Genomic DNA, 230,686 nt, shown 5'->3' with positions numbered 1-230,686 from the left:
CCATTGGAGCCAGTTCGGCATCGTATCCACCGGAACGAAAGCGTTCGACAGAAAGGTCAGCGGGAACAGCACCAGCATCGATATCCCTTGTACGCTGGAAGCCGTACGAGCAATGACGCCGAAGAAAGCGAAAATCCAGCTGATCGCCCAGGAGCACACAATAACCAGGACCCCGGCGATGGCTACAAATCCGAGACCGCCCTCAGGACGAAGACCCATGATGTAGCCCATCACAAAGGTGAGCACCGTAGCGATCGCGTACCGGATGGTATCGGCCAGCAGAGCTCCCGCAAGCGGCGCAATCCGTGAAATCGGCAGCGACTTGAAGCGGTCGAAAACGCCCTTTTCCATGTCCTCGCGCAGCTGCACGCCGGTGACGATGGAGGTCGAAATGACGGTCTGCACGAGAATCCCGGGGATAATCACCGGCAAATAGCTCTGCACGTCTCCGGAAATGGCGCCGCCGAAAATATAAGTAAACATCAAGGTGAAAATAATCGGCTGAAGCGTAACGTCAAACAATTGCTCGGGGGTACGCCGGATTTTCAGCAAACCCCGGTAAGCCATCGTCAGCGAATTGCGGACGGACTGGCCAAAGCTGCTGCGGTTTTTTAACGGACGTTCGGCGACCTGTTTTACGGCTGCGTTGCTCATGCGATTACCCCCTGCGCGTTTTTCACTTGTTCTGATTCTGATTCTTCATCCTCTTTTACGCCATGACCCGTAATCGTTAAGAACACTTCATCCAGCGTCGGCTTCTGCACGCTCATTTCGGTGAGCGGAATCCCCGCCTCGCGGAGCGCAATCAGCAGGTCGGTAACCCGGTCGGCGTCTCCCATCGGAGCGGTGATTTTGCCGGCTTCTGCCGAGACAGTCGAGCGTACCTGAAGCACCCGTTCAATGGTTTGACGCGCCGCTTCGGTATCCAGCGGATTCAGCACTCTCAATTGCAAAGATGAGGTACCGACGGAAGCTTTCAGTTCATCGACGGTTCCTTCGGCGACGACATGGCCGCGGTCGATAACGGCGACCCGGTCCGCCAGTTGGTCGGCTTCATCCAGATACTGCGTGGTTAGCAGCACGGTCGAGCCCGTTTTGACGAGCCGCCGGATCGTCTCCCACATTTGCGTCCGCGTGCGCGGGTCAAGGCCTGTCGTAGGTTCGTCCAGGAAAATCAGCGGCGGCTGCGCGATCAGGCTGGCGGCCAAATCCAGGCGCCGGCGCATCCCGCCGGAGAAATTTTTCAACGGACGTTTCGCGGCTTCCGACAAACCGAATTCCTCCAGCAGGTCCGCCGCTTTGCGTTTCGCTTCGGCACGCCCAAGTCCGAGCAGCCGGGAGAAAATGACCAAATTTTCCGTTGCGCTGAGCGATTCATCAACCGACGCGTACTGGCCGGTCACACCGATCAACTGCCGTACGATTTGCGGCTCCTTCATCACGTCATGCCCAAAAACCTTCGCCGAACCGCCGTCCGGCCGAATCAGCGTTGCCAGCATGCGAATCGTTGTCGTCTTCCCCGCTCCGTTTGGCCCCAGCACGCCGTAAATCGATCCCGTCCCGACCTGCAAATTGACACCGTCCACGGCACGGTTCGTTCCATACGTTTTGACGAGTTCATGCGCTTCAATGGCCCAGTCACCCTGTTTTCTCCCCGTCAAGTTTCTCTCTACCATCTCTAACTCCTCCTAAACCAATGATATGGCAAGTTTACCTCTTCCCCACCCAGCCCAACAGCTGCTGCGGATGTAAATGAACCTCCGTCCCAAGGCTGAGCTCATGTCTTAAGCTTGCTATGTATGGATAGTAACCGGGGTTTATAAACTGAATTTAAACGGGGTAGTTTCTTTTTAGAGAAAACCTAAAAGGCCGATCCTGGTGGGTCAACCTGCATATCGGGAAAGTAAGTAACACGCCAATCCTATCAAATAGTATAGTCAGATGCTTCATTTATGCCAGTGTGCCGCGCCTGCGCCAAGGTTATAATAACGTTGCGGCAACAAAAGGAGGAAATCATGATGACTATGGAACGTTTTCATATTCACGTCTCCGAGGAGATTCTTGACGATTTAAAATACAAACTGCATCACATCCGTTGGCCGGACCAACTGGAGAACTCGGGTTGGGAACGCGGCACGGACATAAGCTATTTACAATCGCTCGTCTCGTATTGGAGAGACACTTATGATTGGCGCGCGCAAGAAGCCGAGCTGAACCGCTTTTCCCAGTTTCGGTGCCATTTAGACGGGATCGACGTGCACTTCGTCCATGAGCGCGGGAAAGGACCTAACCCTGTGCCCCTTATTCTTACCCACGGATGGCCAGACAGTTACCTTCGCTACCAAAAAATCATCCCTCTTCTCACGGATCCGGCCAGCCACGGCGGCAACCCGGAGGACTCTTTTGACGTGATTGTCCCTTCCATACCCGGATTCGGATTCTCCAGCCGCCCTGCACATCCCGGCGTCAACAATTCTCAGGTCTCCGAAATGTGGGCCAAGCTCATGACCCAAGAATTGGGCTACAGCAAGTTTGCCGCCGCAGGCGGGGATATGGGGTCCGGCGTGACAAGATACCTGGCTGCCAATCATCCCGAACTGTTATTCGGAATCCATCTGACCGACATCGGGATCATCAGAGATCTCATGAATTCATCCGATCAGGCCAAACTTTCGGAAGAAGAACGGCAATACAAGAAAAGCGCTGCGGCATGGATCGCTCAAGAGGGCGGCTATATGTCCATTCAATCGACACGCCCCCAAACGATAGCTTATGGACTTTCCGACTCGCCGGTCGGTTTGGCGGGTTGGTTGATTGAGAAATTCCGGGCATGGAGCGATTGCAACGGGGATCTCCGTCAAAAATTCAGCGAGGACGAACTCATCACGCATATCATGATTTATTGGGTGACAAACACAGCAGGATCGGCAGCACATGTGTATTATGAAAATGCCCATACTTTGCCGCCCCTGGGCTACATAGAAGTCCCGACAGGCCTTGCCTTATTCGCTGCAGATGTCTTACTGCCGCCCAAAGAATGGGCTTCGCGCAACTTGAATATAAGCCGCTGGACTTCGCTGCCCCGCGGCGGACATTTTGCCGCTATGGAGGAGCCGGAGCTTTTTGTTGAGGATATTCGGGCGTTCTTTAGAGAATTTAGAATGACGAAGTAAAGAAATCAAGCGTATGAGGAAAGTGAATACCAGAAAATTAGAGTGAAAAGCACTTTGAGCGGCCTTCTCACTCTTATGACGTTTTGCTATAAGGGACGTGAATTCGCTTGCGTCCTTTTTGAGCTTCACTCTTATATCAGTAATTCATAGCATCCATCCGAAAAAAGAAACTCCGCCTCCCTCGCCGTTCGGGCAATCTCCAACTATCTTGAATCCTCTTTTCTGATCAGTTGTTTATCTGCTTTAAACCCAATCAATGTTATTGCAATACCTAAGCTTACTAGTGTAATGGCATCACTTAATGCATTGACTTGTTTTACAGGAATATTGATTTTTAAATTAGGTAAAACGAATACAGCTATTACTGCAACAGCAAGAAAAGCTGAACGTAGAAATTTTAATATTTGATTTAACTTAATGCCTTTCTTATCTGCTATCCCTTCGATAATGAACTCTATTAAGTCAGATAATATTAGGAATAGCGCTGCAATTGAGACATATAACAACCACTTCCCAGTCGCATTAATAATTGGTGTTAATCTTAGTACTGATAAAATAATAAAACTAATTCCAGCTAATTTTGTGAATAAAGTGGTCAAGAAATGTTCCTCCTTTATAATTTTGATTTCAGCAACAGCAAATATTCTGGTATTAATAAAACGACCCGGCCCTAGATAGCCCTTATCTTGGGTTGGGTCGATTGTTGTCTGAGCTACTTTCATGAATATACATCTATCAATAGGCCCGCAGCGTGAATGCGCTGTAAGGCGAAGTCCGTTTGAATTACCCTCATTGTACCTGAAATGCCTCGTGCAGACCGACGTTGGTACCAACGTACTGATGTGAGGATGTTGTGTTTAAGAAGTCAGGTGCTTCTTCGAATCATCCAACAAAAAAACCCTTCCCTTTCTATATTTTTTATCATAATTATGATAAAATTAATAATAATAATATTCTTGAGGTGATGATATATGCCAACGATTCGTCCAATTTCTGACTTAAGAAACAACTTTAATTTGATTTCTGAAATTGCTCATCGTGACGGTGAACCCGTATTTATTACTAAAAATGGCCAAAGTGATCTTGTTGTCATGAGTCATGCTACTTACGAAAAACAACAAGCCCTTATCGATCTGTACCAAAAGCTCGCCGTAGCTGAAAAACAAAGCAATGAAGGAGTTCAAAAGAAGAGTCACTCTGAGGTGATGAAAAATCTGAGGAGCCAAATCCGTGGACAAGAGATATAAAATCGAATACTTGCCCATTGCCGAAGAGGACTTATCCAATATTGTCCGTTATATTATGCTTGACAATCCCGATGCTGCTTTAGCCATGGCTGATCAATTAGATCAATCCATTTCTGTTCTGGAGCTATTCCCTAATAGTGGTACAATTCCAGATGATATCCGACTTCAAACACTAAATTATAGAATGTTGGTTGTAGATCCGTACCTAGTCTTTTATGTGGTTCTAAATGACACTGTGGAAATCCGAAGAATCCTTCACGGAAAACGTAAATACAATTTCCTGTTTTAAGCCTGCATTTAATGTCCTTCCCACACGAAATGCCCCAGCCTTAGATAGCTCTTATCTTAGGAGATCGATGTGTCCGGCTGAATCTGCCCACGTCTCTTCCACCCCGGGCCGAACCAAGGGCATAGCCCGAAGCGTGAATACAGTGTTATGTGAAGTTCCTAGCTTCCCATATTATTTAATGTGCATTTAAACCTTTCAACTCCCGGGTACTTCTCCCCTAAACTGATAATCTCAAATCCAACCCTCTTATAAAAATAAACAGCATCTTTATCCGTTTCAGCTGTCAGCTGTGCAATTTTATTCCTCTGGACATACTCATGTATCATTGTTCTTCCTATTCCTTGATTCCTATAATCAGATCTAACCGCGAGATGTAATATTTCAACTTCTGTTTTACTTTGTTCCTTTATTCCAATAAGGCCAGCTAGCTTACCATTATCCACTATTCCATAAAGCTTTCTTGTAATTTCTGTGCGGTAATCATTAAGTTCTCGAGTTACTCTTTCATCATCGGGCCACATACACTCAGTTAATAGTAATTTAATCGCATTTATCTCTTGAAAATTCTTTAAATTGATCAATTGCGGCCTCCAATCTAGATTTAGAATGTGCACTTCAGGAATTTCACATAACTCCTTATCCACGAGTTCGTGAACTTAATAAATGAAGTTAAATATACTAACAACTTTGAGATTAGTCCAAACGACTTATAGTCACATCCTACTACAAAATGGAATAATATGACGATTGAATAATTTTTTTCTCAAAAAAAACTTCCGCTAATTTGAGTAACGGAAGCTCACATTATCTCTATAATCGATTCACACCTAAACAATTAGTCTACCACCCAACAATCACTTCCCAGAACCCTTCCCCTCCCCACAAAACACCTCCACCATTACCAAAGCCCCCATCCTAAACCCCTGAACAAAAGCCTCACCTGTAACCATGGAATTGGACTCGCCGTTCAAATCCAAAATTTGCTCAAGGGCCGCGAAATCGCTCTCCGAAAATCTCTGTTTGACTTCTTCCATCAATTCAGAAATTTTTCTATTGAGTGGACGATATTCGGGATCTGTGGGGACAATACGTTCTTCAGGGTTCAGGTTGCCGTAAAATAATTCTTCTATTATGTTCTTCATTAGCTTGCCCTCTTTTGTTTTTATCCAAGTAAGGAGTAACTAACCAAACTCCCTCTCTTGGCAAGTTTAACCTAAACGATTAGAGCAAGCGGAATTTTATGCGATATTTGCATATTGTTTTTTTAGCCTTACTCGTATAGCTTTCCTAGCGAGGGAGCATCCTTTTTTGTTTAACAAACAGGTTAATCAAAACGGACTCTTCCCAAATAGCCTATGTTAAAATGGGCCTTTTGGGAACTTCATGGATCATGAAGCTCGATGTTCACTCCCATTAAGCTAATGGAGTACATCCCTCAGATCGTTTTGGCCGCTTGGATGCGGTGGTCAACCTCACCTTGTTCGCGGCAGATCCGCCGCCCGCTGCGATATTCCTTTGGCGAAAGCCCTTCTATTTTCTTGAAGATATGCGTGAAGTAATTGGAATCGTTGAAGCCGATGGCCTGGGCGATTTCGAATTGGAACCCCACTCGATGAAGTGCACCGCCATCCCCCCATTTAAAAAAGGATTGAAGCAGGCTCCCCTGCTCCAACCCTTTTTCTTACCTCCTTACGGCTCAATCCCCCATGCAAGCTGACCGTTCATATATCCGGTAATCTGTTCATGGTTGGCGTACTGGTTGCCGGAGGCTTTGAACGAGTAATCGTTAGCCTGGTTGTAATTGGACCAGTCGGTTTTGGAGAAGCGGGTTTGAATTTCTGCGCTCTGGCCGGGATTCAGCGTTCCGGCCGCGCTCGTGAAGCTAATTTCCAGAACATAATCGGCTCCGGCAACCGGGGTCACCAGTTTAACGAAATTGCCGGTTACATTCGCACTGCCGATGCTGGCCCAGTCGCACCAGAAATTTTGTGCCTTTTCCCCGTCAATCGTGTAGTAATACCGGAGTTTTACATTACTTAACGGAATCGCCGCATCCCCGGTGTTGACGACTTTGAATTTGGGTGAAATCCCGTTGGTGGAGGCACTCGTGTTGCCGTTAAAAGCCTGGATCGTCAAGTCTCCCGCGGGTACAGGAACACTGCTGTCCACTACATTTACGGTAAGAACCGCGTTATTTCCTCCGTTAAAATGAAAGGTGATCGTTTGCTGGCCCAGCGGAAGCGTGGAAAGATAGGATTTGCGCAGAACGACCGCGGCGCTTGATGCCGTATAATCCCGGCCTGACGTTAAAGTAACATTTCCATTCGTTATGCTCGCAAGCTGGCGTCCATTCAAAGTAAGGGTTACGGAAATATCCTGCTGCAGATTTGCCGCTTTATCAAATGTGGTATTCACAGGCGAAATGGACGCGCTTGGTGTGGAGTCGACAACCTTGACTTTTAATACGGGATCTTGTCCTTGATTAAAATCAAAGACGATCGAATGCTCGCCAACCGGCAGCCCGGCAAGGAATTCTTTTTTCAGCAGCAGCGTACTTCCGTTCAAGGTATAGTCCTTAGTCACGGTCAATGCATTGGCGCCCTCTCGGAGAGCGGTTAGCGTATTGCCGTTGAAATTCACGGCGATTGCTTTGTCGCTTTGATCCGGCGCATTTTTGTCAAATTCGATGTTTGCAGGTGTGATGGATGCGTTGGGGATTGGATTGTCGACCGTTAAATCGGGCAGTTCATCCAACGTGATGACATAATCGCTTTGATAAAGCGTTGTCAGGGTGTCCGGATAATTATTGGCGGAACTCATGAGATACTCGCCATACCAGGGACAGAAGTAGAGCCAGCCGGCTTTTTCCTCGGTCAGATTCTGTAAGCTTGGAACGGTGTCGTTCTCCGTCATGGCCACCATTTTCTTGCCGTCGGTTAAATCCACAAGCTGATAAAAAATCGAGCTAATGGCATCCTCGTTAGGTACGCCGGACAATCCGTCATTGCGGTTGTAGATCGTATTGTATTTATCATAGCCGATAATATCCACCTGATCGTCGCCGGGATACCATCCGGGAGAAGTGCTGTACACGTAGCTGTTGTAGGTCCAGATCAAGTTGTGCAAGCCGTACGTCTCCGTCAGTTCGGTATAAAGCAGATCCCACAGCTGTTTGTACACCTCCGCGCCTGCTGAAGCCCACCAGAACCACGCGCCTTCTCCCTTCAACCCGCCGTTGCCCTCCGCCTCATGATAGGGACGGAAAATCACCGGCACATGGTTATTTTGCAGAATCTGCAGTTGTTCCGCCAAATCCTCAATGGTCATCATCACGTATTGATATTCTTTCGTACCGGGAATCACCGCATTGGCTGTATTAAAATTGGTTTCCGTCGGCTTGTAGGTGGTGTCCGTCCAATCCACAAACTCCCCGAGCTGATAGGCGGTGAAATCTCGGGGCACATTGATATGCCAGCTGGTTGTCGCGATCCCGCCCCGGTTATTCACCCAATCGATCATCCGATCGGTGGTACCGTCCTCCCAACCGTAGAGCGGATTATAGTTCATTAAATCGAAGCCGCGGATGGCCGGATATTTTCCGGTTAAATCGTGGATCCAATCAAACTCCAACTCGGAATTGCCGTTATTTCCGCCTCCGTAAATCTCCTGCTGACCGGAGATCATATGTTTGCCGTAAACCTCCGTTAAATAATTCATCAAAACCTGTGTTTCCGGTGTGGCCCGCGGATCGGTGAGGACAGGCTGCACATCCAAGGGATCAAGATCGGCATAATCCACAGTGAAGGTATCAAAATAAGCGAAGCCCCAACCGGCCTTCACTTGGATGGTGTTGCTTCCTGCCTTCAGCTTATGAAAGCCAAAATCGTAATTCGACCACGCGGTCGTGTAGGGCAGCATATACGAACCCTTGGTCACGCCGTTAACGGTTAAATATTGAAGCCTGCCTTCAGGGCTCAACTCCTGCATATAGCGGGTGGAGATCGCATACATGCCGGTTTCCGGGACGGTCACCGTAAACGTGATTGTACCGGAGTTTTGCATCCAGACAAATCCGCTCCCGGAGAATCCGGGCTTGGGTTGTCCGTAAATATCTGTCGCTACTTGAAGATCGGAGGTGAGCCGAGCATTTTCGCTTTCCATCGTGAAAAGTGGGGTGTCTGCATGAGCGGGCGCTGTCATCCATCCAGGCAGCAAAGTAAATACCAGAATAAATGCCAGCATCATTGCACTTGCCTTTTTGAGCAAAGGGGTCATGTTCATCCTTCCTTTCCATGTAAAATATGCTAAATCATCACTCAATCTATCCATTCATGGTAGCGCTTTCGAGGTAAACGTAGCATATATTCCAAATTATGTAAATCCATCGAAATTAAAACTTTCTGAACCATAGTAAGCAAAATAAAACTTAGAAATCCATTCTTCCCGAATACTTTGGTGCTCCTACGCCTTGTCCACATTTGCGAAACACAGAATTAAAAAATGCACTTGAAACCCAAGTGCCATTAAGATTTATATATATCCCCGCGCGAGCAATTTCTGATGCCTCTGAAAATACTTGTAATACGTGTTCAAAAAGCTTGGTTTTCAGGACCGAAGCTTACGCTTCCGAAGTGCGTTTTTTCAAAACGCTTGAGGTGGGATGATGCTAGCGGGTCAGCAGCGCGAAAGAAACGTAACGGACCGTAATGACCTTATTTGCCCATTTCCCGGCTATTTCCCACTGTAATGGACTCCAGTGACCTTATTGGGCTCTCATGACCGCCATTTCGCCGCTTTTGTCTAGAATAAGGTCTTTTCGGTTCGTTAAAATCGGAAATAGCCCAAAAACGGGTCAATAGCGATTCTGGTGTCCGTAAACTTGCTGTAGGCTACGTGAGCAACAAAAATTATTCCGCTATTCTCACCATTATTGGCTGTACTCCGAGAAAATGTGCCAAGCCAACTTATTAAACTACGCTGATCTCTTTCGCGTACTTCACCAACATCTCCTCAAATGGTTCCTCCAAACGATGAAGAACTACGTAAATGACAAAGCTTATTAAGGAACCGCCCACGCAGGACAAGATGATCTCAGCCGCATTGTAATCCAGTTTTGCCGCAGACGCATAAAGCAGATAAACGCATACGGGCAGGAAAAGAATAGCGGTAACAAGGCCCGGAACAAAGTGCTTGAACTTGGCGGTTAAGAGAAAATGAGCCGTTATAAAGTGAGCCGTCACGGCAAACAAAAGACCATACCAAACATAATAACTATCAAAAATGATCGAAAATAAAGTCACGAGCGAAATGATCAGAAAGATGATCTCCACGCCAATCGAAAAAGAGGCCGTGCTTCGGAAATCCGCATAAGGCGTTTTTTTCATCGTACTCGTGTCCAGAGCATGTCTGTATTTCTTCTTCCAGGCTCCAACGAACACGATTTCTTCAAAGTCATGGAGCATAAACAAAATAGGAAATAACCAGGATATAGCGATCATGCTGTTCATATGACTTCAACTCCTTCAAATTATGATTTTGTCACACTCGAGAATAAATTGCACACATGTGACATTGCGATGCAAGTTGTAGTATAATACTTTCACGGGATTATTCAATACCGGAGCGATAAGTGCTACATCATGAAGGAATTTGTGACATTGGAGGAGGGTTATGTTGAAACGTGAAGGAAGTAGCCGAATGGTCGAGCAGTCCAAAAATTGGCTGATCGAAGCCTTATTTGAACTCATGGGCAGGAAGCCGTACACCGAGATTACCGTAAAAGAAATCGCGGATCAGGCCCAATTGTCGAGAAGAACGTTTTACCGCTATTTTAACGTGAAGGAAGATCTGCTGTTTGCTTATGCCGACGGTTTATTCGACGACTATATGATGTTTATTCATGAACTTCCGCGGGTAACGTTCGGCGATGTGCTGACTGCTTTTTTTGCCTTTTGGGACAAACATGTCAAGGAACTGGAGCTGCTTAAGCAAAACCACTTATTTTACATGCTGATGGAACAGGCCAATTCCCGCATTCCCGAGATCCATCAAATCGCCCAAGCGGAGTGGCATAATTACGCCAATCGCACGGAAGAAGAATATATCGGACTTTTCGGCATAGGCGGCCTTTGGAATGTATTGTCCAAATGGATCGACGATCAGCCGAGGAAGTCCCCGGAAGATATGGCTCAGATGATGATCAAAGCGATCGGAAATTTTTCAAAATCGATTTGAACAACGACAGCGCAAAAACAGCCTCCGGCCAGTGAGCCCGAAGACTGTATGTAAATTAGCCCCTAATTAAGACCCGTTTACTCCTCCCTTCGCTTTCCGCCAAGCGTATCCGGAATCGTCATTAGCGCGGGGACGAACATCGGCAGCAAAATAAAGGTCAGCACCAGCAGACCGACAATGACGGCGGATGCAAGCTCAATCAGCAGCACCAGCCCTGACGGTATTAAGGTGGCGAAGGTGCCTCCCAAAATAAACATGGCCGATATAATGACGCCCCCAACACTGCGCGCCGCGCGCAGAATAGCTTCGCGGTGATCCAGCTCGCCGTATTCCTTATACCGCATCATCAGGAAAATGCTGTAGTCCACTCCCACCGCCACGATGATGATGAAGGAGAAGAACGGAACAAAGGAAGAAATGCCCTCTCCGCCGATCACATAAGCCGATACCAGCTTGGATGCCCCCATCGCAACATAATAAGAGGCGATCAAGGACAAGACGATATAGACGGCCGGCCAAAAAGCGCGGATCACCCACACCAGCACCAGAAACACGCTGATGATCACGATAACGGCGGTGCTGTTGAAGGAAGCCAGTTGGGCTTTATTCATATCGTACGTCGTCGAAGTCGGTCCGCTGGCGCCATGGACTGCTCCGTCCAGCACCGTACTTGTCAATCCGGCGTCCGTCGTCTGGTTGATCTTCTCCAGGATATCAAGCGCCGCTGGCGAATATGGGTCCTCGTCAAGGACAACGGTCAGCTTGGTGATCATCCGATCTTTGGACATAAAGGCATCCTCGGCCTTTTGAAAAGCCGGGTCGGTTAAGGCTTCGCTCGGAATAAAAAACGTCTTCGCCGTGCCGAGCTGCGTCAGGAAACCGCTCGTTTTGCCAAGACCGCCGGAAATATCGCCCAGCCCTTGGCTGCTTTTTTGCAGGCCGGTTTTGAGTTGGCCCAGACCGCCCGTCAGGGTGCCAAGACCGGCGTTCAGCTTCTCCTGTCCGCTCTGGACGCTTGCCAGCGCGGCGTTCAGCTTGGCAAGATTGGCGGCGATTTGCTTGCTGCCCGAACTCCCCTGTTCAAGACCCGTCGTCAGCTTGCCTGCTCCTTTTTCAAGCTCGCTTAATCCGCTGGTGATTTGGGTTTGCGCGGCGGCAAGCTGCTTGAGTCCCGCGGTCGCGCTGCCAAAGGATGCGTTTAGCGTTTTATAATTTCCTTGCAGCTTATCAAGCCCGCTGGCGATGGAAGCGAGCGCGGTCGAGACTTGCTGCCCGGTGGTCCGCAGCGTCTGGTAATCCGTATCCCCGCTTAGATCGCTGTGGGTTTGCCCCAGCTTGCCAATCAGACCGTTCATGGAAGCAAGGCCGCTTTGCACGCCGGGTAAGCCGGCCGCAAGCTGGTCGAAGCCGCCTTGCGCGGTGCCATAGCCTTGCTGCAGCTTGCCAAGGCCGCTCGACAGCTGCGAGGTTTGCGCGGCGATCTCGCTCATCCCGCTTCTCAGCTTGCCGATGCCCTGCTGCAGCTGCTTCGCGCCCCCGGCCCCGCTTCCCACGCCGGAAGCAACCTTGTTGAGCGCAGCGGCAACTTGCTCATAGCCGCTTCGAACCTGGGCCGTGCCGGACACCAGCTTGCCCACCTGTGAGAGGTCCGCCGAATTACCGAAGCCGGCTTGCATTTGATCGAGCCCGCTTTTGACCCGGTCGACCCCGGTTTTCGAAGCTTCGATGCCTTTGGCGACTTCCGCCGTCTGGCTGCTGACGTAGAAGCTCTCAATCGGCGCGCCTTGCGGCTGCGTGACGCTGGAGCCGGATTTGACGCCGGGAATTTTCTTGATGGAGTTCGTCAGACCATCGATAACGGCAAAAGCGTCGTTGTTATCCATTGCCGTTTTGCCTTGAATCACCACGCTCGTCGGCAGCGACTGTCCCTTGCTGAAATGCTCGGCCACCAGACTGAAGCCTTTGGTGGAAGGATAACCGTTCCCCAGCTCGCTGATCTGGTCAAAGGACAATTTCTGCCCGCTGGTTAATAGGACGGGAATCATCAGGGCAACAATGACGATCACGGTAATCCACGGGCGTCTCGCGGAAAAGGTCGCAAGCGCGCCCATGAACCGGCTTTCCTTATGCCCGCCGGTTCCTTTCGATGGCCAGAACAGCTTGGGGCCAAACAGCTTCATCACGAACGGGGTGAGCGTCAAAATCTCCAACACCAAAATAACCGCGCCGATCGCCACGACGTTAGCCGACTTATAAATGCCGAAATTCGAGAAGCTCAGGCAAGCAAAGGCGAAAAAGATTGTCAGAATGCTGTACATGATCGTTTTGCCGGCGGTACGGTAAGACGTGAGGATCGCCTCATCCGTCGTTTTGCCGTGGGCCAGCTCTTCTTTGAATCGGTTGAACAGCAAAATATTATAATCCGTTCCGCAGCCGAACAAAATCAGCACCAGCAGCATTTGCGTGACGCTGGTCACCGGAAAGTTTAGCTTATCGATGGCCTGGGCCGCGATCCCCATGGAAACCAGATAAGAAAAACCCACCGTTAATAACGAAACGAAGGGTATGACGATCGAACGGAACATCACAATCAGCACGACCAAAATGAAGATAATGGTTAGGGCTGCGCTTTTTTCAACCCCTGCCGTCGTCGCTTTCAGATAATCGTTTTGAATAAAATCCTCGCCGCTTAAGTAAAAAGGCACCGTGACGTCTTGGAGCTTGGAGGCAATCTGATCTTTAATGTGGTCTACGGTACGTCCCTTCAAATCCAAAGTGAAAGTAGCCATCAAAATCGTGTTATCCTGGGAAACCAGCGAGGATTTCGCCTCGGGAACGGAAAACGGATCCGTGATGCCCGAAATGCCCAGCTCGTCCGCGTTATCCGCCAGCGTCTGGATTCCGGCTGCGATGTTCTGTATTTCGGCTTTCGTTAAGCCCTTTTCTTCATAAAAAATAAGGATATCGCTTCTGCCTTCGGTCTCGACCGGGTTCATTTTCTTCAGCAGCTCCGCCGCCACCTTGGACGGGCTGTCCGCAGGAAGCGGATCTTGTCCGCGTTCGTGCAAAATCGCGTTGATGTCCGGCTGAATAACCGTGAGTACGGCCGTAACGGCCAGCCAAAGCACAAGCAGCAGCCAGCGCCAGCGGATGATCGTATGCATGGTTCTCTTCTCCTTCATGTCTCTTTGATCTGTCCGGAATCACCCTCGGATTCCAGGCCAGCGCGAAAAAGACCATGCCCGCTCTCACCCGGCAGGAATTTTTTTCCTATCTGCTTATAGTGCGCATTGGCTGGGCTCGATATGCAGTTTTAGTAAAAACAGACACAGCCCGAAGGCGGTGCCTGATGAAATGAATAGACTCGTCCGATCACTATAGCTATCGACATATGATCCATGATTCTTAAGGCTTTCACAATCCGACGAGCCGTTCGCTTCCTTCCCACAGTTCTCGGGCTTTTTGTTTGTCGTATGAGATCGCCGATGTCTGTTTTTCCCTTGCTCCTGACCGATAGGAACCGATCATGCTGTAAAATTTCCCCGATATCCCCCAATATTGATCGGAGATCGCCATGTCAGCCAGCACCTTGGCCGAATTGCGCGGTGTACTCGCATTCGGGGCAAGACGAAGCAGCGGCCACAGCATCTTCAGCGCAAAGCGTGTTGCAGGCTTCCATTCCCGCAGCATGCCGGTCTGCATCCCTCCCGGATCAAACGTATTGACAGTAATGTCGCCTCGACCGGAATTGCGCAGCCTTCTCTCCATTTCGTAGGCAAACATCAGGATGCACAGTTTGGAGGTCGTGTAGGCTCTCCCCGTGAATTCGGAGATCGGCTCGCCTGCCGGCGGATTGGGATTGGCCAATTCCTCCACGCTTTTCAAGACCGGCTTCGGAAGCGGTGTTTTCGCCTGATCGTCATGAGAGATACTGGAAAGCACGATGATTCTCCCGCGTTCAGCCATTTGTTCGACTAATAAACGGGTTAATAAGAAATGCCCGAGATAATTGACCGCAAACGTGGCTTCGTACCCATCTTTGGACTGCTCGATATTGCTGGTGTATTGAACCCCGGCGTTGCAGATCAAAGCGTGCAGCGGCGGAAGGCCAAGCAACGGCAGCTGTTCCGCAAACTGTCGAACCGAATTCAGCGAAGCCAGATCCAACTGCAGAGGTGTGAAGCGATTTGCGCCTGCGCCTGTTTCCTTAACCAGAGTTTGAACCGCTTTTTCGATTCGCTCGGTATTTCGTCCCGCGATAACCAAATGATAGTCAGGGGAAAGCTGAGCGATGCGTTTGGCGCATTCATATCCTAGTCCTGAGTTGGCGCCCGTGATAATAACCGTTTTGGATGGTTGATTCATTGTCCTCCGTCCTCTCAAGCCGTAGTGGCCCCACCATCAATAACCAATGTTGCCCCAAGCACATAACTTGCCTCATCCGATAGCAGCCAAGCGATGCCTTTGGCGATTTCCTCCGGGGCGCCAATACGCTTGATCGGATTCATTTCCGCAAGCCGGGCAATCCGGGTCTCATCATCTCCAACCATATCTGTCTTCGTAGGCCCGGGAGCCACCGTATTGATTCGAATTCCCTGACCCGCATAATCAAGCGCCGCCGACTTGCTTAGTCCTTCGACCGCATGCTTGGACGCGACATATGCGCCGGCCGAAGCGGCGGCTCTCACTCCGGTCGTCGAAGAAACATTAACGATGGCTCCCCCGCCGTTTTTCAGCATTTGCTTGATCTCGTATTTCATGCTCAAATATGTTCCCAGCGTATTCGTACTCCATGTGCTCAGAAACGCCTCTTTATTGGAATCGGCCAAAGGCGTGTACTCCTTCATAACTCCCGCGTTGTTGACTGCCAAGTCCAGTCGTCCGCAGCGATCCGCAATAGTCTGATCGGCGTGGTGTACACTTTCTTCGTCCGTCACATCCACTCTGATGAAATAAGCTTCTCCGCCTGCCGAAACAATATCATTGACCACCTTTTGGCCCTCTTGTTCGCGACGTCCTCCCACAAACACAACCGCGCCGCGTTCCGCCAGTTCAAAAGCCGCCGCCTTTCCGATGCCGCTTGTGCCTCCCGCTACAAAAGCAATTTTGTTTTTCATGATAAAAATCCTCCTTTATTTTTTTGAAGTGAACATTCATTCTAATTTTGGTTAAAAAATAATGCCGATCCCTTTTACGGGCCGGCGTGGCCGCCAAATGCTGCTGCCGACAATCAAATCACCGCCTCTTGAAGAAGCAGATTAAATCCCTGGGCTGTGCTGACGGAGTTCCAGCAGGATCGAATCGCCATTTCAACAATCCCGGAGGAGAGCTCAAGGTTTCCTTGCAAATGGCCTTTTACCAGGAAAACCATGGTTCCCCAATGCATCTGCACCATCAGCCGGGGGTCGCTCGAAATGAACAAACCCTTCTGAATGGCCTCATCATACATTCGTGATAAAGGACCGCACCAGTTGTTATCATAGGCTTCTCTTTTTGAAGACTCGTAAATGTACGGCGAGAGGGAATATTGTTCCATAAACTGAAAAGCGTCTGGATAGTCGATACAAGACGTAACGACTTTTTTCCATACTTTCTCAAATCGTTTCGGAATCGGCGACTCGTCGTAAAAGTCCTGCAGCACGGTCTCAGTCTGGAATTCGACGATGCTTGTGTAGAGAACATTGACGATATCCTCTTTCCCTGAAAAAGCATTGTAAATACTCCCCATGGACACGCCGGATTCATTCGAAATCATGGACATTGAGGTGGCCTGCAAGTCATTCTCCCGGAGAAGTCTGAGCGTTGTCTCCAGCACCTTTTTTTGTGATTTTTTATATTTGTCGAACATCGCGCGCTCCTTTGCCGTTAATTAGAAAGAATGTTCATTCTAATTTTAGCATTTATTTTATAGCTGTCAACTTTGGCATCCGGCGCCTTGGCAGCATAACGTTCTGGGATCTTCGGAAGTCTTTATCGGATAAGCGATTTAATAGCTCATCATAACCTTTATAGCATCAGATAACACCGTATTCACGCACCGGGTATTTCCGGTTTCTGTACTGCAAGAAACCCGCATCTTGATTGAAGATGCGGGTTCTTCTTTGCCTATGAAGTGTTTAGCCTTACGCTTCCTTATTCCCCTACTTCAACTGCCACAACGCCGGCACGTTGGCCGGCTCCCATCCCGGGAGGGACGTATGCGCTTGGATGCAGGTATACACGCTGCCGTTATAGGTTACTTGGTCGTTGATGCTGTAGGAAACCCATGCCTGCCAAGGTTGAGCTTGGCCCGGGGTATCCTGTACGGCCGTTTTGCCTTGGACGGAGGCGGCGGTGGAAACATTGCCGGCGGCGTCTTTGGCGGTGACGGTGAAGGTGTAGGTCGTGTTAGGAGACAAGCCGCTGATGGTCGCCGTCGTAGTGTTGACGTTCACGCTGCCTGCGCCGTAAGAGACGGAGTAACCGGTTACGCCTACGTTATCCGTAGAAGCGTTCCAGGCCAGCGTGATGCTATTCGGCGCAGCCGCGGTCACGCGAAGCTGGCTTGGAGCGGTTGGCGCTGTCGTGTCGGGAGTCGGGTTTGGATCTGTGCCCGGGTCCGTCGTTCCGCCGTCGCCGAGGCCGTCCAGGTAAGCACGGTGCGAACGGGAAAATTCATAGTTGGCCGCCTTGTCCCAGTTGACCGACCAGGTCATCAGGCCTTTGAACCCGGGATATCCTTGCGGATTGCGCAAGGTGTAGCTGCCGCCGAACGTTTGGCCTTTCATGAGGTAATCGAGCGCTTTATGCACATTGGCCGGTGTCGTATAACCGCCGCCCGCCGCCGCTTGCGTAGCCGGAAGACCGATCATCAGCTGTTCCGGACGGAGGGCCGGGAACTTATAGTTGGCATTGCCGCCTACGTTAAAGCCCTGCAGTAGCATTTCGGCCATAGCTACTTGGAAATCCGCCGTTCCTTGAGCGTAGGTTTTTCCGTCAAGGGCGGTCATCGGGCCGGAGTTGTAATTCTGAACATGCAGATAATCCAGTTGATCGCGCAAAGCGTAAATCACCGGCAAATAAGCGCCCCAAGGGCCGCCATACGCCACATATCCGCCTTGCACATACGCTGTTTCCGGAGCCATAGTCAGCATGAAATCCGAACCGTAACTGTTCAAAATATCCCGCACCGCAGAGATCAGATTCACGATTTTCGGCGTTGTCGGGCTTCTGAAATCCACGTCGCCGCCATTCAGGGACAGCGAGCTCCCTTCCAAATCTATGTCCAGGCCGTTAAACCCGTACGTATCAATAATGCTCTTCATCGTTCTGACGAAGTTCTGCCGAGCCGTTTCGGAGGATAAATCCACGGTGCCGTTGGCGCCTCCGATGGAAATCAGCACTTTTTTGCCTTTCCCCTGCAGCTCACGAATATCCGACTGGAACTCGCTTACGGAAGCGTTATAAGGCTGAAACGCCATGTTTCCGCTTGTCGATCCCCCGGTCGGTTCGGCAAACGCGACCTGAATGACATCAAAATCCGGGGAAACGTCCCGAATCCGAATATTGCTGGAACCGTTGTCGAAATTGTGCCAATACCCGACCAGCTTATGATCCCCTGCAGCCCCGGCCGGTTTGCCGTCAACGAACGCGGAAAACGAAAAAAGCGGAACAATAAGAGCCATAGCGAGCAGCCAAATACTTGTTTTTCGGAAACTTTTTGCTTGAATCAATGTCTATTCCTCCCTGCAGCTAAAATTGCGGCTCCCCGTAGGACGCCGAAACTATCGAATTATCAGTTGACCTCCCTTTTCATAGATAGTCAATCTCGTAAAATAAGCCAAAAAAGAGATTGCTAGATGATATATTTTACATATTTCTCCATAATTCCTGCTATATTTTTCAAATTTATCATGGATATGAGAAAAACAGACGCGTTTCACATTCGATATTGGCCGGAGACCTCTTATGTATGAAGCCATATGGGGAATTATGACAAAAAAAGAAACTATGAATGATTCATAGTCCCATAATTCTTCCAGATTATGAAATAAGTTATTGATCGTTTTTGTCTAATTAAGGTATATTTTAGAATAATATGAATTTTTATCTAATCATTGCCTCAATTCAGGGTGGTTCTGTGCGTAAAAGTTAAAGCGTTTTCACATTTATCTTTTGAAAGGGGTGATGCGAACCTGCCATTAAGGCCTGGCATGAGCAACGTTTTTGACAATACTTTTTAGGGAGGCTGAAATGATGAAGAGGAATGGGATTTACAAATGGGTTACATGCTTTTGTGTCTTGGTATTATTGACTTCCTTCAATATACCGGGCGACGCGGCCAAAGCGGCCGCTCCCTGGAGAAGCGCGCTGTATCCGGACAATTGGACGCCGGGCTACAAAGATGCGCAGGGCCGGTTTCTTCATGACTTTTCCTATGCGGGTTATTGGCGAGGCGAAAAAAGCATTCCCCAAACTCCACCGGGGGCCACTTATAACGTTGTGACCCAATACGGAGCAGATCCAAGCGGGGCAGCCGATTCCACAAATGCGATCCAGAACGCCATTAACGCCGCCGGCAACGCTGGAGGAGGCATCGTGTATTTACCTTCAGGCACGTATCGCGTCAAACCTCAGGGAAGCAGTTCGAGCGCGCTTTGGCTTAATAAAAACAACGTCGTGCTTCGCGGAGCGAGCAAATCTTCCACATTTATCTACAACGACTCGACGAGCATGCGGAACAAAGCGGTCATTCGCGTGGCCCCGGTCAACAACGCCGACTGGTTTGCGCCAACGAACACGCCGACTTACACCCGCAGCGACATCCAATCGCAAGCCGTGAAAATTCCGGTAAACAGCGTCAGCGGGTACAATCTCAACGAATTTATCATCGTACGGTCGGACGCTACCAGCTCATTCATCGCGGAGCATGGGATGACCGGAAAATGGGACTCCTCGTTAAGAGGACCAACCTTCTACCGGAAAATTACGGCCATTGACACGTCCACCAACACGCTTACAGTAGACATTCCAATCCGGTATACTCTCAAAACCCGGGACGGGGCGCGCGTCTATAAAGTGGGCGAAGCCATTTCGGAAGTAGGGATCGAAAATATCTCCATCGGCATGAAGCAGCATACGGGAACGGGATGGGGCGATCTCGACTATAACACGCCGGGAACGGGCGCATACGACGTCCATGCCTCCAAGGCGGTCACTTTCGTCAACGCCAAGAACAGTTGGATGGACAACGTTAATTCCTACAAACCCGACGCCAACAGCAGCGACTATCATCTGCTGTCGCACGGCGTTACGATCAGCCAGTCCCGTTCCGTCACGATCCAGAATACGCATTTTCAAAAGCCGCAATATCGGGGCGAAGGCGGAAACGGATATATGTACTTGATTCAGGGCAGCGACAACCTGATTCAAAACGCCACGGCGACTAACGCCAGACATAGCTTCACGCTGTCCAGCATGTGGACAAGCGGGAACGTCATTTACAACAGCACGTCAAATCGTCCGCGCCTCGCTTCGGATTTCCACATGCATTTGGCCATGGCCAATCTATTCGATAACATGACAATGAACGGTGACTATCTCGAAGCCGTGTACCGGCCTTACGGTACCATTGAGCACGGCTGGACTACGACCCAATCCGTGTTCTGGAACACGAACGGCGTCGCATACCCTTCCGGCCAATCGGCCATCGTCAAATCGATGCAATACGGCAACGGGTACGTAATCGGTACGCGCGGCCCGGCGAGCGGAGTGAACTATGCGGTTTCCGCCTCCGACCGTTCCGCGCCGCAGGATTTCGTGGAAGGCATCGGCACCGGCGCGGATTTATACCCGCAATCCCTGTACCAGGATCAAAAAGCCAAGCGGCTTGCCGGTGGAGAACCGCCTGTCACCGACCCTGAACCAGATCCGGACCCGGTTCCTAATCCTGATCCCAATGATCTTTTGACCAACCCGGGGTTTGAAGCTGGCGACACGTCCGGATGGACGGAATGGCATGATGGTTCGCTCGCCCAAAAGGTAGACGCTGACTCACCTCTGGACGGAGGTTTTAAATTGACGCACTGGGCCTCCTCCGCCTACAAACAATTGACGTACCAAAAGACGAGTCTGCCTAACGGCCTCTATTCGGCCAGCGTATGGGTCCGCTCCGGCGGCGGGCAAAACGCGATGCGGCTGTTCGCCAGAAATTACGGCGGCGAAGAAATGACCGCCGAAATCGGAAACAGTCCGATCCCGAACTACACCAAATATACGATCGAGAACATTCCGGTCGCCAACGGACAAATTGAAATCGGCATTTGGACGGACGCCAACGCAAACAACTGGGCGGCTTTTGACAATTTCGAATTGGTCAGCAGCAACCCCAATCTTTTGAGCAACCCGGGATTTGAAGCCGGAGATACGTCGGGGTGGACGGAATGGCATGATGGCTTGCCCGCTCAAAAGGTGGATGCGGACCTTCCTCTCGAAGGCGGCTTTAAGTTGACGCACTGGGCCTCCTCCGCCTATAAACAATTAACGTACCAGCAAACAAGCTTGCCTAACGGACTTTATTCGGCCAGCGTGTGGGTTCGTTCCGGCGGCGGGCAAAACGTAATGCGGCTATTTGCCAGAAACTACGGCGGCAACGAAATGACTGCCGAAATCGGAAGCAGCCCAATACTGGAATATACGAAATACACGATTGACAACATTTCCGTGACCAATGGTCAGGTCGAAATCGGCATCTGGACGGACGCCAACGCAAGCAATTGGGCGGCCTTTGACAATTTTGAACTGGTGAAGAAATAATCAAGCAAAAAGCTTAACACTCGATCGGTGATAAACCGTCGAGCAAACAAAAAAGCCCTTAATCCCTCTTGCGGGAGGAATTGAGGGCTTGCTTATTGTCACATAGAAACCCTTGCTTCTTATCTTTTAAACTTTAGGTAACAATGTATTTTTCTTTTCGTTTCTCGCTAGCAAATAATACCAACGATAAAATTTGCAATAATAGTATTGGAATAGACAACCATAGAAATATAAAAGATATGATCGGTGCAAAAATCATAACTATCGCTTCTATACTTTGCAAACAAGTAAAACGGGTGAGTTTTTCGCTGGCGTCAAAAAACACGGAAATAAAGGCTGCCAATAGCATGAGACCAAATACAAGGGAAATAAAGGCAGCAGTTACGACAATCCTTCCCCAATATGCATCTTGCCCCAAAATCGCAGCTATATAGAACATGGAAACAATAAACGTAGCTGTGATTAGTATAATAGGTTTTAAAGGATCGTAGAGCTTTGAAACCGTCTCAAAGACATCGTTAGGCATACTTAAAGGAGATAGTTTTGCTTTGACTTTATCAAGACGATCGATTTCCTTTTGTACGAGGGATAATAGGGTCTTTAAAACCAGAAAGTTCTCTCTTGAGTAAAAATCTCTAAGAATCTGGCGAAGCTCTCCCGAAAAGTAAGAGCTTGCCTCTCCCAATTTAGTATATAGATGCTGTTTCGCTTGCGGATTCTCTTGCTCTTGTCGCTTCAATGCAAGAGCGATCGCCGCCTCGACACCGGCATACAAGTCCATCTGCTTTTGAATCAACGTTAATTGGGCTCGTTTGCTTTCGGACAGCATGGCCTTGAATTCTTTGTACATCCAAACAAATAACGTAAAAATAACGACTAATGCCAGCGACCAACCTGGGGAAAGCTTTAAATAGTCCACTAGTTTTTCCAACAAGCGCTATGCACCTCATAAGCATGATTATTATGTATACGAGTTTCATTATACTATAATTTGGAATCCATCTTACTAAAATTCCTCCGTTCTCTTTTGCCGTAAAATATAAAAACCCTTCAAGATATTCCCTAACCATACAACATGGCTAGAATTCCTCTTGAAGGTGTTTCTGCTTTATCTCCCGCTATTCAACCTCATCGGTCAATCGTCTCCATGATCCAATCCGGGTAACGATTGCCGGAGACTTTGCCTGGCGCCAAAGCGTCGTCCAGCAGCCGCAGCTCCGTGGACTCAAGCTGCAAATCGGCGGCGGCGAGGTTCTCCTCCAGATATTTGCGGCGTTTGGTGCCGGGAATCGGGACGATGTCGTCGCCTTGATGCAGCAACCAGGCCAGTGCGACCTGCCCTGGCGCCGCTTGTTTGGCTTCGGCGATCTCGCGCACGATGCGGGCCGCCTGCACGTTAGCGTCGAAGTTATCGCCTTGATAACGCGGATCGCTATGTCTGGTGTCGTTTGCCGGATACTCTTCCGCCCGTTTGACTTCGCCCGCAAGGAAACCGCGTCCAAGCGGACTAAACGGAACAAGCCCAATGCCAAGCTCGCGCAGAACCGGAATGATGTCTTCCTCCAGGTTTCTTTCCCACAGCGAGTACTCGCTTTGCAGCGCGGACACCGGATGAACGGCATGGGCGCGGCGAATATTGGTAACTCCGGCCTCGGAAAGGCCAAAGAAGCGCACTTTCCCCTCTTTAACCAGATCCCCTACCGTACCGGCGACCTCTTCAATCGGAACAGCCGGATCAATGCGATGCTGGTACAGCAAATCGATATAATCGGTGCCGAGCCGGCGCAGCGAGCCCTCCACCGCCGCGCGGATTTGCTCCGGTTTGCTGGCTCTTTCGGCTCCCACCTGCTTCCCGTCTTTGAACCGGAAACCAAATTTGGTGGCGAGCACAACTTCATCCCGCCGTCCTTTAAAAGCCCTGCCGAGCAGCTCTTCGTTCGTAAAAGGACCGTACCCTTCGGCTGTATCGAAGAAGTTGCAGCCAAGCTCGACGGCCCGATGCAGGGTGGCTATCGATTCGCTTTCGTCCGCCGGCCCGTAGGATTGGCTCATTCCCATACAGCCGAGGCCGATTGCGGATACCTCAAGCCCTTGACTTCCTAATTTGCGCTTATTTAATGTCATGAATATTCTCCTTTGGGTAAGTCTTAGTCTATATTATCCTCCGACTCCGGCAACGGTAGTATATTTTTTCTGCACAATCCTTGCCTAATGCTGCACAATCCTTTAAATACAAAAACAACCGATCCATCCGGACCGGCTGTCTTTCGTACATCGTATGAATTCGTCGTCTCTTACATCGCTTGACTCGTAGGTCTGACCACGATTTCGCTCACGCTGGTATCTTCAGGCTGACCGATAGCAAACGCAATCGCGTCGGCAATCCGATCCGGGGAAATACCCATATTCCGGATTTGGTCCGCCATGGCCAACATCCCCGGACTCTTGACTGATCCGAGCAGCTCCGTCTCCACCATCCCCGGAGAAATAATCGTCGAGCGGATGCGGCTAGTCGGCGACTCTTCCTGGCGCAGGCCCTCCGAAATGGCTCTGACGGCAAACTTGGTTGCACTGTACACCGACGAGCTCGGACTTACCACATACCCCGCCACCGAAGAAACGCTGATGATATGTCCCGCCTGCTGTTCTCGCATCGTCGGCAGCACTGCGGCGATCCCGTGCAGCACGCCTTTGATGTTCACATCAATCATCTGATCCCATTCCTCGACCCGCAGCTCGCTAAGCATGGAAACCGGCATGATTCCGGCATTGTTCACCAGCACATCAATCCGGCCATACTGCGCCAAAGCAAATTGTGCCAGTTTCAGCATGTCTTCGGCATTGGCTACATCCGCTTTGAAATAAGACGCTTCTCCGCCCGCTTGTTCAATTTCGTTAACGAGCGCTTGCAGACGTTCTTCTCTGCGTGCCGCGAGCACCAGCTTCGCTCCCTTTTGAGCGAGCTGCTTGGCTGTAGCTTCTCCAATTCCGCTGGATGCTCCCGTAATAATTACGACCTTCGATTGTATGTTTTCCATATATGATTCTCTCCTTAACAAAAAATTTTCGTCGTCATTTTTATCAACAAACGTTGATTATTTGACGCCCGTTGAGTATTATTATAGCTAGCTGAGAAAAGACTACAATCGCTAATCGATGCGTTTTTGTCGAATAATCAACATAGGAAACAAAAATGTTCATTTACAAAGGGGAGGCACACGATCATGGAAACCGCCGTTAAAATCGACAGACGGGTCGTCAAAACCAAGGAGGCGATTAACAAGGCGTTTCTGGAGCTTTTTTCCGAAAAAGAGTTCGAGCAAATCACCATTAACGATATCGCGGACCGGGCTAATGTAAACCGGGGGACCGTTTATCTGCATTATATGGACAAATACGATCTACTTGATAAATGCATCGAAGAACACATCACCCGGCTGATCGACTTTTGCGAACATCATGAGGATTACGAAAACATCGAATTGCTGGTCGGCAACCTGGAACCGGTATTCGTTTATTACCGGGATCATTACTCGTTTTTCTCCGCCATGATGGCCTCTAACCGGACGACCACCTTCCGCGACCGGCTGATGCAGTTTGTTTCCGCCAATTTGAAAGCCAAGCTGGATCTGCAAACCAAGAATCCCGAAATCGACAGCGAACTGAACGCCCAATTCATGGCTTCGGCTTTCGTGGGGATTGTGGAGTGGTGGATTCGTCATCAAATGCCGCATTCACCGGAATATATGGCGGAGCAGGTGCGGGAATTGTTCCTGAAAAATGGAGTTTATGGAGTCGTCCACTGAGGTTATCGGGGCTTACTCTCTGAATATAAGACAAAAAGCTCCTGTCCGGCTTTGCGCCGCAGGAGCTTTTTTATGTACCGCCAAGCTGCTATGTACCTACACTTTCGTGTTATCAAGTCCTTCATAAACCTTGTAACTGTTGACAATATGTCCCACCGCAAATAGAACGACAAAAATCAGGACATACCAGGAGTGCAAAACCGCGGCGGAGAACAGAAAATACAAAGCCGGACTTACCGCCAAAGGCACGGGGATTCCCCGCATCGGTAAGAACAATACCCGGTACTCCCTGCCTTTCATGTAATATCTGGCCCAGCCCGAATAATACATCAACAGCGAAAGCAGCATCCCGATAAACGCGACCACCTCATAGGTGTGATGAAGATAAAAAGGCGCAAACAGCGGAGCAATCAGCACTCCGAATCTCCCGATGCCTTCCGCCAGAGTTAACGGCAAAGGTTTGCGCGGTTCAGCGGCAGGCATATTCCGCGGCGCCAATCGGAAGAAGAGCATATTGGGCAGCAGGATCATAAACGGTATCAAAAGACTCCATGGATGAAGCAAAGCGTTCCCCCTCTAGTTCCTCGGTATTTTATAACATCAGGATATCATCCGGTTACGGAAGTAAGCTGTGAGAAACCGCCACTTCCTGTTCATCAAGCAGTGAAACGGAATCTCCGGTTCGAATCTCCCCCGTCTTGACCACGGAAGCGTAAACGCCGAAATGGAGGCCAAACTCCTCGTTCACGATTTTGAGGAGGGACGGGTCTTTCTCCTGAGTGTCCGGGTCCATCGTGATCACCACGCAGCGCTCGCAATAGCTGTCCACCTGCAGTTCAACCTCGCCAATCCTCAAGCGGCGTCCGATCCAGTCTCCTTCATACATGGACTCGTCGTCCAGAGCCACCACGAAATTGCCCCGAAACCGGCGCGTGTCCAAAGGCTGGCCCCACATGGCCTCAAGCTTCTTGAGACTGGCGTCCGTCATGAGCAAAATGCTTGCCCCTTCCACCGACAGCAGCTGCGGATGCTCGGGATGCGGATCCTTGACTAGGGACATCGTGATACAGGTCTTCGTCTGGCGCTGAATCTCCTCCAGCAACGCTTCGTTCCAGCCGAAAACACGCCCGTCCGGCGCCGTGATTCGGATTTCGCCATTCACAAACTGCGCCTGATAATTCAGCAAATTCGGAATATTCCGCGCCGTGATGTAGCGCCACCAGCCCTCTTTAGTCTCATCATAAAAGGTGCTGAAGCGATCACCCAACATCCCGTAAGGTTCAATAATGCAGCTCTCCAAGCTTTCTCCGGCCATAGATTTCACCGGGTAACGATAAATTTCGCGAATCCCACCAACCACTGATTGCATAAATCATTTCCTCCGTTTATCTCATAAATGGGCTGGATCTGCTTGGATAGCCGGTTTTCCCGCTTCAAGTAACTTATGGTTCCGCCCCATGAACAAGGACAGAATCATAATCAAAAGCCCCGTTCCGACAAGCAGCCATTCAATTCGAATGACATCGGCAATAGGACCAAAAATGAGCATGCCGATCGGCATCATCGAGTTCGAAATCATCCCGAACAAGCCAAAAATTCTCCCCATATAATTTTCGTCCACTTTCTCCTGGAGGATAACTGTGCCTGGAGTATTAAAAATCGGTAGCGCCACGCCAAATACGGCCATGAAGAATAAATAGATCCAAAACAGCGGAACTACCCCAAGCAAAAATGTGCAAGCGCCCATAATGATACTTGCGAAAGTCATTGAATGGATTCTATTGGCAAATCCTCCCCAGGAAGCAATTATGCCGCCCCCTGCCATCATCCCGACGGAAAAAGCGATTTCGATGGCGGTCAATCTCCATACATCATCGCCAAAGCTGCGCGTTACCTGTAACGGGGTGAGAAAGGCAGCCGGAGCCATCAGCACGAAGAGAAAGGCGAAAAACATAAAAAAGGTTTTCAGGAAGCCGTGCTCTTTGACATAGGTTAGCCCCTGTTTCATATCATCGAAATAACTCGTCGTTTGTTTATCCGCAGCCTTTTCATGTACCGGAATTTTGAAAAATAGCAACAACGTTAGAATAGCGATCGCCGCAGTAATAACATCGATGAAGAAGATCATTTCTATCGAAGCCATGGTAAGCAGCGCCGCGCTAACGATCGGTGACACGAACATGATTACAGCCTGCAGGCTACCGTTGGTTCCGTTCACTTTTGTCAGTTTGTCGCCGGGGACGATTTGCGGCAAAATGGCCCCGACCGCGGGAGTCTGAATGCCTGTACCAACGGCTCGGACCGCAGCCATAACAAAAAGCAGCCAAGTCGCGTCATATCCCATCAAAAAAACAAGAGCGAGAGTCAGAGTTGTAATCGCTATCATCCCATCCGATAAAATAATCTGCAGCTTCCGGTTATACCGATCCGCCCAAACGCCTGCAATCGGGGATAAAAGAAACGTCGGAATAAACCCGCAAATAATATACAACGTCATCATCATGCCGGATTTCGTATTCAGCGTAATATACCACAACATAGCATATTGCACTAAGGACGAACCAAATAGCGATATCGTCTGACTGCTTAAGAAGAGAACGATATTCCTTTTCCAATCTCCCAGTTCATTCGTGGTACCTGACAACCTGTCTGCGTTGTTCACAGCCATCCCCTCTCTGGTCTTTTCGATTTGGTGCCTTTTATTACCAAATGAGTTTCTCCCTATATTCTAATATAGATTAGGCTCCTTAAAAAGTACTACCGCTTTTCCCTCCAAATTGCCCTCAAGGGGGATCACGGAAATGCCTTTATCGCTGCTCTGCATGATCCGTCTTTCGTCACTCCAGCCGAAAAACCTTGTATCGCTTGCGATATTCCCCCGGCGTCAGCGAGGTTTGGCGTTTGAACAGACGCGTGAAATAGTTGTTGTCCGACAGACCGCATGCCTCGGCTATCTTTTTGAGCGGGAGCTCCGAATGCGTGAGCAGCCGTTTGGCCCGCTCCACCTGCAAATGATGCCTGTACTGCAGCGGACTCATTCCCGAATATTGCTTCAGGCATCTGGCTAAGTAATCGAAATGGTAATGCAGGTCCCGCTCCATTTGGGCAGAGTCAAACGGTGGATCAAGCCGTTCCTCCAAGTAGGAAGCGACCCTTTCGCCAAGGGAATAGGAACGCGCTCCCGGAGCGCTTTTTCGCATCCCGTTTTGCAGCTGCACCAGAAACTCGCCGAATAAAATGTGCAGTTCGAAGGAGCGCTGCGGCGTAAGCACCTGGTGCAGCTCCAGCATTTCCGCTAGCATCGGCTCGAGGCTCCTTAAATCGACGTCAGCAAATTTCGGTATATCGACGATAGCGGGATGAGGCTCCGTGTCCTGATCGGTTCGCTGCAGCAGCGGCTGCTGCCAGTTGTTTTTGTCCCTCAGCAGCGGCTGCAATTCCCCCATGCCCGGATACCGAAAATGAATCCAATACACTTCGGTTTCCGACTCGGTCGGCCGGTAACCGCGATGATGTTTTCCGGGCTCCAGAACAAGCATCATCCCCTCCAGCAAATCGTATTTGATCCCGTCCTCCTCCATATATAACGCGCCTTTGGAGCAAATGATCATATCGAAAACGTCAAATGTGCGCGAAAAATGGACCACCCCCGGCTGCCACCGCGTGCAGCCTACCGTCGCCAGCAACGGCACCGGCGGAACCTGAAGCTCAAGCACGAGCACCTTCATCGCCTCCCATTGGAACATGTAGAAATTGTACTATATTTAGTCGTAAATATCAGCTGTATCAAGGCGTTTTTTTGAGTAGCATGGTAGCTATCAGACGATTCGAAACACGAACGTCGAGACAGGAGGACATTACGCATGAAGTTTCGCCAGGTTCATTTGGATTATCACACTTCCGAAGCCATCGAAGGTGTTGGAAGCGCTTTTTCCAAAAAGCAGTTTCAGGAGATGCTCCGGCTGGGGCATGTCGATTCCATCACGGTTTTCGCCAAATGCCATCACGGCTGGGCCTACCATCCCACGAAAGCCAATGAAATGCATCCGCATTTATCCTTTGATTTGCTTGGCGCCCAGATCGAAGCCGCGCACGAAATCGGCGTCAAAACACCCGTCTATCTCTCTGCGGGATTGGACGAAAAGCTGGCCCGAAGACATCCCCAATGGCTGATTCGCGACGAGCACGAACAGATCGGCTGGGTATCCGATTTTATGAAGCCGGGCTACCACCAATTTTGCATGAACACGCCCTATCTGGAAGTTCTCGCCGAGCAGCTCCGGGAGGTCGTGATCAACTACGATGCGGACGGCATTTTCCTAGATATCGTGGGCGTTCGCGAGTGCTACTGCCAATACTGCGTGGCCGAAATCCGCAAGAGAGGCTCCGATCCCCGCAATCGCGAGGACATGGAAGCGCTGTGGAAAGAGACGTATTTCAGCTATACGAAAAAAATGAACGAAACCGTTCACGCGATCAAACCCGGACTGCCCGTATTCCACAACAGCAGCCACGTCAGCCGCGGACGCCGCGATCTTGCACGGGTCAATACTCATTTGGAGCTTGAATCGCTCCCGACGGGCGGCTGGGGGTATGACCATTTCCCGCTTTCGGCGCGGTATGCCCAGACGTTGGGCATGGATTTTCTGGGCATGACCGGGAAATTTCACACCTCATGGGGCGAGTTTGGCGGATACAAGCATCCGAACGCCCTGCGGTACGAGGCGGCGTTAAGCATCGCCAACGGCGCCCGCTGTTCCATCGGCGACCAGCTTCATCCCAGCGGATTTATGGACCCGGCCACCTATTCGCTGATCGGCGAGGCTTACCGGGAGGTTGAAGCCAAAGAAGAATGGTGCCGGGACACCTCTTCGGTCGCCGACATCGCGCTGCTGTCCGCCGAAGCCGCAGGGCATGTCCCGGGCAGCAAGAAATGGGAGTATGGACGTTTCGACGCCGGAGCCGTCCGCATTTTGCTCGAAGGGCACTATCTTTACGACGTGATTGATACGGAAGCCGATTTCGAAGCATATAAAGTGATTATTTTGCCGGATGTCATTCTGATCACCGAACCGCTCAAAGCCAAGCTGACCGTTTTTCTCGCCAAAGGCGGCAAGCTGCTGGCAACCGGACGTTCCGGATTGTCACCGGACGAAAGCCGCTTCGAGCTGGATTTTGGCGTCATGGATCTAGGAATTTCGGCATTTAAACCGTCCTACTTGAAGCCGGGTTTTGAACTTTCCTCACTCCGCAGCGCTTCGTTCGTTATTTATGCCGAAGGCCGGGACGTGACGCTTACAAGCAGCGGACGTACGCTCGGAAGCCGGGAGAACCCTTATTTTAACCGCGATCTGTTCACCTTCTGCTCGCATCAGCACACGCCGTCCGACCTGAAGGATGCCGGTCCGGGCATGACCGAAGGCCCGGCCGGGATCTATGTAGCCTGGAACGTGTTCGAGGATTACGCGATGAAGGGCAGCCTCCCGGTCAAGGAAATCGTCATCTATGCGCTGGATCGTCTGCTTGGCGCCAAAACGCTGTCGACCAATCTGCCGGCGCAAGGTGTCACGACGCTGCAAGCGCAAAATGATTTGGGGCGCTGGGTCAATCATCTGCTGTACGCTTCTCCGGTCCGCCGCGGCGAAAACGTCGAGGTGATCGAAGACCTGACGCCGATGACCGACACCCAAGTTTCGGTCGCCGTGCCTGCGCCGGTGAAGGAGGTTTACTTGGCGCCGCAGCGGGTATCCCTGCCTTTCCGGCAAGAGGCCGGAACCGTGAGCTACACCGTCCCGGCCTGGGTTTGCCACCAGATGGTTGTATTGCAGTTTTAAACGCGAAAAGACCGCTTGGTCATCAGGCCAGGCGGTCTTCTTGGATTTCCGAATTAGATAAATGCAGTGGAAACAATAACGAGCAGAATGAAGAGCACCAAAATAACACCGGTGGATGTGAAGCCGGCTGTAGGTGCATAACCAATGTCCTTATCACAAACGTCGCTCATGGATATCCCTCCTCTCAACCAAACGTACATAGACAATTTATGTAAACCATCCTATCTGCGACTAAGACATACATCCAGCGAATAAGTCCATTTCATAAACATGGAACGCAGCGAACCATCTCCTTCCCTCCCGAATAAAATAAAACAATTGTACTAAATTATGGAGGGAAATAAGATGGAAAACCTTATCACGGGATTTATCGTGGATTCCGATCATTCGGACGAATCCGGGTCTCCCCATTTGCATCAATTGTTTATCACTTCCTGGAACGGCAGGCCGGTTCACGTGCATCCTTTTTCCGGAGACACCTCTATTGACATCGGGCACCGTCATCATTATGCCGGCGTTACCGAACCCGCAGCCAGCGGAGTCCCGCATGTGCATGCCTACTTTGTAGAAACTTCATTTGATAACGGCCATACGCATACGATCCGTGGAAATACCGGTCCGTCCCTTCCGCTGCCCGGCGGCGGGCACTATCATTACTTTGAAGGCTACACGACCGTCAATGGCATGATTCCGCACAATCACAGATACAGCGGAAATACCGGAAATGCTGAGGAATAGGAAATCCACAAGCCAAGGCTCCTGCATCCTGCAAAGTAATTGGTCAGGGACCTTGGCTATTTTCAGAACCAAGCTTCGCTTAGCCGCTTTATTCCCTCCGCGATGCTCTGTTCGTGCATGTCTCCGAAGCCAAGCATCACCATATTGTCCGTATAATGCTCCGCTCGCATCCACAGCATGGATACAGGGTAAACCTGGACTCCTTTTTCCCTGGCCCGCTCGATAAGTTCGGACTCGGACAAGCCATTTTTCACTTCCAGCAAAATATGCAGACCCGCCTGGCTGCCGTGTACAATAACCTTGTTCCCCAGTTGCTGCTGGACGGCGCGGATTAAAGCATCATGTTTCTTTTTGTTCGCCAAGACAATTCGCCGCAAATGCCGCTCCCAATGGCCTTCGTGCATGAACCGGTGCATGATTTTTTGCTGCACCACGGGCACGGAAGTGGGGTACCACTCAAAACGACGCTCATACCTCACCAGCCAATCTTCGGGCAGCACGAGATAATCGATCCGAAGGCTCGGCGACAATGCCTTTGAGAACGTACCGATGTACACGACGGAGCCGCTTGCGTCAATGCTCTGGATCGAAGGAATCGGCCTGGAATTATACCGCAAATCCCCGTCATAATCGTCTTCGATGACGATCCCGCCGCAGCGGGCCGCCCAGTCGAGAAGCTGCAATCTTCTGCGGATCGGCATGACGGCCCCTCCCGGAAATTGATGGGAAGGTGTGACGTAAACCAGCCTGGCGCCGGTTGCTTCCAATTCCTCGACCCGAATCCCGTTTTTATCCAAGCTCACGGGAATGACTTCATAGCCGTTGTTCTGAAAAATCTCCCGGGCTCCGATATATCCCGGATCCTCCAAAGCGACCTGCCCATAATCATTCCGCAGCAGCTGGCATAACAGACTTAAGCTGTGCTGAAGCCCGGAGCAGATCACGACCTGTTCCGGACGGCAGGAGACCCCTCTGGCTTTAGCGATGTACTTTGCGATCTCCATCCGCAGCTCCGGTTCTCCGGTGTTCCCCCGGTAGTTCGTCATGTCTTCGACACGAATGGAGGATAAGCACGCGTTTGATATCCTTTTCCACAGCCGCAGCGGGAAATCTTCCCCGCTTAAGGAACCGTAACGAAAATCGAAGTCAGGCTCTGCGGATTCGTTTTTTTTCGCTATGGTCTCCCGAAGAACGGCGGAAGCCGCGGCAGGCCTTCCCTGCGCCGCGATCCCGTTATCCATAGGCTCCACTATAAACCCGCTGCCGGTTTTGCTGGTTACGTAACCTTCCGAAACAAGCTGGAAATACGCCTTCTCAACCGTATTGCGGCTCACCCGAAGCTCGGTCGCGAGCGTCCGGGTTGAGGGAAGCTTGGCTGCCGCAGTCAGCAGGCCGGAAACGATTTGCTCCCGCAGTTGGTCATAAATCTGCTCATATAAAGGCGTTGTGCTCTCGTTATTAAGAAAAATCAAGGTGGAGTCCTCCTTCTCCGCAATAAACTGTATCCTATAAAATAATATAAACTGGAACTTTCGACACATACAATCCGATTATATAATTAATTTGGTTAGGACAACCTGCGCACAAAAAAAGATATAGGAGGATGGAGTATCTATGATCAACGAAAAATTACGGGAAGTCGTTGCGCACGAAGGAGCCGTGGCTATCGTGACCTGGTCGGAAAACGAAGCTGAGCCTCATGTGAGCAACACTTGGAATACCTATGTGCAAATCACGGAAGACGAACGTCTGCTCATTCCGGCTGCCGGGATGAAAAAGACGCAGCATAACATCGAGCAAAATTCAAAAGTCAAAATCACGATTGCCAGCCGTGAAATTATGGGACTCTGGGCGATGGGAGCCGGTTTCCTGATGGAAGCCACGGCCCGATTTGTGGAATCCGGTGAGGAATATGAAATGATGAAAGAGAAATTTCCTTTCTTAACCCGGGTTCTCGAAATCACGCCAACGTCCGTACGGGAAACCGTGTAAAGCTATTTTATAATAAGTGAAAAGATGCACATGTTAAGCTGCGCAGATGATGCGCCGTTAAACCGCCAAGAAGCCGTGGGCCTGCTCCCCACGGCTTCTCTTCAACTGAAATACTCAATAAATATGGCGTTGACCTCATCGGCAATTTCATGATTTATGCCATGCCCCACGTCCGCAAAAAAGCGGACGTTCATCCGATATTTCAGGGCGGCGCTTTTTCCCCCAAGACGGGAAAAGGGATCCTCTTCGCCCAGTAAATACAGCACCTTCTCTCGAATGCCGCCGATCTGCTCATCCGTAAAGCCCGTAACCTTGTGGAACCTCATCGCCATATTGTTGAAGCCCTTCAAAAGGGCCGTAAAGTGCTCGAGGATCAACGGGTTCGCGGTAAAGGCGGCGCTGTTGCTCCCGGTAAGCTTACCGAGCAATTTGACGACATTGCGTCTGGTCGGAAACAACGCTTCGGGAAGAAAAACCTTGATCATCGTCTTCATCGGACTGCCGCCGCCTGCCGGAACGCTTGCCGCCATGCTTAACACCTTGGCGACGCGCTGCGGTCGATGGAGCGCGTAATATTGAGCCAGAAACCCTCCGTGCGATACGCCAGCGATATTCACCTGCTCCAACCCCAAACCATCCAGTATTTCATCCATCCAAATCACGTCGTCAAAAGCCTTATTGTAGTTGGGATTCGGCACGCTTTTGCCGGGCCCGCCGAGAGTATCCACGGCATAGAGTCGAAAATGCGGCGCAAGCGCGGCGGCGTTATAGATCCACATCAAGGCGGAGTCGTCCCCGACGCCGTGAAGCAGCACAACCGGGCTCGCGTCCGCCGCTCCGAAAACGTTGACATGCGTGCTGCCGTAACGCGACGGAATTTCAACTTGCGAAATCTCGGTATCCCATGCCTCAAGCAGGCGGTCGTAGGTCGACAGGATGTTTTTTTCCGCCGTCCGCGTTTTATAAATCTTCATCTTCCAGGTCCCCTCCCCGGTCAAAATAACGATTGTAGAATCGTCTTAACAATGAGGTCAGCTCGGTTCTTGCTGCCGCTTTATCTTCGGAGATGGCAGCGGAAACGATGCCCGAAAAATATCGCTGGAACACGAACAGGATGATGGCCTGATACTCTGACGCAAGCTCTGCCGGATCGTCGCTTTGAATCAGGCCTCTTGCAAGCAGCGAAGCAAAAACCTGCTTCTGGTGTTCAAGCGGGACCTCAAACAACAGGCTGCGGTACATGTTTGCCGCTTCTTCGTTCATCTGCTTCTCTATGGTCAGCATCCGGACCAGCTTATAAATGTTCTCGTCCAGCAGGTACTTATCAAGATAGAAGATGCCGGAAGCAATAAACTTTTCGCATTCCACTTGCACGATGGCGTCCATGGCGAGAATGAAGCCGGTTTTTAGGCTCTGCGTCCACTGCTCCGCCTCCCTTAAGAGGGTCTGAAGGATATCTTCCTTGTTCTTGAAATGATAATAGATGGAGCTTTCCTTAATCCCGACCGCCCTGCCGATGTCCCTTATGGATACGGCCGTATATCCTTTCACGGAATACATATCCAGCGCGGCGGCCAGAATTTTTTCCTTGGTGGTTGGTTCCTGATTTGGCATGGGTTTCAATACCTCCGTTCATTAAAAAACTAACAGTTGTTAGGTAAATTCATCGTACCTAACAACTGTTAGTCTGTCAATTGATGATATGGTGAACATTTCCAATCCTTACACCCCTAGAAATTCATCGATCACCCTGCTGAACGCCTCCGGCTCTTCCAACATCGGAAGGTGACCGGAATACTCCATGACGACGAATTTCGCGTTTGGAATTAGTGAAGCGCATAATTCCCCCTCGGACGGCGGATTCATGCCGTCATGCTTCCCACTGATGATCAGCGTCTCGGCGGTGACTTTGGGAAGCTCGTCCCGAAAATCGAAATTTTCCATGGCCCGGTTGGCCGCTTCGGTCTGCGCGGGTGTTAGTCCGCTGTTAAACAGCTCCGGATGTTCACGAAGAATTTTCGGGTCATACGCCATATGCTTCATAAAAAACAGCGCACGGCCGTCCGCGTCCAGCGCTTCGAATTCCTCTGCATGTTCCTTCATCAACCTTTGGGTCGATGAGGTCAACCCATTCGATTTCGGCACGGTCAGAATCAGTTTCCGGATTCGGTGCGGCTGCTTGACGGCTATCCCTTGCGCAATATAGCTGCCCATAGAGACGCCATGCAGGATAACGTCCGACAAGTCCAAAGCATCCATTAACGACAAGGCATCCTGCACGTGATCTTCCAAGGTGTAATGCTCCGGCTTATCGGACTGTCCATGTCCCCGGCAATCGTAAACGATCGTTTTATAAGATTTCGACAGCCTCTGCACTTCGTTGTCCCATTGCGTCAAATCGGCGCCTAACGCGTGCACGAAAACGATGGGCTCCCCCTCTCCCTTCATCTCCACATTTAAATGTATGCCGTTGATGTCCATCATTTCCACTTCTGCTTCTCCTTCTCGGATGAAATTGGTTCCATTCAAAATGTGATCATTGGTCCATCTTATTGTTGTCGCTTCGAAACTAATGTAATCTTAGTCGTTCGGTATCAATAGGACAAGTAGGCAGTTTTGTGGTATATACTACTATAAAACGTACTAATGGAATAAGGAGATTCTTCGATGAATGAGACTGCCGAAGATTATGCAAACTGCTCGATCTCAAGGCTTCAGAAGGTGATCGGGGGCAAATGGAAAATCATCATTTTATGGAGTCTGACCGGCGGAACCCGAAGATTTGGGGAAATCAAACGCCTTTTGCCCGACATTACGCAGGGCATGCTGACCAAACAGCTCCGGGAACTGGAAGAGGACGGATTCGTCCATCGCGAAATTTTTAAAGAAATCCCGCCTCGGGTCGAGTACTCTTTGACCGACATGGGTAAAACCTTCGTACCTATTCTGAACAGCATGCGGGATTGGAGCGAGATATTTTTAAAAAGATAACACTAAACAAGCCGAAGCGCAGTTGTTGCGCTCCGGCTTATTTTATTGAAAGGCCGCTTCGCCCGAAGGATTACTTCAGCGCCGCCACTACTTCTTCGCTCGTCCGGATTTTGCCGATCCGGGGGAAGATATATTTGCAGACATAATCATGCTCTTCCGCCGTAAAGGCGGTCATGGCGTCCACCGCAAAGACCTGATTGTACCCGTGTTGGAAAGCTTCTCTGGCCGTCATATCTACGCCGACCGATGTTGAAATCCCGCACAGCACGATCGTATCGATGCCGCGGCGGCGCAATTGCAGATCCAGATCCGTCCCGTGGAAGGCCCCCCAGTTGTGCTTCGTTACATGATGGGCTCCCGGAATATCCGCCAGCTCGGGAACAATGAGATCCCAACCTTCCGCGTACTGCATCGGATTCGGTTTCGCATCCGTTTGTGGTTTGAGCACATCCTTGCCGTCGGTCGTCGACACTCTCACGAGCACCACGAACCCGCCTTTTTCCGCAAAAGCATGTGCCATTTTGCTTGCGTTCTGAACAACTTCCCCGCTGGTGTACGGAGCCCCTTGGCGTCCGGCTGCCGCGATCCCCTGCTGCAGGTCGATAACGACCAATGCCGTTTTTTCCGCCGTCAAGCCTTCCGTTTCCGTCATATGGTTATCTGCCACGTTTTTCTCTCCCGTTCCTTTGTTTACTTGTCGGCCACAGCCAAAATATGATTTTTGTTGATTTTCTTGTACACGTTGAAATACACCCATACGGCGTTAATCAGCAGCAAAGCGCTGGTCGTCAAAAACACGTACCGGGGACCAAACCATGCCGCCACCTGTCCGCCAAACACCGAACCGCCAAACACGCCCAAATAGGCAGCCGCCATGCTGAAGCCGAACACCCTGCCCGTCAGGGCGTCCGGCGTGATTTTCTTGATCAAAGTATTAACGGACGGGCTAAGTCCCGCCGCCGCTAAACCCAGCAAAAAACGCAGCCCCATCAGCTGCCATGGATTTTGCACAAACGCCTGCGGAATGAATATAATCCCCGCTGCAATAAGCGCAAACAAAATCACTTTATGCGTCCCCACTTTATCGGACAGCTTTCCGAGTCTTGGAGCGGCGAGAATATTGGCCAGCCCCGAAGCGGAGAACACCATCCCGGCCATCAGTGCTACATGGGTTGCGTTTTTCGAAATCTGGTCGACATATACCGTGACGATCGGTTCCACGGAATACATCGCCACGCTCAGCATAAAAAAGGTCACGAACAACGTGATGGTCAAGCTTTTCTGCGGAACCGAGCTCCAGATTTCCTTCATGCCAAGCGTCTTTTGGTTTTCCGCGCGGGTGAACGATTCCTGTACAAACAACAGGGTAGTAATAAATGCAATGAGCATTAGGACACCCGTCAGAAAAAACGAATTTTGTATCCCCAGGTTCTCCGCGAAAAATCCCCCGATGGTGGGCCCCAGCAAAGAGCCGGCGATGTTGGCCGTCGACAGCGTACCCAGCGCATAACCAGCGTGCTCCTTATCCGTTTGGGTTGCGATCAGTGTGGTGCACGCCGTGCCATACCCCGTAATAACGCCCTGCAGCAGTCTCAGTCCAACCAGCACGTACACATTGGTCGCAAATCCCATGCAGCCGATCACGATCGCCATCCCCAGGCTCGCCCGGAGCAGCATCGGCTTCCGCCCATACTTGTCGGCGGCTATCCCCCAGATCGGCGAAAAAATCGCCGAAACGATGTAGGTGATCCCAAACGCAAATCCGGAATATTGAGAGATCGCATTGGCATTATGAACTCCCAGCTCCTTGATATAAAGGGGCAGTATCGGCGCAATCTGGCTCATCCCCACTCCGGTGACAAACATCCCGAACCAGCAAACGATCAAATTTCTTTTCCAAATCGGCATTCCCATACCCTAAAGCCTTCCTTCTGCTATCCACTCGTTGTACAAGAGCAATGAACAATATTGTAGGTTCATCTTACCGCGAAGAATGGCTTTACTCCATGCATTATCTTAATCTCCATGGACATTTTTGCTGTAAAATTCCGATGGACTGATTCCCTCCGATTTTTTGAAAATCCGGCTGAAATAAAACTCGTCCGTAAATCCGAGCTCCCCGGCCACTTCCTTGATCTTTTTGTCGCCTTCGGCGATCAGCTCTTTGGCTTTATCGATTTTGATCTTGTTGAAGTACTCGATAACGGAGTAGCTGGTCGTATTCTTAAAAGCGCGTGAGAGGTAAAACGGAGACAAATGCACCAGCTCGGACAGCTCCGCCAAGGTTACCCTGTTATTCACGTTCTCATGCATATAGCCGATGATTTTCTCCACTTTTAGGGAGATGGAGTGATTTTCGTTTTGCTTTTTGACATTGGAGAAGATTTCAAAAACGAGCTGCTGCAAATAAGCTTTGGCGACGAACTCATAGCCGGGCAGCTTCCCGTCCCAGGTGGCGAGCAATTTTCTGAAGACATCTTCGACTTGATAACCGTTTTTCAGCTCATGAACCGCGTGCAGCGGCAGCCTCTCCACTTCCTCGCCGATCGACCATTCGTTGTCATTGAAATTCACGTTGGCATAGCTGAAATGCACGGACATGAAACAGATACGATCGCTTGAATTCGTTTTGATCGTATGCAGCACATCCGGGGGAATGTAAAACAACATGCCTTCCTTTACGGAATATCGTTTGTTCTCGATGGTGATGCTGCCCTTCCCTCCGGTCACCAGCAGCAGCTCATGATGCTGAATCGTTCTCGTGATGTTGCTTCGCATTTTCCTGAGATCGTTCGGATTCCGGCCGTTGCAGTAATGAATATGGAAAAAAAGATTTCGCAAATGCATGGGAGCCTCCATGGATATTCATATTCTGACGCAAAAGATTATCCCAAAAGAAAATCGGCCCATTTAACGAATCGTTCAGTTAACTGAAAAGGTCAGCCTTACCGGACTCGGGCCATGCCTACTTTGCTTTCGCTGCGCGGAGGAGGCGGCGCTGAACGGAAAACGGCGATTTCTTGAATAGCAGTTATGGAATAACGTTACAAAATGGCCTTATTCCACTCGGAAATCGTATTTTCCTGACAATAACGGTGCAAAAGGATCCTATTTTCGGCAAAACGTCCAAAACCGAGGTAAAAAGGACCTCTTCCGAAGAAATAAGGCCATAAAACGGCGCTATTCTTTCAGAAAGAGGCATCCCCGTAGAAATAAGGTTATCAATGACCGCTATTTTAAGTGTCGGAGGGAAGCGGTATTTTAGGGGTGCTGCTGGCCAAAGATGTTGACCAGAACTGTTGACCAGAGCAGTCTCTTCGCTCTGACTTGTGTCAACGTAAATCCTCGAAGTTCATCCGCCGCCTGATAACTGCGATCGAATAACGGCGATCTGACAGGAGGAACCCCCGTTACAATCCGGCAGGGATTCTCCGCTTTGTCATGATCAGTTTTAGAGGTTGTCCCAAAAGCCGCCATCGATAACTTTCGGGTCATCCTCTTGAACTCACTCCGATACCAGCCAGGTCTTGGCGTCCTCGGGGTCGGCGTAAAAAGAAATTTTGAGATCCAATTTCAGGCGGCGAAGCGCTCTTTTTACACGCCACCGATTCATTTCGGACAGCCCGACAAAGGACAGACGGTCAATATGATCCTTTAACTGCTCGACATTGCTGACCAATGCCAGCAGAACCTTGTTCGTCACGGTGGTCTTATACAAGTCTACCCAAATCTTCAGCTTCCGATGGGTATCGCGTATAAAACGCTCTTCCAAACGCATGATCTCGAACAGCTTCTCTTCATCCCGATATTTGCTGCCGTACTTCAGGCAATGAATCTCTCCGCCTTTGTAATAATACGGAAAAGTCGAGCCTCCCGGGGATTTCATTGAGGGTCACTCCTTGTGGATGGGCATATTATTTTTTTCGATTCGGCAAGTATTCCAGAAATCTTCTGACCGCAAGCGAAACCGATTTCCGCTCTCTCATGGCGATGCCGATCTTTCTGTAAGCGGGTATTTCCATCTCTTTCGTTATAATACGATATGGGATGCGCTGCAAGATTAATTCGGGCAGGATACTGATGCCAAGTCCATTTTCGACCATCGACATAATGGCGTAATCGTCCCAGGTCGTAAAATGAATTTGCGGCGAAAGATGGTGTTTGGCGAAAATAGCCGAGATCTCCCTTCTTGTGCCCTTTTCCAGCAGCATAAACGGATAGTTCTCCAGCTCTTGCATCGGAAATTTCTCGCAATTCGCAAGCGGGTGGTCTTCCGGCAAAACGACCAGCAAACGGTCTTCCTCCAGGAAAATCGTTTCCAGCTCCACCCTTGCCGGAAGCGTCAAAAATCCAAAATCAACACGCCCCTCGAGAACCCAGCTTTCAATTTCCGTGTAATCGCCCAGCAGCAGCTCAAAGTCGATCTTCGGGTAATCCTGCCGAAAAAGCTTGATCATGTTCGGGAGCCAATGGGTCGCTACGCTGGAAAATGTCCCGATGCGAATCAGCCCGGACTGCATGCCGTGCAGATCATTAATCTGCGACAGCAGGATTTCGTGATCCTGGCAAATCCGCTGAAGCTGAGGCAGCAGCTGCAGGCCGTCCGAGGTCAGACTAACGCCGGCGCGTCCCCTTTCCAGAAGCGAGACGCCCCATTCTTTTTCCAAGTCATGGATCATGCGGCTGATACCCGACTGGGTATATTTCAGCGCTTCGGCCGCTTTGGTAAAGCTGCCGTACTCTACGGTTTTGACAAATGCCATGTATTTTTGGATGTTCATATCTCTCCGTTTTGCATTTGAATTTGTCATATGATATATGATAAACATTCGTTTTTGTTATGTCTAAAAGTATGATATATTGATGCCTGTTGAAATTCAAGTGCGGGATGATGAGATGAAAACGGAAAAGGCATATTTCAAGTACATAATAGCGCTTTTGATCTTCGGCTCCAATGGAATTATCGCAAGCTATATCGCATTAACCAGCTACGAGATCGTGCTAACCAGAACCCTGATCGGCAGTTTGTTTCTGGTCCTGCTTTTTCTGTTTTCCAAGCAGAAGGCTCAATTTTTGCACAATAAAATGCATTTTTTGTATGTGATCATTTCCGGCGCGGCGCTTGGCATCGGCTGGATGTTTCTGTACGAAGCCTACCAACAGATCGGCGTCAGCATTGCCTCGCTGGCCTATTATTGCGGCCCCATGATTGTCCTGATTTTGTCCCCCCTTCTATTCCGGGAAAAGATCTCCTGGCCCAAGCTGCTCGGATTTGCTGCCGTGGTAGTTGGCATGCTCTGCGTGAACATCGAAGCCATATCGGAAGGCAAAAACTCCTGGGGATTGTTCTGCGGAATCATGTCCGCGGTCATGTTTGCCTTCATGGTGATTTTCAGCAAGAAGGCGAAGAACATCACCGGACTTGAAAATTCCATGTGGCAAATCGTCGCGAGCTTCCTGACCGTCGCCGTCTACATCGGGTTCAAGCAGGGATTTTCCATCCATATTGAACCGGGGAGCATTTTGCCTATTTTGGTGCTTGGCATCGTAAATACCGGAATCGGTTGCTATTTTTACTTCTCCTCCATCGGAAAATTGCCCGTGCAAACCGTAGCTATATGCGGCTACCTGGAGCCGCTGTCGGCATTGATCTTCTCAGCCGCGTTTTTGGGGGATCATCTGGGTTTTGTCCAGATCATAGGGGCTGCTCTGGTTTTGGGCGGCGCCGCGTTTGGCGAATTGTTCCGCCCGAAGAGAAGTCATTTTAATTTTCGTTCCAAGGCTAAGCCGGGGTTGATGAAGTAAAGCCAGGTAAATCATAACAACCCGTCAAAGCCTAAATAAAAGCCCAAGCGCAATAACGCCTGAGCTTCGTCCGTGGCTCCAATAAACTGTTTCCGTATAAGCGATACGCATCACTCAACATACCTGGTACGCAAATCCAACAATTAGTAGCGAACCTGCCACATCCTATTTTCGAACCATCAATATTGCCGACTCCACATGTTTTGAGAATACAAAAAAGATGCCGCATCACACCCTCGCCGAAAGAATAAAGAGCCGCGCAGACAGAGTAATCTGTTCGCACGGCTGGCTTTGTTTTGCTAACGATGTCCATTGGATGAAGCAACGCGCAATCGTCGCATCATGGGTACGGGTTCACATTCGTGGCGGACAGCATGCATCCTTGGCCGCATAAACCTCTGCGATGGCACGCAAAATCGATGAACTTGCCTTGCACCTGAATCGCTTCACAAGACAGACGAGACGTATACTAGACAAACTTGTAGAAATGAATGTATTAATTGTTCACAATGAACAGCAGCGCCGTAGTTCGAAAAAATATTGCACGGCCGGATGCTTTAGCCTGATTTTTTCGGACATGTTTACAATCCGCTTCTTCCCAACTCGTCTGTCCATCAATGCCAAAATATTCAATAGTATATCCTTGCTTGCGATGCTCTCCTCAATAGACGAGGATAAAAACTTAGTAGCTGCAGCCGTAAAATTAGATTTACTGAGTGAAGCTTGTGCTGCCAAAAGCTCCTTGGCCAATTCGGAGAGTACTCTGCTTCGCGCAATAACGATTAAACGCTCTTCCGGAATTTTCCCCTCCGTATTCATTTTTACAGCTTCGATTTGTTCATGGCTGATCGGAATATTGATGCTCGAGTCGTTTTTTATTTCTTGCTCTGATTGATACCATTTGATGAAAGTGGTCGCATCGTTCATGTTCAGTATATTTTTTTTATCAACCACGATATAACAAATCCCTGATTTATCGGGCAAATAACGATAACCGGTTGCACGATATTCCACTTTCCCTTGTAACGCAGGACTGAGAAAGCTCTCCAATTGCTGCTTCAATTTGCTCCAGGACATGATGTTCTCCTATTGTTTAATAACCCTTATTGTCTAATTTGGAAGGGCTGCCTTCCGTTTAATCCTCACTTACAATACTTGACCAGTTAAAATAAATCAAATATAAAATTATTACAAAAATCATTTACGAAATTACATTTTAATAAAAATTCATGAGTGTATAGTTCATTTCAAGAGGTCTTTATAAGATTTTTGCGCAGATTATTTCGTAGGAGGGATGTTAGTGAGAATTTGATAGCGAATAAATGAAAGCGTTTTTATGATCTGTGGAACCTCATAAGAAGTCGACAACCAGCTGGTAGGATTTGTTCTGCAAGGGGAACTAGGAAAGTAATTTATCAGTCAAAAAAGGAGTTGTCTCATGAGAAAAATCAAAAAATCTAACCCGGTATTGTTTTGCGTGTCAATGGTGATTTGTTTGTTTATATCTTTGCCGGGACTCGCTAATGCTGCTCCTGCTCCGATTCATTCCGGTCCACAATTTGCGGATGGTTATTACGCAGACCCTGATGTGCAGGTTTTTAATGGAACTTATTGGGTGTATCCGACTCGTGCGACTCAACCTGGTGAATCCGATACTGGAGCAAAATCTGTGGATATATTTTCTTCGACAGATATGGTCAATTGGACTAAATATTCAAATGTCATAAGTTCGGCCAATATTTCCTGGTTGCAGCATTCCTTGTGGGCGCCGAGCGGGGCTTATCGCAATGGGAAATACTACATCTATTTTGCTGCAAACGCAATCAATGGTGATGGACAATTAGGCGGAATCGGCGTTGCAGTCGCTGATAATCCACAAGGTCCATATACCGATGCGATTGGTGCCCCCCTTATCAATGTTGTAAGAAATGGCGCAGGTCCCATGGATCAAGATGTATTTATTGATGATGACGGTCAGGCTTATATGTATTATGGCAGTTGGGGCGAGTGTAATGTTGTAAAGCTTAACGAGGACATGAAGTCTCTCGGAACATGGCCTGATGGAACAGTTTATAAGAAAGTTACACCGACTAAAACGGGCGATAATGATTATTTTGAAGCACCTAAAGTATTCAAGAGGAACGGGATTTACTATATGAATTATGCTGCTGGTGTATGGGCGGATTCCTCTTATAAGGTCATGTATGCCACATCCAGATCTGTAACAGGACCATTTGTACCCCAAGGTATTATGCTGCATACGGATACGACGACAGCAGACGGACCGGGTCATAATGGTATTGTTCAGTCCCCTACAACAAATGATTGGTACATTTTTTACCATAAGCGGTATCTCAATAGTTCTCAACGCGTACTGGCATATGATAAATTTGAGTTCAATGCAGATAATACGATTAAACCCGTCGAAATGGCCGTGGAAGATAACTTTGATGATGGTAATGATACGGGGTGGACAAAATATGGCGGTACATGGACCGCATCGGACGGCCAGTATAATGTAGATTCAAATCCGGGCGCCAAGGCGCTCCTGGACACCAACTTCGGAGATTTGATTTATGAAGCTGATGTGACCCCCGGTTCTTCGGGCAATGCGGGGCTGGTATTTAGAGTATCCAATCCTGGAACAGGTGCGGATGCTTACCAGGGCTACTATGTTGGACTCGACGTTCCTAATCAGAAGGTGCTGATTGGGAAGGCAAACAATAGCTGGACATCGTTGGCTACGGCTTCTATGAGCTTAACGGCTGATACGAAGTATCATGTTAAAATTGTCGCACAAGATGATGCCATTAAGGTCTATGTTGATGATATGACTACACCTAAGCTAAGTGTGTCGGATTCAAGCTATAAGGGGGGAAGCGTAGGGGTTAGAACCTATGATTCAGCAGCTAAATTTGATAATATTTCCGTTCAAAGCAGTCGATATGAAACCGAAAATTTAATTGTAAGTGCAACCTCGGGTGCCAATCATACCATGTTCGGAAATGGAACCGGTCGAGACCTTAATCTGAGCGGTGGCTTTGGAACTGCGCTGGAGGCCAGTGCCGTCAATGACTATGTGACTTACACCGTGAATGTGCCAGAGGCACGCAGCTATAGTGTAAGGGTCGGTGTAAAAAAGGGGAACAACAGAGGACAGTTCCAGTTGTCGGTCAACGATGTAAATCACGGTGCAGTTCAGGATTTATATTCATCTGGATTTAACTATGTTGAACTGAATGTGGCAACGATCACTTTCAGCTCGGCAGGAGATAAATCCTTCAAGTTTAATGTTGCAGGTAAAAATGCTTCAAGTTCAGCCTATCATCTGTCACTTGATTATATTAAACTGGTTCCGAATTAATGTGGGTGTGGAAGGGTTTGTGCAATGAGCAGTTAAGCAAAAAAACTAGGCTTACCGGCTGCTTTTTTATCTGTACTTTCAACTTACATGAAGCGGCGGATATAATCACGTTATCCAACGATGATGACGGAGTCAAAGATATTATCGAACGGTATTGCTTAAAATCCTCCTCATAACTTCCATTTCTCCGGTAAAAAAGAACTCCTGTCCCTAAAGGACACGAGTTCTTTTATAATTCGCACTATTTCCCCCACAAAATTAACGGTCAATCGTTCGCATAATCCAGTTCGGATAACGCTGCCCCGAAATCTTCTCGGGAGATAGCGCTTCGTTCAGCCCCTTCATCTCTGCCTGCTCCAATCGAACGGAATCGGCGCCCAAATTTTCTTCCAGATATTTAATCCGTTTGGTGCCGGGAATCGGCACAATGTGGTCGCTCTTATGCAGCAGCCAAGCGAGCGCGATCTGCCCAGGCGTCGTGCTCTTGGCTTCGGCGATTTCACGGACGATTTGTGCCGCTCTCCTGTTGGCGTCGTAATTTTCACCCTTATAGCGCGGATCTTTACGCCGGGTATCCCCTTTCGGATATTCCTCCGCCCGTTTGACCTCCCCGGTCAGAAACCCGCGGCCCAATGGGCTGAAAGGAACAAGTCCGATGCCCATCTCATGCAGGAACGGAATGATTTCCGGTTCCAGATTTCTTTCCCACAGCGAGTATTCGCTCTGCACCGCGGAAACGGGATGGACGGCATGAGCCTTGCGAATGTTGGGAATGCCCGCTTCGGAAAGCCCGAAATACCGCACTTTCCCTTCCTTGACGAGATCGCCTACCGTTCCGGCTACCTCCTCGATTGGCACCGAAGGATCCACGCGGTGCTGATAGAGAAGATCGATGTAGTCCGTGCCAAGCCGGCGTAGACTTCCTTCCACCGCCTTGCGGATTTGCTTGGGCCGGCTGTTGAAGCCAACGATGGTTCTCCCCCATATGCGTGAACCGAATTTGGTCGCAAGCACTACTTGATCCCGCTTTCCTTTCAGAGCTTTTCCCAGCAGCGCCTCGTTGGTGTACGGGCCATAGCTCTCCGCGGTATCGAAGAAATTGCAGCCGAGTTCAATGGCGCGATGCAGCGTGGCGATGGATTCCTTTTCGTCGGCCGGACCGTAAGACTGGCTCATCCCCATGCAGCCGAGGCCGATGGAAGATACCTCAAGCCCTTGGCTGCCCAGTTTGCGTTTGCTTACCGTCATTGATGCTTCCTCCTGTCTATATCCTTCAATCGATTATTCATGTCCGATAAGGTAATGATAAACATCAAGAACACTCGTACACTAGACCGTTGCTGCATAAAATTTGCCTAAGTCTGCAATCCATGAATTAAGTCAGATTGAATTCCAATTTGGGAAAGGGATATAATTCAAGTTGAGCAAGTCTACATTATCACGGAGCACAGGGAGTGGGATTCATGTCCGATTCATATCTTATTGAAGAACTTATCGCGATGACTGAGAAAATAACCACCTCGGACGGGAGAAACCGCACCATCATTCCGTATCTCACCATTAACCGGAACAGCCGCGAGACGCCAGTCATTCCGAGTGTGCTTACGCCTTCATTTTGTCTCATTCTGCACGGAACCAAAGAAATCCAATTGGGCCAAAACTATTATTATGCTCAGGAGGGGGACTTCCTCACCTCTTTGCTTGACCTTCCGGCCTCGGCCCGGGTCGCCGGAGCGACGAAAGACTCCCCTTATATCGGACTGCGGCTCGATCTGACGACCCAGGAAATCGCTTCGGTGGTCACGGAAGCCGGAATTACCGTAGAACCCCAGCACAAAAAACTGAATCCCGGCGCGTTTATCGGAAAATCCGACGCGGAGCTGCGCCGCCTGTTCGTGCGGCTGCTAAGCCTTCTGGACAAACCCGAAGAAGCGCCTTTCTTATCGGCGCTCCTGAAACGGGAAATGATCTATCGGCTGCTGACAGGAGAGTATGGCCATTTGTTTTTGCAGCAGGCGCTTTTTGATCAGCAGGCCGACGGAGTCGGCAAGGCCATCGCCTGGATCAAAGAAAATTTCAAGCATCCCTTTACCGCCGAGCAGCTTGCGAAGTCCTTGAACATGAGCGTATCGGGACTGCAGCATAAGTTCAAGGAAATCACGGCCATGGGCCCTCTGCAGTACCAAAAGCAACTCCGCCTTCAGGAAGCGAGACGCCTGCTTCTCAGCGGTTCCATGGACGTAACGTCGGCTGCGCTTGAGGTCGGATACGAAAGTCCCTCCCAATTCAGCCGGGAATACCGCCGCTTGTTTGGCCTGCCTCCGCAAAAAGACATCAAATTGGTGCTGAAAAATTCCGCGGCGGCCGCGTTAATCCTGAACTAACGAAGTCTAAGGATCAACTCGTGTACCCCTGGTGGATCAGTTCTTTAATTACCTGCCTGTCGTCAAAAGGAATCCGCTCGTCCTTCACGATCAAATGGGATTCGTGCCCTCTCCCCGCGATAACGATCAAATCATCGGACCTGGCGGCTTGCAGGACATGGCCGATTGCCTCCTTCCGGTTAACCATGGCGAGATAACGATCAGCGGAGATGGGCTCGTTTATGACGCCGTCCATCATTTCGTTCAAGATCGCTCAGGGTCCTCCCAGCGGGTATTGTCCGAGGTAAAAACGGCCAGGTCGGAGTAGGACGCCGCAAGGCGCGCCATGACCGGACGCTTTTTCCGGTCCTTATCGCCTTCGCAGCCGCAAACGCAATACAGCTTGCCTTTGGCGAGGGCCCGGGCGGTTTTCAGCACATTTTCCAGCCCGCCGGGATTATGGGCGTAATCCACAATCACTGTATAATCCTGTCCGGCATATACCGGCTCGAACCGCCCGGCCACTCCCGTAAAAGACTCAAGGCTTCCCTTGATTTGCCGCAAAGGAATCCCCTCCGCCAAACATAAGGCAACCGCGGCCAAAACGTTGTAGACGTTGAACACTCCCAGCAATTTCAAACGAAGCGATGCCCCTCCCCAGATCGTTTCAATCTCCAGATAAGTTCCGCTGGGATTCATTTCGATCTGTTTGGCGCGCACATCAGCCTCATTTTGAATGCCGTACGTAACGATCTGCGCGGAGGTTTTCCGGGCAAACGCCCCGGAAACGGGGTCGTCCGCGTTCAGCACGGCAACCTTCGGCTCGTCTTCGTAGGCGCTTCCGAGCTGCGAAAAAAGCAGCGATTTGGTGTCCCCGTAACGCTCCATCGTTTCATGATAATCCAGATGGTCATGCGTCAAGTTCGTAAACACCGCCGCTTTGAAATCGCAGCCCCTCACTCTCCCCATATCAAGCGCGTGCGAAGACACCTCGACAACGGCATATTCGGCTCCCAGCCTGACCATGCTCTCAAAATGCCTTTGCAAATAAAGGGACTCCGGGGTCGTATTCACGGTAGGTTCCGTGTGTTTGCCGAATTTCATATACAGCGTACCGATCAGCCCTGTCTTTTTGCCGCCGGCATTGAGGATGTGTTCAATCAAATGCGTGGTCGTGGTTTTGCCGTTGGTTCCGGTAACCCCAATCACCTTTAACCGCCGAGTCGGCTGTCCGTAGAAATAATCGGCCACCACCGCAAGCGCGCGGCGGGTATCCGGCACTTGAACAACTGTAATATCGGGCGGAATATCGGGCACCTCCCGCTCCACCATGACGGCGACCGCTCCGTTAAGAACCGCTTCCCGTATAAAATCATGCCCATCCTTCAGGCTTCCGGACAGGCATATAAAAAGAGCTCCCGGACTTGCTTTTCGTGAGTCGATTTCCAGATTCCCGATTTCCAGCGTTTCATCGCCTAGGATATGTTTGACGAGCAAGCGGCCCAATAATGATTTCAGCTTCACGGTTGATCCACTTCTTTCCGCAGGTCCTTTTCGCTTTGTCGTTAAATGTTTCCCTTTGGAAATGTGGATTATTCTTGATGATCTCCCGCCTTCTCCCGCAGCTCCATCTAAAACACGAATTTCACGCCGGTAAGCTCTTCGCTAAGCAGCCATAATCGTTTGGCTTTTTCGGGGTCAATCGCCCAGGGCCGTACGCCGAATCCCAGAGTGCTGTCAGCCGGGACGGCTTCGGCGATGTCGCAGTCCTCGCAATAAACGCCGCCCATGCCGTTTAATTGTTCGCTCGTCGCGCACCACACTGAAGTGGCCGCTCCCTGCTTGATCGTCTTCCATTTGTTGCCTTGGCCTTTTTTCGTCAGATTGATGAGCTTGATAATGTTCAGTTTGTCCATTAGGGTAAACGTAAGCCGATTAAGACCTTTGGCTATAGCGGAGGCGTTCGGATTCCGGCCGAACCGGCCGATGCCCGTCGTGGGGATCAAGCCCGGATGAACGGCAAAAGCCCGCACCCCTTGCTCCTTGGCTAACTTGTCCAACTCCACGGCAAACAGCACATTCGCCGATTTCGACTGGGCATAAGCTTTCCATTTATCGTATTCCGTGGTTTCGAAATTCGGATCCTCGAACAGGACTCCTCCCAAGCGCTGCGCCCTGGACGACACCGCTATTACGCGCGCGTTGCCGGCTTTTTTCAAAGCGGGCCACAGCCTGGCCGTTAGATGGAAATGCCCCAGATGGTTCGTGGCGAACTGGCCTTCATATCCCCTCATATCCCTGATCAGCGGGGACGCCATAATGCCCGCACTATTGATCAGGATATGAAGCGGCCGGCCTGAAGCCAGAAACCGTTCCGCAAAAGCGTCGATCGAAGCGGGGTCCATCAGATCCAGCTCTTCGAGTTCCACATTTGAAATTCCGCGGGTCGCTTCCCGGGCTTTTTCCCGGGTTCGAGCCGGAACGATGACAGTCGCCCCCGCTTTCGCGAGAACGCGGGTCGCCTCAAGTCCGATCCCGGAATAACCTCCGGTAACCATGACGACCTTTCCGGTCAAACTGCGTTTTCCTAACGCCTTTTTAGCTGTTGTGCTTACGCCAAACCCCGAGTGAATCGGAATCTGCGGAGTCAGATTCGTTTCCGGTATGCTGTTCATATAGCTTTCTCCTCCAAATTAGGATCGGGATCGCGGCAGCAGCTCTTCAATATGTCCGGTCAAATTACGCAAATTGCGAATCCAGCCGGTCGGATCGATGTAGTAGAAGTTCTTCGTCGTCTCCTTGTAGAGGTTTACGATGCCGGCATCCTTTAGAATTTTCAGGTGATGGGACACCGCCGGTCTGGACAGATGAGTCTCCGCCGTAATCGCCCCCACGCGCAGCCCGTCGCACCCGGCTTCAAGCAGGCACACCATAATCTGCTGGCGAGTTTCATCGCCGATGGCAGACAGGACGTCCTTGCACTCCTTCAACTCCGATTTGACGATCTTCAACTTGCCGCGATCTTCCATCATAGGTTTTATCTCCTTGCCTGTATGGTTTAAACGTTTGAACCGATTACAGCATAGCTTATGCATAATGGCCCCGCAACATCGGGAAAGAAAATCGAGACGAAGCAAAAATTTTCGTCGGCCGCCGGCCAGACATAGCACAAAGCCGGCCAGAGTATTCTGGCCGGCTTTTTATATAAACGGCAAACTGCCGAGACAAGCTTAACGTGTTGCTCTATAGATCGGAGCGCCATACGGCGAGGCCCCCGCGCCGCCGTCTACGCTGATTTCCGCTCCTTGAACAAAAGATGAGTCGTCCGAGGCCAGGAATAAAGCAACGTTGGCGACTTCCACAGGCGCCCCTAAACGATTAAGCGGGATGCCGAGCGAAAGTTTTGCTTCCAATTGAGCTAACCCTTCAGGCGTAGATTGTCCCCAGATCGGCGTAACCGTGGCTCCGGGAACGATGGTGTTCACGCGAATGCCGCGCGGCGACAATTCGGAAACCATCACCCTCGCCATGCTGGTCACGGCCCCTTTGCTCGCCGCATAAGCCGCGTATCCGGGACTGCCCGCTTTAGCCAGCACCGAGCCGATCAGAATCACGGAGGCCCCCTCTTTTAAGTGAGGCAAGGTCGCTTGAACCGTAGAAAATACGCCGGTTACATTGATCTTCAGCACTTCTTCGAACAAAGATAAATCCGTCGCGCCCACCGGCGTATTTCCCGGAATTCCCGCATTGGCAAATACCACGTCAATCCCGCCGAACTGTGCTACACCGGCGGCAACGGCTTTTTCCAAGCTGGCCGGATCGGCGACATCCGCTTGAACCGCCAGGCCGTTTGTCCCAAGCTCTTTCGCCGCAGTGTCCAGCGTTGCTTTATTTCGCCCGGTAACGATCACCTTAGCGCCTTCCGCAACAAACAATTTTGCGGCCTCCAAGCCGATTCCGCTATTGCCTCCGGTAATAAATGCTACTTTCCCGTTCAATTTTCCCATTGTATAACTCTCCTTATTTTTTGTTTTTTGAGAACGATCGTTCTCGAATAAGTAAAAAAATTTCATTTTAATATCGACAATGTCGTATCAATGATTTGCTGTAGTTTTTCTATGTCATCGGTCGCTTTAACCATCACCCGCAGCCCGGTCACCGCATTGTTTAAATAATGCGAGAGTGACTCCGCATCCAACGATTTGTCGAATTCCCCGGATCGCTGACCCTCTTCAATCAGCCGGCGGAAAATCCGTTCCGATCGGTCTAAACTTTGGCAGACGGATTCTTTCAGTTCGGGATCATGCACGGCAAGCTCGACGGCGGTATTGACCATCATGCACCCTTTCGGCGCGTCGTTTTCGGACAAAATTACCATTTCGAACAGCTTCCGAATCGCTTCCCGGGACGTATTGGCGATATGAATCCGCTGTTCGAAGGACTGATTGATCCGTTCGCCGTAACGTTTAAGCGCCCTAATATATAAGGTCCGCTTGTCGCCAAACGTATCGTACATGCTTCTTTTGTGAACACCCATATGCGAGACCAGATCCTGCATGGATGTTTTCTCGTATCCTTGTTCCCAAAAAAGATACATCGCTTTGAGCAGCACGGCATCTTCATCGAATTCTCTCGTTCTGGCCATCGCGTCCCCTCCTTTCGATTATGAGTTTAGCATATTGAGAACGATCGGTAAAGAATTATTTTGTACCGTTCGTTCATTTATTTGAAATAAAGAAGCCTGCAGACAACACCGTTATGGTTATGTCTGCAGGCTGATCTTTTAAGGCTTACTGGATATTACTTAACTTCAGTGGAGCCGGTAACTTTACCGTCCAGAACTGCACTTGTTTTCAGATCGTCGCTCTTGAAGTACAGGTTGCCGTCGATCGTACCAGTTTTGTCAAGGGTAAAGCCGTTAGCTTCTACATAAACGTCGCCTTTAACCGTACCGCCTTGGATTTTGAAGTTTTCGCTTTGTACAGTCAATTTAGGAACAGTCAGTGTGTAAGAAGCCGTGATGTTGTGGTCTGCATCTTGAGCATACAGAGCCAGTTTACGGTAGATCGCGTTTGCGGAATCGCCTTTGTCGTGGAATTCGCCGGATACGACAACTTCCTTATCAACAGTCAGGTCGTTCAGGATTGCAACGATCCAGGTACCTTTGTCGCTAACAGCAGTAGTGAATGCGTCAGCTTCGTTAACGATAGATGCTGTAGTTACAGCGTCTGTTTGTTCTGCAGGTTTGTTGCCGTTAGCCGCATTGTTGGCTTTGTCATTGTTGGATCCGCAGCCGGACAACATGGCAACTGCGATACCTGCTACTACGAGTACTTTGAAAAATTTCACAGTGAATTCTCCCCTTCAATTTATATTTACAAAATTATTATAAATAAAAACTAAACATAGAAATGTGATTCTTTTCACAATAATTGTGAATTTCATTACAAACATTTTTGATAGATTACATTTTTCGTCACATATTGTCATCGCTTGCTTGACCTTTCGAAAGTAAATTTAACCCGGAGAGAACCGCCAAATCATGGCACTTTCTTTGTCAAGCGTGAGTCATTAGCAAAAAGTTTAAAGTAAGTATGAGCATAAGAGTCAACGGTTATTCACAAGGGAACGGAACAGACGCTTATCAAAGAGCAGTCACCAAAATTGAGCGGCTGGGATTGGCATAGTCTGCTCTGGTCAACGACGTCCCAAATACCGTATCCCTCCCATTTTAAATAGCGATCCTTTATGTCCTTATTTCCACGGGAAAGGCTCATTCTGAATGAATAGCGCCGTTTTATGGCCTTATTTCTGCAGAAGAGTTCCTATTCCCCTTGGTTTTGGATGTTTTACCGAAAATAGGGCCATTTTGTACCGCTAATTTTAGAAAATGCGGCTTCGGAGTGAAATAAGGCCATTTCAAACCGCTATTCGAGAGATCGCCGAGCCGTTAGTCAAATGAACTAATTTACTTTTGGGACAACCTTTGGGTTTTCTGTCGATGATCCCGTCATTCAAGCGGATAATCTGCGCCTTTTGGCCACTTCAAACCCCGTTTCCGGGAAAGTGATCGTAAATATAGCTCCACCTGCTTTAAGATTATCCGCCGAGATGGTTCCTCCGCTGCGCTCCACGATGGCCCGCGAAATCGCCATCCCAAGCCCGGACTCTCCGTCCTTGCCTTTGACGAACCGGTGAAAGAGCGCCGGCAGCAAGTCCCGGGGAATGCCCGGCCCGTCGTCGGAAATCATAACGGTAATTTTCCCTTTATTATGGGCAACCCGTACACGGATTCGCTCATGCGCGTATCTGGCTGCATTAGACAACACGTTCAGGAGCGCTTGCAACAGTTTGTCCGGGTCCGCTTGCAAAATCAATTCATCCTTTTCCGGCAGGTCCGTTTGAAGCGTTACGTTTCGTTTGACAAGCAGCGGGTTGATGCGTTCGACCGCATCCGTCACCAGCTCCTTCAGATTCACCGGGGACGGCCGGAAAATTCCTTCCTCGCTGTCGAGCTTGGCCAAAAGCGTCATTTCCGTGACCAGATTCTTCAGCCTCCCGCTTTCCCCAAGAATGATATCGAGGCCCTTGCGGACATCCTCTCCTTCAAAAACGCCGTCCCGAATCCCTTCCGCATAACCGGATATGGACATCAGCGGAGTTTTCAGTTCATGGGATGCGTTTTGAAAGAAGTGCTTCTGTACCTGATTGAAGCGGTCCAGTTCCGAGGCCATTTCATGCACGGTCTGAGCAACGGCTCCGATCTCCCCGCCCGCTTTGACGAGCGAAACCTCGGAGAAACGGCGGCTTTTTACTTTCTTCAATTCCTCTCGCAGCTCCATAAGCGGATGAATCAGTTTCCTCGTAATCAAGAGGCTGAGCAGAAACATGATGGCTCCTCCGGCAAAAAACACCAAAATCAGCTGCCCCATTAACACCTTCTCAACCTCTTTGACCTTGCTTAGCGGAGTAAAGAGGGTCAGCTTACCCTCCGGTATGGGATTAACCTGAACCAGATAACGGCTGTCGGTTCCGTTCCATAATTTCTGCAGGCTCGTGGCGGCGGTCGTTTGCGTTGCCGTGATTTTACCGCTCAAGGCCGTTCCGGGGGCCGTAACGGGCACACCCGTAGACACGATGTTCCCCGACTTATCGGAAACGATGGCTTCGACGCCGGAGGTGACGGGTGAAAACGCCGGAGTCAGTGTGGCGACGCTTTGCACACTTACCGCGTTGATAGGCTGAGCCTGCAAATTAGCCGTAATCGATGCGCCCAGCGTCCGCAAATCCTCCTGCTTTGCCCCGATAAAATGGTCCAGCAGCACATAATGGATGACCCCCGCCGTTATGGAAAGCACCAATACGAGCGACAATCCGAACGCCAGGTTGATCTGATGGATCAATTTCATCTTAAGCTTCCCCCTTGTCCGATCTGAGCCGGTAACCGTGTCCCCAAACCGATTCCAGCGGCAGTTGATCGATTTTTTTCCGCACCCGCTTGATCAAGTGATCGACGGCCCGGTCGCTTCCGAAATAATCGTCGCCCCAAATATAAGCCAGCAGCTCCTCCCTAGTAAAAGCCCGATTAGGATGCTCGGAGAACACCTTCAGCATCAGAAATTCCTTGCTGGTCAACTCGACCTCTTCCCCGCGCCAGAACGCACGCCGTTCCTCAAGCATCAACTGCAAGTCACCGATCTCCAGCTTGCTCGAATCAGCAATTTCCTGCTGACCGTCGCTTTTGGTCATTTTATCCCATCGGTCCAGCTGCCGTTTAATGCGGGCTACCAGCTCGCGCGGGCTGAACGGCTTCACCAGGTAATCATCGCTCCCGAGTTCCAGCCCTAAAATTTTGTCGACCTCATTATCCTTTGCGGAGATCATAATGATCGGCACTTCCGCTTCATCCCGAATGCGGCGGCAAAATTCATAACCGTCCATCCCCGGCAGCATCACATCGAGCACCCATAAATCGGGCGGATCGTTCCTCCATAAGTCCCAAGCCTCTTCGGCGCTTCCGAGACCGACAGTTTGATAATTCTCTTTATGCAAATAGACTTCTACTAAATGGCGTATATTGATGTCATCGTCCACGACGGCGATAACCTGATTATTATTCATAAGTGGAGCCCCCCGGATTTTCTCTGGTTCATTATATCAATTTGGCCGAGCGGATAGTTGAATGCCATTGTTTTTCCACAAAGCCACCAATTTTGTGCCATACAGGCCCTGTATAGTTCAAATTGCAAGACAAACCAAACCCCAAAGGAGTGTTTATCATGAAACACCGCAACACGCTGAAAAAAATCGCTTTATCCGCATCGATGCTGTCTGTCCTGGCCGTTCCGGCTTTTGCCAGCGCGGCAAACGGAACAACCGCCCCCGCTTTGGCCACTTCGACCTTGGAGGCTCCCCCTACTCTCCAAGCCTCGTCGGTGAAAGTATTGCCAGTGCTTCCGGATCTTATGGATCTGGTGAAAACCTACGCGCCGGATACTCAGCAAGAATGGAAAGCTACATTGGGAGAATATGAAAAAGCAGCGGGAGTCCACCTGATTGATCCAAGCAAAATCAGCGCCGGCATCGCTACCAAATTGGAAGCAAAAGGTTCTTTTACGACTAAACCCGCCGACGCGATTAAACTGGACGCATCGTCGGTTGGTCAAATATCGGTAAAATCAACCCAAGTGCTTAAAGTGAGCGGAACCCCGATTGATTTTAAAGCGGTTCAAGGAACCGGGAAAGTCATTTCCGCCGGCAGCCTTCAAGGAACAACAATCGCCGTTACCAAAGCCTCCACGGAAGATTCCGAATTCTACGCAGCCTTAAATGCGGTGAGCAAGGCGGTCGAATCCAAAGATGCAGGCGCGATCAAACAGTCCCTTGCGGATCTTTTGCAGGAGTACAAGCAGGTGCTTTCCGAGCTGAACGCATCGAAATAAACAGAAAATATTCGAGCATACAGCAAAACAAGCCAAGGCCCGTTGCCTTGGCTTGTTTCTATTATTCCGCTATTCGCCTTCCATTCCACCGTTTCAAGATCATTGGCGCGGAGAATGTGATTGCAGGCGCCCACATGATGCTGGATATGCACGTTTTGCATGAGAACGACATCCGCATTTGTGATTTTCTGGTATACCGGGCTGATTCTTTCCTGAACTCCATTTTTCCTTTCTACGAAAAAAGCCATAGCCCCGGAAATCCGGGAACTATGGCTCTTACCTAGCCGAAAATTACAGGCTCGCGAGATATTCTCTGATCTGAGACGGCGTTTTCGCGAATTTGCTGTGCAGATGGGCAAGCTTCTCCCCATTTTTATAGACAAGCAGGCTTGGAATCCCGCGCACTTCGTTCGCTTCCGCAATCGGCTGGAACTGCTCCGCGTCCATGGCGTAAAAATCCTTGTCCGTATGTTCCGCGATAATGTCGCCGATAAACCGGTCCAGGTTTTTGCAATCCGGACACCAGGTTGTGTCGAATTTGATCACGGTAAACTGATCTCTTTGAATCAGATTTTGAAATTGGTCTTCCGATTGTACTCTCTCCATCTGGGTTCTCTCCTTTTGAGACAAAATCATGCGGCTTCTATTTCTCACTTTATATTGTACACAATTTAATTTTAGACAACGGCTGTAGGGATGTCAATATTTCTTTTAAAAAACTGAAAATACAAAATCAATATAATATTGTTGAAATAGAAACAAAACATCAATATAATATTATAATGCACCAAAAGGTGGGAGGAATAGGCCGTGAACAAGCATGAACAGGTCATGATGGATTTCAGGGACTTGTTTAATAAGATGGCTTGGCTTAACAAGACTAAAATGGAAGACCGTCTTAAGGGTTATAAGTCTTCTGAAGTGCATTGTATCGAATGCATTGAAAAGAATGCAGATCCCAACGTGACAAAACTTGCGGAATCCTTGTATATGACCAAAGGTGCCATAAGTAAACTAACAAAAAAACTCATAGAAAAAGACCTTATCGAAAGCTACCAGAAGCCGGAAAACAAGAAAGAAATCTATTTTAGGCTCACTAAGCAAGGGAAAGTCGTTTATCATATCCATGAGGAACTGCACAAAGAGTTTCAAGCGCGGGATAAAGCCGTGTTTGAGCAGATAACCGAGGAACAACTTGACACTATGCTTAGCTTCATGGAAAAGTATAGCAGGCATTTGGATGCAGAAATCAAGAAACAAGGCATAGAGATTAATTAAGCCGGATCCATTTAATAATGAAAATGAAACCACAAGCAGCCCAGCTCAATTGAGAGCGGGCTGCTTTTTTATCGCCATTTTGTTGACAAGGAAACTAAATGGGAATACGATGATTATGTTTCCAAGGAAATAAAATCAGTTTTTGAGAGGAGTATTCAATGTTCAAATCTAGATCACACCATGTACAAAGCACGGAGCAAACGGTAGATAAACACGCTCTAATATTCGGTCTTATCTCTGTGTTTCTTTGCGGAATAGGCTTCAGCATCATTGCGCCTGTCGTCCCATTCTTAGTGCAGCCTTATACAAGCAATCCGGGAGAACAAGCTACCGTTGTTACACTGCTGACCTCTGTTTATGCCGTCTGCGTGTTTTTTGCGGCCCCCGTGCTTGGAACGTTGAGCGACAAATATGGCCGTCGTCCATTGCTCTTAGTATGCCTTATGGGTTCCGCAATCGGGTACTTCGTTTTTGGCATTGGAGGAGCCCTATGGGTGTTATTTGCCGGACGCATTATAGAAGGTATAACAGGTGGAAGCATAAGCACGATCTTCGCCTATTTTGCAGACATCATTCCTGCGGAACTGAGAACCAAATACTTTGGATGGATGAGTGCGGTTGTAGGTGCAGGCACCGTCATTGGTCCAACGCTAGGCGGATTGCTTGCCAAGTTTGGTTATTCTGTGCCCATGTATTTTGGAGCAATCATTACTTTATTGAATGTTGTTTATGGATTCTTTTATATGCCTGAGAGCCTCGACAAGAATCATAGGCTGAAAGAAATTACCTTTGCAAGACTGAATCCATTTACGCAGCTTGCAAACATACTTTCCATGAAAAGCCTAAAAAGGCTGCTGATTTCAGCGTTCTTGCTTTGGATACCCAACGGGTCTTTACAGGCTGTTTTTTCACAATTCACCATGGATACTTTCAGTTGGAAGCCTGCAATAATCGGACTTATGTTTTCAATTATGGGATTCCAAGACATCCTTTCTCAAGGTTTCATCATGCCAAAGCTTTTGACAAAACGCAGCGATAAACAGATCGCAATTCTTGGAATGGTTTCGGAGATGACAGGCTACAGCCTTATTGCGCTATCGGCATGGTTCTCGTTCTATCCTCTTTTTATCGCCGGAATGTTTATATTTGGTTTTGGTGATTCGATCTTCGGGCCTTCATTCAACGGGATGCTCTCCAAATCTGCCGATTCCAGTGAACAAGGAAGGATTCAAGGAGGCAGCCAATCTATTCAGGCTTTGGCAAGAATCATTGGGCCTATCATTGGAGGTCAAATCTATGTTTCGCTTGGGTCTCCCGCACCCGCTTTTCTGGGGATGATCCTTATAGCAGCGGCAATACCGGTTTTGTATAAAGGTACGCACATAAATATGTAAGTTCCCCGCTTTATTCAGATTTCCGCCTCTTTCAGCTTCACGAATTTTCGCGGAATACGCCTCGGAAGATTTTTCAAATTGTTGACCAATATATCTTTTCGATGTATTATACCTCTAAACGATATATGGACCGAATTTCAGGTAAGTTTGTCCATAGGAGGTATTTTTGAATGTCTTTCTCTATTTTAAAGTCATATCCGAAACAGGTCTGGGCCTTATCTGGAAGCGCCATGCTCGTGATGGCCGCATTCTCTTTTTTATGGCCCTTGACGATGATCTATGTAACCAAAGAGCTTCATCAGTCCGTAAGCACCGCCGGATGGGTCCTTTCTGCGGAAGGGGCCTCCGGCATCCTGGGCAGCATGGCTGGCGGCCTGCTGTTCGACCGGCTTGGAGGAAAGAAAACGCTGCTGATCTCAACCTTGGTGATGACGGGAAGCAGCCTGCTTTTGACCCTGCTCGAAAATTGGCTTGGATTTCTTCTGTCTTTTTTGACGCTTACCTTGTTTCTTGGCGTTTGCATAACCTCCATTAGCGCCGGGGCCGGAGTCATTTGGCCGGAAGGGGAACGAAAACCTTTCAATTTGAATTACCTGTTTCAAAACATCGGGGTTTCCGCGGGAGCCGCACTAGGCGGAATACTTGCCTCCTATTCTTTCCGTCTTTCCTTTTTGAGTATGTGCGTTCTCTTTATCGGCGCTTTTTTATTGGAGCTGTTGGGTTTGCCGGATTTGAGGCCTGTGCCGAAAACAAGCCAAAAAAGCCGGAAAAGTTTCAAGATAAAATTTGACGGCAACCCCCGATACCGGTCTATTCTATGGCTTGGGTTGGGCAATACTTTCATCATGATCGGCTATATTCAGTGGCAGGCCGTTGTTCCGGTTTTTATCGGAGATTTAGGCATGAAAATCAGTCTGTACAGCCTGCTTTGGACGTTAAACGGAGTGCTCGTGATTGGCCTTCAGCCCGTAAGCGTGTTTTTGCGGAAACGGTTTGCAGCGGAGGGTGCGGAGTTTATGACGGGAGTCGGGATGTTCATCCTCTCCTTCCTGTGCCTGATCGTCCACGGATCCTATATCTGGTTTATTGCCGGTATGATCTTCCTGACTTTAGGAGAAATCATCGTGTTCCCCGCCATTCCGGCATTTGCCTCGCGCCTCGCTCCTCCGGAACAAAAGGGCTTCTATCAAGGAACCGTCACCATGTTCAATTATTGCGGACGGCTGCTTGCGCCGATGATCGGAACGGGCATGTATGAATATTGGGGAATTGTTCCGATGCTCCTCGCTATGATAGTATTTCAAGTAGCGGCATGTACGACTTTGCTGAGCAGCCTTCTTTTTATGCGGAAGCAAGCACTCGTTCTTCCTGAAAAACTGGGGAGCGCGGCCGACTAGTCAAAGAATTGTAGAGGCAGGATCCTATGCTGGAATTGGCGATTCTCGGGTTTCTCCAGGAAACCCCGATGCATGGTTACGAATTGAAACAACGTTTGTCCCTCCTAACCGGACATTTCCGTTCCGTCAGCGACGGCGCATTATACCCGGCCATCACGCGTCTTGAGAAACAAGGCCTCTTGAGCAAAAAAAAGGAACCCGGCGAGAACGGGCTGGAAAAGATTGTTTTATATATTACCGAGTCCGGTACAAACAAGCTCCATGAAGATCTAAGATCTCCGGGCGATGTGGATATTTCCGACAGAAACCGTTTCTTTACGGTATTGGCTTTTCTTAAACATGTGGAACCGAAAGAGCAATTCGTCGTTTTGCAACGGCGAATGGAGTTTTTGCGGGGAGGAAAGAGCTTCTTCTCAAACCAAGGCGCCCCATCCCGGCTAAATGATGAGCAGGATCCTTTTCGCAAGGGAATGCTGCTTATCGCCAAGGAAACCAGCCGCGTCGAGAAAGAGTGGCTCACCGACGCGATTCGCCGCCTGGAGGAGCAGCTCCGCGAGGCGGAACACTAAACCGAAAAAAGCACGCGAGGAAAAATCCGCGTGCTTTTTCATTAACTCAAACGGCAAAATATCAATTAAACTGTCGGAATCGTGCCTCCGTCAATCACGTATTCGCTCCCCGTAATCGCGCCCGCCCGCTCGGACACCAGAAATGCAACAAGTTCCGCGACCTCTGCTGGGTATCCCGGACGCCCAAGCGGAATACCGCCAAGTGAGTCCATGAGCTCGGCTATTGCGCTTTCGCGGCTCCCGGTTTTCGTGGCGACCCGGTCGATCATCGCATCCGCGGCCCCTGTCTGAATAAACCCGGGAGCTACTGTGTTGATGCGGATGCCGCGAGGCGAAAACTCGTTGGACAACCCTTTGCTGTAATTGGTCAATGCGGCTTTGGCGGCCGCGTAAGCCAGCGTGGTTTCATATAGCGGAAGACGCCGCTGGATCGACGAAATATGGACGATCGCCCCGCTCCCCTTCTTCAGCATCACCGGCAGCAGTCCGCGATCCAGTCGAACGGCGCCGAGCAAATTCCAGTTCAAGGCATGGAGCCAGTCCCCATCCGACAATGCGAGCGCACCGCCCGGGGGTGTGGTTGAACCGCCTACGCAGTGCACCACGATGTCGATTTCTCCAAGACGTTCCTTCACGGCATGAATGACCTGTTCCACGCCCTCCGGAGTAGCAATATCCGCCTGTACGAACTGATCGGGGTTCGCAAGATCGTCCGGCATGGAACGCGCGGTTGTCAACACGGAAGCGCCGGCGCCGGCGAGTCTTGCCGCGATGGCTTGCCCCATCCCTTTTGTGCCGCCGGTCACCAGCGCCATTTTACCGGAAAATTCATCTCGTACATATTCAAAAAATTTACTCATAATCATTGCCCCCCGTTTTGGATTCCAAAATTTCCAATTTGGCGATTAGCCCGTCTTTCAAGGTGAACGTATAGTCAAAAAAGTACGGACAGGCCGGATAATCGCCGTTGATTTCGGTTGACACTAAATACTCGGAGTCTTGCAGCGCAGCGGCGCCAAGAATTTTCAGGCTGATATGCGAACCGATATATTCCGCATCGCTCCATTTTTGAAAAGCAACCTTGCCGCGGAATTCACGGGCGTCGTCAAACAACAGCACATCATCGGCAAGGCAGGCTAATGCCGCATCCGTATCGTGGTTATTGCTCGCCTCTATAAACCGGCTTATAATCTCCGGCAATGGATGATGGTTATTCATGGATGGCTCACCTTCTTTATGGGAAATGCCTTCTACGATGATGCCGCGGTAGTTTCCTCCCTTGAGCCGATGTTTCACGGCATCCTGATAAGCAGGGCTGAAATACCAAGCTTTTGCTTGCGCAAAGGTCGGAAACTCAAGGATCGCGGCTCCCTCCGCTTCCGGGCCTTCAAGGACTTCATACTTGCCGTATAGAGCGAGAGGATTCACCGGATGATTGACCAAACCCGCCGGGGCCTTTTCCGAATAGATTTTAAGTTCATCCGGATGATTGGTTTGCTCGCGTATAAAAATAACGTATGCCGACATGTCTCTCCCCTTTTCCCAGCCGTGGCTGGCTTCATAAGATCAACTTCATTGTACGCTTGACCATTTATAACGTCTAATTTATAGTTTTAATGAAATTCATAAATTTCGTTCATGTAAGGAGATGCTAAAAATGGAGCTAACCCAGTTGGATTATTTCTTGACCGTTGTCCGGCTTCAGCATATGACGCAGGCGGCCAAAGCTTTGAATCTGACGCAGCCTGCTTTGAGCCATTCCATTTCCAAGCTTGAAAGCGAACTTCACGTCCCCTTATTCGAACGCAGCGGCCGAAACGTAGAACTCAACCGCTACGGGAAAATGTTTGCCAAATGGGCCGAGCAGGCTTTGAAAGACATCGAAAAAGGCAAACAGGAAATCAAGGAATGGTCCGACCCCGAGTCCGGCGTTGTCTCCGTGTCTTATCTCAATATTCTGGGCGTGGATCTGGTGCCCAACTTGATTCGTGATTATCAGAACATATACCCGAATGTACGTTTTGAACTGATGCAGGGCAATCTCGGTGATATCGATGAACATTTGGAAAAGGGTTTTTCGGATTTGATGATCACTTCCAGGGAGTCGACGCCGGATCATCGCGAATGGACGGTAATCCGCGAGATGCCGCTATATATCGTCGTTTCCGGTCAGCATCGCTTTGCCGGACGCCCTTCACTCAGCATGAGAGAGCTATCCGGCGAACCGTTTGTGGGACTCAAGAATAACTGCGGCCTTAAGGCCACTATCCTTTCGCGTTTCCACAATACCGGGTTTACGCTGGCCTCGACCTATGATGCCGAGGATTTGATTACGGTGGCGGGCTTCATTAAAGCGGGACTAGGCGTGTCCGTCCTCCCCAAAACCATGGGGCTTGAGCTGGACGGACTTTCTTGGATTCCCATCGAAGAGGAAAGCTGGAATTGGGAGCTTGGCATGAAATGGAGAAAAGACCGCTACGTGTCGCCGGCGGCCAAACGTTTCATTGAGTATGTAGAGCGGTTAAGTGCCGCTATAGATCGGGATGGCCAGAAAACCACCCCACCAACTGGAATTTCTCCCGTTAATTAGAGGATTACTGGTCTGAATGATACACTAACTGGAAATCCTCCTGCTAAATGATGAACTTTGGCAGTAAACCTGCCTTTTTGCTTAAATTAGTAGGAGCTTTTCCAGCTAAGTCCGCGTGAATCCTATTTCCAATGAAATTAGCCGGAGTATTTCCTGTTATTAGGGTGTAATGATGTTGACTCGAGATGCCAACAGGAATTCACCGGCTAACTATTCATTTTAGGCAAGTGATTCGTACTCAATTGCCCGAAACCATTCAGTGGTTTTGCCAGCAGCCGCCAACCTTCGGGCAAATCCTCCGGATGGGCGATATGTACGGACTTCAAGTATTCGGATACTTTCGTAACCCGCTCTTCCACCAATACTTCAAAAATTTCCGACGCTTTGGCGGGCACGATGCTGCTTGTGATTATTTTAAATTGGTCTATCGGCAAAAACATATCCAGGCTTTTTCTATAGGAACATCTTGACGGGAAACGCGGGGCGCTGCCTGAATCGTACTTGCAGAGCTGGATGGCGTTAGTCTGCCCGGTCAGCAAAGCATACGCGTCGAATTCAAGAACGGCAAACTTCCCTTCCGGTTCTCTTCGGGAGTAGGTATCCAGCATTTTCAAGCAGGCTCTTCGCGTCGGCCAGAAAAATACATGCCGGTCCAAGTAGGCGCGGAACTGCTCAAGCGTAATCCCCGGGTCCATCACGCTCTGCGGGATTCGCAAATGGCTATTGATCGTCATGGAATAAGCTTGATGCTCCATGACTTTGGGCGCCGTTCTCCGTTCGCCGTTCGATTGCGGGTTGATCAGCGAGCTGGACCACATCTCATCGAAATGATAAATCGCCGCCAAATTGCTCACCCGGGTAAAATGAAACAACGATTTTCTGCCAAGGGCTTTGGTGATCGCCGATGCGGCCGTCTCATTCATGATCCGTACTCCTTTTCGCCAATGATAAACAATGCTTGCAGTATACTCCATTTCATGCTGATCTTCCAATCCCCGCGATATCCAATCATAAGTTAACATAGACGAACCGGAAACGAAAGTTAAGGAGGAAATGGCCTGATGCAAACACACCCGGTGTTTTCCGGCCTTCATATGCATACCGACCACGAATTGGAAGACTTGCTTGGGAGTAGAATCTTGAGCAGACAAACGATCCACGAATGGCCGCTGTCCTGCGTTCAAAAGCTTGTTTTGGAGGACGGCACGGCCCTCATCTATAAATCCCAGCTTTCGCCCAGCGTCGAAGCCGAATTTTATGCTCAAGCCTCCTCCCCGCTGCTGCCGGGGTGCCGTTTGCTGGACACGTGGGAGAACGGAACGATTCTGTTGATCGAATGGTTGGATGTCCCGCCGCTCAGTGCCGGCAGCCCTGCGGGTTGGGCGGAGCACGGCAAAAAACTGATCGAGCAAATCGGCGATATCAAAGGGCAGCTTCCCCAGTATCTGGACCTCGGTTCCAGTGAAAATGCTTGGCTGACAACCCGGCAAGATATATTGAGTAAACTCGGCTCTTTGATCGCTGACGGACGGTTCAAAACGATGGAATCATCCGTGACGGAACGGTTAAGTAAATGGACAAACTCGCCGGAGATGATCAAACAAGTGGTCAAGAGCTCGCGCCCTATTCATGGCGACTTGAAAGCGGAACAGGTATTCGGGGACTCCGGGGGCTATCGGATTATCGACTGGCAGCGCCCGGTGTTTGCCCCGCCGGAAGTGGATCTGGTTTCGCTCCTGACGGATCAAAACATCGACCCCGCCCCGTTTGCCGGCCAAATCGGCATTGCCGTGTTTTGGTATCTGCGGCTTCATTGGGCCGTAACCGCCCAGCATGATTTGTTTCCGGATCAGCGATGGCCGCTGTTTGAGAAATGGGAAGCGCAAGCCGTCCGCCGGATATTCCAATCCGCTAGGCTTTAAATTCGTTTTTCAGCTTGAAAAAAAGCAGCGGTCCCTTAGCGAACCGGCTGCTTTTCCATCCCAACTCATTGGCTTAGCGCCTCTTGAGTAATTTGCCTGATATCGATGGTGGATTTCGAACCTTCATTGACCATATCCGTTAAAATCTCCCGCAAAAAATACTCGACGCATTTTAGCTTGATATTTTTGATTTTGACCAAAGCGTCCCGGTACATCTTGACGAATTCTTTCTCCGTATTGCCTCTTTGCAGCTCGGCAAACGCCTCGTACACCTGGTCGAGCTTATCGGCGACTTCCAGAATCAGACCTTCGACGGTATCGTCTTTTCCCTCGCGGAGCTGATTGTGGAAAATGCTCTTGAATTCCTCGGGAATATGTTCTTCGATAAAATTCGACACCATTCCCTCTTCAACCTGTTGAATCAGCTTGCGCAGCTCCATGGAGGAATGTTTAACCGGCGTTTTGATGTCCCCGATAAAAATTTCCCCGTAGTCATGGCTGCTCGTAATCTCGTAAAGCTTCTTCCAATCTATCTCAGCGCCGTGCTGCTCTTCGATATTCGCCAAGGTTTTGGCGTATTGTACAACCTTCCAGGAATGCGCGGCTACGCTGTGTTCTTCGAACTTGAACTTTCCCGGGCAGCGGTAGATGCGTTCCAATTCGTTCAGCGATCGAAAGTAGGTGTGAATGCCCATAATGTCAGCCATCCTTTAGTAGTGGGATAGGTGCGAAAGAAGGATATACATCAAGTATAGATGGCTTATGTTAACCAGATATGAACGTTTCTCGCATACTCCGCTAATATTCGACGTTATCATATAAATATATGCATACATAAAGCAAACAATGGTATGGCCCTTATCGATCTGAACCGTGAGGCTTGCTTTCGCGATCTTGCGGTCTTATTCCAGAATGCCCCCGAGTCGCGGCGAACTGTGTTACACTGACGGCGCATCCTATTCATACATAAAGGAGAGAACCTCGTGAACCACACCGTCATTGAACCCAACATTTTGTACTTCGGAACCTCCATCGTACTGATCTCTACCCTTAACGAAGACGGCAGCCCCAATTTGGCGCCTATGTCTTCGGCCTGGTGGCTTAATCAATCGGCTATGCTGGGGATGAGTGAAAAATCGCAAACGGTTCAAAACCTGCTGCGTGAGCGCGAATGCGTGCTCAATCTGCCTTCGCCGGATTTGATTCCCGCCGTGGAAAAGCTGACGCTGCTGACAGGCCGAAACCCGGTCCCCGAGTCGAAGGCCAGCCGCGGTTACCGGTTTGAATCCGATAAATTCGGGATTTCCGGCTTGACCTCCACCCCATCCCATCTGGTTAAAACACCGCGCGTAAAAGAATGTCCCATACAGTTGGAAGCCAAGCTTGTAAATGTTCATCCGTTCGAAGCGCCAAGCTCGCTCGCGGCCGTCGAGGTACGCATAATACGCGTACATGCCGCCCCGCATAATACGCGTACATGCCGCCCCGCATCTGTTGATGGAGGGCTCCGCCAATCACATCAATCCGGCCAAATGGCAGCCGACGATCATGAATTTTTGCGAATATTTCGGACTTTCGGAGCAGCTGTCGGCTTCGAGTCTGGCCCCCGTCTACAAATAGAAATTCGCGTGAACCAACTTACGGTGATCCTTCAAAACGGGATCATCGTTTTTAATAATTTTTAGCCAGTGAAGAAAATCACTTATCAATATTTAACCTGAATAGTATAATTCCATTAAATATTTAACTCGCAAAAGGGGATGACCACGTGGACGCAATCGATTTAACTCTACTGAACGCCCTAAAGACAAACGGCAGAATCACGGCTTCCGAATTGAGCAAAAGAGTGAATCTCTCGCTCCCGGCCGTGTCCGAACGAATTCGCAAGCTGGAGGAAGCGGGGGTTATCGAAGCTTACACGATCAAGGTGAACCGGGATAAGACGGGATACAAACTGCTGGCCTTCGTCCTCGTTACGCTGGATCAAACCAAGCATATCGAGGATTTCCGAACGGCTATTCTTCAAATTCCCTCCGTTCTGGAATGCCATCACATCGCCGGCGAATACGATTATTTGCTCAAAGTGCTGGTGGAAGACACAGGACATCTCGAAGCCTTCTTATCCGATACGTTGAAAAAAATTCCCGGCGTGCTCAAAAGCAATACCCTGATCTCCTTGTCCTCGCTTAAAGAAAATTTTAATATTTAGGGGGCGGCGACAAATGCTGATACAAGGTTTTCGGTTCGGCATGCTATTGCAGCTGGCGGTTGGCCCGGTTTGCCTCTACATTTTTCAAACCGCTTCCCGTCAAGGCTTTTGGGCGGCGGAATCCGGGACCCTCGGCGTAGCCATCGCGGACGGTTTGTTCATGCTTGCCGCCATTTTGGGATTAACCGCGTTGCTGGAATCGGAGCGCGTCAAATCCAAGCTGCGTTTATTCAGCGCGGCGGTGCTGTTTATTTTCGGTTTGAGCATGATCCTGAGCTTTTTTCATATCGCACTGCTGCCCGGCTTTAACACGGCCGGACTCGCAAACGCAAGCAGCCCGTTTATCTTCGCACTTCTGCTGACAGCCTCAAATCCCCTGACGATCCTGTTTTGGTCCGGCGTTTTCACGTCAAAATTATCCGAAGCGGGTTTGCTGCGAAGTCGGGTTTATCTCTTTGCTCTTGGGTCGCTGCTGGCCACCCTGGTGTTTCTGACTTTGATCGCCACTGCGGGAAGTCTGGCCTTTGCCGTATTTACCCCGCTCCTCTCGCGAAGCCTGAATTTGCTTGTGGGCGCCATTCTCATCGGTTTTGCTTTCAAGATGCTGCGGACTCCAAAATCTTAACATGATGCTGCAATGATTTTCACGCTCCATTAACATCCGTTCCTTATGCTGAAGTTAACATAACCAGCAGGAGGGGAAAAACATGCCGGCAACCTGGATGCATATTGAATTCGGGCAGCAGCTTGCGAACGAGTTCCGCGACCGGCTTTCTTTTTTGAACGACCTTGACAGCCGCCGCGAGCTCTATCATTTGGGCTGCCAAGGCCCGGATTTTTTGCTCTACCACAGCTTCCTTCCCTGGAGGAAAGACATTGGGGTTGTAGAACTGGGGAATCAGATGCACAGTCAGCATTGCGGTCCCGTGCTGATCGACTTTTGGCGCAAAGCCTGCTCGCTTCCTGAATCCGATCGCACAGAGGCCCAGCTGTACTTTTTCGGCTTCCTGACTCATCATCTGCTCGACCGCAATCTTCATCCCTACATCAATTGGAAAGCCGGTTACAAGGAACGTAACCATCAACGTTTTGAAATCGCCCTCGATATCGTTTTCATGAAGCGGCGCAGACAAGTGGATGTCTCCCTGCTCGCCAGCCGAAAGGAAATCGACCTTGGCCTTCGTATCCCCGCTGCGATCCACCATATTTTGCACGACACCTCCCTTACCTGGTTCCCCGCCATGAAAAATCTTCCGAAAGAAGTTTGGCAAGAGGCTTACCGGGACATGATGCTCGCACATCGATGCCTTTACGATCCGAAAGGCTGGAAAAAAGCGCTGGCCTTCGGACCAACGCGTCATCTTTTCTATGATTCTCCGTCCTCCGCAATGGAAAACTTAGACTATTTAAATGAAAAACATACGGAGTGGCGTCATTCGGCGCTTTATTCCGAAATCAGAACGGAAAGCGTGTGGGATTTGTGGGAGCAGGCGCTCGAAGAAGGAAGAACGGTTATCAAGGCGCTCGTCGAATGGCTTGATACCGCGTCCCCCGAGGCGTCCGCCTGGAAGCTGGAAAACTTCAAGCAGACGCTGGGTGACCGCTCTTACGATACCGGGAAGGAATGCAGCAGCAATCTGACCAATTTGTTTGCGGAGCCGATCTGGGATAACGCCTATACCGGCTAAAAGCCGGCCCGGCTTATGCTCTTCATAGTTCGATCAAGCTTCCGCCGTTTGTATCAGCGAATTTTCCACGGGCGCGCCGCTTTCCTGCAGCGCGTCCTTTTTGCCTTTTTCCACGTTCAGTCTCGCTACTACGGCAATGCCAGTGGCAAAAAACAGGATCAGCGACAAAATTCCAAGCCTTGGGTTGCCCGTGATTTGTCCGATCAGTCCGAACGCAAACGGTCCGAAAATCGAGGAGAACTTGCTGGTAATATTGACGAAGCCGAAGAATTCGCCCGTCCGCCGCGGCGGCATCATGTCGCTAAGCATCGAGCGGGAAATAGCCTGACTTCCGCCCTGCACCAACCCGACCATAATCGCCAGAATATAAAAATGAAGCGCGCTGTTCATGCCAAAACCGAGGATGACGATCAGCACATAGGTGAATAGCGAAGCGAGCAGCACCCGCTTGGAGCCGAGGCGCGCCGCGGCCTTTCCGAGCAGAATCGTGCTGGGAAACCCGACGAACTGCGTGATCAGCAGCGCCAAAATCAAATCGCTCGTGCCGATCCCAAGCGTCGTTCCGTAAATCGTTGCCATCAGAATGATCGTGTTGATTCCGTCATTATAAAACCAAAAAGCGGCGATGAATCGGAACAACTGCGGAAAACGCTGAATGTCCCGGTAAGTGCCGCTGATTCTCTGCCCCGCCGCACGAATATAACCTCCCGCCGTCAAGCCCGTAGCCTGCTTCGGCAAGTTCGGCACCCGCCGCATAATCGGCAGCGTAAACAGCAGCCACCATACCCCGACCGACAAGAACGATACCCGGGTTCCCGTAAGCTCGTCCCCCAGCCCAAGCAGCTGCGGCTGCTGAATCATCACCAGGTTAATGGCCAATAAAATACCGCCGCCGACATACCCGGCCGCGTATCCTTTGGATGAAATATCGTCACGCTGCTTCGAAGGCACCAGATCCGGCAGCATGGAATCGTAAAACGTCAGGCTTCCCGCAAAACCAACCGTTGAAATGACGAGCAGCGCGGACGCGAGCAGCCAATCGCCGTTTCCGACCAGAGCAAACCCCGAAGTCGAGACGATCCCCAGCAGGGCGAACCAGGACAGAAAGGTCGTCTTGCGCCCCGTCAAGTCCGAAATCGAGCCCAGCAAGGGCGAAATCACCGCAACCAGCGCCATGCCGATGGCATGCGTGTAAGCAAGATAGGACGCCGCCGTATTTTCGCTAAGCCCATCCGCCGCAACGCTGCTGTAAAAAATGGGCAGCACCGCCGCCAACACGGTAGTGGCGTAAGCGGAGTTTGCCCAATCGTAGATAATCCAGGCTCGCACAGCCGATTTATTCATCTTTCCAACTCCTCTTCACCAAATAGTCCCATAATTATAAGAGGAAAGGATCAGACCAGTATTTCGCCTGTGTTTGCGCTGGATAAACTATCATCCGATTCGACCCTTAAAGAGGAGACCAAAAGGATTACCAATCCTCGTTCAAACGATATACCTCTTCCCCCTCCAAAAATTCCGTCCGGACGAGCGGGACGAATGCCGCCTTCACCTGCTCGGCCAGACGCTGCGGTTCCAGCTCCATCTGCATGCCGATTTTACCGGCGCTGACCAGCATGGCGGGCAACCCCTCCGCGCTGCTGTCGATGAAGGTGGGATACAGCTTCTTCATGCCAACGGGCGAGCAGCCGCCGCGAACATAGCCGGTTTTCCCCAGCAGTTCTTTAACGGGCAGCATCTCCACTTTTTTCACGCCGGCGGCTCTTGCCGCCTTTTTCAAATCCAGCTCCTCCGCCACCGGAATAATAAACACGAACAATTCTGCTCCTTGGTGGGCAACCAGCGTTTTGAACACCGTTTCCGGCGGCTTGCCGATTTTCTCCGCGACGGCGGTGCCGTGAATTTGGCCGTCCTCCGCATCGTAAGCGTAAATCCGGTACGGCGTTTTGGAAGTATCGAGGCGTCTCATCGCATTGGTTTTTGTTTCTGCCATCCGTGCATGCCACTCCTTTTATCTGCTAAAAAACCTTTAAAGCTAATCCTAGCACCTCGGGACAGGAAAAAAAAGAAAGATTCGAAACGTACCCGGCATATGTATGAATAAAACGACGACTAGGGAGGGAAAACCTTGCAAAGCGGATACCCCGTTTATCCTTACATCGGATACTTGACCCGGACGGTGAAAGAACCTGTCGCTTTTCCGCCGCAGCACCAGGACCGGGTTCCGGGACTGGAGTATCTCATGACGCCGCGGCCTATTTTCGATTATCCGGGTTATGTCGGCAGTGGGAAATTAAAAGGCAAGGTGGCGATCATCACCGGCGGGGACAGCGGCTTGGGACGAGCCGTTGCCGCGGCCTACGCCAAGGAAGGCGCGCAGCTTGTTCTCGTGTATCTCGACGAACACCGGGACGCGGAAGAAACGAAGGCATACGTCGAGCAGTTTGGAGTCGCCTGTCTGCTGCTGCCCCGGGATCTTCGCGTTTCGGCCAACGGGGCGGAGATCGTTGCGGAAACGCTGCGCCACTTTGGGCGGTTGGATATTGTGGTCAACAATGCCGCAGTGCAGCCGTTTACGAAGAGCATTTTGGACATCTCCGACGAGCAGCTCGATAACACATTTCGCACCAATATCTATCCTATGTTTTACCTGATCAAAGCGGCGCTGCCCTATTTGAGCCAGGGCAGCGCAATCATCGGCACAACGTCGCGCGTTGCCTATGAGGGCAACAAAGACGCGATCGACTACGCGGCAACCAAAGGAGCGATCGTCAGCTTTACCCGGACCATGGCCTTATCCCTGGCCGATCGGGGGATCCGCGTTAACGCCGTTGCGCCGGGTCCGGCATGGACGCCTTTGACCGTCAGTTCTTACCCCAAAGAGACCGTGGCGACTTGGGGGACGGAAATTCCCTTAGGCCGGGCCGGCCAACCGTTCGAGATCGCTCCCGCCTATGTTTATCTGGCCGCAAACGAATCGATGTACGTTACCGGGCAGGTTCTTCACGTTAACGGCGGCAAAATACGCTACACCTGATGCCGGACATCAACCCCTTGGCAGCTGCTGGGTTATGCAGTGAATATTTCCGCCGCCGTAGGCGATTTCCCGAGTATTGATCTGCACTACTTTGCGGTCCGGGAACAGATTTTTCAAATGCTCGAACGCTTCCTGATCCCGCCGGTCCCCGAAAGCCGGCATGATCACTCCGCCGTTGCAAATATAGTAATTGACGTAAGTCGCGGCCAGCTTGGTCCCGGACCGGCGGCTGTAGCTTCTTCTCGCCCGGTCGATCAGCCGGGCTTCCTCCTCGGACAGGACGAGCTGGTTTGGGATATGAAGCTTGTGAACTTCGAGGCGCCGCCCTTTGGCATCCTCGGCTTCCTTCAGCGCTTCGAAGGCTTCGCTCAATACCGGGTACTGGGGATCGCCAGGATCGTTAGTCCAGCTTAGCGCAATAACCCCAGGCTTAATGAAAGCGGCCATTTCATCGACATGTCCGTCCGTCTCGTCGTCAATCATTCCGTGTTTCAGCCAAATGATCTTTTGCACATTCAGGTACTCTTTTAAGTGGTATTCAATGTCTTCACGGGACATATGCGGGTTCCGGTTAGGGTGCAGCAGGCATTGCTCCGTCGCAATCAGCGTGCCCTCCCCATCCACCGCAATGGAGCCGCCCTCCAGAATGAAATGACCGGCGTCATAGCGTGCCTTCCGTTCGATTTCGAGCACCTTTTGCTTCACCAGAAGATCTTGATCCCAAGGAAAATACAGTCCGCCATTCAGCCCGCCCCAGGCATTAAAGCCCCAGTCGATTCCTCTGGCCTCGCCAAGGCCGTTCGTTACAAACGTCGGGCCGATATCCCGCATCCAGGCATCATTATAGGACAGCTCGATCACGCGGATTTGGGGAGGGAAAACGGCACGGACATGCTCGTATTGATTGCCCAGCACGCCTATCGTCACCGGCTCGAATTCCGAAATCGCAAGAGCCACCTGATGAAACGCGTCCTGAGCCATTTTCGCGCCCAAGCGCCAAGTATCCGTTCGAGTCGGCCACAGCATCCAGGTTCCTTCATGAGGCTCGAATTCCCCCGGCATGCGAAAACCGTCGGCTTTAGGTGTACTTTCCACCGAATAGGCCATATTCCCCACCTCTTAAGTTATGCGCTTCGCTGATTTAACACTTGCCGGAAAATCCGTACGACCTGATCAACTTCCTCGGTGGAAATGGTTAAGGGGGGTTCAATCCGGATCGTTTTGGAATTGACCAGCGTGCCGGCCACCAGCACTCCCTGGTCGAACATTCCTTTGGATATTTCGTACCCTATTTCATCTTCATGAAATTCGATTCCGATCATCAGCCCGATGCCGCGGATCTCCATGACTTTATCTTCATGGCCGCTCGCGGCCTGCCGCAGTTCCTTCAGAAAATAAGCCCCCGTCTCCGCCGCCCGTTCGGGGAGTTTCTCCTCCAGCAATACGTCGATCGCGGCAATCGCCGCCGCGCAAGCCAGCGGATTCCCTCCGAAGGTGGTCGTGTGCATGAACGGATTATCGAACAAGCTTTGGAATACTTTTTCACTCGCAACCACCGCACCCGCCGGCATAATCCCACCGCCGAAAGCTTTGGCAAGACACAGAATATCCGGAACAACGCCGTAAACCTCGCAAGCGAACATTTTGCCCGTCCTGCCCATGCCGGTCTGGACCTCATCCAACACGAGCAGAGCATCATACTCATCGCATAGTTTCTTTACCTGCTTCAGATAACCGGGCGGCGGCAGAATAATTCCACCTTCGCCTTGAACCGGCTCAAGCAGCACGGCCGCGATATCCTCGCCCACGCTCGCACAAATTTCGAAAGTTTTGCGCATCATGCCGATATCGCCGAAAAGCACATGCCGGAACCCTGGCAGCAGCGGGAGAAACGGCTTGCGAAATATGCCCTTGGCCGTTCCCGACAGCGAACCGAGGCTTTTGCCGTGAAAAGCGCGGGCGGCGGTCAGGATCGTCGTTCGGCCCGGATGATGCAGTTTTACCAGCTTCAGCGCCGCTTCTATACTTTCGGTGCCGCTGTTCGTAAAGAAAGAATATTTCAGGTCGCCCGGGGTGATCCGGTGTAAAACCTTAGCCAGCATGGCCCGGAGCGGATCAAGCAGATCCTGGCTGTGCAGAGCCTGGCGCCGAAGCTGGGCCTGAACCGCCTTCAGCACCTTCGGATGACGGTGCCCCACATTATAGATGCCGAAACCGCCAAGACAATCGATATACGTTTTGCCGTTCACATCCCGAAAGACAGTCCCGCTGTCCGACCATTCGACGGCAGCGAATTGCCCGTCTTTCGTGACGGTTTTGCGATAGTTCAAAAAACCGGGATTAACGTATTCTCCGAATCCCTCAATCGTCTCTTTCGTGATCCATGCGGCTTCTTTTTCGTTGATGTCCGTTTTTCCGATCAGTTCCAGCACGGTTTTAAGATAATCCCGCACTTCCTCCTCCGGATGGTCCGAGTCCGCCATCGTTCCCCTCCTGTCAGGTTTTCTGCGCTATCTTCCATAAAATTACTTCAACATATTCATTAGCGGTCATTTTCGTATGGGCAAGCATGGAGCTCGAGAGGAAAGATGCCCGGGCTCCGAATAGCGCTGTTTTACTCTGAAAGGGCAAAAAAAGACCCCGCGCAAGACCAAAAGAGTCTTGGCGAGGGTCCTTTTTGAGCCGGCGCATGAAAAGAATTACGTTACGGCGAAGGGTTGAAGTTCTGTAACCCGAATCCATACGGGAACAACGGGTTCCCGAAATTGGTCGGCACCGGCAGGTTGTTGTTGATCAGGCTGCGGATTTGCGCGCGTTCCGCTTCGGTGGCGCCAAGATCGTACGGGAGATCCCATTTTTCCAGTTGATTCGTCGTTGCGTCCGTTCCGACTTGATCCACGGAACGCGGGAGCTGGAACGGCAGTTTGCCCTTCGGCAAGTAATCGCCGAACAGCAGCTGAGAGGTGGCAAGCCCCCCGCCGTTGCCCGGACGGTAAACCACCACGATGGCATCGACTTTATCCAGGATGTTCGTCAGCACGTAAGGTCTTGGCATAACGATCACGGCTACCACCGGAATGCCGCGATTGTGGAACTTGTCAATCTCGGCGATTTGATCGGCTGGAATCGTAATTTGCTTATCCGGCCATTCCGTCCCGTGAGTATAGCTCTTCTCCCCGATGACAACAACCGCAGCTTTAGCTTGAGCCGAATCGCCAAGAACGACATTGACGCCCGCTCCCGCCCGGTCCTTGATGCCTTGATAATAGCTTTTTGCCGCCGGATTGTCGTGGTAAATCGATTGCCAAATGACATTGGCGATGTTGTCGTTCGCCATATCGTCGCTTGTCGCCCGCGGACCGGCAACGACCAGCGTATCGCCGTTGTTTACCTTAAGCGGCAGCACGCCGTCGTTCTTCAGCAGCGTCAGCGATTGGCGCGCCGATTCGTTGACGATATTGTTGCTCTCTTCGCTGTGCCAGATGGATGTAGGATATTCCGGATCGCCGTATGGGTTCTCGAAAAGTCCAAGCTTGAATTTCAGTTCAAGCACCCGGCGCGCCGATTCATTCAGCCGCGTCCAGCCTACGGATTGAATCAAGGCGTTAAAATCGGTCCCGGAAGCAGGGGCGCCGCCCATCACATCGGCTCCAGCGCTCATGCTTTTGATGGAAGTATCGGTAGCCGCAGCCAGCCAGTCGGTGACTACCATGCCCTTAAACCCGATCACGTTTCTTAAATAATCAAGGGTTGGTTTGCTCGTGCCCGCGCCGTTGCCGCTGGGATCGAGATACGGCGCTCCGCCGTAGCCCGGCATGACCGTGGCCGCGTTGGCGTCCATCGCCGCATACCAGGGCTTCATATGCCATTTGATGGTCGCGCTGTCGTATACGATTGACTGCTCGCCGCCCGCCCCTTGGCTTGGCCAGTGCTTAACCGTGATCATGATCGACTTCGGATTAACCTCCGGCCCGCCCTGCATCCCGGCGATCATGGCTCGCAGCATCGCCGCGGAGTAATCCGCGTTTTCACCGGTACCTTCCTGGAATCTCGGATACAGCACCTTCGTGTTTACTTCGGCAAGCGGAGACAACGTCCCGGTGAAGCCCCAGGCCTTTTGCTCTCTGCGCTGCAGGTCTCCCGTCTTCCAGACCAGATCCAGATTGCGGGTGGCCGCCATCCCGAGCTCCGTTGGATAGGCGGTCTTCCAACCGTCGATTTTATCACCTAAAAATGCAATCGGAACGCCAAGCCGCGATTCGCGGGCAACCTTCGTTTGCGCATCGGTGATAAATCCGGTCACACCGTAAGAGAATACAAAGCCTGCATTCGTCACCAGACCGTCCAGCGATTCCGGCGAATAGAACAGCTGATTGATTTTTTCATCGTTGGTCATTCTCGACATTAAGTCGTCAAGACGCGTCGATATCGGATTATGCCAGTCTTCATAAGGCTCGATCATGCCGTTTTTGTTCATATCCCGTGAGCCGTTCACGATGTTCACTCCGTCGTTCGCCTGCTCCAAATACGGGAGATAAACGCTAAACTGCCCGATGGTAGATTGCACCCGGTTCCCGCTGCCGTCCACGGCAACGACATACCATTTGTAGGTCCAGCGGTCGACGAGCGACGGCGCTTTAAAGCTGGTGGTTGCCCCGCCAACTTCACCTACTTTAGTATACCGGTCAAGCAGGTTACCCGAAGCGTTCCAGTCATAATCGTTTCTGGTGATATTGACCCACACCTCGTATTTCGCTGTCCCCGCCTTGGCTTCCCAAGTGAGGTCCGGCGTTCTCGTATCGGTCACCATCTTGCCGTTCACCGGCGAAAGCGCCTTAAATCCGTAAATGTTATACTCCGCCGTAATCACATCCGAATTTCTCATCCCCTGCTTGACTGCAATTGCCTTAATGGTTGTCGTTTGGGACACGTTGATAGGTCCGGTATAGGTCGCCGACGCCTCCGTTGGCGTCGAGCCGTCCTTCGTATATTTAATGGCTGCTCCTGCCGTAGCCGTAGTCAGCGTTACGTTTTGGGCGGTCGTGTACGTTCCCCCTGCCGGAGCAAACGCCGGAGCTTCAACTTTGGGCGCAAGCGGTCCGGGTTGTCCGTAAACTTCAAATTCCCACAGGGAATAGCCGTAAGGCGTATTCCGCTCGGTACCGTTCAGTTGGATATATCTGGCACTGACCGGATCGATCTCGATATCCTCGATGTTCCCCGGACCTTGATCTTGGGTAACAACGTCATCCCAATGCGAGCCGTCAACAGATACCTGAATGGTGTAAACCTTAGCGCTCGCTGCTTCCCAGTTCAGCTTAATGCGGGTAACCGTGCTGATCTGGCCCAAGTCCACTTTAATGTATTGCGGATCCTCGAATTTGGACTCCCAGCGGGTACCGGGATCTCCGTCAAAAGCAGCGTCCGCATTGCTTTGCCCAAGATACGAAGACGCTTCGGCCTTCTTTTTCAGAGCCAGATTCACCGGCGCGCTGCCGTCGATGGTATAAGTCGCGGAAGCGATCGCCGAGTCCGTCATCCCGGCCTTTGTGGCCACCGCTCTAAGCGTGGTGCTATTCGCTATGTGAATCGGCCCGGCATAAGTCGGAGAGGTCGCGGTTGGCGTTGACCCGTCCGTCGTGTATTTGATCGCCGCTCCCGCCGTGGCGGTTGTAATTGCCACATCCTGAGGCGCGGCATACGTTCCTGCGTTCGGCGTAAAGATCGGGGTGGCGACCGTCGCGCGATCCGAAAGCTCCACGTTAACCGCCGAGTTCGGGTGCACGGTAAAGGTTAACGGGTTGCCCTGGATCGGGTTGCCGTTCGGATCGGTCGTTATGAAAAGCACCTGCTTTTGCTCCACCATGTAATTCACGCTGAGCGTCACTTGTGTTCCCGCATTATATTTCATCATTTGGCGAATCTCGGTGTTTTGCGATTTCAGCGTGGTGGCGTTATTCAAATCGGCGGGACTGATGCCCATTTCCAAATACTGCACATAAGGCCCCGATACCGGGATATTCACCGCCGTTTGGTCCGCCTGAATGATATAGGCTGCAGTCACTACCGGCGAATCGATCAAGCCGGCCTTTACGGCAACCGCTTTGATCGTCGTTGTTGCGGACACGTTGATCGGACCGGTATAGGTCGCGGAAGCCGCAGACGGCGTCGATCCGTCCGTCGTAAATTTGATCGTCGCGCCTGCCGTTGCGGTGGACAGCGTTACATTTTGAGCCGCAGCATAGGTTCCCGCCGCCGGCGTAAAGGTAGGAGCGGCCGCCTGCTGGGACGGATTCGCCAGCGCCAAGCTGAACCAGTTCAGGTTCCAACCGTTGGTCGCCCCGAAAATACGCAGGGTTTGGCTTCCGGCAGGCAAATTAACGGGAACCGTTACCGTTTGCCAGCTTTGCCACCCGCCCGTATTGGGAATATTCACCGTCGCCAGTAAGGCTCCGTCCTTTTGCATTTCAAGCTTTGTACCATCATAAACGCTTGAGACCCGGAACTCTGCCGTGTAGGTACCCGCCGTCTGAATATTTACCGCGTAATCCATCCAATCTCCATTGTCCACAAAGCCGACGTTCAGTCCGCCCTCCGAGCAGACCTCCGTCTCGACTCCGAACATACCGATATAGTTCTCGGCTTCGATTCTTCCCGGGTCGCCTGGAGCGGCCTTTACCATCCAGGAAGCGGGAAGCAGGGTCATAACCAGGGTCAAAACAAGAACCAAAGAAAGCGCTTTCCTCTTATTCATCGTCAGGCCTCCTATTCGTCTACTTTGGATCCTTCTAACGTCCGCTTACCATCCGACCGTAACAATTAATGCCGTAGGATTGCCATGCTCCAGATAAGCGGCATAGTTGTTCACGTCATCATAGCAAAAACCGTAAGACAAGCCGTCAATACTGTGATCATGCCAGAATTTCGCGTAATAGTTGCTTGGCGTCGTTTGATAGAAATAGCTGGAATCCGCCCAATGGGCAGGATCCTCGTATACCCCACGGTTCAATGCGGCGCACAGGTCAGGGTCGGACGCTCCGCCAATCCCGAGAAGGATATCCTGAGTAGTCGGCTTCGGCGAGGGCTCGCGCCATACCCGATCGATATAGCTGTCAAAGTAATTCCCGTAAGGACCGCCCGCTTTGAATCCGCCTTTGGCCGGCGCCAAAATGCGATAAGGGGCTTGAACCAGCGTCTTGAATTCATCCGGAACCTCGCTCAGATAAGCGGCAAACAGGGCGTCGCGGGTTTCCGTCTCGCCGACGGTCCGGTCATAGCCGTCCGAGGTAATCAACCGATGCGTGATGGGGAATCCAAAAGCGTCGACCCGGGTGGTATTTCCGTGGTATCCCCCGGCATCCAGCGTGAATTCGATAAAGTCCCAATACACATCGTTGTTGGGGTCCGTCGGGTTATTCACATCGGGTCCTGCGTACCCGTCGTTGAACAATTTAATGTAAAGCGGCGAGCCGACGCTAAGGTACATTCTGCCCGAACTGATGGCAGGCATGGACACAAGCGGCGTATCGCTCAATTTATGATAAATATTGGCGTAATTTTGCCCGTTTTTGCTCAGATGTCCCGGTGCGTCGTTAAGAGTCGTCGAGGTGGGTATCAAATTGCCGTTCGCATCAAGGTAGCTCATTTGATTGTTGGAATTCAGCCCCAGTACGGCCCAGTAAATCTGGTCATCCGCGAAATTGCCCCGGGTTCCGTTTTGAATTTGAAAATCCATCACCCCTCCTCCGGCGGAAATTCGGTAAGTAGCGGAAGCCAAATCCGAATCGGCCATGCCGGATGTCACGGCAATCGCTTTCACCGTGGTAGTGGAAGCGACCCGAATCGGCCCGGTGTAAGTTGGCGAAGATGCCGTAGGCGCCGATCCGTCCGTAGTGAATTTAATAATGGCTCCCGCCGTAGCGGAAGCCAAAGTTACGTTTTGCGCCACCGGATAAGTACCCCCGGCGGGAGCAAACGTCGGCGATGCAACCTGCGGAACGGGCGCTCCCGGCGTGAACGCGATCCAGTTGATGTTGAAGCCGCCGCCGGCCGCGTATAACGTCAGGGTTTGCTCGCCCGCGGGCAGATCAACCGCTGCGGTCACGGTTTTCCAGGTTTGCCAACCGCCGGTATTCGGAACCGCAGAGGCGGCCAAAATGGCCGCCCCGCTTTTCAACTGAATAAGTCCCGTATCGTTCGGGCTGGATACCCGGTATTGAACGGTATAAGTTCCTGCCGAAGCCACGTTCACGTTGTAGCTCAAAGCGTCGGCGGTGTCGATCCATCCGACGTTGAGACCGCCTTCCGAGCTGGCTTCCGTGTCTATGGAACCGGATACGGCGTCATAATCCTCCGCTTCGATTTGGCCGGGAATGTCTTTCCCGCCATTCGGCTGCTGCGGCGGGTTGGACGACGTCGTATTGGAGAAACGGAACTTCTCATTCGCGCCGATGGTTGTCGCGCTCGCTTTCAGCGGGTCGGTGCCGTTCGCGGATACGTACTTTCCGTTGGCGTCGCTTCTCAACGAGACGGTTCCGTCGGCGTTAACGATTCTCTGGAAGGTCTCGGAAGGGCCTATCGTAGACTGATTCGCCGTAAGCGATCCGTTTCCGCCCGCCCCGGCGCTGACATATTTGTAATTCATCAGTGCGATCAGCGCGATTTTACCGTTTCCGGCGTCGACTTGCTCGAATTTCTCCCATGTGCTGGCCGCCGGACGGTTAGGCGTGAGCAGGCTGTTGTTGTAGTTGTCGGCGCAAACATATTGTCCGTTTGGCCCCAAAATGGTCGTAAGGTTCCGCGTAGGCGCCGGCGGATAAACCCCGCCTTCACGTTGATACACCCGTACATAATCAACGGTATATTTCTGCGGGAATACCGTTGAAGCGTCCGGAGCGCCCGGCCATTCTCCGCCCACCGCCAGATTCAGAAGAAGGAAGAAGTTATGATCGAATACCCAGTCTTTTCCGGACAGATCGTCAATGGTGCGGGTTTGGAACAATTGTCCGTCAAAATACCAGCGGATCACATTCGGCTCCCACTCGATGCCATACGTGTGGAAGTCGTTGGTGAACCCGGCCGGGTAAGTGTAAGAGGTGCCTAACCCGTTCCCCCCGCTGTAATCGGGCCCATGAATTGTCCCGTAAACATTGGTAGGGGTTTTCCCGACGAATTCCATAATGTCGATCTCGCCGCAGAACGGCCATCCCGGTCCGACGATATCATCGCCAAGCATCCAGAAAGCCGGCCAAATTCCTTGTCCTTGCGGAAGTTTGGCTCTCATTTCGACTTTGCCGTACGTAAAGCTGTATTTGTCTTGAGTTTTGATGCGCCCGGATGTATAGTTACGGTTTTGGTAATTTTCTTTGAGGGCTTTCAGTACCAGAAAACGGTTGTTCGGATCGGACGGATCCTGTTCCAGATACACATTGTCTCTGCGGTCGGTATAATACTCCAGCTCGTTATTGCCGAAGCCGCCTCCGCCCGTTTCGTAAGTCCACTTGTTCGGGTCCACACCGGAGCCGGCCGCGCCGTTAAACTCGTCGTTCCATACGAGGTTCCAGCTTCCCGGCTGCTGCGGCGTGTTATTAATGACATAAGCCGCCGTAGCTACGGCAGAATCGACCAGCCCCGCTTTAATAGCGATGGCTTTGATCGTCGTCGTGACCGCCACGTTGATTGGTCCGGTATAGGTTGCCGAAGCAGCGGTTGGCGTGGTGCCATTCGTCGTGTATTTGATGGCTGCCCCTGTCGTCGCGCTGGACAGCGTTACGTTCTGCGCCGAAGTGTAAGTTCCCGGACTCGGTGTAAACACCGGAGCCGCAACCTGCTCCGCGGACCCTGAAGACGTCAAGCTGAACCAGTTCAGGTTCCAGCCGTTCGTTACCGCGTACACGCGCAACGTTTGGCTCCCTGCCGTCAAATTGACGGAGGTCTCAACCGTCTGCCAATTTTGCCATCCTCCCGTGTTAGGGACGGTTACCGTAGCCAGTACGGTTGTTCCCTTCAGCAGCTGCAGCTTTGTATCGGCGTAAGGGCTGGACACCCTGAACTCCGCTTTGTAAGCACCTGCCGTTTGAACATTGACGATGTAGTCCATCCAATCTCCGGCATCAACATAAGAAATATTTTGCCCGCTTTCCGTGCTGTTCTCCAATTGGATGCCAAACATGGCGGAATAGTTTTCCGCTTCAATTCTCCCCGGATCGCCGGGCGCAGCCGAAGCTGGAGCGGAAGAAGTAAACATCAAGCCGAAAATGAGCGAAAATACAAGCAATAACGCATACACTCTCTTGGTACTCATAAAATTACACTCCTTTCTTGCCTCCAAAATGCAAGCCGTCAGGCTTGGTTGAACGCTTAGCGGAATGTGCGGGCCTCCCTCAAACCTTTTACCCCAAAACTATGAAATCGTTTTCAAATTCTTGAAGTCAAATCGCAATCAAATACACCACCTCCCTTCATGATCAAAGCGGCATTGATTTTAATTCGGACATTCCTTTGTATGATTTTTCACGAATGGTTGCATTAGAAGAATAGAAATCGATTTCATTTATACCTAAACTTGTAAATTAAAGACCATCCAGTTACTATATAACCAATATTTACTATATTGTAACATTCTAAGGAAAGAAAATACAGAAGAATTTTCTATTTTTTCCCATGTAAAAACGGTTCTGCATCCCCTTAACAACGTTTCTGCCGCGTCCTTTTATTTGAAGGACTTGCCAAAATGTGCCTTAACAAGTATTCTGGACGTGCAGTTTATTTCAAAGGAGGATTGAATCGATGTCTACAGAGCAAGCCAATGCTTCACAATCGGGTGTTTATGCCATTGGTGGCGATCTGCCCGTTCACCGTTTAGGATACGGAGCCATGCAGCTGACTGGTTCCGGCGTCTGGGGAGATCCCCGCGATCCGGAAGAGGCTGTGCGCGTGCTGCGCCGCGCGGTGGAACTGGGCGTCAACTTCATCGATACGGCGGATTCCTACGGACCTTTTGTTGCTGATTACCTGATCCGCAAGGCACTGTATCCTTATCCCCAAGACCTGGTCATCGCAACCAAAGCCGGTCTGACCCGGAGCGGCCCTAACGATTGGCGCCCCGTCGGACGGCCTGAATACTTGCGGCAGCAGCTCGAACTGAGCCTGCGCCATTTCGGCCTGGAACGGATCGATCTCTTCCAGCTTCACCGGATCGACCCTAAAGTTCCGCTGGCGGAACAAATCGGCGAGCTTTCCTTGCTCCAGCAGGAAGGTAAAATCCGTCACATCGGGCTCAGCGAGGTTTCCGTAGAACAATTGCAGGAAGCGGAAGGCATCGCCAAAATCGCCTCCGTACAGAACCTGTACAATCTCATCGACCGGAAATCCGAGGCTGTGCTTCAATATGCCGAAGAACATGATATCGCCTTTATTCCGTGGTTCCCACTCGCTACCGGCGAACTCGCCAAACAAGGCGGCCCGCTGGACGAGCTGGCTATGAAGCATAATGCTGCGCCCTCTCAACTGGCGCTTGCCTGGCTGTTGAAACGTTCGCCGGTCATGCTGCCAATTCCGGGCACCTCCTCCGTGGCCCATTTGGAAGATAACATCGCAGCTGCCGCGATCTCGCTTAGCGATGAGGACTTCACCGCCTTGTCGAATGTCGCCTCGAAATAAGATGAAAAATCAAAAGACGAGTTTACGCGCGATATACGCCGTAAACTCGTCTTTTTTTTCATCTTTCATCCGGCAAAATACTCCTTCAGCCCGTCCACAATTGCTTGAGCCGCTTCAGCTTCCCCCTTGCCGCTAAGCAGTATGTTTTCTTCTCCGTCATTGGTTAAATAGCCTACTTCGGTAAGTACGGCCGGTATATTGCTGTACTTCAAGACTTTATAGTCTTCCTTGCGCACGCCCCGGTCGGGAAACCCCAGGCTGTTTACGAGCTTCCTCTGGATATCCTGCGCCAGCAGACTGCTGTTGTCGGTCTCCGAATAAAAGTAAGTTTCGGTCCCGCCAACCGTAGCGTCCTCATAGGTATTGCCATGGATCGCCACAAAAGCGTCGGCGTTTAAATCATTGGCGATTCCCGCCCGGTCTTCCAGTTCTACGAAGCTATCATCTTCCCGCGTTAAATGGGGTTCGAACATCGACTCTTTCTCCAGCAATCGATAGACCTCCTTGGCAAGAGACAAGGTGAAGTCCTTTTCCGCGTTCCCGCTTGCTCCGTTCGCTCCGGGATCTTTGCCGCCATGTCCCGGGTCTATGACAATTCGGTAGACTTTTCCCGACTTGACAGACCTAAATGTGGAATCTTCCCTTCCGGAAGCAAGCAGCGGCTGCTTATGCCCAGAGCCGGAACTATCAAAATCAAATGATAGAACGCCGCCAAAAGACAGCAAAAACAAGACCAATACAAACGTTGTGCCGAAATAAAGAGATTTCATTTTCAATCGTCTTTGCATTTGGGGTTTCTCCTTTTCCATGATCATTAGTAGCGGACCCGGTTCCCGTCCAACACGGGCTCCGTGCTTTCAAGAATAACTTCTTGCTGATCAAACAATCCTGAGCGTATTGCCGTCCTATGCTCGTCCGAATCCGAGATCTCGACGGGAGTGCGGACAACGTAAAAAGCATTGCCGAGCGGCCCTTCCCTGGATTCGATCGTGTATACGTAATCGCCGGAGCCATCGTGGTGAACGGCGCTGCTCGGAATCAGCAGTTCTTCGGCGTTATCCGGCTTAGCGGATAGATTGACCTCTATTTTGTCTTCGTCGTTCAGCCCGGCGCCTTGAACCAAAGCGGTGAGCTTTGTCCCCGAGACCTCGGTTCCCCCGGTGTCAGCCGGATCGTCCTGAGGAGAGAGGCCGCTAGATTCCAGGCCGGTAACTTGAGCTTCTACCGTTTGATTCTTCTCGGGCAGCAGAACGTCCAGCTTATCCCCGGTATGCAAGGATTCGGCAACATCGCTTGGAATTTGCATCTCGAACCGGTAACCCTTAGCCGTGTTGGAAATTTGAATGTCGGACTGGCCTGAGGACGGAACCCCCGCCTCGGCCGGAACTTCGATAATCACTCCGTCAAAAGGGGCCCTCAGGTGACGATTGATGTCCATCTGCTGCTCCAGCATCTGGATATGCTGCTCTTGCGTGCCAATATCGATTACGCCGGCGTCGATCGCGTTTTTCGCGTTGAACCTGGCGGTTTCGTCTCCATTTTGAACCGCTTGCTTGTAACTGTACTCTTGAAGGCTTTGCGCCAGCTTGAGCTTCTTCAAAACGCTTTGCGCGTCGATTAGCCCAAGCCTCGCCTGACTGTCGTCGTACTCCACGAGAACTTGGCCTTTTCTAACCTGATCGCCCTTCTTCACGAGCACTTTCGTTATCTCCCAGCCTCCCGGATTGTTCAAATCCTTTTCTTCTCCATACTGTAAAGCGGAAAACCCTTGAAAAGAATGATCCAGCGCTCCGCGGGTCGGAGTTGCCGTCAAGACCTTGGGCAGCGTTAACGCCTGCAGGGTATTGCCCAGCATGGTAAACATGATCAGCAGTCCAATAAACAGTCCCGCCAGCCAGCGAATCAGCCTCTTTTTTCCTGTTTTAGCGGCTTCGGTTATATTTGCTTCCAATGTAATCACTCCAGATTATCCTTTAATGCCCGAAAGCTGAACCCCTTCGACAAAATACGACTCGGCATACAGAAACAACAGTACCATCGGAGCCATATAAAGCGTGGAGGCGGCGAACCCGACTCCGCGCGCGTTCTTGTCAATCTGCGCCAAATACAAGGACAGCGGCTGCTTGAAGGCGTCCTGGAGAAAGATGAGCGGCTGCTCGATCATGTTCCAGTAATCCACGAACAACAGCACCGTCAAGGCGGCGAGTCCGGGTTTAACGAGGGGCAGCACGATGCGGCCGAATATCCTCCAATGTCCCGCTCCGTCGATCTTGGCCGCTTCCGTATAGGCTTCGGGAATATGGACCATAAACTGGCGAAGCATGAATACCCCAAACGCGCCGAATATCCCCGGCAAAATAATCGCCGCTTCCTTATTCATCAAGCCAAGCTTGTCCACCACCAAATAGTTCGGGACCAGCGTCACCTGAAACGGCATCAGCATCGTCATTAAATAAATCAGAAACAGCTTGTCCCTTCCGCGGAAACGAAGCTTCGCAAACGCATACGCCGCAAGCGCGGAGACAAGCGTCTGTCCGGCAACGATCGGAACCACCATTCCCGCAGAGTTCCAAAACATCCGCAAAAATTTGGAATTCACGATCAAAATTTGACGGTATTGCCCAAAACTCAGCCAATCGGGAACGATTTTTAGATTTATGAAACGGTTTGTGCCTCCCGCCGCCGCATCCGTCATCTGTCCGATGAGGTTATAATTGAATCCGATTTCCCGCTCCGTCATAAGCGAATTCGTCAAGGTCAAGATGAGCGGAATCGCCATCGCTGCGGCAAATACGCCGACCGCCGCCGTTAGGGCAAGTTTCGAAAGCCAACGTGACCGCGGAATCTTCATGATGTGAGCCTTCCTCTTCACTCCATGACCTCCCGAAACCGCCGCTCCACGGACAGAAGAACCGCAACCAGAGCGACAATGCAGACGACCATGAGCGTAGCCGCGGCCGTCAGCTTCTGAATATCCAACGAGACGAACATGTTGTTCATGTAATGCTGCAGCATGTAAATTCGGTCATAAGGATAATCGCCTGCCAACAGGTACGTCTCGCGAAAAACCTTAAACGAGTTGATGATCGAAATCAGGATAACGAAGAACATGGCGGGCGTCAGATATACCAGCGTAATGTGAAACAATTGCCGGACGGGACCGGCCCCTTCAATTCGGGCCGTTTCGTAATAATCCCGTGGAATGGACTGCAGCGCGGCCAAAAATAAAATCATATCGTAGCCGATGTTTTTCCAGAGATACATCACCGCGATCACGGTCATCGACCAGCCTGACTGCAGCCAATCGATCCGCCCGAAGTGAAAGTGGCTCAGCCAAACGTTCAAGGTCCCGTTCCAGTCGAAAAATATTTGCCAAACCGTCACCACCGAGGCGACGGGTACGACGAGCGGCAAAATGAACGCGGTCTGCAGCCCGTTTCTGAAAAACAACCGTTGATTGAGCAACAGCGCAAGCGTCAGCGATACCATAATTAGGATCGGAACACTGATTCCCGTGAACAGCAGCGTATTGAATGCCGCTTTTCGGAAAGAGCCGCTCTCCAGCAGCTCCCTGTAGTTTTCAAACCCGACGAATTTTCCGCCGATGGCATGGTCCGTAAACGATTGATAAATGCCTACAACAAACGGAATCAGATAAAAAAAAGAAAAGCCGATCGCGCTTGGCGCCAAAAACAGTAACGCAAACGCTCCGTCTCCTCGCGGCCGGACGGTCAAACGGAGCCTATTCATTGAGTAAGGTCGTGATTTTGTTCTGAATCAGCTTCGCGACCTCCTCCCCCGACTTTTGCCCGCTGAAGAAAGCTTTCGACTCTCCGCGGATGATTTCGTCCACCTTCGTGGATTTGGTGTTTCTGGGAACCGGATGGTTCGCCTTGATCAGGTACTTTTTCAGCCCGTCCAGTTCTTCATCGTTGACCTTAACCGGTGCGCCATGATGCGGCCCTTCTTTTTCGGTCGGCACCGATCCGTCCTTTTTCAATTGAACGACTTCCTGGTCATACAATTTCTTATTGATCGGAAATCCGGCGTGAATCGGCGAAGCCGGAATTTGGTCGGACATCATGAACTTGATGAAATCCCAGGCCTCTTCCTTCACTTTCGAATTCGCGCTGATGCCGACACCGCGGTATACCTGAAAATAACCTCCAACGCCCATTTCCTGTGCATGCGGCTTGACGAAAAGCTTCATATCGGTTCCACGGCCCTCGCCGGTAAGCGTTTTGAAATAATCGCCGGGGGAATTAATTTGAACCGGGAAGAACAGGGGAGCGCTCTTTGTTCCAATAATGCCGTCGTCCGCCATCGTTTTGACCTGTTCCATCAGACCCTTGAAGGATGCGGTGTTAAAATGCGCCTTGCCTTTGGCCTGATCCATAAACAGTGAGGCGTTGTCGGACACCAGCCAATTCAGCATATCTTCCGGCTCCGCGTAAATGACATTCGGATAAACGTCGCTGATCAGCTTCTTGGAAATAGAGGCAAAATCGTTCCAGGACCACGTTTGGTCGTCAATCACCACGCCCGACTTCGCGATAGCCTCCTTATTCGCCGAAAGACCGACCAGAAAAAATGACAGCGGCATTTTGTAAAGCCCGTCACCGGTTTTGGCGTTATCCAGAATGTTGGAAAAGTAATCGCTTCTGTTGAAAGAAGAATCCTGCTTCATCATCGTATCGAGATTGACAAGCAGTCCGTGCCGAACATAATCATCGACCGGTAAGTCGTCAAGCTGGATGATGTCGGGCCCTTTTCCGGCCAGCATCGCGGTGCTTACGCCAGTTTGATATTTCTCCATTTCGGCTTCCAGATGCGCGTCGTCGGTCTGGACATCCTCCAGCTTAATCGTGATATCGGGATGCAGTGCTTCATATTTCTGTTTTGCTTCCTGAAAACGCTCGTCCGGGAAAAACATTTGGAACACAATCGTCTTCTTGCCCCCTTTGCCGGGCTCGCCGCCGCTTCCTGACGCGTCTTCTCCCGTCTTCGTCAGGCCCGAGTCCGCCGTGCTTGTCCCGGACGCCCCGGCTTGCGGCCCGCCGCCGCTTCCTCCGCTGCAAGCCGCTAGTGTAAATAACATGAGACAGCTCGCCAAAGCGAGCGATATTTTTTTCTTCATCCTGCTGATCTCCCTTCACCCGATATCCATAAGAAAATCGGCATCTTTAATGTAAAGGAGAGATGTGATCAAGGTTTGGCCGAGATGTAAACAAAATGTCTCCAAAACAAAAACACCCTGCGAAAAACGGCTGCAAAAATGAGCCGCCGTTTCCGCAAGGTGCTGCAAATCCATGAATCTAGTTAAATTCGATAATAAAAGGCATGTAGTCACTGCTTACCGGCCCCGGCTTTATTTCGGCCGCTTTCGTCTCCTGTTGCTGGCCCGGCATAAGCGCATAGGATTTTTGCCCTTGTATCAGCAGCTCGCCGTTGTCCGGACTCCATGCCATCAGCCAGGGAATGACACCTTGATAGACGGATTTCTCATTCAAGATGTTATTTCCCTGCAATTTTCCTGCATAAATCGTATCTTTATTTTTCGTATAAGCGATATACTTACGGTCGGGAGACAGCTCGAAATTCTCCGTGCGATCCAGCAAAACGGCAACCGCATCGTTTCGGGGATCATACGTGTACAGCGCCCCGTCCCGGCCGACAAATGCCGCCTGATCGTTGTTGATCCAAGCCACCGGACTGCCGCTTGATAGTTCATGTTTGTATAAGGCGCTAAACTTATCGCCTGTCCACGTTCCAATGGTTAATTCGGGCCGGTCCGAATCATTGTTAACGATCAAAGCGGTTTTTCCGTCATCCGAAAATTTAACGGTCGCGTTAAAGCCTCTACTGCCATCTTCCGGCATAGCATAGTGCTGCAGTTCTCCGCTGACCGTATCGTATAAAGTTACGGTATTGGTTTTCAATTCATAGTCTGTCGATAAAAAAGAGAGGTACCGGCTGTTGTCGGACCACATGAACCATTTGGAAAGCAAACCTCTCGAGGTCAGCTTTTCGACGACTTTATCCGCTTCGCTCGCAAGTGAAACGAGATTGAGCGAAAAAGCTTTGTCCTCTCCCATCGAATAGGTTATGGCATAACGTCCATCCGGGGATAATCCCAGGATAGCCGCCTTGCTGTCAATCTGCAACAGCTTCTTCGCGGTTTCGTAAGGCGAAACGATACTCACCAAGCTTTGCTCCGAGGTTCTTGAATCCTGAAAAGCTCCCACCAGCTCGCCTGGCCCGAGCCAGCCCAAAATGCCGCCGTTTCCCAGCATCGTCTCCGGAAGCCGGAATATCGTTTTAACCTCAAACGGCCCACTGGTTTGATTTTGCTGGCGATCTTCCTCCGTGTCGGGAATAATAACCGTTTTGGAACGCTGATCTCTCATGCATCCTGACAACAGGAAGCATACCAGAATAACCGAAGCCAATATAAACGTGATTTTTTTGCTCATGGCCGCTCCCTCTCCGTGTTCATGAAAGGAATTTCCACAATGACGCTGGTTTTTTCATCTTCACTGGTCATGCGGATGGTTCCTCGGTGATTGTCCGCAATCGATTTTGCGATCGTCAGTCCAAGTCCAATGCTGCCCGCTTCCTTCGGCGTTTGATCGGCTGAATAAAACGGCTCGAATATGCTGGCCAAATGCCCTGGAGCAATCGTTTTCCCGCGATTGACGATCGTAAAACGCACGACTTGGGAGTACCGTTTGGCCGTGGCTGAAATCTCCGAAGAGGAATCGCTGTATTTGACCGCGTTGTCCAGCAGGTTAATCAGGAGCTGTCTTAAGCGGTCTTCCTGTCCGAACACAAACAATCCGGTTTCCGCATCGCAGCGGATGGTTTTATGATACCGCTTCGCTTTAAAGGACATCGCCTCGCAGACGTCTCTTAGGATTTGGCCGGTTTCCACGGCTTCAAATTCCTCCTGAAGCGACGTATCCCGCGACATTTCGAGAAGTCTCAGCACCATGCCGTGCAGCCGCTGACTCTCATTCACAATATGATTCATACCCTTCTCAAAAAAGACCGGATCGCTTTCTCCATGCTCTTTGATCATTTCCGCATAGCCCAATATGGAGGTCAGCGGAGTTTTCAGCTCATGCGTGACGTTATCGAAAAACTTCTTGCGCTGCACGTTTAACTCCCCAAGCCGGTCGCGGTCCCGCTCGATTCTGGCAATTTGATCTTCGATTTGACGGATCATGTCATTGAAGTTGGCGGAGAGCTTCCCGATTTCATCGCGTCGTTTGCGGTGAGGGATTCGGACCTTCAAGTTGCCGCTCATGACCTCCGTCGATGCCCGGCTCAAGCGTACCAGCGGAATCGTAATGTTCCGGGACAACAAGTAAGAGAATAGGAATGCCGCTGCGAAAATCGCCAGCGCCAAATAAAAAATCAGATTCAGGATGCTTCCGCTCTGCTGATAAAGCAGGGAAAAATCTTTGGAAAACCGGAGTATCCCGACCTTGTTGCCGTCGATCACCACCGGATAGGAATAAAAGACGGAAGCCGCGCCTTTCCCGTAGGAAATCGTGTACGCCGTTTTACCGCTGACCGCTTCTTTCAAATCGTCGCCGGACTCTCCGGCAAACTCCTCTTTGGAAGAGGCGTACAGCAGGGTACCGTCCACCTTGTAGGCGCCGACTTCGCTGGATGTGGCATGATTCAGGTCGCCTATCATTTCTTCGGCCATCTGTCCGAAATAAATATCATCATTGGTAAAGTGGTTAATCAGGAATGCCTGACGTACATAAACGTTGCTGTTTTTTTTCAGTCCAACCAGATCGTCGGTAATGATTTTCTGGTTGCTGGTTTGTATGACATGCGAAACGGTCTGATTCAGGAGCAGAAAAGACAGGCTGAAAATAAGGAAAAAACCGACGATGAATTTGCTGCTGATGGTCCTGAACATGGCTCTAATCCATCCGTTTCTCGAATTTGTAGCCAATGCCGAACACGGTGGTGATCAGGTCGCCCGCGTCCATTTTTTTGCGCAAACGCTGAATATGGGTGTCCACGGTTCTTGTATCTCCGGCAAAATCGTAACCCCAAACGAAATCAAGCAGCTCCGAGCGGGTGAAAATCTTCCCGCGGTTATTGTAAAGCTTGAGCAGCAGATCGTATTCCTTCGGCGTCAGATCGACGGTTTCCCCGTTTTTCTTGACCATACGTTCGCTTTTGACGATTTCGATATTTTTAAAGGTGATGCGGCTCTCTTCGTCTTCCTCCCCGCCGCGGCCCGTTGGGGCAACCCTGCGGAGAATCGTGCGAATCCGGGCGATGACTTCCCGCAAATCGAAGGGTTTGGTAATATAGTCGTCCGCCCCGAACTCGAGACCGAGTATTTTATCCGTAATATCGGATTTGGCCGTGATCATAAGAATCGGGATATTGTACTTGGCGGTCACTATCTTGCAAATATCAAGTCCACTCCGGTCCGGCAGCATCCAGTCCAACAGCAGCATGTCCGGTTTGAATCGCTCCAGCTTGCCGAGCCCATCCTCTCCCGTGCCGGAAGTCATAGTCTCAAACCCTTCTTTGTAAAGACCGTACGCCAGCAAATCGGCAATCGCTTCCTCGTCTTCGATAATGAGAATTTTGGTCTTGTCCATGCGAAACCTCCAATCTGTTCACGTCACCTATTGTACCCGTTATACCCGCATTTGGACAAACAAGAAAGGGAAACCCCCAGATTTCGGAGGTTTCCCTAAATTTACTCTTGACTGACTATTTCGGAAAAAAATCACGCATTCATCGAAATCATAATGGTAGGATGATCCGCCAGCGAAATTTCTTCTCCGGAATTCAAATAACGGACAAACGGACGCTGCATATGAGTGACGATGCGAGTGATGATCCCGGGCTCCCCGTTGCTTAATAGAACCTTCGTGCCCGGAGGATAAGGCGCCACTCCTTTCGTGAAGCCTTGGATGACATTTTCCGCGTACCCGGTTCCGTTTTGCGCCATAACGGCCTCAATCGCTTCATGGGGAGGAACGTTTTCTTGTGAAATCAAATTTTCGTAAAAATTCGCTACTCCGCATACCTGAGCGTATTCATGCACATCTTTCCCGGAAATTCCGCGGGGAAACCCTGTTCCGGCGACGTTTTCGTGGTGCTGAAAAGCAACATGGGCGGATAACAGACTGATCTCCCGGATGCCCCGCAATACGTTAAACCCTGCCTCCGGATGTTTGGTCGGATCCGAGCTTACCATTTTCCCGATATCGTGAAGAAGGCAGCCAAGAGCCAAATCTCTTAACTGGAGTTCGGTATATTCCAGATCTTTGGCAATCTGAAGTGCGATTAAAGTAACGTTGACCGCGTGAGCATAGAGCTGGAGTTCCAAAGCGATGGCCGTCGCGGGCACCGACATGGCGATCGGGCGGCGCTTGACTTCATCGATCATGACCCCGACGCCTTGCAGCAGGCTGCGCAGAGGGAATGTCTTTTTGGCGGCCACGGCCTCATAAGTATCCCTGACGACGGCGATCAAATCCAGCCAAGTGGGCATATCGAGCATTTCCTCCAAGGTTATCCCTTGCGATTCGGCATCTTCGATAACCAGGTTCGAAATGCCCATTTGCGCTAAACGTTCGATAAATTTGGGATGGATCCGGCTGTTTGCCGCCAGTAAAACCCGACCTCGTCCGTCATAAATCGCTTGGGCCAGCTCCATCGAAGCTTCGTTATATTCTTTTAGTTGAATCAGTCTCATCACTCTATCCCCTTAAACTTTATCTATACCTATGTTTTATATCTTCGCCGACAATCCACTTTGTGTTTTTTTGTCTCTCTCTCCTTTCAATTCCAATGCCCTTGGCGGTGGAGATACTTTCAACTATAGGGGCCAAAAAAAACTCACTCAATATGTTTATCGTACTATTCCAAATTATTTTACAGTTAAGCGAAACCATATATGGAAATGAACATAAAAATGCACCCAATAAACTTACCCGAATTACACCAAATTGTTACGGGTAATAATTAGGTGCTTCAATCAAGACTGATTAAATGTAATTGATCAATAAATAATTAATTAATTTGTTTTATCATTTCCCTTTCGTTTTTGTAGAGCCATGATTGTTTCCGTGATACCCGCTTCAAATGAAGTAGCCGGAATTGGACCGATGACCCGTACGTATTTGTCTCCGCTTAATCTTAGTGGTTCCTCGGTTAAATACAGCATCTCCACCACTTCCTTCAAAACGGGTACAAATCTTCCCATTAAGGTTAAGCTGATTTTACCCAAAGGAAGCACCGGCTTTGCTGCGCCGGCAGCCTTCTGCGCAATTCGAACGATATCGCGTCCCGAGATTTCTCCCGCCCCCGGAATATTCCAGCTTTCTCCATATGCCTCTTCTCTTCCGGCAAGCTTCACGATCATTTTGGCGGCGTCCGGCAGATAGACATATTCCCGCGGAACTCGCATATTGCCGATGAATGTGGCCATTTTGCCGGCAGCAATCGCCTCCAGCGTTCCTCCTAAATACGAAGCCTGATTTGCGGTCGGACCATAATAATCCGGCAGCCGCACGATCATCTTTTGCACATGATCCCATTTCTCGCTAAACAGCATTTGCTCATAGGCTAATCTGACTTTGCCCTTTTCGGTATGCGGCTGCATTGGATGCTCTTCGGTTACCGGATTTGATTTTCTTCTGCCATAGGGATAGATACCGTCTGTGACGACCGCTTTGAGATTCAATCGGGCAGCAGCCTCCATAACCGATTCGCCAAGCGGCAGCAGCCTTTCCGCCATCTCGTGGTAGGGCACGTTGGCACAATGGAACATCACTTCCGCGTCTTCAGCCGCTGCTGCGATGTCATCTGGCGAAAACGCATCTCCTGCTTTCAAGGTCAGGTTCTCCGGACGATTCAGGTCGGCGGCAAGCTCCTCCAGTTTTTTCATGGAACGTCCGAAGGCGATAGTCAAAACTCCTTTACTTACCAGTTCAGCCGTGATCGCAGCTCCTGTTCCTCCGGTTGCACCTAACACGATAACTTTTTTCATGCCGATTCGCCTCTTTCGTTAGTGATTGATCAATAACAAATTCCTTGATCTTAATATAACCAACATCTATTGATTAGTCAATAACAAAAATTCACGGCTTGTTTGCCGCCTTACTTTCCCATAAGTTCGGGCATTTCCAGCGCCATCGAGACGTTGCAGAGCATTCCGCGAGCCAAAAATAACAACGTCCGGTCCTCCGGATTGGAAAAACCCGCGTTTTGAAACGCCGCAAGTACAATTTGGCGCACTTCCCCTAAGCCTTTTCGCATCGCCTCTCGGATCGCCGGCTCTTGAATGGTCTGCGCTTGGATTTGCAGCAGGGTTTCGCTATGATGCGATTCCAAAATCCGTTCATACGCCTCGATTAATTTCACCTCCAGCCGTTCACTCAATGCTGTCCCAACCACTTGACGGAACGAAGTGACGACTCTTTCCCACGATACTTCAAGGGCTTCAAGCAGCAGTGCCTCTTTCGAAGAAAAAAAGCGAAAAATATAAGGCTGCGATATGTTGGCTCGCTCCGCAACCTGCGCCGTTGTGGCGCGAAAATAGCCGATTTCGGCAAACACATCGATGGCTGCCGATACGATCTCCGTTTTCCGATTCACTGAAGCGGATGCATCTCTCGCCATAAATACACTCCTTTAGATAAATTGATCAGTCAATAACTAAATTGCTTTTTCAATATAGCTTAAATCCATCAGGGTTGCAAATCCTTGTTCATCTCCAGTGAATATCCGCGGACCAATCGGACAAACTACAAACGTCTTTTTGTAAAAATTTTAAATTTACGGTGAAAGAAGATGCCCATCACATTAAAACTTTGCTTTAAAATATTGGCGACAATCATTTTGTTTTTTTCGCTCCTGTGCACAAGCCCATCCCGCACTCAGGCTGAACCTTCATTGCCGATTATCTCGTCGGATGAAGGTATCTTTACGCTGGAAGTGTATCCGCTGCAGCATCAGCTTATCGTTAAGCTTCAGGGACAAAAATTCAAAACCTATCCGGTTGCGGTCGGAAATCCTACGACACCTACGCCCGTTGGCGAATATCAGGTTGTTTACAAGGGGAAAGACTGGGGCCCTTCATTTGGGCCGCGGTGGCTGGGCCTTAATGTTCCGTGGGGTTTTTACGGCATTCACGGTACGAATAAGCCAAATTCGATCGGCCAACATTTGAGCCACGGCTGTATTCGAATGCGCAACCGGGATGTCATCGAACTGTTCGAAATGATTCCGGTGGGCACGAAAGTGACGATATACGGACATGTTTTAGGGGATCCTGCCCATGATCCGAGGGATTTGGCTGAAGGAGACGTCGGAGGAGACGTGCAGTTAATCCAATCCCGCCTGAAAAGCGCCGGATACTACCGCGGTGTCTGCAACGGCAAGTTTCGCCAAGACACAACTGCAGCCCTAATCAGTTTCCAGCGAGCCCATCAGTTATTTCAGAACGGGGTCGTCTCCAGGCGGGTTTACGAGGAATTAGGTTTACTCGATTAAAGAGAATTAATTCTTGAAAGCTACATAATAATCTGCTCCATGGCAATGTCGCGCTCTTTTGACAAATCCCAAAAATGATCGTCCACTTGCACCAAAGGCTTAAAAATATCCGCAGGATTATTCCAAACGATGGTCGCCGTCTCCCCGTTGCTCAGCTTTGCTTTTTTCCCGATAAAATTAGGAAGAAGATTGTGGGTTAGTGCCTGAACGGCTTTTTCGTTCAAAACGCCAAAGCCAAGCTCATACACTTTTCGCAGAACGGTGAGCAAGTCTTGTTTGGATCGATTCCCATCGGGAGCCGTCATAGCGACATAAGCGTTTGCCACCGCGACGATTTGAGCATAAGGATGAATTTTCTCTTTGCCGATGCCATGAGGATAACCCGTCCCGTCTTCACGTTCATGATGCTGCAGTGCAGCAAGCGCCACCGATTCGCCAGACATGGAATTACGTATGATATCATATCCGTACGAGGTGTGACGCTGCATTTCTTCAAGTTCCTCGCCCGTCAGTTCCTGCGCACGATTCCGCAGGGATTGGCGTACCTGGCTTTTACCGATATCGTGCAGGTAGCCGGCCTTGCTGATTTCATAACACTCGTCCACAGAATACCCCAGCCAAGTAGCGATATAAAAGGACAATAATCCAACCTGAAGCGAATGATTATATATATTGACATCATCCTCGGTAAAATGAATGAGCAGCGAAACAACATCCTTATTGCGGTCCAGCGCTTCCAGCATCGGTTCAAGGTGCTCATCCACCATGGCCTGATTGAATTTCCCCGTTGTCAGCGCCTCGAGAAAAATCGCTTGGTACCCCTTCAGCGTCGATTCAAAATTATCCTGCAGTCTTTGACTGAATTTTCGCTGATCGTCCCTGGGTTCAATATCTATGTAATCTATGCTGTGCCGGATCAGCAGCGCAACTTCTTCTTGATGGATGAAAGTTCCCTTTGGGAGAACATGCAGCCCGACATGATTAAACACATCGGTTCTCAGCCGGTCCCCTACTTGAAGCTCCATAACGTGGGTTTTCATATTTTCGTCCTCCCTTGCGTCCATTGATCGGGATAAAAGTCCAATAAGTATATTCCTATATATATAAATATCGATCAAAATTTACGAATAATAAATAGTACTAAAGGCGTTAATTGTCAATTATCCCCGAACTTTGGGCGCATTCCAGGAGTGAATAAAGTCTCTGTTACTCTCCCTTTTTCCATGGGGGGTCGACATATTGGTGCAAGAGGCGGTTGATCCGATAAACAACCCACGGGATAGCTAAGGAAAGAAAGGCACATACCATTACCGTTATCGATGGCATTCTGCTTAATATGAACTTCCACATCTCAACATGCAGCTCCTTATCACTGATTTACCTTGTCTCCACCGTCGACCCCACGATTCGGACCTTTGCATCCACGTCGATTTCAATTTTGCTTTTGGCAAAAAGGTTCTCTCCTGAATCCCAGTTGCTTTCGACTTTTTCCCACGACCGGTAATGATTTTGGCGCAGATAAGAACCAAGCCCCATCGCATCGGCTTTATAATCCTTTTGAAGTTTTTGAATCGTATTTTCGATCAGTCCGGCCAGTTCTTTTTCCGTTTTCAACTCGAACGCGGAAATGGTTGATGTACTGAGCAAATTCAAGTTATCCTGCGTTTCCCCGATGTTTCCTTCCATCCAGACATGAATCTTAAAAACAGGATGTTCCGGATTTGAAAGATCCGCGTTAATCGTCCGTTTTGACCCTTTGATTTCGTAGGCCACGTATTGATCGTTCATCTTGAACTCCATTACTCCGTCATTCACAACACCCCTCAAAACATTCAACCCCATCGTTTGTTCCGCATCCAGAAAACCTTTGAGCTCATGCGTATTGCCGTCAAACACCGCCGCCCCGGCTACTGAAACCTCATCATCAATTGGGATCAGCGTGGGAAGCGCAAAACTTTGATTGCCCAGGATAAACTCCTGCGTATCGCCGATCCGCGTCGGAGGATAAATCCGGGCGCTTTTATTCGGATTTTGCGCAACCGATTCGATGTACATCACGGGGACTTTTTCGTTTTTCGGTTTTATATTTAACACACTGCGTGCTTCTCCTCTGACGATCATCACTTTGGTGGCTCTTCTCATTTCATGATCGCGCAGGAACAAATCCAGCAATTTGACGTATTCTCCGGTTTTAGCCAATTCTTCCGATATGAAAATCATGCGGATATGCTCCAGGTATGGGCTTCTGCTTGTCATGTTCGACATATTCCTGGCGGCCACGAATAAAGTGTTTCCCTCGGAAGACAGGTTAAAAAACGCCCCGTTTCCGCCACCCTTTCTGCCGCTTTCCTTAATATCCAGACCGCCCGGAATAACAAATTGAAAAGTGAGAACGTATTTCCCTTTTTCTTGTTTATCCGTTTTTTTATCCAAAGCCGCCCCCACAACGAATCCCCGTTCTTCGATCTCAACCCGATCCCAGCATCCCGCCGTCACTACAGAGCATGTCAACATCATTGCCGCCACTAGACACAGCTTACGCATTCCCTTTTACCCCCCGCAATTTTGCAAGCGCAAGGAGAAAACAAGGAAAAAACATACCGAGCGCGATTCCCGTATAACTGATCCAATCTCCGAATATTCTTATCTCGTTCAGATTCTGAGGCTGCATCATCATTAGAAAGCTGACGGGAGCAATCCAGAAAATCAAGGTCATCCGCTTGGCTTTGGTAAAAACGGTTTGAAGAGCCAGCAGCGTCACATCAAAGGCCATCGCCGCCGTACTGAAAAGCGTCATCACCCAGATCGAAAAAAAGATCGATTCGAACCGCTCGAAAAAACCTCCGGCAACTTCCACTTCTTTGGCCAGCTCGGCGGTAGGGTATAGGATGCTGGCGGTAACGTCCACTCCAAATACGCCAATTACAAAAAAATAGACGAGCAAATACAGCACAAGCGGGACGGCAACGCCAAACATGGTGGCTTTTACGGTTTTTCGCGGTTGGTTGATAAACGCGTTATAAAACAGCAGAATTTCAAAACCAAGAAACGAAAATACCGATTGTTGGGAAGCAACTAAGATACTCTTCCAGTCAGAAGTGAAAAACGGCTTGAGATTGTTGAAGTCAAAAAAAGCGAAATTCATCAGCAGCAGCGCCACCACGATAAATACGACGATTGGCAAAAACAACACGTTCAATCGGAGGAGCGAGATGCTGGGCCCGGCAACTCCATAAATAATGACAAGCAGGAATACCAGGCAGATGACTTCGACCGGTGTCCGATCGAACAAATAAATTCTTGAGATGCTGCCGACGCCCCGGGTTTCATAACTGACGAACAACAGCGTGTATGCGGCAAACAACAGCGTAAATACGACCGCTGCCGGTTTCCCCAGTACGGCCGAAACGATATCGTACAAATTTTGTTTTGCGAAACGAGCAATCAGGCTGCTGACAATCCAAGCAAAGAAAAAAGCGCTGATCCCGCCAATCAATATAGACATCCAGCCGTCGATGGATCTGGTGATTTCCACGGTTGATCTGGGGAGGGTCAACACTCCAAAACCGATCACCATATTGGCTACCGAGGCGAAAACCTCATAAGCGCCCGCTTCTTTATCTCCGTATTCAAAGGATTTCATTTCCCGTTCTCCTCTTTATCCATCCGCGTTTCGTCTTTGGTCTGCATGAATTGGGGCCGCTTGGACAGCATCATCAGCGGAGCCCGAAGGATTAGATCCCGGAAATCGTGAAGGAAACCAGGCGCAAACGGCGTCAAGTAGGGAACCCCAAAGCTCTTCAGCCGTGAAATGTGGATGCAAATCATGATCATTGACAAAATGATCCCATACAGTCCCATGACCGCGGCGGCTAGCATAGTGACGAAACGCAGGATGCGGAAGGCGATCCCCGCGCTGTAAGTTGGAATCGCAAAGGATGAAATAGCGGTAAGCGAAACGACAATAACCATGATCGGACTGACGATTCCCGCCTGAACGGCAGCTTCTCCGATGACCAGGCCGCCCACGATCCCGATCGTTTGTCCGATCGCTTTAGGCAGACGTACACCCGCTTCCCGCAGCATTTCCAGAGTGAATTCCATCAATAATGCTTCGACTACCGCCGGAAAAGGGACACCTTCTCTGGCCGCCGCGATTGAAAAAGCGAGCTTGGACGGAATCATTCCCTGGTGGTACGAGACAAGAGCGATATAGAGAGAAGGCAAGGTCAATGAGATCGCAACAGCAATATATCTCAAAATCCGAATAAGGGACCCAATTAGCCATCGTTCGTAATAATCCTCCGGAGACTGCACCAAAGACGCAATCGTGGTCGGCATAATCAAGGCAAACGGCGTCCCGTCGAGAATGATGACCGCTTTGCCCTGGAGCAAAGCGGAAGCGACTTTATCCGGGCGCTCGGTGTGAAGAATTTGCGGAAACGGAGATAAAGAGCTGTCCTCAATCCACTGCTCAATGGTCCCGCTCTCGGGAGCGTCGTCAATCGAAATCGTATCCACCCGGCGTTTCACCTCATGTAAAATATCCGGATGAATAATTCCTTCGATATATGCGATCACAAGCGGCTTCTTCGCCCGCCGGCCGACCCGATACGTATCGAGGCGGAGCCTGGGGTCCCTGATGGAGCGGCGGATCAGAATGATATTGGTGGCTATATTTTCGATAAATCCTTCGCGCGGCCCGCGAACCAATGATTCGGTTTGCGGTTCTTCCACGCTTCTTCCCGTCCACTTCTTGCTCCCGAGCAGCAGCGCAGAATCCATTCCGTCCACGAACAACGCCGTATCGCCCGACAATATGCCTGTCAGGACTTCTTCCATCGACTGGGCGCTGCGATAATCATGAATCGATAAAATATCGTTTTCCAATGCACTCAGTATTTCCTCGCCAGTCGGTTCTTCTTCAAGGAGAGTAGCGGAACTTCCCTGCTGCAGATTGAAAATAATCTGTTCATTAATGATGTCCTTATCGGATAAGCCGGTAATGCACACGATACCGCATTGATGGTCGCTTTTGCCCCAAGTGAATGTCTTGCAGACAAGGTCGGCAGGTGTGTTCAAGGCATTTTTGATATAGTCAAGGTTCTCCTGCATTTTGCTTGAGACCTTCGCCGGTTCATGATCCATTATGGAATTTTCCGCATTTGACGGAATCAATCTTTTTACAGGTCGTCTGAATAGCAATCTTGGCATGTGTCCCTACCCTCAATTTTGCGTTCTTCGATGTTTTTTACAATTTATTCCCAAGTCGGATTGTTTCTAACCCACTCGCATTCCGCGTTAAGGAGGATCGTTTGCGGCTTTTCGCAGAAACAAAAAAACCGCCAGGCGGCGCCTGACGGTCTAATAAAATGCTTATTTCGTTGAATTCGTAACCGATCCCAAATCGATGAACGGGGTTGCTCCGCCGGTAACCTGCGGCAGCTTGCCATCCCATTTATCCAGTGCTTTCTCCTGCACTTCGATTTGCTTAAGCTGCACAAGCTCAGGCGTAACCTCCTGTTTCTTAAGCTTTAAGGATTCCGCTTCGGCTTGAGCTTGAGCGACCTTTTGCTTCGCCTCGATTTCGATCCGCTTCAGGTCGTTGCTTGCCTTGAGGGCCTGCTGCTGAGCAACCTGCTTCGCTTCGATGGATTGGTTGAACGCATCGGAGAACTTGAAGTTCACGATATTGATCTCGTTGACGATCAGGTCGTATTTGGCGAGACGGCTGGTCAAATGCTCACTGATCTCTCCGGCGACGATGTCGCGTTTGGCGATCAAATCCTCGGCCTGGTAGCGGGCGGTAACTTCCTTGACGATCTCCTGTACGGCCGGATTAATGATGACGGTATCGTACGAACCGCCGATATTATTCATCAGGTTGTACGCCGATTCTTTGTTTACCGAATAGTTGACGGCTACGTGGGTAGACACCGGCTGCAAGTCCTTCGATGAAGCCGTGGTGTCGGTCTCGGTCTTGGTCACCTGCGTGTTGACCTGAATGACAGTCTGAATGAACGGAATTTTCAAATGAATGCCCGGGGACAAAATATTATTATTCAGCTTGCCAAAGGTTTTGTACAACCCGACATGCCCGTATTCGACCTGGGCAACGCTGCCGGAACCGATTATGATCAGCACCACCGCGACGATCGCAATCGTAAAAATACTCCGCAAATTAACATTCCTTTTCGGATTCGGGTTAACTCCCGTTCCTGTTTCCAATATACATCCCTCCGCTTTGATCTGATCAAACTGTCTTTAGACGTCTATATCAGATATATACGAAGGTTGAAGAAAAAGGTAACAAAGGCGGGCACAAATTTGCTACTTTCTCGAAAGCCACGCTCGGCTTTGATTCCAGCTCAGGTTAACCGGCAGCTCGAAAAATTCCGTCAGCTTCTCTCCGCTGAGCACCTCCGGCGTTTTTCCCTGCGCAAAAACTTCCCCCCGCCGCAGCAGCAAGGTCCGGCTGAAAATAGGCAAAATCTCTTCCGTATGATGCGTGACGTACAGCATATTCGGTGCATGGGGCTGGGCGGCAAGCTCGTGAATGCTTTCGAGAAGACCTTCCTTGGAAATGAAATCAAGCCCATTGGCCGCTTCATCCAGAATCAAAAGCTTCGGAGACGCCATCAGCGCCCTCGCAATCAGAAGCTTTTGCTGCTCGCCTTGCGAGCAGGTCTGATAAGTGCGGTCCTTCAAGTGACCCACGCGAAGCTGCTCCATCAGGTGGGCGGCCCGGTCGTAATCCTCTCCCGACGGCTGCTCGTACAGGCCAATGGACGCGAACTTTCCGCTAACCACGAGATCCTGAGCTTTCTGCGTGCCGTGCAACCGCTCCTGGAACGAGGAACTGACCCAGCCGATGGATTTGCGGAGCTCCCGCAAGTCCACTTCGCCGTACTTGTGGCCGAGAACACTGATTTGCCCCGACGTTGGCCAAATATAGCCGCTAAGCATGTTCAACAGTGTTGTTTTGCCCGATCCGTTAAGTCCGAGCAGGGCCCAGTGTTCGCCTTCCTCCACGACCCAATCGATCCGATTCAGCACGGTTTTCCCTTCCCGGCGCCATGACACTTGCTTCATTTCGATCATATGCTTCATCCCTAAGTCCTCCCGAGTAGGTTTACAGTACTCTCAAGCTACTCCCCGCGCTTGAGATTTGTCAAGAGCGGCGGTTGTATATCCGGACACCGATTCCTTTCCCAATATGAAAGAAATCCGTGCGGCAATACTGGCCCATCGGTTAGAATACTACTAAGAAAAGGGAGAGTGATACATATGGCAAATCTGAATTTGGACCACGTATCCGAACTGCAAAATATTTGCGAGCGTTACGATGGAATCGCCTTGAAGCTGAACTGGAATACCCTGCTCAACCGTACTGAGGACAACACGCCGGATCTTGCGGAATACCGGGACGGCAAGCTTGTCGCGTTTCTTGGTAAATATTCGTTTGGAGATCAGCTGGAAGTTTGCGGAATGGTGCATCCGGATTACCGGAGGCAGGGAATTTTCAGCGGACTGCTAAGCCAATGTCTTGACGAAGCTACGCTGGCTGCGAACAATCTGATTCTGCTTAACGCTCCGCAGGCCTCCGTTTCCGCGAAACAATTTCTAAAATCCCTATCCGGTTCCAGCGCTTACGATCATTCCGAATACCAGATGAGTTATGTTCCGGAATCGGATAACCTCGCAGCGGTGTCGTCCGGCGTCACGCTTCGTCCTGCAGGCGATAGCGACCGCAGGCTTCTGACCGAGCTGGATATCCAAGGCTTTGGGGACGATTCGGATGAAACCGCCAAACATTATGAGGAACTTCCGGAACAGGAGCTTCGCCGAAATGAAGTGATTCTGCTGGACGGAATTCCCGTCGGGAAAATTCGGGCCATCCCTCATGAAGGCAGCAGTTGGATTTACGGGTTTGCCGTTTCCGCCTCGCATCGCGGACAAGGCATCGGCAGCTCCGCGCTGCGCCAAGTCGTTGACCGGGAACGGGCCAAAGGGTATGACGTATGGCTTGAAGTCGCCCTGGACAACCCGAATGCCATGAAGCTCTACGAGACGGCCGGGTTTCAAGTTCGCGGAGTGCAGGATTACTATCGTTATTTGGCAAACGGAATAGCGAATTAATTAAAAGTTTTAAGGTCCGGTGGCATGGCAGTGGATATATGAGGTACAATAACATCCGATGGTTAATTCCGCTGGAATCACCCGAAAGAACGGTCGACCGTTCTTGATTTGGAAGGAAGGTTGTTTAGTTAAATGTACGTAGCAAACGATTGGAAAGATTACGAAGTTATCGATACCGGAGACGGTGAAAAGCTGGAGCGCTGGGGAGATGTGATTCTCCGTCGCCCCGATCCGCAGATCATTTGGCCGATCACAGACGAGAACCGGAACTGGCGCGAGGTGCACGGCCACTACCACCGCAGTTCGTCGGGCGGCGGTGAGTGGGAAATGAAAAAACAGCTGCCCGATCGTTGGACGATATCCTATGACCGGCTGAAATTTTATATCCGTCCGACCAACTTTAAGCATACCGGCTTGTTCCCGGAACAGGCGGCGAATTGGCGCTGGATGATGGATAAAATTTCGTCGGCCGGTCGTCCGATTTCCGTGCTGAACCTGTTCGCCTATACGGGCGGCGCCACCGTTGCAGCGGCTTCGGCCGGCGCGTCGGTCGTCCATGTGGACGCGGCCAAGGGCATGGTGCAGTGGGCCAAGGAAAATATCGCCTTGTCGGGCCTCAGCGACCGCCCGGTCAGATTCATAACGGACGATGTGTTCAAATTCGTCCAACGGGAAGAACGTCGCGGCAACCGATATGACGCGATTATTATGGACCCGCCTTCTTACGGGCGGGGACCGGGCGGCGAAATGTGGAAGCTTGAGCAGAGCCTGTACCCGTTTGTGGAATCGTGCATGTCCATTTTGTCGGACAAGCCGCTGTTTTTCCTTATCAACTCCTATACAACGGGAATCTCGCCTACCGTGCTGCACAATATGCTGTCGATGACCGTCAAGAAGCGGTTTGGAGGCCGAATTTCCTCCGGGGAGCTGGGACTTCCGATTTCGCGGTCCGGTCTCCATCTTCCTTGCGGCATTCTGGGCCGCTGGGAGGAATAAGCGATGAGCTCCGGAGCGAATCGAACGTCGGGAAATCCGGAGATGACGATTCTTTACGAGGATAACCATCTGCTGGGCATCGAAAAGCCCGTCAATATCCCTTCTCAAGAAGACGCAAGCGGCGATCCCGATCTGCTGACCCTTCTGAAAGAAGATATCAAGCAGCGTTATCAAAAACCGGGAAACGTATATCTGGGACTTGTACATCGGCTTGACCGGCCGGTGGGCGGGGCCATGATTTTCGCCAAAACCTCCAAAGCGGCCTCCCGCCTGTCTGAAGCGGTCCGGAGCCGAAACTTCGAGAAAACGTATCTGGCCGTCGTCCACGGTACGCCGCCGCAGCGGCAAGGCCGGTTGACGAACATGCTTCTGAAGGACGAACGGACCAATACGGTTTCCGTAGCAGCGAAGGGAACGGCCGGTGCCAAAGAAGCGATTCTTGAATACAAGATAATTTCCGCCTCGGCGGAGGAAAAACTCAGCCTCGTACAGGTAGATCTGCATACCGGCCGGCCGCACCAGATTCGCGTGCAGCTGAGCCATATCGGCTGTCCGCTGTACGGCGATCAAAAATACGGTGCCGCATACAACAAACCCGGCCAGCAAATCGCCCTCTGGTCGCTGTTCGTCGGGTTTCCGCATCCGGTCAGTAAAGAGCCTGTCAGCTTAGTGTCGTTGCCGCCGCACGAGTATCCCTGGAATCTCTGGGGCGGTGACTTATACGACCGACTTTCCGCAATAATCAAAGCCGGAGGCGGCAGTGACAATAACCTCGGGTGAAGCTTGCCGAATCCATAACAAAAAAGACGTCGGAACCTGCCGGTTTGGACGTCTTTTGATTTTTTTACTTCGTACCCGATATTTTCCCTAACAAAAAAACAAGCAGCTGCTGATTGTGGGTGGAGATCCGGTCAAGCACGCCGTTTAGATACGTGGTGCGCACCTCAATCCCCCGCTCCATTTCCCGGTAGCCTTTATCCGTGATCGAAACCCACACGATCCGCCGGTCGGTTTCATCACGATCGCGCCGGATCAAATCGGCTCGCTCCATCCGGTCAAGCAGCATCGTTACGGCCGCGGGCGTCGTGGACAAGTAGGGAATCAAATCGGAAGGCTTCAGATTGCCCTGCTCTTTGAGCAGCTCAAGCACCGTAAGCTGGGAGGGCGTCAGCGTCGGAGCCAGCTTTTCTTCCATATGAGTCTGGTACTCTTTGACGATTACGTCAAGCAGTCTGGCAAATTCGGCAGTATACATTCCTTTCCCTTCCTCTCCCTGGGACATCCACATACTTAGTTAATATCGTAAATTAATTCGCGGTCCGAAGGAGAAATCCTGCTTGACACTTGCGGATTTTATATAAGATGTCTCCAGCCGAGCGGATCTTCAAGTCTTCCCCGCTGAATCCCGGTGATGGCATCGTATAGCTTCCGGGACAACTCGCCGGTTTCACCGCCGCCGATTTCAAGTTCTCGTTCGCCCCATTTCAAGTGGCCGATCGGTGAAATCACGGCGGCCGTTCCCGTGCCGAAGGCTTCTTCCAAGATTTCCTTCTCACCGGTCTCGAACAATTCCACGATGGAAATCGGCCGTTCCCGGAACGGGACACCCCACGATCGCAGCAGCGCAATGACGGAATCGCGCGTCACACCTGCAAGGATGCTTCCGTTAAGTGCGGGCGTAACCACTTCTCCTCCGATTTTGAAAAAAACGTTCATGCTGCCGACTTCCTCGATATATTGCTTCTGCACGCCATCCAGCCAGAGCACCTGCGAGAAACCAAGCCGCTTGGCGGTTTCCTGGGCTTTCAGCCCGGCGGCGTAATTGCCGGATGTTTTGGCTTCCCCCGTCCCTCCGCGTACCGCACGGACGTATTCATCCTCGACATAAATGCGGACCGGATGGATTCCTTCGGGATAATAAGGCCCGACCGGCGACAAAATGACGATCAGCCGATATTCCTTGGCTGACCGGATCCCTAAGCCCGCTTCCGTCGCAATGATAAACGGACGGATATAAAGCGAGTTATCCTCGCCTTCCGGAATCCAGTCCCGATCAAGGTGAACCAGCCGGATTAAAGCCTCCAGCAACTCCTTCTCGTTAACCAATGGAATGCTCATTCTCGCGCAGGAACGGTTCAATCTTTTTAAATTCATCTCCGGGCGGAACAAGACGATCTCGCCTTGAGGAGTGCAGTAAGCCTTCATGCCTTCGAAAATCTCCTGCCCGTAATGAAATACGACCGCCGAGGGATCGAGAGATAATGGCCCGTACGGAACGATCCCCGGGTCATGCCATCCTTTCTCCTCCGAATAGTCCATCAACAGCATGTGGTCGGTAAAATAACGCCCGAATCCCAAAGCCCCCGCAGGCGGTTTTGCTTTGGGATTCTCGTTCAATCGAATCGTTAACTGCTCCATTTGTATTTCCTCTCCTTATCATCAAACTCGCTTTGAATTCACTATAACGATCACCGATTCATTGATCAATATAATGATATCGATTATAATCATAGGAATTACCTATGATTTAATGAGAGGATATGATGCGATGGAACACCGTCTATTGGAGTATTTCATGGCGGTCGGCGAAGAACTTCATTTCAGCCGTGCGGCGGATCGCCTGGGCATATCCCAACCAACGCTCAGCCAGCAAATCAGGCTGCTCGAGCATGAGCTCGGCACCCCGCTGTTCGGGCGTATCGGCAAAAAAAATTATTTGACCCAGGCCGGCCAAATTCTGATGGAGCACGCCAGACGTGTCGTTCATGAACTGGAGCAGGCCAGGCTTGAAATCGGCGAGCTCGCCGGAATAAAGCGCGGTAAACTGCGCATCGGCTGCTCCGGAAACCATTTGCTGACCGAAGCGCTGGTTTCTTTTCACCGTCAGTTTCCGGGCATTGAATTGACTGTGCTGGAGCTTCCTACCGAAGAGACGCATGAAGGGCTGCTCGGCAATCAGCTTGACCTGGGCGTTGTGTTTTTACCTCTGAATGACGGCCAATTGGTCAGTGTGCCGCTTTTCGATGAGGAGTTGGTGCTGGCCGTTTCCGTCAAACATGCCTTCGCCGCTGAGCCAAGCATAGAGCTGCGGCAGCTTGCCGAGCTCCCGCTTGTCCTGTTCCAGCCTAAATTTTTGGTTCGCCAGATGATTGATGCGGCTTGCGATGAAGCCGGTATTGCCTTAAAGCCCGTCATGGAATTATCCACGATGGAAGCTCAAGTACAAATGGCCATTCAACAGGTGGGCGGCACCGTGTTGCCTGCGTCTTATGCCCGAACGATCCAAAGCGCGGATATTGCCGTCATTCCGATGCAAAATCCGGCTCCGCGCAAACAGGTTGGGCTTGTCTACCGTAAACAAACCTTCGTAGATCCCACCATGCAGGCATTTATCGGCTATTTGACAGGCTTGTTCCAATGACTATTGTTTATCAGGCACTGCTGGAGAGAAAATTTTGCGCACAGTCGATAAGTAGAAATGTGCACTTGAATATTAAAAAGCTTCGCAGGCGTTTTTCCGCCGCGAAGCTTTTTGCTTTATTCTTTAACGAGCAAGTCGACAATTTCGTCGTTTTTCGCTATTTGAGCAAACGCCTTGCCGATCGCCTTGCGTTCGGAGAGCGGAGCCGCTTCCGTGCTGAAGGCGTGGAACTCGCCTTCCTTCGTCACCGCCTGCAGCGAGACAGGCTCTTTGCAGTGAAGGCCGCCGATCAGCCGGCTTCCATTGGGCTTGACGCGTTTGCCTTCCTTGAATTCAAACGTCTGAAGCCCTTTGCCGCCGCGATTCTGCACCGGATAATCCAGCAGCAGGCTGCGCTTGGCGTAGCCGAGATCCGATACGACCAGCACTTCGCCTTCCTCGCCTTCAACCCAAAGCGCGGAGACCACTTCGTCGTCGTCCTTGAGATTGATTCCGCGTACGCCGGCTGACACCCGGCCCATCGGGTTCACTTCGCTTTCGGAGAATCGGATCGCCATCCCCTGCTTCGTGAGCAGGAAGATTTCCCGGTCGCCGCGGCTGACGGTAACGGACAATACCTCATCCCCATCGCCCACCTTGCAGGCGGCGACGGCTCCGGAGCGTTTCGTCTCGTATTCTTTAAGTTCCGTCCGTTTTACCTGTCCCCGCTTCGTGACGAAGACAAGACTGACGCCCGCTTCTTCAAAGCTCTTCAAAGGAATTACGCTGACGATGTTGTCCTCTTTGGCCAGCGGAATAATATTGACGATCGCCGTGCCGTTATCCTTCCATTTGAACTCGGGAATCTGGTGCACGGGAAGCAGGAAGTACTGGCCGCGCTGCGTGAAAATCAGGATATTTTGCAGCGTGTCCACATCCAGCACATGCCGGATATAATCGCCTTCCTTCACGCCCGAGCCGTCCCGCTCCCCGCCGGAGCGCGTGAAGGACAACATGCTTGTGCGTTTGATGTACCCTTCGTTTGAAATCGTTACAAGCACGTCTTCTTGGGCCACCATGACCTCCAGGTTGACCTTGAGTTCCTCCACTTCGTCCTGAATGACGGAGCGGCGGTCGATTCCGTATTTCTCGCGAACTTCGAGCAGCTCTTTGCGAATGACGCCGACCAGTTTCTTGTCGCTTTCCAGAATGCCGCGCAGCACCGCGATTTTCTTCTGGATTTCATCCAGCTCTTTTTGCAGCGAAGTAATTTCGAGATTCGTCAAACGGTACAGTTGCAGGGTTAAAATCGCGTCCGCCTGCCGCTCCGTAAAACCAAACATCCATTGCAGGTTGTTCTGCGCGTCCTGGCGGTTTTTCGAGGCCTTGATGGCCGCGATGATCTCGTCCAGAATATTCAGAGCCTTAACAAGACCTTCGAGTACATGAGCCCGGTCCTCGAGCTTCTCCAGCTCGTATTGCGTACGAAAGGTGACGACTTCGCGCTGGTGGGCGATATAGGCCTCCAGCATCGCTTTGAGTCCAAGTTGGCGCGGAGCTTTATGTACGATCGCCACCATATTGAAATTGTAGGTAACCTGCAGGTCGGTTTTCTTCAGCAAATAAGCCAAAATCCCTTGCGCATCCGCATCCTTCTTCAGCTCGACGACGATGCGCAGCCCGTTCCGGCCGCTTTCGTCGCGAACCTCGGCAATGCCGTCAACCTTCTTCTCGAGCCGGATGTTTTCCATGGAGGTCACAAGGCGCGATTTAACCACCTGATACGGAATTTCGGTAACGACGATCTGCTGCTTGCCGCCGCGCTGCGTTTCGATCTCCGTTTTGGACCGGAGATAAATCCGGCCTTTGCCGGATTCGTAGGCATCCTGGATGCCTTCCTCGCCCATGATGATGCCGCCGGTCGGAAAATCCGGACCTTTCACGAACATGCGGATTTCATCCAGCGTCATTTCCGGCTTCTCCATCACCGCGATGCAGGCATCAATGATCTCGCGCAGATTGTGCGGCGGAATCTCCGTCGCAAATCCCGCCGAAATCCCGCTGACTCCGTTAACCAGCAGATTGGGAAAACGCGAAGGCAGCACCACCGGCTCTTTCGTGGAATTGTCGAAGTTGTCCTTGAACGGCACCGTGCGTTTGTCGATATCCCGAAGCAGTTCCATGGCGATCGGGGACAGACGGGCTTCCGTATACCGCATCGCTGCAGCCGGGTCATCGTCCTGGGAGCCCCAGTTGCCGTGGCCGTCCACGAGCACATGGCCCATTTTCCACGGCTGCGCCATCCGAACCATACCTTCATAAATCGAGGAGTCCCCGTGCGGGTGGTAGTTCCCCATCACGTCCCCGACGGTTTTGGCCGACTTGCGGTAAGGCTTGTCCGGCGTATTTCCGGAGTCGTACATCGCGTACAAGATCCGCCGCTGCACGGGCTTCAGCCCATCGCGCACGTCGGGAATGGCCCGGTCCTGAATAATGTATTTGGAGTACCGGCCAAAGCGGTCGCCCACGACCTCTTCCAGAAACGCCGGCAAAAAGCTTTCGAGCATGCTCACATCAATTCACCTTCTCTATTCCTCAAACTCCGTGAAATCCACGTTTTCCACAATCCAACGCTTGCGCGGATCGACTTTGTCGCCCATCAGCGTAGAAACGCGCCGTTCCGCTTTGGCCGCGTCCTCGATCTGCACCTGCAGCATCGTCCGCGTTTCCGGGTTCATCGTCGTTTCCCACAGCTGCTCGGGATTCATTTCTCCCAACCCTTTATAGCGCTGCAGCTCAAAATTTTTGCCGAATTCCTTCAGGTAGTTTTGCAGCTGCTCGTCGCTCCAGGCATACCGCACCGTTTCCAGCTTGCCGGAACGGCGGGTGAGTTTATACAAAGGCGGCTGGGCGATGTACACCCGTCCCGAGTCGATCAGCGGCTTCATATAACGGTAAAAGAACGTCAGCAGCAGCACCTGGATATGGGCTCCGTCCGTGTCGGCGTCGGTCATGATAATGATTTTGGAATAATTGCTGTCTTCCACGGCAAATTCCGTCCCGATGCCCGCGCCGATCGCCGAAATGATCGCCCGGTACTCGTCGTTCTTAAGAATGTCGGCAAGTTTCGCCTTCTCCGGATTCATCGGCTTGCCTTTCAGCGGCAAAATCGCCTGAATCTTCGAATCGCGCCCCTGCTTTGCCGAACCGCCGGCGGAATCCCCTTCGACGATAAACAGCTCGTTTCGCGTGAAATCCTTCGACTGCGCCGGCGTCAGCTTGCCCCCAAGATTAGAACTCTCACTTCTCTTTTTGCCGCTGCGCATTTCGTCGCGTGCCTTGCGGGCCGCTTCGCGGGCCCGTGAAGCCTGCACCGCTTTTTTGATCAGCGTCTGGGCGACCTGCGGATTTTCTTCGAGGAACAGGGCCATCTTCTCGCTGACCACCGCATCCACGGCGCTTCGCGCCGAAGCGCTGCCGAGCTGATCCTTCGTCTGTCCGACGAACTCCACCTCGGACATTTTGACGCTGATGACCGCCATCATGCCTTCCCGTAGATCATTGCCTTCCAGATTCTTATCCTTTTCCTTAAGGATGCCGTTCTTGCGCGCGTAATCGTTCATGACCCGGGTGTATGCCGTCTTGAACCCCGTTTCATGCGTGCCGCCGCCCCGCGTCGGAATCGAGTTCACGAACGAGGCCAGCGTTTCGGTGTAGCCTGCGTTATACTGCAAGGCCACTTCCACCTCCGTATCGTCACGCTCCGCGAAAAAATGCACAACATCATGCAGGACGTCTTTGCCGTCATTCAGAAACTCGACGAACTGGCTTGCCCCGCCCTCATAAAAAAACTCGTCGGAACGGTCGGAACGCTCATCCTTCAAGGTCACTTTCAGGCCCGAGTTCAGAAAAGCGATCTCCTGCAAACGTTCCGCGAGTGTGTCGTAATTGAGTCCGATTCCGTTCGTGAAGACACGAATATCCGGTTTGAACGTTACCTTGGTCCCGGTCCGGTTCGTATTCCCGATCACCTCAAGGCCCGTCACCGGTTCCCCAACATGCTCTTTCCCTTGCTTATCGACCCAATACTCGAAGCGCATGCGATGAACTTTACCGTCGCGGTAAATATCCACTTCCAGCCACTCGGACAAGGCGTTCGTTACGGATGCGCCTACCCCGTGCAGGCCTCCGGACTTTTTGTAGCCCGATCCGCCGAATTTCCCGCCGGCATGCAGAATCGTATACACAACCTGCGGGGTCGGAATGCCGATCTTGTGCATGCCGGTCGGAATGCCGCGCCCGTTGTCCGTCACCGTGACGGAACCGTCCTTATTCAGCGAAATATCGATTTTGGAGCAGTACTTCGCCAGATGCTCATCGACGGCATTATCCACAATCTCCCAAACCAGATGATGAAGTCCCGACGAGCTCGTACTGCCGATATACATACCTGGTCGTTTGCGTACCGCGACAAGCCCTTCGAGAACTTGAATGTCGTCCGCGTCGTATCCCGAAGCCGCGCCTTCAGGCGAACTCGCGGTTCCCCCGGTTGCGTCTTCGAACAAATCGATTTGTTCGGCCATTCATGCTCCCCCTTTAATCTCTTTTATGTAGTCGTTTTGAACTTCCGGTAAAACATGAAATGCAAACAGATGTTTTGTTATACTTGTCCATTTTAATTCAATATATCCTGTTTCGTAAAGACAAGGAATGAAACGACCAGCGAACAAGCCCCCCAAACGACCAGCACGATCAGCGAAAAAGACAGCGTCATGCCTTCGATCGGAGCCGGCGTTCCGGCCAAATAACTGGTAAGTCCAAGGTTGACCATGAAAAGATATTTCGCGCTCGTCCAGGCCGAAGCCATGTTGGTCAAAATGTTCCCTGCGATCAGGGCCGCCATCATGATCACGATGCTGGCCGCGGTGCTGCGCATCAGCACGGACACCATAAACGAGAGACAGGCAACCACAACGCTGACGAACCAGATGAGCCCGGTCTGCATGAGGATGTACCGCCACTGCGGGACCGCATGCACGCCGGAAATATCCACGTCCGCGCCGTGCAGCTGAAAGCCCGTAAAGACAGGCAGGTTAAAGCCCTTGTATCCGAAAAAGAGGCCCGAAATCAAATAGGCGATGATAAACGCCGCAACCACAATCAGCGATACGAACATCTGCAGCGTAATCAGCTTGCTTAGGAGAATTTTCCAGCGCCTTACCGGCCTGGTCAACAGCATTTTGACCGTTCCGCTCGTCCGCTCCGAGGAAACGATGTCCGAGCCCACCCCCATGATCAAAAGCGGGATGAACAGGGTGGCCGCATTATCCAGAAATTCCTTGGTAAAGGAGACCCCGCCCGGCTGCCGCGGATTCACGTCATTCTCCAAATAATATTTCATCTGCTGAATATAGATTTGGCGGTATTTTTTCCACTCGTCCGGCACGCGGTCGCTTCCCAGGGAATTCTGGTTGTCGGTGATCGCCTGCTGCACTTCTCTGCGCCAGTCGGTTCCATACTTTTCTTTGTTGTTCTCGGCAATTCTGAGCTGCGCATAAGAGAAAATAGGAACAAGGACCAGCAAAACGAGCAGGATAACATAAAGACGTTTTTTCTTGATCATCTTTACGGTTTCATTTTTGATTAGCGGCAAAATGTTATTCAATGCTCTCACCTTCCGTCATTTCCAGAAACAGCTGTTCCAAAGTCGGATTCAGCTTTTGTACGGCGCCGACTTCAACGCCCTCTTTAATAAGCGCGGACACCAAATCCGCGATCCCCTCGGGCTGCATCTGCGTCACGACCGCCTGTTCGCCGATTCCCGCCATAATAGCGTCGTCGAGTACATGTTCCGCATGCTCAATGATCTCCACACCCGCTTTGCGCAGCATCTCGATTCCGCGCTGCCATGGAGAAAGCTCCCACACGACGTATTTGGAGTTGTTTGCGATCAATTCGTCCACCGTTCCGACGGCCAGTACATGCCCCCGGCTGATAATGGCAACCCGATCGCACAGCAATTGAATTTCGCTGAGCAAATGGCTGGACACGAACACGGCCATACCTTCTTCCGCCAAACGGCGGATAAAGCCGCGCAGTTCCTTGATTCCCTTTGGATCAAGACCGTTGGTCGGCTCATCCAAAATGAGCAGTTTCGGACGGCCCAGCAGCGCCTGGGCGATGCCTAGGCGCTGCCGCATGCCGAGCGAATACGTTTTGACCTTATCCTGGATACGGCTTTCCAGCCCTACAATATTTACGACTTCGGCAATTCGTTTCTTATCGATTCCGGGGACCATCCTCGCAAAATGCTCCAGATTCTCCCATCCGGTCAAATAGGCATACACTTCAGGATTTTCCACGATCGAACCGACATATGCAAGAGCGCGTTCCGGGTCCCGCCGCACGTTATAACCGCAGATATTCACCGTTCCTTCCGTCGGCCGGATCAAATCGACCAGCATGCGGATCGTCGTCGTTTTGCCCGCGCCGTTGGGACCGAGAAACCCGAATATTTCGCCTTCCCGCACATCAAATGTTACATCTTGAACGATCCATTTTCTGCCGATTCTTTTCTTCAAGCCTTTCACCGATAAGACCGCCGGTTTACGGTCCTCCGCGGCTGCGTGATGTGCCGCCATGGCAGTCCACTCCTTATGCTGGATTATTTCGCGGCCAAGCTTTGTACGATCCGCTCCGCAATCATCTGATAACCTTCACCGTTCGGATGAAAATGATCGCCGGATAAATAACGGGCCGAATTTCTCACGAAAAGATCATAGGTCGGCACGACCAAAGTTCCTTCATATTGGTTCAGCGCGTCCATCGCCAGCTGATTCCAGCCGGCGACCGCTTTATTGCCGCTCTCTCTCACATCCTTCACATCGGAGAACGGGTTGTATAAGCTTATGTATACCAGTAAAGCCTTCGGATTGATTTCATGCAGCTTCTTAACGATCTTTGCAAAATTGGGCGAAGCCTGTTTTACCGCGGCTTCGATCTCTGCAGGTCCGGGTGGTTCCTCTCCGTATTGGAACTCCTCCGTGCCGTCAAACAGATCGTTGCCTCCAATCGACAACATGATGACCCCGGCGCGTTTGAGCGCGTAAATCGTCCCCTGATCGTCCAGCATCGGCAGCAGCTCTTTGGTGGTTAAACCGTTGATCCCCAAATTGTTGACCAGTTTGGACGTAAGGCCTTTCTTGTTAAACAAATCCACCGTTCTCCGGGCAAACCCGCTGCCGGTATCGTCTCCCGTTCCTTTTGCGAGCGAATCGCCGATGACCGTCACATCCCAGGCGCCTGACTCGATCTTCGCGGGCAGCGCCGACGGCGCCTTCGCTTCTCCGGCCGCTGGTTTCGCCGGACTCGTTACGTCGCTGATGGCATAAAAAAAGCCAAAAAACAATATTAATGTCGATGCGGCCGACAGCACCCCGGCTGTCCGCCAAATTCGGGACGTTGAGTTCATCGTCATTCATCTCCTGTTCATGGCGCTGTCCCTTATTAATCTCTCCAACTTATGTAAATAAGATAAAACTTCTTGATTCAAGATGCAAATGGGCGGCATCCGAACTTTCGTTTCGGCGCTGCTAGTTGGAAAACAAAAACGGCGGCAACGGGTTCCTATCCCCTTCACCGCCGTTTTTCGTTCTTTTATAAACCGGCAATTTTCCATTGCTAATGTTAGGTGCCCCCAAGGCCGGCTAAATACACTCTTTAAAAATAGCGCCCTTTTTATCCTCTATTTCAAGAGAAACGGGCCAAAGCGCCCAAATAAGGGCATAAAAGGGCCTTATTCTTGAGCATCCACCGCATAATGCGGTCATTCCTCAGTCTTTCGAGAAAATAGCGCCCTTTTTGTCCTCTATTTCACGAGAAACGGGCCAAAGCGCCCAAATAAGGGCATAAAAGGGCCTTATTCTTGAGATACCGACGCATAATACGGTCATTCCCCGGCGTTTCGGGAAAATAGCGCCCTTTGGTCCTCTATTTCACGCAAAACGAGCTAGAGCGCTCAAATAAGGCATGAAGGGGAGCCCCCCCATGCCCACGTTACTTCTGGATTGACGTTATTCCCGGGTTGATCCGTTAGTTTGCGCGAATGACCTTCACGTCCGCAGACAGGACTTTTTCCCCTTCATAGAGCATAAACCGTCCGTTTTGCCATTCGACTCGGAGCAGCTTGCCTTCGTCGGATTGAAACTGCCAGACATGCTGCTCCCCGCCTTGCGTAAACGGAGTCCGCCCGATGATTTGGACGTAGCCGATATAATGCTCTTCCAGGTAATACATTATCCCGTCCAGCTCCAGTTCGGCCGGCACTTCGTTCGGATCATCCAGCCGGCCGTCGATCGGCTGATACAGCTGGTATTGCAGCGACTCGCGTTCTTCAACCAGCAAATAGCCGATCCTGCTGCCATCCTGAAGCGTCAGCACGACCGCGTTCCGGCCGCGGTTATGAACCCGGCCGACCACTTCATTCGAGGTCAGCGAAACCTCGCAAATATCGCCCGGTGCCAGCTCAAGCATACTTTTCTCCGCTTTCGGCGGCTCGTGCTTCGCAAACAGATTTCCGATTCTTTTCCAAACGCTCATATTTCGTTAGGCCTCACTTTAAAATGGAGAATAGACTTATTTTTTATCCTCGTATTGTTTCATCAGCGCGGCCAGCTCATCCTCGACGGCGGCATCCTTGTTCAAATTCTCGAATTCGTCGTCCAAAGATTTGGCTTTGGAATTGACTTCGTTGCTCGCTTCGGCTTGAGCTTCCATTTGCAGCATCTTTTCTTCCATTCGCTTCAGGCCGCTCGCAGCCGAATCCGAACTGAAGCCGCCAATGGCCTTGTTGATTTCGGTTTGGGCCTTAGCCGCGTTGTAACGGGCGGCCAGCGTTTCGCGCTTGTTCTTCATTTCGGTCAGCTGCTTGCGCATTTCATCCAGCTTGTCGCGCAGATTGTCGGCGCTCGCTTTGTTTTGTTCGTAGCTTGTTTTGTACTCGGCCATCTTGGTTTCGGCGGAATTCTTCTCTTCCAGCGCGCGGCGGGCCAGATCCACGTTTTGCGCGGCAGCCGCGGTATGCGCTTGCTGCGTGCGTTTTTCGACGAGCGCTTCCTGTTCCTCATAGAGCGCTTTGAATCTCTTTTCGATAGCGATTTGAGCCGCTACCGCTTTTTCGGCGTCTTCAAGGTCTTCCTGCATGTCTCGGATATATTGATCCGTCAGCTTGATCGGATCTTCCGCCTTGTCGATCAGGGCGTTGATATTGGACATGGTCAAATCTCTTAATCTCTTAAAAATGGACATTGTTTTTTTCCTCCCGAATGAAAATTCAGATTATGCTTATGTTTACGCTGCAGATGCCGGGAGGTTTCACTAAATTTTTTTGTTTTTTAAAGTCCGTTATTTTCTAACTACCGATAAATTCCTGCGCCCAGTATCCGTTGTAATAGCCTACTCCGATCATTTTGTAATGGGCATTCAGAATGTTGGCTTTGTGGCCAGGGCTGTTCATCCATGCCCTCACCACTTCTTCAGGAGTGCGCTGGCCTCTGGCAATGTTCTCGCCGGCATAACGAAACGTAATGCTGTAAGCATCCATCATATCGAAGGGAGAACCATACTTGGGCGAGACATGGTTAAAGTAATTGCGGCTGTACATGTCAATGGCTTTGTTTTTCGCGAGCTTCGTCAAGTTTCCATGAATGACGAGCGGCTTCAGCCCTGCCTCGGCACGCTGCTTGTTGACCAGGGCAACGACCTGCAAGGCGTTCTGGGTCTGGATGCGGACATATACTGCCGCCATGGATGAGGTTCCCACGGATGCGGCATATGCCTTTCCCGTTCCCGCCGGAGTCCCGGCAAATGACAGAGAAGCCGTCAAAACGGAAAACAGAAGCCCTGCCGCGGTTTTTTTCCAGTTCCAAGTCATCTTGATGAATCTCCTTCCAGTCCTTTATGTACCACTTTGAAGCATCATGTCACATTTTAACATGCCTGTCACGCCAAAAGCCCAGCCAAAAAGTGGTAACTATTCTTGAGGTTTGGGATCATCTGGATAATCAACCAGCTGCAGAGCGGGGGATCCGGCCGGACTTTAGTCTAGTTTTTTTCCGGTCCTGCGGCGGTTTTGGTATTCTCGAAATCCACGTACCATGATAGTATCAAATGGAATCAGATTACCAAAAAATGGCGGTTGAAACTATGAACAATAAAATGCAAATTTATATTCTATTAAGCAATCCCACCACTATCATCGCAAAAATGATCGGGGTTTACACCAGAGCGCCATTCAACCATGCTTCGATCGCCTTCGACCGCGAGCTTCGCGAAGTATACAGCTTTGGCAGAAAACATCCGCACATCCCGGTATTCGGAGGATTCGTGAAGGAAGACATTCACTCCGGCGTCTTCGAGAAAGCGTCCTGCGCGGTATACAGCTGTACGGTCAGCCGGGAAACCTATCAGCGAATGAGAAACTACGTCAGAGAGTTCGAAGAGAACGGCGAAAAATACAACTACAATTTCCGCGGCATTTTGGGCGTTATCCTGAACATGGAGCTTTGCAAAGAAAACTCGTTTTTTTGCTCGGAGTTCGTATGCTCCGTCTTTCAGAAAGGCGGGGTGAAGCTTAGCAGCAAGTCGGCATGCCTGACCACGCCGTCCGATTTGTCCGCCTGCTCCTTTCTGCAGCTCGTCTTTTGCGGCCAACTGGAAACTTACCGCAAACAATACTGCTATTCCCGCAGAACCGCGGCATCGTTGGAGCAGCAAAAGCTCTTCGCCGCGAATTAACACCTCTCAAAGTGATAAGGGCTGCCTCTCCGGATCCGTTCTTTTCACGAATCCAAAAAGCAGCCCTTGATCGGACTAACCGTTTCTTCTATAGGATTACTCGATTATGCGGCCTTTCTCCTTCGGGACTCCGCATTGGTATTCCCCGACATTTTACTGTGAAGAATCATACCCGCCACAACGAAAAGCATCCCGATCCAGGACAAAGCAGGCGGAACAGCGACCGGCAGCAGAAGCAATTCCCCGGCGGTCGCAAACACAACCTCTCCCGACTGCGTCGCTTCCACTGCGGCAAGCTGCTGAGCCGAACCTTTGGCCATATCCGTCGCCGTGAAGAACAGCACCGTGGCGATCACGCCTGAGCATACCGCGACCAGCAATGACTGGGCGGTTTGATCCTGACTCGGCGCTCCGTCCTTTAGAAAAGCGGCCAGTGCTAACAGAATCCATAACGGGAGAGTTGCGATCGACATCCCGAGCGTTCGTTGATAAGCGTCAAGCCGCCCTCCGCAAACGGCCATCATTTTTCGGTTGCCTAGCGGATACGCAAATGCGGCGATGATTACCGGCACCGCGCCAAAAAGAAAATCCTTCGCGGACAAAGAGCCCGCCTGACTGAATTGCATCAGGAAAACGCCAAGCAAAATCACGAGCGATATCCCCACGCTTCTCCAATGAATCCGCTCTTTTACCTTGACCGCTCCTTCATAAGAAGAAAACATCGGCGCAAGAAGGGAACCCGCAATGATCGTGATTTGCCATGTTCCGGCGATCAGCCAGCCCGGCTCATACTCCGCTGCGAAGCAGTTTGGAACGTACATGACCCCAAACCCGATAAAACTCCACCATATCCAGCTCCAAGGATGCTCTTTCATCTCGGCAATAAGCGGTCTCCACTTTCTTTTAAACCCGACGATGACAAGCAAAAACGGAATCATGAACAAAAAGCGCAGTGAAGCGGTATACATCCAATTCCCCCCGGACCATTTCATGGTCTGGTTGAGGATAAAAGTCGACGAGAAAAAGAGCGACGCCAGTATGCCGAAAAGGACCGGTTTCATTTAAGCCAGATATGCCTCCTGGATTTGCTCGTTATCCAAGAGCAGCTTGGCATCCTCTTCCATCAGAATTTCCCCGGTTTGCAGCACATAGCCGCGGTGAGCGATCGACAGCGCCTGAAAAGCGTTCTGCTCCACAAGCAGCACGGTCATGCCCTTATGGTTGAGCTCCTGAATGATCTCGAAAATCTGCTCCACAATGATAGGGGCTAGCCCCATCGACGGCTCATCCAGCAGCAGGATTTTCGGATGCATCATCAGCGCCCGGGCAATCGCCAGCATTTGCTGTTCGCCGCCGCTCATCGTTCCGCCGAGCTGCCCCAAACGTTCCTCCAGGCGGGGAAAATACTCAAACGCCTGCTCCATGCGTTCTTTAATCAGTTTTTTGTCCCGGACCGAAAAAGCGCCCATCTCCAGATTTTCCTTCACCGTCAGACGTGGAAAAATCCGCCGTCCTTCCGGCACATGGGCGATCCCTTCCAAAGCGGCCTGATGAGGGACCCGCCCCTTCAGCTCTTTGCCGGCGAAAAATACGGAGCCTTCCGTTTTTACCTGTCCGCATATCGTTTTCAAAGTCGTCGACTTTCCCGCTCCATTGGAACCGATCAGTGTCACGATCTCTCCTTCGTCCACTTTCAGCGATATTCCTTTGAGCGCCTCAATCGCGCCGTAATAAGCGTGGATGTCACGAAGCTCCAATAAACTCATGAGATCACCTTCATTCCCGGAGCGTCTTCTTTTCCGGCGGCACTTTTGCCCAGATACGCTTCAATAACCTTAGGATTAATGCGGATTTCCTCCGGATCCCCTTCCGCGATCTTCACGCCGTAATCAAGCACAAGAATATGGTGGGACAACTCCATCACCAGCTTCATATCATGCTCGATCAGAATAATCGTCAGCCCTATTTCCTGCCGGATTCGTTCGATCAGCCCGATCAACTCGGCAGTTTCCCGCGGATTCATGCCCGCTGCCGGTTCGTCCAGCAGCAGAATCATCGGTTTGGTCGCGAGAGCCCTGGCGATTTCGAGCCGTCTTTGCGCGCCGTACGGCAGGCTGCCCGCCTGCTCGTTCAGCAAATCCGATAGGCCAACGTATTCCAGCAGACGATAGGCTTCCTCTTTCGCCTGCTGTTCCTCACGGCGGAATTTTGGCGTATGAAGCAAGGTCCCGAGCAATCCGGACGCCAGATGAATATGCATCCCGACCAACACGTTCTCAAGCACGGTCATACTGCCGAACAAACGGATGTTCTGAAAGGTACGGGCGATTCCCCGGCTCGTAATCTGATGCGGTTTGACATTAACGATCGATTTGCCGTCCAGCTCGATCGTCCCCTCATCCGGCGTATAAATGCCGGTGATCATGTTGAAGAAAGTGGTTTTCCCCGCTCCGTTCGGACCGATCACCGCGGAAATCTGCCCTTTGGGAAACTCGAAATCAACATCTCCCACCGCCGTCAGTCCGCCAAATCGTTTAACCAAATGGCTTACTTTTAATATCGACATGTCAGATCGCCTCCTCTTTGCTCGCCGCAGGCATTGTTTGCGCGGGAAGCGCCGTTTGGCTCTGACGCGCTTTCAGCTTCTCGGGATCTTCCTTCCGGTTTTTGGCGGTGATCAGCCCGTTAGGCCTGAATATCGCCACCAGCACCAAAATTAGACCAAAGATAAGCCGCTGCATTTTCGACGGGGAGAGCGCGTTCGGAATATGGATAACCCCTTGCAGCGTCAATTGATTTAGCCAATTGGTAACTTCCGTCAGTACCTGCAAATTTAAAATCGTGACGAGCGCGGCGCCCAATATCACACCGGGAACGCTGCCCATTCCGCCCAAGATAACCATAACCAGAATCGTAATCGATTCCAGCATCGTAAAGCTGGTCGGATCGATAAAAGTTTGCTTCGCCGCGAATACCACGCCCATCATTCCGGAGAAGGAAGCGCCGATGGCGAATGCGGTCAGCTTGGTGCGGATCAGCGGAATCCCCATCGATTGGGCGGCGATTTCATTCTCGCGGATTGCCTTCCAGGCCCGCCCCATTTTGGAATGTTCCAATCTTCGGACGGCGAAGATGACCAATGCCAAAATTACGATGACGATAAAGTAAAACTGGTTCGGAAAAGTGAACGAAAACCCGAACAGCTTCGGCGGCTGTATGGACGACAGACCCATGGCGCCGTTGGTAATGTTAATCGGTTTATCCATATTGTTAAAAATGATCCGGATAATTTCCCCGAAGCCTAAAGTGACGATGGCCAAATAGTCCCCTTTTACTCTCAAGACCGGCAAACCAAGCAGCAAACCGAACAAGGAAGCGATGAGCCCGCCAAGCAGGATAAAAATCCAGAATGTCTCCCCAGACAGCGGGAACAGATTTCCGGATATAAAGTTGTTGGCCTGCGGCGTAGCCACGATGGCGTACGTATAAGCGCCAACCGCAAAAAAAGCTACAAATCCGAGATCAAGAAGCCCGGCAAATCCGACAACGACATTGAGCCCCAGCGCCATGGCAATGTATATCCCGCACTGCGTCGCCACCTCCATGTAAGACTGGTAAGCCGGGCCTCCCGAAGTCGCAAACGGAATCACGACCAGCAGCAACGCCCCGCCAACCAGCCATTTCACGCGATTGGAAAACGAAGTGTAGTAAAGCAATAGCAAGGAAGCAAGCAGCAGCAGAAAAGAAATGACCGATTTGTCCGAAAAATAAACGCTGGAGGCGGTAGCTGCTACGAATAGCGGATAGAGGACTGCTTGGGTGACTCTGTTATGTCCCAGCATCGTTTTGAGTTTATTCACCTGGCGTCACCTACACTTTCTCTTTTACGGCCTTGCCAAAAATTCCTTCGGGCTTAAAGATCAGGACGGCGATCAAAATCAGGAAAGCAACAACGTCCTTATATTCCCCACCGAGTGCGCCGCCTGTGATTATCCCGAGATTCGCCGAAGAGAACATTTCCAGCACACCGATAAACAATCCGCCGAACATCGCGCCGCGAATATTCCCGATCCCTCCGAGAACGGCGGCGGTAAATGCCTTGATCCCCAAAACGAACCCGATATAAGGATCAATGGTTCCGTACTGCTGGGCGAACAGCACACCCGTGCCTCCACCCAGCGCAGAACCGATGAAAAAGGTTAACGCGATAACTTTGTTTACGTTAATGGACATCAGCGAAGCCGTCTCGCTGTCCTGGGCCACGGCGCGCATTGCCGTGCCCCATTTGGTGCGGTTAACGAAGAAATCGAGCCCGATCATCAGCACGATCGCTACGGCAACCACAATAATCGTATTGGTTTTGAGAAAAGCGTCGTCAAAGTTTCCCCACAAGGAAGAGGTAGGCAGTTTGAAATTCCCGTCATATAGCGAAATGCCGGTTACGATGAAATTTCCCGTTTTTGCGTCGGCGATAAAGCGAACGATATCCTGAAGCAGGAACGAAACGCCAATGGCCGAAATCAGGGATATTAATTTGGGCGCTTTTCGCAGCGGCCTGTAGGCCACCCTTTCTATACCGACGCCCATCACGCCGGTAACGAGCATCGCCGTCGCCATGATCAAGAAATAAGCGAGCCCGCCGGACATGGCGCCCAGCCATCCTGCCGAGTTAAAAACAAGCAGCGTTGCGGTTCCCACAAACGCCCCGGTCATAAAGATTTCCCCGTGAGCGAAATTGATCAGTTCTAGAATTCCGTACACCATCGTATATCCAATCGCCACTACGGCATATACCGCGCCCAAGGTGAGGCCGTCTACCAGAACCTGAGGAAGTGTCTGCAAGATTTGCTGTAACAAGTGTCTCCCCCCTTTATTTGTCGTGAGCCAGGCCCTAAATGTCAGGCTTATTGTCCGATTTCGGAAACCATCGTACCCGGGTAACTCGCGGTATCGAATTTATAAATGAAAACTTTTGCGTATTTGTTATCTCCTTTGTCGTCGAAGCTAACCTTGGTGGCGATTCCTTCAAAATCGGTCGTAGCGCGAACCGCATCGCGAACTTGCTCGCGTTTCGGGAGTTTGCCGCCGTTATCGTCGATGGCTTTTTTGATGCCGTCCAAAATAACGTTCATGGCGTCATAAGCATAAGCCGAGTAGTTTTCGACATGTTTGCCGAACGCTTTCTCATATTTACCCGCCCAATCTTTATTGGATTTGCTGATATCCGTCGACACGGAACTGTAGGCTACCCCGGTCAAAGCATCTCCGGCAATGTCGACCATCCCTGAAGAATCCAGCGCGTCGCCGCCCATAATCGGAACGGTGATCCCTTTATCGCGAGCTTGCTTCACGATCAAACCGCCTTCCGCATACATGCCGCCGAAGAAGATGAAATCCGGCTTCTTGCTGAGCACTTGGTTCAGCACCCCGTTAAAGTCTTTCTCCCCAACGGTGATTCCTTCATAACCAACAACGGTAGCACCCTGGTCTTCAGCCGCTTTTCTGAACGCGTCGGCCAAACCTTGACCATACGCAGTTTTGTCCTGGATGACGAAAATATTTTGGGCGCCGATCGTTTTCACCGCGTATTCGGCTCCGGCAGGCCCTTGGAAATCGTCGCGGGCAACAACCCGGTTAGCTACCTTTAGCTTGCGGTCGGTAAAATCCGTCGCCGTACTGGCCGGAGATACCATAGGAATGCTGTATTTGTCATACACTACAGAGCTTGGGATCGAAACGCCCGAGTTAAGGTGGCCAAGTACGGCCAGCACGGATTGGTCCGCACCGATCAATTCCGCGTTGGCTACGCCTTTCTTTTGGTCGCCTTGATCGTCGTAAGGCACGTACTGCAAATCGAATCCCAGTTCTTTGAACTCATCTTTGCGTTCATCCAGCGCCATTTGGCCGCCCAGCTTAATGGATTCCCCTTGAATGGCCGAACCCCCGGAAAGCGGAGATTGCGAAGCGATCTTGATGACCGTCAATCCGTCGCCCGATCCTCCGGATCCGCCGCTGCCCGAAGATGAATTGCATGCTGCAAGCAAACCGGTGAACAGCATAATAACAATAAGAACAGCCAAACTCTTCTTAACCTTCATGTGGAACCCTCCCTGAATTTTTATCTATAGACTTACTTGCCGTGTGTGCGGCATGAAAGTTTATAAACGTGATGAGAAAGAACTTTCTTTTCGGTCTGCCCCTCATGAAGATCCATCGAACGACGATGCATTTGCTTGCCGAAATTAGGTTACGCGAAATGTCATTAAACCTTACTTAAAAATTGTATTTTGTTCTATTAGTTATCAAATTTACACGACACTTGCAGTTATTGTCAACGTAAAAATTGTTAAATGTTATATTCATGTTACTAAATATGACTTAAATCAAAACTATATTTATGATTATTATTTATTCGTGTCAGTTTTAGTGACAAATGTCCTACCCTTTCATCCAGAAATTTGAAAAAATATTCATACAACAAAAAAGCCTTGCCGCCCATATCAAGGGTGACAAAGCTTCAAAACGATCTATATCATCAGGAATATTCATTTCTGCTATTTACTTACCTAAGATAAGATTTTGCTCATGCGGTATCCGTTGCATTCAAATCCCATATGCTCGTAAAACGATCTGGCCTGCATATTATTTTCACGGGCGGTGGACAAAATTAATTGCGAGCTTCCTTGTTCCCGTCCCCACTGTTCGGCTTGCTCGATGAGCAGTCTCCCTATGCCATAGCCACGGTGAGTCTCATCTACAATCAAGGCGGTAATGCGCGTAACCGGTCTGTTCATGTCATGTGTCTGATGCTGCTTCAAAAAAGCCGTACCTACCACGACCCCATTCCGTTCAGCCACCAGGCTGCAGAACTGCGGATGACCGTCAATCATCGATAAACGTTCTTTCATGACTCCCGGAGTCGTCGGATAACAAAGCTGACGCATCAAAGGGATCATATCATGAACATCGTCACAACAACTTTTCCGAATGATCAATGCCGGCGTCAACACCTGAATACTCAATTGAACCATACCACCTTTAATAGACTTGCCGCTTCCTTGGCGCGGCTGCGAGCCGTTGCAACATCTTCCGCTGCACTTAGGGCGACGGCCATCCGTCTTCCCGGTTTACTGAGCGGTTTACCAAATAAGCGCACCTGCGTCCTCGGCAAACCTAAAGCCTCATCCATTCCCGCGATTTGAAATTGTTCTCCTTCCCGGTCTGCTTTTAACGTCGCGGAAGCTCCGGGAGACAAAAGCGTCACTCCAGGGATCGGCAAACCCAAAATGGCCCTTACATGCAGGGCAAATTCGGATAAATCCTGGGTAACCATCGTTACCATCCCCGTATCATGCGGTCTTGGCGACACTTCGCTAAATACGATCCCTTGCGGCGTCACGAACAGCTCCACGCCAAATAATCCATATCCGCCAAGACGTTCGGTGATTGTCCCGGCTATCTCTTCGGCTTCCCGAAGCTGATTCTCATTCATTACATGAGGCTGCCAGGATTCAACGTAATCCCCGTCTTTTTGAATATGGCCAATCGGTGGGCAAAAAATCGTTCCGGACGCGGAACGAACCGTAAGCAGCGTAATCTCGCTGGTAAACGGAACGAAAGACTCGATGATAACACGTGTCGTTTTGGCACGCGCTCCTTCCAAAGCCATCTGCCAGCTTGCGGCAATATCCTCAGGCTTGCGGCACACACTTTGGCCTTTTCCGGAAGAGCTCATCAGCGGTTTGACGACACAGGGAAAGCCGATTTCGGAAACCGCGGCCGCAAGCTGCTCCAGGCTGTCCGCAAAACGGTACTTCGCGGTTGGCAAGCCCAGTTCCTCGGCAGCCAGCCTCCGGATTCCCTCCCGGTCCATGGTAAGCCTTGCGGCCATGGCGGTCGGAATCACTTTAAAGCCCTCTCTCTCGAGCTCCACCAGCGTCCCCGTCGCGATCGCCTCAACTTCGGGAACGATCAAATCGGGCTTTAACCGGTAGACTAGCGATCTCAAGGCTTCACCATCCAGCATATCGATCACGTAAGCTTCATGGGCAACTCCCATCGCCGGTGCATGTTCATAACGATCGACGGCGATCGTACGGACGCCTAACCTTTGCGCCTCGATGACGACTTCCTTGCCAAGTTCTCCACTGCCGAGCAGCATGATACTTTTGGCTGCGGTTGAATCAGGAGCACCCCACATGAGTACAGAAATCCCCCTTAACTTAGAATTTACAATCTAGTTCTATTTTCCGGTTTTGTTATCCATAATGCAAGAGTTTATTACAATTTTGAAACAAAAATCGAGAAAAAGTTACAAATGTCGAAACTGTTTTCCGACAAACTCAAAATGCAGAGCCTGAAGCTTTTTCGAGATCGCCTGCCACGTTTCTTCTCCACCCGTCTCCGCCGATACCGTCAATCCCAGAAGTCCGGACTCCCATTCCTCCCACTGTTCCGAGAAATCGGCAGCGGCTTCCAAGAATTTTCTTGCGGTTTCCGTCTCATAATGGCCGGATATTATCTTGCCGGCTTCCTCCACAGCCTCTTTGATTCGCTTGTCTATCGGAGCTTCCAGCGCTTCCCGAAGCTTCTGCTTCCCCCCGTCCTCAAAGAAAATTTTCGGATTCCTGAAGAAGCTGCGAAATTGCTCGGATTCCAGGGAGTGCTCCAGCCCGTTCCCCTTGACTGCAGGGGAAGCAAAAGCGGAGATTCCCCCATCCGTTGTCCAGACGGGAATCGTTGTTACGAGCGCGCCCAGCCGAAGTTTCCACGCTTCAATCTCCGCCGCCAGGAGCGAGCCGCATTTCCCTTCCAAACGAAGAGCCGCCACCTGGAGCTCCCGCTTGAGTTCCAGGGAAAGCTGCGACAGCCAGCCTTGAAACGAAATGCCGAATTTGCGTTTGAGATCGGAGCCGTCATCCTGCAGCAGCGAAGGATGGAAAAATTCTTGAAACAAATCCCCGGCCGCAAAACGGAGACGCTGCCGAACATAATGCAGCAGTTCGTCCGCCTCCTGCCGGAGATCGGCGCCTTTGTCGCTAACGGCCAGCTTCTCCAGTTCCGCCGCGAATCTCATTTTATCTTCCCGAAGCCGCTTCTGCTGCGCCTCCCTTTCTTCCCGGCTTTGCGCCATCGCCGCCTGCCATTGTTCCGCCCTCATTATGATCCGCTCAAGCTCCTTAGCGGCAGCTTCAACGGCAACTCCGGTTAAATCCTGTTCGATGAAGGCAAAAAACGCCTCCTCAAACGCATTAAATCCGGATTCCTTAAGCAGGCTTTCGGCCCCGAGGCTTTTGCCCTCCATCGCCCGGTGGCTGGAAACGGCAAAAATTTGCGGAGCCTCAATGCCGGCTCGGCGAAGGCCGTCATTCACATAGTCGTTTACCTCACGAAGTTCCTCCGGCTCCTTGGCCAGGTCAGCGGCGTTGATGACAAAGAACATTTTATCCATCGCAAAGCTGCCTTTGACTCGCCCGAGGTGGGTCAAAAAATGCCGGTCCGCCCGGGAAAATGCGTGATTATAATAGGTAACGAACACTAACGCGTCCGCATTTTTCATGTATTGAAACGTAACCTCCGTATGTCTCGCGTGCATGGAGTCGGCGCCCGGGGTATCCACGATCACCATTCCTTGCTCGGTAAGCGGGCAGGAGTAAAATAAATCGATTTCAGCTACGAAACACGCCTTGCTCTCCTCGGACACGTAAGCGCCGAACCGCTCAAATTGGATATTTTGACGGCTGCCCAGCAGTGGAGCATTCTCCTTCCAACCGGCGGCGGCAGCTTTCAGAAAGCTGTAATGCGCTCTTCCGGACGGGGGAACTTCACCGGGACCCAGCTTGGTAACGGCGTTCTGCCAACCCTGCTCTTTCCACTCGCCAAGCTGCAGCACATCAAAGGAATAGGCCAGATCCTCGTTCATCGCGGCGACCGTTTTGAAGGTCACTGCCGCATTTCGATGCTCCCGGCCCTCCTCCGGGGCCAGGATGCGGCAGATCGCCGCCGTAGTCGGATGCGGCGAGACCGGAAGGACCGGAGCGCCCAACAGCGCATTCGCGAAGGAGGATTTGCCCGCGCTGAACGCGCCGAACAGCGCGACCGTAAACCGGCCGCTCCGCAAAGCGGCCGCCCGCGAGCGCAGCTCCCGCACCCCCGACCCGAAGGCCGGGTACGGGGCCAGCTCGCCCGCCGCGGCTTCCAGCGCCGCGGCCGCGTCCAGGAGCCGCCGCCGGCCATAGGCCTCGGCGGGCTCCGCAGCAGGCGGGCGGTGCACCGCCGCCGCTGCTGCCGCCGTCGCCGGCGCGGGCACGCCCGCCGGCGAAACGGCCGCCGCGCGCGAGTCGCCCTCGCGCGGCGGCAGATCGCCCCTCCCCTCCGGCACCGGCAGGATGCCGGGGGGGAGGGGCCGGGGCGCGCCCAGCAGCGCGGTCAGGCGCGCCGCGCGCCCTTTGGCGGCTTTGCTGCGGGCATGCAGCTTAGCCGCCGCACAGGCCCGCGCCAGCAGCGCCTCGCGCTGTGCGGTCAGGTTGTGCCGCGCGGCTTCGCTGCGCGGGGCCAGCGCCGCCAGCAGCCCGTCCGCAAGGGCGAGGCCTGCGCGGCGATAGCGTCCGGCGATGCCGGACGCGACATCGGCGGTATAGCGAAGCATATACTCGCCGGAGAGAACGGCGCCTTCCCGGGCCGCCTCCTCAATCCATCCAGCCTCTACCCGAGGCAGGGTCGCATCCATCCGCTCCTCCATTTCGGGAGTCCAGAGCTCTTGGCTTCTCCCCAGCTTGCGGAGCATGTCGCGGACATGCCAGTCCACTTGCGCAGCTGTTTGCTCCCGCAACAAATGAAGGAACTCTTTCTCTCTCCGTTCCCGTTCCTTCGCGGTTTTGTTTCCGTGAAACAGAAATCCCGTTCTGAACCCCGCGCTCCGTGCCTCCAAATAGAATCCGGCGGCTTCACGAACGGAAGGCGTCATGATTTGCGCGCTGCCCAGCAGCCGTTCCAGCTCCGCCGCAAATTCACGGCGCAATCGCGATGGCAAAGCGGTCTGTCCTTTTATTTTCTGTTCCAACATAGCTATATTGTCATGAAGCGTTTCAAGGTTAGTTTCTCCGCCGGCGGCTTCAATCAGGTTCTCCCGTTCAATTTCATCTTCCGCTTCGCGCCGTTTCAAAAAGTCATGCCCGCTATGTACAAGCGAACTGGCAATGCTGTATTCAAGCAACTCCCGCCTTTCCGACAGCAGCCCGTGTATCGCTTGTTTGAGTCCCGGCAGCATGTTGCCGGGATATGACGGGTCCTTCAGGGAGATATAGAACACGCCTGCCGGGGCGATCCCCCACAGAGCAAAAGCCTGCTCCGCCGCTGTCCGATATGCGCCGAAGGACAACTCCGCTTCACGGTGCTTATCGATTTGATTTACCACCAGATATAGCGGCTTCCCCCATTCCGCGAGTTGCTTGGCAAAAGACAGATTGTTCTCCGATTGCACATGGTTGTAATCCATCACGTAAAAAACAATATCCGCCAAATGTAAAGAGGAGTGGGTGGCCATGGCATGCCCTGCGTCTCCCGAATCCACGCCGGGGGTATCCAGCAAAACGCCGTAATTTTCGAGCAACGGAATATCATCCCATATGGAGACCATCGAATAGCTTTTGCCGTCCAGATTGTATTCCTCGAGCCGCTCCGGCAAAACCTCTATTTCCCTTGCTTTTCCGGAACCCATATCTGCCGGGGTCAGCAGTGCTCGCCGCGGGCCGTTTCGCAAAGCTGCCAGGTTCGCGGTAGTGGGAACCGGACCCGAAGGGAGCACCGCTCTTCCGCACAGTTCATTAATCAGGCTTGATTTACCGGCTGAGAAATGGCCGCAAAAGGATATGGTCAATTCCTCGGCCGCCAGCTTATCCTGAAGGTCCAGTATCTCCCTGCAAGCATCGGTGTCCGGATAAGATAAATACCATTCTCCCGTTTTGGCAAGACGCTCTTGCAAGCTCATTTCCCGCCCGGCTGCAATCGTTTCCATCCCGAACTCTCCTTCTTTTCCACATATCCCTTAATTCCCGTTTTCCGCTGGAAATACAATTATTTTACCTTACGCCTTAAGGACTTGGAAGACTTCCGGGAGAATTTGCTTATATTAAATTTAATTTTTTTGGACTCCTTGCCAAAATCGGTGCTTAACAAGAAGATGCAGCTAACGTCAACCTACTAACGAATCGAAATACCGTTATTTTGGCGAAATCAGGCGCTTGAGACATGTAACGGACCCCACAGCCCTTATTTGACCTAAAAATACGTATTTGGTACTGTTTTGGGATGAATAAGGATTCCTGGGTCCGTTAGAATATGAAACTCTGTCTTAAAGGACAAATAAGAGCTCTACGGTTCGTTAGCCGAAAAAGGAAGACGCCATCCTCGTTGATCAGCCCCGTCAAGCACTGATTTCTAGGTTGAGCCTTTTTTCGAATACAAAAAACCGGCCCCGGGAAACCCCCGCAAGCCGGTTCATTTACGTATCCAAATGTCTTGTTTAGACCGAAGCCGCTTCAGCTTTATCGGACTCCGACGGAATCAAAATTTCGAACACTTTGCCGTGCTGCAAAATCGTAATTCCCCGATTCCGGTCCTTCATAACGACAACCTCCGGTTTTACCGCCATCCGTTCCAGGTAATGCTCGGGAACTTCGCCGGAATCGCTAACCGTGACGCCCTCCAGCTCACGTTCGTCATTTTCTTTCAAATCAATCTCGATCACCTGATCAAACATGTCCGAAAACAATTCAAAGCTATCGGTGTATACAGAAATACATCTCATGGGGTCTCATCCTCTACTATCATTTCTTTTGGTCACTAAGTTCTATCTTTACTGACTTGTGACGTTTTCATACGTTTCTTTCCTTCACGCACACATCAAGCAGCGGACAGGTCTGGCAATTCGGATTTTGAGCCTTGCAATGATATCTTCCGAAAAAAATAAGCCGATGGTGCGTAAGCGTCCATTCTTCCTTTGGCACCTTCTTCATCAGCTTCTTCTCGACCTCAAGAACCGAATCGTTCCAGCCGGCCAAGCCGAGTCGTTTGCTGACGCGCTCCACATGCGTGTCCACGGCGATTGCCGGAACTCCGAACGCGTTGGATACGACAACGTTCGCCGTCTTTCTGCCAACGCCCGGCAGGGCAACAAGCTGATCATGGGAATCGGGAACCTGGCTTCCGTACTGCTCCACCAAAATTCGGCACAGATTCTGAATATGCTTGGCCTTATTGCGATACAGCCCAATCCGGCGAATGTCCTGCTCCAACTCCTCGAGAGGCACCGCGACATAATCTTCGGGGGTTTTGTATTTCCGAAACAAATCTGCCGTTACTTTATTGACGGTCGCATCAGTACATTGGGCAGACAGCAGCACGGCAATCGTCAGCTCAAAGGCATTGCTGTGATTCAGCTCGCAATGCGCGTCCGGAAACATCGTTCCGATCGTGTCCAAGATATGGCGGACATTTGCAGCGGTCATGTCAATCCCCCTAGCTCTGCAAGAAAAAACCGCCTCAATCCGGGAATTATCCCGTATCAAGACGGTTATTCTCACGAAAAATAATTATTGCTTTTCTACTTCAACCAGCTTGTTTCCGTTGAAATACAAAACAATTTTATCATTTTCCTTGAGCGATTGCACGGATAATGTCGTGTCACCTTGGTGAAAATATGTTTCCGGGCTTACAAAAAATTGGAAGTTATTGTCTGAGATATTCTTCCGAAGGACCGTGATTTCTTTGGTGTTCCCATCATATCGGGAAAATGTGCGTTCCAGCGGCGACAATACTTCCACGACAATAGAGCCGGTCGTATCTTTACGAACCTCTACATGATCGGAAGTCGTCAGACTGGTCACACTCGCGCTTGCCGCGCCGTCACGAAGCACCTTGACGCCGCCGGCGAGGGAGAAGGTCTCTACTGTTCCGCCAAAAGCTTTCACCGTCAATACGGAACTGTCCGCGCTTTGCACTTTGCCCAGCGTCAGCTTCACCACTTGAAGACTCACTGCGGTGTGTCCGCTGAAAACGACGTTGATGGTTTGGCCGACTTGCAGGTCGGTCACCTTGATTGCATTTCCGTTTACGCCGGTCAGGACAGCCTGATCTACGTAGAACTCGCTTGTTACGCCATCCGCGACGGCCCGGAGACGGCTGTTGGACGTATTTACGGAAGATACTTCAAATTGCAAGGTTGTCTTTACGGCCAATGTTTGCAGCGCATCCTGATTGGATGTAAGCAGAGCGGTCACCGGATCTCCCGCCTTAATATCGGCAAGCGTTGGACTGCTTTTCCCGTAAATGTCCAGCGACGGGCTTGTTCCTTGATAAGGAACATCAACCGTTTTCCCGTTGCTAAGCATAATGGTAATTTTCTTGGTAGCCGTATTCGCCGATACATAAGTACCTTCATATTTATAAACGACTTGAACGGAAACCGCCCGCGTTCCTACATGGATCAGGTTAATTTTCCGCCCTTTGGCCAACAGGGATTCCAAACCGCTTAAGGTCGGCTGCGCGGAGTTATATTCCGCTTTCGTTTTACTGTCAAGCACGTACACGCCCGGTTTGTCGGATGAATCCAGAACGGTTAGCGTTTTGGAAGCGGCATCGTAGTTTACAACCGTGGCCCCCTCAAGCTTATCCGACTGACGTCCCGTAACGACGATTTTCGTGACTTGGTCCTTGGCGTTCAAGGTCATTTCCACTTTGTCTCCGCCGTTCACGTCGGTAATCAGATCATCGAGACCTGGACCAGCGATACCGCTGATTTCCACTACCGGATTGTCGGCCAGACGCTTGATTTCATCGACACCGCTGGCATTCGTATAACTGACCAAGGATTCGCCTTCAATACTGAGCAACGTGCCGGTTACCATACGCTCAATGCTTTCCGTCACTTCCAGCGAAGTCAAAACGCTGTCTTTGACCGTGTATTTTACGGCGGAGCCCGCACTCAATTCGCCCATTTGCAGACGTTGCCCCTGATAGAGCGGAATGGTACTGTCGTCGAATTTGAAGGTTTCCACGTTGCCCGATGCATCCTTGACGGCCACCGTTTTGGCCGTAAGATCAACCTTATCGATCGTGCCTGTGCCCGATTTGCTGACCAGCGCGGATTCGACTTGCACGATAACCGGTTTTTTGTCCGCCGTGTAAGTCTCGCGCTGTACTACAATCGTGCTCTCCGGAGTCAGATTTTCAGGTTTGATCGGATTGCCGTTTTGATCCAGGAAAGCTGTATTCGCATCATAGGTGTATGTTACCGAATCGTTATTGACCAGAAGCAGCAAACGATTGCCGCTAAGCACCCGGAGCAGCGTTCCTTCGGAACTCTCCAACTGCTGCTGCGGATCCCTGATTTCCACGTAAGCCGCTGAACCGATCTTGTCCACGGCAAGGACTTTCGTGTACAGCTTCAATTCGCTTTGGGAGATTTTGGTTTCGGAATCTTTGGAAAAGTATACGGAGCGGTTGTCGAGAGCGAAGCTTTTCAGCTTGCCGTTCGCATACAATGTCAACTTGTTATCCGTGAGTTCCGTTACAATGCCTTCATAGACATTGGCATAACCCGGGGTCACATATTCGCTGCTGCGCCCAAAAAAGGTCGCAATTTGCGCACGAGAGACTTTACCGAGCGGGTCAAACCGATTCCCGTCTACCCCGGTTGTCAGCTTCAATTGCACCGCAACATTGACGTATCCACGCGCTGCAGCCGAAATACTCGACTGATCGACGAAACCGGAGCTTGTTCCGGCGGAAGCTTTGGCCTCCGCTTCTTTGCCCAAAGCGCGAACCAGGATTTTGGCTACCCATTCGCGGGTTGCCGGTTTTTCGCCCCAGCTCTCCTTATCTTTGGTCGCGGCCACCTCTTCGTTTTTATCAATCAATTTTTGCGAAAGCGCAAGCTCTAAATAAGGTTTAAAATAATTGGTTACCTTCAGATCGGCAGGAGCTGTCGCTCCCGTGCCCAGCTTGGAATCCAGATTCATGAACCGAATCGCCATCGTAATGGCTTCCTGCTGCGTAACGTTGTCGTTAGGTTTGAATTTCCCGGCATCGCCAAGCAGGATGCCTTCGGACGCCAGTTTATAAATGTACTTTTCTGCCCAAAATCCGTTTTGTACATCACTGAACAGCGGAGTCGCCGTCACATTTTGCGTCGTGGATGCGGGAGGCACAGTATCCGCAGCCAAAGCCGCCGCACCTCCGCTAAAACTCATGGCCGTCACCAGCACTGCCGAAACCGCTTTTTGAGTACCTCGTATATAACTGCGCTTAAATGATGACATTCAATTCTCCCTTTCTGAAAAAGTTCTCTCTACCAGTTCGACGGCAGGCAAAAGAGTTCCTTCCCTTTCGATTAATTTCTTGCCATGGGATGATCCAATTCGACATGACCCATCAAGGTATCCACCTGCTGGCCATCGACTAGCAGTTCAATAGAGTTCACTTCGGAAAATTGAAATAACGTATTCTTCAAGGCCTCGACGGCCAGCGCTTCTCCGCCCGCTCCAAGCCGGGCCTCATCCGGCAAAGTAATATCCACCGTTAACGTTCCGTCCTGCAGCTTGGCGCTTTTGAAGGTTTCTTTCTCCCACAAAGGGAAAAGATCCGAATTGCCGCTGGCTTGCAACGTTTTTAAAGCTTCCAGGTATTTGTCCTCATCGGATTCAAAGGAAATCTCCTGCGAAACTTTGGTCAGCTCCATCATTTGATCATCCGTGTAATATGTGTCGATCGTCTGCTTCTTCAGTTGTTCATCGTCCGTGCCGGACGGCCCATTGCCCGCGTCTGCCGCACCCTCGGAGTTCCCCGTGTTCTGCGGAGCCGAATCGGCGGTATTATTGCCGCCTCCGTTTCCCGTAACGGCGTTTCCCGTGCCGGTATCGGGAGAGACCTGCGGTTTTTGACCACATGCGCTTAAGACAAGCAAAAGGACCAACATTCCGGAAATCCAAAGCTTTTTATTCATGATGTTTCCTCCTTATCCGGCGCTTAGTTCAAACCGAGATATTCCTTGATTCCTTTTACTACGCCGTTCGCCACATTGTTTTGGAATGCTTCCGTATACATTTTGGCCTCATCGCTCTTGTTGCTGAGGTACCCGCACTCCAGCAAAACGGCCGGCATAGTCGTTTCTCTTGTTACATGCAAGCTTTCGGACCGAACCTTACGATCCGAGAGTCCCGAGGACTGTACAAGATATTTATGCATGACCTGAGCCAGCTTAAGGCTTTCAGACCGGGTATAATACGTCTCCACTCCGCTGGCCGTAGCCGAGCCGGCGTTCCCGTGAATCGAAATAAAAATATCCGCGTGGGCATCCTCCGCAATTTTCACTCTGTCCTGGAGGGTCGGATATGTATCGCCGGTGCGCGTCATCACAACCTCGATATTCGGATCATTTTTAAGCAGCTGCTGAACCTTCAAAGTAACGGCCAGAGTAAAGTCCTTTTCCTTTTTCTTCGTAACGCTCAAGGCCCCTGGATCGCTGCCGCCGTGACCGGCATCGATGACGACCACTTTTTTCCCGTTTGAGCCAGGTGTATCGCCCGTTGCCGGGAGATCCGCACTTAAATTAACGATGATAAGACCGTCATTGTCGTTCGTCAATTGGTAATTGACCGCATGAGTCAAATCGACGACGACCCGAACCGTTGAAGGATTATTGTTGAACAGAGAGTATCTGACTTTTGTAACATCAGGGTATTCGTTCACATCAACATCAATGGAACCGTTTTGGTTGTTGTCCAGCTGCTGTGTGCTTCCGAACGTATCCGAGAATCGCGTGTTCGGCAAATCGACGACGACCCGGTCCGGTCCGCTCATTTTGAATACGTTAGGTGCAACGGCAGCATCCACCGCGATCATTAGTTTATTGTCACTGAAGCTGATTCCGCCAATCGAAGCCAAATTCTGCCCAGAATCGGGAATTGCCGGTGAATCCGGCTGCTCCGGATTTCCGCCTGAACCGGCATTTCCGCCGCTCCCGCCGCCACTTCCTGAATCGGGAGTATTGAGATAAGCCGCTTTCGCGTTGTTGTCCCAGCTCACTGTCAGACCCATTCGTTCCCCGACGAACCGCATTGGAACGAGAACTGTATCCGTTGCCAATTTCGGGGCAACCGGCATGCTGAACTGTTGTCCATTCACTGTCGCCGTTGCTTTACTAACCGTTAGTACCAGAGTAGTGCCGGATTGCTGTATGGTTACCGTGCCCGTCTTACTCTCCCAGTTGACGTTGAAACCCAGCTCCTCCGAGACGACACGAATTGGAATCATTACACTTCCATTCACGACTTGCACTTGCCCGTTTGTAGGTAAATCCAGCGCTTTACCGTCCAGGTAAACACTGGTTCCTGCCGCTGCAGCATGTCCCGTTTGCGAAAAAACGAATAAAAACGCGAACATGAACAACACGGCCATAAAACTTCTTTTTTTCATCCGTCACCCCTACCATCCTAGTTTTTTTGCCTCATGATGACCGATGGTTTTGCCTGTTATTTCGACATCACCAGACGACATATTAGACGCCCAAAAGCCCAGAAAGTTGCGAAATTATACCATTTTTTCTGTTCTGTATAAGGATTGGACACAAAAAGGCTCCAGGATTTCTCCTGGAGCCTTGCGTACAAAAATGCTAGATTTACCGGGTTATCGGATGATCCAAATCGGCATGGCCCATCAGACTATCAACCTTTTCTCCGTTAACCGTCAGCTCGATTTGCTTCACCTCGTCGAACTGAAAAAAGGTTCGCTTCAGCGCTTCGATTGCAAGGGATTCTCCCCCGGCGCCAAGCCGCGCTTCATCAGGCAGCTTGATATCGATATCTACCTCGCCATCCGAAAAAGAAATGGAGTTCAATACAACTTTTTCCCATAGCGCGAACATGCCGTCACCGGCGCTTTGCAGCGTCTTGAAGGCTTCGATGTATTTCGACTGATCATCGCTCACCGTAATTTCACGGGACTCGGACTTCAGTTCCATCATATCGCTATCCGTAAAATAAGCCTGAACGGTCAGCTTGGATGAATCCGGAGTCTGCGATTCATCATTGGACGCCGTTTGCTCCTGATTGCCTTTTCCGCTATTCCCCGCATTGGAATTCTGATTATTTTGCTCCGAATCGTTACCAGGTCCCTGTGCGCCCAACGTCTCTTCGGCGGTGCCCCCGTTATTCGCCGGAGCCGCCCCGGGCTTTTGTCCGCAACCGGCAGCCAGTGTCAGAAGAGCAATCAGCAATAAACCCAATATTATCTTTCTCATACCGCTTCCCCCCATCAACGTTCTCGGTTATAACTTCAGCCATTTACTGGCCCAAATATTCCTTAATGCCGGCAACGATCCCTTCGGCGACCCGTTGTTGAAATGCATCGGTGTACATGGCGGCTTCGTCGTTTTTGCTGCTGAGGTATCCTACCTCAAGGAGAACCGCAGGCATCTTGGTTTCCCTGGTAACATGCAGGCTGCTGTATCGCACCTTGCGATCCGCAAATCCCGTTGCAGCAACCAGATGCTTATGCATCACGTTAGCCAAAGGAATGCTTTCATCCCTCGTATAATAGGTTTCCGAGCCGCTGGGGCTTGTTGGATTGGATTTCGTAGGAGTGAAGCTGTTTCCGTGTACCGAAACGAAGAGATCCGCATTCAGATCGTTGGCTACCTTCACCCGATCTTCGAGCGACATGGTAACATCTGTCGTACGGGTCAGCACTACCTGAATTCCTGTCTCCTGTTTCAGCAGATTCTCTACTTTCAAAGCGACGGCCAGCGTAAAATCCTTCTCCTGCTTCTGAGTAATGCTGATCGCTCCCGGCTGGGAACCGCCATGGCCGGCATCGAGGACAACGATCCGCTGTCCGTTCCCCGGCAAAGTGTTAGGGAGACCCGGATCCGTCGCCGATAGGTCAACGACCAGAAGACCGTCTCCGTCATTCGTCACCTTATATTGGACCGTCCGGTTCAAATCAACAACAATTCGGACAGTAAAGGGGGTTTTGCTGAATAAGGAATAGCGGACTTGCGAGACGTCGGGATATTCGGTTACGGCGATCTGCCCGTTGTTGGAAGCGTCAAGCGCATAGGTATCCCCAAATTGTTCCGAAAAGTCGGTATTAGGAAGATCCACAATGAGGCGGTTTGGGTTGCTCAACGTAAAAATATTGGGATTTACACCCCCGGATACCGCTACCATCAAACGGTTTTCGCTAAAACCTATCCCGTTTACATAGGTTGTCGCAGCGGTAGTCTCGCCTCCGGCAGGCGCATTCACCGGATATGTATCCAATTGATCCTGCTCACCCGCCGGAACGGAGCTTCCGATCTCCGGGGCGCTGGTTGCCGGACTGCTTCCCCCGGATACGGCTCCGCTGCCCGATTGTCCGGCCGGACTATATAAATAAGCCGCTTTGGAGCTATTGTCCCAGCTCACTCTAAGGCCCATTTGCTCGCTCACAAAACGCAGCGGAACGAGGGTTGTACTGCCTTGCAAAAGCGGCGCTTTCGGAATCTCAAACTCCTTTTTGTCCACGATCGCCACTTTTTGATCAATCATTAATTGCAGGACGGTATTCTCCTGCTTGATCGTAATCAGGCCGCTGCGCTGCTCCCAATTCACGGAATATCCGAGACCTTCGGCCACAATCCGGAGTGGCACCATTACGCTCCCCTGAATGACTCCCGCCTGTGAATCGGGCTTTTGCTGAAGCTCTTGGCCATCCAGATAAATGTGGGTCCCACCCGACGCGGCATGACTTAAACCCGGAAGAAAAAACAAGCAAGACAATACAAACATGAAAAAGCCCAATTTCTTCATCATAGAATCCCTACCCATCTCGTAGTTTTACAGGATGACCGTTACCATGCGAAAGACTTCGCAATTCCTTGCAGCTTCTGACAATATCAACGTCTACCGCGCGCGAAAGGTTGCTAATTAATTCCATAATATCAGAAAAATCCGCCTTCTGATAGACTCATATTTTCATAGTAAGACAAGGTAAGACATCATCTCGCGACAAAAAAATCCCGGCTCTTGACGGAGCCGGGATTTTTAGCGATTTTTCTCGGAATTTACGCAAACTTTTTCTGTTCGTAGGCTGCAATCAAGTCCTCATGCTGGAGCGTAAGGCCGATGTCGTCAAGTCCCTGCAGGAGGAACTGGCGGCGGTGTTCGTCAAGATCAAACGCGATGTGAAGATCGTAAGCATCGGTAATCGTCTTGCTCTCCAGATCCACCGTCAGTTGATAACCTTCGTGAGCCGCCGTACGCTGGAACAGTTCTTCAACCTGCTCTTCGGCGAGCTTGATCGGCAGAATACCGTTTTTGAAGCAGTTGTTGTAAAAAATATCGGCGAACGACGGCGCGATCACGCAGCGGAAGCCGTAATCGAGGATAGCCCAAGGCGCATGCTCCCGCGAGGAACCGCAGCCGAAGTTAACGCGCGAGATCAGGACCGAAGCCCCTTGGTAGCGCGGTTTGTTCAGCTCGAAGTCCGGATTGACATTGCCTTCGGTGTCGAAACGCCATTCAAAGAACAAAAACTGTCCGAAACCGGTGCGTTCGATTCTTTTAAGAAACTGCTTGGGTATGATAGCATCGGTATCTACATTGACGCGGTCCACAGGACCAACGGTGCCCGTTAACTTATTAAATGCTTCCATGAATTGTTCTCCCCTCTTCGCCTAGGTTAGCTGACAACTTCGCGTTTGACCTGCCAATCGCGGACATCGACGAAACGGCCTTTGATCGCCGCTGCCGCCGCCATCGCCGGAGAAACCAGATGCGTTCTGCCCCCGCGGCCCTGACGTCCTTCGAAGTTCCGGTTGGAGGTGGAGGCGCAGCGTTGTCCCGGCTGGAGAACGTCGGGATTCATGGCCAGGCACATGCTGCAGCCCGCTTCGCGCCACTCAAAGCCCGCTTCCGTGAATATTTTGTCCAAACCTTCTTGCTCGGCCTGAATTTTAACCCGGCCGGAACCCGGCACCACAATTGCCGTTACTTTATCCGACACTTTGTATCCTTTGGCAATTTCGGCGGCAGCGCGCAGGTCCTCGATCCGGCCGTTCGTGCAGGAGCCGATGAACACGTAATCGACGGCAATGTCGGTCATCGGCGTTCCCGGCTTCAATCCCATATACTCAAGCGCCTTCTCGGCGGCTTTTCGTTCATTGTCGCTCACAAAATCGGCCGGATTCGGCACTTTGGCGTCAATGCTCGTGCCCATGCCGGGACTCGTGCCCCAAGTCACCTGCGGGATCAGCGAATCGACATCGAACACAACGACGCGGTCGTACTCCGCTCCTTCATCGGTCGTCAGCTGTTTCCATTCCGCTACCGCCCGCTCGAAGGCTTCGCCTTGCGGCGCATGCTGACGTCCGCGCAAATAGTTGAACGTCGTGTCGTCCGGCGCGATCAACCCGGCTCTGGCGCCGCCTTCAATCGACATGTTGCAGACGGTCATCCGCTCTTCCATCGTCAGTTCGCGGATCGCTTCACCCGTATACTCGATAACGTAACCGGTGGCGAAATCCGTGCCATATTGGGCGATGACGCCAAGGATCAAGTCCTTTGCCGTTACGCCCGGTTTCCGTTTGCCGACGAAGCGGACTTCCAGCGTCTTCGCCTTGGCCTGCTGAAGGCATTGCGTCGCCAGCACATGCTCCACTTCGCTCGTGCCGATCCCAAAGGCCAGCGCTCCGAATGCGCCGTGTGTCGACGTATGGCTGTCCCCGCAGACGATCGTTTTGCCGGGATGCGTAAGGCCGAGCTCCGGCCCCATGACGTGTACGACGCCTTGATCGATCGTATCCAGATCGTACAAGGTGACGCCGAAATCGCGGCAGTTCTGCGACAGCGTGTCGATCTGCTGCTTGGAGATCGGATCGGCAATGTTAAAACGGTCTTTGGTCGGAACGTTGTGATCCATCGTCGCAAAGGTCAATTCCGGACGGCGCACTTTGCGCCCGCTAAGCCGAAGGCCTTCGAAAGCCTGCGGCGACGTTACTTCGTGCACCAGATGCAAGTCGATATACAAAATGCTGGGTTTGCCCGTTTCCTGATAAATGACGTGATTATCCCAAATTTTCTCGTACATAGTTTTTTTGCTGCTCATTGAATTCACCCCACACAAGGTATCAATACGTGAATTCAATATAACATTTCGGCTCTCATTGATCCAAGATATAATAACTATAATTGTTATAGGTTCAAACTATAAGACCTGCCATATCATTTAACCAAACCATCTGGATCGGGTTTCTGGTTACGGCTTTATTTCTGGCAAGGATCGTATATCGGCTATACGACGCGTTCACCGCTCAAGCGGGAGAAACGGGAACAGGAACATACATGGCAAATGCTTCACCCGTCTTTGGCGGTGCCCAAAACCCCTGGTTATCCGGGTTTACCTTGATTATGTTCACTTATTACGCCCTTTACTACCTTATCTTGCTGAATGAATAAACAAGCCGGACCTCGCCGGCAAAAGTCAGATAACCACAAAAGCTGCCCCTGCATAAACCCGAAATCCGGTTTAAAGCAGCGGCAGCTTTTGCTGTGCGTTATATTTTGTTATGGAGCCTAAAACGAATCCACACCCATGACATGATCCTGCGGCACCGGCCCGATGATCCGGCTGTCTTTGCTGTTATTGCGGTTATCCCCCATCACGAACACATTCCCATCAGGAACCTTCCAGGTCTGATCCGGCTCCACGCTCATCTGCTCCTTGATGTAAGGCTCCTGCAGTTCGGTTCCGTTGCGGTACAGATGGCCTTCCTTCACTTCAATAGTGTCCCCGGGAAGTCCGATGACCCTTTTCACGTAATAGAAATCCTCCTGTTTCTCACCGGAAATCAAGGCGATGAGCGGGTGTTCTTTCACGTCGTCCCAAAAAGAACGGCTCCGGTCGACACGGCTGTCGATAATCACGATATCTCCGTATTTCGGCAGCTTATCGAGCACATGTACGAATTTCCAGGCAAATATCCGCTGATTGTTGTTTAAAGTCGGCTCCATCGAATGTCCGTCCACTTTATAAGGCTGAATAACAAAAATACCGATGAACAAGGCAAGAACGAAACCGGCCACTATGGAAATGCCCCAGCCCCGTACTTCTTTCCAAATTTTTTTCATGAAAACTAACCTCCGGGAATTAATTCACAAAACATATATTTTTCATTATAGCCCGGCTGGACCGCACCTGACAAACTTCTTCCATACCACAAACGAAGGCCGGTTTCAATACCTCCGCGCCAGTGCGGAGAACGGGGAATTTCACCTCTCTCCTATATTCATGTATACTCTCTATAGGTAAAACTTATAAGCTGAGAATGGATGATCTCTTCTTCAATGAAAGGAACGTGGAAACATGGAACTTCGCCAACTTCAATATACGCTTCAAATCGCGGAGGAAAAAAACTTCTCCCGGGCCGCCGACAAACTGCATATCGCCCAGCCCTCGCTAAGCCAGCAATTGTCAAAGCTCGAACAGGAGCTTGGAGTCAAGCTTTTTCAGCGCAATACCAGCAGCGTGGAGCTGACTTACGCCGGCGACAGCTTCATTCAGCATGCGCGCAAAATCATGGACGCCGTCGAGCAGCTGCGCCAGGAAATGGACGATATTTCCCAGCTGCGCGCCGGACGCGTCGTTGTAGGCAGCATGCCGATCACCGGCTCCCACCTGCTGCCTTACGTCCTGCCCGCGTTCAAGGAAGCTTATCCTGACATCCAGATCACGCTGCGTGAGGACACCTCGCTGAATCTGGAGAAGCTTACCGCGGGCGGCGGAACCGACCTTAGCCTGCTGTCTCTGCCGCTTCAGGAACCGACGCTCACCTATGTCCCAATCGGCGAAGAGATCATCGATTTGGCGGTGCCGCCAACCCACCGCTTGGCCTCGGCGACTCCGCTGCAGCGCGGGATTTCCGTCGAAGAGCTGAAGGATGAGCCGTTTATCGTGCTCAAAAAAGGCCAGGGCTTCCGCAAGCTGACGATGGATCTATGCCACGGCGCAGGTTTTGAGCCCAATGTCGTTTTCGAGAGCAACAACATCGAAACCGTGCAGTCGCTCGTGGCCGCCGGCATGGGCATTACGTTTGTCCCTCGGTTTATCGCACGCGCCAAGCGAAGCGAGCTGATCCCGGTCTATGTGCCGCTCGCCGATCCCGTACCAAGCCGGACGCTGGTCATCGCCTACCGCAAGGGTCGTTATTTGTCCAAAGCGGCGGAAGCATTTATCGAAACCTTCAAAACCACGATGGAACAACGAAACGGCGAACCGGAGGATTTATAAATCATACAGCTGCGGTCGGCGATCGGCGAAAACGGGGATTCTGCCGCGGACCTCGCCAACGAGCGGGAGATCGATCCGGCCGGTGACGATTTCTTCTCCTTCGCCGCCTTCCGCTACGATCTCTCCCCAAGGATCGATAATCAGCGAATGGCCGCAAAACGAAGTGTCCCCGCTCACTCCCGTCCGGTTGCATGCGATAACGTACATTTGATTTTCGATGGCCCGCGCCATTAGCAGTGTCCGCCAGTGATGCAGACGCGGATGCGGCCACTCGGCCGCAACGAACAGGATCTTCGCGCCTTTCAGCGACAAAGTGCGGGTGAGCTCGGGAAATCGTATATCATAGCAAATGGAAGCCGCCGCTTGGATACCGTCCAGCTCAAAAATAACCGGCCGCTCTCCCGCGGCAAGATATTTCTCTTCCTCCATCAGGCGAAACAGATGTATTTTGGAGTAGGCGCTTACCTCTTCTCCCCGCCGGCCGAATATCCGCATCGTATTATAAATCCGTTCATCCCGTCTTTCGGCGATGGAGCCGGCCACTACGTGAATGTTATGGCGCTTCGCAAAAGCCGCAATCCAGTTCCGGGCACCTTTTCCCTCCGGGTCGGCAAGCCGATGAATCTCTGTCAGAGCGTAACCCGTATTCCACAGCTCAGGCAGCACCAGGCAATCGGGCTTCCCGTCGGCAGACGCCGCCTTTTCCATGGCGCGCTCGATCCTCTCGCGATTGCGCTCCGGATCGCCAAACGCGATATCGCTTTGAATCAGAGCAATATTCCAGCTTGTAATCTTTTTCGTCCCGTCCATTCGGCCCTCCGCCCCTTCCGCAAGGCTATTTTTATCCCATATTATACGTTTTATCTGAAAACGAACAATGTTTTCGTTGCCATTTCGGTTTTTGTTTCTTATTCGAATTCATATTATGCCTCCGGCGCTTTTAATAAACTGACTGCCGACATAGCTTTTGATGCATTGTTATTCATGAAAAGGGTCTTTTTTCGCGTTCGAATCCAGGTTTTCTTTTGCAAAGGCTCGACACGCATGGTATTCTAACATTAATTCATCTTGAACAGCATGAAAGAAACATTGGTAAACGCAAAGACGGGACCAGTACGAAAGACCGCGGCGCCCAGAGAGTAAATTCCTTAGGCTGCGAGAATTTACATGTTCGCCCTTTCCGAAGCCCTATCCCCGAGCGGCCGGAGCAAAATTCGGACAGCGCCCCTGTTAACGGGCATTCGAGTCGGATGATAACATCATCAAAAAAGGTGGTACCGCGGAAGTCACACTTTCGTCCTTTGCATGCAAAGGCGGAAGTTTTTTTGTTTTTCCACGGTTATTTCCCTTTTCATCAATTAGAGGAGTGATCTCCATGCAAGGCCGTATCGTCGTTAAAATCGGGAGCAGTTCGCTGACTTCGTCGGAAGGAGGACTAAACCGGAAAGCCGTCAATTATTTCGCGGCCGAGCTGGCCGGGCTCTGCCAAGCCGGCTATCAGCCCCTGCTGGTTACTTCGGGCGCCGTGGCGGCAGGCTTCCGCGAAATCGGCTATTTTGAAAGGCCGAAGCTGCTGCACGAAAAGCAAGCGGCGGCCGCCGTCGGGCAGGCCCTGCTGATGCAGGCGTACCGCGAAGAGCTGGCCGCTCACGGCGTGATCGCCGCGCAGGTGCTGCTGACAAGATCCGATTTTCAGAACCGCAAACGGACGGGGAACGCCAGCATGGCCCTCGAAGAGCTGCTGAAGCGGAATGTGCTGCCGATTATTAACGAGAACGACACCGTTTCGCTCGACGAGCTGAAATTCGGGGACAATGACACGTTGTCCGCGCTGGTCGCCAATCTGATCAAAGCCGATCATCTGATCATACTAACGGATATGGATGGACTCTACACCGATGATCCGCGCCGGGATCCAAAAGCGGTCCGGATCGACCGGGTCGGGGAAATCACCGACGAGATCTGCGCGATCGCCGGCGGCGCCGGTTCCTCGGTCGGGACGGGCGGCATGCGTTCCAAGATCGATGCGGCCAAAATCGCCTCGCTTGGCGGTGTTCCGGTGTTCGTCGGCAAGGCGGATCAATCCGGCGAACTCGTGAAGGCGCTCAGGGGAGACGGACAAGGAACCTACTTCGAGCCGCACGGAACGGGGTTGTCCCAGAAAAAGCAATGGCTCGGCTTCTTCTCTACCCCGCTTGGCTCGCTGACCGTCGACGCCGGAGCCGAAGAGGCGCTGATTCGCGGCGGACGAAGCCTTCTGCCCGTTGGCGTCAAGGCCTCGGGCGGCCATTTTCATACGGGAGATGTCGTAGAAGTGCTGAACCAAGACGGTGAAGTACTGGGCCGCGGGATTGTCAATTACGACGCCGACCAAATGACGGAGATCAAAGGTCTGCCGAGCGCCGAGGTCGTAAAAAAAATGGAAACCGTTCACCGGCTCGAAGTCATTCACCGCGATGAGTGGATTTCGCTAAAGTCGTGATGTCCCGCCATACAAATTGAGCTAAAGATTGAACACGTATAACGGCAGCCGTGTTAATATTCTTTCGATGTTAGAAATCAGGGCTTGACGACGGATCGACGAGGAAGCGGCGGCTTTTCTCGCCTAACGAACTGTAGCGCTCTTATTTGCCTCCAAAGTCAGCGATTCATGTTCTGACGGACCCAGGAATCTTTATTTGTCCTGCCGGAATTCGCCAAAATAACGGCATTTCGGTTCGTTAGAAGATTAACGTTCGCTCGTTCGCTACAGGTTCTTGTCAAGCACCGTTCTCGATTAACGCTTTCGGCATGAAGCCATGATTTCAAAAACAGAATTAGGCAAAATGTTCACATTAAAAAGGAGGTATGCAAAATGAGTGAAGTGCGGGAAAAGGCTATACTCGCCGGAGAAGTCGTCGCCATACTCAATCGGTTGACCGCCGAGCAGAAAAACACGGCCTTATTGGCTGCTGCGGGTGCGCTGGTCGAAAAAAGCGAAGAAATTCTCGCCGCAAACCGGGAGGATCTTCAGCGCGGACGCGAGAACGGAACATCCGCCTCCATGCTGGACCGGCTTGCGCTGAGCGAAGAGCGGATCAAAGGAATTGCCGAAGGACTTCGGTTAATCGCCGAACTGCCCGATCCGGTCGGAGAGCTCCTTGAGGAAATCGATCGGCCCAACGGGCTCCATATCGTCAAACGCAGAGTACCGCTGGGCGTAATCGGAATCATTTACGAAGCTCGTCCCAACGTGACGGTTGACGCCGCCGGCCTATGCCTCAAAACCGGAAATGCCGTCGTACTGCGAGGCGGTTCCTCCGCTCTGTCCTCCAACCGCAAAATCGTGGAGGTCATTCACGAGGCGCTGGATTCGACTTCAATGCCCCGCGACGCCGTGCAGCTGATCGAGGATCCAAGCCGCGATTCCGTCGATGAAATGCTTAAACTGAACGGACTGCTTGACGTATTGATTCCGCGCGGAGGCAGCTCCTTGATTCAAAACGTCGTGAAAAACGCCACCGTACCGGTTATCGAGACGGGAGCGGGCATTTGCCATACGTATCTTGACGCGTCCGCCGACCTGGAAATGTCTGCGGCAATTTCGCTGAATGCCAAGGTTCAACGGCCTTCGGTGTGCAATTCCATGGAAACGCTGCTGGTGCACCAAGACTTCGCCGTCCGGCATCTGGCCGATCTGGCGAACCGTTTCAAAGCCGCCGGCGTGGAATTGAGAGGCTGCGAAGCGGCAAAAGCGCTGATCCCTTGGGCCATTCCGGCGACCGATGAAGACTACGCTACGGAATATAACGATTACATTCTGAATATTAAAATCGTCCATAACGTCGACGAAGCTTTGACCCATATCCGTAGATTCGGAACAAAGCATTCGGAATGCATCGTGACGGAAGACCGAAGCAATGCCGAAAGATTTCTGCAGGATATCGACGCGGCCGCCGTGTACCACAACGCTTCGACCCGTTTTACGGACGGATTCGAATTCGGCTTTGGCGCCGAGATCGGCATCAGCACGCAGAAGCTCCATGCCCGAGGACCTATGGGATTGCCGGCATTAACTTCAACTAAATATATCATCCAAGGCAACGGACAAATCCGGAAATAAGAACAACAGGAGGCTATACCCATGAACTCAAATCCATCCGCAACACAAGGTTCCATCTGCTTTTACGGCGCGGGCTCCATGGCCGAAGCCATCGTCGGCGGGCTTATTCACAAAAATGTTGCAGCGCCCGAACAAATCGTTATGCTGAATCGCTCCAGCCGGGAACGGCTGGAGTATTTGTCCACGCGTTACGGTGTCATTACCGGAAACCGTGAAGAAGAAAAGCTTGGGCACCTGCAAAACGCTGCGATCATCGTCCTCGCCATGAAACCGAAGGATGCCGGCCAAACGCTCAAGGGGCTGGGACCTTTGCTTCGCGAAGGACAGCTGGTCGTTTCCGTCATCGCCGGAATATCGATCGATACCTTGCAGGCCCTGCTCGGCGTCAAAGCGCCGGTAGCCCGGACCATGCCCAACACATCCAGTTCGATCGGCCTCGGTGCAACCGGGGTTGCTTTTTCGGACGAGGTATCGGAGGAGCAGATATCCCGGGTGATGTCCATATTTGAAGCCGTTGGAACGGTTAGCGTCATCCCTGAGGAAAAAATGGAAATATTAACGGCTGTATCCGGGAGTGGTCCCGCATATATTTATTATATGATGGAAGCCATGATCGCCACGGGCATCGAAGGCGGCCTGACGCCGGAGCATGCCCGGGAGTTGACTGTGCAAACGGTGCTTGGCGCGGCCTCGATGATGGCGCAAACCGGCGAAGAACCGGCCAAGCTGCGCGCCGACATCACGTCGCCGAACGGCTCGACGCAAGCTGCCATCGAAGTGCTGGACGCCGGAGGATTTTCGGATAACGTCCGCTCCGCGATGATCCGCTGCGCCGAGCGCGCCCGTGAAATGGGCGAAGCCGTGAAAGAGGTTTTGCTGTAAGCTGGCTCAAACTATCCGAAAAGGAGGACGCCCTGCGTGGAATTTGCCAAGATCCCATGGGAAGAGAAGCTCGCCGCACTTGCCGATCTCCGCAGCGTGAAGGAGCAATTTGCCGCTCGCGGCTGGTTTCCCGGCGGCAGCGGAAATTTGTCCGTTCGCGTCGGCGGTTTCAAGCCGGACGTTTTCCATTTCGCCGTTTCATCCGGCGGCAGCGTTACACACAAGCAGGGATATCCGTCCATTCCGATCGCTAACGAGGCGGATTTCCTGTTCGTTGACGCTTCGGGTGTTCCGTGCGAGAAGACCGGCCTTGGCTGCCCCGCCGAAACCCAGGTCCACGCGAAAATATACCGCATGACCGGATGCGGCGCAATTTGTCACGTACATACCGTGTTCAACAACGTGCTCAGCGAGCGCTACGGGGACCTGGGATATGTTCCCCTCCAAGGCATTGAGCAAATCAAAGAACTGGGAATATGGGAAAAAGATGCGGCGCACCGCATCCCGATTTTACCCAATCATGACGATATTTCCTATACTGCGAAGCAGATTCCCGCCGCCCTCAATCCGGACGTGCCCGGCCTGCTTTTGCAGGGACACGGCATCTTCGTCTGGGGAGGGAACGCCTCGGAAGCGGCACGCCGCCTGGAGTCTTTTGAATTCATTTTTGAGGTGATGTATCGGTCCCTGCTGCTCCCGGGGAGAAACTGAACCGTATCGGTTATTACATCATTTTTGGAGCGCGTTGAACTTGGATGAAATCCATCCTTATTTTTCCAGAAACTCCTCGTACCCTTTGGCATCCAGCAATTTGGAGAAAGCCGCTTCCGGCGGTTCGGCGAGGCGAATGCGCACCATCCAGCCGCCCTCGTACGGTTCGTCGTTCACGAGCTCCGGAGCGGATTCCAGCTCTCCATTCACTTCCAGCACGGTTCCGCTAACAGGCGTAAACAAATCGGCCACCGTTTTAACGGATTCGATGGTTCCGATCCCGTCCTGGGCTTCCACTTCCTGCCCTGCGTCCGGAAGCTCCACAAACACGATGTCTCCGAGACGATGCTGGGCAAAATCCGTGATGCCGATTTTTACCGTTCCGTCCCCTAGATCATGCACCCATTCATGCTCATCGCTGTACCAAAATTGATCCTTGATCTCATTTGCCACCGTACTTCCTCCTCATTTCCAAATCTTCACGTTCAGATTATTCCAAATCTATCATGCATGTCAATATAATTAACATAATTAATATGAACGGCCCAATGTAAACGCTATCCTTATGCTTATTCCGAAATAATAAAAATTTTTATGATAACTTTATTGACACAAGGCCTGGTTTTAGGTATTAATGGATGTGTAATCAGCGGTTGAGGGCAGAAGGAGAGATTACGGTATCGGCCGCAGCCGATACGCAAGTAACGCCGAAGGAGCAAGCCGTCTTATTGGCGGTGAATCTCTCAGGCAAAAGGACTTCTGCCGGACGCATCTCTGGAGAGAATCCGTGTGAATAACCGGCGGATCACCCAAGGGGATACCTGCAATTGCGGATTCGGTTGCCATACTGGCGGCCATGCCAAGACGCGTGCAGGGTAACTCTCAGGTACAAAGGACAGAGCCGAAGCAAATCCGCATGCCTTCTTTTTGGCTTATGGGGCATGAGATTTCTTTGGCCTGTTTTTTTATGCTCAAAAATCGAAAATACGGCCGATTCAAGGCTCATTTGAGGTGATGATGATGACCGATCTGCTCAGAACGCCGCTTTATGAAACGTACGCTAAATACCCGGATGCAAGATGCATTGATTTTGGCGGTTGGGAGCTGCCGGTGCAGTTCAGCGGGATTCAAAAAGAACACGAAGCGGTCCGAGAGCGCGCGGGATTGTTCGACGTTTCGCATATGGGGGAATTTTGGGCCGAAGGCCCGGAAGCCGAAAGCTTTCTGCAAAAAATGACGACCAACGACGTAACGGCGTTGGAACCCGGCAAAGCCCAGTATACGCTGATGTGCTATCCTGACGGCGGCGTTGTGGACGATTTGCTTGTTTACAAACTGGCCGAAAACAAGTTCATGCTGGTCGTGAATGCCTCGAATATCGGCAAAGACTGGGATTGGCTGCAGCGGCACCTCCCCTCTTCCGGCGTGACCTTGCGCAATGCATCCGATGCCACGGCACTGCTCGCGCTGCAGGGCCCCCTGGCTCTGCAAATCCTGTCCTCGGTTTATGAAGGAGCGGCAGAACTTGCGAGCATTGGCCCCTTCCGTTTTCTGCCCGAGGCGAATGTAGGCGGCATCAAGGTGCTGCTGTCACGCACCGGCTATACCGGCGAAGATGGTTTTGAACTGTACGCGGCTGCAACCGATGCCCCTGCGTTATGGGATATCGTGATGCGGGCCGGGGAGCCCATGGGTTTGATTCCGGTGGGGCTCGGCGCGAGAGACACATTGCGTTTCGAAGCCTGCCTTCCGCTGTACGGACAGGAGCTGTCGAAGTCGATTTCCCCGCTGGAAGCCGGCGTAACCCGGTTCGTGAAGCTGAACAAAGGATATTTTCTAGGGCGCGAGGCGCTTGAAGCGCAGCGGCAAAACGGTATTCCCCGCCGTCTGGTCGGACTTGAGCTGATCGATCGCGGCATTCCCCGCACCCATTATCCGGTGTTTGCGCCCCATGGGGAGTCCCCGATTGGAGAAGTGACAACCGGAACCCAATCGCCGACGCAAAAACGAAATCTGGGGCTTGCGCTCGTAGACAGCGCGTATGCCGCAATCGATACGCCGCTGGAAGTGGAAATCCGCGGCAAGCGCCTGCAGGCCAAGGTCGTGCCGATTCCTTTTTACCGCCGTCCTTCGGCTTCGCATTCCCCGTCCTCGAAAGGAGAGAACTAATCGATGAGCCATCGTTATTTGCCATTAACCGAACAAGACCGCCGCGAAATGCTGGACGTGATCGGCGTGGAATCCGTGGAGGAGCTGTTTAGGGATATTCCCGAAAGGGTTCGCTTTCAGGGTGAGTTGCCGCTTTCCTCGCAGTTGGACGAATATGCGCTGACCCGGCATATGAGCGCCCTGTCGGATAAAAACGCGGATACCGACCGCTATGTCAGCTTTCTTGGAGCCGGTATCTATGACCATCATATTCCTTCCGTCATTCAGCATGTCGTTTCCCGATCGGAATTTTATACGGCCTACACGCCCTATCAGCCAGAAATCAGCCAAGGCGAGCTGCAGGCCATTTTCGAATTCCAATCCTACATCTGCGAACTGACCGGCCTGAAGGTCGCCAACGCGAGCATGTACGACGGGGCAACCGCTCTGGCGGAAGCCGGCTCGCTGGCGGCCTCGGCAACACGCCGGAAACGGCTTGTCGTTTCGCGGACGGTGCATCCCGAGGCTCGGGAAGTACTGGCCACCTACGCTCACGGCCTTAACCTCGACATCGTCGAAGTGGGCTGGAAGAACGGCGTGACCGACCTCGAAGCGCTGGCAGTTGCCGTCACGGACGATACCGCGGCCGTTCTGGTGCAAAACCCCAATTTCTTCGGCTCGGTCGAAGACCTGCGCGAAGTCGCCGAGATCATCCACGCCCGCAAGGGGCTGCTGATCGTCAGCTCCAATCCGCTGTCGCTTGGCCTGTTGGAAGCGCCCGGCAAGCTTGGCGCAGACATCGTCGTCGGAGACGCCCAGCCGCTTGGCATCGCGCCTTCGTTCGGCGGACCGACCTGCGGATTTTTCGCCGTTTCCGAAGCCCATATGCGCCGGATTCCCGGACGGATCGTCGGACAAACGACCGACCGGAACGGCAAACGCGGCTTCGTGCTGACGCTGCAGGCGCGCGAGCAGCATATCCGCCGGGAAAAAGCGACCTCCAACATCTGCTCCAATCAGGCTTTGCTCGCTCTGGCCGCCTCCGTCTACATGTCGGTGATGGGCAAGCAAGGCATGGCCGAGGTAGCGGAGCTCAACCTGCAAAAAAGCCGCTACGCCAAGGAACGCTTAAGCTCGATTCCCGGAGTCGGCGCGGCTTTCACCGCGCCAACCTTTAACGAATTTGCCATCAAGCTCCCGGACGGAGCCGATCCGGAACGGCTGCAGCAACAGCTGCTGGATGCCGGATTCATCGGAGGCTATGATCTCGGCCGCAGCTATCCCGAGCTGGCCGGGCACATGCTGATCGCCGTCACGGAGAAGCGCAGCAAAGCGGAAATCGACCAATTTGCCAGTGTATTGGAGGAGTTGCTATGACTGAAATCAAGGGAAAAGAACAGGATAAAGCGCTCATTTTCGAACTCAGCCGCCCCGGACGGATCGCCTATTCCCTGCCGGAATGCGATGTGCCGGCAGTAGCGAAGGAGGAGCTGATTCCCGCCGGAATGCTCCGCAGCGAAGCGCCCGCCTTTCCGGAAGTGTACGAAGTCGACGTGATCCGGCATTACACGGAATTGTCCCGCCGCAACTTCGGTGTGGACAACGGATTTTATCCGCTCGGCTCCTGCACGATGAAATATAATCCGAAAATCAACGAGGATGTGGCCCGTTACCCCGGATTCGCCAAAATCCATCCGTATCAGCCCGAGGCAAGCATCCAGGGCGCTTTGGAGCTGATGCACCGGCTGCAGCGCGACCTCGCGGGAATTACCGGCATGGATAAAGTCACCTTGCAGCCGGCGGCCGGAGCCCATGGTGAATGGACCGGACTCATGATGATCCGCGCTTATCATGAAAGCCGCGGCGAGCACCGGACCAAGGTCATCGTGCCGGATTCCTCGCACGGCACGAATCCGGCAAGTTCAGCCGTAGCCGGATTCGAGACGGTCACGATCCCCTCGACGGACCGCGGCCTGGTCGACCTCGCCGCACTGCGGGCCGCGGTCGGCGGCGATACGGCCGCGCTGATGCTCACCAATCCGAATACGCTCGGATTGTTTGAAGAACAGATCGCGGAAATCGCCGCGATCGTACATGAAGCCGGCGGCCTGCTGTACTACGATGGCGCCAATTCCAACGCCATCATGGGAATTACGCGTCCCGGCGATATGGGGTTTGACGTCGTGCATCTTAATCTGCACAAAACGATGAGTACCCCGCACGGAGGCGGCGGACCCGGCGCCGGACCGGTTGGGGTCAAGAAGCTGCTCACCCCCTTCCTGCCCGAACCGATTGTAGTGAAGGATGAGGACACCGGCCGCTATTCGTTTGGCTCCGGCAGCGGCACCGGGCATTCGGAAAGCTCGATTGGCCGGGTCAAAGCGTTTTACGGCAATTTTGGCATCCTTGTGCGCGCCTACGCCTACATCCGCAGTTACGGTCCCGAAGGACTGCGCGAAGTATCGGAGAACGCGGTGCTGAACGCGAATTATATGATGCACCGCCTCGCCCCTTATTACCGTATCCCTTATCCCGGCGTATGCAAGCACGAATTCGTGATGTCCGGTACCGGCCTTGCGGAATACGGCATTCGTACGCTGGACGTCGCCAAAAGGCTGCTGGATTTCGGGTACCATCCGCCGACCATCTACTTCCCGCTGAATGTGGAGGAAGCGATTATGATCGAGCCGACGGAAACGGAAAGCAAAGAAACGCTTGACGGCTTCATCGACGTCATGATCGCCATCGCCAAGGAAGCCGAAGTAAGTCCGGATCTCCTGCATAATGCACCGTACGGCACGGCGGTGACGCGCCTCGACGAAACCGGAGCCGCCCGGAAACCGGTGCTCAATTGCACCTGCTGAGCATTAACCGCAAGAGTCGATATTCTTGAAATGAATGAAAATAAAAACGCGGCCGGCCCTCGTCAATGGATCGTTTCCATTCTGAACGAAAGTCCGGCCGCGTTCTTGTTCTCAAAACTCAAAATTATCCTTGGTTCATCAAAGTTTGCAAATAACGATAGCTGATATCCAGACTATCAAAGGGATTTCTCCGGCATTCGTCCTGTTCGACAACATACCATTCTACGTGCGTATCGCGGCAAGCTTGAATCAACGATTCATAATCCATGTTTCCCATACCGATTTCAGCGGTCACCGCCCTGTCGCGTACGACAGCCATATCCTTCAAATGAACCACCTGCATCCGTCCCTTTATCTTTCGAATCCACGCCTCGGGACTGCCTCCTCCTGCCTGCACCCAGTATAGATCAAGCTCAAACCCGAAGGTGTCGTCGGATTCATCCAGGAGCAGATCCAGACCTGTTTTCTCTCCCCGTTTGTCAAACTCAAAGTGGTGATTATGATAAACCAATCGCAAACCTGCATCGTCCAGTTGTGCCGCTATGCTGTTCGCTTCTTTTAGGAACGCCCGATACCCTTCCACAGACATCCGGTATTTTTCCGGCATTACGCCGAGCCCCACATAACGGCAATTCCATAAACGATGCTCGCGGATCACATTGGCAAGATCGTGCTTTAGCCGCTCGTAAGGTATGTGGCTCGCACATATCCGAAGCCCTTGTTCATCGGCAAGCGCCTTGACCTGTTCCGGTTCGACCGGACCGATTGCCGACACCTGCACGGCGGCATAGCCAATGTCTCTGATTTTGGCCAAGGTTGACCGGAGATCCGCTTTCGTTTTTGTAAACTCTCGGACCGTGTATAACTGAGCCGCGATGTTGTTTTGATCCATTCCCTTCCCCCTCCTCCTGATAAATAACTTTGCGCTGTGCTTCAGATCGCAGATGCCGAATGGCTTGCCGTAATCCTTACTTTATGCCTTCAGCAAGAGCTCCAAGGTGAGAAACCGCTTTGGCCCAAGGGTCACCGGGACTCCAGATTCGGTAATCGGAAGTTCGCCCAGACGTTCCTCAAGTAAATTCAGCAAATAAGCCTTATTTATCGCAACCGGCAGCTCGATTTTCCCGACGATCGAATCATCTTCCGGGTTCCAGATCCGGATGATAAGGGTGTCGCGGTCCTCGGCCATCTTTACGGTACTGATGAGCATTCGCGGCTCCGATAAGCGCAGGAACGATCCGGTATGGGGAAGCTTTGGTTTATTCCCGTTCGGATCGGGACGTTCGAACATACCTTCAATGCCGGACTCCTGAACCCAAGGTCTCCCCGATTTCCATCTCTCCCCGTTTACCGGGAGCACCGTACTACGAACCGGATTAGCGAACTCCTCGGCGGCCAGATAAAGATCGGCGCCCGATGCCTCCTGGCCATGAACGTAAACTCCGTATGAAAAATGATGCTCTCCTTGCGCCTGATGCCCCTCTTCAAGCCCATACTCATCAATAGCCCCGGGCGTACGGCGGGAGATGGAGCGTACCGAACGAAGCAAAGTCAATATGAGCGCCTCCGGCTCATGGGAATGCTCATAATCATGAAGCCCTTCATTTATAACGGCAATGCCGCCTGAACTTCCCGTCAGGCCGACAAAACGCCAATTGGGATGTGTGTTCCGCTCCCTGGGCCATTTCGTTTCATTGGGTCTGGATATTACGTCCAGCTGTCCGCCCGCGCGGCATAATCCGGATGAAAACGGCACCGGAAACAGTACGCGCAGCCGATGGTCCTTTACCCGGTTATCCACCTTGGTGTTGAACTCGAGCACTCGGGAAGAGCGGTGCAAACGAACCACCGTTTCAATTCGAAATTCTTGATATTGCCCGGAGCGGGACAATCCGGCCTCATCCGCCCCCAGCGGCAGAGACCAGGGAATTTCGATCCGGTACGCCTGCTCAAATTCGTCATCCGCAAGGCATTCCACCCGGGCAGTCGCATTTTCCGTCGTCAGCAACTTCTCTTCCGCAACCGCATGAGATACGTAAGCGTGCCCGATGTCCGAGTCATCCGCAAATACATGAAGCCCTTCATAAACGAGACCCGCCGCAAGATCCGTCATCCGTATGGAGCCATTTCGCTCAATTTCCGCACGAATCCATTTATTCTCCAAAACGGGCAGTCTTTCTTTTTGCCGAAGCTCTTCCGATATTTCGCCTCCCTCGTTAAGAACCGGACCTCCCCCTATAATTACCCGGTACGCGGCATAGCCCATGGAGGGAATGTTCTCCGCATGAAACCGAATGCGGTGGCGCGTGACCGGAATCGTCGTAGGCAAGTTGATCGGACTCAGCATCCGTTTGCCCAATTTTCGCTTATCCAACGTCTTATGAGGTATAAGCCGACCAGTGGCGTCAATCAAACAAATGCCGGCTTCTCCGTCCTCCTGAAGTACATCCACCTCGGCTTCAACGATATCCGAACGTTCCCTTGACGAAGTATGAAACACCATCAAAATCTGATCGTTGTCGCCCATTCCGGGAATATGCATTTGTCGAACCAGGCTCTGCTGTCCCCGCTCCAACAAGGCGTTCAATAATTCGTGCGTCTCTCGAAAACGGGACATCATCTCTTCGTGCACCGCATCCCTGCTGCATCCGCAAATGCTGTCATGGGGATGATTGCGCATCACCTTGCGCCAGGCCAGCGCCAGTGCGTCACGCGGATACGGCTGCAAACCCAGCATGGCGTTCCACGCCGCAACCGGTTCCACGTAACGTTCCAGCAGATCCTGCGCCCGGATGCTGTTTTGTTTGAGATATACCCGGGCGGACAACGTCCCGGGCAGGAGATAGTACTGGTCTCCTTCGCGAAGCTCGCCTTTTACCCGGGCCAATTCGGGAAGTTCTTCACAAACGCAGGCGATATATGCCGCCAAGTCCGTATGATGAATCGCCGTATCTTTTGGCAGCAAAGGCCGGACTCCGCGCAGCACATCCGATAAATTCTCCTGCGCCTCCAAATGATCCACGCCGTTCATCAGCAAAAGATGACTTGTAGCTGCATACTGCTCGCATTTCTCGGCAATCCAATCCAGCAGGCGGACGGTCTGCTCCGGTTCGACGGGCAGACGCTGCGCGTTGTTATACCAGTTCGGCAGATGGATGGCAAGCACGGATGATCCGTCCGGCGACACCCATTCGAATTCGCTTTGCCCCCGGTGCGCTTCCGGCTTGTAGCCGCGGCCGAGAATCGCGCTGTCGATGCCGAATCCCCGTAAGATCTGCGGGAGTTGGGAAATATGTCCGAATTGATCCGGCAAATACCCGATCATCATCGGATGGTCGGTCCATCGCCGAGCTTCACGGATACCCAGAAACAAATTTCGGATCGTGGCTTCCGCACTCGTTAGAAAGGTATCGTTCTGCACATACCATGGACCCATTCCAATCCTGCCCTCACGAATATGTTTTGCCAGACGCTCCCGCTCTCCGGGCCGCATTTCAAGATAATCTTCCAAAATAATCAGTTGACCGTCGAGATAAAAATGCCGGAATTCCCCGTCCCGGTCCAACAAGTCGAGCAGATTGTCTACCAGGTCGACCAGCCTTAACCGAAATTGTTGAAACGTCAAATACCATTCCCGATCCCAATGGGTGTGGGAAACGATATGCAGATGCCTCGTCATCCTTTCTTTCTCCCCTCATGCATTTATTCCTTGATCGATCCGAGCATGACTCCCTTGACGAAGTACCGCTGCAGGAACGGGTACAACATCAATATGGGGACGGTGGCAACGATGATGGTGGCGTATTTGATCGTCTCCTGAATCAGCCCCTTATCCACATCCGCAACGGAAGTCATCATCGAATCCGTACCATTGGTAATCAGGATTCCCTGCAAAACGAGCTGCAGCGGGTACAAATTCCGGTCTCGCAAGTAAATCAGTGCGTCCATGTACGAGTTCCAATGCGCAACGCCGTAGAAGAGTGTCATGACTGCCATAATCGGCAGAGATACCGGGATGAAAATCCGGAAAAGGATGCGGAAATCGTTGGCTCCATCGATCCTTGCCGATTCTTCCAGAGCAACCGGTATACCCGCGAAAGACGTACGCATAACAAGCAAATTCCACGTGCTGATCGCCGACGGCAGAATCATTGCCCATCTTGTATCGAGTAGGCCGAGGTTTCTCATATTCAAATATGTGGGAATCAGTCCGCCGGCAAAAAACATCGTAAAGACGATGCCGAACATGATCGGTCCAACGAACCGAACGCCTTTACGGGACAAAGCATAAGCCGCAAAGCTCGTAAGAATCAGATTCAGCGCCGTTCCTACGACAACATAAATGAGGGTGTTGATATATCCGGTAGAGACCATCGGGTTTTGAAATACGAGCTTATAGGATTCGAGACTAAGACCCGCAGGCCAAAGAAGCAGCCCCCGATGCTCAATTAACTCGGACGGTTCGCTGAAAGAAGCGAACAGGACATAGAGAAACGGATACAGCGTTACGGTTATTAACGCCAGCATAAAAACGATATTCGCTCCGTCGAATAGCCGCTCACCAAAATTGATTCGATGCTTCAATGATGCCTCGCCTCCTAAATTTGAACTACCACAGGCTTGTTTCGTTGATTTTTCGGCTAATGGTGTTGGCCGATACGAGCAAAATAAAGTTCATGATGTTGTTAAATAAGCCAATCGCCGCCGAAAACCCGTAGTCCATCTGAAGCAAGCCGCGCCGGTACACAAACGTGGAGATGACATCCGCCGTATCGTAAGTCGTTGAATTGTACAGCAGCAAAATTTTCTCCAGACTCCCCCCGGCCATAAGCGACCCAAACCGTAAAATGAGCATAATGATGACCGTCGGCATGATGCCGGGGATGGTGACGTGCATAATTTGCTTAAACCGTCCGGCCCCATCGGTCTTTGCCGCCTCGTAAAGACTCGGATCGATGCCTGCGATAGCGGCCAGATAAATAATCGAGCCCCAGCCGATGCCTTGCCAAATATCCGAGGAGACGTAGATCGTACGGAACCATTCGGGTTTTATGAGAAAAGATACGGACGGAATGCCAAAAAGCCCCGTCAGTTGATTAATTAGCCCGTCCCCGGATAGGAAATCCACCATCATCCCCGCTACGACGACGATGGAAATAAAATGAGGTAAATACGTAATGGACTGTACGATATTTTTGAACATGCGATTACGCAGCTCATTAAGCAACAGAGCAAGCAATATCGGAGCGGGAAAACCAAATATCATCTCATACAAGCTGATCAAAATCGTATTGCGCAGCAGTCTCCAGAAATAGTAACTGTTATAAAATGAAACGAAATGCTTGAAGCCAACCCATTCGCTGCCCCAAATCCCTTTGGCGGGCGAGAAATCCTTAAAGGCGATCTGCAGCCCGTACATCGGAAGATATAAAAATACGACGTAGTAGATCACGACCGGAAGCAGCATCAAATAAACGTATTTGTATCGGGACCAATCCCGCAGCCATTTCAACTTCTGTTCCCTCCTTCGGCTTGCCCGAAATAAGCGGGTCCCGGCCAGAACTGCATAAGTACATTCCGGCCAAAAGGCCCGCCTGCCCGTTTTACCGTTTTAAATACCGTTCATATGCTGCCTGCTGGATATCCAGAGCATCCTGGATGCCCATGCCTTCAATTGTCTTCACAAAGGTATTGAAATTGTCGACCGGCTCGGCGCCCATCACGAACTTGTCGAACATCTCATCGCGGTATGTGGTGACGTCGGTCATGATCGCAGCCAACCGCGCGGATTCATCATCGGTCAAAGATAGAGGCGGAAGCCAGTCCTCATTGTTGACGTCCATCCAGGTATTAAGCGCTTCCTTTTGCTGAGGCAGAGAAGCGTTTTGTTCCTGATAACGTTTATCCTGCACCAGCGGCGCCCCAAACGGAACGGCGTATTTGCCTAGAGCGGTTGCGAACGCCAGACCGTCCGGATTTTTCATGACTTCGTCGGTATACGTCGGATAGCCGTTGTTCATCACATAGCTTTTGCCCTCGATCCCAAAGTTGAACAACAGAGAACCCTCTTCACCGTATTTGTAATCCAGCCATTTTACGGTTTCTTCGACATGCTTGTTGTTTTTCGTTATCGCGGCTCCCACGCTGTTAAAAATCGGCTCGAGTTGGCCCAGAACCGGCTTTTCGCCTGGATTCAGGGTTGGATACGGAGCGCCTACAATATTAAATTTCGGATCCTTGCCGGACATGGCGGTCGTATATTTCCCGATCCCACCGCCAACGGCCAGCTCCGATGAACCTATGAGCTCGCCCGTCCACTTGGCGTCCTTTTGTTTATCGTCCGTGGCGGCGTAATCCCGATCAATAAGCCCTTCCTTATACCAGTCGCGCATCGTTTGCAGAAATGCTTTGTAGCCGGGCTGGATCGGGCCGAAAACGACTTTTCCGCCCTCCAGGTTAAACCGTCCTGATGTCCCCCAAGCGTTCAGGAAAACATTGCTGAAATTAAGCAACGTATCTTTTTTAATCAGCAGCGGGATCTCATCGGCTTTGCCGTTTCCGTTCGGATCCTTCTCTTTAAATGCTTTCAGCACAGTATGCCATTCGTCAATGGTTTTCGGCATTTGCATTCCCAGTTTATCCAGCCAATCCTGGCGGATTCCAAGCCCGAAATAGGTTCTCAGATAAGGGTCGCTTCTTAAAAATGGAAAAGCGTAAATGCGTCCGTCATCTGTGGAAATCTCCTTGCGGATATCCGGATTGTCCGTCAAAATTTTCGATAAATTTGGCGCGTACTTGTCAATGTAATCGTTAAGCGGAATAATAACGCCGTTGTTCATGGCCCCTACCCCGCCCCCGGGATAATCGTTCCAGCCCCATTCAATCACATCCGGATAATCGCCGGAACTCATCAGCAGGTTAAACTGATTTTTTTCCTGTCCGGCTGACGGATGTTGAAAATCGATATGGATCCCCGTCCGCTTTTCCGTTTCCTGATAGGCTGCCATATCGTTAAAAGTTTTCATCCCCTGAGCCGGATTGCCTGACATCAGCACAAAATAAGTCAGCGTAAGCGGACTTGAAACGATCTTCCCGTCCGATGGCGGTGCCGCCGAATTTGCCCCCGGAGCAGCAGAGGAATCAGCGGCCGGTTTACTTCCGGAACATCCGGATAAGATGATCGTTACCATCGTTATAACCGCCAGCATGGTCGAAATGTTTTTCCTTCCGTACTTCATGAATACAATACCCCCTCGTTGGCTTGGTGAAGTTTCGTGAGCTCACAGCCACATCTTACCGGTATCCGGACCTGCTGAATATTATCCCGTTATTCGATCCGCATGCCGATTTGTAGACCAGGGCATTACATATTTAAGATGGACGTTCCATTTGTTGGTTTGATCGGTATTGGCCGGGCGTAATTCCTTCATGTTTCTTAAAAAAACGGATAAAACCGATATCGTTTGAATAGCCGATGGACTTGGCGATTTGCGTAATAGTTCCGTCAGTTTCAGTCAACAGCCTTTTTGCTTCTTTGAGGCGAACTCCGGCAATAAACTCCAAAATGGTCAGACCCGTGGCTTTTTTGAAAAAGGAGGACAGGTACGGCTGCGTGATGCCAAGTTCATCCGCAATCAAACCAACGCTCAGCATGTTCTGATCATAGCGTTCATGAACAATTCTCTTGATTTTGTCAAGCATTCGGCTGCACTGGTCGCTTCTTCCTTCTTTCCAAAGAAGGCATATCGTCTGAAAATCCTCCTTTAATTCTCCAAACGTTCGCTTCACCCCGTTTCCGCCATCCGCATGGCTTTCCAACAACCGCAAAGCGATTTCCGAATCCACCTTCGGCGTATTCTGAACGATGCGAAATAAAGTAGACGACAGGTTCATGATAAAATAAGAACCGATCATCGGACGGGTCCCCTCCCCTTCAAAGTGGTCCTTATACAAGGCGTCCAGCAATTGCTCCGTCTTCAGAACCTCTCCCGATTTCACGTAATTGGTCAGCTGTTGTTCAATGTCCAGCGGATAGTAATATACGGGCGCCTGCTCCAGCAGTGTGCCCACCGCGTTCTGCATCGCATGGATCTTGCGGTTTTCGTCCAGCCGCTTTAGCGAGTCCCGAAAAGCCTCACCAATCGCTTGGATATCATCCGTAACAAAGCTGGTGCCTATGGAAACTCTTAATCCAAACCGTTGATCCAATATCTGATCCAGCTGATGCGCGATAGATAGAGCGCCGGCAGCGTGTTCCTCTTTGTCTCCTTTGCAAAAATTAATTAGCAGAGCGCTCCTGCCTGGATCCAGCTCGGTCGTATACGCTACATACCGTTCATTAGTCAAATCGGAAGCGATATTCGAAATAATGAAGTTCGTAAATGTCAGCTCTTTCTCGTCGTTCTCCGTTGAGAGGGTGCTCATGTCCTCCAAGTCGATCAGCATGACGGCAAAATAATCGGATATGAAGCGAATGCCCAAAATCTGCAGTGATTCCGGGCGCAATTCATGAGGATCGGCATACCCTTTGATCAAACGGTTTAAAAAATGAATTCGGACAATCGGGGCTTGCTGCGATAATCGGGTTCTTAGCTCCGACTCTGTCATCCGGGCAGACTGAATCGATGAACGAATCACTTCGTATTCAATCGGATCTTGTCTGTTACGCGAAGGAGTATCGTTTCCTGTCACCGCGGAAACAAGATAACTGAGCGGCAAATAGTTCCGGTGAGCCAAATAAACGGATACGACCGCTCCTGAAAACGCTGCCAAAACAAACAAAAGCAAAGCCCAGCTGCGGACTTCGTTCACCTCTTTCAAAAAAACGGATCGCGGTACTTCCAGTACATACTTCCAACCGTAAACACTTGAGGTCGCATAAGAAACAATCACCTCTTTGCCGTTTTGACTGGCTTCCAGCTTTCCCTGATCTCCTGACATGTCGGCGTAGCCGAAAGACAGCGGATTTTTCTCATCGGTCGTCGAGCTCACGATTTGATCGTCGGCGTCCACAATGTAGATTTCTCCCTTTCCCGCTGTCGCTAGGCTATCGAACATTCTGCGAAATTGCTTCTCGTTAATTATAATGAACAGCGTCGCCGATCGGTTGGAACGATCGATTAAGGGCAACGTTTGCATGTAAGCGAGAACTTCGCACTCTTCCCCAAAGCTGCCGCTTGCCTGCAGAAAAGGCTCAAACACGCGGTAATGATACCCGCTCTCGAACTTGTTTACCCAATCAACAGGAGATATCCCATTAAATCGGTCTACGAGACCAAATAAAATGTCGGGCGTTGTTTTGACCCCCGGTCCCAACATCACCCCGGAATTGGGCAAATAAATGTAATAATCGTAAATGAACGGGGTCAGTTGCTTGTAGCGCTTCAAATCGTCCGCTACGGTCACCATTTCATATTGTTCCTGATCGGATATGGGCCTCTTGCTGCTCATAAGCTGCATAAGCTTGGGGTGATTGTCGATTTGCTGCTCCAATTGCTCAATTAGTTGAAGCTGTCCGTCCGCAAGTTCCCGGAGCTGCCCAAGCATAGCGGAGTTCGTATGCTCTACTGACTCTTCCACGACCTCCTCCGCGCGCCAATAAAGCAAGCTGCCAATGACAATCAGTAACAGGAGAATCAGAATATAAGACCAGAATAGGGCAGACCATGCCCCATTAAACCTATACAATTCGTATTTTCCGATTCCTTTCTTCCTCATTTGCACGCCTCCGCTAAATAGCTTTTTATCAAATATAACAAGATTGCATGGAATTCGGTCTTATCCTTTCTTTCAATGAACTATCCATTTATAAGAAATGGAGTCTTCCCGAATTCGTTTTTCGAAAGCCGGAAAGATAAAAATGAAAACGCGCCTTGTTCCTATCCGTTGGAGGTTTTCCAACAAATAAGGACAAGACGCGTTATTTTTTTGAAACCGAACGTCCGGGTTATTTCACTTCAACGACAAACACACAAGAGGTATCTCCCTTTGAATACTTGCCGTCTTTCGACTTCCAGTTGGCCGAGATCCCGTAGTAATAAACCCCTTTTTCTTTGGGAACTTGAAAATGACCATCCTTCAATGGAATGGCGGCGCTTCTTCCATGCATAAACTGCTGCGCGCTCAACTCATCAGGCTCCGGCTTATGCTTAAATGAAATGGCGATCTCCGAGTGTGGAGCTACCGCTGTCGGCGACGTATTTCCAAGCATCGTTTTCCCGTCGGCATAATCCGCACATGTTCCGCCCCAGCAGTAGGAGCTTTGTATAACCGGAATAACCGTAGCCCCGGAAACCACCTTCGGCAGCGGCGGCTTGGAATCCGTTTTCCCCAGGAAGTCCCGAAAAAAGCCTGCCGCCATAATAACCAGTGCAGCCAGCAGCATCGCACCCAATAATCGACGTTTCATCATCACCCGATCATCCTCCGTCAATATAGACGTGATTTCATCGAGTTAGTTGCTGCTCTATTGATTCAGAAGTATACCACCCATATGACCACAGCAAGCAAAATTCGATAAACGGCAAAAGGAACCAGCTTCACCCGGTTGATCAGCTTCAGGAAGAAACGGATCGAGAGCAGCGCGAACAGAAAGGCGCTGATAAATCCGGCGATGAAAAACGGCAGTGCTTCAGGCGTAAAGTACTGTAAATTTTTTACGATGAAAAGTCCGCTCGCTCCCGCCATAATCGGCACGGCCATGATAAACGTGAAATCCGCGGCGGCCCGGTAGCTGACTCCCATCAGCACTCCGCTTGAAATCGTCGAGCCCGACCGGGAAAACCCCGGCCATAGGGAAAGGCACTGCACAAGACCTATACCCAAAGCCTGCTTATAGGTGATCTGGTCGACGGTTTCCGCCGCGGGACGTTTAGGCCCGAACCGGTCGGCTGCAATCATCAATAAGGCTCCAATCACAAGTCCGATCAAAACCGTCGCGGTGGAAAACAGATATTCGTCGACATAATCCTTGAAAAGCACGCCCAGCACCCCTGCGGGGAGCAATCCTACGATAACTTGTGCAAGCTTAAGCCGCGGCTGCAGGTCCTGTTGCCCTTCCACAGAAACCGAACGATTCCTGCCGAACCACGGCAGCCGAAGCAAGTCGATAAATCGCTGTCTGAACACGACGACAACCGCCAAAATCGAACCCAGTTGAATGACAACCTTGAACGTATTCGCAATATATTGGGAATGCAGCAGCAGGTCCGTCCGCAGCCACATGTCGTCAACGATGATCATATGTCCGGTGGATGAGACGGGAGCGAATTCCGTCAACCCTTCCACCAGGCCGAGAATCACCGCTTTGATAATACTGATCAAGTCCATGAATAACTCTCCCATTCATTTTTGAACCAAAGATTGAATGCGTATAAGGGGGCAGCCGTGTGAAATGTTCTTTCGATCGCTGTTGTTCCCGGATTTCTTTGATTGATTAAATTCAAATGGAGTAGAAATCCGCTCACAAAGGCGAACGCTTCGCTTCTGCCAGAACATATCACCCTTTTGCCCATTTACTTTTTCATTGGTTCAACTAAAATAAATTAAACTCGGCCCACGGCCCTTTTATTGTCCTCCGACGCTTTGCTCCCTGCTTTTTCTTCTCCGCAGCCAGATCAGCAGTAACACGACTACAGAGGCAGCTATCAGCGCATAAGCGATCCCGGAGTACACATCCATAAATGCGACGATGGTCTCCCAAGAGTCGCCCACTGCGGCGCCAAGCAGCACCAGCGCGACATTCCAGACCAGAGTCCCGACCGTTGTAAACAGCAGGAACAGTCCGAACCGCATTTTGGCTATCCCCGCAGGAATGGAAATGAGACTGCGGATGAGCGGAATCATGCGGCAGAACAACACCGTAAAATAGCCGTATCGTTCAAACCAGGCATCCGCCTTGCGGATATCTTCCTTTTTAATGCGAAGCAAGCGTCCCCAACGCTCGATTAGCCCTTCCAATCGATCGACGTTCAGCAGGTAACCGATTCCGTACAGGATCACAGCCCCGGCCACAGACCCTAAAGTCGACGCGATGATGACCCCCGTTTTTGACAATCCCGTATAGGTCGTCATAAATCCCCCAAACGTCAGAATGACCTCTGACGGAATCGGCGGAAAAATATTTTCCAGCGCAATCAGCGCAAAAATTCCAACATAACCAAACTGCTCCATAATATTCGTAATCCAGTTTTCCACGCTTTACCTCCAGCCTGAATTATTGAATCGCCTTCTTCAAATTGCGCATATACCGGGCGCGGATCATAAAGAAATATACGACTTGAACCATGAAAAAACTGAAAAGAATCAGCCCCGACTCCCAAGCGACGGAGAAATTGAAATAGCTCTGCATGGCGGTGAAAGCAAACAAGCTGTGGACCATCGCAAGGCCGATCGGAACGAAAAACAGCAGCGCGATTTGTTTGGTGACAATGCCTCTCATCTCCCGCTCCGTCAGCCCCAGCTTAGCGATAGCGCCATACTGCCGGCGATCGTATTCCAGATCGCTGTAGAGCCGGAAATATAGGAAACTTCCCGCCGCGATGAAAAATACCGTGCCGACCAGCAGCGCGAAAAACAGCAGCGCCCCGTAACTCGTTCTCTGCACCTCATAGAGCGTACCGCTGACGGTCAGAGCATACGGCTTCCCTTCTTCGTAGCGCATTTTTCCGCTCTCCGTCAGTTCGTCCGCAATTCCTGCGGTTTGTTCCATGTTGTCGACGTAAAACCCCGTAAATTCGTCGGTCTGCATAGGCGCGGCGATCTTTTTCATCGCATCGTCGCTAACGACAAGGCCGGCAAAAGAACCCCTCAAGTCATCCCCCGGCAAATCGGTCAAATATTCGGGAATCGCCACATATTCGGTCAGTCCGGTCTCGCGCAGCGTCGGTCCTCCGCCTTCGAGCGTGTAGCTTGCCGGTTTGCGCTCCTTTAACAGAGGTTTTTCCCGTTCGGAATTGAGCAGGAGCAGCGCCTTGTCACCGGCTAAGGGCGATTCGTGAAGCGGTTTACCCGAGGCTGCGACGAGCCGCCTGTAATCCGAAAAAGAAATCAGGGGCAGCCGCCCCGGCGTCGGCGTAGACGTTGAAGATTGGACGGCGGCATAGCGAATGGACACCTTCTCCGTCCGATAGGGAATCTTTTGGGCTGCCAGCTCGCTTTCGATTTTTTGCAGATAGACCCGTCCCGCATCGCTTCCCGCCTTAGATACGTAGCCGATCTGTACGGGATAATCTTTTTCAAACTCCCCGGCCAAACGGTTAATGGACGCAAAAGTGCCAACCGCGCAGAACGTTACCGTAGAAATGATCGTCACAAGAAAAAATATGCGTGCGTTATCCTTGACCCGGTAAGCGAGGCCGGATAGGGTCACGAGATTCGTCTTTTTCCAATAGATTGCCGGTTTTCGCTTGATCAGTCCGATCAGAAACACGCTGCATTCGGTATAGAAAAAATAAGTGCCGACGATCGTCATCAGGGTTACCGGCAGCATAAGGATCAGAACGGTTGAAGCCGTAGCCGTGGCGGCCAAAATATACCCGGTACCCAGAAGTGTGGCGGCGAGCAGCGACAGCTTTACCGAAGCCTTGGGCGGTGCGGATTGTTTTTGTCCGGCCTGGAACAGCTCGATCAAACGGTGCTTGCCCAGCAGCAGCATCGTGCAGAGCGAGATCGCCAGAAACAGCAGCGCAAATGCCAGAATCGTCAGCAGGAGGCCCGTCCACGGCACCCGGAACGATAGCGACGTTATCCCCAGCAAATTCGATCCCGCCATCAGAAACAGCTTCGCGGTAAGCAACCCCGCCGCGATTCCCGTGACGATCGATCCGGCGCCGATCAGCATATTTTCCAGGAACACCATCTTTCCGAGCTGCCGTTCGGTCATGCCCAGTAGCAGCAGGATGCCGAATTCCCGCTTGCGCGACCGCAGGAAAGAACCAACCGAGTATACGACGAAAAAAAACGAAAATACGTACATGATCACTTCCGCCGCGGAAAGCACGCTGATGGCCGAACGGTAAACGACCTCCTCTTGCAGCTTTGGATGAAACAGGAACAAGGCGCACACGAAAAAGATCATGACGGAAAACGAGCTGCTCAGAAAATAAGCGGCATACGTCCGTTTGTTGCGCAGCACATGGTTAAAGGCGAACTGCCGAAAGGTCATGGCTGTCTCCTCCCAGCAGCGACATCATATCGATGATTTTTTGGAAAAAGGCCTGGCGGTTGTCACCGCGATAAATTTCGTTATAAAGCCGGCCGTCTTTGATAAAAATCACCCGGTGGCAGTAACTTGCCGCCAGAGCGTCATGCGTCACCATCATGATGGTGGCAAGGTAATTCCCGTTCATGTTTGCGAACGCCTCCATCACATCCTTGGAGGATTTGGAGTCCAGGTTTCCCGTAGGTTCATCCGCCAAAACGAGAGACGGTTCATGGATCATCGCACGCGCAATCGCGGTCCGCTGCATTTGCCCGCCTGAAATCTCGTAAGGGAACTTGTTCATGACAGACTCAATGCCGAGCCTCTTGGCCGTCTCGCTGGTCCGTCTTTTCATCTCGGGAACCGATACCCCGTCCAGCGTCAAGGGCAGCACGATGTTTTCCTCCACCGTCAACGTGTCGAGCAGGTTAAAATGCTGAAAGATAAACCCCAATTCCCGGCGACGGAACAATGCCATCTGCTCTTTTCCCATCCGATGGGGAATTTGCCCGTTCAGCCTCACTTCGCCCGAAGTCGGCTCATCAATCGTCGCGATGACGTTCAGCAGGGTGGTTTTCCCGCTGCCCGAAGGCCCCATAATACCGACAAATTCCCCTTGTTCGATCCGAAAGCTAACGCTATCGAGCGCCCTTGTGGCAACTTTGCCCTCATATATTTTCGATAATGACTTTACTTCAAGCACAGACATGCTTAGCCAAGCTCCTTCACTAGTGATGTGTCTATTATATAAATTCATTCTGCCCAAGAGCTACGTCTCAACCTTACAGTTACCTTACGAAGTTGTAAGAATCATAACTATCCGTCAACGGGGGAAATTCCTGTCGAACTCAACTTTGTTGGTGCTCGATTAATTGGCGAACTCCCAGCTGGAGTTCGAAGTTAACCTGTGATCTATTAAAGGGAAAAACTCCCGCTAACTTAAGCAAAATGAGGATTTACGGCGATTTAACTGGAAATACTCCCGCAAATTTCGGCAAACGAGGAAATCTATGGTCTAAACCGATGATTTAGCTGGAGGATTTCCAGTTAGTGTTTGTCCAGATTCAAGTAGAGGCTAAATAACAGGAGAATATCCAGTTAGCGGGGTTCCATCGTTGAAAAGTGGTATGAAGAATCGGTTTGAGTTGACCCGCATAGCGGGCGGTTTTCTGTTTCCCGCGCTTCGCGTGCTCAACTGGCTGAAGCCATTATAAAAAGCCCGAGGCTGGGCCTCGGGCCGAAGATACGGATGATGCCTTATTTCATTGTGTGATTCGATTCGCTCTATACCAGGGGTGCATCGATCAGTGTGGCAAAATTGAATCGATGCGTGTGACCGTCATTTAAAGTAGTCCGCCCAGAAACGAAATGCACGTGCTTGCCGTTTCCAACCTGTATAGCCGGTCCGGTTCTAATCTTTTTCAGTTTATGAAAATGGTTCAAGAAATCGGTTCTTTCGAATTTAATCTCGTGAACATGGCTTCTCCCTGCCGGTATCGCTTGTCCCGTAACGCCCGCAAAGCGGTGATTATGCCGGTCTGCGCCTTCTTCCGCCAATTTTGTGCTGCCTTCGAATTCATGCACATGTCTCTGGGTCTTTTTTGAAGATGACGCTTTCCTCTTTGCTGTAGGCCGTTTCTTCCGCATCCGTTGCATGCCTCCTTAAAGATGTGATTTCACAACATCCTATTAAGGCATACTCGGATAAGTACTAGGCGACTATACGGATCAATGTAATATTTCTTTCTTGTTCACCTTCATACCCGATAAGGATTGATCAAACATATCGAGAATAAAAAGGAACCGTTCAGCTTCACGAAAGACGTGATCGGCTAATAAAGGATGTATAATACTTTTGATTCGGCATTCATCGATTAAATCGCGTGCCGTTTTTTTGAAATCGCGCAAGGATTTTACCGAAACCCGGTTTTCATCCACAAATTGACTTAGCAGCGGGACCGTTTGAGATTGGGGGCGCATATGGCTTAAATCAATCGCCTGGAACATGAGATTGTCAAAATCGCGGCTGAATTCACGTGCTTGTTCCACCAATTTTCGCTCAGACGGATCGAGCAAATGGCTAATGAATTTCGCATGATCGGCCATGATCTTTAAAAAAAATACATTTTCATCAATAATCGCATCAGGTAATGGTTCGAGCCTTCCTGAATTAAGCTCCTCCAAGCGGTTTCTGAAATAATTCGCTTCCCGGCTTACATGATCTACCAGTAAGGGGAAGTTTGTTTGTCCGGGAAGCTTGCATTGCAGTATAAGCCCAAGAACCATTCTCTTGAATGCCCAAATATGAGTTGCCGCATTCTGAACCTCCGTATTAAACTCTCTGATTGTGTTAGGGTCGGTATTGAAATTAAATTCGTGAGACCTTCTCTCTATATTTTCAAAAATAGCGTAAAACTGGTTTGCTTCATTTTTAAGCCTAGTATCTTCAGCCCGAAAACCTAACCCAAGAAACAATGAATGCTCTTTCATGATTCTGGACCAGAACCGTATTTCGTCTAGCGAACGGGTAACGAACTCATTCAAACATATCCCTCCTCTTTATACTTGCTATAGGGATATGGAATATGTCTTGTCCGTTATGACATCAAATTTTATTAATCTGGAAACACAATCCTCACCTTCGTCCCCACACCGACCTTCGATTCCAGTTCCACGCGGTGTCCCAGCTTATCGCAGATTTGCTTCACCAGGTACATGCCCATACCGGTCGATTCCTGATAGGCCCGTCCGTTTTCACCCGTAAAATAAGCGTCAAATACGCGAGGAAGATCGCTATCCGGAATGCCGATGCCCTCGTCCTCCACCTCGAGCACGGTTTCGCCGCCGCGCAGGTATCCCCGAAAGTCAATTTTCCCGCCTTCTTTATCGGTATAACGGACGGCATTCGTAATGATTTGCGTCAGCACAAACGACAGCCATTTCTCATCGGAGGTCACCAAAAGCGGCTCAGGGATTTCTATGTGGGGATATACTTTCCGGCGGATAAACAAGCGTTTCTGCGCGGACGTCACCGAGCGGATCAACCTGTCCAGGTCCAACCGCTCCACGTAAAAATCCCGCTCGAAGGAATCCAGACGGGCAGTGTAAAGCACCATCTCCAGCCCTTTTCGGAGCCGATCCACCTCATCCCCGATTTGCGCGCCTTGCGGATCGTCATCCTGCTGCACCATCAGGTGAATGACGGAAAGCGGCGTTTTCATTTGATGCACCCACTGATTGATAAAATGAAGATGATTTTGAATTTTGCTCTGCTGCTCGCCGATTTCCGACAAATAGAGACGGTATTGCGATTTCAACAGCCGATGCAGTGCCTCCGTGAGCGGCGATGACTCCGGCTTCATTTCGGCAAAATCGCGAATCGAAGCAAGCGGCTCCTCCAGCCTGCGGTAAAAGCTCCGGTTGGATGCATAGCGAAAAGCAAGATAAGCAAACAGCAGACAGCCGCTAAGCAGCGCCGAATAGAGCATAATGGCAAAATGGCGGTATCCGTCCAGCCAATAGACAAAAGAAATCAGCGCCAGCTGAAGGATGTAAACGATGATCAGCGGACGCTGCTCTTTTAGAAATAATCGCATTCGTTATTCCTCCCAACGGGGCGCAAAACGGTACCCCTGGCCGCGCACGGTTTGCAGCGCATCTTCGACTCCCAGCGAAGCAAGCTTTTTGCGGACCCGGGTCACATAAACGTTCAACGTGTTGTCGTCGACAAACGCCTGTTCGTCCCAGATTTTTTCCAGCAGCCGGTCGCGGCTGACCACCTGATCTCGCTTGCTCATCAGCTCGTCCAGTATTTTAACCTCCGTCAGGCTTAGCTCCGCCTTTTCTTCGCGGAAAGACAGCTGCAGCCGGTCCCGGTCAAGCCGCAGTCCGGCGATTACCGTGACCCGGTCGTCCGCAGCTCCGGCATATGTGCCATATGCGCGGCGAAGCTGGCTTTTGATTTTGGCGATCACAATGTCGTAATCGAAAGGTTTCGTAATATAGTCATCGGCCCCGTTTTCCAGCGCCATCACCTGATCCATTTTCCCCTCCCGCGCGGACAGGAACAGAATCGGACAAGTCGACAAATTGCGGATTTGCCGGCACCAGTAATAGCCGTCGAACTTCGGCAAGTTGATGTCCATCAGCACCAGATGCGGCTCGAACCGCTCAAAGTCGGCTTTGACCGCCTCAAAATCCGCCACCGCCAAGGTTTCATACCCAAACCGCTGCAAATAGGATTCCAGCAATTTGACGAGCTGCCTGTCGTCTTCCACGATAAATATTTTGAACATCCGAATTCTCCTTTTTGCGTTCTCCACTCCCTGCATTGTAACAAATTCCCGCCGCGAAAAGAAAATAGAGAGATTTCGCCTCCCCGGCAAAATCCCTCTATGATGGCTCAAATCTGCTCTTCGTCGTCCCAAAACAGCTCGCGCTGCTTGGGTCTAAGCAGCAGCTTCAATCCGCCGCCGATCAGCAGGACGGAAATGACGACAGGCTGCAAATATTCCTGGATCCGGCTGTGCAGCCGAAGCCCGGGAAACCAGTGTTCGAGCGCGGGCACAATCAGATTCATGCCCACGTAATAAATGCCCAAAATGAGCAGGAGAATACCTAACCAGTGCTGCTGTTTGCCAAGGCCAAGGCTCTCGATCAAAGGCCGGTCGTCCAAAGGTAATATCCCGTAGCGGCTCGTTTGCTGAAGGCCGTCAAAAAAGCAATAGAACCAGACGACAGGGATGAGAAACAAAAACACGGACAGCTGAAGCACATCAATGAGATAAATACTTCCCAAAAACAGAACCATCATTTGCAGACCGCGCTTTTGCATGCCAAGATACATTTGTCCCGCACCGGGAAAAGCGGAAAGCAGCGTGGCAAGCACTTTGCTGCGCCGGCCTTCGATCCGGCCGGTTTCCCATTCATCGAATACCGTGCGATCTTCGATCAGCTCCCCCGCCTGCTTCCGGTGAACCAGCTGAACGGCGTCAAACATGCAGTACAGCCAGACGATCGGCAGCAGTGCAAGAAACAGCAGGAACACCGTTTCATGCGTTATCCCCGTGACGAAGAACATCATCGTGATCAGGCCGAAAAAGGAAATCAGAAACGATAATCCCCGCTGCATCAGCCCTAGCTGGAAATGCCCGAGCCCGGGAATGAAAGACAGCAGGATCGTAAAAAACTTTTCCGACTCGCTGCCGCTTTTTGGATAATAAGGATCCATCGGATCGTGAGGATACGTTCTTGTCTCCGGGGAATCGCGCAGCATGGTTATTGTCAAGTCGATCATGCAGACGAACCATAGCGCCAGCGCCATCACTCCGGCCGCCATAAACACCTCGCCTTCATCCGTAGCGAACGCAAACAAAAATCCGAGCATCAGCATCCCGAAGAAGGCAACGGGATATAATACGCCCCGTCCTTTTTTCCCCCAATATAAATGCCCGAGTCCCGGGACGAAATTCAATATCAAAGCCAGCAGCCGATTGCGGGTATACGGCATGTCGAACCATCCTTTCAAGAATTATTAACGTTTCATTTTATCGATCCATCCTGCAGCGGCGTTGACGACATGCTTGCTGAACGAGGGTTCCGGCTGCTTATGGATGATCCGGGTCGCTTCCCCGGAAATGCGGTCGAAAAATCCTCCCGAAAGCAGGACCAGGGTAATGGCTGCGGCAATCGTGTAATGGAAAAGCGGGTGGCTGCTCCACTTTCGTCTTCTGGCGGAGGTTTCAGGCCGTTTTCCGGCGCGCGGAAGAGAGGATACAACCGCATCGGCAAAGGCAGTCTCATCAACGGGTCCGGGAAGCTCACGCTCTATGGCGTCCATCGCCGATATGTAACAATGAAAAGCTTCATCATCCGTCAGCAGCAGCGCTTCGAGCCTTTTCGCCGCTTCCCGGGAGAGGTCTCCCCGTATGTAATTCTTCCACAGCTTCAGCTCGTTTTCTTCATATGGCTCCATCCCTATTCCTCCTTCGCCCAGTGTTCGCGAATCCAGTTTCTTGCCCGATACAGCTTGGATTCCACCGTTTTGATGGTGACGCCCAGTTCGGATGCGATTGTCTCATGACTTTTTGCGTTCAAATAAAACTCCGTGACGATTTGACGATGACCGGGCGGAAGCTCGGCGATTTTATCCCGCAGCTCCCGGCGATGTTCCTCATCGGTAAGCTTTCGAAGCATGTCGTCTTCCTGAAGCGGGGCGAGACGATCCATAGCGGCGAGATCCCATTGCTCTTCCTTGCGCCGGTCCCGCCGGCGCTTAAAATCTATCGCCTTGTTCACGGCAATCCGGGTAATCCAGGTCTTCAACCCTTGGGAACGATACTCGGAAAGCGATTTATAGATTTGCAGGAAGGTTTCCTGGGCGGCGTCTTCCGCTTCTTTGGCATCGTGCAGAACCGAAAAGGCCACGCGGTACACATAGGCTCCATGCTCTTCAACCAGCCAGCGGAATGCGCCGCGATCGCCCTGCCTGAATTTTAGTAGAAATGAAGCTTCATCAATCGCTCTCCCCTCCTTCCCCATGAATAGACGATAGAAACTAGTCCTTCCCCTGCACCTGTCATATAAAAAACGAAATAAAGCGTAAAAAGTTTAATCGATGTCATGATTACTCACATTTTATTATCAGAATGTTAAAACTTAAATTTTAATATTTCTATTAATTTTATGAAATCCTTTAATTTTCGCAGATATTCATAAGATTAAGCGCTTACTTGCTTCTTTATCAATTTTGTAAATATACATAACATCGAATTATAATTCATTCAAGTTAACGGACTGTTGGTAAGGTTATCTATCATCACGTTGACAAACTACTTAGTGGAGGTTGATCGAATGAAGGGTTGGAAATCGCGAAGTTTGAAGGTACTGCTGGCCACCGGGTTGACAATAACCGCGCTGCTGCCGAATTTGTACGTGTCCCCCGCATCGGCGGCAACGCCGGTTGCAGCAGCTGCGGCGCCGGAGACCGTCAAGGCGCTGCCAAAGGTTCAGGTTATCGCTACCGGAGGAACCTTGGCCGGAAAATCGACCGACGAAACCAGCTTCGATACATATAAAGCGGGTTCCCTGCCGATCGAAGACCTGGTCAAATCGCTGCCGAATAAAGATCAAATCGCCGAAGTCAGCACTTATCAATTCGGAAATTCCGGTTCCAGCGCTTATTCGATGGAACAGCTGTACGATTTATCCCTGAAAGTCGATGAAGCGCTCAAAACCCAAGACGGGGTTGTCGTCACGAGCGGCACGGATACGATGGAAGAAATCGCGTATTTCCTGGACCTTACGGTTCGCAGCCCAAAACCGGTCGTCGTCACCGGCTCCATGAGACCTTGGACGGTCATCGGCACGGATGCGCCGGCCAACCTCTATAATGCCATTAAACTGGCGGCCAGCGGCAAAACGAAGTATTTCGGGACCGTGGTCATGCTGAACGATGAGTTCCACGCCGCCCGCGAGGTCACCAAAACTAATTCCTATCGTACGGATACGTTCGTTACCCCGGAAATCGGCGCTTTAGGTTATATCGACGAGAAGAATATCCGCGTATACCGCGCCCCTTTCCGTGCGCTGAAACCAGCGAACCAGTGGGCCACGCCTTTTGATCTCTCCAAAATCTCCAAAAAGGATCTGGCTAAAGTCGAAATCGCCTACTCCTATCAGGACGCGGGAGCAGGCGCCATCAGCGGTTTGGTCGCAAACGGCGCCAAAGGTGTCGTTACCGCCGGCACAGGATCGGGCGGCATCTCCAAAGCGATGAGCGACGAGCGATCCAAAGCCGTCGAGCAAGGCGTTATTTTCGTAGCGACCACCCGCACGGGCTCCGGCAGCAACTATTCCAGCGGGGACGGCATCATCGCCGGGGACAATTTGAACGCATCCCACGCTCGGGTCCTGCTGCTGCTTTGCTTGTCTTTTTCCAAGGATTTCGACACGGTCAAGAACTGGTTCACGACGGTCGGCTACGGTCAGATTGAACTGCCCGCGAAATAATTGACGGTAAACCAATATTGTAAAAAACGGAATCCGGAGCGACGAATGCCGCCCGGGTTCCGTTCTTTTAATCGGAATCCCTGATGCTCGCAGAATCCATTTCAACAATTGACGCATCTTCGCGAAATCGGTAAGATTTGGGTGGAGGTGGTTGACTTGCAGACGCTGCTGCTGCTCGGAGCTATATTGATGTTTCTAGCGGTTACCCTTGGAGCGTTTGGCGCTCATGCCCTAAAAGCCAAATTAAGCGAAGAAACGATGAAAACCTATCAAACGGGGATCCACTATCATATGGCCCACAGTCTTGGTCTTCTGCTGCTGGGACTGGCCCGGGAGCAGTCCGCCCACCCGGTTTTGGTCGATTGGGCCGGATGGTTTTTGTTCGCCGGCACCCTTCTGTTTTCCGGCAGCCTGTACGCCTTAAGCCTGTCGGGAGCCCGCAAGCTTGGAGCGATCACCCCGCTCGGCGGGGTCTGCTTTCTGGCAGGATGGGCCATCTTTGCGGTCTCGATCATCTAGCGGCGATAAAGATTTATTCTCACCCGAAGGAGGCCACGATTCCTTTGAGAACTTTTGCAAGATCCAATTTGATTAGCGTGTTGTATGCGTTGCTGCTGTTCCTGATTGTCGAGCTGATAAGCAATATATACCGAATCGGCAGAATTACCGGCTGGGAGCTCTCCACGGTCAACAAGGCCGTAAGCGGTGCCACCGCTTTGCTTTTTCTTTTGCTTTCGGCCGCGTGTTTTTGGCTGACCCGCAAGCTTCTGGGCGGCCAAAAAATGCGTTTTGTTTCGGTGATCCTGTGGTTTCCGTATTTTGCCCTCCTGATTCGCGCCTTTGCGCTTCTATTCCCGATCACGAATCCCGGAGAAATCATCAGTCCGGCCATCGGCCTTGTCTTTATCGGGGCAGCGCTGATGTACCCCGTGTATATCGCCATTTTGAATGTGTTTGCTTCTATATAATCCTTTGAAAAATCGGCCTGTCGGTCAAAAAGAAAATCGCCGCCCGCTTCCGTATTGATAAAAGCCGGCGGCGATTCGTTATGCACATATGCCGAAAAAGCGGCACATGTTTTAAGCCTCTTTTCTCCGCACGAAGCCCAGGTAGACAACCATAAACATCACAATGCTGACGGGCAGAATCAGAAACCCCTTGTCATAGCCGATCTGGTCGATAATTCTCCCGAAGAAAAAGTTGAAGCCGATATCAAACAGTGAAGCGATGCTGATGATGGCTCCCGTTGCGGTCGAAATCAAGGCTGCGGGGTAAAACTTCTGGATCATCATCACGATGGTCGGATAAAGGATGGAGAAGAACAATCCGCTCGCGCTCAGCAGCCATAACCCGTTCGCTCCCCAAAGGATGCCGGATACATACAGCACGCAGGCAATCAGCCCAAAAAGGGTGATACTTCTGAATATCCCGATTTTATCGATCAGCGGCGAGAAAACAAGGCGGCCCACCGTAATGCCGCCAAAAAATACCGCCAGGTAGTTGGATGACGTCCCCATGGACAATGACAATTGATGCGTGCCATAGGACACCAGCCAGTTCAGAATTCCGTGCTCGGCGATAAAGTAACAGCCAAACAGCAATATGATCGGCACAAAGGATCGGCTGAGCACGATATCCTTCAAGCTGTGCTTTTCTCCGGAAACGTTTTTATTGTCGGGAACCCGATTCAGAGAGATGATCACAAAAGCAGCAATGCCCAGAAGCAGCAAAATGGAATTGGTCCATTTCCAATCGCCGAAGCTGTCCGCGAAATTCCCGACCACGCTTTGGCTGCCGCTGGTACCGATCCCCTGGATGAAAAACAAAAAATTTACCGCAAAGCCCGGCGTCGCCGCGAAAAGGAACGGGGTCACGATATTGATCGTCGTGCTGAGCAGCGTCGACGCTCCCATTGCGAAAAACATGCCGACCAGCATCACGTAGAAATTGTCCGTCAAAATGAACAGCAGCAAAGCGAGCATCCAAATGATCAGCATTGCCTGCATCGCTTTTTTACGTTCGAACTTGTCGGTCATTCTCCCTCCGATCAATAAGAAAACCAGATTCCCGGCGTAGCTGACCGTAACAATCTGGGCCACCTGATTCGTCGTGAGCCGGAAATGATCCGCGAAGACGACGGAAAACACGCCGCGCAAGCTGTCGCTCGCCCCCAAAGCCAACATCAATACGAAAAATCCCCAAAATACGAAGTTTCTCTTTTTCACCGTGTCTCTTCTCCCCGCACCTATATAAGTTGAACTAAAAAATACGCATATTAAGGCAGTCGTATGAACTGTTCCCGCAAATCGAGCAAATGAAATAGCAGGCTAACTATCAGCCTGCTATACGTAACGATAAACGGATATTCGTATTTATTCAATGCACAAAATGGACATCCTCTATTGCACATTTGAAGCCTTCGGAAAATAATCCCGTAAAAAGATCAGAAAGACGCTGGTCGTCCAGGTGTATCCGGTATCCCGCAAGGCATGGCCGTCCAAGGCGCTGAAATTTTCCGCGAAGCCCGAGCTGAGACACATGTCGCAGTACGCCCGCGCGTTCTCCAGCGCTTCTCCCTCATATCCGTTAATTCTCAATATTTCGGATACGATATAGACAAGCGGCGGCCAAATCGCTCCGCGCCAATAGCCGTCTTCTTCGAAATACGGACTGTCCAGCGCTTCGGATGCGAAGCCGAAGGCGGTCTTGAAGCGCCCTTCGGCAAGCAGCGATTCCAGCATATTCCGCCGAAGCCGCTCCGGCAGCCTTTTGCCCAGAAGCAAAGGCACATACAGCAGCAGGCTCGTCTCGCCGACAACGCGGTTTTCCGGTATTTTCAGCGCAATAAACCGGTCGTTCCGAACAAGGCGGCCAAGCATGTTCGCCAGCAGCCCGGCAGAGATTGCCGCCCATTCGGCAGCCTCCTCGGGTTTGCCCAGCGTCAAAGCAGACTCCCGTAAAAAATCCGCCTGCAAAATTAACCAAGTGCAGATATCCGGCGACTCTACCGGCACCCCTTCCGCGAACACCGTGCCGTTGTCCCAACCCGAATCATTTCCGTGATGATACAGAGGGAGTCCGCTTTCACCGGTACGGTTTTGCAGCCACCAGCCGGTAAGCTTTGCAACGGAATCATAAACCGCATTTAATACCTCTTGGGATGGAGGCGCCTGCTGCAGCATCCGTTCAAGGATAAAACCCTGAACCGGCGGCTTCACGAAACCGCGAATCAATTTGCGGGCGTTAAAGCAGTCCGGATATGCCCCGTCCTCATCCTGAACGTAAGCCATCGCCAAAAACTGGTCATAAGCGAGTTCTTCCCAACCTTGGCACATCGCCAGCGCGTTGAAGGTATAATCCCAGCTCCAAATGAAGTTCATGTACGATTTGGTCATCAGCATGGCCGGGGCTTTTACGTACCCTTCCGGTTCGACAACCCCGGACCAGTTGGCATAAAGGGCGAACTTAGCCATTTCCGAATACATCTCGTGAACCTCCGGCAAACCTTCGCTAAACCGTTCGAACTCTTCTCTTTTCGCGTTCAGGTTTTCCTCATAACTTCGGTAGGTCTGTGCCCGATACGTGATATCAAACCGTCTGGCTTGAAAATCCACCACTCCCGACTCGTCCGGAACGATTTGAAACCGAATGCTCTCGTCTCCTACTCCCCGCCGGCCCCAGACAGAGCCGTTGACGACTCTGCCGGATTTGACGACGATCATAAGGGAGGAGGTGTCTCCCGCCAGTTCCCACTGATTTTCCCGATGATAAATAACGCGGTTGTATCCGCCGACGGTCTCTTTATCGATCTGAACTCCGCAATTACCGGTGAAATGAACGCATTCGGGGTCTTGATAGCAGAAACGAAGTTCCTCCCCCTGACCCTTCAAGACACATTCGGCCGGCGTTCCAACCGCTTCATAGGAAATCGGTTCGCCCTGCTCATCTAACATCAACAGTGGGTATTGCTCCTGATTTTCGAACACCCCGTGCAAGATGCGAAGGCATACGTTGTCCTTATATGGGCCGCTTCCGTGAAAAGGGTAAGAAAAGGCCAGATAAGAACCGTACGTGCTAAACGCTTGCTGCCGCAAATTGAATTCAATCATCTCAGCCCTCTACGCAGGACACCCGGTGCGTTTCTCCTTCATTCATTTCTACGGTAATAAAAGAGATTTTCTCACCTTGCTCCGTCATCTCATGTTCTGCGGGAACTTCTTTTCCGTTGTGGTACAAAACAGCTGAATCTATTTTAAATGCCGCTTTCCACTGAAGTGGATTTCCCTTCTGAAGGGTAACGGCAGTTTCTTCGTTTCCGCGATGCTTAACGGCTACCGTGTGTCTAAGAACCGGAACATTCCGCATTTCCGCCCATTCCAGCGAATCCGCCAGCTGCGGACGTGTTGCGACCACGTCCCGTCCGTCCCCCTGGATTCCCATTAATCCGGCGGCAAAAGATCCGACCGCGCAGTAGGATACTTCAGGATATTCCCGGCGGTCCAAGGAAGGATCGACCAGTTCCTTCAGCTCTCCAAACGCTTCCTCAATCAGGCCATATTTGTAGAAAATATCCGGGAGGTACGTTTTGCCTTCCGTATTGGCCACGCGATTGATCTTCAGATCCTCCAACGAACGGTTCAGTTTATCCGGATCCGTTACAGCCCCGAAATAAAGCGGCAGGAAATTGCCTTCGGCGTTATATTGCGTTACAAAGGTCCGATCCTGAAGCATCGCGCCATAAAAGCGCCCCAGCTCCCCGTTCCACCATTCCTTGTCGTACTTGCCCAGCAATTCTTCCGCCTTGGCCGCATAACGATCCGACAATTCGCCGAAACCGATCAGTTTGGCAATGGAAGCGTAAGCGCGGTAACCGGCGATTTGCGCGCCGACCATGTCGCCGCCCGCCAAAGGCTGCAGCCCCGCCTCATTATAGGTTGCGAGCCCCCGGCGTCCGTATTCGGGGTAATATTCCAAAATTCCATCCCCGTCTTTATCCCAGGTCGCCGTATATTCGGTCAGGGTCAGCCGGAAAAAGTCGGCCAAAACCGGATGGTTCAGGTAATCGGTATCGCCCGTCCATAAATACATGCGCCAACAAGCATCGATAATATCGAAATTGGCCGGAAGGTTATACCAGAAATCCTCGTCGTTTTCGTAATCTACCCGTGCGGGTTCATTGTCCTTCGTAATTTCCCAATAAGTGCAGTAGTCCCGGGACGCCGCGATGTTCTCGGCAAACCGCAGGAATATGTTTTTCGTGTGCTCGGCAAGCCCCAGTACGGCAGCACCCGCGCTATGATGCATCACGTCGCGGACACAAAACGCTTCTCGAGCGGGCAAAGCGGCTTCATACCATAACCCGACGGCGTCTTCGCCGAAATGCGCGTATTCCAGCGCTTGATTTTTGGCCCAAATGAAGCCGGCATTCAATTCCGCGTCGGAGGATTGAAAGGTAACCGCGCCGGCATTGCGCCGAATCTCACTAAAATGATCAGTCATTGATCCACCACTCCCATTTTATTTTCTGTTTAGCTTTCTTTGGATCCGGAGAAGGTCAAACCTTCCATAAACGCCTTTTGGGCGCCAAAGAACAAAGCGATACAAGGCAAAATAATGACGACTGCCGCAGCCATGAGCAGGTTGGTAGACGTCGCGTAGGTGCCCTGAAATCCGGCAAGACCCAGCGTCAGCGTCTTCCATTTGTCGCTGTTGATATAAATCAGCGGCCCCATAAAGTTGTTCCACGAGCCCATGAACACCATAACGCCAACAGCCATCAAGGCCGGTTTCGACAATGGCAGGAAAATCGTCCGCCAAATTTTGAAATAGCCGCAGCCATCGATAATCGCCGCTTCCTCAAGACCTACCGGAAGCCGGGAATAGAACTGGCGCAGCAGGAAAATGTAAAACGCCGAGCCGAAAAAAGACGGGACGATCAAAGGATACAGCGTATCCAACATACCGAGGTTTTTGAATAAAATAAACTGCGGAATCATGGTCACTTCGCCCGGCAGCAGCATCGTCGAGAGGACCAGAATGAACAATATCCCGCTGCCCTTTACCTTCATGCGGGCAAAGGCGTACCCAACCAGCGAGCAGGAAAATACGGTTCCGATAATCGGTAAAAACGTCGTAATCAGCGTGTTGATCAGATAACGGCCGAACGGAAACGCGGTCAGCGCTTTGGAGTAATTTTCCCAACGCCAGTGTTCCGGCCAAATGCTCATGCCCGAAACGGCGATTTCTTGCAGACTCTGCAAGGAAGCGGAAATCATCCAGAGGAAGGGATACAAAAAGGCGACTCCCCCCGCGATCAACACCAAATAGGCCAGACAACGAACAATAATCTTTTTCCCGGAGATTTTACGCTCTTCTCTTCCGTCCACGTTGCTTCCTCCCTCCAACTAGCTCGTTCTCGTAGTAAACCCAAAGGGCGCTGCTGCGGAATACAAGCGCGGTAAAAATCAGAATGATGACGAACAATACCCAGGCAAGCGCCGAGCCGTAGCCCATCTTAAACCACATAAAGGCGTTTTGATACAGGTAATAAGCGTAGAAAAGCAAGGAGTTATTCGGTCCGCCGCCAATCATAAAGCCTTGGGTAAACGTCTGAAAAGCTCCGATCATGCCGGTGACCGCATTGAAGAACAGGATCGGCGAAATTTGCGGCAGCGTGACATGCCACACTTTTCTTGAAGCGGTCGCTCCGTCGATTTCCGCCTGTTCGTACAGCACCTTCGGGATATCCGTCAATCCCGCCAGATAGATAATCATGTTGCCGCCAACGGTCCAGAGGCTCATGATGATAATGGCCGGCATTGACCAATGCGGACTGGAGAACCAGGCGGGACCTTCGATTCCGAAAACTCGCAGAATGGAATTAAACAAGCCTACATTCGGGTTAAAGATCCAGATAAACAGCACCATTTGCGCAACGCCCTGAACGAGGGTCGGCAAATAATAAATGGTCCGGAACAGGTAAATGCCGCGCAGCTTCAAATTCATGAGCAAGGCGATCAGGAACGATAAAATAACCTGCAGCGGAACGCTTACGAGTGTGTAATAGAAAGTGACCGACAGCGATTTGTAAAACAAGCTGTCCTTGAACAACGTTTGATAATTGTCCAGTCCGGTAAATTGCGGAGCGCTCACGACCTCCCACTGATTAAAGCTGATATAGAAAGAGAAAATCATGGGGCCGACCGTAAACACGAGGAAGCCAATGATCCAAACCCCCACAAACATATAAAAGCTGGCGGTTTTCGTATGCATGATTTTCTTGCGCACCAGCACTCGGGTAATTCCGTAAAACAAAGCGTACAAAACGACGATGATGGTCAAAAAAGGGAGGAGCGGCAGCAGCGCTGCCGGCATCCCCAACCCTTCGTAGAAATTGTATATCCCTTCGATTATTCCGTTCATAGGCCGCTCCCGTATTAATGTTTTAGAATTTCATTGATTTTTTCGGCCACCTGCGGGAATACGTCCTTCACATCATTTTTGCCGATACCGATCGGAGTAAGATCGTTAACAGCATTCATTTCATTACCGATTTCATTTGTGCGTTTTTGAGCTTCTTGGATGTGTTGGTTTTCCGAGGCAAGAACAAACGCTTTCAGGTTTTTGCCTTCGTAGATTTGCTCGAACGCGCTGGTTGCGCTGGCAATGACCGGTACCCCATAAGCATTTTTATCGCCGCCGATAATTTTTTGAGCGCCTTCGTCTTGAGTCAAATGTTTAATGAAAAGTTTGGCCGCTTCGGCATTTTTACTGTCTTTGCTGAGCGCGAGACCGTCCACTTCCTTGGAACCGCCGTTGCCAGGGAACGGTACCAGATCCCAGTTGAAATCTTTGGCATCGGCCATCTGCGGGATATACCAAGGACCAAAGTCGGTATACATACCGATTCTGCCGCCCAGGAACCAGTCCATCATACTTTGTCCCTGTGCTTCCGTGTTTCCCGGAACGATCCCGGCCTGTTTAGTTGATACCATGTATTCTCCGGCTTTGATCGATTCCGGCGAACCAAGCTCGGACTGGGTCATATCGTCGTTGTAAAATCTGCCGCCAAAAGAATAGATCACGTTGGGCAAATACAGCGGCTCGGAGCCGTAAATTTTGGATGCGCCCTCTCCGGAAGTGATCTTCTTGGCAATCTCGTCAAATTGCTCCATCGTCATAGGCTCGGTTGGGCTCGGAAGCTCGATGTTATTCTTTTTGAAAAGGTCGGTGTTGATCGCCATAACTTTCGGTTTGATGATAAACGGAGTCGCGTAAACCTTTCCGTCTATAGTCATCGAATCCACCGCAGATTGGGAACTGAAAACGGAAGAATCAATTTCCTGCTCTTGGAAAGCGTTTGCAAATCCCGGCAAATCCCCTCCAGAGATCAGCATAACATCCGGAGCGGTCCCCCCGGCGATCATCGTTTGAATTTTGGTTAGGTAATCCTTTTGGATCCATTGGCTATCCACTTGAACATCCGGATACTTCGCTTGGAAATCTTCAACGACTTTCTTGATTGCGTCCGCTTCGGTTTGTGCTCCCCAGTATGCGAACGTGACTTTGCCTTTTACGGTAGAACCGGAGTTGTCTCCAGTATTTTGAGATTCGGAATTACTGTTATTAGTAGTGTTTGCCGCCGAATTGTTCCCGCCGCTATTGCAAGCGGACAGGCCCAATACGACCATCAACGATAAAACAATCAAAGTCCATTTTTTCATTGTGTTTCCCCCTCATGATTGTTTTTAATAGCCGGCATTAAGACCACAACAACCGCCTATATGGTTACAACTTACGCGCCTTGCGTCCCGGCTTCCGGGTTTTGTTTCGCGCCGCAACTGCTTCTGATGATCAGTTTGGAGGGCAGCACCAGCTTTAGCGGCACCTCTCTGCCATTGATCCGTTCGATGAGCATTCTCACTGCGCTTTGTCCCATTTGTTCGGTGTAGATTTTTACCGTCGTTAGAGGCGGATCGGCATAGGCAGCCATTTCAATATCGTCGATGCCTACAAGAGCGATATCCTCCGGCACTTTAAGCCCAGCCTCCTTCAGCGCTCTTCCGGCGGCAATCGCCATCGGATCGGAACCGATCAGGAAAGCTTCCGGCAAATTTTGCTTCTCGATGGCTTCTTTCATCAGGCGATAGCCGGTAGACATCGAAAAGTCGTTGCCGATGTGGACATGTTCGGGCAGATACAATTTCTTTTGTTTCATATAAGCTTCAAAACTGCTCTGCCGTTGATCCACGGATTCGAATCCCGTGTTCAAGCCGAATCGGTTAATGAAGTCGCGCGAACTGATCAATCCTATTTTGGTATACCCTAATGCGATGAGATGATCCAGCGCCATCGTCGTCACCTTGTTGAAATCGACGACAACGGAATCGAAGCGGTTCTCGTCAGGACTATAGTCGACAAACACGATATTTTGAATCCTGCTGAAAAACAGATTATAAGGATCAAATTCGAATTTACCGATAACAATCAGACCGTCAAGCCCGGAAAGGCTTTCATAGGATTCGTGGTTGACCCAGCGGATGGTCCGGGTGATATGTAGACCAAGCTGGTTAAATTCCTTTTCGATTTGCAGGCGGATCGACAAATAATAGGGATCCTCCGATTCAAATTGCTCCGAGCAAAACGTAACCAGTCCGATTTTATAGTCCTTCAGTTGCGCCGTTTTATTGAGCGGGCGCCGCTGTACCATTTTATACTGCAGTTCTTCCGCAGCGGATAGGATTTTCTTACGCGTTTCATCCAAAACCGATAGAGACGGATCCCCATTAAGTACTCGGGACACGGTAGATGGAGAGACTCCCGCCAAACTTGCTACATCACGAATTGTTGCCAAAACAAATCACCTTTTTCACTTCATATTTTGGGAAACATCCCTCGCATTCATTGTATAGTTTAGCGATCAGTTTGCCAATAACTATCTTGTTTGTTTACTAAACATTAGCAAACTTATCGTTGAATTCAATATAACAAAGATCAATTATTTTGACAATACCTTTTTAGGTATCGCTTACAATTGAATTTTTTATCCAAATACACGCTTCAAAACCTGTACAGTGACCATTTATTATCTTTTTGTTTACTATACGTTTCGTAAATTGTATACTCAACTCAAAAGATAATTACTAAACACTATGAACTAGCATGTAGGAGGAATTATGAAAACTTTACTCAACATCCCTATTCCCGAGATCACAGTGATCGCCGCTGAAAACCATTCGTTTGAAATCTCGACCGTCCATGAGCGTCTTGAAGAGAACCTATATTTGTTTCATATCCGATTAAGCTCTAAACATAGAGAACATCCGCCGGTCTTCCGAATCGAATGGTCCCAGCCGTCCGTAGATATCCATTCCCTGTGGCATCCGGGCACGGACCGAAACAAAGCGTTTCAGATCGATTGGGGCGAAGGATTCCAGTCCAGAATCACCTCCCTGGCGCCGGTGGCCGCTTTATTTAATTTGGATGGCCGGAATCGGATGACATTTGCCTATACGGACGCGCTGAACAACACAACGTTAAAAGCAGGACTGCATGAGGAGGACTCCTCTTTTCTGTGTTCAATCACATTGTTTGAGGAGCCTATGCCGAAAATAGATGATTATGAAGCGACGCTTCGCATCGACTGCAGGGATATTCCTTATTATGAGGCGTTGGGACAGGTTGCCGCCTGGTGGGAAACGCTGCCCGACTTTACCCCGGCCAAAGTTGCCCCCTCCGCCCTGCTGCCGATGTACTCCACCTGGTATTCTTACCACCAGGAATTCACCGGCTCCGATCTTGAACAGGAATGCCGCCTGGCCAAAGAGCTTGGCTGCGACACCATTATCGTAGACGACGGCTGGCAGACGGACGACAACAACCGGGGTTATGCCTTCACCGGGGATTGGGAAGTTTGCGAGTCCAAAATTCCGGATATGAAGGCACATGTCGCTGAAGTCCACCGCCTGGGGATGAAGTATATGCTGTGGTATTCCGTGCCTTTCGTCGGCCAAAGCAGCAAAGTATGGAACCGATTTGAAAAGAAGCTGCTGGGCGTCGAGGAAAAGCTGAACGCCGGTGTACTGGATCCCCGTTACCCGGAGGTCCGCGAATATTTGATCGGAATTTACGAACGGGCCGTTACCGAATGGAACATCGATGGCTTGAAGCTCGATTTCGTCGACAGCTTCCGGTTAAACCGCGGGGATGATCAGGAGCCCAAGGAGGGACATGATTACCGTTCGGTGCCCGAGGCGGTCGATCGGCTGCTATCCGACGTGATGTCGAGACTGCGTACGATCAAACCCGACATTTTGATCGAATTCCGTCAGACCTATATCGGCCCGCTCATGCGTAAATACGGCAACATGTTTCGCGCGAACGATTGTCCCAACGATTTTATCCAAAACCGGATTCGCACGCTTGACTTGCGGCTGTTGTCAGGAAATACCGCCGTGCATTCGGACATGATTATGTTCAATAAGAACGAAACCGCGGAAAACGCGGCCATGCAGCTGATTCATGTTTTGTTTTCGGTTCCGCAAATTTCGGTTCGGCTGAATGAAATCCGTGAGGAGCACACCGAAATGCTCCGGTTTTGGACTGCGTTTTGCAGGGAACATCAGGATATTCTGCTCCATGGAGAGCTTGCGCCGCATTCGCCGGAACTCATGTACCCGCTCGTCACCTCGCGGCTGAAGGAACGGCAGATCACGGCGGTCTACGCCAATATGGTTGTCCCTATTGATGAAGAGTTCAATCAGTTGATTGTCGTGAACGGAACTTCCGGCAATGGAATCGTGATCAAACCGGCGCTGGATCCGGCTCTTTATCAAATGGAAATAAAGGATTGCCGCGGACGGACATTAAGCATACAATCTATAGACATCAGCGAAGATTTGGTGGAAGCGGAGGTTCCCAAAGCCGGGCTGGTCTCTTTCACCAAGATGATGACGGAGGGTTGAGCTTAATGACAAAGATTGAACGCGTACATGTGATTTTCAAAACTCATCTGGACATTGGTTTTACGCATTTGTCTGCCAATGTCGCAAGACAATACCGAGAGGAATTTATTCCGAAAGCGCTTGATTTGGCGGAGCGGATGGAACAAGCCGGAGGAACGGACCGGTTCGTATGGACCGTAGGTTCCTGGCTGATCCATCACTATCTGGAGCACGCCGGGGAAACCGAAAAGCAGCGGATGGAACAAGCGATTGCCCGAGGCCTTATCGCCTGGCACGCGCTTCCGTTCACTACTCACACGGAGCTGCTTGACGCTCGTCTTCTCGCTTTTGGACTGTCGATTAGCCAAGAGCTTGACAAGAAATACGGCAAAAAAACAATCGCCGCCAAGATGACGGACGTTCCCGGACACACGTTGTCCATGGTTCCGTTTCTGCAGGAAGCCGGCGTCAGTTATTTGCATATCGGCGTCAACCCGGCCTCGAAAAACCCGGCGGTTCCAAAGCTGTTCCGCTGGAAGTCTCCGGACGGCGCGGAATTGATCGTCAACTACGCCGGAACTTACGGCGAGGTGCTGGAAGTGGACGGGCTGCGGGATGTGCTCGTATTTGCCCATAGCGGCGACAACTGCGGTCCGCCAAGCGAAGAGGAAATCCGCGAGCAGTTTCAAAAGCTGCGGGAGCGTTTTCCGGGCGCGGAAGTAAGCGCCTCCACGCTGGACGCCTTCGCCGCCAGTCTGGCGGATGTACGGGACCAGTTGCCGGTTGTGACCGAGGAACTCGGAGACACCTGGATTCACGGAGCGGCGACCGACCCGCGCAAACTGGCGAACTACCGCGAGCTGTTGCGGTTGAGAAGCCGTTGGCTGTCGGAAGGAAGCATAAAAGAAGACGATGCCGATTACCGGGCGATGAGCGAAGCCTTAATGCTGGTTGCTGAGCATACCTGGGGACTCGATGTGAAAAAATGGCTGCCGGATTTCCGCAATTACGCCAAGCCGGATTTTCAGGCCGCCCGTCTCAAGGATGAGATTGATCCTGAGGATATCCCGGCCAAATTCGGTTATATCGGCGCCTTTGCGCTTGACGAATTCGATAAGCAATCCAGCGCTTTGTTCGGCTCGGAATCGTCTCGTCGCTCGTATTCGATGATTGAGGACTCCTGGGCGGAACAACGCGCTTATGTGGATCAGGCCGCCGCTTCACTTCGCCCGGATAAACGCGAAGAGGCGAACGCTGCCTTGGCGAACCTTATTCCGAGCAAGAGCAGCCTAACCGGAGCCTCTGCTCGGCAGATCCGCACGAAATATCGGAGCAGTGCATATGAGCTGGCCTTTTCGGAGCATGGCGCTCTCATTCATCTTCAGGACGCCAACGGGAAAAACTGGACCAGCGAGCTCCATCCTTTGGGCGAGTTTGTGTACGAAACCTTCGGGACGGAAAATTACGCTCACTACTTCCGTACCTATATGGAGAATCTGCCGGTCACCCATCCATGGGCGGATGCCGATTTCGGCAAGCCGGGCTTTGAGATGGTACGGCCGCTGCCCAGCCATAAACTGTACTATCCGATTGTCGACTCGCTGGAGCACAGCGCTTTGGCGGCGTCCGAGCGGTATCTGCTGCGTCTGCGCATGCCTTCCGAGGCAACCGAGCTGTACGGCGCGCCGAAGGAGCTCGAAATCGTGTATGACATCTTGGAGGATGGAGAAATCGGGATCTCGCTGCAGTGGTTCGGCAAGGATGCCAATCGTCTGCCTGAAGCCAGCTGGTTCGGCTGCGGACTTGCCGTGGACAATCCGAATCTGTGGATGATGAACAAGCTTGGCGGTTTAGTTTCACCGCTTCAAGTTATTAAGGACGGCAACCGAAACCTCCACGCCATCGACAGCGGGATTTGTTATCACGGCGCGGACGGTCAAGTCCGGTTGGACAGCCTGGACGCGGCGCTTGCCGCACCCGGCGCAAAAAGGCTGCTGCAGTTTGACAACACGTTTGCTCCGCTTGAGCAAGGCTGGCACTTCAATCTTCATAATAATATTTGGGGAACGAATTTTCCGATGTGGTTCGGCGAAGACGCCAAATTCCGTTTCCGCCTAAACCTTCAGTCGAACGCAAAATAAGATATGTAAGTTAAATTGATGATTATGCATAGCAGGCAGCCGTGTGAATTGTTCTTCCGCTCGCTGTTGTTCCCGGATTTCTCGGATTTATCATATCCTATCGTTGTAGAAATCCGGTCACAAAGGCGAACACTAACGTTTCTGACAGAACATTTCACCCCCTTGCCAAATGACGAACCGCTCACATAACTGAAAAGGTCTATCCCTGGAGGCGGCAGCGCTGAACGGGACCGTCCTGTCTGGAAGCAACTATAAACGGAAAGCGGCGATTTCTCGAATAGCGGTATAAAATGGCCTTATTTCACTCCGAAACCGCATTTTCTTGAAAATAGCGGCGCAAAATGGTCTTATTTTCGGCAAACCGTCCGAAACCGAGGGAAAAAGGAAGCCTTCTGCAGAAATAAGGCCATAAAACGCCGCTATTCATTCAGAATGAGGTCTCTCCCGTGGAATAAGGCCACAAAAGAACGCTATTTTAAGTGTCGGCAGGATGCGGTGTTTGTGAGACGTCGTTAACCAGAGCAGACCACTTGTTTTAACGCAAATCCTCAAAGTCTTTTTGAGTACCTGGCAGCGATCTGGGAGGGTTATTCTGCTCTATAAGTTTTAAAGGGTGTCCCTAAGCCATCATAGATGACTTTTGGGGCACCCTCTTTAAACTGTTTAAAACCGGTTTAATCGCACCCGCAGAAAATTGTATATCTCTTCAGCGATATTCGCCTGACAGCAGGATTCGATTCCCTCAAAACCCGGAGAGGAATTGGCCTCGCAAATTTTATAATGATCGCCGTCGAACAGCAAGTCGATGCCCGCAATGTCCAGGTTAAGCAAACGCGAGGTTTCCAGCGCCAGCCATTCGATTTCCGGATTGATTTCGAACGGCTCCACGATCCCGCCGCGCGAAAAATTCGCTTTGAAGCTGTCGTTTCCCGAACTCCGCTTCATCGCCGCCACCGCCCTTCCGCCGATCGTAATCACCCGCAGGTCCGTCCCCCTGCTTGTTTCGACGAATTCCTGCAGAATCATGGTGGCGTTATCTTTATAGGCGTTGATCATTTCAAGCAGATCGATGAATTTGGATTTCGTTTCGGCAAGAAACACCCCGCTTCCCTGGGATCCCGAAATCGTCTTCACGATCACCGGAAAACCAAGGTGCTTTTCCACCAGCTCAACGTCCACTTTTGAACGAATCAGCATCGTTTTCGGAACGGGCAGGTTATGCTCCGCCAATATTTGCAGCGTATATAGCTTGTCTTTAACTGTATCGATACTTTGCGAAGTATTAAACGTACGAACTCCAAGGCGCTCCAGATGACGGATCAAAGCCAGTCCGAAATAATTCGTTCCCGCCCCCATCCGCGGCAGCACAAAATCAGGCAGCTGCTGCACCTCTCCATTAACCAGAATACTTTTGCGGTCATCCCGCGTCACAATCAGTTCAAACTGCTCTGGAGCAAGCACCCGGATTTCAATATCCTGCTTCAAGGCTTCTTCCATCAGGCGTTTGATTTCGAAGGTTTCCGGTTTGACGTCGTTAGCGGCGTTTTTATAAATGATCCAGCCTTGCATGGCAACAACCTCCATCAGGATTTGCGGTTCACCTATCAATATACTATGACTGCTTGTTCCCAGTATGAATTCATGTAAAGGTTTCTGTAAAGTACAAATGGATGGAAAAAGAGGACCGCAGGCGTACATGCAAGCTGCGATCCTCTATGAGGTCATATAAACATATGTTACCGTAATCCGCCGCGAAATCTTTGCGTGTACGCCTTGGCGTCCTCCGCCGTTTTCACGCGGTTGCGGCTCCATTCGAGCAAAATGCGGTCGATGTACCGAAAATGGACCTTTCCGGCAAATACCGCTTCCTTCAAAGCCAGCAAAATCAGCTCCTCAGGATACTTGTCCTGGTCCACCCAGCCCGAGATCGTTTCGCATTCCATGGGCGACAACGGACGCGCGAATTCCCGCTCGAAAATAACGAACAAGTTACGTTCCTGTTCTTCCCTTTGCTGCGCCGAGGCGTCCTTGGGGGCGGCGTTCTGCCTCGAAGCGGCCCGTTCTTCGGCCATATAAACAGCTAGCCGCTCGTACATGCCCGACAGATTATAACGCTCCGAGCGAACACCCGTCGATTCGTCCGTCACCTCATCGATGCTGATCCAGCCTTCTTTAAGCAAATGCCGGATGACCGGCGACAATTCGCCGGGAGCCGTATCCATCCGTTCCTCCAACTGCTCCATGGAAGGAAAATCACTGTGTTCGACCTGCTGATAGGACAACAGCTGAATCAGGAACATCGCTTCCGTATCGCTCAAACGAAGTTTGCGGTAATGGGTTAAGAGCGGAAAGGGAACGATTACGTTTCCCGTCTCCATGCCGTAAGCTATGCCTCTTGCCCATACTTTCCATCCCTCGTTCATCGCCATGCTATCACACCTTCCCTATCCTAAACACAAATCCGCCATGTTGGCCGGAAACCGCGGTGTGATCCGAGCTGCCTGATTAAGGGTACAAACGGTACAGCGTCCGCGGGAACGGAATCGTCTCCCGGACATGATCCAAACCGCAGATCCAGGCTACGGTACGTTCCAGGCCCAGACCGAAGCCGGAGTGCGGCACCGAACCGTATTTCCGGAGATCCAGATACCATTGATAGGTTTCCGGAGACAAATTATGTTCTTTGAAGCGCTCCTCCATCAACTCGGGATCATCGATCCGTTGGGAGCCGCCGATGATTTCTCCATATCCTTCAGGCGCGATCATGTCGGCGCAGAGCACCACTTCCGGACGGTTCGGGTCCGGTTTCATGTAGAACGCTTTGATGCCTGCCGGATAATTCGTAATGAATACCGGTTTCTCGTAACGTTCGGCAATCGCGGTTTCATGCGGCGCGCCGAAATCTTCGCCCCAAGGAATTTCAAAACCTTGCGCATTCAGGTATTCGATCGCTTCGTCGTAAGAGATGCGCGGGAACGGAGCTTCAACCTTTTCCAGCTTGGAAACGTCGCGGCCCACCGCTTCGAGCTCTTGGCGGCAGTTCTTCAGCACCGATTGTACGACGAACGAAATGAACCGCTCCTGCACCTGCAAGCTTTCCTCATGATCCGTAAACGCCATTTCCGGCTCGATCATCCAGAACTCGATCAAATGGCGGCGGGTCTTGGATTTTTCCGCCCGGAACGTCGGTCCGAACGAGTACACTTTTCCAAGCGCCATAGCTGCGGCTTCCATATAAAGCTGACCGCTTTGCGTCAAATAGGCGTCCTCTTCAAAATATTTCGTATGGAACAGGTTGGTCGTTCCCTCTGCGGATGTCGGCGTCAAAATCGGCGGATCCATCAGCGTAAACCCGTTCTCATCGAAAAATTGCTGTACCGCGCGAATAATCTCGGCGCGAATGACCATAATCGCCCGCTGTTTGGAAGAACGGAGCCATAAATGACGATGGTCCATCAAGAAATCAACGCCATGTTCCTTCGGCGTAATCGGATAGTTTTCCGTCAGATGAAGAATTTGCAGGTCGGTAACCGTCATTTCGTAACCGGATTGGCTGCGTGGCTCCTCTCGGATGATCCCCGTAACATACATCGAAGACTCCTGCGTCAAGCTTTTGGCGTTGTCCCAGGTTTCTTCGGAAACTTCGTTTTTCACGACAACGGCTTGAATATACCCCGTTCCGTCACGAAGCTGCAAAAACTGGATTTTCCCGCTGGAGCGTTTGTTGTTAAGCCAACTTCCAATCACGACGGTTTCCCCGACGTGTTCGTTCACTTGACGGATCACTGTTTTGATCGCCATGCCCTTATCTCTCCCTCTAACGTCACTAATATTGGTGTTACTTGTTTTCTTGAACGATCCGCAGCGTATCGCGCGCGATCATCAGCTCTTCGTTCGTCGGAATGACGAGCACTTCGACTTTGGAGTTTGGCGTCGAGATGCGGCGCGGATCTCCGGAACGAACTTTATTGAGCTCCTTGTCGATTTCCACGCCAAGGTAAGTCAAGTTTTTGCAGACTTCTTCGCGCACAAAGCTGGAGTTTTCCCCGATACCCGCCGTAAAGACGATGACATCAACGCCGTCCATCGCTGCCGCATAAGCGCCGATGTATTTGCGCAGGCGGTATTCGTACATTTCAAACGCAAGCGTTTCGTTCGGTTTGCCTTCCTGCCAGCCGTCAGTGATATCGCGCATGTCGCTGCTGCTTCCGGAAATAGCCAGAAGCCCGCTGTGCTTGTTCAGCATCGAGTTCACTTCGCTGATGGACAGATCTTCTTTGCTCATCACGAAAGTGACAACCGTCGGATCGAGGTCACCGCTGCGCGTTCCCATCATCAAACCTTCCAGCGGAGTCAGACCCATGGAGGTATCGGTGGAAATGCCGCCTTTAACGGCCGTCAAGCTGGCACCGTTACCGATGTGGCAGGTGATGATTTTCAAGTCTTCAAGCGGACGGTCCAAAAATTCGGCGGCAATCCGGCTTACGTATTGATGCGATGTACCGTGCGCCCCGTAACGGCGAACGCGATGTTTCTTATATAATACTTTCGGGATCGGATACAAATATACCTTCTCATCCATCGTTTGGTGGAACGCAGTATCAAACGCGACCACTTGAGGAACGCCGGGCATATTGACTTCGGCAGCCGTAATCCCCATGATGGCCGGCGGATTGTGAAGAGGCGCCAGGTCGAACAAACGGCGGATTTCCGCTTTCGCTTCAGGCGTTACAAGCGCGGAGCCTTTGAAATATTCGCCGCCGTGCACGACGCGATGGCCGACGGCTTGAATTTCGTCAACGGAATTCAAAACGCCGTGAACCTTGTCCGTCAATTTGTCGAGCACTTTACGAATGGCGGTCGTGTGCTCCAGAATTTCGCTGACTTCCGTTACTTCTTCTTTGCCGGTAGGCTTGTGCGTCAAGATGGAGGAATCCATTCCGATCCGTTCCACCAAACCTTTAGCCAGTACCGATTCATCGTTCATATCGTAAAGCTGGTATTTCAGGGAAGAGCTTCCCGCGTTGATTACGAGCAATTTCATAACCGGTCACCGTCCTTGTCGTATTTAAAAAATCCTTCGCCTGTTTTCACGCCGAGACTCCCTGCGCGAACCATTTTCTTAAGCACGAAGGAAGGGCGGTATTTCAGCTCTCCGAATTCGCGGAACATACGTTCCAGCGCGGCCAGAACGGAATCGAGGCCAAAGCGGTCGGCCATTTCGAGCGGGCCGTATTGGAATTGGTAACCGATGCGCATTGCTTCGTCGATTTCTTCAGCGGAAGCTACGCCTTCGCCCAGCACATGCAGCGCTTCATTGATCATCACGCAAATAATCCGGGACGTCACGAAGCCCGGAGATTCATATACCATAACTCCGCGCTTGTCCACAACTTCTTCCACGAAATGCTTCGTGTCTTCGAATGTGGAATCGGAAGTTTTGAGGCCGCGGATAATTTCCACCAGATTGATTCTGGCCACAGGATAAATAAAGTGCATGCCGATCACGCGCTCCGGATAAATCGTCCCGCCGGCGATTTCCGTCAAGCTGAGCGTGGAAGTGTTGCTGGCCAAAATAATATTGCTCGGACATACTTGGTCAAGCTGCGTGAATACCTCTTTTTTGGCATTCAAATCCTCCGAAATGGTCTCGATGACCATATCGCAGGTACCGAGTTCGGCAAAATGATTTACTTTATGAATTTTGGATAAGATCAATTTCTTCTCGGCCTTTGTAATCGCCCATTTCTCGAGCTGCTTATCCAGACTCGTTTCAATCATGCTGTACGCATGCTCCAATTTCTCGGTCGTTTCTTCCACGAGAAGCACGTCAAGTCCTTTGGCAGCCAGCATTTCGCTGATCCCCTGACCCATCGTACCACCGCCAATGACACCTATTCTTTTGAAATTCATGGTTCCTTCGCTCCATCCTTTCGTCATCTGTCCATAATATTGTACCCTTGATGTCGAATAATACATCTTCTATACCCAACATATAATAATATCTTAGCACGAAGAAAAAGTAAAAAAAAATAACCGGCGCTAAGGAATTAGGCCGGTAAATGAGCGCTGTCACGAAATTGACAACGGAATTGCTCGCCGGAAAGGCGCTCTTCTGTTAGCAAAATTTCCAAAGATTTGTCGAAAATCGCCGCATGGTCGATCAGCACCTGCTTGGATCTGGCGGCAAGATCACCCAAGATTTTGGTGTTCTCGTTCATCAGGACTTCCTTGGTGCACATATCCACATTGACGATGCCAAGTGAAGTCAATCCGGAAGTTATCATCGTTTGAACGATATTCAACGCTTGTTCGAAGTCGTTGCTCGAACCGGTGCTGCGCCCGCCGTAATATATTTCTTCGGCGGCCGCGCCGGCAAGCGCGATGATGATTTGTCCTTCGAGATAGGCTTTGGTGTACAGATATTTTTCGTCCTGCGGATTATGGCGTACATAACCGAGCGCTCTTCCGCGCGGACTCAGAACAACCTGGCTCACGCTCCCCGGGGCGACGACCTCCGCAGCGACGGCATGCCCAAGCTCATGGACAGCAACCCGGCGTTTCTCTTCCTCGGTGGATTCGCGGTCCGTTTTCTCGCCGAGCATCACTTTATCGATCGCCATCGACATCTGCATTTGCGTAATCTCCGCATTGCCGTCGCGCATCGCATATATTGCCGCTTCGTTCATGACGCTTTCGAGCTGCGCCCCGGAGAAGCCGAAGGTTTCCTCGGCGATCTTATCCAGGTTGACGTCCGAATGAAGCGGTTTGTTCACGGCATGCAGCTCTAGAATATGCAGACGGCCCTTTTTGTCGGGAAGATCAACCTGAATATGACGGTCGAACCGGCCAGGACGCAATAGCGCGCTGTCGAGCATTTCCTTGCGGTTCGTGGCCGCGATCAACAAAATACGCGGCGTATCCGAAGTGAAAATGCCGTCCATTTCGGTAAGCAGCTGGTTCAAGGTCTGATCGTATTCGCGTTGCTGGCCGCCTTCTCTTTTGCCGCCGATCACATCGATCTCGTCAATGAAAATGACCGCGTTCTCTTTGTTCTCTTTGGCGGCGCGGGTGCGCGCTTCCTTGAACAGATCGCGGATCCGGCTCGCGCCAACGCCTACATACATCTCCACGAATTCGCTGCCCGAAGCGGCGACGAATACCGCATTGGTATACTGCGCCGCGGCTTTGGCCATCAGCGTCTTCCCGGTTCCCGGAGGACCGGTCAGCAATATCCCTTTGATCGGGCGGATACCGAACTTGCTGATCTCATCATGGCGGACCATAAAATCCAGCGCCTCTTGAAGCTCCTGCTTGGCGCTTTCCTGCCCGCCGATTTCCTCAAACGTCAAATGGGGCGAACCTACTTTTTTGCGTTTGCGTTCCTGCGACGCCCCCACCGCTATGCCCCCGCGCAGCTTGACCGCCACAAACAAGGCTCCCAGCAAAACAAGGACAAGCAGCACCGGAATCGTATTAACGCCCATCATCACAATTAAAAAAACAAGCAGCACCGGTACAAAACCTATTGCCGCCTCTATCATCCATTTACGCATTTGGCCATGCCCCCAATCGTTCCGGAGTCCGAGGCAAAACGACAAATTTGCTGGCCTTGCCGTCCGTCAGCGTAATATAAACATTATCCTCATCCATTTCCGCCTTCGCTTTCACGGACGGGTTACTTGCTTCCATCTGCTTCAATGCCGCCGTAATCTCGGTGTATTGCTTGTTTTCCATCGCCTGAGCGACCGGGAACAAAGCATTTTCCCAGAGTTTGTCCAGCTTTGGCGAAGAATGATCCTCCACATCCAGCTTCACCTCTCGGCTGCCGATCAAATGCTCCCCGTCCTTCTCGATTTGCCGTACCAAACTTCCGAGATCCGTACCGGGAGCCAAATCCAATTTCAAACCCATTTCGTTGGGCGATATATTTAGTTGAACGTTCTTCACGCCGTCATATCCATTCACCAGTTTTTCAAGCGGACGTTCGATCGCCCACTGACGATACGTGAACCACCCGCCGAACAGCAGCAAGGCGGACACGACAACACTAATGGCAATTGGTCCAATACGCAGTTTCACGTGATGTCCCCCTTATCTATTCTGAAATCGATCCGATATACACATCGATCTATCTAAATCATATATATCAATGTATATCAAACTTACAAATAAGAGTATATCACATCGTGTATACTATTTCACAAGAAAGTATGGCTATATTTTAAATTTTAAAGAATAAGAGGGAAAGTTTAGAGAACCCGCAGCCATTTTGAAAAGAAGAGCAAATCGAGTGCCTAAGGCTAAACCGGGAATTCCTTTTTGAGGCTGGCGCCGGAAACAAATATAAAAACACACCCCCTGAAACCGGATAACCAACTAAGGATTTTCCGTGTTCTTTGCAAGGATGTGTATCATTACGAGCAAGAGCAAAGCCGTTGCATGATGGCCTTCCTCAGTACAGTACATATTTGTAAAGAATCCAGCATAGACCGACAGACAGCCAGGAAACAAAACCGAAAACGGTTACTATCCGGTTCTCGCTCCAACCGTATTTTAGGCTAAAGTGATAATGAATCGGAGTCATTCGGAACAAACGAAGCTTGGTCCTTTTGTAATACCAGACTTGAAAAATAACCGAGAACTGCTCGGCAAGGTAAACCAAGAAAAGAAGCGGAATTAAGATTTCAACTTTTTCAATGACAACCAAAATAGCGAGAGAACCGCCGATAGCCAGCGATCCGGTATCCCCCATAAACGCTCGGGCCGGGTATATATTGTAAAGAAATAGCCCCAGCAGGCAGCCGATCATAACAAGGCAAAAGGTCTGAACTTCTGGTTTGTCCGAGATGAGAAAAAAGAAAAAATAAGTCGGAATGGCCGTATTGATCAATAATCCGTCCAGGCCATCCGTGAAATTGATCGCATTCGCCGAGCCTACGATAAAGAGCAGCATAACCGCTATGTATAAGAAGACGGGTAAGTGCAGGCTAAACCCACGGAATATCGCGATGTCGCCGGATAATGAGAAAAATCGCATTAAAACCACGAAAAGCATCCCGGTAAATAAAAATTGGAACATCAGCTTCGCTAGTCCGGAAATTCCCGAAGGATTTTGCCACACTGCTTTTTTCAAGTCATCCATAAAACCTACCGAGCTGAATAAAAGAAAGGTTGCGCATAAAAAAATCATGAGCGGAGCCGGATGAAATTGCAGCGAAACCGCGACCCCAATCAGCAACACAAGGCCGGCCATGAGAGGCGTTCCCCGCTTGGCCTGATGGTCGGGAGGCAGCTCTGAACGAATGGGTTGCGTCAGTTTAAGGATGCGCAAAACACGAATAAGCAGTGGCGTGAACATCGCTACCAGCAAAAAGGATAGACCGGATATGCTCAAAATTCCCGACATATCTCCACCGCCTTTAAGTAAATTATGAACCTCCGAAGGATAGGTTTGCCCTCATCAACCAGCAAAAGCGTCTGAGTATCAACCTGTCAGCCTTGTACTAAAATAGTACGTCACTCTAACTCTATAGATGAATCATCGCTATAAATTGTTCGCCAAATTTGTAATTCCATGAATGCCGGTTGATCAACAAACATCAATAACAAAGGAGTTAAGCAACTTATTCTCGATGCCTAACTCCTCGGTCATTGCCATATCCATTTTCAGGCAGCTAAAACGTCTGCTTACCTCGATCCTTACCGATTCGGCAGAGTAAATATCTCATCCAGCGGCTGGCCGGTGGCGAAGTCAAAAAAGCGGTAATAATGATGGTCCTTTTCTTTGTAGAACAGCTGCCACACGAGCTGCTCGTTATAAATGCCCGGCATGAGCCGAACAACCTTGATGCCCGGGAACTGCTCTTTAATGACCGCGCGGATTTGGCTTTCCGACTTGCCTTCGGACATCGGCTTAACGATCGCGTCTTTGCTGTCCCGAAGCCACACCATTTCATCCTGTCCCGACTCGTTTTTGCCTTCCACGACCCAGATCACTTCGTCCCAGACCGACTTCCACACCTGTTTCGCTTCGGTTAGGTCCGTCTCCCGCTTGGCCTCGCGGATAGCGGTGTTCTCGGCTTTCCACGTATCCTCATGAATGTATACATAAAAGCGGTTAAGGCCAATGATCACAAGCAGCAGGAGTATGATCGAGAGCAGGATCCATTTGGTTCTGTTCTTCAACCTTCTCTTCCTTTCCCCTGGTTGACGGCTTAAGCGGAGATCTCTCGGCTCACGTCCCCTCGTTTGCTAGCGGGCGAGCAGCCCTTCAAAAGCCGCCTGGGCCTCGTAACGCACCCGTTCCTCGTCGAGCGTCAGACAGGCGCCATGCTTGATCACCTGTTTGCCGTTGACCCATACATGTTCAACATCCTTCGGGCTCGCCGAGTAGACGATATGGGAAATAAAATCGATCTTCGGTATGAAATGGGCCTGCTCCGTGTTAACGGCGATAAAGTCCGCTTTCATGCCCGCGGCCAGTTTCCCTGTATTGGGCAGGAACACCGACTTTGCGCCGTACTCCGTTCCCATCTTGAGCGCTTCTATGGCAGGCACAGCGGTAGGGTCACCGGAAACGCCTTTGTGGATCAAAGCCGCCAGGCGAATCTCCTCGATCATATCGAGGTTGTTATTGCTTGCCGCGCCGTCCGTCCCAAGGGAGACGACGACCCCTTTTTGCAGCAGTTCCGGCACACGGGCAACCCCGCTCGCAAGCTTCAAATTGCTGCCCGGATTATGGGAAATGGCCACGTCATGCGCAGCCAGAATCTCAATTTCCTCATCGGTCAAATGCACCGCATGGGCAAGCAGCGTCGGCCGTGAGAACATCCCGAGATTCAGCAGGTGCTGGACCGGACGAACACCGTAATCGGCCACGTTTTGCTCCACTTCCGCCCTCGTTTCGGACATATGCGTATGCATCGGCAGGTCGAGATCATGCGCCGCCTGTACAAACTTTTCGATATAATCCGGCGGGCAAGTGTAGGGAGCGTGCGGCGACAGCATCGTTGTGATTCGGCCGTCCGCTTTGCCGTTCCAATTCACCGCAAAATCGACCGCTTCCTTCAGCTTCATGTCCTGCACGTCCGGCGGGCACAACCCAATCGCTCCGCGCATCAATACGCCGCGAATTCCGGATTCTTCCACCACTTTGGCCACTTCATCCATGTGATCGTACATATCGAGGAAGGTCGTCGTTCCGCCCTTCAGCATTTCCAGGACGGACAGCGCCGTCCCGGCATGCACGTCGCTTGCGGTAAACTTGGCTTCCATCGGCCATACTTTCTCCTGAAGCCAAGTTTGCAGCACCATATCGTCCCCGTAACCGCGAAGCAGCGACATCGCCGCATGGCCGTGAGTGTTGATCAGACCGGGCAGGAACAACAGGCCTTTTCCGTCAAAGGTCTCTGCGCCTTCCACGCCTTCCGGGCGCTGCTCCCCAATGTACGTAATCATATCGCCTTCAACCAGCATATATCCGTGAATCACGGGACGACCTTCGTCCAAAACGGCGAAGGTCCCGTTTTTAATTAACCACTTACGACTCATAAACGGCTTGTTCCTTTCCATTTTCCAAATAATACGCCAAGCTGAGCAGATCCGTCGTAAAATCGGCCGCGTGAATTCTTACTTCCGACGGCACTTTCAGGATCGTTGGCGCGAAGTTGAGAATCGCTCCGATTCCGGCGGCAACCAGCTGATCCGCAACGCGTTGAGCTTCAAAATCCGGCACGGTGATAATCCCAATGCGCACATGCTTCTCGCGAACCGTTTCAACGAGCTCATCGATCGGCTGAATCGTAATGTTGTTGATCTGCTTGCCGATTTTGGCCGGAGAAGCGTCGAACACCGCTACGATTTTCATATTGTCCTTCAGATAAGCATTATAATTGGAAAGCGCCTGACCAAGATTACCGGCACCCACCAAAGCTACGTTGATTTGCTGGTCCAGATTTAAGATTTGCTGGATTTTTTCGATCAGATAAGCCACATCGTAACCGATGCCCTTGCGTCCGAAATCGCCGAAATAAGCGAGATCCTTGCGAATTTGCGCCGGATTGAGATCCAGCTTCTGGCCCAGTTCCTGCGAGGATACCGTTGGCACCTCGCGACGGCTCAATTCATTTAAAAAACGCAGATATACCGGCAATCTTCGAACAACGGCATCGGAAATTTTATCAGATTTCATACATTTTTCCCCCTCATTTGGCGCGAGTATGAACCGCAAAGCTTATTGCGGCTCACCGGCATTGAGCCATTCCGAAATGCGCGGAACCATTTGCCCGAGGGGCATATGCTCCATCTTCGGTCCGGGTAAAGAATATAAAAAATACTTTCCGTAGTAGGATTCCAAGATGCGGGTATCATAAACAACCACGATGCCGCGATCCTGCGACGAGCGGACAAGCCGGCCGAATCCCTGCTTGAAGCGGATGACCGCCTGCGGCACGGACAGCTTCATAAAAGGATTTTTCTTCTCCCGCTGAAGCCGTTCGCTCTTCGCCTCCACGAGCGGATGGTTGGGGGGCTGGAAGGGCAGACGGACAATGGCCAGGCTCGTCAAAGCTTCGCCGGGGATATCGACCCCTTCCCAAAAACTGCTGGTGCCAAGCAGCACGGATGCGTTTTGGCCTTGGAAACGGCGGGTCAGCTTGGTGCGGCTGCCGCTGTCCATCCCTTGACCGATGACGGTAATACCTTGCTCCGACAAAAGGTCCTTTAGTGGATCGTATACCTGCCTCAGCATGCGGTAAGAAGTAAACAGCACCAGCATGCGTCCCTGCGTAGCGACAGCCGTATCCGCCAGCGATCGCACCAGCGTACTGACGAAATGATCGTCTCCCACGCTTCCCTTGACGCTTGGGAAGTCCCGCGGGATGACCAGCAGCGCCTGATCCCGGTAGTTAAACGGCGAAGGGAGCATCGATGTCAACAGCCTGTCTTCGGAGGCAGCCTCCGTTAGTCCCAACTGCTCAATCATATATTGAAACGATTTATCGACGGAAAGAGTTGCCGAAGTCATCACAACGCTTTTTTTCTTGTCGAAAAAATACTCCTTCAGCTGAGCGCTTACATCGATCGGCACGGCGTAAATTTGCAGCGAGCGGCTGCGGTAATTCCCGTTTCCTTCGATCCAATATACCGTTTCTTCATTCTCCAGCTTCATAAAGAAGCGCAGCGACTCGCGTTCGCTCGCCAAATCCTTGAACAATCCGCTGATATCCGTTAACAGGCTTTCGGAGCCGAAATCGTCCTGCTCTTCCCGGATCTGGCTCAGCATCCGTTCTCCCTGGCGAAGCACGTCTCCGAGCGTGACGTAAATCTGATTCTCCAGCGCCGCAAGCGAATCCCAGTCCTTGGGCTTCTTATGCGGAAGCAGCCGGTAAACGAATTGTCCCGGGTCGCCCGGAGCGGCGTCGCTCCGCTCCGGCATTAGCGCGAAGAGCAGATCGCTCAGCTTGTCCCAGCTCTCCTTCACATCCACCAGCGAGGGATAAATATTGTCGATGACGGAACACCACTGGAGCGAATTTTCATTTGCCGCGCTTTGTAGCGCCATTCTAAGATTAGCCAACTGCCCTGTTTTGCTGTCCTTGAACAGCCGGGTCAACGTGTGAACGACCGTAAAATATTTCATATGAAGGCCAAGATGCTTGCCGGCCACATCTTCCAGATGATGCGCTTCGTCGATCACCAGCCGCTCGTAGCCGGGCAAAAGCTGATGTCCCGCCTGAATGTCCGTAAACAATTTAGAATGGTTCGTAATGACCACATCCGCAACCCCGGCTTCATGCTTGGCCCTATGGTAGAAGCACTTGCGGAACCACGGGCAATTGCGGCCCAGGCACGAATCCGATTCGCTCGCAACCGTTTCCCAAAAATCGCCGCCGCGGTTTCCCAGGTTGAGCTCTTCGTCGTCCCCGTTTTCCGTTTGCGTCAGCCACACAATCATTTGCGCGGCCGTCATCACCTCTTCTTTTGGCGTCGCAAAATCCCTTTTGTTAACTTTATGTTCAAATTTGCGCAAGCACAAATAATGCTGCCTTCCTTTAAACACCGCCGCCCGAAACGGAAAAGGAACCGCTTCCGTCAAAAGCGGAACATCCCTCTCCCTTAGCTGTTCCTGAAGATTGATGGTGTGCGTGCTGATCATGACCTTCTCGTCGTTTTTGACGCTGTGATAAATGGCGGGCAGAAGATAGCCGAGCGATTTTCCCGTTCCGGTACCGGCTTCCACCAGCAGATGCTTATCTTCGGCAAACGCCTGCATCACTTCTTCCAGCATCATGTTCTGCGCTTCGCGCTCTTCGTATTGGGGCAGTCTTTCTTTAAGCCGTTCCCGCACCTGCTCCATGAATTGTCCGAAGCTTAGGTCTTCCAGCGGATTGTAAGCCGCAGGATCCCGGGGAGGTTCGATATCCAGCCAATCTTCTACGCGCAAGGCGAACTGGCGATAGTAGGTAAACCCGGCGGCGTTCGGCTCGGTTTCCTGCTCCTTAAGCTGAACCATGGCGTCAAAAAACCAGCCCAAATCGCTGTCTTCCCCAGCGAACAGATTGGATAACCGCTGCAGAGTCAGCAAGGGCAGACCGGATATTTCCTCAAGACATTTGAGGAAAATCAACGCTGTTGCAAGTGCGTCGCTGTCCGCCTGATGAGGACGTTCATGCTGCACTTCGAACTCCGAGGCGACAAGGCCAAGCTGGTAAGAAGTCAGCGAAGGAAACAGGATTTTCAAAAAATCCATTGTATCTAGGATACGTCCAGTAAAGGGCAGATATCCCGTTTTATCTAAAGCGCTCTGCAAATAGTTGAAATCAAAGGCTACGTTATGGCCAACGAGAACAACATCGTCGAGGAGCGGAACCATCTCCATCATCACATCGTCCAAACCCGGGGCATCTTTGACGTCGTCTTCGGTGATCCCCGTAAGCCCCGTTATGAACGGGGGAATCGGAATACCCGGATTGACAAAGGAATGATACACTTGGGAGACGGTTAAATCTGGTTCTATAATGGCAAGCCCAACCTGAATGATTTCATCGGTGGACTGGTTACCCGTCGTTTCGAAATCGAGTACAGCATATTTCATTGCGCTCATAAGTCCCTTTCATTCCATTCTCAATTATCAGCATAACAGAAGAATGACAATTTGAAAATTGATGGGGGAAGAATATGTAATTATAATCACAAAAGAAAAGCAATGCGCCCGCTCCGTTGAGCGGAAAAACGCATTGCTTCTAGGGCAGATGATTTTACAATAATGAAGTCAGTTCATTGCCATAATACAGCTTCCCGGAACTATGCATACAGGCCTCCAAATTGGCCAAAGGTTCGGGAAGGGACGGATCGCTTTGATGGGCCAGCATGAAATATTCCTTTGCTTTGGCGCGGATTCCTTTCTGGGCTTCGATGCAACCCAAAGCGTTGTAAATGATGGAACGAAGCCTTTTGCTGGTAGCCGTTCCAAGCACGCGCTGAAACTGAACCGCCGCCGATTCGCTTTTGCCCATATGCAAATAACACATTGCCAAATAAGTCCGCCCGATAAAACTGTCGGGAAATTGCAGCAGCACCTGCTCAAACTGATTTAATGCCTGCGGGAACATAAGCAGCTTGTAGTAGCCCTGCCCCTTGACATAAGCATCCGTGTTCATTTCGGGCATAGCCGGTTCTTCCCCGCCGTCAAGATTGCCCCATCTTTGCCGCATGATTCCCATCTTTTCTTCAAACCCAAGCCATTCCTCGATAATTCCGTCGCTCATATGTTTCAGAAGATGCCATTTTTCGGCGAGCTCCTGCTTTTGGGCTCCTTGAGCGAGCGGATAACGCTGAGCGATGTCATCCAACATTTCATTCATTTCCGCAAATACATGCTGAAACATCATTCGCATCCCACCCTTAACGAAAATGAAATCAGTGCGAGCCTTACATTCATTTTTTGTTCCGGGAGGGCATTTCATTCCCGCAGGCAGTAATTGCATAAAGGGCTGAGCGGGCTTGACGAAACGCTTGTTGTTAGCAAATATCAACTGTTAGCGAATGGTCGCATGCAGTTCCTGCTGCGCTTTTTCCACCGGGCGATTGTTTTCATCCACGAAGACGACAGTCGGCTTATGGCTTCTCAGCTCTTCGGCGGACATTTGGGCGTATGAGATGATGATGACATTATCCCCGGGCTGCACGAGCCGCGCCGCCGCGCCGTTCAAACAAATGACCCCGCTGTCTCTTGGCCCCGGAATGACGTAAGTTTCCAAGCGGGCTCCGTTATTGTTGTTTACGATTTGCACTTTCTCGTTTTCAAGCAGATCGGCCGCTTCCATCAAAGCTTCATCAATCGTGATACTGCCGACGTAATTCAGGTTGGCCTCCGTGACGGTGGCGCGGTGAATTTTGGATTTCATCATCGTTCTATACATAAAGAGCCACCGCTTTCTTCGTTAAAATGACGTTATCGATAAGCCTTGTTTTGCCGAACTTTACGGCCACGGCGATCAAAATTTCCGAGCCGGCATGGTCCAGCCGCTCGGAATCTTCCAACGGACGCAGTCCCGGAAACTCGGTAACTTCAACGTAATCGATATCGGCCAGCGGTTCGGACTGAATCGCACTGCGCAATTCTTCACGAAGCTGTCCCGCCGTTACGGAATCGAGCTCCACTGCTTTTACTTTCGCTTCACGCAGGCTTTTGGAAAGAATCAACGCTGCCTGGCGTTCTTCAGCGCTTAGGTATACGTTGCGGGAACTGAGCGCAAGACCGTCGCTTTCCCGAACGATTGGGCAGGGCACGATTTTGACGTCAAGGTTGAGATCCCGGACCATTTGCGCGATAACCGCAACCTGCTGAGCATCCTTTTGCCCGAAATAAGCCTGATCCGGGTCGACGATGTGAAAGAGCTTGCCGACCACGGTCGTCACGCCGTCGAAGTGGCCTGGACGCGATGCGCCGCACAGGAGCGTCGTCAGTTCTTCGACCTTGATTTTCGTTTTGGTCGGGTGCGGATACATTTCCTGTACGCTTGGCAGGAATACGGCATCCGCGCCTTCGCGTTCCGCGAGCGCCAAATCATGCTCGGCGTCGCGAGGGTAGCGCTCAAAATCCTCGTTTGGCCCAAACTGAATCGGATTGACGAAAATGCTGAGTACCACCAGGTCGCTTTCTTCCCGAGCTTTACGAAGCAGGCTGGCATGCCCTTCATGCAGATAACCCATGGTCGGGACAAGCCCTACCTTGATCTGATTGCCCCTGCCGGCGGCCGCAAAACGCTCTGCCTTGATATATTCCCGAATCGCTTTGATCTCTGTAAACACCTTCATGATCCCGACTCCACCTTCCCCTTGCCGTACAAATTCTCAACCACACCGTCTTCCGCCGCAAATACATGCTGTTCGGCGGGAAACTCGCGGCTTTTGACTTCCCGGACATATTCCGAGATGCCGCGGCGGATTTCCGATCCGATGTCGGCGAACGTCTTCACGAACCGTTTCTCCATATAATCCGGAGCGTACTTGAGCACATCATGGAACACCAGCACCTGGCCGTCGCATCCGCGTCCCGCGCCGATGCCGATCGTCGGAACCGACAGCTCGGCCGAAATCATGGCCGCAACTTCTTCGGTCACAAGTTCCAGCACGATCCCAAATGCGCCGGCTCGTTCCAGCGCCTTGGCATCCTCGAGCAAACGGCGCGCATCCTTGGCGTCTTTGCCCTGCACGCGGTATCCGCCGATCTGATTCACCGACTGCGGCGTCAGGCCGATATGGCCCAGAACCGGCACCCCGGCCTGCACGATCGATTGAACGGCCAAAGCGATCTCCGCGCCGCCCTCCATTTTGACCGCATGAGCATGACCTTCCTGCATCAAGCGGCGTACGTTCCGCAGCGTTTCGTCCACGCTGCCGTGATATGTCATGAACGGCATATCGGCTACGATAAAGGTGTGCTCCGCGCCTCTAGCCACCGCCCTGGTATGGTAAACCATATCATCCAGCGTTACCGGAATGGTCGAGTCGTAACCAAGCACAACGTTGCCGAGCGAGTCGCCAACCAGCAACAAATCGGCCTCTGCTTCTTCGGCCAATTTCGCCGAAGGATAGTCATAAGCCGTAATCATCGCCAGCGGGATGCCGTCCTTTTTCATTTTCTTCATTTTCACAATGTTTAGAGCTTTTTTCTCCGCCAATGCTTTCCATCTCCTTTAGTTCCTTGTGCTTGCGCGCGCCCTTTAAACCAAATTTCCGCGCACAACAAAAAAACCTTTTAGTTTGGCACTAAAAAGGTCCGAATCCAAAGAAGGTCACTTTCATTTCGTCCTTCTGTCTCGGTCCTCTTCGGCTCAGAGCAGAATCCAACGCCATGTATAACGTCTTCAGCTTCACGGCTACCGCCAAGAGTGCAGCTCGAACAAAAGCCGATGCCGCCTCCTGAGGATAGTATAACAAATTACGTCAACTATTTCATCAGCCAAGTTGTACTTCCCCGGAAAAAATCGTAAAATCCTGACCGGCGTCGTTTACCAAAACAAGCGCGCCCGCCGGACTCAGACCCGCTGCCGTACCTTTCAGTTCGCCGGCGGCCGTCTTGACGGTAATCCGGTTCCCGATCGTAACGGACAACGCTTCCCACAAATGACTGATGGGGGCAAAGCCTTCCTGGAGGTACAGCTCGTACATCTGCTCCATTTCCGTCATAACGGCGCCGATCAACTCGGCACGGTCAATATGGGTTCCATTTTCGATTTTGAGCGAGGTTGCCGTTTCGGCAAGCTCCGGCGGCAGATCAGCCGCCTCCAAATTCGCATTGATGCCGATGCCGACTACGCAATAGCGAATCATTTCATCTTCACTGACCGACTCTACCAAAATGCCGCATGTCTTTTTCCCGCGAATCAGCAAATCGTTCGGCCATTTAATGCCGACCTCGACCCCGGCCACCTTGCGGATCGCGCGGCACACGGCAACCGCTGTCAGCAGCGTCAATTGTGGCGCAAAAATAAGCGTTTGCCGTTCGGGACGCAGCATCACGCTCATCCATATCCCTTTGCCTGCAGGCGAGTGCCAGGCCCTTCCCTGACGTCCGCGCCCTCCCGTCTGCTCCTCCGCGATCACCAGCGATCCCGACGGTCCGCCCTCTTCTGCGATCCTGCGCGCCTCTTCCTGGGTAGAAGTCGCCGTATCCAGCAGCTTAAGCCGCTTGCCGAAGACATTCGTTCGCATCGAACTCAACAATGCGGCATAGTCCAGCTTCTCCGGCTGCCGAATCAGCCGGTACCCCTTCCGCGACACCGCTTCGAATTCATAGCCTTCCTGCCGAAGCTTGTTGATTTGCTTCCATACGGCTGTTCTGCTGATCGCTAGTAGGCGGCTGATTTCTTCCCCCGATATATATTCCCCCGGATGCGCCAGAAGCATGTCTATAAGTCGATTAGATTTCATCCTTTATCACCACAGCTTTCGCTTGTTCCAATATCGCCTGCCGCTCATTGGGCAGCTTCCCGCAGGCCACCGCCAACACGAGATCCTTCATGAATTCGCCAAGCCAAGGACCGGCATTACGTCCCGAGGCTTCAAGCACCTCCCCGCCGCTGACGGCCAGCTCCGCAACCGTATGTAATTGAACTTCCTGATACCAGGCTTTTACGAATCGCAGCAATTCTTCCCAAGCCCCCGGTTCTTCTTTTTCCGCGGCTCCCCCGGCTGCTTGAACCCGCAGCAGCACCTCGCGCCGGGCCAGCCAGCGCTCCGCCGTTTGCTTGCCATAGGCAACCTGCAGCCGTATCCAGCCCAAGCGAAGCGGCTCCGTTGGGGCCTGTTCGCCTCTCCACCCGGCAGCGTGCAGTTCTTCGTTCCACGCTTCGTCAAAGCGAATCAAGGCCTCCGTATCCCGGATGACCGCATTGGGGAACGTCCAGCTTCTCATTAATGGAGCGGCCTCGGCTCCCGAAATCCCTAGCGCCTGCAGCAACAGCGACCAGCGCTCGGACGGTATATCCGATGAAGCTTGCTGCAAGGCATCGAGATGATCGCGCCCCGGCTGCGCGCAAAGCGGCGCGGGAAATTTGACATGGCGAAGCAAACCGCTGCGCGCAAGAAGCTCCAGACCGCGAAGCGGAAGAGGTCCGAGAATGATTTTTTCCATTTCCACGCGGATTCGCTCCATGGCGATGAAAGAAAGCTTGTCCTTTCCGGACAGCAGCGCCCGCCACAAGCTTTTGACCGGACGAAAACCAAACACCGCTGCGAAGCGGATCGCCCGCATCATGCGCAGCGCGTCCTCTTCAAACCTTTCGTCGGCAGCGCCTACGCAGCGAATCAGGCCGCGCTCGATATCCGCTTGCCCATGGAACGGGTCGGTCAACGCACCCTTTAAGTCCCGGGCAACGGCGTTCATCGTAAAGTCGCGGCGGCGCAAATCTTCCGTCACCGCGTCCACAAATTCCACGCTTGCCGGCCTCCGGTGATCTTCATATTGCGATTCCTTACGGAACGTCGTTACCTCGTAGGCTTGTTCGCCCATCAACACCGTAACCGTTCCGTGTTGAATCCCCGTCGGCACCGTCCTAGGAAACAACGCAATGACTTGCTCGGGTTTCGCCGAGGTTGCGATGTCCATATCGTGAACCGGACGGCCCATCAGTTCGTCTCGTACGCATCCGCCGACGAAGTAAGCCTCAAACCCGCCCTCAAGCAAAGTTTGCAGCACCGCTTCCCCCTGATCCAGCATCAGGGGGTCTACTTGTTTCCACCGATTCATTTGATCACAACCTCCAAAGCCAATCCGTCTTCTTTTTTATTGCCCCGTCATCCTCAAACCGGATTCAGCTCGGGCAGCTGACGGTTCAGCACGCGGTAATAAATCGATTCATAGCTTGCCATAATCCGTTCGCTGCTGAAATCGTTTTTCGCCCGGAGTAAACAGGCTTTCTTAATCCGGTCCATCAGCTCCCGATCTTGGAGTAGAGAGACGCTGTAGTCCGCCATTTGGCGCGTATCTCCAATCGGCGCGAGAAACCCGGTTTCGCCATGCTTCACGAGTTCCGGAATCCCGCCGGCTACTGTGCCGACGGTCGGCACGCCACAGGCCATCGCCTCCAGCGCCACTAGCCCGAAGCTCTCTTTCTCCGACGGCAGCAGCAGCAAATCGGCCATGGAAATGACATGCGCGATATCGTCCTGTTTGCCCAGAAAATGCACCCGGTCTCCGATGCCCATGTCATTGATCTTGCATTGGATTTTCGGCAAATCGGGTCCCTCTCCAACCAGCAGCAGCTGGGACGGCACTTTTTCATTCACCATCCGGAAAATATCAACAACGTCACTGACCCGTTTCACCGGACGGAAATTGGAGATATGCATCAGCACCTTCTCGTCGGGTCTGGCAAAATCCTCGCGGCATGATTTGGCGTCTCTTGGGTAATACTCGCGTTCATCGACAAAATTGTAGGTCAGGTCGATATCCCGGCTGATGTCCAGCACTTCCCGGGTTTCCCGCATCAGGTCGCGCGATACTGAGGTCACGGCGTCGCTTTCGTTGATGGCGAGGCGAATCAAATCCTTTAACGACTCATCTTGCGCCAGAACCGTGATGTCGGTGCCGTGAAGCGTCGTAACCACCTTCAGCGAGTCGCCGACCATTTGCTTGGCCAAAAACGCACATACGGCATGCGGGACAGCGTAATGAACATGCAGGACGTCCAGACCCTGCGTCTTGGCGACCTGAGCCATTTTTGTAGCCAAAGAAAGATCATACGGCGGAAAACGGAACACATAATAATCGCTGACTTCCACTTCATGGTAAAAAATATTTTTATGATAGCTCCCTAGCCGAAACGGCACGCTATGAGAAATAAAATGCACTTCATGGCCCTTCTCCGCGAGAAGTTTGCCCAGTTCGGTGGCCACAACCCCCGAACCTCCTAAGGAAGGATAACAGGTAATTCCTATTTTCAAAAATGAATCCATATGGTTGGGGCCTCCTTTATCATTGGTTTCTTTTCCAGCTTATGAGCGAGGCATGCCGAATAGATTCACCAAATAAGGTGTCTTGACCGCAAAACCCTCGGCATACGGGATCAGGCGCCGGTGCCCCAGCAAAGCGTCTCTCGCTTTTACCCGTTCCACATAGCCTTGATTGAGCGGTGTCGCGGCAATGTCTTCGCCCGGAGTCCCTAGGCCGAATTGCGATCGGTAACAGCCGAGGGCTCGCTCTTTTGTATCGTAATAATCCGTGACTTCGACCAGCAAATCCGGCGTCTTCCAGTCGTTGATGAAATAAAAATACAGCTCCGGCGCTTTCACGGCCGGCTTGTCCGGCATATAACGGCGCAGTTTCGAGTTAAAGGCGGCTTCCTCGACAAGTCTGCCGCAGGCGTTGTGATCCGGATGCCGGTCTTCCCAATACGGGGCAAAGATCAGCGACGGCTCATAGGTGCGGATGACCTCGGTCACCGCGGCGATTTGTTCCGCAGAGCCGGTTAATCCCCGGTCCGGCATGCCCAGATTAAGCCGCAACGAAAGGCCCATCGCTTGGGCCGCAGCTTCGGCTTCCCGCTTGCGCAGCTCGGGATTACCGTTGGACGAAAGCTCCGCTTCCGTCAAATCGCAAATGCCGACGCGATATCCTGCGGCGACATGTTTGGCAATCGTGCCGGCCATGCCGATTTCCGCATCGTCCGCGTGTGCTCCGAAGATCAAGATATCAAGACGTTCACTCATTTCGTCAGCCCCGGTTTATGCTGCTCGACGAGCTCGCGCCAGGCGAAATCGCCGCGATCCAGCGCGCGGACCAGAATTTCGGCCGTCGCCATATTCGTCGCTACGGGAATCCCGTGAACGTCACATAAGCGAAGCAGCGCGGTAATATCGGGTTCATGAGGCTGGGCCATCAGCGGATCGCGCAAAAAGATCACGAGATCCATCTCGTTCTGAGCGATCAGCGACCCGATTTGCTGATCTCCGCCAAGCGGACCGGACAAGAAACGGTGAATGGTCAAATTTGTGCTTTCCATAATTCTAAGCCCGGTGGTGCCTGTAGAATAAAGCTTTTTATCTTTGAAGACTTGCTCATAGGCAATTACAAAATTAACGATATCTTCTTTTTTACGATCATGAGCAATAAATGCAATGTTCATCATTAGTATTATCTCCCCTATTAATCAACAAAATGATCGAATCCGTAAATTAATCCTTTATAGCCAAGCACTTTTTTGATCGCCAAATTAACGCCGGGCATATATCCGGCCCGCTCATAGGAGTCGTGCCGAATTTTCAGCGATTGTCCGGAATCGCCGAATATAACTTCCTCCTGAGCGAAAATACCCGGGAGGCGAACGCTGTGAATGCGAAATCCATTGTAATAACCTCCGCGCGAACCTTCAATCGTCTCTTCTTCCTGCGGATTCCCCTGCCGGAATTCATCGCGGGTTTTGGCGATCAGCTCCGCCGTTTTGATAGCCGTCCCGGACGGGGCATCCAGCTTCTGATCACCATGATATTCAATAATCTCCAAATGGGGAAAATATTTCGCCGCTTGCGCCGCGAATTTCATCAGCAGAATCGCCCCGATGGAGAAATTGGGCGCAATCAGGCCTCCGATTTCACGGCGTTGGCACAGCTTGTCCAACTCTTCGATTTGCTCCGGCGTAAAACCGGTCGTTCCCACCACGGGAGAAACGCCAAGCCGAATCGCCGTTTCGGTATTGGCATAGGCGGACTTGGGAGTGGTGAAGTCCACCAGCACTTGGGCTTTGCTCTCGGCCAGCGCCCACTCCAAATTCTCCGTCAGCGCAACGCCACAGGCCGGCAAACCGACCAACGTGCCCGCATCCACTCCCGTATCCGTTAAATTTATCGCCGCGACCAGCCGGAGATCGGGATCCTGAAGCACCATCTTCACGACTTCCTTCCCCATTCTTCCGGCCGCTCCGGCTACAGCCACTTGGATTTGTTCCGACATGAACATCCCTCACATTTCTCTAGCATGATGATTGATCGATATAAGAAGCGTAACGTTGTTCCAACTCTTTCAACTGTTTGGCAATGCCGGAATCCTGTGATAAGGCTGAAGCCTCTCGAAGGGATTTCAAAGCTTGCTCATATTGTCCATTTTCGCCATATGCAATTGCAAGCCATACCAGCGATTCCGCCGAAAGCGGATCAAGCTGGGCGGCGCGTTCCAACAATCGAACGGCGGGTTCGACGGCGCTTTTCGCCATTTTGCCCGTTTTCCCCTTCGCCATATGTTTCTTGGCCATTCCTGTCAATTCCCTAGACTGCAAGCGGTCAAAATGGATTTGGTATTCCGTCTGCAAAGGAGCCAGAGCCGAAGCCAGACGGGCGTGGGCAATCGCTTTATCCAGCCGTTTACTGCGCGCGCAGGTAATCGAATACCTGTAGTGAATATCGGCGTGGTCCGGAGCAATCTCAAGAGCCTGCTCGAACCATTGAATGGCCTGTTCAAAATCGTTTTCGTAAATGCTGCGGTACGCTTTTTGCAGGAAATCCTCCGCCTTCATCTGCTGTCCCCCCTTTACGGATGGGTTGTTTCTGTTAACAGCATATGAAGTTTTGAGTTATTCGGTGTCCTTTTTCGTCCACCGGTCCGCGTCCCTCGTCGCAAATTTGTTCATGACCTTGTCATGCGCTTCCGTCAAATCTATGCCAAGCGAATTGGCGAAACAGATCGTAATAAACAAAATATCGCCAAGCTCAAGTTCAATCGAATTATCGGCTTCGTCGGCTTTTTTGGGCTTTTCGCCGAAGGTATGATTGACCTCCCGGGCCAGTTCTCCAACTTCCTCACTCATCCGGGCCAGCATTGACAGCGGGCTAAAATATCCCTCTTTGAACTGAGATATGTATTTATCGACCTCGCGCTGCATTTCCGCAAGAGATTTGTCCCGCAAAGTCCCATCCCCCCGTTTGTACGATTTTAACCCTATGTTATCGTATTGACGATTTGAAAACAAATCATTTTTTAATCGCGGCGGAAAAAGGTATACTTAGGAGGAATGCTAAAAATACGTTGTTTATTCTCGAACAGGTGAGGGATTACATGAGTGCTGCGACAAAATTATCGGGTTATATGAAAAGTTTGCTTCCTATTTTATTGGGAACCGCGATCTACGCTTTCGGACTCCTTTATTTCATTATTCCAAATCATCTCATGGAAGGCGGAGTCACCGGCATTACGATCCTGCTGAAATATGCCTTTAATATATCTCCGTCCTTCTCCAACCTGCTGCTCAACATTCCTCTCTTCCTTCTCGGATGGAAAATTCTCGGCGGAAGGCAGATGATCTTTACCGGCATCGGCATCGGTTCAATGACGTTTTTCCTCTGGCTGTTTGAACGCATGATAGATATGGGCTGGATTCTGCCGTTTGTAACCGAACGAGACTATATTCTCGCCTCTTTATATGCCGGGGTTACGCTGGGCGCAGGGCTGGGGATCGTTTTCCGGTACGGCGGCACGACGGGCGGCTCGGATATCGTGGCGCGAATCCTGGGGCGCAAATACGGGTTCAGTATGGGACAGGTTATTTTAACGCTGGATATCGTTATTATCGGGCTTTCGCTTTTCTACATTCAAAAAGAGAATATCCTGTACACGCTGGTGGCCGTCTTCATCTCTTCCAGGGTGATCGATTTCATTCAGGAGGGGGCATACTCCGCCAAAGCGTTTACGATTATCAGCGACCATGCCCCGGAAATTGCCGACATTATCACAAAAGACATGGAGCGTGGCGTTACGCTGATCCCGGCGATCGGCGCTTACTCCAAGCAGGCCAAGCATATGGCTTATTGCGTCGTTCCCCGGCAGGAGATTCGGCGGCTCCACAACATCGCCAAATCGGTCGATCCGCGCGCTTTCATCATCATCAGCGATGTGCACGATGTTCATGGCGAAGGCTTTAAGGAAGAGTAAGAAGATGCAGAAAAAGCCTGCGGGCCGGTCCCGCAGGCTTTTTCTATGTTCTCCAAAGTCATAACGCCATAAAATGCCGCTATTCCGCTAAAACATGCAATGCTCATCTCTAATAACGCCTATTTTTACCGCTAAACCCTCACCCATAGATCGAATCGCGGCAATTCTCACCAAACATTCGCCGGTTAGCGCCAATTTAGGGTCTTATTTAGCCGGAAATCATGTTTCTTCATAAAATAGAGGTGATTTATGGCCTAAAAATGATCACGGTTTGGTTCGCGTTTCCCTACCAACGATACCCCTGCACGCTGTCTTCGGGCTTGCGAACGGAGGTTACCGTCTGCGACGCATGATATTTGCGAATCGCCGTATAGGTCAAGGCAAGGACAATCCAACCACCGATCAAGGCGCTCCAATACCAGGGACTGCCATAACCCGTAATCGGCAAAAAAACGGGGTCGGCTTTTCGGCGTCCGAACAGCTCTTTGATAAGGCCCTCCCCCTGGGAAATAGCACCGGTAACGGCGGCCTCGTCAAATGTCTTGTCGTTGCTGAGCCGCTCCACATATGACATCCAGGAGTCAAACTGATTGATGATGGAAGGATCCCGGCGAATGACCGCGGCGGGACGGACGATGTTGTAATGGCCCTTCAAGGCCTGGAACGCCTTTTTCAGCTCGGTGGGGCTACCGGATGCACGGGCCCGGCTCATCTGCTTCAGATTGTCCCCCATCACTTTATAATACTGGAGCCATAAAGCCTGATCCTTATGGGTCAAACTGTTCACCGCAAGACGAAGACGCGCGGACGTTTGAATCCAGGCCTCCTGATTTATTTCGGCGCTGGCCAGCGTCTCGCGTGTATCCATAATCGCTTCCGCCAACGCGTGTATGCCTTCGACCGAGGTCAACCCCTTAAAAGACAACCCGCCCAGCTCATCAAGCAGCCTCTCCATATCAGCCAATGATTCCTGGGATTTCCCTTCTTGCATATGGGTATACAGCTCTTCCGCCGCAGCTTCGAAACGCTGCAGCTTCTGCGCACGTTCCTGCTCGGATACCTCCAGTGCAGGTTTGCCGCCGGACCCTTCATCCTGGCCTGAAGCAGCCAGCGCCGCCGCCGAATCCCAAAAGACCAGCGACAGCAATAGGAAAACGACAGCAAGCCCCCACAGTCTTCCGCCCTTCTTCACGGACATCCCCTCCCTACCATCATGGTATGGCAGGCTGTCCACCGTTAGAACCATAGGCTTAGGCTCTTTTTGCCCCCTTCAGCGCGAGCCAGCCGGCTATAATACTTGCCAGCGTCAAAGCCACTGTGTACACCATTACCGCGTTCACGTCATCCCACAGTGTTCGCGGCAACCACGGATACACCTCATATGTATAATCCACCGTATCGTTAAGCAGCGTCCAGGCTCCGGCGCTGAGCAGCATAATCGTGCCGAACTTGTACAACCGGACGAACAGCAGCGCCTCTACGGCCATTGCCAAATGGGAAGCGACCAGCATCCAGTCCTGCCAGACGAGTTCCCCGCCTTGAAAGGCGCCGGCAAAAATCATGCTGACCGCCCAAACCCCATATTTCACGCTGGTAACGACCGCCAATCCTTCCACCAGGGTTCGAATGAACCGGAATCGGCCAAGCGCCCCCGGAAACATAAGAAACAGCAGGGACAACGTAAAGAACAAGCTCGCCGTCGGACTATCGGGTACAAACACGATCTGCCAATGCGGATGATTCGCCCATGTATCCTTCAGTTGCGCATCATACCATATGTATCCGTAAACCGTTCCCAGCAAATTGCACACAAATAAGGCCCACAATATGAAGCGGGATGACAAAAACGACTTGCTCCAATAATACGATACCTTCAACCCGATATCCCTTCCTCCTGCGAAACTGCACTACTAAAAAAACCTGACCGCCGCACGATCAGGTTTTTGATGTTATCTATTATTTTACTGTTCCGTTTTTTGTTTCGCAAGCCACTCGGCCAAGTGGTCGATATCCTGGTCCGTCAAGCCGGTGCTGATCGCCGTATCGTACATTTTAGGCATCTTGCCGTTATATCCATCTTTGATAATGGAAAGAATCGCTTCCTTATCGTGCTTGTCGCCGACTCCGCGAAGCGTCGGCGCGGCGCTGGTGCCTTTGAGATCCGTACCGTGGCAAGTGATGCAAGTGGCTTTCTTGACCGATTCCATAGCAGGATCGTCCGGCTCAACAATCGCAACCTCCTTGGGCTTGATCGCGTTAGAGGCCGGCAAGCCCTTTTCCCGGTTTTCCCTTGCCTTTTCTTCCCGTTGAATATTCTCCGGCACCGTACCGGTTGCAGCAAGCTCATGCTTATAATGCGTCCAGGCAAAGTTCGTCAAATAAACGACGGAAGCCAGCGACAGCAGCATCAGCGAGGATGCGATAGGCCGGCGGTAGAAGCGGCGTTCTTTCCCGCGATCGAGAAACGGAGCGAGCAAGAGTCCGCCAAACGCCACGGTCGGAATGCCCAGTGTTCCAAGCACGACGTAATCGCCTGATGCGTACGGGTATTTCAAATATTGATACAGGAAAAGGAAATACCAGTCCGGCATCGGAATCACGTTAGCGCTTGGATTCGCGGGAAAACCCAGCGGTGCCGGTTCCGAGATGGTTAACACCAGGAAACCGACAAGCACAACGACGCCAACCATCCATTCTTTCAGCAAAAAGTTAGGGATAAACGCTTCCGACTTGCCGGGATACGCCGTATAATCTGGCGGTGCGATAAATCCGTCACCTTTGCGAACGCGGGAATCCCCAACAAACACGACCTTTTCCTTTGCATTGTCCTTATGTGCCATACTCCATTTCCTCCCTTCTTCCGAATGAATCGCGGTTTTCATAGAATCCTTATAGCGGACCGGAGATCCCCTGTCTGCGGATCATAATAAAGTGTCCTACCAAAAGGAGCAGCAGAACCGCCGGAAGGAAAAATACGTGGATCGCGAAAAATCGGGTCAAGGTTTCGGCGCCGACAATCGTCCCGCCTTGAAGCAATTCCTTGATGACTGGCCCGAGCACCGGCACCGAATTGGCGATTTCCAAAGTTACCTTCGTTGCAAAGTAAGCCTTGTTATCCCATGGCAGCAAATAGCCTGTCAGACCAAGGCCGATCATCACGAAAAAGATCAGCATGCCCACGACCCAGTTCATTTCGCGAGGTGCTTTATAGGAGCCGGTGAAAAATACCCGCAGCGTATGTAAAAACATCATGACGATGACCAAACTCGCTCCCCAATGGTGCATTCCGCGGACAATCTGGCCGAAAGCGACCTGTGTCTGAAGATACTCGACGCTGGCATAAGCGTTGATGATATCCGGCACATAATACATCGTAAGAAACATGCCCGACAAAATCTGAATGACCGTGATGAAGAACGTCAATCCGCCGAAGCAGTATACAAATGCGGAAAAATGATGCGCCGGGTTTACGTGCTCAGGGACCTCGTGATCGGCGACATCTCTCCAGATCGGCGTGATATCGAGGCGTTCGTCAATCCAGTTGTACACATTTTTAAACATCCGAATCTGCGCCTCCTTATTTCACAATCGTGTTCGGGACGATCTCGCCCAAATACACCCATTCATCCTTGATCATGACCTTGTATTCGTCAAGCGGTTTCGGAGCCACGGCGAGGTTTTTACCTTCCTTCGTATAATGCGCGCCATGGCATGGGCAATGATACTCGTTCGGAAAGCTCTTGTCGTTATTCCAGCCGACGGTGCATCCAAGATGCTTGCAGATCGGTGAAAGCGCATAAATTTTTCCGGACGCGTCTTTGCGGATCCAGGCGATCAGCGACGCTGTACTGGAATACCATCCATCCTGCTGCTGCAGCTCAAACGAAAACTCCTGAGGCTCAGTGGTGATTTTACTGACTTCTGCGACTTTGACAAACGCACCTTCGCCTTTTTTATGCAAAATAGGGTCTACCGCAAAGCGGACCATCGGAAGCGATACGCCGCCTACCATAAACGCAGTGGCGCCTCCCAAAGTGTATGTAAGAAATTGCCGGCGGGACATTTCCTTGCGGCTTGGCGTCTTATGCGAGGATTCAGGCTGGTCATTCTCATGGCTCATACTGTCTTCAACCCCTTTGTCAAGCAACTATTTCTACATTTCAATGACAATAATCACATTTATAAAAGACATATTAATAATATATTAGCCTTTTGAGAGCGTCAAGAATTTGTCACATCTTTTTCCAACTCAAAAAGGTTGTCAATCCGTAAAATGTCGGATTTCCGTCACATTTTCTTTTCATCTTTGGTGAGCCACAAGAGGCGGATTTTGTCCTGAATTAACTTGGCGGAAATCGAGTGGTCAGAGCCCAAAAATCGGCTTGGGATAACGATCAAGTCCGCATCCGGAAGCTCTTCCTCCGCCCATTCCACTCCTGCCGAAATCACGATGGCATATTCAAATCCGGAGAGCTTGACTTTTTGGCAGACACCGTTCACAAGAGCCGCAATTTCGTTCTTTCCGTACTGAAAAGAAGGATAGGTAACGATTCTCCCCTTAAATGGGATCTCCACAAGATCCATCAGGTCCCTTAGCTGCTCCAGCGCCACGGTCACTCCATGCGGCTGCTCCATTCCCGTTAGGCCTGTGACCGGAATCAGGCAGGTATCCAAAAAAGGGCGCAGCTCCTCCCAAGATGATGGTTCTACTTCGCTAAATTTCATTATTTCAGGCCTCCTCCCGATTTTTCTTCCTCATTATAAACAGGGATCATTGACAAATCCATCCTTTTACGTTTATATTCAATCTGTATTACAGATCGATCTGTATTATAGATCGTTATAAATACCTGAAGGGAGAACTTGCGCATGGAACATCACAGACCTGTCTCAATGCCGATTTCCCCGGAGCAAAGCAAACTGCTTGAAAGCGCCTTGCGAATCAAAATCTTGAACGTGCTCGGGGGCGCGCCCCGAACTTCCAAGCAAGTTGCCGATCTGCTCGGGAAAACGCCGGGGAATGTCCATTACCATATTCAAAAGCTGTTTGACGGAGGACTGCTCGAACTGGTCAGAACCCAAGCGGTTGGCGGCGTAGTCGAAAAATATTACCGGTCCAAAGGCACGTTTTTTAAACGGGAACGTCAGCAAAGCGCCGAGGGTGCGGAAGGGAAGCCGCCCTATCGGGCTGCTACCAGGCTGCTGCTGTCCGAGAGCCAGTATCAAGGTTTTCTGGATGAACTCGAAGCGCTTCTGATCAAATGGGAAGCTATGGAAACCGACGGCGAGGAATACGGAGTAACCTTTACCGTCAACCGCTTGCGGGAAGACGAAGAGATATTTGGACAATGACAGAGGAGGATGATCCCATGGAAATCGAAAACCAGCAGCAAGCACAGGAAAGGCCACGGCACCTTTTTTCTCGTTTTTTCCGGCAATACAGCGACCCGTTTCGCCTTTCCCGCTCTTTCCCGTACTTGTGGCTGGGACAGCTGATTTCATTTCTCGGCAGCTCCGTCACCATGATCATCCTGCCGGTGATCGTTTATTCGCTCACGGGTTCGACAACGACAATGGGGTTGATCATGGCGGCGTATATGGTGCCGAATATTGTCATGCTGCCGTTTTCGGGATGGATCGTGGACCGTTATAACCGGACCTATATCATGATGTTTACGGACGCCGTCCGTTTCTGCATCATGGGATTCATTGCCGTTTTACTTTTCGCGGATCGCTTATTCATTCACGGGCTGTTTGTGTTAGTTGCCTTATACGGTTTGATGGACGGACTGTTCCAGCCCGCATACGCCGCGCTCCGGGCATCTGTGTTCACCCCGGAAATCCGCAATTCCGCCAACGCCTTGACGCAGATCAGCAACCAATCCGTCCGATTGATCGGCCCTTCCCTGGGGGGAGTTCTGGTCACCTTTCTTTCCGCGGGCTGGGGCATTGCGCTGGATGCGCTCACCTATGTGGCTTCGTTTGTTTTCCTCATGCTTCTCAGCAAACTGATTCCTTTTCAGCCCAAGCAAACGGCTCAGGCTGGTTCAGCCTCCTCCGGAATAACCGCAGACTTCAAAGAAGGCTTGTCCGTTCTAAAAAGCAACCCTTGGCTGCTGATCACGATTCTTGCGTTCTCTTTTATTAATATTTGTTTCAGTGGGGTTGTCATGGTCCTGATTCCCTGGCTGTTCAAGGTTCATCTAGGGCTGCCGCCTTATGTATACGGAGTTGCCGTAACCTGCTCAGGCGCCGGCGCCATCGTCGCCGGACTTTGGTTCGGAGCGAGAAAACAATGGCATCGCCGCGGTTACCTCGCTTATGGCGGAGCGTTCTTAAGCGGCATAGCACTGGTGCTTATGTCAGTGACGACTTCACCCTATGGACTTTGCGTGCTTTTTGCTCTGGAGGGTTTCGGCATCATGATCTTTGCCCTGATCTGGGAGACCAGCATGCAGGAGCTTGTGCCGCAGGAGGCGTTCGGACGAGTGGCCAGCCTCGACATGCTGGGCTCATTCGCCCTTCTCCCGCTCGGATACATTTTGATAGGATGGCTTGCGGATCTTTTGGGCGGCATTCAGACGATCGCTTTATTTGCCGGCATGGGGCTTCTGTCCATTCTTTGCGTCGTCTTCCTACCGGCCATACGAAAATTCGACTAACCCGGTTCTCCATTCGCGGTAAACAAAAAGAAGAAATGCTCTTAAGCATTTCTTCTTTATCGTTCTTCCAATGTTTTCAGTTCATCCGTCAGAAGCCGGAAGGCCATCTTATCGCCATTCGCCAAAGCGGTATCGATCTCGCTGTAGATTTGTTCTGACCGCTGTTTTCGGAGCGCTTCGTCCCATATCATTTCCGCCGCCAAACTGAGCATAATTTCATAAGTAACCTTCATTTGATCCATAGGATGCACCTCCAACCCTGGTTTAAGAGATCCTATATTCGTTTCCTTTCGCCACATAGCTGTCCGTCGTCAGCTTCATTCGCCGCAAATCATCTTCCGTCAGTTCGCGAATGACTCTGGCCGGTGAACCTAGAGAAAGAGTATAGGATGGAATTTTCGTATTTTCCGTAATTAAAGAACCTGCTCCTACTAAAGCATATTCACCGATGTCGGCCCCGTTCAGGACAATGGCCCCCATCCCGATTAATGTGCCTCTGCCGATTCGGCAGCCGTGAATGATTGCGGCATGACCGACCGATACGTCGTTCTCGACGATCAGGGGCTGATTGGTGTTGACATGACCGATGACGCCATCCTGGATATTGGTACGCTCGCCGATGGTGATTCCGGCCAAATCCCCTCGCAGCACGGCATTAAACCAAACGCTCGCTTCTTTTCCTATCGTTACGTCGCCAATCAGCTTAACGCCTTCCGCAATATAAACCGCAGGGTCTACAAACGGTGTCTTCCCTTGATACGGTATGAGCACGGTATTCACTCTCCCATGGATAGAATTGGGAGTGAATGTATCAATAACGGAGAACCATGTCAACGGCTGCTTTTCTTCGACCTAGTCCTTCTGAAGCTGCTCAACGGCGGTTCTCCCAAACGGGGTGGTCTGTACATAACGAGTACGCTGTTCATCTTCACCGATGCGAACCATGCCCAGATGAAGCATCATCTGTAAAATTCTTTCCTCATAAATCGACTCCGGCGAATCGTAAAAAAATGGTTTGATCAGCGACTCCACTCGGCCAAACAGCGAGGAAACGGCGACCCAATCTTTGGAGCAGCGCTGCGTCCAGTAAACCAAGGACAGCAGGTTTGGCACCGGACCTTTGTACAACCTCAGCCAAAACCGGACGAACGATATCATCGCCTCCCGCTTTCCTTCCTCCAGATAAGCGTTCCCGGAGGCGGTCAACTCCAAGCGGTCGCGGTCCTCCTGGATCAGACGGGAATGAAAAGCATAATCATACAGCAAGGCAAACCGGTTGGGATAATCCTTGAACCTCCGGCCGTATCCAAACCGCCACCCTTTCCCGGTCAATGGCTCGGATACATGGAGCGACTCCAAAATCTGCAATTGGCTTCTGCGGTACATGACCCCCTCGCTGTTTAAAGGGATGTCCTGATTGGCCACATATCGCAAAAACAGAATCAAATCTTCCGGCAGCAACTCCGGCTCCTCCCGATACACGGAAGGTTCCGCGGGGGCTCGCATGACTTCCGCCTTAAAACGAGCCTCGAGCGCTTCGCGAAAGCGCCGCTTCAAATCCTCCGGCACCGCGAAAAGATACCTCGTGCTTTGCGTGGAACCTTGAAACAGCCAGCCCCGCTGCCTGAATCTTGCGATCATGTCTCTGGGATTCTCCCGCTCTTTGGCATCCTGCGTAAACCGTGCCGCCTGCGCGCAAGCGATAAGCTCCTCGAGACTGAACTGGCGGCGTCCGTCAAAAAGCAAGGTGTTCAGAAACCGCAAATCTTCCAGACTCATCCCGCTTACATGCTGATCGATAAAGTCTCTTCGGCCAATCGTCTGCAGGATCGATTGAATCAGCTCATGCTTGGAATTTCCGCTGCACTCGCATTGATAGTGGTTTGCGATTCTGCTGAGTTGACCAATATCGGCAAAAGTGAGCATGTCCGCCAAATTCATATTTTACCGCCTCGCCGTTTTACTACCATTATGGGAATTTTCCCGGCATTTATTCCCTACAAGTAAAAAAGTGCAAAAAAAATAATCCGGCTATTCCCGGATTATTTAGATTCGTTCGCGATCTCTTCCAAATGGCGGGTACAATTGTACAAGCGAACGTCCCATTCTTTTTCATTCTTCTCAAGGATGGTCAGCGACAAATTTCCGATCCGCTCACTGTAGCGGTCCTGGTACAAAGCGGTATACAGCTGGGCCAGCAAACCGCCGTGCGACACGACAAGCACGTTCTTGTCCGGAAATTGCTCAGCCAGATCCGTAATGAAAGCCAGCGCCCTTTTACGGACCTCCTCATCCTTTTCCTGACCAAGCTCAAGCAGATGCCAATCCTCTCCCCACAGCGATTCCCTTTCCTCTGCGGTCAAGCCTTCCACTTGGCCGAACGCTCGCTCCATCAGCCGCGAATCGGGATCATACACGGGAATTTGCAGGGCCTCCGCGATAATCTTGCCGGTCTCCTGCGCCCGGGACAAACCGCTCGTAATCACAAAATCCCAGTGATAATTCTGCTCCTTCTTGAGTCTTGCAGCCAGCAGCCTGGCCTGATTTTTCCCTTCTTCATTCAGCGGAATATCGCTTTGTCCCTGGATTCGGCCAATCGCATTCCAGTCCGTAAGTCCGTGTCGTATGAATCCTACAAGCATAACGAGCCTCCTCTAGAGTCATCCATTCACTTATGAAATCTATTATAAAACAAGCGCCCCTGCCGCATCAAAGCGGAAGAAGCGCCCCCCGTACCTCTTATCTCTTCAAACGGCGAATTCCATTCCAGGAAATCAGAGCCAAAATCATCCCTGCCATCGATAAATACATCCAATACTGCGGGTATGCCGGACTCATCTGTGCGGCAAAAGGTTCGATGATCCCCCTGGAAATATCGGGCAGAGAGAACGAAAAGTCGTCCGTTGTGTCCATATCCGCAGCCGCCACGGCAGTCGGTACGATGCCGGTCATCGGCTCGGCCGTTTTCGTGTCCGGCGTAGATCCCCCAAATAAAATAATCAGGAAGCTGAACAAGAATATCGCCACGAAACTGGAAGCCCAGATCGTAATGCGCCGCCGCATGCGTCGGGTCGCTCCACCTCTGACATCCGGCGCGAGCCACGGCGATTCCGCATAAATCCGGTCCATGACTTTCCGATTTACGGCTTCAGCTTGCTCCTCCGTCACATCCAAGGAATATTGCTGTAATAGATCGAAGTTGTCCTCCAATTGATCGTATTCAGCCGCGCAACGATCGCAGCCCAAAAGATGCCACTCCAGCATTTTACGCTGAGGATGTTGTTCGGGCAGATCCCGCAACGATCCGAACAATTCTTGGGCCTCTTTACAATTCATCTGCTTTTCATCCCTTCGTAATGCTCGTAGATGGGTTCATAAAAGTAGGGTTCAAGCTGACTTTTTACGCTACTCCGCGCCCGGAACAACAAGGATTTCACCGCGCTTACGCTCTGTCCCAAGATACACGCAATCTCCTGATAATCCAGTTGATCGTATTCACGCAAAATCAGAGCAGACCTTTGTTTTTCCGGAAGATTATTGATCGCTTCCCGCACTTTGCCGACCTTCTCGCTGCGCAGCACCGCTTGTTCCGGCACTACCTCGCTTGGTGCAACCGGTACGACGCCGCTTTCGTCCAGCGGAATGCTGCCGCTGCGCTGTTTACGAAGCTCGCTGAGCACCGTGTTTCTGGCAATGGTATACAGCCAGGTGGAGAAGGACGCATCCAATTCCCGGAAGGAGTGCAGACTCCGAAATGCTTTATAGAACGTTTCCGAGCACAAGTCTTCTGCGAGCAGCTCCAAATGAGCGCTCTTTAACATGTGGTATACGAATGCCAAAATCTTGCGCTGATACCTTCGCATCAGCTCAGAATAAAGCTCCGTATTTCCCTCTTTGATTTCTCGAATCATCTGGGAATCCGTCATTGAGTGCGATCCTCCTCGCCCATCCATAGCTTCTTCCCGTTCGACTCTTTCACCAATTATTACCGAACAGGAAGCAAAAAGTTGCGGTGCTTATGTATAAAAATAGAAAGAAATTTTCATTTAATTTCATGAAAGCATTCAAGCTTGCAATCCTTCAATATTATACCATAGAACTGGGGATTAAAAAAACACCGTTTTCCCCAAAAAAATGTGTAAAAACAATGGCCCCGGAATATGCCGCAAAGGCATTTCCCGGGGCCGCAACCAAAGTTTACATTTGATCAATATTCTTGGGGATAAACGGGAACATCATTGTCATAACCACCCGTCAAACGGTGGTTTGTTCTAAGGCTATATTGCCGGTCCGCGTTTAAAGGCGCCGGCTTTTGCCTCGTTCAAGCAATTATGCCATTAGTGAAAGAGGGGGAATATCCCTGTTCGAACTCAACTTTATTGGCATTGGCGCTCGATTAACCGGTGAAAACCATCTGGAGCCCGAAGTTAACTTATTTACGATCTATATAAAGGGAAAAGCTCCAGCTAATTTAAGAAAAATGAGGATTTACAGCGATTTAGCTGGAAATGCTCCCACTGCTATGAACGAATTTGTCAATTCCCCTGTTTTTCCCCCTTTAAACCAAGGGTTTCAATTCCTTGGG

At 51.3% G+C, this 230,686-nt stretch carries 208 protein-coding genes, 3 pseudogenes and 2 riboswitches (1 of these 213 cut by a window edge); of the genes and pseudogenes, 50 read left to right on the top strand and 161 right to left on the bottom strand.

Translation table 11 applies throughout. The features are described 5' to 3' along the window. Nucleotides 1–654, bottom strand: partial view of an ABC transporter permease gene (locus tag ACI48K_RS13245; protein WP_475028059.1) — the 5' portion only. It extends 162 nt beyond the left edge of the window; 654 of the gene's 816 nt are visible here — the first part of the coding sequence; the start codon lies at nt 652–654; the stop codon falls past the left edge of the window. Further along, complete coding sequence (locus ACI48K_RS13240) at nt 651–1,676, bottom strand: ATP-binding cassette domain-containing protein (protein WP_475028058.1); 1,026 nt, start codon at nt 1,674–1,676, stop codon at nt 651–653. The genes ACI48K_RS13245 and ACI48K_RS13240 overlap by 4 nt, the downstream gene beginning before the upstream one ends. 342 nt (nt 1,677–2,018) lie before the next feature. On the opposite strand from ACI48K_RS13240, the gene ACI48K_RS13235 reads away from it, so the two are divergent. Continuing rightward, nucleotides 2,019–3,173 (top strand): epoxide hydrolase family protein, encoded by a 1,155-nt coding sequence (locus ACI48K_RS13235; protein WP_475028112.1) that lies wholly within the window; start codon nt 2,019–2,021, stop codon nt 3,171–3,173. Between the two features lie 203 nt (nt 3,174–3,376). Here ACI48K_RS13235 and ACI48K_RS13230 read toward each other — a convergent pair whose 3' ends face one another. After that, nucleotides 3,377–3,895: a hypothetical protein gene (locus ACI48K_RS13230; protein WP_475028057.1), complete on the bottom strand. Its 519-nt coding sequence runs from the start codon at nt 3,893–3,895 to the stop codon at nt 3,377–3,379. Between the two features lie 249 nt (nt 3,896–4,144). On the opposite strand from ACI48K_RS13230, the gene ACI48K_RS13225 reads away from it, so the two are divergent. Then, nucleotides 4,145–4,420, top strand: a complete 276-nt coding sequence (locus tag ACI48K_RS13225) for a type II toxin-antitoxin system prevent-host-death family antitoxin (protein ID WP_475028056.1) — start codon at nt 4,145–4,147, stop codon at nt 4,418–4,420. Continuing rightward, nucleotides 4,404–4,709, top strand: a complete 306-nt coding sequence (locus tag ACI48K_RS13220; protein ID WP_475028055.1) for a type II toxin-antitoxin system RelE/ParE family toxin — start codon at nt 4,404–4,406, stop codon at nt 4,707–4,709. Before ACI48K_RS13225 ends, ACI48K_RS13220 begins: the two co-directional genes overlap by 17 nt. A 158-nt stretch (nt 4,710–4,867) precedes the next feature. Here the strand turns inward: ACI48K_RS13220 and ACI48K_RS13215 are convergent, their stop codons facing one another. From ACI48K_RS13215 to ACI48K_RS13195, 5 genes are all read right to left on the bottom strand, one after another. Next, nucleotides 4,868–5,290 (bottom strand): GNAT family N-acetyltransferase, encoded by a 423-nt coding sequence (locus ACI48K_RS13215; RefSeq protein WP_475028054.1) that lies wholly within the window; start codon nt 5,288–5,290, stop codon nt 4,868–4,870. A 273-nt stretch (nt 5,291–5,563) separates the two neighbouring features. Next, nucleotides 5,564–5,851, bottom strand: coding sequence for a DUF6809 family protein (locus tag ACI48K_RS13210; protein WP_475028053.1), 288 nt, complete (start codon nt 5,849–5,851; stop codon nt 5,564–5,566). A gap of 293 nt (nt 5,852–6,144) precedes the next feature. Beyond that, complete coding sequence (locus ACI48K_RS13205) at nt 6,145–6,381, bottom strand: AraC family transcriptional regulator (protein WP_475028052.1); 237 nt, start codon at nt 6,379–6,381, stop codon at nt 6,145–6,147. Between the two features lie 17 nt (nt 6,382–6,398). Beyond that, nucleotides 6,399–8,984, bottom strand: coding sequence for a glycosyl hydrolase (locus ACI48K_RS13200; RefSeq protein ID WP_475028051.1), 2,586 nt, complete (start codon nt 8,982–8,984; stop codon nt 6,399–6,401). 692 nt (nt 8,985–9,676) lie between these two features. Then, on the bottom strand, nt 9,677–10,216 hold the full coding sequence (locus ACI48K_RS13195; RefSeq protein ID WP_475028050.1) for an HXXEE domain-containing protein: 540 nt from the start codon (nt 10,214–10,216) through the stop codon (nt 9,677–9,679). 163 nt (nt 10,217–10,379) lie between these two features. Between ACI48K_RS13195 and ACI48K_RS13190 the strand changes: the two genes are divergently transcribed. After that, complete coding sequence (locus tag ACI48K_RS13190) at nt 10,380–10,943, top strand: TetR/AcrR family transcriptional regulator (protein WP_475028049.1); 564 nt, start codon at nt 10,380–10,382, stop codon at nt 10,941–10,943. 77 nt (nt 10,944–11,020) lie between these two features. Here ACI48K_RS13190 and ACI48K_RS13185 read toward each other — a convergent pair whose 3' ends face one another. From ACI48K_RS13185 to ACI48K_RS13165, 5 genes are all read right to left on the bottom strand, one after another. Continuing rightward, nucleotides 11,021–14,107: an MMPL family transporter gene (locus ACI48K_RS13185; RefSeq protein ID WP_475028048.1), complete on the bottom strand. Its 3,087-nt coding sequence runs from the start codon at nt 14,105–14,107 to the stop codon at nt 11,021–11,023. A 250-nt stretch (nt 14,108–14,357) separates the two neighbouring features. Further along, the gene (locus tag ACI48K_RS13180) at nt 14,358–15,308 is read right to left on the bottom strand and encodes an SDR family NAD(P)-dependent oxidoreductase (RefSeq protein WP_475028047.1); all 951 of its coding nucleotides are present in this window, start codon (nt 15,306–15,308) and stop codon (nt 14,358–14,360) included. Between the two features lie 14 nt (nt 15,309–15,322). Continuing rightward, the gene (locus tag ACI48K_RS13175) at nt 15,323–16,060 is read right to left on the bottom strand and encodes an SDR family NAD(P)-dependent oxidoreductase (protein WP_475028046.1); all 738 of its coding nucleotides are present in this window, start codon (nt 16,058–16,060) and stop codon (nt 15,323–15,325) included. Nucleotides 16,061–16,173: 113 nt separating this feature from the next. Next, nucleotides 16,174–16,791 carry a TetR/AcrR family transcriptional regulator gene (locus ACI48K_RS13170; RefSeq protein ID WP_475028045.1) on the bottom strand — a complete coding sequence of 206 codons (618 nt, stop codon included), beginning with the start codon at nt 16,789–16,791 and terminating at the stop codon, nt 16,174–16,176. 292 nt (nt 16,792–17,083) lie between these two features. Further along, nucleotides 17,084–18,607: a glycosyl hydrolase family 18 protein gene (locus tag ACI48K_RS13165; protein ID WP_475028111.1), complete on the bottom strand. Its 1,524-nt coding sequence runs from the start codon at nt 18,605–18,607 to the stop codon at nt 17,084–17,086. 568 nt (nt 18,608–19,175) lie between these two features. On the opposite strand from ACI48K_RS13165, the gene ACI48K_RS13160 reads away from it, so the two are divergent. Then, the gene (locus ACI48K_RS13160) at nt 19,176–21,737 is read left to right on the top strand and encodes a glycosyl hydrolase family 28-related protein (protein WP_475028044.1); all 2,562 of its coding nucleotides are present in this window, start codon (nt 19,176–19,178) and stop codon (nt 21,735–21,737) included. 133 nt (nt 21,738–21,870) lie between these two features. Here the strand turns inward: ACI48K_RS13160 and ACI48K_RS13155 are convergent, their stop codons facing one another. From ACI48K_RS13155 to ACI48K_RS13145, 3 genes are all read right to left on the bottom strand, one after another. Beyond that, entirely contained in the window at nt 21,871–22,668 is a 798-nt protein-coding gene (locus ACI48K_RS13155; RefSeq protein ID WP_475028043.1) for a hypothetical protein, read from the bottom strand. Nucleotides 22,669–22,865: 197 nt separating this feature from the next. Then, nucleotides 22,866–23,861, bottom strand: a complete 996-nt coding sequence (locus tag ACI48K_RS13150) for an aldo/keto reductase (protein WP_475028042.1) — start codon at nt 23,859–23,861, stop codon at nt 22,866–22,868. A gap of 170 nt (nt 23,862–24,031) precedes the next feature. After that, nucleotides 24,032–24,775 (bottom strand): SDR family oxidoreductase, encoded by a 744-nt coding sequence (locus tag ACI48K_RS13145; RefSeq protein ID WP_475028041.1) that lies wholly within the window; start codon nt 24,773–24,775, stop codon nt 24,032–24,034. Between the two features lie 186 nt (nt 24,776–24,961). Between ACI48K_RS13145 and ACI48K_RS13140 the strand changes: the two genes are divergently transcribed. Further along, entirely contained in the window at nt 24,962–25,543 is a 582-nt protein-coding gene (locus ACI48K_RS13140; protein ID WP_475028040.1) for a TetR/AcrR family transcriptional regulator, read from the top strand. Nucleotides 25,544–25,639: 96 nt separating this feature from the next. Here ACI48K_RS13140 and ACI48K_RS13135 read toward each other — a convergent pair whose 3' ends face one another. From ACI48K_RS13135 to ACI48K_RS13120, 4 genes are all read right to left on the bottom strand, one after another. Further along, nucleotides 25,640–26,107 carry a hypothetical protein gene (locus ACI48K_RS13135; protein WP_475028039.1) on the bottom strand — a complete coding sequence of 156 codons (468 nt, stop codon included), beginning with the start codon at nt 26,105–26,107 and terminating at the stop codon, nt 25,640–25,642. Between the two features lie 52 nt (nt 26,108–26,159). Beyond that, nucleotides 26,160–26,912 carry an MOSC domain-containing protein gene (locus ACI48K_RS13130; RefSeq protein ID WP_475028038.1) on the bottom strand — a complete coding sequence of 251 codons (753 nt, stop codon included), beginning with the start codon at nt 26,910–26,912 and terminating at the stop codon, nt 26,160–26,162. Nucleotides 26,913–26,933: 21 nt separating this feature from the next. Then, nucleotides 26,934–28,205, bottom strand: coding sequence for an MFS transporter (locus ACI48K_RS13125; protein ID WP_475028037.1), 1,272 nt, complete (start codon nt 28,203–28,205; stop codon nt 26,934–26,936). Nucleotides 28,206–28,380: 175 nt separating this feature from the next. Continuing rightward, entirely contained in the window at nt 28,381–29,271 is an 891-nt protein-coding gene (locus ACI48K_RS13120) for a helix-turn-helix domain-containing protein (protein WP_475028036.1), read from the bottom strand. A gap of 135 nt (nt 29,272–29,406) precedes the next feature. On the opposite strand from ACI48K_RS13120, the gene ACI48K_RS13115 reads away from it, so the two are divergent. Further along, entirely contained in the window at nt 29,407–31,377 is a 1,971-nt protein-coding gene (locus ACI48K_RS13115) for a beta-galactosidase trimerization domain-containing protein (protein ID WP_475028035.1), read from the top strand. Between the two features lie 53 nt (nt 31,378–31,430). Here ACI48K_RS13115 and ACI48K_RS13110 read toward each other — a convergent pair whose 3' ends face one another. Continuing rightward, the gene (locus ACI48K_RS13110; protein WP_475028034.1) at nt 31,431–31,547 is read right to left on the bottom strand and encodes a YjcZ family sporulation protein; all 117 of its coding nucleotides are present in this window, start codon (nt 31,545–31,547) and stop codon (nt 31,431–31,433) included. Nucleotides 31,548–31,722: 175 nt separating this feature from the next. Here ACI48K_RS13110 and ACI48K_RS13105 point away from each other — a divergent pair, with 175 nt between their 5' ends. After that, complete coding sequence (locus ACI48K_RS13105; RefSeq protein WP_475028033.1) at nt 31,723–32,115, top strand: YmaF family protein; 393 nt, start codon at nt 31,723–31,725, stop codon at nt 32,113–32,115. Between the two features lie 62 nt (nt 32,116–32,177). Here the strand turns inward: ACI48K_RS13105 and pdxR are convergent, their stop codons facing one another. Beyond that, nucleotides 32,178–33,587, bottom strand: a complete 1,410-nt coding sequence (gene pdxR / locus ACI48K_RS13100; RefSeq protein ID WP_475028032.1) for a MocR-like pyridoxine biosynthesis transcription factor PdxR — start codon at nt 33,585–33,587, stop codon at nt 32,178–32,180. 142 nt (nt 33,588–33,729) lie between these two features. On the opposite strand from pdxR, the gene ACI48K_RS13095 reads away from it, so the two are divergent. Continuing rightward, a complete protein-coding gene (locus ACI48K_RS13095) occupies nt 33,730–34,107 on the top strand; it encodes a pyridoxamine 5'-phosphate oxidase family protein (RefSeq protein ID WP_475028031.1) in 378 nt (125 codons plus the stop codon). 101 nt (nt 34,108–34,208) lie between these two features. Here ACI48K_RS13095 and ACI48K_RS13090 read toward each other — a convergent pair whose 3' ends face one another. The 3 genes from ACI48K_RS13090 to ACI48K_RS13080 all read right to left on the bottom strand — a co-directional run bounded on the left by ACI48K_RS13090 (nt 34,209) and on the right by ACI48K_RS13080 (nt 36,591). Further along, nucleotides 34,209–35,081, bottom strand: a complete 873-nt coding sequence (locus ACI48K_RS13090) for an alpha/beta fold hydrolase (protein ID WP_475028030.1) — start codon at nt 35,079–35,081, stop codon at nt 34,209–34,211. Then, complete coding sequence (locus ACI48K_RS13085; RefSeq protein ID WP_475028029.1) at nt 35,068–35,721, bottom strand: TetR/AcrR family transcriptional regulator; 654 nt, start codon at nt 35,719–35,721, stop codon at nt 35,068–35,070. The genes ACI48K_RS13090 and ACI48K_RS13085 overlap by 14 nt, the downstream gene beginning before the upstream one ends. Before the next feature lie 108 nt (nt 35,722–35,829). Beyond that, complete coding sequence (locus ACI48K_RS13080) at nt 35,830–36,591, bottom strand: alpha/beta fold hydrolase (protein WP_475028110.1); 762 nt, start codon at nt 36,589–36,591, stop codon at nt 35,830–35,832. 183 nt (nt 36,592–36,774) lie between these two features. Here ACI48K_RS13080 and ACI48K_RS13075 point away from each other — a divergent pair, with 183 nt between their 5' ends. After that, nucleotides 36,775–37,098, top strand: a complete 324-nt coding sequence (locus ACI48K_RS13075; protein ID WP_475028028.1) for a winged helix-turn-helix transcriptional regulator — start codon at nt 36,775–36,777, stop codon at nt 37,096–37,098. 70 nt (nt 37,099–37,168) lie between these two features. On the opposite strand, the gene ACI48K_RS13070 is transcribed toward ACI48K_RS13075, so the two are convergent. The 6 genes from ACI48K_RS13070 to ACI48K_RS13045 all read right to left on the bottom strand — a co-directional run bounded on the left by ACI48K_RS13070 (nt 37,169) and on the right by ACI48K_RS13045 (nt 41,879). Further along, a complete protein-coding gene (locus ACI48K_RS13070; RefSeq protein WP_475028109.1) occupies nt 37,169–37,750 on the bottom strand; it encodes an isochorismatase family protein in 582 nt (193 codons plus the stop codon). A gap of 38 nt (nt 37,751–37,788) precedes the next feature. After that, nucleotides 37,789–39,006, bottom strand: a complete 1,218-nt coding sequence (locus ACI48K_RS13065) for a multidrug efflux MFS transporter (protein ID WP_475028108.1) — start codon at nt 39,004–39,006, stop codon at nt 37,789–37,791. A gap of 108 nt (nt 39,007–39,114) precedes the next feature. Further along, nucleotides 39,115–39,945, bottom strand: coding sequence for an AraC family transcriptional regulator (locus ACI48K_RS13060; protein WP_475028027.1), 831 nt, complete (start codon nt 39,943–39,945; stop codon nt 39,115–39,117). Between the two features lie 414 nt (nt 39,946–40,359). After that, nucleotides 40,360–40,593, bottom strand: coding sequence for a hypothetical protein (locus tag ACI48K_RS13055; protein WP_475028026.1), 234 nt, complete (start codon nt 40,591–40,593; stop codon nt 40,360–40,362). A 10-nt stretch (nt 40,594–40,603) separates the two neighbouring features. Further along, the gene (locus ACI48K_RS13050) at nt 40,604–40,984 is read right to left on the bottom strand and encodes a hypothetical protein (protein WP_475028025.1); all 381 of its coding nucleotides are present in this window, start codon (nt 40,982–40,984) and stop codon (nt 40,604–40,606) included. Nucleotides 40,985–41,012: 28 nt separating this feature from the next. Then, nucleotides 41,013–41,879: a LysR family transcriptional regulator gene (locus ACI48K_RS13045; protein ID WP_475028024.1), complete on the bottom strand. Its 867-nt coding sequence runs from the start codon at nt 41,877–41,879 to the stop codon at nt 41,013–41,015. Nucleotides 41,880–41,994: 115 nt separating this feature from the next. Here ACI48K_RS13045 and ACI48K_RS13040 point away from each other — a divergent pair, with 115 nt between their 5' ends. Next, nucleotides 41,995–42,903, top strand: a complete 909-nt coding sequence (locus ACI48K_RS13040; RefSeq protein ID WP_475028023.1) for a DMT family transporter — start codon at nt 41,995–41,997, stop codon at nt 42,901–42,903. 504 nt (nt 42,904–43,407) lie between these two features. On the opposite strand, the gene ACI48K_RS13035 is transcribed toward ACI48K_RS13040, so the two are convergent. After that, nucleotides 43,408–43,980, bottom strand: a complete 573-nt coding sequence (locus ACI48K_RS13035) for an SF0329 family protein (RefSeq protein ID WP_475028022.1) — start codon at nt 43,978–43,980, stop codon at nt 43,408–43,410. A gap of 361 nt (nt 43,981–44,341) precedes the next feature. On the opposite strand from ACI48K_RS13035, the gene ACI48K_RS13030 reads away from it, so the two are divergent. Next, nucleotides 44,342–46,267: a family 43 glycosylhydrolase gene (locus ACI48K_RS13030; RefSeq protein WP_475028021.1), complete on the top strand. Its 1,926-nt coding sequence runs from the start codon at nt 44,342–44,344 to the stop codon at nt 46,265–46,267. 258 nt (nt 46,268–46,525) lie between these two features. On the opposite strand, the gene ACI48K_RS13025 is transcribed toward ACI48K_RS13030, so the two are convergent. Beyond that, on the bottom strand, nt 46,526–47,515 hold the full coding sequence (locus ACI48K_RS13025; protein WP_475028020.1) for an aldo/keto reductase: 990 nt from the start codon (nt 47,513–47,515) through the stop codon (nt 46,526–46,528). Between the two features lie 215 nt (nt 47,516–47,730). Here ACI48K_RS13025 and ACI48K_RS13020 point away from each other — a divergent pair, with 215 nt between their 5' ends. Continuing rightward, nucleotides 47,731–48,651, top strand: coding sequence for an AraC family transcriptional regulator (locus tag ACI48K_RS13020; RefSeq protein WP_475028019.1), 921 nt, complete (start codon nt 47,731–47,733; stop codon nt 48,649–48,651). Between the two features lie 13 nt (nt 48,652–48,664). On the opposite strand, the pseudogene ACI48K_RS13015 reads toward ACI48K_RS13020, so the two are convergent. From ACI48K_RS13015 to ACI48K_RS12980, 8 genes and pseudogenes are all read right to left on the bottom strand, one after another. Next, nucleotides 48,665–50,154, bottom strand: a pseudogene (locus ACI48K_RS13015) (UDP-N-acetylmuramoyl-L-alanyl-D-glutamate--2,6-diaminopimelate ligase). Nucleotides 50,155–50,261: 107 nt separating this feature from the next. Continuing rightward, nucleotides 50,262–51,305 carry an SDR family NAD(P)-dependent oxidoreductase gene (locus ACI48K_RS13010; protein WP_475028018.1) on the bottom strand — a complete coding sequence of 348 codons (1,044 nt, stop codon included), beginning with the start codon at nt 51,303–51,305 and terminating at the stop codon, nt 50,262–50,264. A gap of 18 nt (nt 51,306–51,323) precedes the next feature. Continuing rightward, nucleotides 51,324–51,659: an ArsR/SmtB family transcription factor gene (locus ACI48K_RS13005; RefSeq protein WP_475028107.1), complete on the bottom strand. Its 336-nt coding sequence runs from the start codon at nt 51,657–51,659 to the stop codon at nt 51,324–51,326. 201 nt (nt 51,660–51,860) lie between these two features. Beyond that, complete coding sequence (locus ACI48K_RS13000) at nt 51,861–52,637, bottom strand: SDR family NAD(P)-dependent oxidoreductase (protein WP_475028017.1); 777 nt, start codon at nt 52,635–52,637, stop codon at nt 51,861–51,863. A 62-nt stretch (nt 52,638–52,699) separates the two neighbouring features. Beyond that, a complete protein-coding gene (locus ACI48K_RS12995; RefSeq protein WP_475028016.1) occupies nt 52,700–53,275 on the bottom strand; it encodes a TetR/AcrR family transcriptional regulator in 576 nt (191 codons plus the stop codon). 155 nt (nt 53,276–53,430) lie between these two features. Further along, nucleotides 53,431–53,979: a polymer-forming cytoskeletal protein gene (locus ACI48K_RS12990; protein WP_475028015.1), complete on the bottom strand. Its 549-nt coding sequence runs from the start codon at nt 53,977–53,979 to the stop codon at nt 53,431–53,433. A 665-nt stretch (nt 53,980–54,644) separates the two neighbouring features. Next, complete coding sequence (locus tag ACI48K_RS12985; RefSeq protein WP_475028014.1) at nt 54,645–56,039, bottom strand: sensor histidine kinase; 1,395 nt, start codon at nt 56,037–56,039, stop codon at nt 54,645–54,647. Between the two features lies 1 nt (nt 56,040). After that, on the bottom strand, nt 56,041–56,751 hold the full coding sequence (locus tag ACI48K_RS12980) for a response regulator transcription factor (RefSeq protein ID WP_475028013.1): 711 nt from the start codon (nt 56,749–56,751) through the stop codon (nt 56,041–56,043). A 158-nt stretch (nt 56,752–56,909) separates the two neighbouring features. Between ACI48K_RS12980 and ACI48K_RS12975 the strand changes: the two genes are divergently transcribed. Continuing rightward, the gene (locus ACI48K_RS12975) at nt 56,910–57,572 is read left to right on the top strand and encodes a hypothetical protein (protein ID WP_475028012.1); all 663 of its coding nucleotides are present in this window, start codon (nt 56,910–56,912) and stop codon (nt 57,570–57,572) included. 291 nt (nt 57,573–57,863) lie between these two features. On the opposite strand, the gene ACI48K_RS12970 is transcribed toward ACI48K_RS12975, so the two are convergent. After that, nucleotides 57,864–58,178: a thioredoxin family protein gene (locus ACI48K_RS12970; RefSeq protein ID WP_475028011.1), complete on the bottom strand. Its 315-nt coding sequence runs from the start codon at nt 58,176–58,178 to the stop codon at nt 57,864–57,866. Between the two features lie 204 nt (nt 58,179–58,382). Here ACI48K_RS12970 and ACI48K_RS12965 point away from each other — a divergent pair, with 204 nt between their 5' ends. The 4 genes from ACI48K_RS12965 to ACI48K_RS12950 all read left to right on the top strand — a co-directional run bounded on the left by ACI48K_RS12965 (nt 58,383) and on the right by ACI48K_RS12950 (nt 62,210). Next, nucleotides 58,383–58,850, top strand: coding sequence for a MarR family transcriptional regulator (locus ACI48K_RS12965; RefSeq protein ID WP_475028010.1), 468 nt, complete (start codon nt 58,383–58,385; stop codon nt 58,848–58,850). Nucleotides 58,851–59,008: 158 nt separating this feature from the next. Next, nucleotides 59,009–60,244: an MFS transporter gene (locus tag ACI48K_RS12960; protein WP_475028009.1), complete on the top strand. Its 1,236-nt coding sequence runs from the start codon at nt 59,009–59,011 to the stop codon at nt 60,242–60,244. 170 nt (nt 60,245–60,414) lie between these two features. Then, entirely contained in the window at nt 60,415–61,641 is a 1,227-nt protein-coding gene (locus tag ACI48K_RS12955; RefSeq protein WP_475028008.1) for an MFS transporter, read from the top strand. A 26-nt stretch (nt 61,642–61,667) separates the two neighbouring features. Further along, the gene (locus tag ACI48K_RS12950; protein ID WP_475028007.1) at nt 61,668–62,210 is read left to right on the top strand and encodes a PadR family transcriptional regulator; all 543 of its coding nucleotides are present in this window, start codon (nt 61,668–61,670) and stop codon (nt 62,208–62,210) included. 65 nt (nt 62,211–62,275) lie between these two features. Here the strand turns inward: ACI48K_RS12950 and ACI48K_RS12945 are convergent, their stop codons facing one another. After that, nucleotides 62,276–63,070, bottom strand: coding sequence for an SDR family oxidoreductase (locus tag ACI48K_RS12945; RefSeq protein ID WP_475028006.1), 795 nt, complete (start codon nt 63,068–63,070; stop codon nt 62,276–62,278). Continuing rightward, a complete protein-coding gene (locus tag ACI48K_RS12940) occupies nt 63,063–63,737 on the bottom strand; it encodes a DUF1330 domain-containing protein (protein WP_475028005.1) in 675 nt (224 codons plus the stop codon). Before ACI48K_RS12940 ends, ACI48K_RS12945 begins: the two co-directional genes overlap by 8 nt. A gap of 130 nt (nt 63,738–63,867) precedes the next feature. Here ACI48K_RS12940 and ACI48K_RS12935 point away from each other — a divergent pair, with 130 nt between their 5' ends. Beyond that, the gene (locus ACI48K_RS12935; protein ID WP_475028004.1) at nt 63,868–64,800 is read left to right on the top strand and encodes a LysR family transcriptional regulator; all 933 of its coding nucleotides are present in this window, start codon (nt 63,868–63,870) and stop codon (nt 64,798–64,800) included. 206 nt (nt 64,801–65,006) lie between these two features. Here ACI48K_RS12935 and ACI48K_RS12930 read toward each other — a convergent pair whose 3' ends face one another. Next, on the bottom strand, nt 65,007–65,723 hold the full coding sequence (locus ACI48K_RS12930) for a DUF7002 family protein (protein WP_475028003.1): 717 nt from the start codon (nt 65,721–65,723) through the stop codon (nt 65,007–65,009). 138 nt (nt 65,724–65,861) lie between these two features. Here ACI48K_RS12930 and ACI48K_RS12925 point away from each other — a divergent pair, with 138 nt between their 5' ends. Beyond that, nucleotides 65,862–66,722: a phosphotransferase gene (locus ACI48K_RS12925; protein ID WP_475028002.1), complete on the top strand. Its 861-nt coding sequence runs from the start codon at nt 65,862–65,864 to the stop codon at nt 66,720–66,722. 65 nt (nt 66,723–66,787) lie between these two features. On the opposite strand, the gene ACI48K_RS12920 is transcribed toward ACI48K_RS12925, so the two are convergent. Beyond that, a complete protein-coding gene (locus tag ACI48K_RS12920) occupies nt 66,788–67,417 on the bottom strand; it encodes a YfbR-like 5'-deoxynucleotidase (protein ID WP_475028001.1) in 630 nt (209 codons plus the stop codon). Between the two features lie 288 nt (nt 67,418–67,705). On the opposite strand from ACI48K_RS12920, the pseudogene ACI48K_RS12915 reads away from it, so the two are divergent. The 4 genes and pseudogenes from ACI48K_RS12915 (at nt 67,706) to ACI48K_RS12900 (ending at nt 70,619) form a co-directional block, all read left to right on the top strand. Beyond that, a pseudogene (locus ACI48K_RS12915) lies at nt 67,706–68,342 on the top strand (flavin reductase family protein). A gap of 148 nt (nt 68,343–68,490) precedes the next feature. Next, on the top strand, nt 68,491–68,931 hold the full coding sequence (locus tag ACI48K_RS12910; protein WP_475028000.1) for an Lrp/AsnC family transcriptional regulator: 441 nt from the start codon (nt 68,491–68,493) through the stop codon (nt 68,929–68,931). A 13-nt stretch (nt 68,932–68,944) separates the two neighbouring features. After that, nucleotides 68,945–69,556 carry a LysE family translocator gene (locus tag ACI48K_RS12905; protein ID WP_475027999.1) on the top strand — a complete coding sequence of 204 codons (612 nt, stop codon included), beginning with the start codon at nt 68,945–68,947 and terminating at the stop codon, nt 69,554–69,556. Nucleotides 69,557–69,638: 82 nt separating this feature from the next. Next, nucleotides 69,639–70,619, top strand: a complete 981-nt coding sequence (locus ACI48K_RS12900; protein ID WP_475027998.1) for a zinc dependent phospholipase C family protein — start codon at nt 69,639–69,641, stop codon at nt 70,617–70,619. 33 nt (nt 70,620–70,652) lie between these two features. Here the strand turns inward: ACI48K_RS12900 and ACI48K_RS12895 are convergent, their stop codons facing one another. Continuing rightward, nucleotides 70,653–71,963 carry an MFS transporter gene (locus tag ACI48K_RS12895; RefSeq protein WP_475027997.1) on the bottom strand — a complete coding sequence of 437 codons (1,311 nt, stop codon included), beginning with the start codon at nt 71,961–71,963 and terminating at the stop codon, nt 70,653–70,655. A gap of 127 nt (nt 71,964–72,090) precedes the next feature. Further along, nucleotides 72,091–72,612, bottom strand: coding sequence for a Cys-tRNA(Pro) deacylase (ybaK, locus tag ACI48K_RS12890; protein ID WP_475027996.1), 522 nt, complete (start codon nt 72,610–72,612; stop codon nt 72,091–72,093). Nucleotides 72,613–72,747: 135 nt separating this feature from the next. Here ybaK and ACI48K_RS12885 point away from each other — a divergent pair, with 135 nt between their 5' ends. Further along, entirely contained in the window at nt 72,748–73,656 is a 909-nt protein-coding gene (locus tag ACI48K_RS12885) for an SDR family oxidoreductase (RefSeq protein WP_475027995.1), read from the top strand. A gap of 9 nt (nt 73,657–73,665) precedes the next feature. Here ACI48K_RS12885 and aguA read toward each other — a convergent pair whose 3' ends face one another. The 4 genes from aguA to ACI48K_RS12865 form a co-directional block, all read right to left on the bottom strand. Then, on the bottom strand, nt 73,666–74,763 hold the full coding sequence (gene aguA, locus ACI48K_RS12880; RefSeq protein ID WP_475027994.1) for an agmatine deiminase: 1,098 nt from the start codon (nt 74,761–74,763) through the stop codon (nt 73,666–73,668). 17 nt (nt 74,764–74,780) lie between these two features. Continuing rightward, a complete protein-coding gene (locus ACI48K_RS12875; protein WP_475027993.1) occupies nt 74,781–76,139 on the bottom strand; it encodes a putrescine aminotransferase in 1,359 nt (452 codons plus the stop codon). Between the two features lie 221 nt (nt 76,140–76,360). Then, a complete protein-coding gene (locus ACI48K_RS12870) occupies nt 76,361–80,410 on the bottom strand; it encodes a chitobiase/beta-hexosaminidase C-terminal domain-containing protein (protein WP_475027992.1) in 4,050 nt (1,349 codons plus the stop codon). Between the two features lie 45 nt (nt 80,411–80,455). Continuing rightward, complete coding sequence (locus ACI48K_RS12865) at nt 80,456–83,959, bottom strand: beta-1,3-glucanase family protein (RefSeq protein ID WP_475027991.1); 3,504 nt, start codon at nt 83,957–83,959, stop codon at nt 80,456–80,458. 485 nt (nt 83,960–84,444) lie between these two features. Between ACI48K_RS12865 and ACI48K_RS12860 the strand changes: the two genes are divergently transcribed. Then, on the top strand, nt 84,445–85,317 hold the full coding sequence (locus ACI48K_RS12860) for an aldo/keto reductase (RefSeq protein WP_475027990.1): 873 nt from the start codon (nt 84,445–84,447) through the stop codon (nt 85,315–85,317). A gap of 65 nt (nt 85,318–85,382) precedes the next feature. Here ACI48K_RS12860 and ACI48K_RS12855 read toward each other — a convergent pair whose 3' ends face one another. The 11 genes from ACI48K_RS12855 to ACI48K_RS12805 all read right to left on the bottom strand — a co-directional run bounded on the left by ACI48K_RS12855 (nt 85,383) and on the right by ACI48K_RS12805 (nt 96,984). Then, a complete protein-coding gene (locus tag ACI48K_RS12855; RefSeq protein WP_475027989.1) occupies nt 85,383–86,105 on the bottom strand; it encodes an N-acetylmuramoyl-L-alanine amidase family protein in 723 nt (240 codons plus the stop codon). 26 nt (nt 86,106–86,131) lie between these two features. Then, nucleotides 86,132–87,268, bottom strand: coding sequence for an efflux RND transporter periplasmic adaptor subunit (locus ACI48K_RS12850; RefSeq protein WP_475027988.1), 1,137 nt, complete (start codon nt 87,266–87,268; stop codon nt 86,132–86,134). A gap of 15 nt (nt 87,269–87,283) precedes the next feature. Continuing rightward, nucleotides 87,284–88,168, bottom strand: coding sequence for a carbohydrate ABC transporter permease (locus ACI48K_RS12845; protein ID WP_475028106.1), 885 nt, complete (start codon nt 88,166–88,168; stop codon nt 87,284–87,286). A 17-nt stretch (nt 88,169–88,185) separates the two neighbouring features. Continuing rightward, the gene (locus ACI48K_RS12840; RefSeq protein ID WP_475027987.1) at nt 88,186–89,067 is read right to left on the bottom strand and encodes a carbohydrate ABC transporter permease; all 882 of its coding nucleotides are present in this window, start codon (nt 89,065–89,067) and stop codon (nt 88,186–88,188) included. After that, complete coding sequence (locus tag ACI48K_RS12835; protein ID WP_475027986.1) at nt 89,060–90,454, bottom strand: ABC transporter substrate-binding protein; 1,395 nt, start codon at nt 90,452–90,454, stop codon at nt 89,060–89,062. The genes ACI48K_RS12840 and ACI48K_RS12835 overlap by 8 nt, the downstream gene beginning before the upstream one ends. A gap of 178 nt (nt 90,455–90,632) precedes the next feature. After that, nucleotides 90,633–91,790 carry a WD40 repeat domain-containing protein gene (locus ACI48K_RS12830; protein ID WP_475027985.1) on the bottom strand — a complete coding sequence of 386 codons (1,158 nt, stop codon included), beginning with the start codon at nt 91,788–91,790 and terminating at the stop codon, nt 90,633–90,635. Further along, nucleotides 91,787–93,250 (bottom strand): sensor histidine kinase, encoded by a 1,464-nt coding sequence (locus ACI48K_RS12825; protein ID WP_475027984.1) that lies wholly within the window; start codon nt 93,248–93,250, stop codon nt 91,787–91,789. Before ACI48K_RS12825 ends, ACI48K_RS12830 begins: the two co-directional genes overlap by 4 nt. A 4-nt stretch (nt 93,251–93,254) precedes the next feature. Beyond that, nucleotides 93,255–93,950 carry a winged helix-turn-helix domain-containing protein gene (locus ACI48K_RS12820; RefSeq protein ID WP_475027983.1) on the bottom strand — a complete coding sequence of 232 codons (696 nt, stop codon included), beginning with the start codon at nt 93,948–93,950 and terminating at the stop codon, nt 93,255–93,257. Nucleotides 93,951–94,081: 131 nt separating this feature from the next. Continuing rightward, nucleotides 94,082–95,056, bottom strand: coding sequence for an HD-GYP domain-containing protein (locus ACI48K_RS12815; RefSeq protein ID WP_475027982.1), 975 nt, complete (start codon nt 95,054–95,056; stop codon nt 94,082–94,084). Between the two features lie 321 nt (nt 95,057–95,377). Then, a complete protein-coding gene (locus ACI48K_RS12810) occupies nt 95,378–96,352 on the bottom strand; it encodes an SDR family NAD(P)-dependent oxidoreductase (protein WP_475027981.1) in 975 nt (324 codons plus the stop codon). Between the two features lie 110 nt (nt 96,353–96,462). After that, entirely contained in the window at nt 96,463–96,984 is a 522-nt protein-coding gene (locus ACI48K_RS12805) for a TetR/AcrR family transcriptional regulator (protein ID WP_475027980.1), read from the bottom strand. Nucleotides 96,985–97,155: 171 nt separating this feature from the next. On the opposite strand from ACI48K_RS12805, the gene ACI48K_RS12800 reads away from it, so the two are divergent. Then, nucleotides 97,156–97,857 carry a L,D-transpeptidase family protein gene (locus tag ACI48K_RS12800; protein ID WP_475027979.1) on the top strand — a complete coding sequence of 234 codons (702 nt, stop codon included), beginning with the start codon at nt 97,156–97,158 and terminating at the stop codon, nt 97,855–97,857. Between the two features lie 20 nt (nt 97,858–97,877). Here the strand turns inward: ACI48K_RS12800 and ACI48K_RS12795 are convergent, their stop codons facing one another. From ACI48K_RS12795 to ACI48K_RS12770, 6 genes are all read right to left on the bottom strand, one after another. Beyond that, nucleotides 97,878–98,897 carry an HD-GYP domain-containing protein gene (locus tag ACI48K_RS12795; protein ID WP_475027978.1) on the bottom strand — a complete coding sequence of 340 codons (1,020 nt, stop codon included), beginning with the start codon at nt 98,895–98,897 and terminating at the stop codon, nt 97,878–97,880. Between the two features lie 337 nt (nt 98,898–99,234). Beyond that, nucleotides 99,235–100,401, bottom strand: a complete 1,167-nt coding sequence (locus ACI48K_RS12790) for a Ger(x)C family spore germination protein (protein WP_475027977.1) — start codon at nt 100,399–100,401, stop codon at nt 99,235–99,237. Next, on the bottom strand, nt 100,394–101,500 hold the full coding sequence (locus ACI48K_RS12785) for a GerAB/ArcD/ProY family transporter (RefSeq protein ID WP_475027976.1): 1,107 nt from the start codon (nt 101,498–101,500) through the stop codon (nt 100,394–100,396). The genes ACI48K_RS12790 and ACI48K_RS12785 overlap by 8 nt, the downstream gene beginning before the upstream one ends. Further along, nucleotides 101,497–103,005, bottom strand: a complete 1,509-nt coding sequence (locus ACI48K_RS12780) for a spore germination protein (protein WP_475027975.1) — start codon at nt 103,003–103,005, stop codon at nt 101,497–101,499. The genes ACI48K_RS12785 and ACI48K_RS12780 overlap by 4 nt, the downstream gene beginning before the upstream one ends. A 228-nt stretch (nt 103,006–103,233) precedes the next feature. Next, complete coding sequence (locus ACI48K_RS12775; protein ID WP_475027974.1) at nt 103,234–104,085, bottom strand: prohibitin family protein; 852 nt, start codon at nt 104,083–104,085, stop codon at nt 103,234–103,236. Between the two features lie 102 nt (nt 104,086–104,187). After that, nucleotides 104,188–104,967, bottom strand: a complete 780-nt coding sequence (locus ACI48K_RS12770) for an ABC transporter ATP-binding protein (RefSeq protein WP_475027973.1) — start codon at nt 104,965–104,967, stop codon at nt 104,188–104,190. Between the two features lie 177 nt (nt 104,968–105,144). Between ACI48K_RS12770 and ACI48K_RS12765 the strand changes: the two genes are divergently transcribed. The 3 genes from ACI48K_RS12765 (at nt 105,145) to ACI48K_RS12755 (ending at nt 107,772) form a co-directional block, all read left to right on the top strand. Beyond that, nucleotides 105,145–105,996, top strand: coding sequence for a GNAT family N-acetyltransferase (locus tag ACI48K_RS12765; protein WP_475027972.1), 852 nt, complete (start codon nt 105,145–105,147; stop codon nt 105,994–105,996). 132 nt (nt 105,997–106,128) lie between these two features. After that, nucleotides 106,129–106,992 carry a class I SAM-dependent methyltransferase gene (locus tag ACI48K_RS12760; protein WP_475027971.1) on the top strand — a complete coding sequence of 288 codons (864 nt, stop codon included), beginning with the start codon at nt 106,129–106,131 and terminating at the stop codon, nt 106,990–106,992. Nucleotides 106,993–106,995: 3 nt separating this feature from the next. Beyond that, nucleotides 106,996–107,772 carry an RluA family pseudouridine synthase gene (locus tag ACI48K_RS12755; protein WP_475027970.1) on the top strand — a complete coding sequence of 259 codons (777 nt, stop codon included), beginning with the start codon at nt 106,996–106,998 and terminating at the stop codon, nt 107,770–107,772. A 64-nt stretch (nt 107,773–107,836) separates the two neighbouring features. Here ACI48K_RS12755 and ACI48K_RS12750 read toward each other — a convergent pair whose 3' ends face one another. Together ACI48K_RS12750 and ACI48K_RS12745 are read right to left on the bottom strand one after the other, a co-directional pair. After that, nucleotides 107,837–108,247, bottom strand: a complete 411-nt coding sequence (locus ACI48K_RS12750; RefSeq protein ID WP_475027969.1) for a MarR family winged helix-turn-helix transcriptional regulator — start codon at nt 108,245–108,247, stop codon at nt 107,837–107,839. Between the two features lie 98 nt (nt 108,248–108,345). Further along, nucleotides 108,346–109,410 (bottom strand): branched-chain amino acid aminotransferase, encoded by a 1,065-nt coding sequence (locus tag ACI48K_RS12745; RefSeq protein WP_475027968.1) that lies wholly within the window; start codon nt 109,408–109,410, stop codon nt 108,346–108,348. A gap of 130 nt (nt 109,411–109,540) precedes the next feature. Here ACI48K_RS12745 and ACI48K_RS12740 point away from each other — a divergent pair, with 130 nt between their 5' ends. After that, nucleotides 109,541–110,413 carry a LysR substrate-binding domain-containing protein gene (locus ACI48K_RS12740; protein WP_475027967.1) on the top strand — a complete coding sequence of 291 codons (873 nt, stop codon included), beginning with the start codon at nt 109,541–109,543 and terminating at the stop codon, nt 110,411–110,413. Nucleotides 110,414–110,529: 116 nt separating this feature from the next. Here ACI48K_RS12740 and gyrA read toward each other — a convergent pair whose 3' ends face one another. The 8 genes from gyrA to ACI48K_RS12700 form a co-directional block, all read right to left on the bottom strand. After that, entirely contained in the window at nt 110,530–112,965 is a 2,436-nt protein-coding gene (gene gyrA, locus ACI48K_RS12735) for a DNA gyrase subunit A (RefSeq protein WP_475027966.1), read from the bottom strand. A gap of 15 nt (nt 112,966–112,980) precedes the next feature. Beyond that, the gene (gene parE / locus ACI48K_RS12730) at nt 112,981–114,975 is read right to left on the bottom strand and encodes a DNA topoisomerase IV subunit B (protein WP_475027965.1); all 1,995 of its coding nucleotides are present in this window, start codon (nt 114,973–114,975) and stop codon (nt 112,981–112,983) included. Between the two features lie 92 nt (nt 114,976–115,067). Beyond that, complete coding sequence (locus tag ACI48K_RS12725; protein ID WP_475027964.1) at nt 115,068–116,057, bottom strand: ABC transporter permease; 990 nt, start codon at nt 116,055–116,057, stop codon at nt 115,068–115,070. After that, the gene (locus tag ACI48K_RS12720) at nt 116,050–117,033 is read right to left on the bottom strand and encodes an ABC transporter ATP-binding protein (RefSeq protein ID WP_475027963.1); all 984 of its coding nucleotides are present in this window, start codon (nt 117,031–117,033) and stop codon (nt 116,050–116,052) included. The genes ACI48K_RS12725 and ACI48K_RS12720 overlap by 8 nt, the downstream gene beginning before the upstream one ends. Nucleotides 117,034–117,056: 23 nt before the next feature. Continuing rightward, a complete protein-coding gene (locus ACI48K_RS12715; protein WP_475027962.1) occupies nt 117,057–117,863 on the bottom strand; it encodes a GDSL-type esterase/lipase family protein in 807 nt (268 codons plus the stop codon). Nucleotides 117,864–118,483: 620 nt separating this feature from the next. Beyond that, nucleotides 118,484–118,990, bottom strand: a complete 507-nt coding sequence (locus tag ACI48K_RS12710) for a DUF4178 domain-containing protein (protein ID WP_475027961.1) — start codon at nt 118,988–118,990, stop codon at nt 118,484–118,486. A gap of 36 nt (nt 118,991–119,026) precedes the next feature. Continuing rightward, complete coding sequence (locus ACI48K_RS12705; protein WP_475027960.1) at nt 119,027–119,698, bottom strand: PspA/IM30 family protein; 672 nt, start codon at nt 119,696–119,698, stop codon at nt 119,027–119,029. Between the two features lie 103 nt (nt 119,699–119,801). Beyond that, a complete protein-coding gene (locus ACI48K_RS12700) occupies nt 119,802–120,323 on the bottom strand; it encodes a CAP domain-containing protein (protein ID WP_475027959.1) in 522 nt (173 codons plus the stop codon). A 272-nt stretch (nt 120,324–120,595) separates the two neighbouring features. Between ACI48K_RS12700 and ACI48K_RS12695 the strand changes: the two genes are divergently transcribed. Beyond that, a complete protein-coding gene (locus ACI48K_RS12695; RefSeq protein ID WP_475027958.1) occupies nt 120,596–121,186 on the top strand; it encodes a C40 family peptidase in 591 nt (196 codons plus the stop codon). A gap of 104 nt (nt 121,187–121,290) precedes the next feature. On the opposite strand, the gene ACI48K_RS12690 is transcribed toward ACI48K_RS12695, so the two are convergent. The 18 genes and pseudogenes from ACI48K_RS12690 to leuC all read right to left on the bottom strand — a co-directional run bounded on the left by ACI48K_RS12690 (nt 121,291) and on the right by leuC (nt 144,328). After that, nucleotides 121,291–122,247, bottom strand: a complete 957-nt coding sequence (locus ACI48K_RS12690; RefSeq protein WP_475027957.1) for a DMT family transporter — start codon at nt 122,245–122,247, stop codon at nt 121,291–121,293. Further along, on the bottom strand, nt 122,248–122,952 hold the full coding sequence (locus tag ACI48K_RS12685) for an ABC transporter ATP-binding protein (RefSeq protein ID WP_475027956.1): 705 nt from the start codon (nt 122,950–122,952) through the stop codon (nt 122,248–122,250). Next, nucleotides 122,949–123,752, bottom strand: coding sequence for an ABC transporter ATP-binding protein (locus ACI48K_RS12680; protein ID WP_475027955.1), 804 nt, complete (start codon nt 123,750–123,752; stop codon nt 122,949–122,951). The genes ACI48K_RS12685 and ACI48K_RS12680 overlap by 4 nt, the downstream gene beginning before the upstream one ends. 1 nt (nt 123,753) lies before the next feature. Continuing rightward, nucleotides 123,754–125,028 (bottom strand): branched-chain amino acid ABC transporter permease, encoded by a 1,275-nt coding sequence (locus ACI48K_RS12675; RefSeq protein ID WP_475028105.1) that lies wholly within the window; start codon nt 125,026–125,028, stop codon nt 123,754–123,756. Nucleotides 125,029–125,056: 28 nt separating this feature from the next. Next, entirely contained in the window at nt 125,057–126,043 is a 987-nt protein-coding gene (locus ACI48K_RS12670; protein WP_475027954.1) for a branched-chain amino acid ABC transporter permease, read from the bottom strand. Between the two features lie 47 nt (nt 126,044–126,090). Continuing rightward, the gene (locus ACI48K_RS12665) at nt 126,091–127,284 is read right to left on the bottom strand and encodes a branched-chain amino acid ABC transporter substrate-binding protein (RefSeq protein WP_475027953.1); all 1,194 of its coding nucleotides are present in this window, start codon (nt 127,282–127,284) and stop codon (nt 126,091–126,093) included. A gap of 468 nt (nt 127,285–127,752) precedes the next feature. Beyond that, a complete protein-coding gene (locus ACI48K_RS12660; protein ID WP_475027952.1) occupies nt 127,753–128,208 on the bottom strand; it encodes an N-acetyltransferase family protein in 456 nt (151 codons plus the stop codon). Continuing rightward, nucleotides 128,205–129,386 (bottom strand): formate-dependent phosphoribosylglycinamide formyltransferase, encoded by a 1,182-nt coding sequence (gene purT, locus ACI48K_RS12655; RefSeq protein ID WP_475027951.1) that lies wholly within the window; start codon nt 129,384–129,386, stop codon nt 128,205–128,207. The genes ACI48K_RS12660 and purT overlap by 4 nt, the downstream gene beginning before the upstream one ends. Before the next feature lie 111 nt (nt 129,387–129,497). Beyond that, nucleotides 129,498–133,202 carry a dynamin family protein gene (locus tag ACI48K_RS12650; RefSeq protein ID WP_475027950.1) on the bottom strand — a complete coding sequence of 1,235 codons (3,705 nt, stop codon included), beginning with the start codon at nt 133,200–133,202 and terminating at the stop codon, nt 129,498–129,500. Between the two features lie 507 nt (nt 133,203–133,709). Next, entirely contained in the window at nt 133,710–133,994 is a 285-nt protein-coding gene (locus ACI48K_RS12645; RefSeq protein ID WP_475027949.1) for an NAD/NADP transhydrogenase alpha subunit, read from the bottom strand. A 35-nt stretch (nt 133,995–134,029) separates the two neighbouring features. Next, a pseudogene (gene nth / locus ACI48K_RS12640) lies at nt 134,030–134,694 on the bottom strand (endonuclease III). Between the two features lie 84 nt (nt 134,695–134,778). After that, nucleotides 134,779–137,505 (bottom strand): S-layer homology domain-containing protein, encoded by a 2,727-nt coding sequence (locus tag ACI48K_RS12635; RefSeq protein WP_475027948.1) that lies wholly within the window; start codon nt 137,503–137,505, stop codon nt 134,779–134,781. Between the two features lie 71 nt (nt 137,506–137,576). Beyond that, nucleotides 137,577–138,188: a GerMN domain-containing protein gene (locus ACI48K_RS12630; protein WP_475027947.1), complete on the bottom strand. Its 612-nt coding sequence runs from the start codon at nt 138,186–138,188 to the stop codon at nt 137,577–137,579. Nucleotides 138,189–138,211: 23 nt separating this feature from the next. Continuing rightward, nucleotides 138,212–139,660 carry an N-acetylmuramoyl-L-alanine amidase gene (locus ACI48K_RS12625; protein WP_475027946.1) on the bottom strand — a complete coding sequence of 483 codons (1,449 nt, stop codon included), beginning with the start codon at nt 139,658–139,660 and terminating at the stop codon, nt 138,212–138,214. Nucleotides 139,661–139,862: 202 nt separating this feature from the next. Then, nucleotides 139,863–140,483: a GerMN domain-containing protein gene (locus tag ACI48K_RS12620; RefSeq protein ID WP_475027945.1), complete on the bottom strand. Its 621-nt coding sequence runs from the start codon at nt 140,481–140,483 to the stop codon at nt 139,863–139,865. A 43-nt stretch (nt 140,484–140,526) separates the two neighbouring features. After that, nucleotides 140,527–142,035: an N-acetylmuramoyl-L-alanine amidase gene (locus ACI48K_RS12615; RefSeq protein ID WP_475027944.1), complete on the bottom strand. Its 1,509-nt coding sequence runs from the start codon at nt 142,033–142,035 to the stop codon at nt 140,527–140,529. A 251-nt stretch (nt 142,036–142,286) separates the two neighbouring features. Beyond that, nucleotides 142,287–142,877, bottom strand: coding sequence for a 3-isopropylmalate dehydratase small subunit (leuD, locus tag ACI48K_RS12610; protein WP_475027943.1), 591 nt, complete (start codon nt 142,875–142,877; stop codon nt 142,287–142,289). Between the two features lie 26 nt (nt 142,878–142,903). Beyond that, on the bottom strand, nt 142,904–144,328 hold the full coding sequence (gene leuC, locus ACI48K_RS12605) for a 3-isopropylmalate dehydratase large subunit (protein WP_475027942.1): 1,425 nt from the start codon (nt 144,326–144,328) through the stop codon (nt 142,904–142,906). Between the two features lie 101 nt (nt 144,329–144,429). Here leuC and ACI48K_RS12600 point away from each other — a divergent pair, with 101 nt between their 5' ends. Then, the gene (locus ACI48K_RS12600; protein WP_475028104.1) at nt 144,430–144,678 is read left to right on the top strand and encodes a CcdC protein domain-containing protein; all 249 of its coding nucleotides are present in this window, start codon (nt 144,430–144,432) and stop codon (nt 144,676–144,678) included. A gap of 117 nt (nt 144,679–144,795) precedes the next feature. Here the strand turns inward: ACI48K_RS12600 and lepB are convergent, their stop codons facing one another. Then, the gene (gene lepB / locus ACI48K_RS12595; protein ID WP_475027941.1) at nt 144,796–145,350 is read right to left on the bottom strand and encodes a signal peptidase I; all 555 of its coding nucleotides are present in this window, start codon (nt 145,348–145,350) and stop codon (nt 144,796–144,798) included. 235 nt (nt 145,351–145,585) lie between these two features. Between lepB and ACI48K_RS12590 the strand changes: the two genes are divergently transcribed. Further along, nucleotides 145,586–146,509 carry a LysR family transcriptional regulator gene (locus tag ACI48K_RS12590; RefSeq protein ID WP_475027940.1) on the top strand — a complete coding sequence of 308 codons (924 nt, stop codon included), beginning with the start codon at nt 145,586–145,588 and terminating at the stop codon, nt 146,507–146,509. Here the strand turns inward: ACI48K_RS12590 and ACI48K_RS12585 are convergent. After that, nucleotides 146,504–147,319 carry a carbon-nitrogen family hydrolase gene (locus ACI48K_RS12585; protein WP_475027939.1) on the bottom strand — a complete coding sequence of 272 codons (816 nt, stop codon included), beginning with the start codon at nt 147,317–147,319 and terminating at the stop codon, nt 146,504–146,506. The genes ACI48K_RS12590 and ACI48K_RS12585 overlap by 6 nt on opposite strands. A 565-nt stretch (nt 147,320–147,884) precedes the next feature. On the opposite strand from ACI48K_RS12585, the gene proB reads away from it, so the two are divergent. The 4 genes from proB to mtnB all read left to right on the top strand — a co-directional run bounded on the left by proB (nt 147,885) and on the right by mtnB (nt 152,204). Further along, nucleotides 147,885–148,991 carry a glutamate 5-kinase gene (gene proB / locus ACI48K_RS12580; RefSeq protein WP_475027938.1) on the top strand — a complete coding sequence of 369 codons (1,107 nt, stop codon included), beginning with the start codon at nt 147,885–147,887 and terminating at the stop codon, nt 148,989–148,991. A 372-nt stretch (nt 148,992–149,363) separates the two neighbouring features. Next, nucleotides 149,364–150,611, top strand: a complete 1,248-nt coding sequence (locus tag ACI48K_RS12575) for a glutamate-5-semialdehyde dehydrogenase (protein ID WP_475027937.1) — start codon at nt 149,364–149,366, stop codon at nt 150,609–150,611. 21 nt (nt 150,612–150,632) lie between these two features. Continuing rightward, entirely contained in the window at nt 150,633–151,493 is an 861-nt protein-coding gene (gene proC, locus ACI48K_RS12570) for a pyrroline-5-carboxylate reductase (protein WP_475027936.1), read from the top strand. Nucleotides 151,494–151,529: 36 nt separating this feature from the next. Then, nucleotides 151,530–152,204, top strand: coding sequence for a methylthioribulose 1-phosphate dehydratase (gene mtnB / locus ACI48K_RS12565; RefSeq protein ID WP_475027935.1), 675 nt, complete (start codon nt 151,530–151,532; stop codon nt 152,202–152,204). A gap of 57 nt (nt 152,205–152,261) precedes the next feature. On the opposite strand, the gene gcvH is transcribed toward mtnB, so the two are convergent. Further along, nucleotides 152,262–152,657, bottom strand: coding sequence for a glycine cleavage system protein GcvH (gcvH, locus tag ACI48K_RS12560; protein WP_475027934.1), 396 nt, complete (start codon nt 152,655–152,657; stop codon nt 152,262–152,264). Nucleotides 152,658–152,857: 200 nt separating this feature from the next. Continuing rightward, nucleotides 152,858–152,973, top strand: a riboswitch (glycine riboswitch). Between the two features lie 3 nt (nt 152,974–152,976). Then, nucleotides 152,977–153,105, top strand: a riboswitch (glycine riboswitch). Nucleotides 153,106–153,224: 119 nt separating this feature from the next. On the opposite strand from gcvH, the gene gcvT reads away from it, so the two are divergent. Genes gcvT through gcvPB form a run of 3 tightly spaced genes read left to right on the top strand, consistent with a single transcriptional unit; the run spans nt 153,225 to nt 157,216 of the window. Next, the gene (gene gcvT / locus ACI48K_RS12555) at nt 153,225–154,373 is read left to right on the top strand and encodes a glycine cleavage system aminomethyltransferase GcvT (RefSeq protein WP_475028103.1); all 1,149 of its coding nucleotides are present in this window, start codon (nt 153,225–153,227) and stop codon (nt 154,371–154,373) included. Between the two features lie 3 nt (nt 154,374–154,376). Next, on the top strand, nt 154,377–155,729 hold the full coding sequence (gene gcvPA / locus ACI48K_RS12550; RefSeq protein ID WP_475027933.1) for an aminomethyl-transferring glycine dehydrogenase subunit GcvPA: 1,353 nt from the start codon (nt 154,377–154,379) through the stop codon (nt 155,727–155,729). Continuing rightward, a complete protein-coding gene (gene gcvPB / locus ACI48K_RS12545) occupies nt 155,726–157,216 on the top strand; it encodes an aminomethyl-transferring glycine dehydrogenase subunit GcvPB (RefSeq protein WP_475027932.1) in 1,491 nt (496 codons plus the stop codon). Before gcvPA ends, gcvPB begins: the two co-directional genes overlap by 4 nt. Before the next feature lie 124 nt (nt 157,217–157,340). Here gcvPB and ACI48K_RS12540 read toward each other — a convergent pair whose 3' ends face one another. From ACI48K_RS12540 to ACI48K_RS12455, 18 genes are all read right to left on the bottom strand, one after another. Next, nucleotides 157,341–158,108 (bottom strand): sugar phosphate isomerase/epimerase family protein, encoded by a 768-nt coding sequence (locus tag ACI48K_RS12540; protein WP_475027931.1) that lies wholly within the window; start codon nt 158,106–158,108, stop codon nt 157,341–157,343. A gap of 81 nt (nt 158,109–158,189) precedes the next feature. Continuing rightward, the gene (locus ACI48K_RS12535) at nt 158,190–160,895 is read right to left on the bottom strand and encodes an alpha-mannosidase (RefSeq protein WP_475027930.1); all 2,706 of its coding nucleotides are present in this window, start codon (nt 160,893–160,895) and stop codon (nt 158,190–158,192) included. Nucleotides 160,896–160,918: 23 nt separating this feature from the next. After that, on the bottom strand, nt 160,919–161,743 hold the full coding sequence (locus tag ACI48K_RS12530; protein ID WP_475028102.1) for a carbohydrate ABC transporter permease: 825 nt from the start codon (nt 161,741–161,743) through the stop codon (nt 160,919–160,921). 82 nt (nt 161,744–161,825) lie between these two features. Then, nucleotides 161,826–162,683, bottom strand: coding sequence for an ABC transporter permease (locus ACI48K_RS12525; protein ID WP_475028101.1), 858 nt, complete (start codon nt 162,681–162,683; stop codon nt 161,826–161,828). Nucleotides 162,684–162,819: 136 nt separating this feature from the next. Then, a complete protein-coding gene (locus tag ACI48K_RS12520) occupies nt 162,820–164,454 on the bottom strand; it encodes an extracellular solute-binding protein (protein WP_475027929.1) in 1,635 nt (544 codons plus the stop codon). Between the two features lie 133 nt (nt 164,455–164,587). Continuing rightward, complete coding sequence (locus tag ACI48K_RS12515) at nt 164,588–166,933, bottom strand: AraC family transcriptional regulator (RefSeq protein ID WP_475027928.1); 2,346 nt, start codon at nt 166,931–166,933, stop codon at nt 164,588–164,590. Nucleotides 166,934–167,162: 229 nt separating this feature from the next. Next, complete coding sequence (locus ACI48K_RS12510) at nt 167,163–167,627, bottom strand: hypothetical protein (protein WP_475027927.1); 465 nt, start codon at nt 167,625–167,627, stop codon at nt 167,163–167,165. A 62-nt stretch (nt 167,628–167,689) separates the two neighbouring features. After that, complete coding sequence (locus tag ACI48K_RS12505) at nt 167,690–168,544, bottom strand: undecaprenyl-diphosphate phosphatase (RefSeq protein WP_475027926.1); 855 nt, start codon at nt 168,542–168,544, stop codon at nt 167,690–167,692. Between the two features lie 237 nt (nt 168,545–168,781). Then, nucleotides 168,782–169,411 (bottom strand): DedA family protein, encoded by a 630-nt coding sequence (locus tag ACI48K_RS12500; RefSeq protein WP_475027925.1) that lies wholly within the window; start codon nt 169,409–169,411, stop codon nt 168,782–168,784. 19 nt (nt 169,412–169,430) lie between these two features. After that, nucleotides 169,431–171,380, bottom strand: a complete 1,950-nt coding sequence (locus tag ACI48K_RS12495; RefSeq protein WP_475027924.1) for an FtsX-like permease family protein — start codon at nt 171,378–171,380, stop codon at nt 169,431–169,433. Further along, nucleotides 171,355–172,125, bottom strand: coding sequence for an ABC transporter ATP-binding protein (locus ACI48K_RS12490; RefSeq protein ID WP_475027923.1), 771 nt, complete (start codon nt 172,123–172,125; stop codon nt 171,355–171,357). The genes ACI48K_RS12495 and ACI48K_RS12490 overlap by 26 nt, the downstream gene beginning before the upstream one ends. 575 nt (nt 172,126–172,700) lie before the next feature. Further along, a complete protein-coding gene (locus tag ACI48K_RS12485; RefSeq protein WP_475027922.1) occupies nt 172,701–173,063 on the bottom strand; it encodes a YmaF family protein in 363 nt (120 codons plus the stop codon). Between the two features lie 81 nt (nt 173,064–173,144). After that, nucleotides 173,145–173,960: a DUF2935 domain-containing protein gene (locus ACI48K_RS12480; RefSeq protein WP_475027921.1), complete on the bottom strand. Its 816-nt coding sequence runs from the start codon at nt 173,958–173,960 to the stop codon at nt 173,145–173,147. Nucleotides 173,961–174,031: 71 nt separating this feature from the next. After that, complete coding sequence (locus ACI48K_RS12475; RefSeq protein ID WP_475027920.1) at nt 174,032–175,012, bottom strand: HAMP domain-containing histidine kinase; 981 nt, start codon at nt 175,010–175,012, stop codon at nt 174,032–174,034. Nucleotides 175,013–175,015: 3 nt separating this feature from the next. Beyond that, on the bottom strand, nt 175,016–175,711 hold the full coding sequence (locus ACI48K_RS12470; RefSeq protein WP_475027919.1) for a response regulator: 696 nt from the start codon (nt 175,709–175,711) through the stop codon (nt 175,016–175,018). Nucleotides 175,712–175,818: 107 nt separating this feature from the next. Then, entirely contained in the window at nt 175,819–176,925 is a 1,107-nt protein-coding gene (locus tag ACI48K_RS12465; protein ID WP_475027918.1) for a DUF6677 family protein, read from the bottom strand. 24 nt (nt 176,926–176,949) lie between these two features. Then, nucleotides 176,950–177,390: a hypothetical protein gene (locus tag ACI48K_RS12460; RefSeq protein ID WP_475027917.1), complete on the bottom strand. Its 441-nt coding sequence runs from the start codon at nt 177,388–177,390 to the stop codon at nt 176,950–176,952. Nucleotides 177,391–177,392: 2 nt separating this feature from the next. Next, nucleotides 177,393–177,956 carry an RNA polymerase sigma factor gene (locus ACI48K_RS12455; protein WP_475027916.1) on the bottom strand — a complete coding sequence of 188 codons (564 nt, stop codon included), beginning with the start codon at nt 177,954–177,956 and terminating at the stop codon, nt 177,393–177,395. Nucleotides 177,957–178,268: 312 nt separating this feature from the next. Between ACI48K_RS12455 and ACI48K_RS12450 the strand changes: the two genes are divergently transcribed. The 3 genes from ACI48K_RS12450 to ACI48K_RS12440 all read left to right on the top strand — a co-directional run bounded on the left by ACI48K_RS12450 (nt 178,269) and on the right by ACI48K_RS12440 (nt 180,394). Then, nucleotides 178,269–179,426 carry an asparaginase gene (locus ACI48K_RS12450; protein WP_475027915.1) on the top strand — a complete coding sequence of 386 codons (1,158 nt, stop codon included), beginning with the start codon at nt 178,269–178,271 and terminating at the stop codon, nt 179,424–179,426. Between the two features lie 156 nt (nt 179,427–179,582). Continuing rightward, nucleotides 179,583–179,945: a DUF423 domain-containing protein gene (locus ACI48K_RS12445; RefSeq protein ID WP_475027914.1), complete on the top strand. Its 363-nt coding sequence runs from the start codon at nt 179,583–179,585 to the stop codon at nt 179,943–179,945. 44 nt (nt 179,946–179,989) lie between these two features. Next, nucleotides 179,990–180,394, top strand: a complete 405-nt coding sequence (locus ACI48K_RS12440; protein ID WP_475027913.1) for a hypothetical protein — start codon at nt 179,990–179,992, stop codon at nt 180,392–180,394. Between the two features lie 111 nt (nt 180,395–180,505). On the opposite strand, the gene ACI48K_RS12435 is transcribed toward ACI48K_RS12440, so the two are convergent. The 7 genes from ACI48K_RS12435 to ACI48K_RS12405 form a co-directional block, all read right to left on the bottom strand. Beyond that, complete coding sequence (locus tag ACI48K_RS12435; RefSeq protein ID WP_475027912.1) at nt 180,506–181,651, bottom strand: MFS transporter; 1,146 nt, start codon at nt 181,649–181,651, stop codon at nt 180,506–180,508. A 174-nt stretch (nt 181,652–181,825) separates the two neighbouring features. Continuing rightward, nucleotides 181,826–183,535, bottom strand: a complete 1,710-nt coding sequence (locus ACI48K_RS12430) for an MGH1-like glycoside hydrolase domain-containing protein (protein WP_475027911.1) — start codon at nt 183,533–183,535, stop codon at nt 181,826–181,828. A 1-nt stretch (nt 183,536) separates the two neighbouring features. Then, nucleotides 183,537–184,925, bottom strand: coding sequence for a hypothetical protein (locus ACI48K_RS12425; protein WP_475027910.1), 1,389 nt, complete (start codon nt 184,923–184,925; stop codon nt 183,537–183,539). Nucleotides 184,926–184,954: 29 nt separating this feature from the next. Then, nucleotides 184,955–185,812 (bottom strand): carbohydrate ABC transporter permease, encoded by an 858-nt coding sequence (locus ACI48K_RS12420; protein WP_475027909.1) that lies wholly within the window; start codon nt 185,810–185,812, stop codon nt 184,955–184,957. Beyond that, the gene (locus ACI48K_RS12415) at nt 185,790–186,848 is read right to left on the bottom strand and encodes a carbohydrate ABC transporter permease (protein ID WP_475027908.1); all 1,059 of its coding nucleotides are present in this window, start codon (nt 186,846–186,848) and stop codon (nt 185,790–185,792) included. Before ACI48K_RS12415 ends, ACI48K_RS12420 begins: the two co-directional genes overlap by 23 nt. 14 nt (nt 186,849–186,862) lie before the next feature. Then, nucleotides 186,863–188,149 (bottom strand): ABC transporter substrate-binding protein, encoded by a 1,287-nt coding sequence (locus ACI48K_RS12410; RefSeq protein WP_475027907.1) that lies wholly within the window; start codon nt 188,147–188,149, stop codon nt 186,863–186,865. 71 nt (nt 188,150–188,220) lie between these two features. After that, the gene (locus ACI48K_RS12405) at nt 188,221–189,279 is read right to left on the bottom strand and encodes a LacI family DNA-binding transcriptional regulator (RefSeq protein ID WP_475027906.1); all 1,059 of its coding nucleotides are present in this window, start codon (nt 189,277–189,279) and stop codon (nt 188,221–188,223) included. A 322-nt stretch (nt 189,280–189,601) separates the two neighbouring features. Between ACI48K_RS12405 and ACI48K_RS12400 the strand changes: the two genes are divergently transcribed. Then, nucleotides 189,602–191,389 carry a glycoside hydrolase family 36 protein gene (locus ACI48K_RS12400; protein ID WP_475027905.1) on the top strand — a complete coding sequence of 596 codons (1,788 nt, stop codon included), beginning with the start codon at nt 189,602–189,604 and terminating at the stop codon, nt 191,387–191,389. Nucleotides 191,390–191,394: 5 nt separating this feature from the next. Continuing rightward, complete coding sequence (locus tag ACI48K_RS12395; RefSeq protein WP_475027904.1) at nt 191,395–193,509, top strand: DUF5054 domain-containing protein; 2,115 nt, start codon at nt 191,395–191,397, stop codon at nt 193,507–193,509. A gap of 663 nt (nt 193,510–194,172) precedes the next feature. Here ACI48K_RS12395 and ACI48K_RS12390 read toward each other — a convergent pair. The 24 genes from ACI48K_RS12390 to ACI48K_RS12275 form a co-directional block, all read right to left on the bottom strand. Beyond that, nucleotides 194,173–195,078, bottom strand: coding sequence for an ATP-grasp domain-containing protein (locus tag ACI48K_RS12390; protein WP_475027903.1), 906 nt, complete (start codon nt 195,076–195,078; stop codon nt 194,173–194,175). Nucleotides 195,079–195,245: 167 nt separating this feature from the next. Next, a complete protein-coding gene (locus ACI48K_RS12385; RefSeq protein WP_475027902.1) occupies nt 195,246–195,938 on the bottom strand; it encodes a DnaD domain-containing protein in 693 nt (230 codons plus the stop codon). 76 nt (nt 195,939–196,014) lie between these two features. Beyond that, a complete protein-coding gene (gene asnS / locus ACI48K_RS12380) occupies nt 196,015–197,310 on the bottom strand; it encodes an asparagine--tRNA ligase (protein WP_475027901.1) in 1,296 nt (431 codons plus the stop codon). Nucleotides 197,311–197,347: 37 nt separating this feature from the next. Next, a complete protein-coding gene (locus ACI48K_RS12375) occupies nt 197,348–198,553 on the bottom strand; it encodes an acetate/propionate family kinase (RefSeq protein WP_475027900.1) in 1,206 nt (401 codons plus the stop codon). After that, the gene (locus ACI48K_RS12370) at nt 198,550–199,422 is read right to left on the bottom strand and encodes a 3-hydroxyacyl-CoA dehydrogenase family protein (RefSeq protein ID WP_475027899.1); all 873 of its coding nucleotides are present in this window, start codon (nt 199,420–199,422) and stop codon (nt 198,550–198,552) included. The genes ACI48K_RS12375 and ACI48K_RS12370 overlap by 4 nt, the downstream gene beginning before the upstream one ends. A 137-nt stretch (nt 199,423–199,559) precedes the next feature. Beyond that, the gene (locus ACI48K_RS12365; protein ID WP_475027898.1) at nt 199,560–201,065 is read right to left on the bottom strand and encodes an AAA family ATPase; all 1,506 of its coding nucleotides are present in this window, start codon (nt 201,063–201,065) and stop codon (nt 199,560–199,562) included. After that, nucleotides 201,058–201,591, bottom strand: a complete 534-nt coding sequence (locus tag ACI48K_RS12360; protein WP_475027897.1) for a hypothetical protein — start codon at nt 201,589–201,591, stop codon at nt 201,058–201,060. The genes ACI48K_RS12365 and ACI48K_RS12360 overlap by 8 nt, the downstream gene beginning before the upstream one ends. A 373-nt stretch (nt 201,592–201,964) precedes the next feature. Further along, nucleotides 201,965–202,918, bottom strand: a complete 954-nt coding sequence (gene mraY, locus ACI48K_RS12355) for a phospho-N-acetylmuramoyl-pentapeptide-transferase (protein ID WP_475027896.1) — start codon at nt 202,916–202,918, stop codon at nt 201,965–201,967. A 293-nt stretch (nt 202,919–203,211) separates the two neighbouring features. Beyond that, nucleotides 203,212–203,697, bottom strand: coding sequence for a cell wall elongation regulator TseB-like domain-containing protein (locus ACI48K_RS12350; protein ID WP_475027895.1), 486 nt, complete (start codon nt 203,695–203,697; stop codon nt 203,212–203,214). 66 nt (nt 203,698–203,763) lie between these two features. After that, complete coding sequence (locus ACI48K_RS12345; protein WP_475027894.1) at nt 203,764–205,062, bottom strand: amidohydrolase; 1,299 nt, start codon at nt 205,060–205,062, stop codon at nt 203,764–203,766. Then, nucleotides 205,052–205,702: a redox-sensing transcriptional repressor Rex gene (locus ACI48K_RS12340; protein WP_475027893.1), complete on the bottom strand. Its 651-nt coding sequence runs from the start codon at nt 205,700–205,702 to the stop codon at nt 205,052–205,054. The genes ACI48K_RS12345 and ACI48K_RS12340 overlap by 11 nt, the downstream gene beginning before the upstream one ends. A gap of 42 nt (nt 205,703–205,744) precedes the next feature. After that, the gene (dinG, locus tag ACI48K_RS12335; RefSeq protein WP_475027892.1) at nt 205,745–208,606 is read right to left on the bottom strand and encodes an ATP-dependent DNA helicase DinG; all 2,862 of its coding nucleotides are present in this window, start codon (nt 208,604–208,606) and stop codon (nt 205,745–205,747) included. A 163-nt stretch (nt 208,607–208,769) separates the two neighbouring features. After that, complete coding sequence (locus tag ACI48K_RS12330; protein ID WP_475027891.1) at nt 208,770–209,402, bottom strand: hypothetical protein; 633 nt, start codon at nt 209,400–209,402, stop codon at nt 208,770–208,772. Nucleotides 209,403–209,549: 147 nt separating this feature from the next. Beyond that, nucleotides 209,550–209,933: an aspartate 1-decarboxylase gene (gene panD, locus ACI48K_RS12325; protein WP_475027890.1), complete on the bottom strand. Its 384-nt coding sequence runs from the start codon at nt 209,931–209,933 to the stop codon at nt 209,550–209,552. After that, complete coding sequence (gene panC / locus ACI48K_RS12320) at nt 209,926–210,831, bottom strand: pantoate--beta-alanine ligase (RefSeq protein WP_475027889.1); 906 nt, start codon at nt 210,829–210,831, stop codon at nt 209,926–209,928. Before panC ends, panD begins: the two co-directional genes overlap by 8 nt. Further along, entirely contained in the window at nt 210,828–211,697 is an 870-nt protein-coding gene (gene panB, locus ACI48K_RS12315) for a 3-methyl-2-oxobutanoate hydroxymethyltransferase (protein ID WP_475027888.1), read from the bottom strand. Before panB ends, panC begins: the two co-directional genes overlap by 4 nt. 277 nt (nt 211,698–211,974) lie before the next feature. Further along, nucleotides 211,975–212,949 carry a biotin--[acetyl-CoA-carboxylase] ligase gene (locus tag ACI48K_RS12310; RefSeq protein WP_475027887.1) on the bottom strand — a complete coding sequence of 325 codons (975 nt, stop codon included), beginning with the start codon at nt 212,947–212,949 and terminating at the stop codon, nt 211,975–211,977. After that, nucleotides 212,939–214,267 carry a CCA tRNA nucleotidyltransferase gene (locus ACI48K_RS12305; RefSeq protein WP_475027886.1) on the bottom strand — a complete coding sequence of 443 codons (1,329 nt, stop codon included), beginning with the start codon at nt 214,265–214,267 and terminating at the stop codon, nt 212,939–212,941. Before ACI48K_RS12305 ends, ACI48K_RS12310 begins: the two co-directional genes overlap by 11 nt. A 53-nt stretch (nt 214,268–214,320) precedes the next feature. Next, the gene (gene bshA / locus ACI48K_RS12300; RefSeq protein ID WP_475027885.1) at nt 214,321–215,475 is read right to left on the bottom strand and encodes an N-acetyl-alpha-D-glucosaminyl L-malate synthase BshA; all 1,155 of its coding nucleotides are present in this window, start codon (nt 215,473–215,475) and stop codon (nt 214,321–214,323) included. A 39-nt stretch (nt 215,476–215,514) separates the two neighbouring features. Continuing rightward, complete coding sequence (gene bshB1 / locus ACI48K_RS12295; RefSeq protein ID WP_475027884.1) at nt 215,515–216,228, bottom strand: bacillithiol biosynthesis deacetylase BshB1; 714 nt, start codon at nt 216,226–216,228, stop codon at nt 215,515–215,517. Then, on the bottom strand, nt 216,225–216,647 hold the full coding sequence (gene mgsA / locus ACI48K_RS12290) for a methylglyoxal synthase (RefSeq protein ID WP_475027883.1): 423 nt from the start codon (nt 216,645–216,647) through the stop codon (nt 216,225–216,227). Before mgsA ends, bshB1 begins: the two co-directional genes overlap by 4 nt. 17 nt (nt 216,648–216,664) lie before the next feature. Then, nucleotides 216,665–217,468 carry a 4-hydroxy-tetrahydrodipicolinate reductase gene (dapB, locus tag ACI48K_RS12285; RefSeq protein ID WP_475027882.1) on the bottom strand — a complete coding sequence of 268 codons (804 nt, stop codon included), beginning with the start codon at nt 217,466–217,468 and terminating at the stop codon, nt 216,665–216,667. Nucleotides 217,469–217,487: 19 nt separating this feature from the next. Further along, a complete protein-coding gene (locus ACI48K_RS12280) occupies nt 217,488–218,027 on the bottom strand; it encodes a tetratricopeptide repeat protein (RefSeq protein WP_475027881.1) in 540 nt (179 codons plus the stop codon). 57 nt (nt 218,028–218,084) lie between these two features. Then, nucleotides 218,085–218,393: a nucleotide pyrophosphohydrolase gene (locus ACI48K_RS12275; protein ID WP_475028100.1), complete on the bottom strand. Its 309-nt coding sequence runs from the start codon at nt 218,391–218,393 to the stop codon at nt 218,085–218,087. Nucleotides 218,394–218,566: 173 nt separating this feature from the next. On the opposite strand from ACI48K_RS12275, the gene ACI48K_RS12270 reads away from it, so the two are divergent. Further along, complete coding sequence (locus tag ACI48K_RS12270; RefSeq protein ID WP_475027880.1) at nt 218,567–219,439, top strand: YitT family protein; 873 nt, start codon at nt 218,567–218,569, stop codon at nt 219,437–219,439. Nucleotides 219,440–219,725: 286 nt separating this feature from the next. Here ACI48K_RS12270 and ACI48K_RS12265 read toward each other — a convergent pair whose 3' ends face one another. The 6 genes from ACI48K_RS12265 to ACI48K_RS12240 all read right to left on the bottom strand — a co-directional run bounded on the left by ACI48K_RS12265 (nt 219,726) and on the right by ACI48K_RS12240 (nt 224,164). Next, complete coding sequence (locus tag ACI48K_RS12265) at nt 219,726–220,631, bottom strand: sporulation protein YpjB (protein WP_475027879.1); 906 nt, start codon at nt 220,629–220,631, stop codon at nt 219,726–219,728. A 58-nt stretch (nt 220,632–220,689) separates the two neighbouring features. After that, nucleotides 220,690–221,316: a DUF1405 domain-containing protein gene (locus tag ACI48K_RS12260; RefSeq protein WP_475027878.1), complete on the bottom strand. Its 627-nt coding sequence runs from the start codon at nt 221,314–221,316 to the stop codon at nt 220,690–220,692. An 84-nt stretch (nt 221,317–221,400) separates the two neighbouring features. Continuing rightward, entirely contained in the window at nt 221,401–222,279 is an 879-nt protein-coding gene (locus ACI48K_RS12255) for a c-type cytochrome (protein WP_475027877.1), read from the bottom strand. Nucleotides 222,280–222,328: 49 nt separating this feature from the next. Beyond that, on the bottom strand, nt 222,329–223,000 hold the full coding sequence (qcrB, locus tag ACI48K_RS12250; protein WP_475027876.1) for a menaquinol-cytochrome c reductase cytochrome b subunit: 672 nt from the start codon (nt 222,998–223,000) through the stop codon (nt 222,329–222,331). A gap of 16 nt (nt 223,001–223,016) precedes the next feature. Next, complete coding sequence (locus ACI48K_RS12245; protein ID WP_475027875.1) at nt 223,017–223,559, bottom strand: Rieske (2Fe-2S) protein; 543 nt, start codon at nt 223,557–223,559, stop codon at nt 223,017–223,019. Nucleotides 223,560–223,726: 167 nt separating this feature from the next. Beyond that, nucleotides 223,727–224,164 carry a DUF2487 family protein gene (locus tag ACI48K_RS12240; RefSeq protein WP_475027874.1) on the bottom strand — a complete coding sequence of 146 codons (438 nt, stop codon included), beginning with the start codon at nt 224,162–224,164 and terminating at the stop codon, nt 223,727–223,729. A gap of 144 nt (nt 224,165–224,308) precedes the next feature. On the opposite strand from ACI48K_RS12240, the gene ACI48K_RS12235 reads away from it, so the two are divergent. Beyond that, nucleotides 224,309–224,791, top strand: a complete 483-nt coding sequence (locus ACI48K_RS12235; RefSeq protein ID WP_475027873.1) for a helix-turn-helix domain-containing protein — start codon at nt 224,309–224,311, stop codon at nt 224,789–224,791. 17 nt (nt 224,792–224,808) lie between these two features. Then, a complete protein-coding gene (locus ACI48K_RS12230) occupies nt 224,809–226,101 on the top strand; it encodes an MFS transporter (RefSeq protein ID WP_475027872.1) in 1,293 nt (430 codons plus the stop codon). Nucleotides 226,102–226,157: 56 nt separating this feature from the next. On the opposite strand, the gene ACI48K_RS12225 is transcribed toward ACI48K_RS12230, so the two are convergent. From ACI48K_RS12225 to ACI48K_RS12200, 6 genes are all read right to left on the bottom strand, one after another. Further along, entirely contained in the window at nt 226,158–226,343 is a 186-nt protein-coding gene (locus ACI48K_RS12225) for an IDEAL domain-containing protein (RefSeq protein WP_475027871.1), read from the bottom strand. A gap of 22 nt (nt 226,344–226,365) precedes the next feature. Continuing rightward, a complete protein-coding gene (locus ACI48K_RS12220; RefSeq protein ID WP_475028099.1) occupies nt 226,366–226,872 on the bottom strand; it encodes a gamma carbonic anhydrase family protein in 507 nt (168 codons plus the stop codon). 81 nt (nt 226,873–226,953) lie between these two features. Beyond that, nucleotides 226,954–228,042, bottom strand: coding sequence for a hypothetical protein (locus ACI48K_RS12215; protein ID WP_475027870.1), 1,089 nt, complete (start codon nt 228,040–228,042; stop codon nt 226,954–226,956). Nucleotides 228,043–228,143: 101 nt separating this feature from the next. Next, nucleotides 228,144–228,743 (bottom strand): histidine phosphatase family protein, encoded by a 600-nt coding sequence (locus tag ACI48K_RS12210; RefSeq protein ID WP_475027869.1) that lies wholly within the window; start codon nt 228,741–228,743, stop codon nt 228,144–228,146. 97 nt (nt 228,744–228,840) lie between these two features. After that, nucleotides 228,841–229,437 carry an anti-sigma factor family protein gene (locus ACI48K_RS12205; protein WP_475027868.1) on the bottom strand — a complete coding sequence of 199 codons (597 nt, stop codon included), beginning with the start codon at nt 229,435–229,437 and terminating at the stop codon, nt 228,841–228,843. Then, a complete protein-coding gene (locus tag ACI48K_RS12200) occupies nt 229,434–230,027 on the bottom strand; it encodes an RNA polymerase sigma factor (RefSeq protein WP_475027867.1) in 594 nt (197 codons plus the stop codon). Before ACI48K_RS12200 ends, ACI48K_RS12205 begins: the two co-directional genes overlap by 4 nt. 386 nt (nt 230,028–230,413) lie before the next feature. On the opposite strand from ACI48K_RS12200, the gene ACI48K_RS12195 reads away from it, so the two are divergent. Next, nucleotides 230,414–230,686, top strand: a 273-nt coding sequence (locus tag ACI48K_RS12195; protein WP_475027866.1) for a hypothetical protein, incomplete at its 3' end; no start/stop codon positions are given.

The organism is Paenibacillus terrisolis, from assembly GCF_056171975.1.
The sequence above is the reverse complement of the archived record's forward strand: the minus strand, read 5'-3'. Positions and strand labels throughout refer to the sequence as shown.

Coding starts and splice junctions, on each gene's coding strand:
- ACI48K_RS12400 (WP_475027905.1), top strand. CDS start 189,602: ATGAAAACTTTACTCAACATCCCTATTCCCGAGATCACAGTGATCGCC.
- ACI48K_RS13010 (WP_475028018.1), bottom strand. CDS start 51,305: ATGAACAGCATACCGGAAACGAATCTGACTCCGCAGATTCCGATTCAC.
- ACI48K_RS12470 (WP_475027919.1), bottom strand. CDS start 175,711: ATGTTCAAAATATTTATCGTGGAAGACGACAGGCAGCTCGTCAAATTG.
- ACI48K_RS12745 (WP_475027968.1), bottom strand. CDS start 109,410: ATGGAGCAGTTAACGATTCGATTGAACGAGAATCCCAAAGCAAAACCG.
- ACI48K_RS12410 (WP_475027907.1), bottom strand. CDS start 188,149: ATGAAAAAATGGACTTTGATTGTTTTATCGTTGATGGTCGTATTGGGC.
- ACI48K_RS13150 (WP_475028042.1), bottom strand. CDS start 23,861: ATGACATTAAATAAGCGCAAATTAGGAAGTCAAGGGCTTGAGGTATCC.
- ACI48K_RS12905 (WP_475027999.1), top strand. CDS start 68,945: ATGCTGATACAAGGTTTTCGGTTCGGCATGCTATTGCAGCTGGCGGTT.
- ACI48K_RS12760 (WP_475027971.1), top strand. CDS start 106,129: ATGTACGTAGCAAACGATTGGAAAGATTACGAAGTTATCGATACCGGA.
- ACI48K_RS13190 (WP_475028049.1), top strand. CDS start 10,380: ATGTTGAAACGTGAAGGAAGTAGCCGAATGGTCGAGCAGTCCAAAAAT.
- ACI48K_RS12280 (WP_475027881.1), bottom strand. CDS start 218,027: ATGAAGGCGGAGGATTTCCTGCAAAAAGCGTACCGCAGCATTTACGAA.
- gcvPB (WP_475027932.1), top strand. CDS start 155,726: ATGACTGAAATCAAGGGAAAAGAACAGGATAAAGCGCTCATTTTCGAA.
- ACI48K_RS12505 (WP_475027926.1), bottom strand. CDS start 168,544: ATGGACTTGATCAGTATTATCAAAGCGGTGATTCTCGGCCTGGTGGAA.
- ACI48K_RS13025 (WP_475028020.1), bottom strand. CDS start 47,515: ATGACGGTAAGCAAACGCAAACTGGGCAGCCAAGGGCTTGAGGTATCT.
- ACI48K_RS12490 (WP_475027923.1), bottom strand. CDS start 172,125: ATGTCTGTGCTTGAAGTAAAGTCATTATCGAAAATATATGAGGGCAAA.
- ACI48K_RS12875 (WP_475027993.1), bottom strand. CDS start 76,139: ATGGCGGACTCGGACCATCCGGAGGAGGAAGTGCGGGATTATCTTAAA.
- ACI48K_RS13115 (WP_475028035.1), top strand. CDS start 29,407: ATGAAGTTTCGCCAGGTTCATTTGGATTATCACACTTCCGAAGCCATC.
- ACI48K_RS12770 (WP_475027973.1), bottom strand. CDS start 104,967: ATGAAGCATATGATCGAAATGAAGCAAGTGTCATGGCGCCGGGAAGGG.
- ACI48K_RS12200 (WP_475027867.1), bottom strand. CDS start 230,027: ATGACGGATTCCCAGATGATTCGAGAAATCAAAGAGGGAAATACGGAG.
- lepB (WP_475027941.1), bottom strand. CDS start 145,350: ATGAAAAAAATTTGGAAAGAAGTACGGGGCTGGGGCATTTCCATAGTG.
- ACI48K_RS12395 (WP_475027904.1), top strand. CDS start 191,395: ATGACAAAGATTGAACGCGTACATGTGATTTTCAAAACTCATCTGGAC.
- qcrB (WP_475027876.1), bottom strand. CDS start 223,000: ATGTTTAAAAATGTGTACAACTGGATTGACGAACGCCTCGATATCACG.
- ACI48K_RS12960 (WP_475028009.1), top strand. CDS start 59,009: ATGTTCAAATCTAGATCACACCATGTACAAAGCACGGAGCAAACGGTA.
- ACI48K_RS12495 (WP_475027924.1), bottom strand. CDS start 171,380: ATGACCTTTCGGCAGTTCGCCTTTAACCATGTGCTGCGCAACAAACGG.
- ACI48K_RS12375 (WP_475027900.1), bottom strand. CDS start 198,553: ATGAAATTGCTCGTAATCAACGCGGGAAGCTCTTCCCTGAAATACCAG.
- ACI48K_RS12365 (WP_475027898.1), bottom strand. CDS start 201,065: ATGCGTAAATGGATGATAGAGGCGGCAATAGGTTTTGTACCGGTGCTG.
- ACI48K_RS12455 (WP_475027916.1), bottom strand. CDS start 177,956: ATGGGGAAGGAGGGGAGAGCGATTGATGAAGCTTCATTTCTACTAAAA.
- ACI48K_RS12810 (WP_475027981.1), bottom strand. CDS start 96,352: ATGAAAAAAGTTATCGTGTTAGGTGCAACCGGAGGAACAGGAGCTGCG.
- proB (WP_475027938.1), top strand. CDS start 147,885: ATGCAAGGCCGTATCGTCGTTAAAATCGGGAGCAGTTCGCTGACTTCG.
- ACI48K_RS13200 (WP_475028051.1), bottom strand. CDS start 8,984: ATGACCCCTTTGCTCAAAAAGGCAAGTGCAATGATGCTGGCATTTATT.
- ACI48K_RS13235 (WP_475028112.1), top strand. CDS start 2,019: ATGACTATGGAACGTTTTCATATTCACGTCTCCGAGGAGATTCTTGAC.
- ACI48K_RS12520 (WP_475027929.1), bottom strand. CDS start 164,454: ATGAAGTACGGAAGGAAAAACATTTCGACCATGCTGGCGGTTATAACG.
- ACI48K_RS13065 (WP_475028108.1), bottom strand. CDS start 39,006: ATGCCGATTTGGAAAAGAAATTTGATCGTTTGCTGGTTCGGGATGTTT.
- ACI48K_RS12995 (WP_475028016.1), bottom strand. CDS start 53,275: ATGGCCAGAACGAGAGAATTCGATGAAGATGCCGTGCTGCTCAAAGCG.
- ACI48K_RS13020 (WP_475028019.1), top strand. CDS start 47,731: ATGTCCGATTCATATCTTATTGAAGAACTTATCGCGATGACTGAGAAA.
- ACI48K_RS13165 (WP_475028111.1), bottom strand. CDS start 18,607: ATGGCTCTTATTGTTCCGCTTTTTTCGTTTTCCGCGTTCGTTGACGGC.
- ACI48K_RS13080 (WP_475028110.1), bottom strand. CDS start 36,591: ATGATGGACATCAACGGCATACATTTAAATGTGGAGATGAAGGGAGAG.
- ACI48K_RS13120 (WP_475028036.1), bottom strand. CDS start 29,271: ATGAAGGTGCTCGTGCTTGAGCTTCAGGTTCCGCCGGTGCCGTTGCTG.
- ACI48K_RS13240 (WP_475028058.1), bottom strand. CDS start 1,676: ATGGTAGAGAGAAACTTGACGGGGAGAAAACAGGGTGACTGGGCCATT.
- ACI48K_RS13070 (WP_475028109.1), bottom strand. CDS start 37,750: ATGACGGAAACGGAAGGCTTGACGGCGGAAAAAACGGCATTGGTCGTT.
- leuC (WP_475027942.1), bottom strand. CDS start 144,328: ATGAGCAGCAAAAAAACTATGTACGAGAAAATTTGGGATAATCACGTC.
- ACI48K_RS13000 (WP_475028017.1), bottom strand. CDS start 52,637: ATGGGAAAATTGAACGGGAAAGTAGCATTTATTACCGGAGGCAATAGC.
- ACI48K_RS12215 (WP_475027870.1), bottom strand. CDS start 228,042: ATGAATTTGGCGGACATGCTCACTTTTGCCGATATTGGTCAACTCAGC.
- ACI48K_RS12690 (WP_475027957.1), bottom strand. CDS start 122,247: ATGAAACCGGTCCTTTTCGGCATACTGGCGTCGCTCTTTTTCTCGTCG.
- ACI48K_RS13180 (WP_475028047.1), bottom strand. CDS start 15,308: ATGAATCAACCATCCAAAACGGTTATTATCACGGGCGCCAACTCAGGA.
- ACI48K_RS13140 (WP_475028040.1), top strand. CDS start 24,962: ATGGAAACCGCCGTTAAAATCGACAGACGGGTCGTCAAAACCAAGGAG.
- ACI48K_RS13175 (WP_475028046.1), bottom strand. CDS start 16,060: ATGAAAAACAAAATTGCTTTTGTAGCGGGAGGCACAAGCGGCATCGGA.
- ACI48K_RS12475 (WP_475027920.1), bottom strand. CDS start 175,012: ATGCGATTATTTCTAAAAGAGCAGCGTCCGCTGATCATCGTTTACATC.
- ACI48K_RS13060 (WP_475028027.1), bottom strand. CDS start 39,945: ATGCATTTGCGAAATCTTTTTTTCCATATTCATTACTGCAACGGCCGG.
- ACI48K_RS12805 (WP_475027980.1), bottom strand. CDS start 96,984: ATGGCGAGAGATGCATCCGCTTCAGTGAATCGGAAAACGGAGATCGTA.
- ACI48K_RS12945 (WP_475028006.1), bottom strand. CDS start 63,070: ATGAGTAAATTTTTTGAATATGTACGAGATGAATTTTCCGGTAAAATG.
- ACI48K_RS13170 (WP_475028045.1), bottom strand. CDS start 16,791: ATGTTCGACAAATATAAAAAATCACAAAAAAAGGTGCTGGAGACAACG.
- ACI48K_RS12540 (WP_475027931.1), bottom strand. CDS start 158,108: ATGGATCAAAACAACATCGCGGCTCAGTTATACACGGTCCGAGAGTTT.
- ACI48K_RS12575 (WP_475027937.1), top strand. CDS start 149,364: ATGAGTGAAGTGCGGGAAAAGGCTATACTCGCCGGAGAAGTCGTCGCC.
- ACI48K_RS13110 (WP_475028034.1), bottom strand. CDS start 31,547: ATGAGCGACGTTTGTGATAAGGACATTGGTTATGCACCTACAGCCGGC.
- ACI48K_RS13225 (WP_475028056.1), top strand. CDS start 4,145: ATGCCAACGATTCGTCCAATTTCTGACTTAAGAAACAACTTTAATTTG.
- ACI48K_RS12385 (WP_475027902.1), bottom strand. CDS start 195,938: ATGGCGATGAACGAGGGATGGAAAGTATGGGCAAGAGGCATAGCTTAC.
- ACI48K_RS12625 (WP_475027946.1), bottom strand. CDS start 139,660: ATGAAAAAAAGAAGTTTTATGGCCGTGTTGTTCATGTTCGCGTTTTTA.
- ACI48K_RS13050 (WP_475028025.1), bottom strand. CDS start 40,984: ATGAAATCCCCGGGAGGCTCGACTTTTCCGTATTATTACAAAGGCGGA.
- ACI48K_RS12450 (WP_475027915.1), top strand. CDS start 178,269: ATGAAGGGTTGGAAATCGCGAAGTTTGAAGGTACTGCTGGCCACCGGG.
- ACI48K_RS12985 (WP_475028014.1), bottom strand. CDS start 56,039: ATGAAATTGATCCATCAGATCAACCTGGCGTTCGGATTGTCGCTCGTA.
- ACI48K_RS12615 (WP_475027944.1), bottom strand. CDS start 142,035: ATGATGAAGAAATTGGGCTTTTTCATGTTTGTATTGTCTTGCTTGTTT.
- ACI48K_RS12685 (WP_475027956.1), bottom strand. CDS start 122,952: ATGAGTTTATTGGAGCTTCGTGACATCCACGCTTATTACGGCGCGATT.
- ACI48K_RS12330 (WP_475027891.1), bottom strand. CDS start 209,402: ATGATGTTTCAGCATGTATTTGCGGAAATGAATGAAATGTTGGATGAC.
- ACI48K_RS12940 (WP_475028005.1), bottom strand. CDS start 63,737: ATGTCGGCATACGTTATTTTTATACGCGAGCAAACCAATCATCCGGAT.
- ACI48K_RS13105 (WP_475028033.1), top strand. CDS start 31,723: ATGGAAAACCTTATCACGGGATTTATCGTGGATTCCGATCATTCGGAC.
- ACI48K_RS12390 (WP_475027903.1), bottom strand. CDS start 195,078: ATGCAAGGCTGGATCATTTATAAAAACGCCGCTAACGACGTCAAACCG.
- ACI48K_RS13095 (WP_475028031.1), top strand. CDS start 33,730: ATGATCAACGAAAAATTACGGGAAGTCGTTGCGCACGAAGGAGCCGTG.
- ACI48K_RS12970 (WP_475028011.1), bottom strand. CDS start 58,178: ATGGAGAGAGTACAATCGGAAGACCAATTTCAAAATCTGATTCAAAGA.
- ACI48K_RS12275 (WP_475028100.1), bottom strand. CDS start 218,393: ATGCAGCGCGAGGTCGATAAATACATATCTCAGTTCAAAGAGGGATAT.
- ACI48K_RS13045 (WP_475028024.1), bottom strand. CDS start 41,879: ATGAACATCCAAAAATACATGGCATTTGTCAAAACCGTAGAGTACGGC.
- ACI48K_RS12340 (WP_475027893.1), bottom strand. CDS start 205,702: ATGAAATCTGATAAAATTTCCGATGCCGTTGTTCGAAGATTGCCGGTA.
- ACI48K_RS13230 (WP_475028057.1), bottom strand. CDS start 3,895: ATGAAAGTAGCTCAGACAACAATCGACCCAACCCAAGATAAGGGCTAT.
- ACI48K_RS12240 (WP_475027874.1), bottom strand. CDS start 224,164: ATGAAATTTAGCGAAGTAGAACCATCATCTTGGGAGGAGCTGCGCCCT.
- proC (WP_475027936.1), top strand. CDS start 150,633: ATGAACTCAAATCCATCCGCAACACAAGGTTCCATCTGCTTTTACGGC.
- ACI48K_RS12920 (WP_475028001.1), bottom strand. CDS start 67,417: ATGGGCATTCACACCTACTTTCGATCGCTGAACGAATTGGAACGCATC.
- ACI48K_RS13005 (WP_475028107.1), bottom strand. CDS start 51,659: ATGGAAGATCGCGGCAAGTTGAAGATCGTCAAATCGGAGTTGAAGGAG.
- ACI48K_RS12530 (WP_475028102.1), bottom strand. CDS start 161,743: ATGCTGGCGTTAATAACCGTAACGCTGTATCCGTTTCTCTATGTCCTG.
- ACI48K_RS12585 (WP_475027939.1), bottom strand. CDS start 147,319: ATGGACGGGACGAAAAAGATTACAAGCTGGAATATTGCTCTGATTCAA.
- ACI48K_RS13075 (WP_475028028.1), top strand. CDS start 36,775: ATGAATGAGACTGCCGAAGATTATGCAAACTGCTCGATCTCAAGGCTT.
- ACI48K_RS12270 (WP_475027880.1), top strand. CDS start 218,567: ATGAGTGCTGCGACAAAATTATCGGGTTATATGAAAAGTTTGCTTCCT.
- ACI48K_RS12645 (WP_475027949.1), bottom strand. CDS start 133,994: ATGAGATGTATTTCTGTATACACCGATAGCTTTGAATTGTTTTCGGAC.
- ACI48K_RS13160 (WP_475028044.1), top strand. CDS start 19,176: ATGATGAAGAGGAATGGGATTTACAAATGGGTTACATGCTTTTGTGTC.
- ACI48K_RS12835 (WP_475027986.1), bottom strand. CDS start 90,454: ATGAAGAAAAAAATATCGCTCGCTTTGGCGAGCTGTCTCATGTTATTT.
- ACI48K_RS12955 (WP_475028008.1), top strand. CDS start 60,415: ATGTCTTTCTCTATTTTAAAGTCATATCCGAAACAGGTCTGGGCCTTA.
- ACI48K_RS12535 (WP_475027930.1), bottom strand. CDS start 160,895: ATGACGAGGCATCTGCATATCGTTTCCCACACCCATTGGGATCGGGAA.
- dapB (WP_475027882.1), bottom strand. CDS start 217,468: ATGTCGGAACAAATCCAAGTGGCTGTAGCCGGAGCGGCCGGAAGAATG.
- ACI48K_RS13130 (WP_475028038.1), bottom strand. CDS start 26,912: ATGCAATCAGTGGTTGGTGGGATTCGCGAAATTTATCGTTACCCGGTG.
- ACI48K_RS12925 (WP_475028002.1), top strand. CDS start 65,862: ATGCAAACACACCCGGTGTTTTCCGGCCTTCATATGCATACCGACCAC.
- ACI48K_RS12720 (WP_475027963.1), bottom strand. CDS start 117,033: ATGGCGGCACATCACGCAGCCGCGGAGGACCGTAAACCGGCGGTCTTA.
- ACI48K_RS12825 (WP_475027984.1), bottom strand. CDS start 93,250: ATGTTCAGGACCATCAGCAGCAAATTCATCGTCGGTTTTTTCCTTATT.
- panC (WP_475027889.1), bottom strand. CDS start 210,831: ATGAAGGTGTTTACAGAGATCAAAGCGATTCGGGAATATATCAAGGCA.
- bshB1 (WP_475027884.1), bottom strand. CDS start 216,228: ATGAGTGAACGTCTTGATATCTTGATCTTCGGAGCACACGCGGACGAT.
- ACI48K_RS12675 (WP_475028105.1), bottom strand. CDS start 125,028: ATGCTGGGACATAACAGAGTCACCCAAGCAGTCCTCTATCCGCTATTC.
- ACI48K_RS12665 (WP_475027953.1), bottom strand. CDS start 127,284: ATGAAGGTTAAGAAGAGTTTGGCTGTTCTTATTGTTATTATGCTGTTC.
- ACI48K_RS12700 (WP_475027959.1), bottom strand. CDS start 120,323: ATGACTTGGAACTGGAAAAAAACCGCGGCAGGGCTTCTGTTTTCCGTT.
- ACI48K_RS12740 (WP_475027967.1), top strand. CDS start 109,541: ATGGAACACCGTCTATTGGAGTATTTCATGGCGGTCGGCGAAGAACTT.
- ACI48K_RS12415 (WP_475027908.1), bottom strand. CDS start 186,848: ATGAACGGAATAATCGAAGGGATATACAATTTCTACGAAGGGTTGGGG.
- ACI48K_RS13210 (WP_475028053.1), bottom strand. CDS start 5,851: ATGAAGAACATAATAGAAGAATTATTTTACGGCAACCTGAACCCTGAA.
- aguA (WP_475027994.1), bottom strand. CDS start 74,763: ATGGCCTATTCGGTGGAAAGTACACCTAAAGCCGACGGTTTTCGCATG.
- ACI48K_RS12515 (WP_475027928.1), bottom strand. CDS start 166,933: ATGAGGAAGAAAGGAATCGGAAAATACGAATTGTATAGGTTTAATGGG.
- ACI48K_RS13085 (WP_475028029.1), bottom strand. CDS start 35,721: ATGCCAAATCAGGAACCAACCACCAAGGAAAAAATTCTGGCCGCCGCG.
- ACI48K_RS12895 (WP_475027997.1), bottom strand. CDS start 71,963: ATGAATAAATCGGCTGTGCGAGCCTGGATTATCTACGATTGGGCAAAC.
- ACI48K_RS12795 (WP_475027978.1), bottom strand. CDS start 98,897: ATGAAAACCCACGTTATGGAGCTTCAAGTAGGGGACCGGCTGAGAACC.
- ACI48K_RS12425 (WP_475027910.1), bottom strand. CDS start 184,925: ATGACTGATCATTTTAGTGAGATTCGGCGCAATGCCGGCGCGGTTACC.
- ACI48K_RS12245 (WP_475027875.1), bottom strand. CDS start 223,559: ATGAGCCATGAGAATGACCAGCCTGAATCCTCGCATAAGACGCCAAGC.
- ACI48K_RS12255 (WP_475027877.1), bottom strand. CDS start 222,279: ATGGCACATAAGGACAATGCAAAGGAAAAGGTCGTGTTTGTTGGGGAT.
- ACI48K_RS12705 (WP_475027960.1), bottom strand. CDS start 119,698: ATGTCCATTTTTAAGAGATTAAGAGATTTGACCATGTCCAATATCAAC.
- ACI48K_RS12930 (WP_475028003.1), bottom strand. CDS start 65,723: ATGAATGAGACGGCCGCATCGGCGATCACCAAAGCCCTTGGCAGAAAA.
- ACI48K_RS12210 (WP_475027869.1), bottom strand. CDS start 228,743: ATGCTTGTAGGATTCATACGACACGGACTTACGGACTGGAATGCGATT.
- ACI48K_RS13090 (WP_475028030.1), bottom strand. CDS start 35,081: ATGAAGATTTATAAAACGCGGACGGCGGAAAAAAACATCCTGTCGACC.
- ACI48K_RS12635 (WP_475027948.1), bottom strand. CDS start 137,505: ATGTCATCATTTAAGCGCAGTTATATACGAGGTACTCAAAAAGCGGTT.
- ACI48K_RS13030 (WP_475028021.1), top strand. CDS start 44,342: ATGAGAAAAATCAAAAAATCTAACCCGGTATTGTTTTGCGTGTCAATG.
- ACI48K_RS12710 (WP_475027961.1), bottom strand. CDS start 118,990: ATGAGCGTTTGGAAAAGAATCGGAAATCTGTTTGCGAAGCACGAGCCG.
- ACI48K_RS12830 (WP_475027985.1), bottom strand. CDS start 91,790: ATGAGCAAAAAAATCACGTTTATATTGGCTTCGGTTATTCTGGTATGC.
- ACI48K_RS12485 (WP_475027922.1), bottom strand. CDS start 173,063: ATGCGGAAGAAACGGCCTACAGCAAAGAGGAAAGCGTCATCTTCAAAA.
- ACI48K_RS12235 (WP_475027873.1), top strand. CDS start 224,309: ATGGAACATCACAGACCTGTCTCAATGCCGATTTCCCCGGAGCAAAGC.
- ACI48K_RS12225 (WP_475027871.1), bottom strand. CDS start 226,343: ATGGATCAAATGAAGGTTACTTATGAAATTATGCTCAGTTTGGCGGCG.
- leuD (WP_475027943.1), bottom strand. CDS start 142,877: ATGGAAGCATTTAATAAGTTAACGGGCACCGTTGGTCCTGTGGACCGC.
- ACI48K_RS13185 (WP_475028048.1), bottom strand. CDS start 14,107: ATGCATACGATCATCCGCTGGCGCTGGCTGCTGCTTGTGCTTTGGCTG.
- ACI48K_RS12935 (WP_475028004.1), top strand. CDS start 63,868: ATGGAGCTAACCCAGTTGGATTATTTCTTGACCGTTGTCCGGCTTCAG.
- bshA (WP_475027885.1), bottom strand. CDS start 215,475: ATGGATTCATTTTTGAAAATAGGAATTACCTGTTATCCTTCCTTAGGA.
- ACI48K_RS12620 (WP_475027945.1), bottom strand. CDS start 140,483: ATGAGAAAGATAATATTGGGTTTATTGCTGATTGCTCTTCTGACACTG.
- ACI48K_RS13145 (WP_475028041.1), bottom strand. CDS start 24,775: ATGGAAAACATACAATCGAAGGTCGTAATTATTACGGGAGCATCCAGC.
- ACI48K_RS12860 (WP_475027990.1), top strand. CDS start 84,445: ATGTCTACAGAGCAAGCCAATGCTTCACAATCGGGTGTTTATGCCATT.
- ACI48K_RS12820 (WP_475027983.1), bottom strand. CDS start 93,950: ATGGACAAGACCAAAATTCTCATTATCGAAGACGAGGAAGCGATTGCC.
- ACI48K_RS12205 (WP_475027868.1), bottom strand. CDS start 229,437: ATGAATTGTAAAGAGGCCCAAGAATTGTTCGGATCGTTGCGGGATCTG.
- ACI48K_RS12525 (WP_475028101.1), bottom strand. CDS start 162,683: ATGCTGCTTCCGGTCGTGATCTACTACGTCGTATTTTTATATCTTCCG.
- ACI48K_RS12305 (WP_475027886.1), bottom strand. CDS start 214,267: ATGAATCGGTGGAAACAAGTAGACCCCCTGATGCTGGATCAGGGGGAA.
- purT (WP_475027951.1), bottom strand. CDS start 129,386: ATGTGGGGTGCTCCTGATTCAACCGCAGCCAAAAGTATCATGCTGCTC.
- ACI48K_RS12430 (WP_475027911.1), bottom strand. CDS start 183,535: ATGATTGAATTCAATTTGCGGCAGCAAGCGTTTAGCACGTACGGTTCT.
- ybaK (WP_475027996.1), bottom strand. CDS start 72,612: ATGGCAGAAACAAAAACCAATGCGATGAGACGCCTCGATACTTCCAAA.
- ACI48K_RS12840 (WP_475027987.1), bottom strand. CDS start 89,067: ATGAATAGGCTCCGTTTGACCGTCCGGCCGCGAGGAGACGGAGCGTTT.
- panD (WP_475027890.1), bottom strand. CDS start 209,933: ATGTATAGAACGATGATGAAATCCAAAATTCACCGCGCCACCGTCACG.
- ACI48K_RS12765 (WP_475027972.1), top strand. CDS start 105,145: ATGGCAAATCTGAATTTGGACCACGTATCCGAACTGCAAAATATTTGC.
- ACI48K_RS12790 (WP_475027977.1), bottom strand. CDS start 100,401: ATGCGTAAGCTGTGTCTAGTGGCGGCAATGATGTTGACATGCTCTGTA.
- ACI48K_RS12370 (WP_475027899.1), bottom strand. CDS start 199,422: ATGAATTTCAAAAGAATAGGTGTCATTGGCGGTGGTACGATGGGTCAG.
- ACI48K_RS12855 (WP_475027989.1), bottom strand. CDS start 86,105: ATGCAAAGACGATTGAAAATGAAATCTCTTTATTTCGGCACAACGTTT.
- ACI48K_RS12460 (WP_475027917.1), bottom strand. CDS start 177,390: ATGGAGCCATATGAAGAAAACGAGCTGAAGCTGTGGAAGAATTACATA.
- ACI48K_RS12650 (WP_475027950.1), bottom strand. CDS start 133,202: ATGGAAACGATTGCAGCCGGGCGGGAAATGAGCTTGCAAGAGCGTCTT.
- ACI48K_RS12510 (WP_475027927.1), bottom strand. CDS start 167,627: ATGATGAAACGTCGATTATTGGGTGCGATGCTGCTGGCTGCACTGGTT.
- ACI48K_RS12630 (WP_475027947.1), bottom strand. CDS start 138,188: ATGAATAAAAAGCTTTGGATTTCCGGAATGTTGGTCCTTTTGCTTGTC.
- ACI48K_RS12230 (WP_475027872.1), top strand. CDS start 224,809: ATGGAAATCGAAAACCAGCAGCAAGCACAGGAAAGGCCACGGCACCTT.
- ACI48K_RS12800 (WP_475027979.1), top strand. CDS start 97,156: ATGCCCATCACATTAAAACTTTGCTTTAAAATATTGGCGACAATCATT.
- ACI48K_RS12465 (WP_475027918.1), bottom strand. CDS start 176,925: ATGCCGTATACCCGCAATCGGCTGCTGGCTTTGATATTGAATTTCGTC.
- asnS (WP_475027901.1), bottom strand. CDS start 197,310: ATGGCGATCAAAACAGTGATCCGTCAAGTGAACGAACACGTCGGGGAA.
- ACI48K_RS12980 (WP_475028013.1), bottom strand. CDS start 56,751: ATGAATAATAATCAGGTTATCGCCGTCGTGGACGATGACATCAATATA.
- ACI48K_RS12950 (WP_475028007.1), top strand. CDS start 61,668: ATGCTGGAATTGGCGATTCTCGGGTTTCTCCAGGAAACCCCGATGCAT.
- ACI48K_RS12750 (WP_475027969.1), bottom strand. CDS start 108,247: ATGTATACTGCCGAATTTGCCAGACTGCTTGACGTAATCGTCAAAGAG.
- parE (WP_475027965.1), bottom strand. CDS start 114,975: ATGGCCGAACAAATCGATTTGTTCGAAGACGCAACCGGGGGAACCGCG.
- ACI48K_RS13195 (WP_475028050.1), bottom strand. CDS start 10,216: ATGAACAGCATGATCGCTATATCCTGGTTATTTCCTATTTTGTTTATG.
- ACI48K_RS12590 (WP_475027940.1), top strand. CDS start 145,586: ATGGAACTTCGCCAACTTCAATATACGCTTCAAATCGCGGAGGAAAAA.
- mgsA (WP_475027883.1), bottom strand. CDS start 216,647: ATGATGAACATTGCATTTATTGCTCATGATCGTAAAAAAGAAGATATC.
- ACI48K_RS12695 (WP_475027958.1), top strand. CDS start 120,596: ATGAACAATAAAATGCAAATTTATATTCTATTAAGCAATCCCACCACT.
- ACI48K_RS12975 (WP_475028012.1), top strand. CDS start 56,910: ATGAAACACCGCAACACGCTGAAAAAAATCGCTTTATCCGCATCGATG.
- ACI48K_RS13040 (WP_475028023.1), top strand. CDS start 41,995: ATGAAAACGGAAAAGGCATATTTCAAGTACATAATAGCGCTTTTGATC.
- ACI48K_RS12865 (WP_475027991.1), bottom strand. CDS start 83,959: ATGAGTACCAAGAGAGTGTATGCGTTATTGCTTGTATTTTCGCTCATT.
- ACI48K_RS12900 (WP_475027998.1), top strand. CDS start 69,639: ATGCCGGCAACCTGGATGCATATTGAATTCGGGCAGCAGCTTGCGAAC.
- gcvPA (WP_475027933.1), top strand. CDS start 154,377: ATGAGCCATCGTTATTTGCCATTAACCGAACAAGACCGCCGCGAAATG.
- ACI48K_RS12345 (WP_475027894.1), bottom strand. CDS start 205,062: ATGAGTCGTAAGTGGTTAATTAAAAACGGGACCTTCGCCGTTTTGGAC.
- ACI48K_RS12870 (WP_475027992.1), bottom strand. CDS start 80,410: ATGAATAAGAGGAAAGCGCTTTCTTTGGTTCTTGTTTTGACCCTGGTT.
- ACI48K_RS12780 (WP_475027975.1), bottom strand. CDS start 103,005: ATGGATCATGAACCGGCGAAGGTCTCAAGCAAAATGCAGGAGAACCTT.
- dinG (WP_475027892.1), bottom strand. CDS start 208,606: ATGAAATATGCTGTACTCGATTTCGAAACGACGGGTAACCAGTCCACC.
- ACI48K_RS13035 (WP_475028022.1), bottom strand. CDS start 43,980: ATGTCCTGGAGCAAATTGAAGCAGCAATTGGAGAGCTTTCTCAGTCCT.
- ACI48K_RS12680 (WP_475027955.1), bottom strand. CDS start 123,752: ATGTCGATATTAAAAGTAAGCCATTTGGTTAAACGATTTGGCGGACTG.
- ACI48K_RS12755 (WP_475027970.1), top strand. CDS start 106,996: ATGAGCTCCGGAGCGAATCGAACGTCGGGAAATCCGGAGATGACGATT.
- ACI48K_RS12845 (WP_475028106.1), bottom strand. CDS start 88,168: ATGAAGATTCCGCGGTCACGTTGGCTTTCGAAACTTGCCCTAACGGCG.
- ACI48K_RS12310 (WP_475027887.1), bottom strand. CDS start 212,949: ATGAAATCTAATCGACTTATAGACATGCTTCTGGCGCATCCGGGGGAA.
- mraY (WP_475027896.1), bottom strand. CDS start 202,918: ATGTCGGGAATTTTGAGCATATCCGGTCTATCCTTTTTGCTGGTAGCG.
- ACI48K_RS12815 (WP_475027982.1), bottom strand. CDS start 95,056: ATGAGACTGATTCAACTAAAAGAATATAACGAAGCTTCGATGGAGCTG.
- ACI48K_RS12715 (WP_475027962.1), bottom strand. CDS start 117,863: ATGAACTCAACGTCCCGAATTTGGCGGACAGCCGGGGTGCTGTCGGCC.
- ACI48K_RS13055 (WP_475028026.1), bottom strand. CDS start 40,593: ATGACCCGAAAGTTATCGATGGCGGCTTTTGGGACAACCTCTAAAACT.
- ACI48K_RS12785 (WP_475027976.1), bottom strand. CDS start 101,500: ATGAAATCCTTTGAATACGGAGATAAAGAAGCGGGCGCTTATGAGGTT.
- gcvT (WP_475028103.1), top strand. CDS start 153,225: ATGACCGATCTGCTCAGAACGCCGCTTTATGAAACGTACGCTAAATAC.